Raw genomic sequence first — 230,686 nt, forward strand, 5'->3', positions numbered from 1 at the left:
GTACTTCTGGTTATTGCGATGGAGGGACGGAGAAGGCTAGGCCAGCTTGGCGTTGGTTGTCCAAGTTTAAGGTGGTAGGCTGGGATCTTAGGTAAATCCGGGATTTCAAGGCCGAGAGCTGATGACGAGTTGTCTTTTAGACGACGAAGTGGTTGATGCCATGCTTCCAAGAAAAGCTTCTAAGCTTCAGGTAACCAGGAACCGTACCCCAAACCGACACAGGTGGTTGGGTAGAGAATACCAAGGCGCTTGAGAGAACTCGGGTGAAGGAACTAGGCAAAATGGCACCGTAACTTCGGGAGAAGGTGCGCCGGTGAGGGTGAAGGACTTGCTCCGTAAGCTCATGCCGGTCGAAGATACCAGGCCGCTGCGACTGTTTATTAAAAACACAGCACTCTGCAAACACGAAAGTGGACGTATAGGGTGTGACGCCTGCCCGGTGCCGGAAGGTTAATTGATGGGGTTAGCGCAAGCGAAGCTCTTGATCGAAGCCCCGGTAAACGGCGGCCGTAACTATAACGGTCCTAAGGTAGCGAAATTCCTTGTCGGGTAAGTTCCGACCTGCACGAATGGCGTAACGATGGCGGCGCTGTCTCCACCCGAGACTCAGTGAAATTGAAATCGCTGTGAAGATGCAGTGTATCCGCGGCTAGACGGAAAGACCCCGTGAACCTTTACTATAGCTTTGCACTGGACTTTGAATTTGCTTGTGTAGGATAGGTGGGAGGCTTTGAAGCGTGGACGCCAGTCTGCGTGGAGCCATCCTTGAAATACCACCCTGGCAACTTTGAGGTTCTAACTCAGGTCCGTCATCCGGATCGAGGACAGTGTATGGTGGGTAGTTTGACTGGGGCGGTCTCCTCCTAAAGAGTAACGGAGGAGTACGAAGGTGCGCTCAGACCGGTCGGAAATCGGTCGTAGAGTATAAAGGCAAAAGCGCGCTTGACTGCGAGACAGACACGTCGAGCAGGTACGAAAGTAGGTCTTAGTGATCCGGTGGTTCTGTATGGAAGGGCCATCGCTCAACGGATAAAAGGTACTCCGGGGATAACAGGCTGATACCGCCCAAGAGTTCATATCGACGGCGGTGTTTGGCACCTCGATGTCGGCTCATCACATCCTGGGGCTGAAGCCGGTCCCAAGGGTATGGCTGTTCGCCATTTAAAGTGGTACGCGAGCTGGGTTTAGAACGTCGTGAGACAGTTCGGTCCCTATCTGCCGTGGACGTTTGAGATTTGAGAGGGGCTGCTCCTAGTACGAGAGGACCGGAGTGGACGAACCTCTGGTGTTCCGGTTGTCACGCCAGTGGCATTGCCGGGTAGCTATGTTCGGAAAAGATAACCGCTGAAAGCATCTAAGCGGGAAACTTGCCTCAAGATGAGATCTCACTGGAACCTTGAGTTCCCTGAAGGGCCGTCGAAGACTACGACGTTGATAGGTGGGGTGTGTAAGCGCTGTGAGGCGTTGAGCTAACCCATACTAATTGCCCGTGAGGCTTGACCATATAACACCCAAGCAATTTGCGTCGAAGACCAGATTGCGGTGACTGTGGAGATGACACGAACCGAAAGTTCGCAGCAAGACAACCCACAAATATCACATACCCGATTCGCTGGATTGCCTCCCAAAGGGCATCCCGGCTACAGAATTTCTTGACGACCATAGAGCATTGGAACCACCTGATCCCATCCCGAACTCAGCAGTGAAACGATGCATCGCCGATGGTAGTGTGGGGTTTCCCCATGTGAGAGTAGGTCATCGTCAAGATTCAATTCCGAAACCCCTATCTGCGCAAGCAGGTAGGGGTTTTGTCTTTGTACGGCTTTTTTTGCGCACATGTCACAAAGCTCGCACCTAACCGTGGCAATGCTTCATGGCATGAGCAATGCCGTTCCAGTACTGCTCTGTCAGTGTCATGAAGTCATAGAATCCATCCGCCAACGCCCCGAATTCATCGTCGTTGCGACATTCGAGGGTGGCGGTGTGGATGGCCTGGATCTTGTGCTCCTTTTCGGCCTGGCTGATATGGACGTAAAAGTATTCGCAGTGCTCATGAAACTCCTCATTGGAAGCATAGAGGTGCTGGTAGTGCCGTACGCCTTCATACAGGCGCGTGAGCATGGAGAACGCAACCCATTCCTGGGCCAATAGCGTGCCCAGGATCCGCTGACAGCCACCATCCTCCGGACCGCGGGTATACAGGGCTTGCTGCTCTTCGACGAACTGCCGAGTACTTGGAAGGATCAGATCGTCGCTTAGTTGTGTCACTGGTTTGTAGGCAACCGCTACTCTGCTGAGAAGGTCAGTCAGAAAATTCTCAAGTAAATGAATGTGCGCTTTCTGTGGGTGGCCATAACCATATTCCGCGTACAGATTCTTGGCGATTTCGACACGGGCGCAAAGGTTGTCGGTGTGCAGCAAGGACAATGCGAGCATTGTCGAAGTCTGCGAAGTTCTTACCAAATAATTCTTTGCAAATAGAGCCAGTTCATCAAAAGGTAGTGGGGCTGTCAGCCAGCGTTCGTAGAAAGCGTTATTCAGAGCGCCGTGCTGATGCACAGAGGTGGCGAGCTTGGTGATTTCTTCATAATAACCGGACATGCGCAGCTCCTTGTTTGTAACTTGGTGCTTCGAAGTTGTCGTTTGGTTTTTGGTGTTGGCTAGGCAGTAGCAGTAGAATCCATGGGCTAGGAGACTCACACAACCAAAAATAAATGAATCAGTGATTCACTAGGGGTGTATATGGATATTTCGCAATTGAGGATGCTCACCGCTATCTATAAAGCGGGAAGCATCGTCAAGGCCGCCAAATCGGTGCATTGCGTACCCTCGAACGTGACAGCGCGCATGAAGGCCCTGGAGGCCGAACTCGGATGCTGTCTATTGAATAGACGAGACAAAGGCGTCGAATTAAGCGCCGCTGGAAAGCATCTGCTGACCCATGCAGAAAAGGTGCTGGAGGCATTTTCCGAAGCGCAGGCCTGTTTCGATGACACCCAAAAGCTCAGCGGTACGCTCAAAGTGGGGGGGATCGATTCTTTTGTCAGTACCCGATTGGCCGCCATAGTTGCGGCGTTCACGCGTGAGTATCCCCAGGTGGTATTGGAGATCACTACGGGTACAGGGCCGGAACTTGTAGAAAGCGTTATAGAAGGAAGGCTGGATATTGCCGTGGTTGCGTTTGCTCCGGTCAATCCGAAGCTCACTGGTCATAAGATCGCAGGCGAGCGGCCGGTGTTGGTTCATCCGCAGGCGTGGTTGCAGCAGGGCCCCTTGGATCTGAACAACCGAAAGCTTCTGGCATGGCCTGAAGGGTGCCCTTTCCAGGCGGTGGCACTGACCTGGTGCAAGGCGTCGTTGCAGGGCGTGGAGACGGTAGTGTGTGGGAGTTGGGGTGGCATCATGGCATGTGTCGAGCAGGGCATAGGTATGGCGGTAGTCCCCAGGGGTGTCTACGACAATCATCGGGCATTTCTGAATGTGATGGCGCGCGACGAGCTGGTATTCCCCAGGGTGGACTATTACCTGTTGACCCATAAACGCACCAGTGGACATCCAGTAAGAGAAGGGTTCGTGAAGCTTGTGTGCGGTGCATCCGTACACTCGATTTGAATGTACGGATGTCTTGAGATGGCTGGTCGTGCCATACGCCTCACATTACTCTCTGGGAAATTTCATGCAGGTGGATCCTCAACAGACGCAGTGAAGGATGGCTGCATCTGGATCACCACCTTCCCCTTTGCGCGACCACGCTGTACATGGGCCAGTGCGTCTGCAGTGTTCGCGAAGGGATAGACCGTGTCGATCACCGGGGTGATGACACCGCTTTCCACGAGTTGGCTGATATCTGCGAGTTGTTCGCCGTCCGCGCGCATGAATACGAAATCATAGGTACAGTCATGCTGACTGACCTGTTTGCGGATGCGGTAGCTCAACAACCGCATAAGTTGCTTCAGGGGCCAGCCAAGGCCCTGACTGGCGGCGAACGCCAGGGTCGGGGGGCCGGAGATGGAGATCAACTGGCCGCCGCGCTTCAAGACCTTCACCGACTGGCTCAATACGTCCGATCCCAGGCTGTTGAGTACGACATCGTAGTCTTGCAGCTCTCGGGCGAAATCCTGCGCTGTGTAATCGATCACCTGATCGGCACCCAAAGCCTTCAACCACTCGACATTGGCCGTGCTGGTGGTAGTGGCCACGTAGGCACCCAAGTGTTTGGCCAGCTGAATGGCGACCGTACCCACGCCACCTGAGCCTGCGTGGATCAAGACTTTCTGGCCCGGCTTGACCTTGGCGGTTTCGACCAGGACTTGCCAGGCGGTCAAAGCCACCAAGGGTAGAGACGCTGCCTGGACCATGGTCAGGTTCACTGGCTTGGCGGCTACATACGATTGCTCGATGGCAATGCGTACGGCGAAGGTGCCGATACGCGACGGGTGGGGCCGCGCATACACCTCGTCACCGGGTTTGAAGCGGGTGACGTTGGCTCCGACTTCGAGCACCACGCCCGCTACGTCATTACCCAGTGCCAGGGGTAGCGTGTACGGCAGGATCAGCTTGAATTCGCCGTTGCGAATCTTGACGTCCAGCGCATTGACGCTGGCCGCATGCACCTGCACCAGGACGTCGCCCCCTGCCAAGGTGGGTTCGGGCATTTCGGCTATCTGGCCGACGACGCCTTTACCGTAACGATCGATGATGAACGCTTTCATGACTCATTGCCCAACAGTGGCAGACGTCAGATAGCGCTCGGCCGGCGTTGCCTGACGCAGATCCGCGAGCAACAGATGGCGAGCATCGTTGAGTGCCGTCCAGCGCTCGGCCACATGCAGCGGTGGGATGGTGACGAGCTCGCGACGGTCGTAACCTGCCAGGGCGGCGTCCACCAGATCACCCACTTCCATGACTTCAGGCAAGGTCGCGATATCGATCCCGGAATGCTGCCAGATCTCGGTGCGCGTGGTTGCAGGCAGCACCGCTTGTACATAGACGCCCTTGGGGCCCAGTTCCGCTTGCAAGCCTTGGGACAGGAACAGCACGAACGCCTTGGTGGCACCGTACACGGTCATTTGCATCTCGGGAGCCAGACCCACCATTGAGCCAATGTTCACGATACTGCCATGACCCGCCTGCGCCAGACGTGGAGCGATGGCCGCTGCCAAACGTGTCACTGCAGTCACATTGAGCGCGAGCAGGCTGTCGAGGGCGCTGGCGCTTTGTTGGGTGAAGCCGCCGGCCTGACCTGCGCCGGCGTTATTGATCAGGACGCCGATGCTGGCATCTTCGGCCAGGCGCTTCTCCACTTGGGCCAGATCTTCGGCGCGGGTCAGGTCCGCTTGCATGAGGGCAATGTTCACACCGTTTTCGTCGCGCAACCTTGCGGCCAGTTTTTCCAGGCGATTGCGGTTGCGTGCGACCAGGACCAGGTCGTGCCCGCGGCGGGCGAAACGTTCGGCGTAGGTGGCGCCGATGCCGGTGGAGGCGCCGGTGATCAGTACAGTGGGGAGCGTGTTCATCGGAGGAGATTCCTGACGGATAGATGGCAGCACTACGCTGCGACGAATTTATGATGATGACCGAAATCTAAACCGTCAAGCATTTTGATGTCAGTCGACATCAATGTATACTGAGCTTTACTGTCCACCTCACAGGCATCGACATGAAAGTCAGCAAGGCACAGGCGCAGGCCAACCGTGCGCACATCGTTGAAACCGCCTCCACCCTGTTTCGCGAGCGGGGTTATGACGGCGTGAGCGTGGCTGATCTGATGGCCGCGGCCGGCTTCACTCACGGCGGTTTCTACAAGCATTTCCGCTCCAAGGCAGACCTCATGAGCGAGGCGGCGGCGTGTGGCTTCGCGCAGATGGAAGCCAGCACGGCTCAGGCCGAACGCACAGCGCTGATCGAGGGCTACCTGTCGCGCGAGCATCGGGATGCACCTGGCGAGGGCTGCACCCTGGCGGCATTGTCGGCCGATGCCGCGCGCCAGCCTGAAGAGATCAAGGCGGTGTTTGCGCAGGGGATGGAGCGGATCCTGGCCGGTGTGGCGCCTGCTTCGGTCGAGGTATACGAAGCCTCGCGGCAGACCGCCCGGGCCGAGCGAATCAATGCGCTGGCGCACCTGGTCGGCGCACTTATGCTCTCCAGAGCGTGTCCGGATGACTCTGCGCTGGCTGACGAGATTCTGGAAAGCTGCCGGACAACCGCTTTGGCACGTTTGCAGGGGTAGGAGGTGCCTTAGCGGTAAGTTCTCTGTTCCGAAGCGCACTGGGTGGCATGGGCCAGCCACCAGTGAGCCGTTGCGCCCAGTACGGTGGACAGAATAGCCAGTATCAGGATCACCTTCTGCGTACCAACGGGCGCGGCCAAGAGGGCGACGAGTAAGCCCGCCGCTGGCTGCGACAGGTTATTGAGCAGGGTGATCACTCCCACCGTCTTGCCGAAGTCCTGAGGGGGAATGACGCGCTGGCGAATGCTGCGCATGTAGACGTTGAACATCTTGTCGAAGCCCACGATCAACAAAAAACCTGATACATAGCCTGCCAGGTTCGGAGCCATTGCGCAGATGAACCCGCCTGCAGCGATCAGCACGTATGACACACCGCCCAGTACCCTCAGGGGAATGACGACCCGCGCGAGCAGCACCAGTATCGCGATGGTAGCGACGGCACCCGCCGCCTGCAGCCAGGCGTAGCTGTCCTTGTCCGCGCTGAAACTTCCGATCACCATGGCCGCCGAAGTAGCCGCCGTCACGCCGACGATCAGGTTCACCCCAACGGCCAAAGTGATGATTTTGCGCAATTGCGCTGTGGTACGGATATGCCCAATGGCCACTCGAAAAGGTTGTAGCCACGCGCCTTGCCCCTGATCGAATGGCGCGATATCTATCTGACTGAGCCGTTGCCAGATCAGCATGCTTGCATCGGCCAGCAGAAATACCCCAGCGACACACAGCACGACCCAGTGCCAGGCCCAGACTTCCAGCATCAATGCAGCGACCAACGGGCCCAGGACTAAACCGGTCTGGTCGGCGATTTGTGAGTAGGAGAGGGTCTTGGTGTAGCTGTAGTGGTGGAATACGCGTGGCATCAGTACTTCGCGAGCCATGACGCCTTGAGTTGTCAGTACGCCACACAGCGCCGACAACACCACCAGCCAGGCGATGCCACCGAACCACAGGGACAGAATAACGGCCAGCACACAAAGTAAAACCCGGTAGATCTGGCTGATATGCAGGATTCGGACGGGTGAGAAGCGGTCGCACAATACGCCACAGAAAGGGAAGGCCAAAAACCTGGGCAACGATTCAACAAAGAACGCAAGGCCGGCCCACGCTGCGCTCTGAGTCGCCTGGAAGACCACCAGCGGAACGATGAACAATAGAATCTGGTCCGCGAGGCGTGACAGGAACAATGAGACGAAGAATGCGATGTAGTCCTTTCGCATGATAGGGTCCTTTATGTTTCCAAGCAGGCTGTGAGAGGGGCGAAACACCGTCGCGCATTACACAACCGCTGACATCGGATTGATAGATACAGATAGCGTGGATAAATGGAACAGTCCCGTTGTTTGTGAACAGGCGTCAGATCTTTTCTCTACCTGCATGAGTGCCCACCATGACTGAACCGAACGCTTCCACACTCTTCATGGGCTGGGACGTCGGCGGTTGGAATTGCGACCGGAACCCGGCTAGCCGCGATGCTCTGGTCGTTCTCGATGCTGAGCGCCGGCTAGTTGGTAAACCTTGGCGGGGCAATCTGCGGCGGACGATCAATGAAGCAAGTTCCACGGAAGAGTTTGTCCATGGGCTGTTGAAGCTGTGTGCAGTAGACACTGCAGTACATCAAGCGCCCTGCCTGCTCATGGGCATCGACACTCCGCTGGGCTTCTCTCGACCTTTCATCGACCTCATCACCCGTGGCGTGGCCGTGACCACTGTTGGCGAGTCATCCAGCAACCCCTACCTGCACCGGCGTACCGAGCATTTTCTGTTCGAACGAGGGCTCTATCCGCTGTCGCCGATCAAGGACATGATCGGCAGCCAGGCAACCAAGGGCATGCATGTGCTGGGACGATTCGCGCCCGTTCAGGAAGCCTGTGGCGTATGGACGGAAGGGCGGATGCTGAGGGCGATCGAAGCCTATCCCTCGTCGTGCAAGCGGTCGGCCTGCATCGAGGCCTTGCGAGCGCCTTTCTATGTCGACGGCGGGAGTGTTCCACGAATATTTGTACCAGGGCTTGAACATGTCGATGCACAGGATGCGCTCACGTGCGCGTTGCTGGCGTGGGCCTTCGAGCATAGACCGCAGTGGCTGGCTCAGCCGATGGCGGATATCGATCCGGTGGAGGGGTGGATATTCGTGCCGGAGGATGGGTTGCGAGCGTCGGTAGGCGCGGATTCTAGCCAGTAATACCGGTAGGCATCTTTGCCTATCAGGCTGATAGGCTCTTCCAATTTAGCCACGCCGGTGGTTGCCGTTACCCTCGCGGTTTCTCCAAAACATAAGAAGCGTGAGGGATTCACTATGAAAATCAGAACCTTATCAGGGTATGCAGTCACTGCATTGGCCATCGGCATGTCTTTGTCGTCCGCATTTGCCGATACCTTGACCCGCGACAACGGCGCCGCCGTCGGTGATAACCAGAATTCACAGACCGCCGGACCCAACGGGCCGGCGTTGCTTCAGGACGTTCAGCTGTTGCAGAAACTGCAGCGCTTCGACCGCGAACGCATTCCAGAGCGCGTAGTGCATGCTCGAGGTACGGGTGTACATGGCGAGTTCGTCGCTTCCAGCAACATCAGTGAGTTGACCAAGGCCAAGGTGTTCACGCCAGGCACCCATACACCGGTGTTCGTGCGCTTCTCGTCGGTCGTCCACGGCAACCACTCGCCGGAAACCCTGCGCGACCCACGTGGTTTCGCGACCAAGTTCTATACGGCGGACGGCAACTGGGATCTGGTCGGCAATAACTTCCCGACCTTCTTCATTCGTGACGCCATCAAGTTTCCCGACATGGTGCACGCGTTCAAACCCGACCCGCGTACCAACCTCGACGACGATTCCCGTCGTTTCGACTTCTTCTCCCACGTGCCGGAAGCGACGCGTACGCTCACCCTGCTGTATTCCAACGAAGGCACGCCTGCGGGTTATCGCTTCATGGACGGCAATGGCGTGCACGCCTACAAGTTCGTCAACGCCAAAGGCGAAGTGCACTACGTGAAGTTTCACTGGAAGAGCCTGCAAGGTCTGAAGAATCTGGACCCGGAACAGGTCGTGCAAACCCAGGGCAAAGACTACGCGCACATGACCCATGACTTGGTCACCGCAATCAATAAGGGTGATTTCCCGAAGTGGGACTTGTATATCCAGGTGCTCAAACCTGAAGACCTGGCCAAGTTTGCATTCGACCCGCTCGACGCGACCAAAATCTGGCCTGACGTACCGGAGCAGAAGATCGGGCAGATGGTACTGAACAAGAATGTCGACAACTTCTTCCAGGAGACCGAACAGGTCGCCATGGCACCGTCCAACGTGGTGCCGGGGATCGAGCCGTCGGAAGACCGTCTCCTGCAAGGCCGTGTGTTCTCGTACGCTGATACCCAGATGTACCGCCTGGGCGCCAACGGCATGAGCCTGCCGATCAACCGTCCGCGCGTCGCCGTCAACAACGGCAACCAGGATGGCGCCTTGAACAGCGGACACACCACCGGGGGCGTGAACTACGAACCGAGCCGTCTTGCACCGCGCCCAAGTGACGACAGCGCGCGTTACAGCCAAACGGCTTTGAGTGGTACTACTCAGCAGGCGAAGATCCAGCGCGAGCAGAACTTCAAACAGGCGGGCGACTTGTACCGCTCCTATTCGCCCAAGGAGCAGCAGGACCTGATCAACAGCTTCGGCGGTTCCCTGGCTGACACCGATACCGAGAGCAAAAACATCATGCTGTCGTATCTGTACAAGGCCGATCCGGCCTACGGCACAGGCGTGACCAAAGTTGCCAATGGCGACTTGGAGAAGGTCAAGCAGTTGGCCGCCAAGCTTCAGGACTGATGCATCCGATCACCGGCCGTCTGACAACGGTCGGTGATCTACAGGAGCAACATCTCATGCGATATTTCATTCCCTGGATCTGCTCGGCGATGATGCTTTCAACAGCTGCCTTGGCCGATGACACACCGCCCCCCGATACCCGCCAGCAACTTCGTGAACTGTACTTCGACGCTGCACGTACGGGCAGTACCGACCGTTTGGGCGCGTTCATCGAGGCTCATTATGACTTGGACACCCGCGACGAAAGCGGCTACACCGCGCTGATTCTGGCGGCTTATCACGGCCAGACGGCGGCTGTGGAGCAGTTGCTGGCGGCCGGGGCGAATCCGTGTAGCCAGGATAAGCGTGGCAACACTGCGCTGATGGGGGCCATCTTCAAGGGTGAAGTGAGCATCGCCCATCGATTGCTCAAGGCGGACTGTGCGACGGATGAGCGAAACAACTCGGGACAGACGGCGGCGATGTATGCGGCGTTGTTTCAGCGCAAGGATATTCTCGAGGCGTTGGCGGCGAAGGGGGCGGATCTGGATGCGCGGGATGATAGGGGGAATGATGCACGGTCGTTGGGGGAGGGGCGGTTTAGTTCAGGTCCCTTGCGTTGAGTGCCCGACGACAAAGAAATGAATGGGTAAATGGGATGGAAGCGGGCAGCGAGAGGCAGGCTTTTTCGCTCTTTGGCTTTCAGCCATAGCGCGTAAAGTCGTTCCTATCCCGAGTCAAAAGCTGCATTAGCTTGGGATGAGTAAACAGCTTCTCTTTACCTACCTGCACTTCCTGCAGAATGCCGATACTCACGAGATCCTTGAGGTAGCGTGAAGCAGCCTGTCGCTGGGCAATCTGCTTGTCGATGACATTACCAATGCGGCAGTAGGGCTGTTCGAAAATCACATCGACCAATTCGCGAGAATAGATTTTTGGCAGCTGCTCTCGAACATATTGGCTGGTGTGCTCTGCCAAGCTGCGGATAGCGTTGATTTTCGCCGTGGTCCATTCGGCAGTCTCTTTGACGGCGGTAAGCATGAATGTTATCCACGGCTCCCATGCCTGGTTGCGGGTAACATCGAGCAGCAGACGATAGTAGTCCGCGCGATGGGCAATGATGTAATGGCTGAGGTAGAGAATCGGCAGATTCAACAGCCCCTCCTGGATCAGAAACAGCGTGTTGAGGACGCGCCCTGTGCGGCCGTTACCATCGGTAAAGGGATGGATCGCTTCAAACTGGTAATGCCCGACAGCCATCCGCACCAATGGGTCGAGATCGGTCTCGTAGTGCAGGAAGCGCTCCCAGTTCGCAAGCATGTCGCGTATGCGCTCTTCGCCGTCTGGCGGTGTATAGATAATTTCGCCGGTTCGATCATTTGCCAACTGCACACCGGGCACTCGCCGTATGTCCATGTCCACGCCCTTTAGCGTGCGGCATATCTCTACTGCGGTGTTAGTGGAGAGTGGGCGCTCGGCCAATGACTGATAGCCCTGATGCAGCGCTTTGCGATAACGCAGCGCTTCCTTCGTAGCAGGGTCTGCATGGTTGGCCGTGTCATGAGCATGCTGAAAGAGCAGATCCGTTGTAGTCACGATGCTTTCTATTTCCGAGCTGTCCTTGGCTTCCAGCAACGGGATGGTGTTTATCAACACGGTCTGATTGGGAATGAGCTCTGCCGCTTGCTTCAACTCGGCCAGGGAGCTACGTGCTTGAATGCAGAGTTTGAGCACCGCACGCGTTTCCAGCTCGACGGCAGGTGGTAATGCCCCAAGCTGGTTATGGGGTTTGTCGGGTAGCCAGAGCAGAGAAGAGTCGATCATAAGCGTTGTAGCCTGCGCCTATTTTTGGTGGTTCAACGTGGCGTGCACCTACACGCGCGCCGCTATTGCGGTCCGAGTGTATGCATAAGAGCGGATCATGTCGCTATTTTTGGGTTTTAGCGACACGTCCCGCAGTTATGTTGCTGTCAGCGACATGTTCCGGAAACGTGTCGCTGAAACGCGGTTTCATCGACATGATAATGCAGCATGCGTTTGATAGCGTTTTTCAGCGACATGTTGGTAGGCTGAAGGTGGTGCTGCGTAGCTACACAGCCCAAAAACACACTGTTCAGCAGGCGGGTAGCTTACATGACCACCGTGCAGAGACCTTCCACCAGCCGAAGCTGGAACGGTGCTGGCTGAAGCCGTGAGTACTGCGTTCAGTGCAGGGGTAACAGTGGCCGATGGCTTTGTGTCAGTTTTTTTTCGGTAGATTTTTTCACAAAAAAGGTCGCCCATGGGCGACCTTCGTTTTGCGGGAATCCAGCTTAAATTTCAATCCCAGCTCAACGCCCCACCTGTCTGATACTCAATCACTCGCGTCTCGAAGAAGTTCTTCTCCTTCTTCAAGTCCATGATCTCGCTCATCCATGGGAATGGGTTCGTGGTGCCTGGGTATTCTTCTTTCAAGCCGATCTGCGACAAGCGACGGTTGGCGATGAACTTGAGGTAGTCCTCCATCATTGCCGCGTTCATGCCCAGCACGCCGCGAGGCATGGTGTCGCGGGCGTATTCGATTTCCAGCTGGGTGCCTTGCAGGATCATCTGCGAAGCTTCTTCCTTGAGTTCGGCGTCCCACAGGTGTGGGTTTTCGATCTTGATCTGGTTGATCACGTCGATGCCGAAGTTCAGGTGCATGGATTCGTCGCGCAGGATGTACTGGAACTGCTCGGCGACGCCGGTCATCTTGTTGCGGCGGCCCATGGAGAGGATCTGGGTGAAGCCGCAGTAGAAGAAGATGCCTTCGAGGACGCAGTAGTAGCCGATCAGGTTGCGCAGCAGCTCTTTGTCGGTTTCGACGGTGCCGGTGTTGAATTCCGGGTCGGAGATGGCGCGGGTGTACTTGAGGCCCCAGGCGGCTTTTTTAGCGACCGATGGGATCTCGTGGTACATGTTGAAGATTTCGCCTTCGTCCATGCCCAGGGATTCGATGCAGTACTGGTAGGCGTGGGTGTGGATCGCTTCTTCGAAGGCCTGGCGCAGGATGTACTGGCGGCACTCCGGGTTGGTGATCAGGCGGTACACGGCCAGGGCCAGGTTGTTGGCGACCAGGGAGTCGGCGGTGCTGAAGAAGCCCAGGTTGCGCATGACGATGCGGCGTTCGTCGTCGGTCAGGCCTTCCGGGTTTTTCCAGAGGGCGATGTCGGCGTTCATGTTGACTTCTTGCGGCATCCAGTGGTTTGCGCAGCCGTCCAGGTACTTCTGCCAGGCCCAGTCGTACTTGAAGGGGACGAGTTGGTTGAGGTCGGCGCGGCAATTGATCATGCGCTTTTCGTCGACGGCAACGCGAGCGGCGGAGCCTTCGAGCTCGGCAAGGCCTTCGGCGATGTCGAGTTTGTTCAGGGCGGCCTTGGCGCGGGCTACGGCGGCGGAGTCGCTGGCGTGGGCGGCGCGGGCTTCCTGGGCGGCGGCACCGCCGGCGCTGTCGAGTTTGTCCATGGCAGCTTCGCTGGCGTGGCCGGCGTTTGCGCCTTTGGCGGGTTCGGCTGCGTCTTCTTTGTCGAATTCGTCCCAGCTCAGCATGGGGGAGGCTCCTGCTCGAGGCCGCTCGTGGCGGCTGATGAATTTGGAAATCTGATTGCCGGGGTTGCGTGGTGCAACCTAGCGTTACGTGCGTGTTGCGGCGCCGGGTCCAGGCTTTTTCAGCGTGGTGCCACAGCGTGGGCTATCAACGATCCGGTCGGAACGCGCTGAGGGACTCGCTTCGCGGTCGGGCTTCGGTCGATGGACTCGGGCCGGCTTCGATGTCGCGATGGGTCATGTCTCAGGTCCTTGAAGTGGGCGGCGATTATAGGGTTTTTTGCTTGCTTGTGTTCACGTGCGGACACAAAAAATCAGTAGAAACTCGTATTTCTCAGGTGTTTTGCGTCCACTGCCGGTATGTAGGCAGTAACAGCCGCAACCCCTCGAAAATCGCCTATGTGGTGGTTTTCGTAAGAAGTGGACACAGGATATAGGCTTGAGTTCGGCTTGGAAACCCGACTGGCTGTTCAGAAAATAGCCAGATTTTCCCATGGGTCGGCTCAAGTCCTTGCCCTGCCTGCCTTCCGCGAAATGCAACCCTTCAGGATTTTTTTGTGGTTCTGTGAAGGAGTCGATGAGCGGCAGAGAGGCGAGTGCGACGGTGTTTGTTCACCGCCCATTCGCCTGTTCCAGGCTTGACCGTTATTTACGGGCAGTGATCACCGCCCGCATCGGTGCGGGCAGGCCTTCGACGGTTTTGCTGTGGTCGTCCGGATCGAGGAAGTCACTCAGTGACTGGAACTTCATCCATTCGGTGCCGCGCTGCTCGGCCACGGTAGTGATGCTCACGTCCACGCACTTCACGTCGCTGAAGCCGGCGCGGCGCAGCCACAGTTCCAGGGCGGGCACGGAGGGGAGGAACCAGACGTTGCGCATCTGCGCGTAGCGGTCTTCGGGCACCAGGACCTGATGCACGTCGCCGGGGACGACCAAGGTTTCCAGGACCAGTTCGCCGCCTTTGACCAGGCAGTCCTTGAGCGCCAGCAGGTGCTCGATGGGAGAGCGGCGGTGGTAGAACACACCCATGGAAAACACCGTGTCGAAACCCTCGAGGCCGGCGGGCAGGTCTTCCAGTGCGAAGGGCAGGTGCCAGGCGGGCAGGTCGGGCAGGTAACGCTGCACCGCCTGGAACTGGCAGAAGAACAGCCAGTTGGGGTCGACGCCGATGACGCTGTCGGCACCGGCCCCGAGCATGCGCCATTGGTAGTAGCCGTTGCCGCAGCCAACGTCGAGGACCCGTTTGCCGCGCAGGTCGAGGTGGGGGGCGACGCGCTCCCATTTCCAGTCCGAGCGCCATTCGGTGTCGACATGGACGCCGAACAGGTCGAACGGGCCTTTGCGCCAGGGTGACAGGCCCATCAGGGCGGCGCGCATCTGGTCGTGGGTGGCGGCGTTGTCTGCGCAGTCCAGGCGCAAGCCGTTGACCAGGTCGATGTCGCAGGCGGTGACCGGGGGCAGGGCATCGAGGGCGCTCTGCCAGCGTTGCAGGTCGCCGTGACCTTTTTCCATCTTGGTGTCGAGCTGGGCTTGCAGGCCATTGGCCCAGTTGGCCAGTGGGGTGTTGGCCAGGCGGCGGACGAGCGGGGACAGGTCAATCATGGCAGGGCGATCATCGAGGCGAAGTTGAGGCATTGAAACCAGGGCACGACCTTGCTGAAGCCTGCGGCAAGCAGGCGATCGCGGTTTTCTTCGAGGCTGTCGGGTTTCATGACGTTTTCGATGGCGCTGCGTTTCTGCGCTATTTCCAGGTCGCTGTAGCCGTTGGCGCGTTTGAAGGCGATGTGGAGGTCGGTGAGCAGGTCGTGTTGTAGGTCGTCTTCGAAGCGCAGCTTTTCCGAGAGGATCAGTGCGCCGCCGGGGACCAGCGCCTTGTGGATGCGGGTGAGCAGTTCCAGACGCTGGGCCGGGGGGATGAACTGCAGGGTGAAGTTGAGTGCGATGACCGAGGCGGGTTTGAAGTCCAGGGCGAGGATGTCGCCCTCGATGACGGTGACCGGCAGCAGCTCCTGAAACATGGAGTTCTGCGCGTTGAGGTATTCACGACAGCGCTCGACCATGGCCTGGGAGTTGTCGATGGCGATCACCTGGCAGCCTTCGGCGCGGACGTGGCGGCGCAAGGCCTGGGTGACGGCGCCCAGCGAGCTGCCCAGGTCGTAGAGGGTGGTGTTGGGCTGGGCGAATTGCGCCGCGAGCACGCCGAGGTTTTCCACGATGGTGGGGTAACCGGGCACCGAGCGTTTGATCATGTCCGGGAACACGCGCACCACGTCTTCGTTGAAGGCGAAGTCGGGGACCTGGCTCAGGGGCTGGGCGAATAGGCGGTCGGGCTCTTTGCTCACGGGGCGATCCAGGCGGGTTGCGGGAAAACGGGGCGGCATTTTAGCGGATGTGGGGCGGGGGTGCATTTTTTGTGGGGTGCGGTGTGGTTTTTTGCGCCCTCAGGGGATCCGTAGGAGCGGTCATCGGCCGCGAAGGGATATCGCGGGGTGACAGAGGTACCGAGGTGGCTCGTTCGCGGCCGATGACCGCTCCTACGGGTTACTTGACGGTGATGTCGCAGCTGAAGGTTTCAGCGGGCGGGACTTCCGGGGCCCAGGGTGGTTGCAGCACCAGCATCAGGTGGCCGTCGCCAGGAGTGCGTGCCTGGAAGCGCCAGGTGGATTGCCCGGCGGCACCGACCACGCCGGTTTCCCGAGCGCTGCTGTAGACCTCCGGGCCCAGGCTGCGCAGGACGCTGGCACCGGGGTTCTGTACCAGCCAGCGGTAGCCGGTGCTGGGGTTGGTGGGCAATTGCAGGGTGATGGTCTGGCCGACGCTAAGGGCAACCGGGCACTGGCTCTGGTCTTCCAGTTCGATGTTATGCCGTGGCTGCTGGGCGCAGGCCGTGAGCAAGGTAAGGCTGGCGGGCAGTATCAGGCGGACGACGGACATGGTGGCTCCGAACGGACGAGAATCTGGCAAGCATAACCCAGTTCATCGAATGTGCAGGAGTCAGGCGCCCGGGCCGCGTTTGAGAAGACTGCGGTGCGTTCGGTGGGGCGGCGGTGGACCCAGACGCGGCTCGCGCCGCTGCTACAGGGGATTGTGGTGTTTGGAGGCGTAGCCACCGCGCGCGCCGCGTCAGGACGCGAGGGGTGTGGCGGATGAGGCCGTTGTAGCAGCGGCGCGAGCCGCGTCGGCGGTAGATAAAGTATGTCTGAAGGGACGCGATGCCCCCTGACGCGGCTTGCGCCGCTGCTACAGGGGGTGGATGGGTTAGAAGAGAATCTTGGCGACGTCGGCAAAACGTTTGGCGAAGTGCACGGTGATGCCCTGCTTTAGGTAATCCGGGAGCTCTTCGAAGTTGCCTCGGTTGGGCTCTGGCAGAATCAATTCCATGATCTTCTGGCGCCGTGCGGCGATGACTTTTTCGCGCACGCCGCCGATTGGCAGGACGTGCCCGGTCAAGGTCAGTTCACCGGTCATCGCTACGCCTTTCTTCGGCGCCTGATCACGGGCCAAGGACAGCAGGGCGCTGGCCATGGTCACCCCCGCGCTCGGACCGTCCTTGGGCGTGGCGCCTTCAGGCACGTGAAGATGCACGAAGGCTTCGTCGAAGAACTTGGAATCGGCGCCAAACTGCGCAAGGTTGGAGCTGATGTAGCTGTAGGCGATTTCCGCCGACTCCTTCATCACCTCGCCCAGTTGCCCGGTCAATTTGAAACCGCGGTTCAGGGTATGGATGCGCGTCGCCTCGATCGGCAAGGTCGCGCCACCCATGCTGGTCCAGGCCAACCCGGTAATCACGCCTTTGCCCGACAGCACCTGCTCGCTGCGGAATACCGGCATCCCCAAGGAGGCTTCAAGATCCTTGGGGACCAGTTTGATCGGCACATCGGGTTTGTCGATCAACTGCACCACTGCCTTGCGTACCAGTTTGCCCAGCTGTTTCTCCAGCTGGCGCACGCCGGCCTCGCGGGCATAGCCCTCGATGACGGTACGCAGGGCGCTGTCACTAATGGTCAGGCGATTCTTGTCGACACCGGCCTTGGCCAACTGCTTGGGCCACAGGTGACGCTTGGCGATCGCCATTTTCTCTTCGGTGATATAGCCGGACAGGCGGATCACTTCCATGCGGTCGAGCAGCGGGCCGGGGATGGAATCCAGCGTGTTGGCGGTGCACACGAAGAGCACCTTGGACAGGTCCAGGCGCAGATCCAGGTAGTGGTCGAGGAAGTCGACGTTCTGCTCCGGGTCCAGGGTTTCCAGCAGTGCCGACGCCGGGTCGCCCTGGAAGCTCTGGCCCATCTTGTCGATTTCGTCGAGCATGATCACCGGGTTCATCACCTCGACGTCCTTGAGCGCCTGCACCAGCTTGCCCGGCTGGGCACCGATGTAGGTGCGGCGGTGGCCCTTGATTTCGGCCTCGTCGCGCATGCCGCCGACGCTGAAGCGATAGAACGGTCGGCCCAGGGACTCGGCGATGGACTTGCCGACGCTGGTCTTGCCCACGCCCGGCGGACCGACCAGCAGCACGATGGAACCGCTGATTTCGCCTTTGTAGGCGCCCACGGCAAGGAATTCGATGATGCGCGTCTTGATGTCATCCAGACCGGCGTGGTGCTGGTCGAGCACCTTGCGTGCATGCTTGAGGTCCAGCTTGTCCTTGCCGTAGACACCCCAAGGCAGGGCTGTGGCCCAGTCCAGATAGTTGCGTGTGACGGCGTACTCGGGCGAACCGGTTTCCAGAATCGACAGTTTCTGCATTTCCTCGTCGATGCGCTTCTGCGCCGCGGGCGGCAGGGTCTTGTCCTGCAGGCGCTGCTGGAACTGCTCGACGTCGGCACTGCGATCGTCCTTGGTCAGGCCCAGCTCCTGCTGGATGACCTTGAGCTGTTCCTTGAGGAAGAACTCGCGCTGGTGCTCGCCGATCTTCTTGTTCACCTCGGCGGAGATTTCTTTCTGCAGACGCGCGACTTCGACTTCCTTGCGCAGCATCGGCAGGACTTTTTCCATGCGTCGCAGCATCGGCACGCAGTCGAGCACGCCTTGCAGCTCGTTGCCCGTGGCCGAGGTGAGCGCGGCGGCGAAGTCGGTCAGCGGCGATGGATCGTTGGGGCTGAAGCGGTTGAGGTAGTTCTTCAGCTCTTCGCTGTACAGCGGATTGAGCGGCAGCAGCTCCTTGATGGCGTTGATCAGCGCCATGCCGTAGGCCTTGACCTCGTCGGTGGGCTCGATGGGCTGCTGCGGGTATTCGACCTCCACCAGATAGGGCGGACGGTGATGCTTGAGCCAAGTGCGGATGCGTACGCGCGACAGACCTTGCGCGACGAACTGCAGCTTGCCGTTTTCGCGGCTGGCGTGGTGGATCTTCACCAGGGTGCCGTACAGCGGCAGGCTGGAGGTATCGAAATGACGGTGGTCGTCGGGCGGGGTGTCCATGAAGAACAGCGCCAGCGAGTGGTGTTCGGTGTTGGCGACCAGGTCGAGGGTTTCCGCCCACGGCTCTTCGTTGACGATGACCGGCAGCACCTGCGCGGGGAAGAACGGGCGGTTGTGGATCGGGATGACGTAGACCTTGTCCGGCAGGTTCTGCCCAGGCAGGGCCAGTTCGGTGCTGGAGTGGGTCGAGTGCTCGATGTGCTCGTTGTCCAGATGTTCGGAGGGATTCTCGTTGGATTCCTGCTGGTCGCTCATGGGGCACCTGCGTCAATGACTATGCTGCTTAGATGGGGCGGGGAGCGACTGGTTTCAATGGCGGCACTGAAGCTTTGCGGCAGGCGGCCGATAAGGGTTGTAACCGGGCTTGTAACCGGCGCAGGCCGAACGCGACGGCAGGCAACATTTCCATTCGTCAGGTAGATTTCATGCTCAGGTTAGGCGCCTTGCTCAGCGGTTTGGTCTTCAGTACCTGGGTCGGCGCTGCCTCGTTCGAGGCACGGATCGTTCAGGCCGATGGCGCACCCCTGGCCGACGCGGTGCTCAGCCTGTCCGGTGGCCCGGCTGCCGCAGGCTCCAGAAAGGCCACGGCGATCATGGACCAGCGTGCGCAGAAGTATCTGCCGCACGTGTTGGCGGTGGCCACGGGCACGTCGGTGTCATTCCCCAACAACGACAACATCCGCCATCAGGTGTATTCCTTTTCACCGGCCAAGCGCTTCGAATTGCGTCTGTACGAAGGCACGCCAAGCCAGCCGGAGCTGTTCGACAAGCCGGGCGTCGTGGTGCTGGGTTGCAACATTCACGACTGGATGCTGGGCTATATCTACGTGACCGAGGATCCCTGGTTCGCCGTCAGTGACGAACAAGGGCGCGTGCGTTTCGATCAATTGCCTGCGGGCCACTACCAAGTGAGTCTGTGGCATCCGCGCAGCGCAGACGCGCAAGTGCAGCAGACAGGAAAACTGGACATGACGACGACGGACATGACGCAGCGCTACACCCTGACGGTCGAAGCGACAGCGGACGACGCGGTGCAGGAACCGGCAACCAGCCCATTCAGTGAGGCATTCAAAAAGGCTGCCGGTGAAGCTGCGCAATAGTTTCCAGGCGCGCATCGCCTGCGTCCTGATCCTGCTGCTGTTGGTAGTGGTCGGGGCGTTGACCGTGGCTGTCAAAGTGGCCACCAATGACGCCGTGCGTGCCCAGGCCCGGGAGCAACTGCAAGTGGGTACGCGGGTGTTCGAGCGTTTGCTGGACATGCGCGGGCGTCGTTTGCGCGACGGCGTGCAATTGCTGGCGGCGGACTTCGGTTTCCGGGATGCGGTGTCCAGCGGCGATTCGGCCACCATCCGTTCGGCCCTGCAGAACCAGGGTGCACGTATCGGTGCCACCGACATGTTCGTGCTGGGCATGGACGGCCGGGTCCTGGCCAGTACGGTCGATCAGGTCCCTACCGGCAGCGTGTTTCGCTACGACACGGCGCTGCGCGAACTGCGCCGCAGCAATCAATCGGTACTGTTCGTGCCGTTGCAGGGGTTGCCGCATCTGCTGGTCGAGGCGCCGGTGCTGGCGCCGTTGCCGATCGCGCGCGTGGTGATGGGCTTCAGCATGGACGTGGCCCTTGCCCGAGAGCTGAATTCCCTGACCAATCTGCAGGTGTCTTTCCTCAGCAGCGAGGCGGGCAGTGCCGGCGAGCTGGTCAGCACCCAGCCGGCAGAGCTGGCCGCCAGCATCGCCCAGTGGATGCAGATCAATGAATCGGCGGCGCAACGCATTTCGCTGTCCGAACACGAGGAACGTACCTACCTGAGCCAGCCGTTGCTGCTGGCCAGCAGCGGCGGTGCCGAGGGCGGGCGGGTGATGGCGCTGCTGCAGAGTCCGCTGGACGAAGCCATGCGCCCGTTCATGGCGCTGGACCGTAATATCTTCGGCATTGCCCTGGCGGCATTGCTGGCCTCGCTGGTGGGCGCGCTGTTGCTGGCACGCAGTGTCTCGCTGCCGCTGCAAAGCCTGGCACGGGCGGCGGGGCGCATCGGCCATGGTGACTACCAGACCGACGTGCCGCTGGATCGCACCGACGAACTGGGCGTGCTGGCCCAGGCCATCGGTCGCATGCAGGCCGGGATTGCCGAGCGCGAGCAGCGACTGGCGCACAACGCCCTGCACGACGCCCTGACCGGACTGCCCAACCGCGCCCTGGCCATGGAGCGGCTGGGCAGCGCGATTGCCGCCGACCGCCCGATCGCGCTGCTGTCCATCGGTATCGATAACCTGCGTGAGCTCAGCGAAAGCGGCGGCCCGACCTTCGTCGACAAGTTGCTGCAGCAAGTCGCGCAGACTCTGCTGGAGCTGGTGCGGCCCGGCGACACGGTGGCGCACCTGGCCACCGACGAATTTTTGCTGCTGCTGGAAAACGTCGACAGCGACAGCGCCGTGGCGGTGGCCGACAAACTGCAACAGGTGTTGTTGCAGCCCCACCGTTTCGGCGGGCACGACGTGGCGATCGACTGCCGCATCGGCATCGCCGCCTTTCCCGCCGACGGCTTGAGTGCCGAAGAATTGCTCGCGCGCTCGGCCATTGCCATGCGCGACGCCGCCGACATGCCCGGGCGTCTGCAGGTGTATCAGCACGGCCGGGATCTGGCGCACCAGCGCCAGGTGCGCCTGATCCGCGACCTGCGCCGCGCGGCGGCGAACAACGAGTTGTCCTTGCACTACCAGCCCAAGCTGGACCTGCGCGACAAGCAGGTCCGTCAGGCCGAAGCCTTGCTGCGCTGGCAACATCCGCAACTGGGCAACGTCTCGCCCGGTGAGTTCATCGAACTGGCCGAGCGCACCGGCAGTATCCAGACCCTGACCCGTTGGGTCATCGAGGAAGGCATTCGGCAGTTGAGCGAGTGGAATGCGCGCGGCCTGGTCGTGCAGCTGTCGCTGAACATTTCCGCGGACGACCTGCTCGGAGCCGATCTGCACGAGCGTGTCCTGCGCCTGCTCGACTTGTACGGCATAGCGGCCGAGCAGTTGATCTTCGAGATCACTGAAAGCGCAATCATGCGTGAGCCGGAAAAAGCCTTGAAGGTACTCAACAGTCTGCGCGACAGCGGTATCAGCCTGTCTGTCGACGACTTCGGCACCGGCTATTCGTCATTGGCCCACCTCAAGCGCTTGCCGGTGCAGGAGCTGAAGATCGACCAGTCGTTCGTGCGTAACCTGGATGAGACCAGCGAGGATGCGGTGATCGTGCGTTCCACCATCGAGATGAGCCATAACCTGGGCCTCAAGGTCGTGGCCGAGGGCGTGGAATACGAACACAGCCTGCGTCTGCTGGAGCGCTGGAACTGCGATACCGCCCAAGGCTATCTGATTAGCCGACCTTTGACGGCGGCTGCCTTCGAAGCCTGGATGCAGCCTCCTTTGCCCACCTCGACTGCCGTTGTTCACTGAGGTCATGATGCGAAAAGCCCTGTTGTTGTGCTCGCTGGCCCTGTGTTGGCAGCCTTCTGTTCATGCCAGTGAAGGCCGCCTGCTGGCCACCGGCGGTGCCAGCAGTATCGACGGGGCTGCGGGCGGCGGCATCACGCCCTGGGCGGTGCTGTCCGGTTACGGCGAAGAAGGCGAGTGGGGTGCAACGGCGTTCGCCACGCGCGTGGACCTGCCCGACTATCGGCTGGACGTGGCCGGCATGGCCGCCAGCTATGGGAATCGCATCGAATTTTCCTATGCCCGGCAACGCTTCGACCTGGGCTCACTGGTGCACAAGCTGGGGCTGCCCGAAGACAGCCTCAGCCAGGATGTGTTTGGCGTGAAAGTGCGTCTGTTCGGCGATCTGATCTACGACCAGCTGCCGCAAGTGGCGCTGGGTCTGGCGTACAAGCGGCAGAAGGATTTTCTCATCCCCAGTCTGGTCGGCGCGCAGCGTGACGAAGATGTCGAGGGCTACCTGACGGCCAGTCGCCTGTTCATGGGCGCGGCGTTCGGCTACAACCTGCTGATCAACGGCGGTGTGCGCTACAGCCGCGCCAACGAACTGGGCCTGCTGGGTTTTGGCGGCGACCGGCGTGACAGCCGCAGCCTGCTGAAAGAAGGATCGGTGGCTGTGCTGTTCAACCCGCGCTGGGCGCTGGGTGTGGAGTACCGGGAGAAGCCGGACAACCTGTCGTTCGCCGGTGAAAGCGATTGGGCGGATGTGTTCCTGGGGTATTTCCCCAACAAGCATCTGGCGATCGTGCTGGCCTATGCGCGGCTGGGTGAAATCGCCACGCTGGATAACCAGAACGGTACCTACCTGTCCGTGCAGGGGAGTTTCTGAGATGCGCCTTCATGTGATGGGCATGGCCCTGTTGCTGGGTGCTTGCGCGGGCCAACAGCAGCCAGCGCGTGACGACAGCCTGTACCAGGCACTCGGCGGCAAGCCGGGGATCAGTCGTATCGTGGAAGGGATGTTGCTGAACGTGGCCCGGGACGAGCGGATCGTCGCGCACTTTCGCAACGTGAACATCGAATTGTTGCGTCGGCAATTGATCGACAGGTTCTGTGTCGAGGCGGGTGGGCCGTGCACCTACACCGGCGATGACATGGCCGAGGCGCACAAGGGGCAAAACATCAGCCGCAGTGAGTTCAATGCGCTGGTGGAGGATCTGATCAAGGCCATGGAAGCGCAGGGGGTCCCGGTGCCGGCGCAGAATCGGCTGCTGGCCAGGCTGGCGGCGCAGCGGGGGGAGGTGATTGAGAAGTAGGGGGTGTCAGTGAAGCCCTATTCGGGGCCCTATTCGCGGGCAGAGCCCGCTCCCACAGGTTTTGCTTCATACCCAGCTATGTGGGAGCGGGCTCTGCCCGCGAATAGGCCTCCACTGACCCCCTCAAAAAAAACGGCTCCCGAAGGAGCCGTCTTACGTTACGCCAGCATCACTTGCTTTCAGGCAATGCAAACGCCATCACGTAGTCACCCTGCTTGGTGCCCAGCGAGCCATGCCCGCCGGCAACCACCACCACATACTGACGACCATCCTTGCCGGTGTAGGTCATCGGGGTGGTCTGCGCGCCCGCTGGCAGGCGGCCTTCCCACAGTTGCTTGCCGTTACGGATGTCGTAGGCACGCAGGTACTGGTCAAGCGTACCGCTCAGGAACGACAGGCCGCTGGCAGTGGTGAACGTACCACCCAGGCTTGGCACGCCCATGGTCAACGGGATCGGTACAGGCGAGCTGTCGCGCACGGTACCGTTCTTGTGTTTCCAGATGGTCTGGTGCGTGGTCAGGTCGACCGCGGCAACGTAGCCCCAGGCCGGAGCCTGGCACGGCAGGCCCATCGGCGACAGCAGCGCTTCTAGGATCACGCCATAAGGTGCGCCCTTGTTCGGCTGCACGCCTTCGGTTTCGCTCTTGCGACCCGGGCCGCCGGCCACTTCTGCAGCAGGCACCAGCTTGGAGCGGAAAGCCATGTAGCTTGGGTTGACGAAGGCCACCTGGCGTACCGGGTCGACCGACAGGCCACCCCAGTCGAACACACCGAAGTTGCCTGGGTACACCAGAGTGCCCTGCAGCGAAGGCGGTGTGAACGGACCTTCATAGCGCAGCGACTTGAAGTCGATCCGGCACAGCATCTGGTCGAACGGCGTCACGCCCCACATGTCGCGCTCTTGCATCACTGGCGGCATGAAGTTGAGGTCGGACTTGGGTTGGGTCGGCGAAGTATGGTCGCCTTCCACCGCGCCCTGCGGCACCGGTACTTCGTGGATCGGCACGATCGGCTCGCCGGTCAGGCGGTTCAGCACGTAGATGCTGCCCTGCTTGGTCGAGGCCAGCACGGCAGGCTTCACGCCATCGGCGGTCTTGAGGTCCATCAGGGTCGGCTGGCCGCCGACGTCCATGTCCCACAGGTCGTGGTGGGTGAACTGGTAGGTCCACTTCACATGGCCGGTGTCGATGTCCAGCGCGGTCAGGCCGGCGCTGTATTTTTCCGACTCGGGGGTACGGTTGCCGCCCCACTGGTCAGGCATCTGGTTGCCCATGGGCAGGTACAGCATGCCGTTCTTTTCGTCGACGCTGAACATGGACCACATGTTCGGCGAGTTGCGGGTATAGGTCTGGCCAGGGGCAATCGGCGTGGTGTCGTCGGGGTTGCCGCTGTCCCAGTTCCATACCAGGTGACCATCGTGCACGTCGTAGGCGCGGATCACGCCCGAAGGCTCGTCCACCGACACGTTGTCGGTCACGTGGCCGCCGATCACGACCAGGTTCTTGGTCACGGCCGGTGGCGAGGTGGAGTAGTAACCGCCGGCAGTGAATTCGCCGATGTTGGCGCGCAGATCGATCTGGCCTTTGTCACCGAAGTCTTCGCACATCTTGCCGGTGTCGGCGTTCAGGGCGATCAGACGGGTGTCGGCGGTCGGCACGAAAATGCGTTTCGGGCAGGCAGTCGGCGCAGCCGCAGGTGCGCCGGCGTCGGTGACCGGGCTGGCGGCAGCGTAGGCTGCGTCATCGTGATACGACACGCCACGGCAGGTCATGTGCGCCCAGCCCTTGAAGTTCGGCGCGTTCTGCGTGCTGATCTTCGGGTCGAAACGCCAGATTTCCTTGCCGGTGTCCGGGTCCAGGGCGATGACCTGGCTGTGCGGCGTGCACACGTACAGCATGCCGTTGACCTTGAGCGGAGTGTTTTCCGCAGTGGTCTCGCCCGGATCGTTCGGGCCGGGGATGTCGCCGGTGCGGTAGGTCCAGGCCGGGGTCAGCTTGCTGACGTTGTCCGGGGTGATCTGTGCCAGGGGCGAGTAACGGTCACCGTGGGCGCTGCGGCCATAGGAGTTCCAGTCGCCGTCCGGCATGGCCGGCGCGGTGTTCGGCATGTTGGCGGTTTCACGGTCCAGCTCGCCCTTGATTTCACCAGGGTTGGTGAACTGGCTGGCCAGTGCGCAGAGACCGGCCAGGACCACGGCGATGCTCAACGCAGCCGTAGCCTTGGGTGCAGGCTGGCGCAGCAGTGGCTTGCGGAACCAGGGCAGCAGCAGGACCACGCCCAGGGCAAACCACAGGGCCAGGCGTGGCACCAGTTGCCACCAGTCCAGACCCACTTCATACAGCGACCAGATAGTGCTGGCGAACAGTACTGCTGCATACAGACCGATCGCCGAGCGACGGCCTTGGAGCAGCAACACGCCGGTGAAGCCCACGCCGATACCGGCGATCAGGTAGTACAGCGAGCCACCCAGAGTGGCGAGTTTGATACCGCCGGCCAGCAAGGCCAGGCCCATCAGCAGCATTACGATACCCAAGATATTGGGCAGTAGACGCGACCGACGCGGTGCACCGTCAGTGCTCATAGTGAAGAATCTCCATTGTGTTCGTGCGGTTTTTTAATATTCGAATGTCAAGTTTGGATTGTTTACAGATATTGCGAGTCACGTTTAGTTTCAGAATGACGCTTGAATCTTCAGTCCGCCGATCAGTGCATCGTCGATGTGACTGACACCGCCCGGATGACGGATGTATTGCAGGTTCGGGCGCAGCACCAGCCAGTTGGTCATGTGAACCCCGTAATAGAGCTCGGCGCTGTACTCGGTGTCCTGGATCGGCAGGTAGGCGGCATTGTTGTAGTCGCTCACTGCAAGAGTGCGGTTATGCCACTCGGCGTTCTTGCGATAGGCCGGATTGACATGAACGCGGGCCACGGCAAAACCGATGTCATCGCGAGCGCGCGCATCGAACAGGCCTTTGTAGACGATGCCGCCTTGCACGTAATTGTCGATGGCGTTGGTTTTCTTGTCGTGCACGGTGGCATTGGCGAACACGCTCAGGCCGCGCGAGTTGTCGCTGGCGACGCTGGTCAACTGCTGCTGGGCCCCCAGCCAGAAACCGTGGCGGCTGGATGCGCTGCGGTAGTCCTGGCCGGTGATCGCGGCAGGCTGACCGCTGCGGTCCTTGTAGACGTCGTCGGCGTCCGCCGTGCTGTAGTAGTAGCCAGCGCGGTACTCGCCCGGCAGCCCGGCGAGGGTCGGCTTCCAGATCAGCTCGACCGGCAGCATGGCGCCTTCGGTACCGCTGCCGCTGAGTTTGAAGCCGTTGTCGTTTTCCAGGTTCGAAGGGTTTTGCTCGAAGATGCCGACCTGGGCGTACAGCTCGGGCGTGATGTTGTATTTGACGCGCAACGCCCATTGGCTCACCGGCCAGTTGTACCAGACACTGCCCACCCAGTTACCCACTTGCGAGCCACAGAACGCCAGGTTCTGGAAGTCGCACGGGAAGCTGTTGAACTCTTCGCCTTCACCGAAGCGACCGGCCTTGATGTCCAGGCGCTGGTCGAAGAACTTCTGCTGGTACCACAGTTGGGTAATGCGCGTGATGTTGCCACGCCCCCAGACTTCCTGAGCCGAAGTGAAACCGCCGACACGCGGATCGTTGATCCGGTCATTGCTGATGTTGTCGCCGTTACGGTCGGTCAACGTGAGCTGAAACTCGGCGTCGTGCCAGCCGAGGATCTTCGCCAGGTCCATGTGCACGCCCAGCGCGAACTGGTCGCTGTAGCGTGTGGCGTGGTCATGGTCATAGCCGCCGTGCAGGTTGCTGCCGACTTCGCCGGTGTAGTCGAGCTTGAAGTCGTAACCTTTGGCGGACAGGTCGCCGCGGGTGCCATTCCAGTCGCCGAACATGAAGGGTGACTGGGCATCGAATGCGGGCATGGCCAGGACGTCCGGGGCGGCGCTCAGGGTACTTATGGCCATTAAAGCGGTGAACGGCAAAAACGCCCGAGGGCGTGAAAGGGCAGTTGAAGGCATTGGAAAAGAGTTCTTCTGGTAAGTCCGAAGCTGTTCGAGAAGCGCTTCGTTATTTTTCGAAAGTTAAACGTTTCAGTTTGTTGCGGCGGGAGGATATAGATCGAGCACGCGGTTTTAAAGCCGGGTTTGGGAGAGGGTCAGTTGCCGAAACTGCAACAGTGCGACGCTCTGCCGCAGGCGTTGCGCGTGATGGAACGATGCAGCGCGCGAAGAAAACGCCTGGTGCCGACCAGCCTGTCGCCCAATAAAAGCTTTGCGCAACCGTGCCCGTTGGTTAAGGTGCGCACCTTCTGCCCCGCCGTTCCTGGAGCCTGGCATGCATGAACCCACACACAACCCCCTGCACGGCGTGACGCTGGAGCAGATCCTCAATGCGCTGGTGGCGCATTACCAATGGGAAGGGTTGGCGCAGCGTGTCGACATCCGCTGCTTCAAGAGCGATCCGAGCATCAAGTCGAGCCTGACCTTTCTGCGCAAGACACCTTGGGCGCGGGAAAAGGTCGAGCGGCTCTACGTGCAATTGCAGCGCGGCAAGCGTTGATCCGGGCCGAACGCCCTCTGGTCGCGCTCGCGGCGGCCGCTACCTGGTTCGCCCTGGCGTTGCAGTTGTACCTGGTGCTGTGGTCGCGCTGGCAGATCGAAGCGAGTCTGCTCGGAGGGCTGGTGCATTTCTTCAGCTTCTTCACCATCCTCACCAATACCGCAGTGGCCGGCGTGTTGACTGCCCACGTGTCGAAGCGCGATTCGCTGTGGCGTCGGCTCTGCCTGCGGCCGGCGGTGAGCAGCGGGGTACTGGTCAGCATCGTGGTGGTGGGTGTCGCCTATAGCCTGTTGCTGCGCAACCTGTGGCAGCCCGAGGGCTGGCAATGGCTGGCCAACGAGTTGCTGCACGATGTGCTCCCCGTGGCGTTCGTGGTGTATTGGGCGTGCTGTGTGTCGAAAGGCACGCTGCGCCTGCGGCACGTGGCGGGCTGGGCGATCTACCCTGTGGTCTACTTCGCCTACCTGTTGCTGCGTGGGCACAGCATCGGCGTGTATCCCTATCCTTTTCTGGACGTCTCGAAACTGGGCATGGGCCAGGTATGGCTGAACGCACTGGGAGTGCTGCTGGCCTTCATCGGCTGCTCTGTGCTGGTGCTGGTGGTGGACCGCTGGTGGGGACGCGCAGGCGCGCGCTAGGCGCCCGCGCAAGTACCCCAGGCGACGGCCTCACTCGCTGTCGTCGCCCTCATGACGCCAGTAGCCGGCGGCCTTGATCTGCTCCTCGCTCAGCTTGTGGTCGTCCAGCAGCACGCGCCGCAACTTGCGTGACAGCCCGGCCTCGGTCGCGATCCAGCCATAGACCACGCCGTCGGGCAGGCGCAGGTCCTTGACGGTCTGCAGCAGGTCGCCCTGGTGCCGGTCGACCCAGATCACGTCGAAGGCCGCCGCGCTGTCGAACGACTGCTGCTCCTGAGCGTTCTCCACTTCGATGACCAAGAGCGCGCGGCGGTTGCCCGGCAGCTCTTCCAGGCGTCGAGCCATGGCCGGGATGGCCGTTTCGTCGCCGATCAACAGGTAGGCATCGAACACATCCGGTACGTGCATCGAACTGCGGGGACCGCCGATGTGCAGGAATTGCCCCGGCTCGGCCTGGGCCGCCCAGGTGGCCGCGGGACCGTCGCCATGCAGGACGAAGTCGATGTCCAGCTCGCCAGCCGCAAGGTCGATGCGCCGCGGGGTGTAGTCGCGCATCTCGGGCTTGGCGCCTTCGGGCGTGGGCGCACCGAGCACCATGGTGTCGAGCGCCGCCTGCTGCTCAGGGGTGGTGGCGAACATCAGCTTGATGTGGTCATCGCAGCCTTCGCTGACGAAACCGGCCAGCTCCGGACCGCCGAGGGTGATGCGCCGCATGCGCGGAGTCAATTGCGCCACACGCAGCACCTGCAGGCGGCGACGTTTGATCTCGTGCATGACGCGCTGAATACCGAACGGATTTTCTGCCTTCATTGCGAGGGGCTCCTGGGCCGATAGGGGGCTATCGATATAGCTTATTACGCGGCCACACGCGAGTCGATGAATTCGCAGTTCCGTTCAACGCGCCGCCTGCAAAGGCGCATTGCACTGTGTATGAGCCCCCGGCTGCAGGTAGGGCGTCAGGATCGGCGCCATGCCCTTGAGCACCTGCACCGGCAGCGCCGAGGTGAAGCGAAAGCCCTCGGCGGCCTTGCCCGGTACGAAGGCGGTCAGGGTGCCGAAATGGTTTTCGCCGATGAAGAACACAAAGGTCGCGGTACGGTTGATCGCCTTGGAGCTGATCACCCGGCCTCCGGCGCCGAAGCTTGCGATGCGGTTGTCACCTGTGCCGGTCTTGCCGCCCATCACCAGCGCAGTGCCGTCATCGGTCTTGAAACTGCCCGACACGCGCCGTGCGGTGCCGGCATCCACCACCTGCGACAAGGCTTCGCGCATGGCTGCCGCGACCTCGGCAGGCAGGACCCGCTTGCCACGGTCCGGGTCACTGATCACCCGTGTGTCATAGGGGGTGTCGGCGGCGAAATGCAGGGTGTCGATGCGCACGGTGGGCAGCTTGATGCCGTCGTTCTGAATGATGCCGATCAGCTCGGCCAGCGCTGCAGGACGGTCACCCGAACTGCCGATGGCGGTTGCCAGGGAGGGCACCAGATGATCGAACGGATAACCCACGCGCTGCCAGCGCTGGTGAATATCGGTAAAGGCTTCGATCTCCAGCATGGTGCGGATGCGGTTATCGCGGGCGCGCTTGTGGCGGCTGTTGAACAGCCAGCCGTAGACTTCCTGACGCTCGAAGCGGCTGGCCGCACTCGCTTCGCCGAAAGTCGCCTCCGGGTGATTGAGCAGGTGGCCCAGCAGCCACAGGTCCAGTGGATGGACTTTGGCGATATAGCCTTGATCCGGCAGGTTGTAGCGGCCAGGGCCATAACTGACGTACATCTCGTTCAGGCGCTTGTCGGTGACGCTGTCGCTCTTGCTGTGCTCGCGCACAAAGCGATCAAAGGGTGCCTGCGTCGCGTTGGGGTACAGGTAGCGGTGCACCGCGGCCAGGCGCTGCGGGGTCGGGCGCATGCCGTCGAGAAAGGTTTCCAGGCGTTGTTCGGTGGTCTTGCGCTGGTACTTCTTCCAGAACCGCTTGAGGAATTCGGTGCCTTCGCGGTCGGCGAAGCGTGCCAGGTATTCCTGCCGACGTGGGTCGTCGTCGTCCTTGAGCAACTGCCCGCTGTTACCTGGAGCCGAATAGGTGCTGTAGCGCACCAGGTCGCGCATCAGGCGAATGAAGGGCAGGTTGATGGACTCCTGCAGCGCTTCCTTGAGCGTAGGAATGCGGCCGTTGTCCTCGCGGCGGAAGTTGCCGAATGTGTGAATCCCGCCGCCGGTGAAGAAGCTTTCGGCGGGGCTTGCCGAATACTTACGCTCCAGGGCTGCGGCGAGCAGCGTCCGTGCGTCCATGCCCGGGTTCTGGATCAGGGTATCGAGCACCCAGCGCGACAGCCGATCGGCGTCCTCGATCTTCACCTGGCGCAGTTGCGCGGGCGTCTGCCCGGCATAGCGTTCATGCAGTTCGTGGATGATTTCCAGGTAGGTGGTCAGCACACGCATTTTGGCGGTCGAGCCCAGCTCCAGTTTGCTGCCTTCGTTGATGTCGAATGGCTGGTCGGTGTTGTCGGTCTGTACCCGCACGCGCGAGCCGTCAGCCGTGCGCTCGAAGAGGGTGAAGCTGTAGCTCACTTCACGGGTGCTCGCCGGGGTCAGCAGGCGCTCGCCGATCAGGCCGATCTGCTGGGCAAAGGCCGGGTCGGCGAGGTGGCGCAGGTAGTCGCTGGTCTGTTTCTGCAGGTCGGCATTGAGGGTCGTGGTGGCTGAAAGATCCAGACGGTCGAGGTCGTACAGCGGCCGGTCGAGCATGGACGACAGGCGATTGCGCACCACGCTGATGCCCTTGTTCGACTCGTTGGGTTGCCAGGTCGGCTCCTGCACCCAATCGCGGTAGATGACCTGGCTGGCCAGCGCGGCGGCTGCCAAGGTCGGATCGACGATGCCGTTGGCGGCGAGCAGGCGAATGTGACTGTCGGTCAGCTCGGCGAGGTCGTCATGGCCCTTGTTGAGAAAGTACGACGGCCGACGCTGGGCGATCATCAGCGACAGCACCTGACGCAGGGCCAGGCCGCGCGCGGCTTCGCTGGCAGGGTCGGTGGTGGTGCTGGCAAGCGCGCGGTTGACCTGCTCGAAATCGGCGCCGTACCAGACGCGCAGGCCTTCGGCCATACCGTGTACTTCGCCGTGGCCGGGCACCGCCGACAGCGGCACGCTGTTGAGGTAGTCGCGCACGATGCGCTGACGCGCTTCCAGCGTCTGCGGACCGTCTTGATAGGCCCGCACACTGGCCGAAATCATCTGGCGGATCTTCTCCGGCCCCGAGCCGGTAAGCCCGTCGGGCGAATGGCGGTACTTTTCCAATTGCGTAGCCAGGGTACTGCCACCGGCCGACTGCCCAGGCAGCGCGAACATCCGCGCCACTTGCGACCAGGCCGCCTTGGCGAAGCGCGGCCAATCCACCGCCGGGTTGAGCAGCGGCTCGGGGCTGTCGAGCAGGCCGCGGTTTTCGATGAACAGCAGGCTGTCGACCATTACCGGTGGTATCTGGGCGAATTCGGTATAGAGCTGCTGCGGGTAGCGATACAGGTACAACGGATCGCCCCGGCAATCGGTGATCACCAGCCCGGCCTGGGATTTTTCCTGGTAGGGCACGAACAGGTCATGCCCGGCATAGCTCATCAAGGCCGGCGAGAACTGGGTCTGCCGTTCGATCACGTAGTTGCGCTTGAGCAGGCGCGGCAGGAAGTCGCCCAGCGCGCTGTAGCCCAGGCGCTTGTCGAACGGGCCGGCACCCGGGTAGACGATTGCCTGGCTCGGTCCCGGCTGCACCTCATAGGTCAGCGAGTTCGCCCAGCGACTGAACTCGCGCGCCTGCAGCCGCGAGGTGCGCATCTCGGCATACATCGCGTACGCCAGCGCGGCGATCGTGATCACTACCAACAGCCAGAACAGACGCCGCCACAGGTGACGTTGACGTGGGCTATCTGGCAATGGCGACGGATCAGGACTGGCAGCCTTGGCTGCAGTCTTGTCAGGTTCGGTTTGCCACAGGACGCCCATAGATATTCACACCGGTCACGGAAAATTCATCGCACCTGGAGCAAGTCTAGACGCTAGAGCGGTCGCGTGAAAAAAATGTGAAAACCAATGTATCGAATCGTGCGAGAAGGTTTTGCGTGAACAAGCGGGCCCGGGCAGGCCCGCAGGGGTATTCAGCGCAGCATGTCCTTGACCAGCCGGTCCTGCTCGATCAGCTCCCGCTGCCGAGCGTCGATGCGCGAAGCGAGCTGGAAGTTGTCCGCAGCACGGCGCTTGGCCAGGTCCAGTTGCTGGATGGCCTGGTCGAACTCGCCGACCAGTGCGAAAAACTCGGCGCGCGCCTGATGCAGGCCAATGATATTGCCATTCTGCCCGCGGGTTTCAGCCACCAGGTACCACACGTCCGGGTCGTCCGAACGGGTCTTGAGCAGGTTTTCCAGCGCTTTCTCTGCATCGGCCATGCGGTTCTGCTTGAGCAGTACATCGACCCGCTTCTGGTTGATTGGGTAGTTGCCCGGGTACTGCGTCAGCAGCCGGTCGATGCGCTGTTGGGCGTCGGGAATGCGGTTGTTGGTGATGTCCAGGTCGACCTGCGCCAGGTTGACGGTGATATCGTCCGGCTGCTTGGCCAACAGCAGCTTGAGATTTTCACGCGCCTCGTTCAGTTGCCCAGCCTTGATCTGGGCCAATGCCAGACCGTAGCGCGCAGGCAGTGCGTTGGGGTTGTCATCCAGTTGCGCGCGAAAGCGTTTGGCCGCCAGCCCCGGCGTTTCCTCGTAGTACAGCTGCACTCGGGCGCGCATCAGCTGGTACCACAGGCTGTCTTCCTTGCCCCCTGGGGCGGCCTGCTCGGCGCGGTTGCGGGTGTCGGCGATACGCGATTCGCTGACCGGGTGGGTCAGGAGGAATTCCGGCGGCCGGGCATCGAAACGGTACTGGCGCATCAGCCGTTCGAACATGGTCGGCATGTTGCGCGGGTCGTACCCGGCCTTTTCCATGTTGATGATGCCGATGCGGTCGGCCTCCTGCTCGTTCTGCCGAGAGAAGCGTCGCTGCTCCTGAATCGCCGCCGCCTGGCTGCCGGCAATCGCCGCGATGCCGGCATCCCCGGCACCCGAGGCGGCAATCACGATACCGGCCAGCAACGCCGCCATCATCGGCAATTGCATGCGCTGCTGAGCCTCGACGCCGCGGGCGAAGTGGCGTTGCGACAAGTGCGCCAGTTCGTGGGCCAGCACGCCGATGTACTCGCCCTCGGTTTCGGCATTGAAGAACAGCCCGCCGTTGACCCCAACGATGCCCCCCGGTGCCGCGAAGGCGTTGAGCTCCTTGCTGTCGATCAGGATGAATTCCAGGCGCCGATCGTTCAGTTGGCTGGTCTCGGAGAGGCGATACACGCTGGTCTCGACGAAATCCTTGAGCAACGGGTCATTGAGCTGCTTGACCTGGCCGCGCAACAGGCTCAGCCAGGCACGACCCAATTGATGCTCCTGCTGGGGCGAGACGATCGCCGAGCTGGCGTCGCCAAGCGAGGGCAGGTCGCTGGCGTGGCCGGGTAGCGCCAGCAGGCAGGCGAGGGTCAGCAGGGTAGGGCGCAGAAAGGGCATGCACTGAGCTCGGCAGATGAAAGGCCCTACTGTAGCCGCCCCATTCGGCGACCACCAGAGGCGGCAACCTTGGGTTATTCTGTCGCGCCGCAGTCTGCCGGGATTCACCGCAGCGCCACGGCACCCTTTGGCTGGAGAAGATATCGATGAACGATGTGCCCGAATGTGACGTCGAGCTGGACACCAGCGGTCTTAATTGCCCGTTGCCATTGCTCAAGGCCAAGCTGGAACTCAACCGCATGGCCAGTGGTACGGTACTGAAGGTGATCGCCACCGACGCCGGCTCGCAGCGCGACTTCCGTTCGTTTGCCACCTTGGCAGGTCATGCGCTGTTACACGAAAAGGCGCTGGACGGGGTCTACTCGTATTGGTTGCGCAAGGCCTGAGCCACCACCCTGGTAGCTGGGTCATTCAAGGGAATTTCAATGTTCAAAGTGCTACGCGACTGGATCCAGCGTTACTTTTCCGATGAGGAGGCCGTCATTCTGGCGGTGCTGCTGGTGCTGGCGTTCACCGCCGTCCTGACCTTGGGCGGGATGCTGGCACCCGTGCTGGCGGGGATGGTGCTGGCGTTCCTCATGCAAGGCCTGGTCAACATTCTGGAGCGCCTGCGGGTGCCTTCCGGCGTGGCCGTCGGAGCGGTATTCGCGCTGTTCATGGGCGCGCTGGCGCTGTTCATGCTGGTGCTCGTGCCGCTGCTCTGGCACCAGGTGATCACCCTGTTCAACGAGCTGCCCGGCATGCTCGGCAAGTGGCAGTCGCTGCTGTTGCTGCTGCCCGAGCGCTATCCGCACCTGGTCAGCGACGAGCAGGTATTGCAGGCCATCGAAGCGGCCCGCGGCGAGATCGGCAAATTCGGCCAGTGGGCACTGACTTTTTCCCTGTCCAGCCTGCCTCTGCTGGTCAACGTCATGATCTATTTCGTGCTGGTGCCGATCCTGGTGTTCTTCTTCCTCAAGGACCGGGTGATGATCGGCCGCTGGGTCAGCGGCTACCTGCCGCGCGAGCGTGCGCTGCTGACTCGGGTGGCGCAGGAAATGAACCGGCAGATCGCCAACTACATCCGCGGCAAGGTCATCGAGATCTTCATCTGTGGTGTGGTGACCTACATCGCGTTCGTTGCACTGGGGCTGAACTACGCCGCCCTGCTGGCGCTGCTGGTGGGGTTGTCAGTGGTGGTGCCCTACGTGGGGGCGGTGGTGGTGACGGTCCCGGTCACGCTGATCGCGCTGTTCCAGTGGGGCTGGGGTGACCAGTTCATCTACCTGATGGTGGTGTACGGCATCATCCAGACCTTGGATGGCAACGTGCTGGTGCCGTTGCTGTTCTCCGAGGCGGTGAACCTGCACCCGGTGGCGATCATCTGCGCGGTGTTGTTGTTCGGCGGGTTGTGGGGGTTCTGGGGCATCTTCTTCGCCATTCCCCTGGCGACCCTGTTCAAGGCCGTGCTGGATGCCTGGCCAAGGCAGGAGCCTACCGTCGCGCCGATGCTCTGAGACCGCGGTGCGGGCTTCGCGGGCAGAGCCCGCTCCCACAGGTGATCCTGTCTGTAGGAGCGGTCAGCGGCCGCGAAGGGGCCACCGCCGATATCAACCCTTGCTCAACGCCTGGGCCGCTTCCAGCACACTCTGCACATGCCCGGGCACCTTCACGCCACGCCATTCCTGGCGCAACACACCGTCCCGATCGATCAGGAAGGTGCTGCGGTCCACGCCCAGGTACTCCTTGCCATACAGCTTCTTCAGCTTGATCACATCGAACAGCTGGCACAGCGCCTCGTCCTTGTCGCTGATCAGCTCGAAGGTGAAGCCCTGCTTGGCCTTGAAGTTCTCGTGGGATTTGAGCCCGTCGCGCGACACACCGAACACCTCGGTGTCGGCGGCCTTGAACTGCTCGAGCAGGTCGCGGAAGTCCTGGCCCTGAGTGGTGCAGCCCGGCGTGCTGTCCTTGGGGTAGAAATAGACCACCACCTGGCGGCCCTTGAGCTCGCTCAGGCTAACGGTCTGGCCGCCAGTGGCCTGGGCTTGGAAATCGGCAACAGGTTCATTGAGAGCGACAGCCATCGGTCAATCCTTACATGGGGTTCTGTGGGCGCCAGGGTTCGATCAGCGCATCCAGGTTCAGCGCATCGGCGAAGTCCAGGAACTGGTCGCGCAACCAGCTGATCTGCACACCGGCGGGCAGTGTCACGGTGAACGTGGCATTGAGCATGGTGCCACCGGTCTGCGGCGCCTGGTAGGTGTCGCAGGTCAGGTTCTCGAGCTCGACGTTGTGGTCGATGAAGAACTGGCACAGCTCGTTGATGATGTCGGAACGATACGCCGAGCTGACATAGGCCACGTAAGGCAGCGCCTGCGGGCGGCTGTCCAGGGTGGCGCTACGCACTAGGCTGACGGTGAAGTCGTGCTTCTTGGCCAGCGAGCTCAGGCCGGTTTCCAGGCGCGCCAGGGCGTCCCAGTTGCCCGATACCTGCAGAACCAGGGCGCTGTATTCGCCATGACGGGTCAGGCGCGAGGTGGACACCGAGCAGCGGGCGTCGTGGGCCGCGCGGCACAGTACATTGGTCAGTTCCATGGGGTTGCGGCCCAGGGCGCTGATGACGAGGAATTGTTCGCGAACTGTGGGGGTGGACATGCAGCATTCCTAAAGCGATGAGCGGTCGGCAGCTTGAAGGGGCCGAATGACTGGTTCAAGGCCTGCGCCGTACCTCGTGCGAACCTGCGCTGACTGCCCGGCAACGCCCGCAGATACGGGGTGACACCAGGTGACAAGGCTCAGGGACGGGGTTCGAAGCGCCGTTACGGCAGGCGATGACCAGGCAAGAAAGGCAACCCCTGCCGATCAAAGTCTGAAAGGGTATAGAAAAGCGGCGCGAAGGGGAATGCTCGCGGCGTGGTACTTCGCTTGTGCAAGGTGGTTGGCGCCAGTACCATTACCGCTCTCTTTTTCCGGCAGGAGCGGTTGCATGATTGCGGGCAGTATGGTGGCACTGGTCACACCCATGGACGCCCAAGGGCGTCTGGACTGGGACAGCCTGAGCAAGCTGGTGGACTTCCATCTGCAGGAGGGCACCCATGCCATCGTCGCCGTCGGCACCACCGGCGAGTCGGCGACCCTTGATTACGAAGAGCACATCAAGGTCATCGAGCACGTGGTCAAGCAGGTGAACGGGCGTATCCCGGTCATCGCCGGCACCGGTGCCAATTCCACCCGCGAGGCCGTCGAGCTGACCCGCAATGCCAAGCGCGCCGGCGCCGACGCCTGCCTGCTGGTGACCCCGTACTACAACAAGCCGACCCAGGAAGGCCTGTACCAGCACTTCAAGCACGTCGCCGAAACCGTCGACATCCCGCAGATCCTCTACAACGTTCCCGGTCGCACCGCCTGCGACATGCTGGCCGACACCGTCGTGCGGCTGTCCAAGGTGCCGAACATCATCGGCATCAAGGAAGCCACCGGCAACCTCGAGCGCGCCAAGGACATCATCAGCCGTGTCGACAGCGATTTCCTCGTGCTGTCCGGTGACGATCCGACAGCCGTCGAGCTGATCCTGTTGGGCGGCAAGGGCAATATTTCGGTCACTGCCAACGTCGCCCCGCGCGCCATGGCCGACCTGTGCAACGCGGCGTTGAACGGCGAGGCGGAACTGGCCCGCGCCATCAACGACAAGCTGATGCCGCTGCACAAGAACCTGTTCCTGGAAGCCAACCCGATTCCGGTCAAATGGGCGTTGCACGAAATGGGCTTGATGCCCGAAGGCATTCGCCTGCCGCTCACCTGGTTGAGCGCCACCTGTCATGAACCGCTGCGGCAGGCCCTGCGCCAGTCCGGCGTCCTGGTTTAATTGAGGAAGTAAGACGCATGAAGCGATTGGCTGGCCTTTCTGCCCTTGCCTTGGTCATTTCGAGCACCAGCGGTTGCGGGTGGCTCTGGGGCGAAAACGGTTATTTCCGCGATCGTGGCAATGATTACCTCGAGGCGACCCAAACCGCCCCGATGCAACTGCCGCCCGGCGTGCAAACCGACAAGCGTCTGGATCCGCTGCTGCCGATCCCGCGCAACGTCGCCGACGACAACGCCAAGGCATCCGAATTCGAAGTACCGCGTCCACTGCCCTTGCAGGTGGCGGCCCAGGCCAGCGATTTCTCGCTGCAGCGCAGCGGTGACAACCGCTGGATCCTGGCCCAGCGCGCACCTGCCGAAGTCTGGCCGATCGCGCACCAGTTCTTCGAGGACAACGGTTTCCGCATTGCTGAGGACCGCCCGCAGACCGGCGAATTCACCACCACCTGGCAGCGCTTCGACGAGCTCTCCGCCTCCATGGCGCAGCGCCTGAGCGGTGCGACCACCTCCGGTGAAAGCGAAACCCGCGTGCGCGTGCGCATCGAGCCAGGCGTGCAACGCAACAGCAGCGAAATCTACGTGGTCAGCGTCGAGCGTCCGGGTGGCAGCACCAGCGAGCCCGATTTTCCCCGCACGTTCGGTGAACACGGGCCTGGATTCGATTCTGGTCGACCAGATGCTCGCCAGCATGACCCGCGACTCGGAACGCGGCGGCTCGGTGTCTCTGGTTGCCGCGCGTGATTTCGACGCGCCCAGCCGTGTGGCCATGAGCGAAGACGGCAGCGGCAACCCGGTGCTCAACGTCGGCGCCGACCTGGACCGTGCCTGGTCCAGCGTGGGCCGTGCCCTTGAACAGGGCCAGTGGCGCATCGAAGACATCAACCGCAGCCTGGGCCTCTACTACATCAACCTCGCCGAGTCCGCCCAGCGCGCCGACGACAAGCCCGGCTTCTTCAGCCGCGTGTTCGGCAATGCGCCGAGCAAGGAAGAAATCGAAGCCCGCGCCGAGCGTTACCAGGTGCGCCTGAGCAAGGTGGGCGACACCGTTCAGGTCACTGTCGAGAAGAACATCAACACCGTGGCCCCGGCAGACGTTGCCCGCCGCGTGTTGGGTGTGATTCAAGACAACCTGGGTTAAGCGATGCGTTTTGCCGTTCTCGGAAGCGGTAGCCAAGGGAATGGCACGCTGGTCAGCAGCGAAGACACGCACGTGCTGGTCGATTGCGGTTTCTCCCTGCGGGAAACCGAACGTCGGCTGGCCCGTCTGGGCCTGAGCGCTGCGCAATTGAGCGCCGTGCTGGTGACCCACGAACATGCCGACCACGTGCATGGCGTGGAGCTGCTGGCGCGGCGTCATGGCGTGCCCGTCTACATGAGCCAGGGCACCGAGCGCGGTCTGCGCAAGCCGGTGCCGGTGCGCAGCCATGTGCGCTGTGGCAACGTGCTGGACGTCGGGGCGTTGCGCATCGAAGTGGTCTCGGTGGCCCACGACGCTCTGGAGCCTACCCAGTACGTATTCACCGACGGCAAGCGCCGCTTCGGTCTGCTGACCGACCTGGGCTCCCATTGCGCCAGGGTTCGCGACCACTATCAGGGCCTGGACGCCTTGATGATCGAAAGCAACCATTGCCGCGACATGCTCGCCCGTGGGCACTACCCTTATTTCCTCAAGCAGCGCGTCGGCGGTGACTGGGGCCATCTGAACAATCACCAGGCTGCTGGCCTGGTGGAACAGTTGGGCTGGAAGAACCTGCAACACCTGGTGCTGGCCCACCTGAGCAGCAAGAACAACCTGCCGCAGCTGGCTCGGCAGTGCTTCGTCGACACCCTGGGGTGCGACGCGGACTGGCTGCAAGTGGCCGATCAAGATTCAGGGCTCGACTGGCGCCACATCGCCTAGCGTCCCAAAGGGGCGCCTAGCCCATACTTTTAGCAAGCGGAGCCCATCATGGAAAAACGTGAAGAACTCTACCGCGGCAAAGCCAAGTCGGTGTACAAGACCGACGACGCCGACCGCTTGATCCTGCTGTTTCGCAACGACACCTCGGCGTTCGACGGCAAGCGCATCGAACAGCTCGACCGCAAGGGCATGGTGAACAACAAGTTCAACGCCTTCATCATGCAGAAGCTGGAAGCGGCGGGCATCCCTACCCAATTCGACAAGCTGCTGGCCGACAACGAAGTACTGGTCAAGAAGCTCGACATGATCCCGGTCGAATGCGTGGTGCGCAACTACGCCGCCGGCAGCCTGGTCAAGCGCCTGGGCGTCGAAGAGGGCATGAAGCTGAACCCGTACACCTTCGAGCTGTTCCTCAAGGACGACGCCAAGGGTGACCCGTTCATCAACGAATCCCACGTCGTGGCCTTCGGCTGGGGCACCGCCGAGCAACTGGCGAAGATGAAAGAGCTGTCGCTCAAGGTCAACGACGTGCTGACCAAGCTCTTCGACGACGCCGGCCTGCTGCTGGTCGACTTCAAGCTCGAATTCGGCGTGTTCAGCGACGGCTCCATCGTCCTGGGCGACGAATTCAGCCCCGACGGCTGCCGCCTGTGGGACAAGGACACCCGCAAGAAAATGGACAAGGACCGCTTCCGCCAGGGTCTGGGCGACGTCATCGAAGCCTACGAAGAAGTGGCCAACCGCCTGGGCGTGCCGCTGTAACACCGCTGTAGACGCGCAAGCGCCTGAATTCGCAAATTATTTTGCATAAGGGGCTTCGCGTTTGGCGCAGACGCTGGTATGATTCGCGCCGTTGGAGAGATGCCAGAGTGGCCGAATGGGACGGATTCGAAATCCGTTGTACCTTCACCGGTACCTAGGGTTCGAATCCCTATCTCTCCGCCATAAATGGAAACCCCTGTAAATCAATGATTTACAGGGGTTTTTTATGTTTGTTGTACTACCTTTCCGCGCCTTTTTGGTTTTCCTTCCTGATGCCCTCCCGCACACTCTGCCTGTGCCTGTGCCTGTGCCTGTGCCTGTGCCTGTGCCTTGCCATTGGCTAGCGGTTCCTTTCATGTCCCGACGGATTGACGGCAGAACACAATTATTCTGCTGTGATGGCATTCTGAGGCTATGTAGAATGAGGTCATGTAGCCATCACCAAGGAAGGGATCCATGCCATATACGAAAATGTTGTTGTGTCTTGCTTGTTCGCAAAAGCCGGGGGGGTTCTGTGTTGCGGGGAAGGAAGTCGTTCCAGAGCGTGGCTTAGCGGGGTGGGTCCGCCCAGTCAATGCTGGTGCCCATTCGGCTATCACGCTGGATCAGCGCAAGTACCCCAGTACCTATTACGCTGTGAAGCTCGATCTCATTCGAATTGAATTTGAAGGTGAAGACAGCACGTGTTTTCAGGCTGAAAATCACTTCGTAGCTGCCAGGCAGTGGACGCTAGAAAAAAAATTCAAACCTGACGTGTTGCGGCAGGTCGTTGATAATCCGGACGGGCTTTGGTTGACAGGATGCGACTCGACTCGACATGGCCTCAATGATCGTGTGCACAAGCGGAAGCTGGCGTACCCAACGACGTCCCTCTATCTGATCGGGGTTGGGCGGATCAATACGATAGTTGAAACTGCCTGCGACACAGGAAAAAAGAAACTGCGCGGTGAGTTTGAATACTGCGGGGTTACGTATCGACTGTGGATCAAGGATGTGCAATGGCAAAAGAAATATGCTAGCTTTGATGATGGCGAGTATTTGGAAGATGTAAGTTTTCTAACTATTAGTCTTGGTGTGATTCACACGGATGGTTACGCCTACAAGCTGATTGCAGCGGTTTATTGAGGGGGGGGAATGAAAATTTCGACAATTGGTTTTACGGAAAAAAAAGCAGAGCGGTTTTTTTCTTTGCTAAAACTTTCGGGAAGTAAAAAGCTCATTGATGTTAGGCTTAATAATATTTCTCAGTTGTCGGGGTTCGCAAAAAAAGATGACTTGAAGTATTTTCTCAATGAGATTTGTAATATCGAGTACAGTCACATTCCCGACTTGGCTCCTACTAAAACTATTTTGAAACCATATCAGCAGAAAGAAATAACTTGGGACGCATACGCTGAAAAATTCATGGAGTTGATGGCTAGTCGGCGTATTGAAAAAGGATTGTCACCTTCTGACCTAGATGATTCTTGCCTTCTCTGTAGTGAGCATCTGCCGCACCAGTGCCACCGAAGCCTGGTGATAGAATATTTAAAGAGTCAATGGCCAGGTGTTGAATTGCATGTTACACACTTGATATGAGTAATAATGTTTTTGTCGTCTATCCGGCGGACTTTCTATCGTATGATAAATTCGAGCGAAAGCTCACTCGTATTTTTGGTGGTAGAAAATTTGTGGTTCGGTGTTTTGAAGATGCGAATGGTTTTATCGAAAGATTTTGCTCGAATAAATCAATTGAATTTTTAATTATTGAACTGTGGGAAAAAGCAATCCTTGGTTGTACTCATGCTGTTTTTTTTGAGGATAGAGATGAATATTTTTCAATAAAACAAATTGTATGGGGTATGGATATTCCTTATCGTACCATCGACTTGGAGTTGACCAAGGTGGTCAACAAAGATCGTGGTGATGCTTATGATGCATATATTGGGCGTGGAACAATATGGGGTAACCCATATCAGATCGGATCAGATGGTGATCGCGATGAGGTTATAAGAAAATTCAAGTACGATTTCGAGAATGGTTTGCTCAAGGTGTCGGCTGATTTTGATAACCAAATGTCTCTTATCAAAGGAAAACGTTTGGCTTGCCATTGCAAACCTGCTGCTTGTCATGGTGATGTGATTGCGGCATATCTCAACTCCTTGGATGATGGTAAGTGATGCTGTCATCTCCCAAGGGGGGCGCAGTGCTTTGTATCAAACGAAGTCGCGATAAGGTCTGCTTGCTTGGCGGGAATCATAAAGCAGCTTGAATTGACTTATACGACGTCTGTGGTCGATTATGTTCAGCCTGACGCCGCTGGCATCTATGACGCAGCGAGCTAGACCCTGGGCGGAAAACTTCTCAATGTTTAGTTTTCATTGGTTATGTGATAGCGTGTGATCCAGTTACCCCTTGTTTTCTCCTCCTACATTCGGCTTTCCAATCAGTAGTGCCGGGCCTTCTGCCGTGAAAGCTCGTTGTGTATGATTATTATATAAAATATATTTATGTGCTTCCTTCTCATGGATGGTGGCCGTTATGAGTGTGATGCGGTGGGTTAGTTTATTTTGCAATGATGATGGGCTCATGAAAAAGCATGATGTACCATTTTGAAAATATATAGAATGAGGATTCACGTTTTGAATTTCGATGACTGAAGATTACGGTAGCCTACAAAAGCGTCTACAGGGGTTACCCAGCTCTACACTGTAAATTTCGTACGTTTGAGATCTTAACCGATATTAGGTGTCGGGTGATTGGTCAAGTTGAAGCTTTGCTTAGTTGGCATTCGAGGATAAATGTTATTTGATTCGACAGTCATTTCCCGCAACGAATTAAAGTTGAACATAAGCTTAAAAATAAACTGATGTCCGCTTTCACCAAGATGCTTGAGTCGAAGCTCAAAACCGAAGGTTGGCTTGGCCATGATCATGTGATAACTGGCTGATCATATGAGGTCGGAGAAAAAAATGGGAATGGACATTACTGTAGTGGTCAACTGATCCCGGACACTGAATTGAGTTTTTCCTCAGCGACCGCAGGCGCTAGCCCTTCGTTGAACTTATGCGGTCGCCGCCAGTTGTATCGCTCCATCAGGAACCGGCCGATATCCTGTTGCGCTAGCGCAGCGCTCATGTAGTCCACCGTCGGTATCCATGCAGTCTTTAGGCTGCGAAATAGCCGTTCCATGGGCGCATTGTCATGGTAGTTATCGCGCCGACTCAGGCTCTGTGTGAAGCGGTATCACCATAGTCTTTGGCGGAAACTTCGGCTGCCATATTGGCTGGCCTGGTCGCTGTGAAACAATATGTTTTGCGGCCTGCCACGCTGCTCGTAAGCCATGTTCAGTGCCTTGATTACCAGGTCGGCGTCGGGCTTGGGTGAGAACGCCCAACCCACAACACTGCGGGCACAAAGGTCGATGACAGCCGCCAGATAGTGCCATTGCCCTCCAGCCCAGACGTATGTGATGTCACCGCACCAGACCTTGTTTGGGGATGCGACGCTGAATCCTCGATCAAGCACGTTCGGAATATCAGGTCGCTCCACGGTCGCCTTTTTATAGGCATGCGAACCGGGCTGTTTGGTGATCAGGTTCATCTCGCGCATCAACTTGCGTACCTTGAATCGCCCGATCTGCATACCGTCCTCTTTCATCATCAGCATGATGCTCCTGCTGCCCGCAGCGCTTCGGCTTTGCGTAAACGGCTCGTTCACGCGGCAGCGCAAGACCACCCGTTCGGCATCTGGATACCGACGTTTCCGGCAGTACGCGTAGTAGCACGATCGGGTTACTTCAAATACCGAGCACAACAGATCAATCGGCTCGTGAGCCCGAAGTTGATCGATTAACGCGAACGCTCGTGTTCCTCGGCCATCGAGAGCGCGGTGGCCTTTTTTAAGATGGATTTTTCCCGTTCCAGCCGATTGATACGGGCTTCGAGCTCCTGGATTTTTTGCTGCTCAGGCGTCAGGGCTTTGTTGGTCGGAGTAACACCGCCACGTTCTTGCTGGAGCTGGTTCACCCAACGACGCAAGGCCGACTCAACAAGCCCAAGCGAACGGGCTGCTTCGGTATGGCTGTAGCCCTGGTCAAGCACCAAGCTGGCAGCTTCGCGCTTGAATTCGGGGGGTAAAGGTACGTCGTTGTCTGCTCGTCGAACACCTCTGTGTGGCGAGCATTCTCGCCTAAATGGGTGTCCGGCTTCATTGGACCACTACATATTGTCTCGCTGCATGACAGTGATGTGCATGGGGTAGGCGTCCTTAGCTTCCACCACGATCATAGCACCTGCCGCCTGGGGGCTATCAGAAGTTGATTTTCCATCGCTTACGGCTTAGACCTTCTCGTTCACGTTCGCCACTCTTCTTAATAGATTTCGTTGCTGACAGTGAAGATACGTCGAGGAGCCACCTACGTCTTGGAGTGCAGGAGTGCCCCGAAGCAAAAGATAGACGCTGTTAACCCAGCATCGCTCCCTGACTTCGACACTGAGGCTCCAACAAAGGCAGCTCTTACAATTCGGCGGTAAGATTTAACACGCAACAAGACCGCAACAGGCTCACTTTTACCAAGGCAAGGAGGGGCGGTGGAGGTTCGGCTTGTGCTGAAACGGAAGTCGCATCTTGCGCAGTGGTTGATGCGTGGGAGGTTACAGCCCGCCTAGCCTCATCTCGATCTGTCATCTGGCGGCAAACCAGAGATTTTTGAAATCATTACTGATAGTTGAAGGGTATGTCCACCAATGCGCCAAGCGGCGTCTTGCCTACGCACGCTCGAGAAATGGCGCGCAGCTTTAGCGGCAGGGGCATAGGCGCTAGAATTACGTCAGAGAGCGTTTATGATGAAGCGTCATCGATCTTCAGCTGCGGCGCTTACAAACACGAGGGGAAAGTGATGGGATCAGTGGTTTCTCTGACTTGGAGATATTCACCTGCGGATATTGTATCGGAAGAGCTTGCCCTCGATATCGAGGGGCATAGGTTGACTGTGGCCGAGGGTCTGGCAACGCTTGAAATCGATGGTGGCACCTTTGATCAGGATCCTACTATACAGGCCCGCGCTGTTGATTCATTCAAATCGATCTTGAATGGGTTTGAGATTTACTATAGAAATCCTGTAGTGATTTCCATACCTCAAATGGTTAGAAAGCACGCCGACGGCCACCAAACCCATTACGTAGAATTGGAGCCTGCTAACATTACAGTCAGCGTTAGCTGTTCAGTGAAGATCATAGACCAATGCGGAAATGTTATAGTAGATGACGAGGTGGAAAGAAAGAAATTTGAGCGGCAAAGAGTAGCAATAATATCGAGTCAAGCCCAATCGTTAGGCTACAAGCTTGCCAAACACCCCGCTGATGTATTACTAGTTAGGTTGGTAGATAGCTACAAAAACTCCATCAGCAACCCCAACAACGAACTGGTCTATCTTTACGAAATTAGAGATGCATTAGCAAATAGGTTCGGTGGGGAAAAGGGAGCCTGCTCTATACTGGGGCTCCCAAGGGGAGCTTGGGGCCGGTTTGGACTTCTTTGTAATCAATCTCCGATTTACCAATCTAGACATCGTGGGAAGAAATACTCGGAGTCAGATATGCGTCACGCTTCCACAACTGAACTGCAAGAGGCGCGAGATTTTGCTCTCAGTATGATTTACGGGTATATGAGTTATCTCGACGCGCTATCTGAATCTTGAACCCTTCTTTTATGCCCCTACCGTTCATCTCCAGCCCAGGTGGATGCATGTCCACCAACAAACGGTTGGAGGCTTAGGCAGCACCAAACTTCGCCAATCGCGCCGTCACGTACATCATTGATAGTTGGAATGTGATGCGACGAGAGCATCAACGCGCTGGAAGATCAGAGGTACGTTCTCAACCGCGTAGCGCTTCTGCATCTTGCCGAGCCGTGGCATTTCATCGTTCGGAACCTCGATGTAGTTGAGGCCCTGCGCTTTGGCAGCGCTCCACGCGTTAGTTAAGTGCAAGACATGCCGGTTGAGGCACTGTGTAGCGCTCTGCAATTTCCGTGACGCTCAAGCTCTCCTCATTCGGCCCCATAGCCCTGAATATCATCGAACAGGTCGTAGAGGGATTTCTCCCATCGTTTCTCGTTCTATTTTCCTTGTAAAAGTTCATCACCGGATTTCGAAGAGGGCCGACATGCCAGATCCAGAAAACCCTAGCTTTCGGGCGTGGCTGATGTCTTTTGTGCGCACTCGCTGCTCAAGCGAATAGCAGTGCTGGCCGCAATGCTTCTCTTGGTCGCTGCGTTGATCTCGATGTTACAGAGTTCCTACTGGGAGGTGTCCCTCCTTAGAGAAGGTTGTAGGTTCGAACCCCGCCTGTGCCATCACGCCCCCATCAGCACAGCTTGACGCAGCGTATCGATCCGCGGCTGGAGCCGCACCTTGGTTTGACCGACCCACCGCTGCCAAAGATTTTCACCGGTCCATACAGCGGCAAGTGGTCTGCAAGCTTAGTCACCATTACGTGGCTCACAGGGCCTGCTATTGGGATACCTCTCTCAATAACCTGCGCTGGCTCCGACTGCTCATGATGTAGGAGTCTACTGATTCTGGACGCTGCGTTATGTTTTCCCCAGCGACCGTAGGCGCTGACCCTTGATGGAACTGGTGTGATTGCCGCCAGTGGTACGGCTGTGTCAGATACTGATCCGTATCCTGCCTCGCTAGCGCAGCGCTCATGTAACCCATCGTCGGTATCCATTTAGTTTCCAAGCTACGAAATAGCCGCTCCATCGGTGCATTCTCGTGGCAGTTACCACGCCGGGTTATGCTTTGTGTAAAGCGATATCGCCACAGCCTCTAGCGGAGAGCTCTACTCCCTTGCTGCCCTGATCACTGTGAACCAACACGTTATTCGGCCGGCCACGTCGCTCGTAAGCCATGTCCAACGCCATGATTACCAAGTCAGCGTCAGGGGTAGGTAAGAACGCCCAGCCCACGACTCAGCGCCTCCATAGGTCGATGACAGATGCCGGATAGTGCCAGCGGCCTTTGGCCTAAATATACGTTATATCACCGCACCAGACCTGATTGGGAATGCGACGACAAACTCACGATTCAGTACGTTTGGGATATCAGCCCGGCGCTCTACGCTAGCCTTTTTAGGCATGCGCGCTAGGTTGCTTGCTGATCGGGTCTATGTCGCGCATCAGCATGCGTACCCTGAACCGCCTGATTTGGAGGCCATCCTCTTTCATCACCATCTCATTATGATTGTGTGGCTATCCGTAGCGGTTCGGTTTTGCGTGAATAACTTACTCACACGGATGTGCCAAGACACCCGTTCAGCGTCCGGAGTTCGACGTCTACAACATTACGCATAGCAGCAGGATCGAGTGACTCCAAAGACCGAGCGCAACAAATCAACTGGCTCCTGTAAGCGGAATTCATCGACTAACGCAAGCGCTAGTGTCCGTGGGCAATCAAGAGCGCGGTAGGCTTTTTATTTAAACCGATGTCTATCGTTCCAGACGGTGGATTTGAGCTTCCAGCTCCTGGATTTCTGCTGCTCAGGTTTTAACGCTTTGCTGGTCAGTGTAGCACCGCCTCGTTTCCGGCTGAAGCTGGTTGACCCACCGGCGCAAGGCCGACTTTACCAACCCAAGCGACTCGACTGCATCAGCGTGGCTGTAACCTGGTCGCGTACTGGGCTGGCAGTTTCGCGCTTGAACACGGGGGTAAAGGCACGTCTTTGTTTGCTCATCAAATCTTTAGGTCGAGATGCTTGCAGCCTAAACAGGTGTCCGGGGTTTCAAATCACTACAAGTCATTACGCAGCTCGCGTAGACGCCGGTCTCTTTTATTTTGGCAATACCTTCACGGTCACGCTTCACGATGATCGAGCGTTCTCGCCAGCTCGGTCGTTTGCCAGTTGCACGAGGGGCGCTCGACGTAAATCTTGACACAATCTAATCGACCAAAAAGTTGCGACCCCCTTGATCTGGCAGTAAGTTCGATCTCCTCACACCAAGGAGGGTGTGACAAACAGGCGGTAACCTTAACCCCGGGCACGTTACGCCCAACCTAATTGGCGTAGCCTGCGCCCGAGACTTTGACGTTCAGGGAGAACCGATAAATGCAAAAAACTTCAAGCCCGCTGCTGTCCATTATCACCGACCGCTCCAAACTTGCTGGGCTGTTGATGATTCTTCTGCCCGTGCTGCTCGTCACCCTCGACAACACTATCCTCAACTTTGCTCTACCCAAAATCGCCGGCGCCCTTGGCCCTTCGGCTGCCGAACAGCTATGGGTAATCGATGCCTATTCATTAGTGCTCGCTGGCCTTTTGATCACCATGGGCAGCGCTGGTGATCGCGTAGGCTACCGGCGTCTGTTGTGTGTGGGATGCACTGGTTTCGCCGTTGTCTCGGTTGCCATTGTGTTCTCTCAACAGGCCTGGCACCTAATCGCTGGCCGTGCAGTATTAGGGTTGTTTGGCGCGATGATCTTACCTGCGACGCTCGCCCTGATCCGCACCGCCTTCGATGACCGAGAAGAAAGGCGCCTTGCCGTCGCGGCATGGGCGACTTGCCTGACATTGGGTGCGGCGGCTGGACCACTGCTCGGTGGAGTGCTGCTCCAATTCTTGAGTTGGCAGTCGGTGTTTCTTGTTGCAGTACCGTTCTTGCTACCGGTGTTGCTGCTTTCACCAATGATTCCAGAGTCCCAAAGCCAGGCCGGGGTGATGATCGATTATCCGAGCATCCTGTTGAGTCTAGGGGCTATGACAGGCGTGATGCTTTCTCTCAAGCATTTGGCCACGGTGGGGGTAGATGCCTACGCAATTGTGGGAATGCTGATGGGTCTTCTCATGGGGATCGCTTTCGTCCAACGGCAGCTGCAGCTGCAAGAGCCCCTACTCGATCTACGCCTGTTTGACTCGAGCACATTCTGCGTGTGTATCACCGTCAATCTCGTCAGCCTGGGGGCGTTGATAGGGTTCCTCTTTTTCGCTACCCAGCTGTTGCAACTGGTCTTGGATCTGCCACCCATTGCCGCAAGCTTGATACTGCTACCCGGTCAAGTCTGTGCAGTGGCCGCAGGTCTGGCTATCGTACCGATTGCACAAAGGGTGGCGCCGAACATAGTCATTCCAGGTTGCTTGTGTTTGGCAGCGAGTGCGTTTGCGGTAATGGCGTTATTTACAGCGACGGCGATGAGCGTAGCAGCGGCTTTTATACTGCTGAATGCTGCAGTTGCGGCGATTACCAGCGTTTCCAACGACCTTGTACTGAGCGCAGTGCCCGCTGACAAGGCAGGGAGCGCGTCTTCTGTGAGCGAGACGGCGTATGAGGTCGGCGTGGTGTTGGGGACAACTTTAGTAGGAGGGGCCGTGGCGGCTTGGTATCGATTGAGTCTGGTTTTGCCCGAGGAGCTAAAGGATACAACGGCTGCTATTTCGGCGACGTTGGGAGGTGCTCATTCACTTGCGCAGGATTTACCTGCCGAAGTTGGAGTGGTGTTGACTGAAGCCGCGAACACTGCTTTCAGTGCAGCAGTAGCAATCGCCAGTGGTCTGGTCGCGGGAGTGATCGTTTTGTTTGCCATGTATGCCCGTCATGGCTTACGCAAGGTGTGACGGCCTGAATTGATTCCTAGGCTGGGTGGTGTCGACCTCAAGCACCAACCAACTTAGTCCCAGGGCGTGAGGGATATTGAAATGCTTTGCTATGGCGGTGGAACTTGGATGGTATCCGCCAGCATGGCTAGCCGCTGAGTGTCAATGCGGGCATGACAGAATAAGAAACGGGGATACTGCATGGTTTAGGCTACTTGGGTAAACTGGGTTTGAGATATACAGACTCGTACTTCATTGTTCCGGCGTAGTTCGTCTGTAAATAAGTTGCAAATTCGCAAATAAGGGAGATTGTGAAATGGCGCCGTCTAGACGTGACGCAGAATTTGTTGATTGGTGGCTCGATGTCAACACACGCTTCGGCAACTGCGTAACGTCCGATGATCTTTTTGCGCAAGTGGAACAGGAGATTCGGGCGTTGGATTTCGACTGTTTCGCCTACGGATATCGACGGCCTGTTCCTTTCAATCAGATCGAAGGACGCGTTAAGGGAAGTTATCCCGCAGAGTGGCTGTCGTACTATCAGGACAGACGTTACGGGGAGATTGATCCGTCAGTGATTATGGCTCGAGAAATAGGATTTGTGATCTGGGCCGACCACAGGGAAATGATGGGTTCTCCGATTTTTTGTGAGGCAAGGGAGTGGGGTTTGAACATCGGTGCGACCTTCATGATGCGTGGCAGGGATCAGACTGTGCATGCGATAGGTGTTTCACGCCGTAGTGGATCAGTGTCTGCAAACGAAGCGCTGCTACTACGATTGAAGATTAGCAATATCTTGGCATTATTGGAGGACTACATTCATCCAGTGGATATAATCAACGCGTCGAATATAAAGTTGAGCTGCAGGGAGCTCGAAGTTCTGAGATGGATCGGTGATGGAAAATGCTCACAAGATGTGTCTTGCATTTTAGGTATTTCTGAGAACACTGTGAATTTTCATGTCAAGGGAATTCAACGGAAATTTGGATCAAGTAACAGAGTGCTAGCAGCGGCATATGCTGCCGCACTGGGATTAATCTAAGTGCAGCAAAATAAATCTACGCTATGACTGACTATTGCGACCGGGTCCGCAGCGATAATCCGACCTAAAAGCTGCCCTGTCGACCTAGCAAACCTACTTTTTTTAGTAGTTGTGAGCTCGTTTTGGTTGTTCTAAATTCTACCCTGTTGCACGAGAATAGATAGCTACAGGGGATACTCTCAATGTACCGGTTTGAGTGTAAACAATATATCCAATTGGATGAGGGCGTGATTCAAGATTTAGGGAGATTTAGGGACAGGATATTCATTGGCAGGCTCAAGTGGAGCATCGGCGATACGCAAGAAAATGCAGGTGTGGAATTAGACCAATTTGACGTGCCGAATACGTACTACGTAATTGCTCGGGATGCTAGCGGGAATATCGTTGGATGTACTCGATTATTGCCCACCGTGAAGCCTTTTCTGTTGGGGGATATTTTTCCCGAACTATGTGGCGAGGGCGTGCCTCGAAATCAGCACACATGGGAGATATCCCGCGGCGCAGCATTGAATCTTAACAAGGGTCGCTTGGCGGCAGAACTATTCAATCTTTCACTTCGATTCGCACTGGCACAGGGTGCTCTAAATGTTGTTGCTGTGGTGACCTGCAGCCTTGAACGCTACTTTAAGCTACGAGGGTTCGACTGTGTTCGATTGGGTACAGCGGTGAATTATGGGCGCGATCTGCTAGTCGCCCTGAGCTTCTCCACCGAACAGTTTTAGTTTAAAGCTGGAATTAGATAATTCTGAAGCAATTTTTGAACATGCTTCTTAGTTCAATTAGCTTGTGCTTTTGCGTAAGTCGCATGTTTGTAAAGTGATTACTACTATGAGTTGATAGCTTGGAGGCGGGGATGATTTACGATGTAGTAGTTGTTGGAAGTGGAGCTATAGGCGGCTCGATTGCGTTTGAGTTGGCTAGCCGAGGCTTGAAAGTATGCAGAGTGGGAGAAACTGTTCGTACTAATGCTGCTTCAAAGGCTGCCGGCGCTATGAACGGATGCTTTGGTGAGGTCACTGCGGGCCTGATGGCCAGTGAGCATGGCCGACTTAAGTTACAGATGGATATTCAGGCGAAAGGGATGTGGGATGCGTGGTCGGAACGACTTACAAATGCTTCAGGGGACACGAGACCACTCTTCGCTGCGCATGGAACGCATGTGATCCTTAATTCCGCCGGTATGGCCGACATTGACAGCGTCAACTATGCTGCGATTGTGCAGGCATTGGATGACCATGATGAGCCTTCGACAGTGGTGAATCCATCTGAACTTGACTGGATTAAGGCCAATGACTTGGTACGGCCACTACAGGCGCTTCTAATCGCTAACGAACATGCCCTGAATTCTCACGTGCTGCTTGAAAAACTTGATAAGGCGTTGCTTTCGTCGAGCGGAGAGGTTGTCGAAGCGAATGTCCGCACGTTAGTGACAGAGCAGCGTGCTATCTCTGGAGTAGAGCTAGAGAGTGGAGAAGTAATATCCGGCAAGCAGATCGTAGTAGCCGCTGGAGTTCATTCTCTTGGACTGTTTGATAGCTTGCATGATGTAAAAGACCTTATTCCACCTGTGTTCGCCGGCTACGGCGTATCGATATTAGTCAAAGTCAAACGAGGGCACACTGTTCCCTCCACGGTCATTCGCACTCCTAATAGGGCTTTCGCCTGCGGCCTGCATTGTGTGCCGCGCTCACCTGAACTGCTCTATCTAGGAGCAACCAACATTTTGGCTGAAGAGCCCCGTTCTCATGCATCGGTTTCCGACGTACAGTTTCTCCTTGACTGCGCGGTCGATCAGTTAAACCTAGACCTGCACGATGCGGAAATTATGAGTATTCAGGTCGGTAATAGGCCTATACCGGCTGATGGGTTCCCACTGATTGGCCCATGCGGCTATAAGGGGCTGTGGATGGCTACAGGCACTTACCGGGATGGTCTGCACCAGTCTCCGCTGTTAGCTAACTGGATGGCTGATCAGATACTAGGTATTGCTAATGATATAGATCTATCCCGCTTCACCCCTATGCGTAAGCCGTTACAAGGTATTTCACGAAGCATGACTGTTGTGGAAACAGTTAAGCAGATGTTTGCTACAGGTTATGAGTATCGTTGGAATATCAAGCCGTACTGGCTGCCGCTGTTAGATAAGGGCATGACCAATAACTACGAAGATTTAATCAATTCTCTGCATCCAGAATTCACTCCCCCGCCTGAACTTGTCGCGTTCGCTTATCTGTATCCCTCGATGTATGACCGTCTCGCCCGCTATTACGGAGCATGGTCATGAGTACAGAGCTAGAACAGGAGCGTGCATGCGCGCTGGCAGCATTGCTCAAAGCGGGTGTCTGGGATGCTCAGGGTGATCTACAAGCTCTGGTTGAACACAATTTTCCAAGTACTGAGGTGCTAAGCGACCGAGCAGTCAACACATTTCGGCAAGACGTTTCCGAACGCTGCTTGCGGATTCCGCTAGGGCATATTCTCGGTTACGCCGACTTCGCAGGTATCCGCTTCGTAGTGGGTAGTGGGGTATTTGTTCCCCGGCGGCAGAGCATGGCTATTGTGCAGTGGGTGGAAAAAAAGCTAAACCTGGATAGGACATCAAAAGTTTACGACCTGTGTGCCGGGGTAGGGGCGATTGGCTTATCTATAAGTTCTCGGTTAGGAGTTGGCGTGGTGTGTGTCGATAAAGATCCCACGGCGCTAACCTATCTACAACGCAATTTTTACCGACTTGGCGCCTCAAAATATGGTGCCATATATAAGTCAGCAGATATTATGAATCTTGCGGACTTTCAAGCCGCCGCCGGTACTGTCGATGTCGTAGTTTCCAATCCACCATATGTTCCTGAAGGCACGACATTGGAGCCTGAGTGGAGTGAGAACCATCCCCCTGGTTCTATCTTCGCACCTGATGAGGGCAAAGGTCTGATTGAAGCGTCGGCACGTGTAGCCAGCCTGCTACTCAAACCCGGTGGTACGTTTCTACTTGAGCATAGTGAAGTGCAATCTTTTCAAGTAAGTATGATTCTAGATGGTGCTGGATTCAACACGGTGCGCACCTTATTGACCGAAGAGTTTAGCGACGCCACAGGGCCGTCTGTAATCACCGTTGGAGTTAGAGCATGAAAAAAATTACAGGAGATTTAAAGAGTAATACTAATGTGCGTAGAGATACCTGGATGAACATTCGAGAGCGACGTACAAGTGACGTAACGACCACAGCTTCTGGAACAGGCGTTACAGCCTTTGAAGTAGTTTCTCGCAAGGGAAAAGTACTCATGTTGGCAGATGGGACCAGCTGTACCGAGTTCATATCATGTTCGTATCTTGGATTGGAAAGCCACCCGGCATTAGTCGGAGCAGCTCAATCGGCTTTAGAGCGCATAGGAGTTCATCTATCTGCCAGTCGGAGCGCGATGAGCCCTTCATATCTGCGAGAGCTTGAGCAATTGCTAAGTGATATCTATGGAGGCTGCAGCATTACTGTCTTCACCTCAACAAGTAATGTGCATCTTGGTGTCCTACCTCTCTTGGGTAGTGGAAGGATGGAAGGCTATCCCACAAAGCGCGCCGTTAAGTGGCTAGTTGATCGCACAGCTCATGCGTCGATGCAGATCCTCCGCGGGGTAATGTCTCAGTTCGGAGACGTCGATCGTGTGGATACTCGAGATCTAACAGGGTTGAAGACAGCGTTGGCAACGTGTGTCAGAGATCACATTACGCCTGTCCTGCTTATTGATGGAGTGGGCTCCATGTCAGGGTTGCTCCCGGTGAATGAGCTCAGCGATCTTCTGGCAACCGCTGGGGGTTACCTTTATGTCGATGACGCACATGGCATCTCCATCACGGGGCGTCATGGTGCAGGTTATGCGTTCGAAGCACTCGGGTACTGCCTACGTCCAAATACGCTGATTGCTGGCTCGCTGAGCAAGGCATTTGGCGGCGCAGGTGGTTTCATAGTTCTAAACGCAGATTATAACTCGGCGCAGCTACGCGCTCTAGCTAATCCGCTAGTATTCGGACACACCGTCTCGGTACCACTTTTGGCTGCCAATGTCGCTTCAGCTCGGCTCCACCTCTCCTCGGATATAGTTGAGTTACAGAATGCGTTGTGGGCAAACGTTCGTCGTTTCGATGGACAAATAGAACACAAATTAATGAACGCTTCTCTACCTGCGCCTATTCGTGGTGCGTTGTTCCACACTGAAAAACAGGGCGTTACCGCAGCTAGCAACTTGCGGGATGCTGGTCTTGTGGTATTTCCGGTCTTCTATCCAATTGTTGAAACCGGTAAGGCAATGCTGAGGTTCGCTTTTTCGTCGCTTCACACTCCAAGTCAGATAGATGCTTTGGCCCATCAAATCACTAGTCAACTTTACCACGCCGAGCTTTGAATAGGGTAAGGAGTTCCCATGTCCACAGATAGCGATACAGATCTATTACGCGCCAGTCTGGTACTTTCACCTTACCGCGAGCAGATTGACCAGCTAAATCATATACTTGTGGATCTTTTGGCGAAGAGGATGGAAATCTGTCGGGGGGTCGCGAGGGTCAAGTGTGCTAATAATATCGCCATGATGCAGCCGCAGCGCGTGACATCAACTTTGGATCAGATGAAATTGCTAGCTCCTTCGCGGCAACTTAGGCCTGAGTATCTAGCGGAAATCTTTAACATCATTATTGAGGAGACTTGTGAAGAAGAACGGCGCTTAATGGACGCGATTTCGAATTCAAAAAAGGAGGGTTGACTGTGAAAATTTTGATCGTGGATAATTTTGATTCCTTCACCAATAACATTTCTCAATACCTTTATGAAGCCTCTGGTGAGCACCCAACGGTCTTGCCCAATACTGTTACGTTTGAGTGCCTAGAACTTGATAAATACGATGCAGTAGTTCTATCTCCGGGGCCAGGGCATCCAGCACGCGAAGCGGATTTCGGCATCTGCCGTCAAGTATTGGCTCGCAGCAAATTACCGATACTAGGCGTATGTCTTGGTCATCAGGGAATCAATTGCTTCTATGGCGGAACGGTTGATCATGCGCCGAAGCCTGTACATGGTTACCGAGCGCGTATTAGCCACTCGGGCACAGACCTCTTTGAAGGTGTTCCCCAGTACTTTGAAGCAGTTCGATATCATTCATTGGTCTGCACTGATATACCATCCTGTCTTGAGGTCACGGCAAGTTCAGCATGTGGGTTAGTGATGGGGATTGCCCATCGTAATCTGCCGATCTGGGGAGTGCAGTTTCACCCCGAGTCAATTGAATCAGAATATGGTATTAAGATATTTAGAAACTTTGTTCAGATGGCAAAAACATATGCCATAGACTGTGAGGACTCCGAAGGAAGTACCGTTCAAGCCGCAATTCAGAAGGTTGGCGGCCCTGCGCACTTGTTCGTCACTTTCGAGCGTCTAGCGCAGAGAGTATCTTGTGCGGAGCTTTTTACCGCTAATTTTCCTGACAATAAACCGGTGTTTTGGCTTGACTGTGAATTATCTAGTAACTCGCAATCGCACTACTCGTTGATGGGTAACTGTGGTGCTGATTGTGCTTTGATTTTCAGTTATGATGTCAAAAACAGAGTTCTATCCATCCATGGCCCTGTAGGATCCGCGACAGTCACAGGTGATTTCTTCAGCTTGATGGAGAAGTTTACCAATTTGCTTACGGTCGAAACGCCACGCCAACTTCCTTTTCCTTTCAAAGGCGGGCTGGTTGGCTACCTCGGCTATGAACTAAAAGCTTTGGTCGGTACAAGCAACTCACATGAGTCGGAATTGCCAGATGCCATATTCTATCTTCCTCAGAATATTCTTGTGATTGATCATGCTGAAGAAGTTACTTACTCATGCCATCTATGGGGACGAGATCCTGTAGTGCTTGCTTCTAATCCAACGACCCCGTTGAATAAGTTAAAGTACTCACCAGGGCCCGTTGAAGAATCTAAGCTTTCATTGGCAGATAGTTCAGTCGCGTATATGGCAAAGGTTAATGAGTGTCTTCAGCAAATAATCAATGGAGAGTCATATGAGATCTGTCTTACCAATCGAGCCCAGGTTAAGTGTAAAGTGTCTCCCATCAGCTGTTATTTACGAATGCGGCGTATCAGTCCGGTTCCATATGGCGCTTACATTAATACCGGCGCGTTCTGGATTTTGAGCGCATCACCTGAGACGTTTCTCACCATTCAGCCTTCTGGCCGTATTACCTCAAGACCTATTAAGGGGACTCGGCCTAGAGGTCAAACGCCCGAGACAGACGCCATGCAAAAACAAAGCCTTGCTTCCTCGGCTAAAGATCGCGCAGAAAATCTGATGATCGTTGACCTTGTGCGCCACGATTTAACATAGCGTTTGCGTGCCTGGCTCCGTCAGGGTTCCCCAGGCCTTCGATATCATGAGCTACTCCTCCGTTCATCAACTGGTTTCCACTGTAGAGGGGAGGCTGCGCATGGGGGTTACACCCTTCGCAGCAATCAAAGCATGTTTTCCAGGTGGTTCAATGACGGGCGCGCCAAAGCTCCGTACCATGGAGATTATCGACCAGCTTGAGACGTCCGCGAGAGGTATCTACTCTGGAGCTCTGGGTTGGATAGGACTGGACGGTTATACGGATCTAAGCATTGTCATTCGGACCGCGGTGATTAAGGATGGAATTGCTTGCTTTGGGATTGGTGGTGCTATCGTCGCAGACTCTGTTCCTTGCGACGAAATGGAGGAAACGTTAGTCAAGGCGAGTGTGCCTTTCTATAGCATCACAGGGCAGGAGTAAAAACTTGAATAATGTTTTGATATTGGGCGGCGCGGGAAGGGTGGGGCAATTCATGGCTAAGATTTTAGAGCCTCACACCCGCGCTATAACTATAGTCGATCTTGTAGCGCCACCGCCGCAGTATCGCCACTACCTGCTGAGCGCGCTGGACGTGGTTGAACATAGATCGGATATATTGCAGGAAAACACCACAATTGTTTTTGCATTGGCTGAGGACTTGGCGATCGCAACACTCGAAAGTCTTTCCCGAAAACATTCTCCAGTCGAAGTCATCATAAATACTTGCTCAATTCAAGAGGCATTTCATGCGAAGACCGCGGTGTTATTTCCAAGCGTAGTTTCAGTAGGAGTAAATTTTATGTTCTCCCCAGATCTTGACTGCCGTGGTCGGAGTGTAGCGGTGTGCGAGTACCGTCAGAGCAAGGCAGGAGAGTTGCTTGAGACAATACTTTCGCACAATGAAATGGAGGTTGCCAAGGTGGCGCCTGCTGAGCATGACGCACTAATGGCTGTATGCCAAAGCCTGCCTCATGCTGCGATTCTAGCCTTTGCTTTAGCACTGCAGGGATCAGGATTTGACATAGAAACATTGAACGCTCTGTCCCCTCCGCCTATGAAAGCTATGTTGAGTATGGTTGCTAGGGTTCTCCGCAATTCGCCTGAGACGTATTGGGATATCCAAAAAAATAACCCTGGTGCTCAGCAGCAGCGTGATCGGATGATTTCAAGCCTAGCGCTGCTCACTAATTTAAGTCTAGAAAATAGCAGTGACCATTTTTCCGATGAGTTGTGTGAAGTGCGAAAGTATCTGGGTAAGCATCTCCAGATCTACACTGACGCTAGCGCGCAGTTTTTCGATGTTCTTAGTCGTAATCGGATCACCAGTTGACTTATCAGTAAATATGGCTCTATAAATGCCATAATGTCTTGCTGCTAGCATAAAGGGCAACTTAAGTTAGTAGGCCTTTAATATGATACTTGATAGTGGCTCAGATACTATCAAATAGGTCGCGAAAGTGTCAGTTGCGCTAATGTTCCAGCCGTCCACGGTATTACTTCGTCACCGAAATGCTGCTGTTGACCTAGACGACCGGTGGGGCCGAGGATGGATATTACACACTGATGGAAAAGCACTTCTATCTGGGCTGTATAAAGGGAAAGCCTGTGGCTACAGGAATGCTTGACCTTGCAAAAGGCGGAATAGGCGCGATCTTTGTGCATCTTAGCTTTAGACAAAGAGGCACTGGTGGGAAAATCCTGTATCACCTCGAATGTCTGGCACGGGATTTGGGCTTGGAAGAAGTCAAGCTTGATGCTACTTTGAATGCGGCTGACTTTTACCGACGCTACGGCTTTGTTATTCAGAAGCCTGCGATTTACCGTTCTCCTTCGGGGCTTCAGCTGGCGTGTGTTCCTATGGTAAAGCGACTGTGACTGGTTTGCTTAATGTTCAGGAATTGGGGCATCGAATGATGTGATCGTAGTTTTCTGAAGAATCACTTCTTAGTTTTCGGGGTAAATTTCAGTTATTTGTCAACCGTGGTGCAGGCCATTCCCAACCACACGTTGCCATCCCCTGGAACTTTCCCACCCTAACTCCCTTCAATACCCATGAACCTGTCGCCCGTCCGTTCCATCCGACACCCCGACAGGTTTTTTTTCGAACAATTCTGAAACCGGTTTCAGAGCCCAGTGTCCACAAATCCATCTCATCCCGCAGGAGCCCGGAAAGGATGACCAAAAACCCATTGAAGCGAGCCTCGATCACCGCCTTGGCGGCCGCGATGTTGGCTTTGACAGCGACTGCAGCCCAGGCCGAAACCATTGATCGCAGCCTGGTTCCCATTGGTTCCATCCAGGAGGTGGCGGCGTTCAGTGGCCCAGGGCCGTCGGGCATCGTGGTTACTCCGGAAGGGCGCACCTTTGTCGGCTTTCCGCGTCATGCCGATGATCACACCGGCATGACGCTGGGCGAGTTGGTCAACGGCAAGCTGGTTCCCTATCCCTCCGCCGATGTGAGCCTGCCGTCTGGGCTGTCCGACGCCAAGCGTCTCGTTTCCCTGCATGGCATGACCCTGGATAAGCGTGGGCGCCTCTGGTTGATCGACGATGGCAAGCGCGCCGGCAAGCAGGGTATTCCGGCGGGGGCGGCGAAGGTGGTGGGTATCGACTTGAGCAGCAACAGCATCGTGACGTCCATCGAGCTCAAGGATGCCCTGCGTCAGGACAGCCACATGAATGACCTGCGCATCGATCTGACCCACGGCAGCCAAGGCACCGCTTATGTCGCCGACTCATCCTTCGGCGACGACCCTGCTTTGGTGGTGGTGGATCTGGCCACGGGGAAGCAGCGTCGTGTGCTTGCCGGTCATCCTTCCATCGTGGCGCAGAAGGATTTCGTCACCCAACTCGACGGTGTGCCCATGCGCTACGACGGCAAGAACACCGCATTCCCTCACGGTGGCGTCGATGGTCTCGCGCTCACGCCCGATAGTTCGCGTCTGTTCTACTCGCCGCTCACCAGTCGACACCTGTGGAGTCTGCCGACCGCGGCACTTTCCGACTTCGGCCTCGATGATCGACAACTGGCTGCCCAGATCAAGGATGAAGGCGAGAAGGTGATGGTCGACGGGATGGACATGGACGCTCAGGGCCGTCTGTACATGACCGATGCCGAGCATCACCAAGTACTGCGTCGCTGGCCGGATGGCCGCCTCGACGTGGTCGTGCGCGACCCGCGGCTGGTGTGGCCGGACGGCGTATTCGTGACCGCCGATTCGGTGTACGTGACGTTGGGGCAGTGGAGCCGGATGGGCAGGGGGTTCGATACCCGGCAGCCGCCTTATCTGTTGGTCAAGGCGCCTATCGAGGCCACCTCGCAGTTCGACGCCGCGCAATGACCGGAGCGGGGGCGCAGATCGTGGCCCCGCCGATAAGAAACACTGTCTGAAAGTCTGAAGATCCTCTTCGCCTACCGAGCCATTGATTCAGCCCACCGCCGTTTGCCCAACCCGAGCCTCACCAGTCACCAGGAAAAAGCGCGGCACACTTATTGCTCTGCTAACAATAAATTCACAGATAGCTAGCAAAGTCAGGGCCTCGAATCATGATCGCTACCTCTTCTCATGCTGTGATCTGCACGCCTCACGCCCAAGCCAGTGCCGCAGGGATGCAGATCCTCGATGCGGGTGGCACGGCCATTGATGCCATGCTGGCAGCCAGTGCCATGCTGGCCGTGGTGTTCCCGCACATGACCGGCCTGGGCGGAGATGCCCTCTGGATGATCCACGACACCCAGGTCCGCACCATCGTGGGGATCGGGCAGGCCGGGCAGCGGTTGCCCGACGGCGGGGTCATCGGTTTGAGAGGTCCATCCTCGGTCGCTACCACGGCGGGTGCGCTGGCGAGTTGGCAGACGGCGGCGACTATCAGCAGGCAGGAGTGGGGCTCCCATTTGGGTTGGGCCGACCTGTTGCAGGACGCCGCAAGCGTGGCGGAGGCGGGCACGCCTGTTTCACAGTCCCAGCTGTTTTGGCAGACACTGCGGCAGCCACTCATCGAGCAGTTGCCGGACCTGCACGGTGTCTGCAAGACCGATGGGCGCTGGTTGCGCGCAGGCGATACGCTGCGTCAGCCGGCGCTTGCCAACACCCTGCGGCATCTGGCCAAGTACGGTGTCGAGGACTTCTATCAGGGCGAGTTGGCTCACGCGTTCGGGGCGGCGTTTGATCGGCTCGGTTGTGGCTTGACCCAGGCCGACCTGGCGGCCACGCGTGCACCGCTGGTGGCCCCTGTTTCGGTGCCTTACCGGCAGGGCCGACTCTACAACGTCGCACCGCCGTGCCAGGGTCTTTATACCTTGCAGGCCATGGCCGCGCTGCAGCATAAGCCACTCGCCCAGGTCGGCAATGGCAGCGCGCTTTATTACCACTACCTGGTCGAAGCCATCAAGCAAGGTCTGCTGCGCCGCAACGCGCAGTTGTGCGATCCGCTGAGCACCGCTTGGGATTTCGCTGCCAGTCTCGATGAACGGCACGCTCAGGAGTATGCCGATGCCATCGATGACCAGCGAGCAGCGCCGTGGAACGAGCCGGGACGCCCTGCCGATACGGTCTGGATGGCTGCGACCGATGCCCAGGGCCGGACGGCCTGCCTTATCCAGAGCCTGTTTCACGACTTCGGCTCGGGCTGTATTCTGGGCGACACCGGGGTGCTGTGGCAGAACCGTGCTGCGGGTTTCAACGTCAGCCCCGAACACGTCAATGGCTGGGCCCCCGGCAAGCGTCCCGCCCATACGCTCAACCCATCCTGTTACCTGGCCGACGATGGCCGCCGCTGGTTCTTCGGCACTCAGGGAGGCGATGGTCAACCGCAGACGCAGATGGTCCTGGCGACGCAGCTCATCGACTATCAGCAGCCTATCGATCAGGCCTTGGGCTTCCCCCGCTTTTTGCTGGGCCGCAGTTTTTTCGACAGCACCGACAACCTCAAACTCGAAGGCGACATGAGCGCCGCGGGCATCGAAGGCCTGGCGGCGCTGGGTCATGGGGTGGAAATCATACCGGCGCAGAGCCCGATGACGGGCCACGCCGGTATCATCGCCATCGATGCCCAAGGGCGGCGCAGTGCCATGCATGATCCGCGAGGCGAGGGTACGGCACTTGGTCAGGCAGAATGAAGGTTGAACGGGTATTTGCCGGATACTAGCCATCTCGTGTATAGGCATGAGGCTTTCTAGACAACAGAGGAAACGATGGGGTTGAGTACCGTCACTGCCAAACAGCTTGAGGTGCAGCGTATCGTCGATGCGCTGTTCAAGGCTATTGCCCACCATCGCCTGCCGCCCGGCACTCGGTTGGTCGAAGCCCACATCGTCGAAACCTTGCAGGCCAACCGCAATCACGTGCAAGTCGCCCTGCAGCGGTTGGCGATGCAGAAAGTAGTGACCATCGAAGCCAATCGGGGCGCCATGGTGGCCCAGCCTACAGCCAAGGAGGCGCGGGACATCTTCAGTGCCCGTCGCGCCATCGAACGGGCGATTGTCGAGGCCATTACCCCGGCCGTGATGCGCAAGCACCGCCAGCGCATTGCCAGCCATATGAACAACGAGCGCAAAGCCACCAGCGATACCGATCGACGCGCCATCGTTCGCGAGCTGAGCGAATTCCATCTCATGCTCGGCGAGATCAGTGGAAACGTCGTGCTCAGCGATATCCTGGGCAATCTGATGGTGCGCAGCTCATTGATCGTGGCGCTGTACCAGCGCAACGATGTGCCCTCATGCGCGTCGGACGAACATCAGCAGATCATCACCGCGCTGGAACAGGGCGATAACGCGGGGGCCGTACGGGTCATGCTGGAACACCTGGACGAACTTGAAGGGCAGTTGGCCCTGGAAGAGCGAGCCCTGGAGGAGTTCAACCTCAAGCAGGCGCTGAGTGGCTGACGAGCAGGCTTGCCCGTTCAATCATGGCCTCAGCAACGTCCCGACCGGTCGACTGAATGTTTGCCTGCCACCCTTGAAGCCCATCACCGGGGCGCTTATCTCGGCGATCACCGCTGCTGGCGAAGGCGCGTCGAAGACGATGAAGTCGGCGCGGCAGCCCGGTAGCAGGCCGTAATCCTTCAGCCTGAGCAGGCGTGCCGATTCGCTAGATACCCAGGCCAGGCACTGCAGCAACTGCGGCACTGTGCCCATCTGGCTGACGTTGGCGAAGAGGTTGGCCTGACGCACCAGCGAAGCATCGCCATAGGGCGTAAACGGGTTGCCGACATTGTTGGTGGACACCGAACACGTCACGCCGCAGGCGTGCAGATGCGCCAGCGGTGCCAGCCCCCGAGGTTTGTTGTGGAACACGTCGCGCCCCATCAGGAACAGGTCGGTGCTGGGCAGGCAGGTCACTTGAACGCCCGCTTCGGCCAGCTCCAGTGCGAGCACCGTCAGTGATCCCTGGGGCAGGGCGGACAGCTTGGTCACATGGCCGATGGTCACACGTCCGCCCCAACCATGCAGCCGAGTGCAGCGCGCGACTTCCATGACGGTCAGGCCTTCGGGGTTCAAATCGAAATCCAGATGAAGGTCCAAGTCGCAGTCGTAGCGTGTGGCCAGTTCGAACAGCCGCTGGATCTGCCCCAACGGGTCGCTGTCCATATACGGGCACCCACCCAGGACCGTTGCACCGCTTTCCAGCGCCTGGCACAACAGTGCCTCGGTCCCTGGGTTGTTGAGCATTCCTTCCTGCGGAAACACACACAGTTCCAGGGTGATCGCCCATGCATAGTCGGCCTGCAAACGGCGAATGGCATGGAAGCCGGTCAAGCCGATCTGCGGATCAAGCTCCACATGGGTGCGCATGTGCGTGGTGCCCTGCACGATGGCCTTATCCAGCACCTGCGAGCCGCGCCGATACACATCGTCTTCGGTAAACCCGGCTTTGGCCGCTCGGGTTTGGGCCACCGCTTCCGCCAGCGTGCCTTCCTGAAGATGGCATCGCTGCATGATGCAGGCTTTGTCCAGGTGAATGTGGGTTTCGATCAGGCCGGGCATCACGAGCTGCCCACGCAAATCGAGGGTTTTCCCATGGGCCTGCGTCTGCGCTCAAGGCTTCGACGAAATAGCCGTTCTCCACCTGCAGTTCGGTCAGGTGGCTATCGGCGCCGAGCCGCACATTGATGATCTTCATCGCCTTCATGCACTGACACCTTCGCCCAGGTAGGCCGCAGCCAGGTCTTTGTCTTCGCGCAATTGAGCGGCGCTGCCGGTTTTCACGATGGTCCCGGTTTCCAGCACATACGCACGATCAGCCACTTGCAGCGCCAGGTTGGCCATCTGGTCCACCAGCAGAATGGTCACGCCCTCGTCACGCAGGGCAGCCAGCGCGTCGTAAAGCTCGCCGATCATGGCGGGCGACAGGCCTAGGGAGGGTTCGTCGAGCAACAGGATTTTCGGCTTCGCCATCAGACCGCGACCCACCGCGACCATTTGCTGTTCACCTCCGGACAACAGGCCGGCCGGGTTGTCGATGCGATCGCGCAGGCGAGGGAAGCGCCTGAGGATGGCCTCGATTTCAGCGTCGGTATCGAAGGCTTCGCGGCGTGAGTAACCGCCCAGTAGCAAATTGTCGCGCACGCTCAGGTAAGGAAAGACCTGACGGCCTTCGGGCACCAGTGCCAGGCCCTGTGCGGCAATCAGGCTAGCGCTGGTCTGTTCGATATTTTCGTTGTCGAGCAGGATGCTGCCGCTGCTGGCGCGATGCAGGCCGGCCAGGCATTGCAGAATGCTCGATTTGCCAGCGCCGTTCGCGCCGAGAATGGCCACCAGCTCGCCAGGATTGACCAGCAGATTGACCTTGTTGACCACGGCGGACGCGCCGTAGTCAATGACCAGATCCTTGACGTACAGACGCGCATCGCGGCTACCAGCCCAGGGTTGGGCACGCGCGGTGGCCTGATAGTCGGTGCCGCCCAGATAGGCCGCGATCACTTGCGGATTCTGGCGGATTTCAGACGGCGGCCCCGAGGCGATCGGCTTGCCAGCGTCAAGCACCAGTAAATGCTCGGACACCGACATGACCAGCGTCATGTCGTGCTCGACCAGAATGACCGTGAGGCCGAAGTCAGCCAGCTTGCGCAGCAGTGTCGCCAGGTCGTCGGTGTCGCGACGACTGAGGCCCGCGGCAGGTTCATCCAGCAGCAATACGGCCGGTGCGGTCGCCAGCGCCCGGGCTATTTCCACCAGGCGACGGTCTACGTGAGGCAAATCTTCGGCGGGAATATTCACCTCGCCGCGGTAGCCCACCAATGCCAGCAGATCCAGCGCCAGGCTGCGTTGTGTTTCCGGGGCGCGGCTGAACGGCAGACCCAGGCGTCCCTTCTGCATCGCCACCAACAGATTATCGAGTACGGACATTTCGCCGAACAGCAAGGTGGTCTGGTAAGTACGGGCGATGCCGGCCCTGGCGGTTTTCCAGGCGGGTAGGCCGGCCAGCGGCTGCTGCAATTCGATCTGGCCGCTGTCCGGTGCGTAGAATCCACTGATCATATTCAGAACGGTGGTTTTGCCCGCGCCGTTGGGGCCGATGATGCTGGTGATACTGCCAGCGGGTGCCTGCAGGCTGACGTGTTGCGCGGCCTGCACACCGCCGAAGCGAATGCCGATATCGGAAACCCGCAACCCCGAGGACGGGCCACGGCTGCGTAGATGCGCGGCCATGCGCGCTTGATCGATGGACGTCGGCGGCAGCAAGCGCACCGGTTTGATCAGGCGTCGGGCAAGGGCGCCCAGCAGTCCGTTGGGCGCGATCCACAATACGATGAGCAGGAGCAGGGAGAAGATCAACAGCCGGTATTCGGCGAAATCCGAGAGCAGTTCCGGTACCAGCACGATCAACACTGCGCCGATCAGCGGCCCGAACAGCATGCCACTGCCGCCCACGATCACGGCCAGAACGAACAGGATGGATTGGGAGAAGGGAAAGGATTCAGGGTTGATGAACATCAGCAATGGCGCGAGCAAACCGCCTGCCAGCCCGGTCAGCGCTGCGGACAATGCGAACGCCAGGGTCTTGCTGATCACCGGATTGAAGCCCAGCGAGCGTGCCGCGATTTCCGAGGTTTTCACCGCACGCATGGCCTTGCCCCAGCCGCTCTGGCTCAGGCGTCGATAGAACAGCAGCGCGCCGATCATCAGCGCGGCGGCCAGCAGGGCGAGCAGGATCGCTGGATCCAGGTCGGCGAACTCCGGTAGCGGGATACCCATCAAGCCGTTGGAACCCCCGGTCACGTCCCGCCATTCGATCAATCCGTGATGCACCACGAACGCAAAGGCGATGGTGATCATCGCCAGGTAAGGGCCGCTGACCCGAAGCGCGGGGATCGCCAGCAGCGCGCCAATCAGACCCGCCACCGCACCGGCCATTGGCAGGGCCAGCCACAGCGTCCATCCGGCCATGGTCAAGAGTGCCGATACATAGGCGCCTATCGCGTAGAACGCGATATGCCCGAAGGAAATCTGTCCGCTCAGGCCAATCAGGATATTGAGGCCGACGCCGACCACCGCCGCCAGGGCGCAGAGGGTGAAAACCAGTAACGAGTAGCTGTCGAGCGTGAACGCCATGACGCCGCAGACCACAGCGAGCAAGGCGATGAACGCTGGAGCGACCAGGGTTTTGAGGTTGTTCATACTTTCACCAATACCCGGCTGCCGAACAGGCCGTTAGGACGAATCGCCAGCGCCAGAATGACCAGCGCAAACGTGAATATCTGGGTGAATGCAGAGCCGAAGTACAGGGTGATCAACGCCTCGGCCAGGCCGAACAGCAATCCGGCGGCGAACACACCGCCCGCGCTGCCGATGCCACCGAGAATCGCCACCGCAAAGGCTTTCAGGCCGAACAACATGCCCATTTCCGCGTTGACGCTGAACAGCGGCGCAATCAACAGGCCTGCCACCGCCGCGAAGACGGTCGACAGCGCAAAGGCGATGGCGACCACACGATTGACGTTGATGCCCATCAGCATCGCAGCGCGCGGATTCTGCACGCAGGCTTCCAATACCTTGCCCAGCCGGGTGTAACGCCGTACCAGATACAGCGCCAGGGCGACAGCCGCGCCTGCCAGTGGAATCAACAGCTGCAGGGCGCTGATATGGCTGCCGAACAGCTCGACATTCAGGTTCACCAAGCGGCTCTCGAACTGCCGAGGTTCCTTGCCGAAGGTAAACAGCGCCAGGTTGTCCACCAGAATCCCGCCCGCCACCGTTGCCATCAACCAGGCCTGCGAACCACGGCTGTGAAAGGGCCGCACCAGGTAGCGCTCGATCACCAAGCCATACACCGCACAGAGGATCAATGTCAGTGGCACGCCCAGCCACAGTGGCCAGCCCCAGTTGATGCAAAACAGGTAGCCGAGCACCGCACCGACCATCATGGCGCTGCCCTGGGCAAAGTTGACGGTGCGCGATACGACGTAGGTGAGGTGAAAACCCAATGCCAGCAAGGCGTACATGCTGCCCAGGCCGAGCCCGGTGATAACGGCGGCGGTGAACATCGCTTACTCCTGAGGCTTGAGCGGCACGATCTGGTCGTTGACGAAGTGGGTGAAGATATAGTCGTCAGGGCCCAGGGCATCATGCTTGGATGGGCTGAACGGCTGCTTGTAGTGCTTGATCAAGCCGTCATAGTCCGTGACTGCGTAGAATCCGTCGCGCACGGCAGGGCCCTGCGTGGTGCCGGCCTTTTCGATGGCTTGGGCGGCGAGATGCAGCGCGTCGTACGCGTTGGCGATGCCGACTGCCGGGGTGACGTCGGCCACGGTCTTGATCTGCGGGTAGGCCGTCTTCAATGCGGCCAACAATGCATCGCCCTTGGCACCGTTGTGTTCCGTGAACACGTAGGTCTGAATGAAATGGACCTTGGACGCGTTCGGCCCCGCCAGTTCGCCGAAACGACCACCCGCCGGCCCCCAGTGAGAAACCACAGGCACGTCCCAGCCCATGCGGTCCAGGGATTTGACCACCTGTGCCGAAGGACCCACGTTGCCCACCATCAGCAGAGTGTCCGCGCCGGCGTTTTTCAGGCGGGTCAGTTGCGGAACCACATCCAGGTCGCTGTCCTGAATGCGCTCGACACCGGCATTGGCCAGGCTGCGTTTTTCCAGGGCGCGTTTGAAACCTGCCTCGTTGGATTCGCCCCAGGGATTATTGATGAGGATCATGCCCGGCTTTTTCATGCCGTTGTCGACCCCGTATTGCACCAGGGCCTCGTCCACCAGCTCATCGACGGCGGAGACCCGGAACACGTAGTTGTCTGCCGAACCGTTTTCGGTGATTTTCGTACCCGCGGCCCAGATGCCCATGAACGGTACTTTCAGTTGATTGGCCAGCGGCACGATAGCCAGGGAAACTGGCGTGTCCAGTCCGCCGAACAGCACGGTGACCTTCTCGCGCTGGACCAGCTCGCGCGCGGCGAGCATCCCCTTGGACGGGTTGCTTTCATCATCTCGACGCACCAGCTCCAACTGACGGCCAAGCACGCCGCCGCTGGCATTGACCTCATTGATGGCCATGGTCAGGCCGCGGGTCAGGGCTTCCCCGGACTTGGCCGATTGGCCCGAAAGGGCGGCTACCAAACCGACTTTGATCGGCGGTTCGACCGCTTGCGCGCCATGGATCATTGCCAGGTTGAGCGTGGCTGCCGCAGCCACGGGGAACAGCAGACGTTGCAGGTTTGGAAGCCAGGTGGCCATGGTTTACTCTCCTGATTGCTAGCATTTGCATATTTATTGCTAGCAAGTAGGATGCCAGTCGTTAGATCCACAAAAATGGCTGATATGTCAGTAAATACCGCGGTCTGCGCGCCAAAATAAAGCGGTTCGCACCAAGCGGATGCACCCGCCATCAGCGGACGTCCCATGATTCAGGAGTTGTGACGATGATCGACATGAACAAAGACGTACAGATTGTTAGCAGTTTCCTCGAAGCCTCGATGGCCCCGGATCCGGTCCGCGCCGCGACGTTCATGAGTGAGGATGTGCAGATCACCTTTACCGGCGGACGGATGATGCCCGATCCCCAGGCAATCACTGCGTTCAACGGTTCACGTTACGCGTGGGTCAAGAAGGCCCTGGGTGATTTCGACTGGATGGACCGTGGTGATCACACCGTGGTGTATTCAAACGGAACGCTTTATGGCGAATGGGCTGATGGCCGCAGTTTCTCGGGCAATCGTTATCTGGATCGATTCGAGGTGCGTAATGGCAAGATAGTCCGCATGGACGTCTGGAATGACAGCGCCGAATGGCTGCTGACGCCAGAAATTGCCAAGGCCTGAAAAACGACCTGGCAAACCTCCGGCCCGTGTTTCAGCCACCCGTACCTATGGGCAAAGTGAGCCGTTGCGTTCCGGCTCGCTAACCCGCTCTATTGCCAAAAAAACCGCGCAGCAGAAACCCTGTAAGAAAAATCTGAAAATCCCCCCTTCGCCTATCATCCCATTCCATCCGCTGCCAACCTCCCGCTCCCCCCACCCAACACCTGAGCCGGAGAGCTGCATGGACGTCGCCTTGTGCACCATCAACAACACCGTTTACGACATTGCCGGATTCGAGGCGCTGAGCCCCAAGTGCATTGCCGTCATGCGGCGCAATCTGCTGTGTCCGCGTTGCATGGGCCCGGGGTTCTATCGCAAGGCGGCGCGCAGTGGTCAGGCCTCCTGCTTCGGTGCCCGGCCCCATGCCGAGTTCTGCGACATGGGCGGCCCGCAGAGCGCGTCGTACCGAGGTGACACCCTGGATCAGGACGATGTGGTCAACCGGGGCGAACGCATCGAGGTGGACTTTGCCTTTGGCGCACCGCTGCATCATCACGCGGTGGAGGAGGGCGCAGAGGCCACCTATGGCGCAGGCCGCCAGAGTGGCGGGCATGCCACACAAAGAACCCAGACCCGTCATCGGCGCTTGAGCACGTTGCTGAAGAACCTGATCCTGAGTGAAGACTTTCGTCGCTCGGAGCAGTTGATCTCGGTGGAAAGCGGGCTGTTCAAGGTCCGCGATTTCTTCGTGCCGTTCGCCCATGCCGAGTTTGATGAGCTGGAGCGCATGCGCGGTTATTGGGGATTGATCTCCGATGCGGCGCAGTCGGGCGATCAGCCGCCGAGCCTGTGGCTCAACACCGGCGGGCGGCAGGACTTGAGCGTGGTGGTCGACAGTTCGCTGTCCGACGATTTCATCCAGCGCTTTCCCATTCACGAACTCGAGGACCTGGCCGGTGCCTACGTGCTGGTGTTCGGATGCGTACGTGTGTCGAAGAATGCCAAGAAGTACATCGCGGTCCATGATATCTCGCGTATAACGCTCAACAAGACGCCTTGATGTCGCGCCGGATCTACACGACCGGCGCAGTTGGTTCGATTGTGAAGGAGTGATGCATGTTGTTGGAGTACGGTGCGATCACCGTGATGTTTCCCATTGCGCTGGTGATTGCCGGTTGGCTTTGGCTGAGTGGCACTCGCGCGGCGTGTGCGGTGTGGTTGCTGACGGTGCTGGGCGCCTACGCCCTGGTCGGCGCCAGCAAGATTCTGTTCAAGGGGTGGGGCATCGGCTTGCCGTCGTTGAACGTTGCCGTATTCAGTGGCCATGCGATGAATGCCTGTTTGATGGTGCCGGTGCTGGCGAGTGTGCTGGCGCGGCAGATCCACCCGCGGCTGCGATGGCCAGCGGCGCTGGCGGGTCTTGGCTTTGGGGTCTGGTTCGCGGCGACGCTGGTGGGCAATGTGATCCACCCGATGGCGGAGGCCATCATGGGCGCGATCATCGGTGCGAGCGCTGCGCTGGGGTTTCTTCTGGTATTGGAGCGCTGGAACCCGCGACGTCTCGGGCCGACTGCGCTGGTGCCCGGGTTGATGCTGATCGTGCTGGCGGCCAGCGCACCGAAATTCACTGCCGAGCATTGGCTCGATCAGGTGGCCACGTCGCTTTCAGGGGCGACCAAGCCGTTTCGCCATGCCGACCTGAAGCGCGAATCCTCGGCGCTGTGAGGACTGTGGAAGCGGCGCGCCTGCGCCGCCTCCCATGCTCGCACTAGCCCAGCTGCTGGACGATCTTGTCCTTGATCAGCAGGCGTTTTTCCTTGAGCTTCTTGACCTCGTCGTCCGGCGCGGCGCGGTCTTCGGCCTTGACCACGTCGGCGTCGCTGACGTGGTATTCGGTCAGCAGCTGGCTGAGGCGATCATCGCTCTTGGCGCGGGTTTCGACCTCTTCCTTGCTCAGTTTCAGGTCAGCGAACAGGTTGTGTTTTACCGGCATCTCGACACCTCTGGTCAGTGTGGACAGAATGGCGGGCCATCGAAAACGACCCCATGCGTAGCTTCGACCCACAGTCGGGGGCAGATCGTTCAATGCATGTGCCCGCAACGGGGGCTCTCAGGATTGGCGACCGCAGGCACGGATGGATGTCCCCGTGGGGGCAGGGCCGATATATACTGCGCGCCATTATTCGTGGGAGAGGCTTGTGGCCATCGATATTCACTGGATTCGCGACGATGCCAGCCTGGCTGAGCATTGCGCCCACTGGCAGCGCCTGCCGTACGTCGCCCTCGACACCGAATTCATGCGGGTCGACACCTTCTACCCGATCGCCGGACTGCTGCAGATCGGCGACGGCGCCAGCGCTTTTCTGATCGACCCCTTGTCGATCACCCAATGGCAACCGCTGACTCAACTGCTGGAAAACCCTGCGGTGATCAAGGTGCTGCACGCCTGCAGCGAAGACCTGGAAGTTTTGTTGCGCCTGACCGGCAGCCTGCCGGCGCCGCTGTTCGACACCCAATTGGCGGCGGCTTACCTCAACCTGGGTTTCTCCATGGGTTACTCGCGCCTGGTTCAGGAAGTGCTGGGCATCGAGCTGCCCAAGGGCGAGACCCGTTCGGATTGGCTGCAGCGGCCGTTGTCCGATACCCAGGTCAGCTATGCCGCCGAAGATGCCGTGCACCTGGCCGAAGTGTTCGAGAAGCTGCGTCCGCAGTTGTCCGAGGACAAGTACGCCTGGGTCCTTGAAGATGGCGCGGAACTGGTTGCCCAACTGCGCCGCGAAGTGAACCCCGACGAGCTGTACCGTGACGCCAAGCTGGCGTGGAAGCTGTCGCGCGCGCAATTGGCAGTGCTGCGCGAGTTGTGCGCCTGGCGCGAGCGGGAGGCCCGTGCGCGCAATCTGCCACGCAACCGCATCGTGCGTGAGCAATCGCTGTGGCCGCTGGCCAAACTGCAACCGGACAACCTGCAGACCCTGGCCAAGATCGAAGACATGCACCCGCGTACCGTCCGCCAGGATGGCGAGCAGATTCTGGAGTTGATCAAGACCGGTGCCAGCGTTCCGCCCGAACAGTGGCCGGCGGCGCTGCCCGAGCCTTTGCCCATCGAAAGCTCGGCCGTGCTCAAGCAGCTGCGCGCCATCGGCCAACGCGAAGCGGAGCGCCTGAACATGGCACCCGAGCTGATGCTGCGCAAGAAAACCCTCGAGGCCTTGCTCAAGACCGGCTACCCCGATGGCCCTTATCAATTGCCCGATTCGCTGCGTGGATGGCGACGCGAGCGCATGGGGCAGGCCCTGCTCGACAGCCTGGCCAACGCTGGAGACCCGTCATGAAACGCATCTGCTCGATCTATCGCAGCCCGCGCAAGAACGAAATGTACCTCTATGTGCTCAAGAGCGACGCGCTGGAGCGCGTGCCCGAAGGCCTGCTGGGGGTGTTCGGCAAGCCGGTGCACGCCTTCGACCTGGTATTGAGCCCCGAGCGCGCCCTGGCGCGTGAAGACATCAATCTGGTGCTGGAACACCTGGATACCCAGGGTTATCACCTGCAGATGCCGCCCGCCGAAGACGAGTACATCGAGCATCTTCCCGAAGAGCTGCTGCGCCGCAACGACCCCATCTGATCATCCCTATCTGCTGCCGCCCTGCTGAAACAGGGTCGGCCAGCTGTCTTGACCAAGGTTTCGCAATGACCCGCGTTCTGATCGCCGAACACGATTACGCCGTTTACGCCAGGTTGCTCGGCGCAGCTGCTCCTCATTTGAATGTACAGACCAGCGGCGATCCGGCCGAACTGGCGCGGTTGGCGGCAGACTGCCCGGTGTGGCTCGGCCAGCCGGACCTGTTCGTCAACCTGTTGCGCACCGGCGCGACCCCGCAATGGGCGCAGTCGACCTGGGCGGGGATTACGCCGCTATTGAAGGAAGGCTTGCCGCGCGGCTATCGCCTGACCCGTGCGGTGGGTATTTTCGGTCAGGTCATGGCCGAGTACATGCTGACGTACATGCTCGGCCATGAACGCGAGGTGCTGGCGCGACTGGTCAGCCAGGTCGAGCGCAAGTGGGATCCGCGTCCCGGCTCGAGCCTGGCCGGGCGTAGCGTGCTGATCGTCGGTGTCGGCGAGATTGGCCAGGCGGTGGCGAGTTTGCTGCAACCCTTCGGTGTCACCCTTAACGGGGTGGCGAGCAGTGCAAGAACGCTGGCGCCTTTCGCCGAAGTGGCACCGCTCGCCGAGCTCGGGCGCCTGGTGGCGCAGGCCGACTATGTCATCAACCTGCTGCCCGACACCCCGCAGACCCACGATTTGTTCGATGCGGCGATGTTCATGCGTTTCAAGCCCGAAGCGCTGTTCATCAATGCCGGACGCGGCGTGGCAGTGGTGGACGCGGATCTGGTGGAAGCGCTCAAGGAAGGGCACCTGGCCGGTGCGGTCATCGACGTCTGTCGGCAGGAGCCGTTGCCGGTCAAGCATCCCTTCTGGACCGCGTGGGGCTTGCTGCTCACCGGCCACAGCGCAGCACCGACCTCGCCGTCGGCCATGGTCGAGCTGTTCGTCGAGAACCTGCAGGCGTGGCAGGACGGCAAGCCGCTGCGCGGCGAAGTGGATTTCGCTCGCGGCTATTGAGTTGCGGGGATGGAGGTAAGCAGGGTCGGCGGCGGATGGCGCGCCGACCCTTCGGATCACAGCGTGAAGTCGCCTTCAGCCACCAGTTGGCTCAGAGGCAGACGCGGGCTCGGCAGCTCGCGGCCTTGCAGGTATTCGGCCAGGGTGGCCTTGTCGCCCAGCTTGCCGATGGCCACGGCGGCGTGCAGCGCGTATTCGGCGGGAACTTTCAGCTCTTCACGGGTCTTGTCCTGGTCGAAGCCGGCCATCCCGTGCGTGTGCCAGCCGCTGATGCTGGCTTGCAGCGCCAGGTGGGCCCAGGCCGAACCGGTGTCGAAGGTGTGCCACAGCGCGGGCGATTCCTCGGTCGCGCCGGGTGCGGTGAAGGTGGTCTTCGAGGCGATGATCACGATTGCCGACGAATGCTGCGCCCAGGAGCGGTTGAATTCATTGAGCAGACCCAGGTAACGCTCCCAGTTCGGCGTGCCACGGCGCGCGTAGAGAAAGCGCCAAGGTTGCGAGTTGTAGGCCGAAGCGGCCCAGCGAGCGGCTTCGAAGAAGCTGAGCAGGGTGTCCTGTTCGATCTCGACCGGCTCGAACGCACGGGGCGACCAGCGATTGATGAATTGCTCGTGGATGGCGTAGTCGGCGATGCGGGGATTGGCGCTCATGGCATTCCTGAATAAGAGAGTGATGGATGACAGGGGCAAAACCTACTGCGAATCGATCGCGCCTGACAAGTGAAGCTTGACCGGCAGTCGCCAGGGCTTGGCCCGCGCGCCGCAGCGCACTAGACTGGCGGCCCTTTCAGGTACCGCCTATGCCTGAACCGTCAATTTCGTACAGGACACTCGGTAACATGGCCGCCATCGTCGAACCCTTCTGGATGCGCAAGACGCTCGACCAACTCGATCCGGTCGAGTGGGAGTCGCTGTGCGACGGGTGCGGCCTGTGCTGTCTGCAGAAGCTCGAGGACGAAGATGACGAGAGCGTCTACTACACGCGCGTGGCGTGCAAGATGCTGGACCTCAAGACCTGCCAGTGCAGCGATTACCCAAGGCGCAAGCTCGAAGTGCCTGACTGCATCCAGCTGACGCCGGGCCAGGCCGACCAGTTCAAGTGGCTGCCGCCCACCTGCGGATACCGCCTGGTCAGCCAGGGGCAGGATTTGCCGCTGTGGCATCATCTGGTCTGCGGTGATCGCGAACAGGTGCACAAACAGCGTATTTCACAGTCTGGAAAGATGGTCAGCGAAAAGGATGTCGATGAAGACGACTGGGAAGACTATCTGATCTTTCGGGCGGGCTGATCGAGCGCGGAAGTCGGTCAGTGAGAACGCTGCCCATCCCTGCAGCGTTGCAGGGATGGGCAGCCTACCGACAGCTTAGACTTTAGGGGTCACAGCCGGATCTTCACCGGTCACGGTCGCCGTGTCGGTGGCCGAATCGGCATTCTTCTTCAGATTCAGCAGGTCTTCGCCAGCGCGCTCGATCTTGCTGCGGATCTCTTCCAGATCGCTACGACCTTTTTCGGCCAGCGACTTGGCTGCGCAGTGACCGCTCCAACCGCGTGCCAGGGCAGCGCCGCCGATGGCCACCTGGATCAGGCCGAAGATCCCGCCGCGGCGCAGACCCTTGCCGATCGTGACGACGCCTACCAGCAGCGAGCCGGCGCGTTCCCAACCCTTGACGTTATGGTAGTCGGGCTGAGTAACGGATTTGATGACGTCCACGGTTTTGCTGTCGCTCATGGTGAATCTCCTGATAGGGCAGTGATAACAAGCTGACTGCCAAATCGTCACGCTGTTCCATCGGCTTATTTGAATTTGGGCCCGGAGCGCGTGTTGTTGCCCTTGGCCAGTCGATCGTAGAGCACGACGTTGACCGTGGCCGCCAGGTTCATGCAGCCGGTGGTAGGAATATAGATGGTGTCTTCGCACCAGTCGCGCACGCTTTGGTCGAGGCTGCCGTCTTCGGGGCCGAAAATGTAGATGGCACGGTCTGGGTGGGTGTACTCGGGCAGCGGGCGTGCGCCGTCGACCAGTTCCACGGCCACGGGCGTGCAGCCCAGGGGGATGATCTTCTGCAGGTCGTCGATGCCGATGAGCGGGATGTCGTAGTGAACCCGCTTGGTGTCGGTGACGAAATCCCGCGCACGCTCGTAGCGCTTGCCGGTGTAGAACACCGAATTGACCCCATAGCAACCGGCGGCGCGCATCACCGAGCCGACGTTTTCCGGGGATTTGGGGTTGAATAACCCGATGCAGCTGTACCGTTTGTTGGCCACGTGCTCGCTCAGTCTTTTTTCATCAATCCGGCCAGGGCCGCGAAGGGGTTGTGGGTCGCCTTGGCGATGGTCGGGCTGCTCGTCGAGCCTTCGGCATAGTACTGCTGGTCGGTGTAGCGCGAGTGCTCGTTGTCGTGGCAGTACAGGCACAGCAGTTCCCAGTTGGAGCCGTCCTGGGGGTTGTTGTCGTGGTTGTGGTCGCGGTGGTGCACGGTCAGCTCGCTCAGGCGCTTGCCGGCGAACTCACGGGCGCAACGGCCACACACGTGGGGGTACATGCGCAGGGCCTTGTCGCGGTAGCCGCTTTCGCGCTCGCGCTGGGCATCGGCCAGAATGCGATCGAGCTTGGCGGTATGGGGTGTGGACGAACTCATGGGGTTCACCTCGGATAATGACGGTCAGGCGCTATATTAACGGTTTCCCTCGTCCGGAGGAGCGGTCCGTGACCGCGAAAAGGGCGGCGCATCCCATGACCGCTCCTGCATCAGGCTGTGATGTATACTGCGCGCCGGTTTTTTGAGGTGCCGCCCCATGAGTACAGAAGATCCCCGTTTCGCCGGTATTGCCCGCCTGTATGGTCTGGAGGGCATGCAGCGCCTGCGTGATGCGCACGTGGCCATCGTGGGTGTGGGCGGCGTCGGCTCCTGGGCGGCGGAAGCGATTGCCCGCACCGGGGTGGGCGAAATCTCGCTGTTCGATTTGGACGATGTCTGCGTCAGCAACGCCAACCGTCAGTTGCATGCGCTCGACAGCACCGTCGGCAAGCCCAAGGTCGAGGTGATGGCCGAGCGGCTGCGCGGCATCAACCCCGGTTGTACCGTGCATGCGGTGGCTGATTTCGTCACCCGCGACACCATGGCTGAATACATCACGCCGAACATCGATTGCGTGATCGACTGCATCGACAGCGTGAATGCCAAGGCCGCGCTGATCGCCTGGTGCAAGCGGCGCAAGATCCAGATCATCACCACCGGCGGCGCCGGCGGGCAGATCGATCCGACCCTGATTCAAGTGTGCGACCTGAACCGGACGTTCAACGATCCGCTGGCGTCCAAGGTGCGCTCGACTCTGCGCCGCGACTATGGCTTTTCGCGCACGGTCACCCGTCACTACAGCGTTCCCTGCGTGTTTTCCACCGAGCAGCTGCGCTATCCCAAGCCCGATGGCAGCATTTGTCTGCAGAAGAGTTTCGTCGGTGACGGGGTGAAACTGGACTGCGCGGGGGGCTTTGGCGCAGTGATGATGGTGACGGCGACCTTCGGTATGGTGGCGGCGACCAAGGCGGTCGACAAGATCGTCGCCGGAGTGAGGCGGCCGGCGGATCGGGTCAAGGCGGGAGTCTGAGGGCAGGGCAACTGCAACGCCGCGGCGGCTTCTTCGGCGGGCAGAGCCCGCTCCCACAAAAGGCGCATGCCATGCTTGCCCTGTGGGAGCGGGGCGGGTAGCGAGCCTTCTGCCCGCGAAGAATGCCCACCCAACGCACAGATTCACGCCAGTTCGCTCATCCGCTTCAATACCGCGTTCAGCCCATTGCTGCGCGAAGGTGACAGCTGGCGGCCTAGGCCCAGTTGCTCGAACCAGGCGTTAAGATCTAGCTCGCGCAGTGCCTGCGACTCCAGCCCCTGAACCCGCAGCAGCAGCAGCGCCAGCAAGCCGCGGATCATCCGGGCATCGCTGGCCGCCTTGAAGTGCCAGTGCTCGCCCTGCCGCTCGGCCACCAGCCACACCACACTCTCACAGCCGTGCACGCGATTGGCCTCTACCTGCTGCTCGTCGCCCAGCGGTTCCAGGCGTTCGCCCCACTGCATCAGCAACCGCGCGCGCTGCTCCCACCCGGCGGTCTGGGTGAACACCTGTAGCGCCTCGTGTGCCTGTGGACTCATCGTCATACGAGTATCTCCAGCGCCTTGTCCAACGCCTCGAAAAACCGCTGCAAATCCCCTGAGTCGCTGTACAGGCCAAGGGACACACGAATGGCGCCGGACAAACCCAGGTGCTTCATCAGCGGCATGGCGCAGTGATGTCCGGCCCGCACGGCGATGCCCTGATCGGTCAGCAAGTGCGCCAGGTCGGCGTTGTGCACGCCCTCAACGACAAAGCTGGCCAGCGCGACCTGCGGTGCGCCGAGCAGTTGAACGCCACTGCGCGCGCGCAACCCTGCCAGCAGTTGTGCATGGAGGGCTGCCTCGTGTTCGGCGACCGCCTGCGCGTCCAGGCCGCCCAGGTAATCCAGGGTCGCGCCCAGGCCGATGACGCTGGCGATGGGCGGGGTGCCTGCCTCATGGCCCAAGGGCGCGGGATGGAAGTTGGCGCTCTGGTAGTCGGCCTGGTGCACCATCTCGCCGCCGAACTGCCAGTGCGCGAGCTTCTGCAACGCCTCGCGGCGTCCATACAACACGCCGACGCCGTCCGGGCCGTACAGTTTGTGGCTGGAAAACACATAGAAGTCGCACTGCAGGCGTTCGACATCATGGCGTCCGTGCACCACGCCCTGGGCGCCATCCACCACCGTGATCGCACCCTGAGCCCGAGCCAGCGCCAGCAGGGGCGAGAGCGGTTGCCACGCACCGAACACATTGGACAACTGACTCACTGCCAATACCCGAGTACGCGGGCCGATGATCTGCGCGGCCGCTTGCAGATCGACCACGCCGCTGGCTTCCAGTGGCAGAACCCGTAACGACAGGCCGCGACGCTTGGCCAATTGTTGCCAGGGCAGCAGGTTGGCGTGGTGCTCGGCGGCGCTGATCACCAATTCATCGCCCGGCTGAAACTGCTCGGCCAGGCCATAGGCCAGCAGGTTCAGGGCACTGGTTGCACCGTGGGTGAAAACGATCTGCTCCGAACTGCTTGCATTGAGCCACTGCGCGACCTTCTCACGGCTGGCTTCGAACGCACGCGTGGCCAACGAGCCAGGCAGGTGCTGCGCGCGATGCACGTTGGCCGCACCCTGGGCGTAGTACTGGCCGATGGCGTCGATCAGGGCGTGTGGTTTCTGCGTGGTGGCAGCGCTGTCCAGGTAGGTCTGCTGCTGGTGTTGCAAGGCGGCGATGGCTGGGAAGTCAGAGCGCCAGGGGGAGGCGTGGAACATGGTCGAAGACCCCGGGCAAGAGGCCCGGCAGAGATGCCGGGCCCGATATCGCCACTTAGTTGTGAGCGTGCAGCGCTTCGTTGAGTTCGATGGCCGACTTGTGGCTCTTGCACTCCACGGCGCCGGTGACCGAATTGCGACGGAACAGCAGGTCGGGCTGGCCCGCCAGGTCGCGTGCCTTCAAGGTCTTGACCAGTTGGTTCTGCTCGTCGAGCAGGGCCACCTTGGTGCCCGCCGTGATGTACAGGCCGGCTTCGACGGTGTTGCGGTCGCCCAACGGGATGCCGATACCGGCATTGGCGCCGATCAGGCAGCCTTCACCTACCTTGATCACGATGTTGCCACCACCGGACAGGGTGCCCATGGTCGAGCAACCGCCGCCCAGGTCCGAGCCCTTGCCGACGAACACACCGGCCGAAACACGGCCTTCGATCATGCCCGGGCCCTGGGTGCCGGCGTTGAAGTTGACGAAACCCTCGTGCATGACGGTGGTGCCTTCGCCGATGTAGGCGCCCAGTCGCACACGGGCGCTGTCGGCGATGCGCACACCGGCCGGCACGACGTAGTCGGTCATCTTCGGGAATTTGTCCACCGAGAACACTTCCAGCAGTTCGCCCTTCAGGCGCGCTTCCAGCTGACGCTCGCCCAGTTCGGCCAGATCGACCGCGCCCTGGCTGGTCCAGGCGACATTGGGCAGCAACGGGAAGATGCCGGCCAGGTTCAGACCGTGTGGCTGGGCCAGACGGTGCGACAGCAGGTGCAGCTTCAGGTACGCCTCGGGCGTAGAGGTCAGCGCGGCGTCTTCGGCCAGCAGGGTCGCGACCAGTGGCTTGTGGCTCTCGGCCAGGCGAGTGAGCAGGGCAGCCTGGGCCGGGTCGACGTGCTTGAGCGCTTCGGCCAGCTGCGAAGCCTGGGTGTTGCTGAAGGTGATGGCCTGGTTGCCGCCGGTGTAGTTCAACACGGGTGCAATGGCATCGACCAGCGCGGTAGATGGGTTGGTCAGGGGCTGGGCGTAGAACACTTCCAGCCAGGTGCCTTGACGGTTTTGCGTGCCGACGCCGAAGGCCAGGCTGAACAGAGAATTGGACATGGAATTACCTCGTGCAGAATGAGTGCGGGCCCGTGTCAGGCAAAGGCCGCTGCGTAGATGTCGGGCTTGAAGCCGATCACGGTCTTGTCGCCAAGCTGCAACACCGGGCGCTTGATCATCGACGGCTGGGCAAGCATCAGCTCGATGGCCCGGGCCTGGTCGATGTCGGCCTTCTGTTCGTCGGCAAGCTTGCGGAAGGTGGTACCGGCCTTGTTCAGCACCACCTGCCAGCCGTGCTCGTCGCACCAGCGGGCCAGGTGCTCGCGGTCGATGCCAGCTGTCTTGTAGTCATGGAAGGCGTATTGCACCTGGTGCTCGTCGAGCCAGGTGCGGGCCTTCTTCATCGTGTCGCAGGCTTTGATGCCGTAGAGAATATGCGTCATTGATCTAGGAGGGGCTACGAATGCGCCCCACTGCCTCCCGAAAACGAATCGGGGAATTATGCGGCATCGACTGTGACAGCGCCATGCTTGCGTGGGCTGGGCTCGGCTGGACTTTGAAGCGATCACTGAACTGCGACATCCCGTTCGCGGCCAAACCGGTTGCAAACCGTTACCATGATCCCTGCCTGTCGATTCAAAGGAAATCCTGCCCCATGCAAACCGCCTACACCGTGCTGATCCTGTTGATGCTGGTCGGCGTTTCGCGGTTGTTCGCCCGCGTCATTCCCTTGCCATTGCCACTGCTGCAAATCGCCGCCGGGGGCCATCCTCGCCTGGCCGACCCTGGGCTTGCACGTTGCGCTGGAACCCGAGCTGTTCCTGTTTCTGTTTCTGCCGCCACTGCTGTTTTCCGATGGTTGGCGCATTCCCAAACGCGATCTCTGGCATTACCGCGGCCCCGTGCTGATGCTGGCGGTGGGCCTGGTGCTGTTCACGGTATTGGGGGCGGGGTACTTCATTCACTGGCTGCTGCCCGACATTCCGCTGCCAGTGGCCTTCGCCCTGGCGGCGGTACTGTCGCCGACCGACGCCGTGGCGGTGTCGGCGATTGCCCAGGACCGCTTGCCGACCCCGCTGATGCGCATCCTTCAGGGCGAAGCGCTGATGAACGATGCCTCGGGCCTGGTGACCTTCAAGTTCGCCCTGGCGGCAGCGATCACCGGCGTGTTCTCCCTGGCCGACGCCAGTGTCACGTTCGTCCTGGTGGCGGTCGGCGGCCTGGCCTTGGGCGTGCTGCTGAGCTGGGTGGTGGGGCGCCTGCGTGTCTGGATGATCGCGCGCGGCTGGGACGATCCGGCCACCCATGTGGTGTTCATGCTGCTGTTGCCGTTTGCCGCCTATGTGCTGGCCGAACGCCTGGGTGCCTCGGGCATCCTCAGCGCGGTGGCTGCCGGCATGATGCAGAGCTGGCTGGACCTGCTGCCCCGGCAGACCCGCACGCGCATCCTCAACCGCAGCGTCTGGGCCTTGCTGGAATTTGCCTTCAACGGCTTGATCTTCCTCCTGCTCGGCTTGCAGTTGCCGGACATCGTCAAGGCAGTGCTGAGCCACGAGCCGACGTTGTGGCCTGCGTTGTCGTGGCGCTGCCTGGAGGTGCTGGCGATCTTCGGCGTCTTGCTGGTGCTGCGTTTCGTCTGGGTGCAAAGCACCTGGCGCGCGACGACATGGATACGCCGCCTGCGCGGCAAGGCCACTATCACGCGGCTGCCAGACGCCCGCTCCTGCGCCCTGCTGACCCTGGGCGGTGTACGCGGCGCGGTAACCCTGGCCGGCGTCATGTCGGTGCCGCTGTTGATGGCACCCGGTCAGGACTTCCCTCAGCGAGACCTGCTCATCTTCATCGCCGCCGGTGTCATCCTGCTGTCGCTGGTCGTGGCCTGCATCGCCTTGCCGCTGCTGCTACGCGGCGTGGCCACCAGCGATGATCAGGGCGCTCGCCAGGAAGTACGGGATGCCTGGCGCCACACCGCCGAATCGGCCATTCGCTCGCTCGAAGAGGAAGATCCAGCGCAGAAAGCCACCGAGCAGGACGCCAGTCAGGCGGCCTTGGCGACCGAGCTCAAGGCGCGGATCATGTCCGAGTATCGCCAGCAGTTGGACGCGTTCGAGGATTCCGCCGAGGCCCAGGCGCTGGCCCGGCAAATGGATCAACTCGAACGCCACCTGCGGATCAAGGCACTGCGCGCGCAGCGCCTGGCACTCTATGAAATGCGCCGCGAACGCCGGATCGGCGACGATGCCGTGCGCGAGGTGCTGGCCGAACTGGACATGAGCGAGGCCAACCTCGGCCACGGGCGCTGAGCCCGGGCCGCGGGTTTGACAGCGCTCTGCGGCGGGCCGGCAATGGAGCACCCGCAGAACAGGCGCCGCGCGGGATGATCAGCTTTGCGCGTCTGTGGAGGAAGGTAGATCAGCGGCACCCGTGGGAATCTCGACGACAAACACGGTGCCCGCTTCCGCGCTCGAGGTGACGTCCACATGCCCCTGATGGGCGCTGACGATCTCGGACGCGATGAACAATCCCAGACCCAGGCTGGCATGCGGTCCTTTGTCGGTGGGTGACTCGGGTGAATATCTGTCCAATGGATTGAAGATCGATCCAAGGACGTCTTCGGGGATGACCGCGCCCGTGTTGTGAACCGTGAACCTCAGCGTATCGTCTGTGGCAACCAGCGCCACCGTGATGGCCCCCTGTGGATCACCATGTTGCACAGCGTTGCCTATGAGGTTGGAAAACACCTGTTCCAGGCGCGCGGCGTCGTAAAGGCCGATCGCACTGACCGGGCTTTCCAGCAGGATCGTCGCGTTCGGGTTCACCATGCGCAGCTCGTCGACGACGCGTTCGAGCGCAGGCGCCGCGTCGCTCCTGGTCTTCGACACCGGCAGGCCGGGGCCCAGTTGGGATCGGGTGAAGTCCAGCAGATCGCCCACGATTCGGGAAGCGCGCTTGACGCTGGTGTAGATCCGCGAGGTGATCTTGGTGGCCCGCGCACTCAGGTCATCTGTGCGCAGCAGTGCGTCCGCCCCCAGCATGATCGCGCCCAGAGGGGTCCGCAGGTCATGCCCCAGTATGCCGAGAAAGACGTTCCGCGAGGCTTGTACCGCCTTGGTGTAGCTGCCCACCGATCGCGCCAGGGCTTGATCGATCGCCTCGTTGAACCGGATCATGTCTTCGACATCGATGTCGGCTTTCTTGCTGGCGTCGTTGACCCACTGCTTGATGACACTTGCGCGCAGGGCGCGAAATTCGGCGACGACCTGCTCGATGGTGAATCCGGAAAGCAGCCTGGAAAGCGCATGGACATTGGCTGCGGTGGTATCGTTCTGGGCGTCATGGCCCTTGGATTTCTCGGTCTGCTGCTGGCTCGATTGCGCATTGCGCAGGTCATCGGCAATGGCCAGCAACATCGCGTGCGCATGATCCCTGAGGTCTTCACGATCGAGCGGCGTGCCGGGCGTTTCCAGGCTTCGCGCGAAATCTTCCCAGGTCTGAAGGATGGGTTCGATGTTCTTGAGGATGAAGTCTGACAGGCGCATGAAGACGGATCCGTTGTCATGAAGCCCCTGATGGCACCCCGGTGTACGGATTAAACCATTATTGCGCCGGTGGGTGTTCCGCAACCACGCCAGCGATCTTGAGGAGCCTGTTGAATCATGCTGAGTGCAGAGCTGAAGGCGTTCTACACCGTCGCTCTTTTGGGTAGTGTCACCCAGGCGGCCAAGAAGCTTGGCTTGAGCCAGCCGACGGTCACTACGCAGATTCGGCAGCTGGAAAGCCGCTACGCGGTCGAGTTGTTCTATCGAGGCGGGCGTCGTCTGACCGTCAGCGATGAGGGAGCTCGGCTGCTGCCAAAGGTGAAAGTCCTGCTTCAGCATGATTCCGATATCGAGTTCCACCTGCGAAACTGCGGCCAGGGCAGGGGGGCACTCAGAATAGGTGCAACGGCGCCTTATTACATACTCGATCTGGTCAAGACATTTCGCGAACGTTTGCCCCACATCGACGTATCGGTGGAAATAGGCAACTCTCAGGACGTCCTCGAGGCGCTGGAAGAGTACCGGGTAGACCTGGCGGCGTCCTCGCAATGGCTGGAGGATCCGCGTTTGATGCACCTGGTGCTGGGCACCGATCCCTTGGTGCTGGCCGTCCACAAGCAGCACCCGCTGGCCATGCATGATTGCGTGCCGCCCAGCGCGCTGGCCGGACAATGCCTGTTGATGCGTGAACACGGTTCCACCACCCGAACGTTGACCGAGACCTTCTTGGCCACCCATCAGGTTCGCCCTGTTATCGAACTGGAAATCGGCAGCCGCGAATCCATTCGCGAGGCCGTTCTGCGCAATATCGGTGTCAGTCTCATTGCCCGCCAGGAGGTACCCGTCAATCCGGATCTGCGAATCATCGCGGTAGAAGGCGCGCCGCAGATCGCCGAGTATCTGTATTGCCTCAAGGATCGCAGGCAGGCACGTTTGCCCGCCGCCTTTCTCGACGTCGCTCGCGACAGTCTTGAGCGGTAGATGCTTAACAAATTTGCCGATATGACTATCGCCAGCTTTTGGCTATCTGCCACATCGCCGTCGCAATAGCACCCTAGCATTGCCTCATCGACACGAATGCCGCGTTGCACACGCGGTTCGTGCTCCATCTGATGAGGTGCATCCATGCTCTGTTCCCTTCCCACCGCTGAAGCCTCCCCGAGCGTACAGGTTCGGATCGCTGACTTGCAGAAGAGCTTCGGCGCCTTCAAGGCATTGGATAATGTGTCATTGGCCGTCTCGCCTGGCGAGCTGGTGTGCCTGCTGGGGCCATCGGGGTGCGGCAAAACCACCTTGCTGCGATGCATCGCCGGATTGGAGCGCCAGAACCGGGGCACTATCTATCTGGGGGGCAGGGATGTATCCAATCTACCGCCCCAGGCCCGGGACTACGGCATAGTGTTCCAGTCGTATGCCTTGTTTCCGAATCTCAACGTCGAGCAGAACATCGGCTACGGGCTCACCGGCAGCGCCCGTGACATCGTTCGTCAGCGGGTTGGCGACATGCTTGAGCTGGTAGGGCTGACCGGAAGCGAGAAGAAGTATCCCGGCCAGCTGTCCGGCGGTCAGCAGCAGCGCGTGGCACTGGCTCGCGCACTGGCACCCGCACCGTCGTTGCTGCTGCTGGATGAGCCCATGTCGGCGCTTGATGCGCAGGTGCGCGAACACCTGTGTATGGAGTTGCGCAGCCTGCAGCAGCGCCTGGGCATCACCACGTTGATGGTCACGCACAATCAGGAAGAAGCCATGCTGATGGCTGATCGGATTGCAGTGATGAACCAGGGATGCATCGAGCAGTACGCCAGCCCGCAATCGATCTATGAACATCCGCAGACGCCATTCGTGGCCAATTTTGTTGGCCAGGGCAACTGGTTGAGTTTCGAAGGCAATGGCAGCGGTCACGCGCAAGTCGGGGCACTGCAGTTGCGACTGGCCGGTGGAGTCGCGCCTTGCGCCGCTGGGCGGCTTTTTTGTCGTCCCGAGGCAATCTGCGTGAATCCTCTGCAGGGGGAGGAAAACCTTTTCGCTGCGCAGATGAGGGAGGTGACCTTCCTTGGGAACAGATGCCGAGTGAGTTTCGAATTCGACGCATTACCGGGTCAATCACTGACCGCCGAAATCAGTGCGAGTCAGCTGCCATCTTCGGGGACGCGGAATATCCAGGTAGCCCTGCCTCCCAGTAGCCTGCAGGTGTTTGCCTAATATGCTTGACGTGAAAATGCCGGTTGGCGACCGGGTCCAGGTCCGCCGGATCGAACGCTCCGGTTGGGCCGACCGACTATTCGTATTCGGCGGGAAAGTACTGTTTCTCGCCGTTCTGGCAATGGCGCTGCTTCTGCCCCTGCTGGCGATCTTCTGGCGCGGCTTCAGCAACGACATGGGGCAGGGCGGCGGACTTGCCGCAGCTCGGGAATTGCTGGCCAGCGAGCATTTCCATTGGTTGCTGGGCAACAGCCTGCGTGTCTCCTTGACTGTCGCGATCATTGTGGTGCCTCTGGCCTATGTGTTCGCCTACGCGCTGCAACGCACGTTGATTCCCGCCAAGGGCCTGTGGCGCGCAATATCCCTGCTGCCGCTGTTGGCGCCATCGATGCTGCCCGCCATTGCGTTGATCTACCTGTTCGGTAACCAGGGACTGCTGCGCGGCCTTTTTGCAGACAATATCTATGGTTTTTGGGGCATCGTGATCGGCGAGGTGATCTACACGTTTCCCCACGCGCTGATGATTCTGCTTTCGGCCCTCTCGCTGAGTGACGCGCGTCTGTTCGACGCGGCATCGAGCATGGGTGCAAGCGCCTGGCGGTCTTTCTACAGCATCACCTGGCCCGCCTCTCGACAAGCCGTGTTTGCCGCGTTCTGCCTGGTCTTCACGCTGACCATCACCGACTTCGGCGTGCCGGTGATTGTCGGTGGCGACTATCAGGTGTTGGCCATCGAGGCCTACAAGGCTGTGGTGGGGCAGCAGCAGTTCGGTCGTGGAGCTCTCATCGGTATGGTCTTGCTGGTGCCCGCGCTGATCAGCTTTTCCATGGATGCCTGGTTGCGCCGGCGCCAACGTTCGTTCATGAGTGGCCGCGCGCAGGTATTCACGCCACAGCCTTCGACATGGCGAGATGGCGGTTATCTGGTGATCGTCGTACTCATCTGCACAGCGCTGCTGGCCGTATTGGGGATGGCGGTGTTTTCCTCTCTGGTCAAGTTCTGGCCCTACAACCTGTCGTTGTCGCTCAAGCACTACCTGTTCAATGAAAACGCAGGCGGTGGATGGCTGGCCTATCGCAACAGCCTGGTGCTGGCGAGCTGCAGTGCGGTGATCGGCAGCGCGTTGATCTTCACCGGTGCCTATCTGATGGAGAAAACCCGTGGGCAGGCTGGCCTTGATCTGGCCCTGCGCATACTCACCTTCATACCCATGGCCGTGCCGGGGCTGGTGCTCGGACTTGGCTATGTCTTTTTCTTCAATCTGCCCGACAACCCATTGCACAGCCTATACGGGAGCATGGCGTTGCTGGTGATCTGCACCATTGCCCATTACCTGACCACTGCGCACATGACCGCGACCACTGCCTTGCGCCAGTTGGACACCGAGTTCGAAGCGGCGGCGCTTTCGCTCAAGGTCCCTTTGCATCGGCACTACCTGCGGGTCACCTTGCCGATTTGCCTACCTGCAGTGCTGGACATCGTCCGTTACTTGTTCGTCTCGGCGATGACCACCGTTTCCGCAGCCATTTTCCTGTACTCGCCAGACAGCATTCTCGCTGCCGTGGCGGTACTCAACATGGACGACGCAGGCAATGTCGGCGGCGCAGCCGCCATGTCGACGCTGATTCTGTTCACCTCGGCGGCCGTTTCACTTTTGCTCGCCTGGACGTCTCGAGGGCTGTTGCGACGTTCACAAGCCTGGCGCCAGAGCACCCCATCCCACTGATCTGCGGAGACCCTGATGCACTATCGATCCCCCATACGGCTGCAGGCGGCCATTCTCGACTGGGCTGGCACCGTCGTCGATTTCGGCTCGTTCGCGCCTACTCGAATCTTTGTCGAGGCCTTCGCCACATTCGATATCGAGCTGAGCCTCGAAGAAGCCCGAGGCCCCATGGGCATGGGCAAGTGGGACCACATCCGCAGCCTGTGCAATCAGCCACAGATCGCTGCGCGTTTCGAGCAACGCTTCGCGCGACGACCCAGCGATGCTGACGTGACAGCCATCTACGAGCGGTTCATGCCGTTGCAGATCGCCAATGTCGGCAAGCACAGCGCCCTCATTCCCGGGGCACTGGCCGCAATCGAGCACCTGCGCCAGGCCGGACTTAAAATCGGTACCACTTCGGGATATCCCCGGCAGGTGATGGATCATGTCGTGGCCATGGCCGCCGTGGCCGGCTATCAGCCCGATCATGTGGTCGCGGCCGATGACCTGCTCACTGGGCGACCTGGCCCAGCTCAGGCGCTGGCCAATGTGATCGCGCTGGGCATCGGCGACGTCGCCGCCTGTGTGAAAGTGGATGACACCCTGCCGGGTATTCTCGAAGGCCGCAGTGCCGGAATGTGGACGATCGGGCTGCGCTTCTCCGGTAATTTCCTCGGTCTGGATTACCCGGCCTTCGAGGCGCTCACCCCCTCCGAGCTCGAGCAGCATCGACAGCGCATCGATGCGCTGTTCACCCCGGCACGCCCGCATTACCTGGCAGACACCATCGCTGATCTGCCAGCGCTCATCGATGAGATCAACCTACGTATGGCTCGGGGTGAAACACCCTGCAGTCCATGATCAAGCGTCTGACTGACCGACAACTTCTTCGCGAACCTCTCAGGATCACTTCATGTTCAAGCCCCTCGCCCTTGCCGCAGTGCTCGCAGGCTTCAGCCTCCACGTTCAGGCCGCCACGGAACTTACGGTGTATACCGCCCTGGAAGCCGAGCAATTGCAGACCTACGAAAAAGCTTTCGAGAAAGCCAACCCGGATATCGATATCAAATGGGTGAGGGACTCGACCGGAATCATCACGGCCAAGCTGCTAGCGGAAAAGGCCCGTCCGCAAGCTGATGCCGTTTGGGGGCTGGCAGCCTCGAGTCTGGCCATCCTCGATCAACAAGGCCTACTCGACGCCTACGCGCCCAAGGATCTGCCCAAGATTGGCGCCCAGTACCGTGATCCGGCGAACCCGCCGGCGTGGGTCGGCATGGATGTCTGGGCCGCCACCCTGTGCTTCAACACCGTCGAAGCCGAGAAGCAGAACCTGCCGCGCCCCGTCAGTTGGCAAGACCTGACCAACCCGGTCTATCGCGGCAAGATCGTGATGCCCAACCCGGCCTCGTCCGGTACCGGGTTCCTGGACGTAAGCGCCTGGCTGCAGACTTTTGGCGAAGCACAGGGCTGGGCCTACATGGACGATTTGCATCGCAACATCGGTCAGTACGTCCACTCCGGTTCCAAGCCTTGCAAGATGGCTGCAGCGGGCGAGTTTCCTATCGGTATTTCGTTCGAGTACCCCGCAGTACAGCTCAAACGCCAAGGTGCTCCGCTGGATATCATCCTGCCCAAAGAGGGCCTGGGCTGGGAGATCGAGGCAACAGCCGTGATCAAGGGCACCGCTCACCCCGAGGCTGCCAAGCGTCTGGCTGACTTCTCGGCGAGTGCCGCGGGCATGGCGCTGTACCAGGAGAACTTTGCAGTGCTGGCCCAGGCAGGCCTGGCCAAGCCGCCCACCGAGCTACCGGCCGACTATGAGCAGCGCCTGATCAAGAATGACTTCGCCTGGGCCTCGAGGGAGCGCGACAACATTCTGGCCGAGTGGCGCAAACGCTACGACGGTAAATCGGCCAAGCAATAGGGAGGAGGTTGAAATGGATCGGTTTGCAAGCGACCTGCTGGTGGTAGGCGCAGGAATTCTCGGGCTTTCTCACGCCTATGCGGCTGCCAGGCGAGGACTGAAGGTGCGTGTGTTCGAGCGTTCAGCCACTCCCGTGGGCGCCTCGGTGCGCAACTTCGGCCAAGCGTTGGTCACCGGGCAACCGCCCGGCGTCATGCTCGAATTGGCCAAAGCCAGCCGCGGGCTCTGGGCCAGTTGGAGCGTAGCCGCAGGCTTCGAGCTCAAGCGCAATGGCTCGTTGCTGTTCGCGCGCACCGAAGCGGAAGAAACACTGCTTGCCGCCTTTTGCGCCGGGCGAGCCCAGCAACACGATTATCGGGTAGAACTGTTGAGCCGCGCACAACTGAGCGATTTGTATGGCGGTCGATTCAACCATCATCGAGCCGCCTTGCACGGCTTCGATGATCAGCAGCTGTATTCCCGCGAGGCCATACCGAAACTGATCGGCTATCTGCAGCGCGAACTGGGCGTCGAATTTCATTTTTCGACCTTGGTCAGCGGAGTCGAACCGGGGCACCTGCAGAGCACTGCCGGTAGTTTTCGCGGTCGGCAGGTGGTGGTGTGTTCAGGGCATGACTATCTGACGCTGCTCGCCGAGCCCATGGCGGCACTGAATCCCAGGGTGTGCCGCTTGCAGATGCTGCGGGGGCGGCCCGACTCAAATCTGGATCTTCAGCATTCTGTACTGACCGGACTGAGCTGTGTTCATTACGCAGCCTTTGCAGATCTGCCTGAAGCCGCCGCCGTGCGCGCCGAAATCCAACGCGATTATCCTCATCTGGAAGAACACGGCATTCACCTGCTGGTCAGTCCCACACCGTATGGGGATCTAATCATCGGTGATTCCCATGATTACGCCACGGACGCTTCACCGTTCAACTCCGAGCAGGTGGACCAGTGGATGCTGGCGCTCGCAGAGGACACCCTGGGTTGCAAGATCCAAGTCATGGAACGCTGGCAAGGTGTCTATGGCGCAAAGGGACCGAATCCCTTTTCGCGGTTGGACATCGCGCCGGGGTTGAGTGCAACGCTGATGCACAGTGGGGTCGGCATGAGTGTCGGCCCAGCGTTGGGGGAACAGGCAGTGACCGCCATGTTTGGCGCACCCGACTGAACCCTGTAAAGCACGCGGGGTGGACCGCACGCCTTGGACGTTAGCTGATCCGCCGAGCGGGAACCTCTCAGGGATTGATCACACAGCCCAGACTGGGTTACTGTATAAACATACAGTAACCCATGTGAGGTCATAGCCCATGCGCAGATTATCCAAACTGTGGACGGCCGTCGCTAGCGCCATACCTGTGGTGGTGGGCTCGGCGCTCGGTGGGTTGGGGTTGGTCGACCTCAACGTCATGCTGGCAATCGCGCTCATACCCCAGGTGATATTCCTCGTGATCGGTGAGTGGCCCGATTTCGAGCGGACCTCTCGCCAACCGGTGTGGGTGGAACAGGAATACGAACAGCTTCCACGCTACGTCGTGCGCCGACAGTACCTGACCAACGCTGCCGCCGTGAACGAAGCGCTGGTCGAGTTCGACCTCGATCAAGCCAGCCTCGGCCGAGCCCGCTAGGCGACCACCTCCGGGTATATGCGCCGCACGAACTTGCGGTCGCGGCGGCTCAAGGTGTGATTGATGCCTACTTCCCAGTCGCCCACGGTCTGCTCCTGCAGCACCGAGTAATGCATGATCGAAGTACGGTCATACGCCGTGCCCTTGGCCAGTGCCTTGTCGATCTTGTCCAGCAGGTTGATGTCGACGGTCTGCTGATCGATGCCCTTGGCCGCGAAGTACGCATACAGCTTGGGGACGTCCCACGGAATATCCGCTTTGGGGTGTTGATGCTCGTGCAGCAGTCCCAATACGTGACCGAACTCGTGCAGCACGGTCCGCCCGAACAGCGGATCATCCGGCTTGATGCCCAGGGCCATGGTTGCATCCATCGGGCTGGCCAGCAGCGCGTCGGTGCCGACTTGGCTGTAGTTGTCTTCGCCACTGGTATAGATGCGGATGTCGGCGAACGGGCTGTCGACGAAGTCGAACTTCAGGTTGGCCCAGCACAGCCACTGCCGCGCCACCTTCTCGATGGCTGCCTGGTGCTCGACTGGGGTTTCATTGAAAAAACCGACGGTCAGCGTGCGGCCAGGTGCCCAGAATTTTGAGAACTGGCCCAGAGCGCGTTTTGAACGTCCGGAGGAAGAGGCGCTCAACGCATTGGTCGGGCGCTCGGCCAGGGCCACGCGGCGTGAAGCCGCGACGTCCAAGGCAGGAAGGGGTTTGCAGAACAGTAGATCACACATCATCAATGGCTCCTGAAAAAGAGCCACCGATGATGGCGATCAAACGCCCGGCAAAGGCGTAGCTATGTGTTATCGGCGCTCGAGAAAGTGGCGAATGCGCTGGGCGGCTTCGACACACTCGCTCAACGGTGCGACCAGCGCCATGCGTACGCGTCCGGCACCCGGGTTGAGCCCGTCGACTTCGCGGGACAGGTAGGATCCGGGCACCACCGTGACATGCTCCTGCTCGAACAGCTCGCGGCAGAATTGGGCATCGTCCATCGGTACCTTGGCCCACAAGTAGAAGCTGCCATCGGGGCGCTTGACGTCCAGTACCGGCGTCAGGATGTCCAGCACGGCATCGAACTTTTCCCGGTACAGATCGCGGTTGGCCAGTACGTGGGCTTCGTCCTGCCAGGCGGCAATGCTGGCCAACTGGGTTTGCACGGGCATGGCGCAGCCATGGTAGGTGCGGTACAGCAGGAACGCCTTGAGGATCTGCGCATCGCCCGCCACGAATCCGGAACGCAGGCCCGGCAGGTTGGAGCGCTTGGACAGGCTGTGGAACACCACGCACCGCTTGAAGTCACTGCGGCCCAGCTCGGCACAGGCCGTCAGCAGACCGGGCGGCGGTGCGTCTTCGTCGAAGTACAGCTCGCTGTAGCACTCGTCGGCGGCGATCACGAAGTCGTATTCGTCGGCCAGGGCGATGAGTTTTTTCAAGGTCGGCATCGGCACCAGGGCGCCGGTCGGGTTGCCGGGCGAGCACAGGAACAGGATCTGGCAGCGCTGCCAGACATCGGCCGAGACCGCGTCGAAATCCGGGTTGAAACCGTTCTGGTCCAGGCAGGGCAGGTAGTGCGGCGTGGTGCCCGCCAGCAGCGCTGCGCCCTCGTAGATCTGATAGAACGGATTGGGGCTGACCACCAGCCCGTCGACGTCGCGCTGGGCAACGGTCTGGGTGAAGGCGAACAGCGCCTCACGGGTGCCATTGACCGGCAGTACGTGGCGCGACGGATCGAGCCAACCCGCCGGGACCTGAAAGCGTCGCTCGCACCACTGGGCGATGGCTTCGCGCAGGGCCGGGATGCCCTGGGTGGTGGGGTACACGGCCATCTGGTCGAGGTTGTCGGCCAGTGCCTGCTTCACGAAGGCCGGCGAGCTGTGCTTGGGTTCACCGATGGACAGGGCGATCGCACGCTTGTCGGCAGCGGCGGTGACGCCACTGAGCAAGGCACGCAACTTCTCGAAAGGGTAGGGCTGCAGCTGGTTCAACGCATGGTTCATATCAAATGCTCAAACGGGACAGCTCGACGCCGGGCGCCTGGCTGACACTGAGTTGGTCGACGATGGTGGCCTGCAGCCGACTGCACAGCTGTGGGTCGGACAGGGGCAGATTGTGCGCATCGGTGATGAAGAAGACGTCCTCCACGCGTTCGCCCAGTGTGGACACCTTGGCGTTCTGCAACGACAAATCGAACTCCAGGAAAATCTTGCCGATGCGGGCCAGCAGGCCAGGCCTGTCAGGCGCGCTCAGCTCCAGGATAGTGACCGGGCGCTGGGCATCGTTCTGGATGGTCACCTGCGGCGGGAAAGCGAAGTGCTTGAGTTGACGCGGCACGCGGCGATGGATGATGTTGGGGTAGTCATCGGGATTGCGCAGCGCATCGCTCAGGCCCTGGCGAATCTGCGCGACGCGGCGCGGGTCGTTGCCGATCGAGCCGCCGTCGTTGTCCAGCACGATGTAGGTATCGAGGGTGAACTGGCTGCTGGAAGTGATGATGCGTGCGTCGTGGATGTTCAGGTTGAGCTGGTCCATGGCCGCGACCGTCACCGCGAAGAAGTCGTGCTGGTCGGGCGCATAGATGAAGATCTGCGTGCCGCCCTCGAACTCGCGCTGCGTGGTTTCCTTGATCAGCACCAACGGATCGCCGTTGGCAGGCTGCTGCAGGATGGCGTCCGTATGCCAAGCCACGTCGCCGGCGTTGTGGCGCAGGAAATAGTCGTCGCCCAATTGCGACCAGAGCTGCTCGATGTCGTCCTGATCGGTCCCGCCGCGTACCAGTATCTCCAGGGCGGCGCTCTGCGTGCGACGAATCTGCTCCTCCCGGTCCAGCGGGTTTTCCAGACCCCGACGCAGCGCGCGCTTGGTCTCGGTATAAAGCTGGCGCAACAGGCTGGCTCGCCAGGAATTCCACAGGCTGGGGTTGGTCGCGTTGATGTCGGCCACCGTCAGCACGTAGAGGTAATCCAGGTGCACCTCGTCGCCGACCTGCTGGGCGAAATCGTGGATCACCTGCGGGTCGGAGAGGTCCTTGCGCTGCGCGGTGGTCGACATCACCAGATGGTTCTGCACCAGCCAGACGATCAGGCGACTGTCCCAGGCCGGCAACTGGTGACGCTGGCAGAAGTGCTCGGCATCCACCGCACCCAGCTCGGAGTGGTCGCCGTTACGCCCCTTGCCGATGTCGTGGTACAGCCCGGCCAGGTAGATCAGCTCCGGCTTGGGCAGGCGGCCCATGACCTTGCTGGCCAGTGGGAATTTCTCCGAAACCTGGGTGTACTGCAGCTTGCGCAGGTGCTTGATCAGGTTGAGCGTGTGCGCATCCACCGTATAGATGTGGAACAGGTCGTGTTGCATCTGCCCGACGATATGGCCGAACTCGGGCAGGTAGCGGCCGAGGATGCCGTAGCGGTTCATGCGACGCAGGTTGCGGTGAATGCCCACTTCGCACTTGAACAGCTCGATGAACAGGCTGGTGTTGCGGATATCGTTGCGGAACGTATCGTCGATCAGGTGGCGGTGCTCACGAAGCAGGCGGATGGTGTCCGCGCGTACGCCCTTGATCTCCGGGTTCTGCGCCATCAGCACGAAGATTTCCAGCATCGCGAACGGAGTGCGCTTGAACACCTGGGTGTGAGTCGCCTCGATATAGCCATCATGCAGCTGGAAGCGCGAGTTGATCGGTACCGTGGAACCGGCATCGGGGTCGCCGAGAATCACTTCCTCGAAATGCTGGATGATCAGGTCGCTGAGCTCGGCGATGCTCATCACCACGCGGTAGTACTTCTGCATGAACCGCTCGATCGCCAGCTTCGCGTCGCTGTCCTTGTAACCCAGCAGGCCGGCGATGGAACGCTGGTGATCGAACAGCAGGCGGTCTTCGGCACGCCCGGCGAGCATGTGCAGGGCATAGCGCACCTTCCACAGGAACTCCTGGGAAGAGGCCAGCAGGTTGTTTTCGCTTTCCACCAGGAAGCCTTCACCGGCCAGCGCATGCAGGTTCAGCGTGCCGAACTGGCGGCGCGCCACCCACAGCAGGGTCTGGATATCGCGCAGGCCGCCGGGGGAGCCCTTGACGTTGGGCTCTAGGTTGTACTCGGTGTCGTTGTACTTGTGATGACGGGCGGACTGTTCGGCGCGCTTGGCCAGGAAGAACTCGCGGCTGGGCCACATGCGCTCGGTGCTGGTGACCTCGAGCATGCGCTTGCGCAGCCGCTCGGGCCCGGCGATGGTGCGGCTTTCCATCAGGTTGGTGATGACTGTGATGTCGGCACGCGCCTGCTCGGCGCACTCATCGATGGAGCGCACGCTCTGGCCCACTTCCAGGCCAATGTCCCACAGCAGCGTGAGAAAACGCTCGATCGAATCGCGAAAGACCTCGTAGTCGGGGCTTTCGAGCAGGATCATCAGGTCGATGTCGGAGTAGGGGTGCAGTTCGCCGCGACCGTAGCCGCCCACAGCGACCAGGGCGATGTCGGCATCCTCGCTCCAGTCGAACTGGTTCCACGCCCGTTCCAGGATGTTGTCGACGAACCAGGCACGGTCTTCGATCAGCCGACGAATGTCGCGGCCGTTGCGAAAGCGCTCGTCGAGCACATCGTGAGCCTGGCGAATCGCCTTCTTGAAAGCCGCGATGGGGCTTGCCTTCAATGCCAGTTCGGCCTGGAACTGGCCGCGATCGAACAACTCCGGATCCACCTGCGGCATGTCGTATTCCTGAAGAGATTAGTGGCCTGAACGGTTCGCCCGCCTGCGCGGCATCACGCCGAAACGCGGGCGATGGTGTCGTCGCTGCGCAAGGTGAAGATCTCGTAGCCGGTAGCGGTCACCACCAGGGTGTGCTCCCACTGCGCCGACAGCTTGCGGTCCTTGGTGATCGCCGTCCAGCCATCGCCCAGCACCTTGGTGTCGGCCTTGCCCTGGTTGATCATCGGTTCGATGGTGAAGGTCATGCCTTCCTTGAGCTCCATGCCGGTCCCGGCACGCCCGTAGTGCAGCACCTGGGGTTCTTCGTGGAACACCTTGCCGATGCCATGGCCGCAGAATTCGCGGACCACGGAAAAACCGTTCTTCTCGGCGTGCTTCTGGATGACTTCACCGATGTCGCCCAGACGGCAACCTGGCTTGACCAGTTCGATGGCCTTGTACAGGCATTCCTGGGTCACTTGCGACAGGCGCTCGGCCCATACTGGCACGGTGCCGACGTGGAACATGCGGCTGGTGTCGCCGTGGTAGCCATCCTTGATCACGGTGACGTCGATGTTCAGCACGTCACCGTTCTTCAGCGGCTTGTCGTTGGGAATGCCGTGGCAGACCACATGGTTGATCGAGGTGCAGATCGACTTGGGGTAGCCTTTATAGTTGAGCGGGGCAGGGATGGCCTGCTGCTCGTTGACGATGTAGTCGTGGCACAGGCGGTCGAGCTCTTCGGTGGTGACACCGGGCTTGACGTGAGGCGCGATCATCTCCAGCACCTCGGCCGCCAGGCGGCCGGCAATTCGCATCTTCTCGATGTCTTCGGGGGTCTTGATGGTCACGGTCATTCGGGGCTCTCTGAGCGCTTGCGCGCATTCGCAGGCTGGAAATCGAGGCGATTCTACCAGAGCCACCACGGACTGCCGCGCGGCGCTGACGACGCCTCTATATAAGAGGTGATGGGCGTCATTGTCGCGCGAATCCGGCAGCGGCGCAAAAGCCGTTGTGCATCGACGCTATTTCAGGTTTCTATATCGAGGCGGCTATGGTATAAAATGCGCCGCTTTCCGGGGATGCCCCGGGAGCAACCAAACCCACACACGTGTCGACACGATGACCTGGGTGCCGGTGGTTCTGCCACGGGTTGGTCATTGGGATACGTGGAGGCTTAACCCGACTTATCAAGGAACTATCATGTCCCAAGTCAACATGCGCGATATGCTGAAGGCCGGTGTGCACTTCGGTCACCAAACCCGTTACTGGAATCCGAAAATGGGTAAGTACATTTTCGGCGCGCGTAACAAGATCCACATCATCAACCTCGAAAAAACCCTGCCGATGTTCAACGAAGCACTGACCTTCGTAGAGCGCCTGGCCCAGGGCAAGAACAAGATCCTGTTCGTCGGAACCAAGCGTTCCGCCGGCAAGATCGTGGCCGAGGAAGCAGCACGTTGCGGCTCGCCGTACGTCGACCATCGCTGGTTAGGCGGCATGCTGACCAACTTCAAGACCATCCGTGCTTCGATCAAGCGTCTGCGCGACCTGGAAACCCAGGCCGAAGATGGCACCTTCACCAAGCTGACCAAGAAAGAAGCTTTGATGCGCACCCGTGATCTGGAAAAACTGGATCGCAGCCTGGGTGGTATCAAGGACATGGGCGGCCTGCCTGACGCACTGTTCGTCATCGACGTCGACCACGAGCGCATCGCGATCACCGAAGCCAACAAGCTGGGTATCCCGGTCATCGGCGTCGTCGACACCAACAGCAGCCCTGAAGGCGTTGACTACATCATCCCAGGCAACGATGACGCCATCCGCGCCATCCAGCTGTACATGGGTTCGATGGCCGACGCGGTCATCCGTGGTCGCAACCACGTGGCTGGCGGTACTGAAGAATACGTTCAGGACGCACCTGCCGCAGCGGTAGAAGGCTGAGTCTAGACGCCCAGCGTTTACTCGGTACGCAAAAAGGGGGCTAGGCCCCCTTTTTGCCACCTCGAGAACCATTGCCGGCATCGTCATCGCTCGAACTGTAAAGAGCCGCTGGCAAGGTCAAGAATTGAGCGCCCGTTAACGGGTGGAATGGTTAGACACCTATCCAAGAGGAATTTGAAATGGCAGAGATTACTGCAGCGTTGGTCAAAGAACTGCGCGAGCGTACCGGCGAAGGCATGATGGATTGCAAAAAGGCCTTGACCAAGGCCGGCGGCGACATCGAAAAAGCCATCGACGACATGCGTGCTTCCGGTGCCATCAAGGCCGCCAAGAAAGCCGGCAACATCGCTGCCGAAGGCGCCATCGCCGTCAAGGTTGCCGCTGACAACAAGTCCGCAGTCATCCTGGAAGTCAACTCGCAGACCGACTTCCTGGCTCTGCAGGACGATTTCAAGAACTTCGTCGCCGCCAGCGTTGAAAAGGCTTTCGCCGACAAGCTGACCGACGCAGCTCCACTGATCGCCGCTCAAGAGCCGGCTCGTGAAGCCCTGGTTGCCAAGGTTGGCGAAAACGTCAACATCCGCCGCCTGGTGCGTGTGGAAGGCGACGTGGTCGATGCCTACCTGCACGGCAACAAGATCGGCGTCATCGTCGCCCTGAACGGCGGCAACGCCGAACTGGCTCGCGACATCGCCATGCACGTGGCTGCCAGCAACCCGGAATTCCTGCTGCCATCGCAGGTTTCGGCCGAAGCGATCGAGCGTGAGAAGGGCGTCTTCATGAGCCTGAACGAAGACAAGATCAAGGGCAAGCCAGCCGAAATCGTCGAGAAAATGGTTGCTGGTCGTATCAGCAAGTTCCTCGCCGAAGCCAGCCTGGTCGAGCAGGCGTTCGTCAAGAACCCTGAAGTCAAGGTCGGTGACCTGGCCAAGAAAGCCGGTGCTGAAATCGTTTCGTTCACCTACTTCAAGGTAGGCGAAGGCATCGAGAAGCCTGTCGACAACTTCGCTGACGAAGTTGCCGCACAAGTGGCCGCTGCCAGCAAGCAATAAGACGGATTCGTCCTGTTGCCCCAAAGAGGCTGCCCGCTTACGCGCGCAGCCTCTTTTTCAAAGTCGGGACCCGGATTTAGCCGCTTACAAGGCGCAGGTCCGGTGGTACTGTCGCAGTGCCGCAAGCTAGAGTTAGGCGCGCCGTACACCGGCCCGTCCAGAATTTATTAAACGCCGCAGGAGAGACACGCAATGGCTCAGCAGGTGAGTGGTCGTCAACCTCGCTATAAACGCATTTTGCTCAAACTTAGCGGCGAGGCCCTGATGGGCTCCGAAGACTTCGGGATCGACCCGAAAGTGCTGGACCGCATGGCCCTCGAAGTGGGGCAGCTGGTTGGCATCGGTGTTCAGGTAGGCCTGGTCATCGGCGGCGGTAACCTGTTCCGCGGTGCCGCCCTCAGCGCGGCCGGCATGGACCGTGTCACCGGCGACCACATGGGCATGCTGGCCACGGTCATGAACGCCCTGGCGATGCGCGACGCGCTGGAGCGCTCCAACATTGCCGCCATCGTCATGTCGGCCATCTCGATGGTCGGCGTGACCGACCATTACGATCGTCGCAAGGGTATTCGTCACCTCAATTCCGGCGATGTGGTAATTTTCGCGGCCGGTACCGGCAACCCGTTCTTCACCACCGACTCCGCAGCGTGCCTGCGCGCCATCGAGATCGATGCCGACGTGGTCCTCAAGGCGACCAAGGTGGACGGTGTCTACACGGCCGATCCGTTCAAGGATCCGCATGCTGAGAAGTTCGACCGCCTGACGTACGATGAAGTACTGGATCGCAAACTGGGCGTGATGGACCTGACCGCCATCTGCCTGTGCCGTGACCACAAGATGCCGTTGCGGGTATTCAACATGAACAAGCCAGGCGCTCTGCTGAACATCGTAGTGGGCGGCGCCGAAGGAACTCTGATCGAGGAAGGCGAAGTATGATCAACGAAATCAAGAAGGATGCGCAGGCGCGCATGCAGAAATCCCTGGAGTCGCTGCAGCACGCGTTCGGTCGTATCCGTACCGGCAAGGCGCACCCAAGCATCCTGGAAGGCGTCCAGGTTCCCTACTACGGTGCCGACACCCCGATCAACCAGGTCGCCAGCATCACCGTGAAGGACTCGCGCACCCTGCAGGTCGTCGCGTTCGAGCGCAACATGCTCGCTGCGGTCGACAAGGCCATCGGTGCTGCCGGCCTCAACCTCAACCCGACCAACCTGGGCGAGTTGCTGCTGATCTCCATGCCGGCGCTGACCGAAGAGACCCGCAAGGGCTTCACCAAGCAGGCCCGCGACGCTGCCGAAGACGCCCGTGTGGCCGTGCGCAACATCCGTCGTGATGCCTTGAGCCAGTACAAGGATCTGGTCAAGGAAAAGGAAATCAGCGAAGACGAAGAGCGTCGTGCCGCCGATGATATCCAGAAGCTGACCGACAAGTTCGTCGCGGACATCGAAACGGCCGTGAAGCAGAAAGAAGCGGACCTGATGGCCGTTTAAGGAATTAGTCCGTCTCATGGAAAAGACCAAGTTGGCTGTACCTTCCACGGTACCGCGGCATGTTGCGATCATCATGGATGGCAACAATCGCTGGGCCAAGAAACGTTTGCTGCCCGCGGTGTCGCTGGGCACAAGGCCGGTGTGGATGCCGTACGCGCGGTCATCGAGGTGTGTGCCGAGGCCAAGGTCGAGGTACTGACCTTGTTCGCCTTTTCCAGCGAGAACTGGCAGCGCCCGGCCGATGAGGTCGGCGCGTTGATGGAGTTGTTCTTCAGTGCGTTGCGTCGCGAGGCGCGTCGGCTGAACGACAACCGCATCAGCCTGCGGATCATCGGTGACCGCTCGCGGTTCCACCCCGAGTTGCAGGCGGCCATGCGTGAAGCCGAAGCGGCCACAGCCGGCAACGACCGCTTTGTCCTGCAGATCGCTGCCAACTACGGCGGTCAGTGGGACATCGCTCAGGCGGCCCAGCGTCTGGCGCGGGAAGTCCAGGCCGGCCACCTGAAGCCGGAAGACATCACCCCCGATCTGCTGCAGACCTGCCTGGCCACGGGTGACCTGCCCTTGCCGGACCTGTGCATCCGCACTGGCGGCGAGCATCGCATCAGCAACTTCCTGCTGTGGCAGCTGGCTTATGCCGAGCTGTATTTTTCCGACCTGTTCTGGCCGGATTTCAAACACGAAGCCATGCGCACGGCGCTGGCCGATTTCGCTTCGCGCCAGCGCCGGTTCGGTAAAACGAGCGAGCAGGTCGAAGCCGGAGCCCGTGCTTAATGCTTAAACAACGCATCATCACTGCGCTGATCCTGCTGCCGATAGCCCTGTGCGGTTTCTTTCTGCTCGAAGGAGCAGGTTTCGCCCTGTTCATCGGCGTGGTGGTCACCTTGGGCGCCTGGGAGTGGGCGCGTCTGGCTGGCTTCGAAAAGCAGTCCGCGCGCATCGCCTTCGCGGCGGTGGTCGCGGGCCTGTTGTTCTTCCTTTACCTGACGCCCGGTCTGGCGCCGTTCGTGCTCGGCGCTGCGGTGCTGTGGTGGTGTCTGGCCACTTTCCTGGTGCTGACGTACCCGCGCACCAGCGAGCATTGGGCCAGCCTTGCCTGCAAGCTGCTCATCGGCCTGCTGATTCTGCTGCCTGCCTGGCAAGGCCTGGTGTTGCTCAAGGGTTGGCCACTGGGCAACTGGCTGATCATGACCGTGATGGTGCTGGTCTGGGGTGCCGACATCGGCGCCTACTTCACCGGCAAGGCTCTGGGCAAGCGCAAGCTGGCACCTCAGGTCAGTCCTGGCAAAAGCTGGGAAGGTTTCTACGGTGGCCTGGTGACCAGCCTGTTGATTACCTTGGCCATCGGCCTGGTGCGTGACTGGGGCGTGGGCCAGATGCTCGCGGGCCTGCTCGGCGCCGCGATCGTGGTGGCCATTTCGGTCGTGGGTGACCTCACCGAAAGCATGTTCAAGCGTCGTTCCGGCATCAAGGACAGCAGCAACCTGCTGCCCGGCCATGGCGGCGTGCTCGATCGCATCGACAGCCTGACCGCAGCGGTACCGGTATTCGCCGTACTGCTGTGGGCCGCTGGCTGGGGCGTGATGTGAGCGGCGTGCAGCGTATTACCGTACTGGGCGCGACCGGCTCCATTGGTCTGAGTACGCTCGACGTCATCGCCCGGCATCCGGACCGCTATACAGCCTTCGCCCTGACTGGCTTCTCGCGCATGGACGAACTGTTGGCGTTGTGCCTGGTGCACCGTCCGGTGTTCGCCGTGGTGCCCACTCAGGAGCGCGCCAGCGATCTGCAACAGGCCTTGCTTCAGGCGGGTTCTCGCACCGAAGTGCTGGTAGGCGAGGAGGGCTTGTGCCAGGTGGCGGCGGCGCCCGAAGTGGATGCGGTGATGGCCGCCATCGTCGGCGCAGCCGGCCTGCGCCCCACGCTGGCCGCAGTCCGTGCGAGCAAGAAAGTGCTGCTGGCCAACAAGGAAGCGCTGGTCATGTCAGGCGCCTTGTTCATGCAGGCCGTACGCGACAGTGGCGCTGTCGTGCTGCCGATCGACAGCGAGCACAATGCGATTTTCCAGTGCATGCCCGGTGACTTCGAGCGTGGCCTGAGCAATGTCGGCGTGCGCCGGATTCTGCTGACCGCATCGGGTGGTCCGTTTCGACAGACCCCTCTGGAGCAATTGGAGCAGGTCACGCCAGAGCAGGCTTGCGCCCATCCGAACTGGTCGATGGGGCGCAAGATCTCCGTCGATTCGGCGAGCATGATGAACAAGGGGCTGGAGCTGATCGAGGCGTGCTGGCTGTTCGATGCTCGCCCGTCTCAGATCGAGGTGGTCGTGCATCCGCAGAGCGTGATCCATTCCCTGGTCGACTATGTCGATGGCTCGGTGCTGGCGCAGTTGGGCAATCCCGACATGCGTACGCCGATCGCCCATGCCATGGCCTGGCCACAACGTGTCGACTCGGGCGTGGCTCCCCTTGACCTGTTCGCCATCGCCCGGCTCGATTTCGAGGCGCCGGATGAGCAGCGCTTCCCCTGTCTGCGCCTGGCGCGGCAGGCGGCAGAGGCCGGCGACAGCGCCCCTGCGATGCTCAACGCGGCGAACGAAATTGCAGTGGCGGCGTTCCTCGAGCGTCGCATACGCTACCCGCAGATCCCGCGTATGATCGAAGACGTCTTGAACCAGGAGCCGGTCGTTGCGCTGGATACGCTCGACACGGTCTTCGCCGCGGACGCCCGCGCGCGAGATCTGGCCCAGCAATGGTTGAACCAGCACGGGAACTGACACCCGTATGGCCGTCGTTCGGAGAGAGTTATGAGTGCGCTCTACATGATTATCGGCACCCTGGTGGCATTGGGGGTGCTGGTTACCTTTCACGAGTTCGGCCATTTCTGGGTCGCACGGCGCTGTGGCGTCAAGGTGCTGCGCTTTTCGGTAGGCTTCGGCACGCCGCTGCTGCGCTGGCACGACCGCCAGGGTACCGAGTTCGTGGTCGCGGCCATTCCGTTGGGCGGCTACGTCAAGATGCTCGACGAGCGTGAGGGTGAGGTGCCGGCCGATCAGGCCGAGCAGTCCTTCAACCGCAAGAGCGTACGTCAGCGCATCGCCATCGTCGCCGCCGGCCGCGGTAGCGAACTTCCTCCTGGCCCTGGTTTTCTTCTGGTTGCTGGCAATGCTCGGCACTCAGCAGCTCAAGCCTGTGGTCGGTTCGGTCGAGCCGGGCAGCATCGCGGCAACCGCTGGTCTGATGGCGGGCGAGGAAATCGTTGCAGTAGATGGCGAAAGTACCGCGGGTTGGGCAGCGGTGAACCTGCAGATGGTTCGTCGACTGGGCGAAACCGGGTCCTTGCAACTGACCGTACGCGAGCCGGGCTCGGATGCCCAGGCTACCCGTTCGCTGGCGCTGAGCCAGTGGCTGCAGGGTTCCGACGAGCCCGATCCGATCCGCTCGCTGGGCATCCGTCCGTGGCGCCCGGCGCTCGAGCCGATCCTGGCCGAACTCGATCCGAACGGTCCGGCCCAGTCCGCCGGGCTGCGCGCCGGGGACCGTCTGTTGGCACTGGACGGCCAGCCGCTGGGCGATTGGCAGCAGGTCGTGGACCTGGTGCGCCAGCGCCCGGACAGTCGGATCGTACTGCGTGTGGAGCGCGACAATGCCCAGCTGGACGTGCCGGTCAACCTGGTTTCCAAGGGCGAGGGCAAAGCGGCGGGGTACCTGGGCGCCGGGGTGAAACCGGTCGAATGGCCACCACAGATGCTGCGCGAAGTCAGCTACGGGCCGCTCGATGCCGTGGTCGAAGGCGCCAGGCGTACCTGGACCATGAGCGTGCTGACCCTTGATTCGCTGAAGAAAATGCTGTTCGGCGAGCTGTCGGTAAAAAACTTGAGTGGACCGATAACCATTGCTAAAGTGGCGGGCGCTTCGGCCCAGTCGGGTTTTGGGGATTTCCTGAATTTCCTCGCCTACCTGAGCATAAGCCTCGGAGTTCTCAATTTGCTCCCCATTCCAGTACTGGATGGGGGGCATCTGCTGTTCTATCTGATCGAATGGGTGCGTGGTCGCCCAGTGTCCGATCGGGTACAGGGTTGGGGAATCCAGATCGGCATCAGTCTGGTGGTCGGGGTCATGCTGCTTGCCCTGATAAACGATCTGGGTCGACTGTAACGCTTCGCTCGTTTGCGAACCTGCCGCTTCTGCGGCAGTTTGTTTATTGCCAGTTGGAATAAGAAAGGACTTCATGAAACGTCTGCTGCTAACTGCGGTTCTTGCCGTACTGATGATCGCTGAAGTTCACGCCGCGTCCTTCACCATCTCCGATATTCGTGTCAACGGTCTGCAGCGGGTGTCCGCTGGCAGCGTGTTTGGCGCGTTGCCGTTGAACGTAGGTGACCAGGCCGACGACGGTCGCCTGGTGGAATCGACCCGTGCACTCTTTAAAACCGGGTTCTTCCAGGATATCCAGCTGGGCCGGGACGGTAACGTCCTGGTGATCACCGTGGTCGAACGACCTTCGGTGGCCAGTATCGACATCGAAGGCAACAAGGCCATCTCCACCGAAGACCTGATGAAGGGCCTCAAGCAGTCCGGCCTGGCCGAAGGCGAGATCTTCCAGCGCGCGACCCTCGAAGGCGTGCGCAACGAGCTGCAGCGCCAGTACGTCGCCCAGGGTCGCTACTCGGCGTCGGTCGACACCGAAGTGGTCACCCAGCCGCGCAACCGCGTGGCCCTGAAGATCAACATCAACGAAGGCACGGTCGCGGCCATCCAGCACATCAACGTGGTGGGCAACTCGGTATTCCCCGAGGAAGACCTGACCGACCTGTTCGAACTCAAGACATCCAACTGGCTGTCGTTCTTCCGCAACGACGACAAGTACGCACGCGAAAAGCTGTCCGGTGACCTGGAGCGTCTGCGTTCCTACTACCTGGACCGCGGCTACATCAACATGGACATCGCGTCCACCCAGGTGTCGATCACCCCGGACAAGAAGCACGTCTACATCACCGTCAACGTCAACGAAGGTGAAAAGTACACCGTTCGCGACGTCAAGCTCAGCGGTGACCTGAAAGTGCCTGAAGATCAGGTCCAGCAGCTGATGCTGGTGAAGAAAGGCCAGGTGTTCTCGCGCAAGGTCATGACCTCGACTTCCGAGTTGATCACCCGCCGCCTGGGTAACGACGGCTACACCTTCGCCAACGTCAACGGCGTGCCTCAGCCGCACGACGAAGACCACACCGTCGACATCACCTTCGTGGTCGATCCGGGCAAGCGTGCCTACGTCAACCGCATCAACTTCCGTGGCAACACCAAGTCGGAAGACGAAGTGCTGCGTCGCGAAATGCGCCAGATGGAAGGCGGCTGGGCCTCGACCTACCTGATCGACCAATCCAAGACCCGCCTCGAGCGCCTCGGCTTCTTCAAGGAAGTGAACGTCGAAACGCCGGCCGTGCCCGGTACCGATGACCAGGTCGACGTCAACTATGCCGTGGAAGAGCAGGCGTCGGGTTCCATCACCGCTAGCGTCGGCTTCGCGCAGAGCGCCGGTCTGATCCTGGGTGGTTCGATCAGCCAGAACAACTTCCTGGGTACCGGTAACCGCGTGTCGATCGGCTTGACCCGCAGCGAGTACCAGAGCCGCTACAACTTCAGTTACACCGACCCCTACTACACGCCGGACGGTGTCAGCCTGGGCTACAACGCGTTCTATCGCTCCACCGACTATGACGACCTCGACGTCGATGTAGCCAGCTACGCGGTGGACAGCCTGGGCGCCGGCATGAACTTCGGCTACCCGATCAGTGAAACCTCGCGCCTGACCTTTGGCCTGAGCGTGCAGAACGACAAGATCAAGACCGGTAAATACACCGTTGAAGAGATTTTCGACTTCATCGAGAAGGAAGGTGAGAACTTCACCAACTTCAAAGCCTCGGCCGGCTGGTCTTCGTCAACGCTGAACAAGGGTGTGCTGCCGACCCGCGGTGCCTCGCAAAGCCTGACCGGTGAAGTCACCATTCCGGGCAGCGACCTGTCGTTCTTCAAGATCGACTATCGCAACCAGGCGTTCGTGCCGGTCACCGAAAACTACACCATGCGCTTCCACACCGAGCTGGGTTACGGTGACGGCTATGGCTCTACGGACGGCCTGCCGTTCTACGAGAACTACTACGCAGGTGGTTTCAACTCGGTGCGTGGCTTCAAGGACAGTACGCTTGGCCCGCGCAGTACACCCAGCCAAGGAAATCGCCCAAATACTCTCAGGGACCCGGATCAGGATCCATTGGCCTTCGGTGGCAACGTACAGATCACCGGTGGTGCCGAAGTCCTGTTCCCGCTGCCGTTCGTGAAGGATCAGCGCTCATTGCGTACTTCCCTGTTCGTCGACGTTGGTAACGTATTCGATACCAACTGCAACGACAGCAAAACCGCAACCGGTGAAACCGTCCGCTGCAACGACATCGACATCGCCAACATGGCCGTCTCCGCCGGTTTGGGTGTGACCTGGATCACTGCCCTGGGCCCGTTGAGCTTCAGCCTGGCAATGCCGGTCAAGAAACCTGACAACGCCGAAACCCAAGTCTTCCAATTCTCTCTGGGTCAGACCTTCTAAGGTCTGCTCCTTGGCAACAACAACGGATTTTGTAGGAGTTTATTGTGCGCAAGTTGACTCAAATGGTTGTTCTGGCCGCGACCCTCGCCGCCTCGCTGGGTGCCACTCCGGCCTTCGCCGACATGAAAATCGCCGTTCTGAACTATCAGATGGCACTGCTCGAGTCTGACGCGGCCAAGAAATACGCTGTCGATGCCGAGAAGAAATTCGGTCCGCAGTTGAGCAAGCTCAAGACCCTGGAAAGCAGCGCCAAGAGCATTCAGGACCGTCTGGTCGCCGGTGGCGACAAGATGGCCCAGCCCGAGCGCGAGCGCCTGGAACTCGAATTCAAGCAGAAAGCCCGCGACTTCCAGTTCCAGTCCAAGGAACTGAACGAAGCCAAGGCCGTTGCCGATCGCGAAATGCTCAAGCAGCTCAAGCCCAAGCTTGACGGCGCTGTCGAAGAAGTCATCAAGAAAGGTGCCTTCGACCTGGTGCTGGAGCGCGGTGCGGTGATTGATGTCAAACCTCAGTTCGACATCACTCGCCAGGTCATCGAGCGCATGAATCAGTCGCGCTGATATGACAGCGACCATGAAGCTCGGTCAACTGGCCGAGTTCCTGGGCGCCACGGTCAGTGGCGACCCGGAGAAGATCATCACTGGGCTGGCCACCTTGCAGGAGGCCGGCCCTGATCAGCTGAGCTTTCTGGCCAACCCGCAGTATCGCAAATTCCTCCCCGACAGCCATGCCGGAGCCGTACTGCTCAAGGCGGCCGACGCCGAAGGTTTCCAGGGCGATGCGCTGATCGTTCCCGATCCGTATCTGGCCTATGCGCGCATCTCCCACTTGTTCGACCCCAAGCCTCGCGCCAGCACCGGTGTGCATCCTACGGCGGTCATCGCCGCCGATGCCCAGGTCGATGCTGCTGCCAGTGTCGGGCCGTTCGCGGTGGTGGAAAGTGGGGCCAGGATTGCGTCCGGGGTCACCATTGGCGCGCACTGTTTCATCGGTGCGCGCTGCGAGATCGGCGAGGGTGGCTGGTTGGCGCCCCGGGTGACGCTCTATCACGACGTACGTATCGGCAAGCGGGTGGTCATCCAGTCCGGTGCCGTGCTGGGGGGCGAGGGCTTCGGCTTTGCCAACGAGAATGGCGTCTGGCAGAAGATCGCCCAGATCGGTGGGGTCAGCATCGGTGACGACTGCGAGATCGGCGTGAATACCGCCATTGACCGCGGCGCACTGGCCGATACCGTCATCGGTAATGGCGTGAAGCTCGACAACCAGATCCAGATTGCCCACAACGTGCAGATTGGCGACAACACCGCCATGGCGGCCTGCGTCGGCATTTCGGGAAGCAGCAAGATCGGCAAGAATTGCATGCTCGCAGGCGGTGTAGGCCTGGTCGGCCACATCGAGATCTGCGATGGCGTGTTCATCACCGGCATGACCATGGTGACCCATTCGATCACCGAACCGGGTGCCTATTCTTCGGGTACGGCGATGCAGCCGGCGGCCGAGTGGCGCAAGAGCGCTGCGCGATTGCGGCATCTGGATGACATGGCTCGGCGCCTCAAGCAGGTGGAAAAGCATGTCGAGGCAGTGACCCAAGGCGGTAAAGCGTCATCTGATGGCTGATACCTTTTCCATATCAAGTGTGCCCAGCCGCTAGACTGCCCCTTGATTTGCAATAGGAGTGTCGCGCGTCAGCCGCGCGCTCCCTATCTTTACTACAGGCTTCCCCCCGAAATGATGGACATCAACGAGATTCGCGAATACCTGCCGCACCGCTATCCCTTCCTGTTGGTGGATCGGGTCGTGGAGCTGGACGTCGAAAGCCAGAGCATTCGCGCCTACAAGAATGTCAGCATCAACGAGCCGTTCTTCAATGGTCACTTTCCCGCGCACCCGATCATGCCGGGCGTGCTGATCATCGAGGCCATGGCCCAGGCTGCCGGCATCCTTGGTTTCAAGATGCTCGACGTGAAACCGGCCGACGGTACGCTCTACTACTTCGTGGGTTCGGACAAGCTGCGTTTCCGCCAGCCGGTGCTGCCGGGTGATCAGCTGATCCTGGAAGCCAAGTTCATCAGCTGCAAGCGCCAGATCTGGAAGTTCGACTGCAAGGCTTCGGTCGATGGCAAGCCGGTCTGCTCGGCCGAGATCATCTGTGCGGAACGCAAGCTATGAGTTTGATTGACCCTCGCGCCATCATCGATCCGTCCGCCGTATTGGCAGATGGCGTCGAAGTCGGCCCTTGGTCGATCGTTGGTGCGGGCGTGGAAATCGGCGAGGGCACCGTGATCGGTCCCCATGTCATCCTCAAGGGGCCGACCCGCATCGGCAGGCACAATCGCATCTACCAGTTTTCCTCCATCGGGGAAGACACGCCGGACCTCAAGTACAAGGGCGAGGAAACCCGCCTGGTCATCGGTGACCACAACGTCATCCGCGAAGGCGTGACCATCCACCGTGGCACCGTGCAGGACCGCGCCGAAACCACCTTGGGCGACCATAACCTGATCATGGCCTACGCCCATATCGGGCACGACAGCGTGATCGGCAACCACTGCATTCTGGTCAACAACACCGCTTTGGCCGGCCATGTGCATGTTCACGACTGGGCGATCCTCTCCGGCTTCACCTTGGTTCACCAGTACTGCCACATTGGCGCCCACAGCTTTTCGGGCATGGGTACCGCCATCGGCAAGGATGTGCCGGCCTATGTCACGGTGTTCGGCAACCCGGCCGAAGCCCGCAGCATGAATTTCGAAGGCATGCGCCGCCGCGGTTTCAGCGATGAAGCGATCCACGCGCTGCGCCGTGCCTACAAGACGGTCTACCGCCGTGGCCTGACCGTCGAGCAGGCGCTGCTCGATCTGGAAGAACCCGCGCGGCTGCACCCCGAAGTCGACGTGTTCCTCAAGTCGATCCAGTCCTCGACTCGCGGCATCACCCGCTGATGTCTCACCCCGCACCGCTGACCGTGGCACTGGTGGCAGGCGAAGCCAGTGGCGATATTCTGGGTTCCGGGCTGATGCGTGCGCTCAAGGCGCGCCATCCGCATATCCAGTTCATCGGCGTCGGCGGCCCGCTGATGGAAGCCGAAGGGCTGGTCAGTCGCTTCCCCATGGAGCGCCTGGCAGTGATGGGCCTGGTCGAAGTGCTGGGTCGCCTGCGCGAACTGCTGGCACGGCGCAAGCAGCTTATTGCCGAGCTGATTGCCTGCAAGCCGGACGTGTTCATCGGCATCGACGCACCCGACTTCACCCTGAACATCGAACTCAAGCTGCGCCAGGCCGGGATCAAGACCGTGCATTACGTGAGCCCCTCGGTCTGGGCCTGGCGGCAGAAGCGCGTATTGAAGATTCGCCAGGGCTGCGACCTGATGCTCACGTTGCTGCCTTTCGAGGCCCGCTTCTACGAGGAACAGGGCGTGCCGGTGCGTTTCGTCGGTCACCCGTTGGCCGATACCATTGCGCTACAGGCGGACCGCAGTGAGGCCCGCACCCAGCTGGGCCTGGCCGGCGAGTTCCCGCTGGTGGCCTTGATGCCCGGCAGTCGTGGCGGGGAAGTCGGCCGTCTGGGCGAGCTGTTCCTCGACAGTGCGCAGCTGCTGCTGCAGTCCAAGCCGGATGCGCGCTTCGTGATTCCCTGTGCCAACCCCCAGCGACGGGCGCAAATCGAGCAGATGCTTGCAGGGCGTACACTGCCGGTGACCTTGCTCGACGGCGGCTCGCACACGGCGCTGGCTGCCTGTGACGCGGTGCTGATCGCTTCCGGCACGGCCACACTGGAAGCGCTGCTGTACAAGCGCCCGATGGTGGTCGCGTACCGACTGGCGCCCCTGACGTACTGGATTCTCAAACGTATGGTCAAGAGCCCCTACGTGTCGTTGCCCAACCTGCTGGCCCAACGCATGCTGGTTCCCGAGCTGCTGCAGGATGACGCTACGCCCCAGTCGCTGGTCGAGCGCTTGCTGCCGCTGCTGGCCGGTGGCGAGGAACAGACCAGCGGTTTCGACGCGATTCATCGCACGCTGCGCCGCGACGCCTCCAACCAGGCGGCCGACGCCGTGCTGCAACTGATAGGCAGGAACGATGGCTAAGCCTCTACAGACAAGCAGGCAACTGCAAATGGGCCTGGATTTCGATCTGGTCGAAGAGCTGGTCGCCGGTGTCGACGAAGTCGGCCGTGGCCCGTTGTGTGGCGCGGTGGTGACGGCGGCGGTGATCCTCGATCCGCGTCGGCCGATCCTGGGCCTCAACGATTCGAAGAAACTCACCGAAGCGCGTCGCGAACTGCTCTACGACGAAATCTGCGAGAAAGCGCTGGCCTGGTGTATCGCCCGTGCCGAGGTCGAAGAGATCGACCGCCTGAACATTCTGCACGCGACCATGCTCGCCATGCAGCGGGCGGTCCAAGGCCTGAGCATCACGCCAAGACTGGCGCTGATCGATGGCAATCGCTGCCCGCAGCTGGACGTACCAAGTGCCCCGGTGATCCAGGGCGACGCGAAAGTCCCGGCCATCGCCGCTGCTTCGATCCTGGCCAAGGTCAGTCGCGACCGGGAAATGTCCGCTTTCGAATTGATCTACCCGGGTTACGGCATGGGTGGTCACAAGGGCTACCCCACGCCGGTGCATCTGGAAGCCTTGACCCGCCTGGGGCCGACGCCCATTCATCGGCGATCGTTCGCGCCAGTCCGCGCGGCGTGGCAGGCTCGCGAAAGCATCGATCAAACCCCTGCCTGGGTCTAGCAGGCTGATGTTTTGATCAGGGCCCGGTACAATCCGGGCCTTGTCGTTCTACCCGTCACCATAGGATCAACATGTCGGTTTCCTTCGTTCATCTTCGCCTGCACACCGAATACTCGCTGGTCGACGGCCTGGTGCGGATCAAGCCGCTGGTCAAGGCGCTGGCCGGCATGAACATGCCAGCGGTGGCGGTGACCGACCAGAACAACATGTGTTCGCTGGTGAAGTTCTACAAGGCGGCCATGGGCGCCGGCATCAAGCCGATCTGCGGTGCCGACCTGTGGCTGGCCAATCGCGACCCCGACGGCCCCCTGAGCCGCATCAGCCTGCTGGCGATGAACGCGGTGGGCTATCGCAACATCACCGAGCTGATTTCCCGCGGCTTCATCGATGGCCAACGCAACGGCCAGGTGATCGTCGAGCGGCAATGGGTGGCCGAAGCCAGCGAAGGGGTGATCTGCCTGTCGGCGGCCAAGGAGGGCGAGATCGGCATGGCCCTTCTGGGCGGCTACCCGGGCGATGCCGACAACCTGCTGCGCGAGTGGATGGCGGTGTTCCCCGAGCGCTTCTACGTCGAGGTACAGCGGACCAACCGCACCAACGACGAAGAGTACCTGCACGCCGCCGTCGCCTTGGCCGACCGCCTGGGCGCGCCCTTGGTGGCCACCAACGATGTGCGCTTCATCAAGCAGGAAGACTTCGAGGCCCACGAGACGCGCGTGTGCATTGGTGAAGGCCGGGCGCTGGACGACCCGCGCCGCAACAAGAACTACAGCGACCAGCAGTACCTCAAGAGCGCCGAGGAGATGGACGAGTTGTTCAGCGACCTGCCCGAGGCGCTGGAAAACACCGTTGAGATTGCCAAGCGGTGCAACATCGACGTCAAGCTGGGCAAGCACTTCCTGCCCGATTACCCGATTCCCGATGGCATGACCATCGATGAATATTTCCGCAAGGTCTCGTTCGACGGCCTGGAAGAGCGCCTGGCCGTGCTGCTGCCCAAGGACACTACCGAGAACTACGAAGCGCGTCGGCAGGTGTATGTCGACCGGCTGAATTTCGAGCTCGACATCATCATCCAGATGGGCTTCCCCGGTTACTTCCTGATCGTGATGGACTTTATCCAGTGGGCCAAGAACAACGGCGTGCCGGTGGGCCCAGGCCGGGGGTCGGGCGCAGGGTCCCTGGTGGCTTACGTACAGAAGATCACCGACCTCGATCCGCTGGAATACGACCTGCTGTTCGAACGCTTCCTCAACCCCGAGCGGGTTTCCATGCCCGACTTCGACGTCGACTTCTGCATGGACGGTCGCGACCGGGTCATCGACTACGTGGCCGACAAGTACGGCCGCAATGCGGTCAGTCAGATCATCACCTTCGGCTCCATGGCGGCCAAGGCGGTGGTGCGCGACGTGGCGCGGGTGCAGGGCAAGTCCTACGGCCTGGCTGATCGCCTGTCCAAGATGATCCCCTTCGAAGTCGGCATGACTCTGGAAAAGGCCTACGAGCAGGAAGAAATCCTGCGCGACTTCATCAAGGTCGATGAAGAGGCGGCAGAAATCTGGGAAATGGCGCGCAAGCTCGAAGGCGTGGTGCGTAACGTCGGCAAGCACGCCGGTGGTGTGGTGATCGCGCCGACCAAGCTGACCGACTTCGCGCCGATCTACTGCGACGAGGCCGGTGACGGCCTGGTGACCCAGTTCGACAAGGATGACGTGGAAGCGGCAGGCCTGGTCAAGTTCGACTTCCTCGGTCTGCGTACCCTGACCATCATCGACTGGGCGCTGAAGACCATCAACCGCGACCGGGCCAAGGTCAACGAGGCGCCGCTGGACATCGCCTTCATCCCGCTCGACGACAAACCGACCTACCAGTTGCTGCAGAAGGCCGAGACCACCGCTGTCTTCCAGCTCGAATCGCGCGGCATGAAGGAGTTGATCAAGAAGCTCAAGCCTGACTGCCTGGAAGACCTCATCGCATTGGTGGCGTTGTTCCGGCCGGGCCCGCTGCAGTCGGGCATGGTGGACGACTTCATCAACCGCAAGCACGGTCGCGCCGAGCTGGCCTATCCGCATTCGGACTACCAGTACGAGGGTCTGAAACCGGTGCTGGCGCCCACCTACGGCATCATCCTGTATCAGGAACAGGTGATGCAGATCGCTCAGGTGATGGCAGGCTACACCCTCGGCGGCGCGGACATGCTGCGTCGCGCCATGGGCAAGAAGAAACCCGAAGAGATGGCCAAGCAGCGTGGCGGCTTCATCGAAGGATGCGCCACCAACAACATCGACCCGGACCTGGCGGGTAACATCTTCGACCTGGTGGAAAAATTCGCCGGTTACGGTTTCAACAAGTCCCACTCCGCCGCCTATGGCCTGGTGTCCTACCAGACCGCTTGGCTCAAGGCTCACTACCCGGCGCCGTTCATGGCCGCGGTGCTCTCGGCGGACATGCACAACACCGACAAGGTCGTGACCTTGATCGAAGAAGTGCGCACCATGAAGCTGCGCCTGGACGCGCCGGACGTGAACAACTCCGAGTTCAAGTTCACGGTCAACGACGATGGCCGCATCGTCTATGGGCTGGGCGCGATCAAAGGCGTGGGCGAGGGGCCGGTGGAGGCGATCATCGAGGCCCGTCAGGCCGGCCCGTTCAAGGACCTGTTCGACTTCTGCGAGCGCGTCGATCTCAAGCGCATCAACAAACGCACACTCGACGGTCTGATCCGCAGCGGTGCGATCGACCGCCTCGGCCCGTATTTCCACGATGAGCCCAAGGCCTATCAAGCCAACATCGACCGCAATCGCGCGGTACTGCTGTCGGCCATGGAGGGCGCGATCAAGGCGGCGGAGCAGACCGCACGCACCCACGACAGCGGCCACGACGATCTCTTCGGCGGTGTGTTCGTCGAAGCGGACGCCGATGTCTATGCCGATCATCGCAAGGCCAAGGAGCTGACCCTCAAGGAGCGGCTGCGCGGCGAGAAGGAGACCCTGGGGCTGTACCTCACCGGGCACCCGATCGACGAATACGAAGGCGAGATCCGCCGCTTCGCTCGGCAGCGCATCATCGACCTTAAACCGTCGCGCGAAACCCAGACCGTGGCCGGCATGGTCATCGCGCTGCGGGTGATGAAGAACAAGAAAGGCGACAAGATGGGCTTCATCACCCTCGACGACCGCTCGGCCCGCATCGAGGCTTCATTGTTCGCCGATGCCTTCATGTCCGCGCAATCGCTGCTGCAGACCGACGCCATGGTGGTGGTGGAAGGGGAGGTCAGCAACGATGACTTCTCCGGTGGCCTGCGCCTGCGCGTCAAGCGCGTGATGAGCATGGAAGATGCGCGCACCAACCTGGCCGAAAGCTTGCGTCTGAAGGTGCACGCCGACGGGCTGGGTGGCGATCGGCTCGGCTGGCTGGGCGAGTTGTGCCGTCAGCACCGTGGCGCCTGCCCGATCACCATGGAATACACCAGCAACGACGCCAAGGCGACGCTGCAGTTCGGCGAAGGCTGGCGGATCGACCCGGCCGACAGCTTGATTCAAGCGTTGCGTGACCAGTTCGGTCGCGAGAACGTCTTTCTGCAATATCGTTGAACCTGACCGTTGAGCTGGCCTCGCGGGCCGGGCTCGACCACAATTAATAAACTCGACCTGAACGCGCCGTTTCCTTTAAGGTATGGCGCCAAACGGATCAACCGGCCGGCCGCTTGGCCGTCGACCCAAGACGGATGCCTATGAACCCGAATTTTCTTGATTTCGAACAGCCGATCGCTGACCTGCAAGCCAAGATCGAAGAGCTGCGCCTGGTAGGCAACGACAATTCGTTGAACATCGGCGACGAGATCTCTCGCCTGCAAGACAAAAGCAGCACGCTGACCGAAAGCATCTTCGGCAACCTGACCAGCTGGCAGATTGCCCGGCTGGCGCGTCACCCGCGCCGCCCGTACACCCTGGACTACATTCAGCACATCTTCACCGAGTTCGATGAGCTGCACGGCGACCGTCATTTCTCCGACGACGCTGCCATCGTCGGCGGTGTCGCTCGTCTCGACGAGCAGCCGGTGATGATCATCGGCCACCAGAAAGGCCGCGAAGTGCGCGAGAAGGTCCGTCGCAACTTCGGCATGCCGCGTCCGGAAGGCTACCGCAAGGCGTGCCGCCTGATGGAAATGGCCGAGCGCTTCAAGATGCCGATCCTCACCTTCATCGACACGCCGGGCGCGTACCCGGGCATCGATGCCGAAGAGCGCAACCAGAGCGAAGCGATCGCCTGGAACCTGCGCGTGATGGCACGCCTGAAAACGCCGATCATCGCCACGGTCATCGGTGAAGGCGGTTCGGGTGGTGCATTGGCCATCGGTGTCTGCGATCAACTGAACATGTTGCAGTATTCGACCTATGCGGTGATTTCGCCGGAAGGTTGCGCGTCGATTCTGTGGAAAACGGCCGAAAAGGCGCCGGACGCCGCCGAAGCCATGGGCATCACGGCCGAGCGCTTGAACCACCTGGGCATTGTCGACAAGGTGATCGACGAGCCGCTGGGTGGCGCCCATCGCGATCCGGTCGCCGCCTCGGCCCTGATCCGCGCCGAGCTGACCAGCCAACTGGACATGCTCAAGGGCTTCGACACCGAGACGTTGCTCAGCCGCCGGTATGACCGGTTGATGAGCTACGGGTTGTAAGGTTCGAGACCGCGGCGCGCCCTTCGCGGGCAGAGGGCTCAGCCGCCCGCCCCGCTCCCACAGTGGACGGAGTGAGCCCATATTTGTGGGAGCGGGCTCTGCCCGCGAAGGGCGCACCGCCGATTCAAGGCCCATCCCCGATCCGTGTGGGAGCGGGGCGGGTGGCTGAGCCCTCTGCCCGCGAAGGGAGCACCGCTCATACCTCGCTTTGCCCAGTGAGGGCCGCACCTTATGCGTGAATCCTCAGTCTTGATGCAACGATTACAGGCCCGGTTGCAACCCTACCTCTCAGCCCCTGCCTGGTACGTCGCCTTCTCCGGCGGCCTCGACTCCACCGTCCTGCTGCACCTGTTGGCCGGTCTACCCAAGCGTCCGCCGCTGACTGCTCTTCATATCCATCACGGTCTGCAATCGGTCGCCGATACCTGGCCCGCACACTGCCAATCCCTGTGCGATCAGCTCGGTGTGCCATTGCGCATTATCCGGGTGCAGGTCGAGAACGGCCCCAGCCTGGAACAAGCCGCGCGTCAGGCACGCTATCGAGCCTTCGATGGGATACTCGGGAGTGGCGATGTCCTGTTCGCCGCCCAGCACCAGGATGATCAAGCCGAAACCCTGCTGTTTCGTCTGCTGCGCGGCGCTGGCGTGCGGGGGCTTGCGGCGATGCCACAGCAGCGACCGCAAGGGCAGGGGATCTTGGCCAGGCCGCTGCTCGATGAACCTCGCAGCGAACTGGTCGCGTACGCTCGTGCCGAGGGCCTGGACTGGATCGACGACCCCTCCAATGCCGATACCCGTTTTTCGCGCAATTACTTGCGCCGCGACGTGCTGCCCGTGATCACGGCGCGCTGGCCCCAGGCGGCGGGCAGCATTGCCAGGGCGGCCGCCCATCTGGGCGAAGCGGCGCAGTTGCTGGAGGAGCTGGCCGAAGCGGACCTGGAGCCTGCGCGCGCATCGGTCGAGCATTGCTGGCTGTCCGTACCGAGCCTGGCCCTGGCGCCGCTGCAAGCGCTGTCCGACAGCCGTCAGCGCAATGCCCTGCAGTGCTGGCTGGCAGGCCTGACGCGCCTGCCCGACACCCAGCACTGGGTCGGATGGACATCTTTGCGCGATGCCGATGCGGCAGCCACGCCCGTCTGGCGACTGGCCGACGGCGAGCTGCACAGGGCGCACGGACGGATCTGGTGGGTCAGTGGCCAATGGTCGCAGGCTCAGCCTGCGATTCAGGCATGGCCGTGTCTTCAACAGGCCTTGCAGCTACCGGGCAACGGAGAGGTACGATGGCAGGGCAGTCCGCCGCCCGGTCAGGCGCAGATTCGCTACCGCCAGGGCGGCGAAGGCCTGCGCTTGCCCGCTCGCGGGCAGCGAGACCTCAAACGCCTGCTCAACGAAAGCCGCCTGCCGGGGTTCGTGCGCGATCGCCTGCCTCTGCTGTTCGTCGACGACCAGCTGGTGGCCGTGGCCAACCTGCCGCTGTCCAGCGTCGATGGCCAACTGGTGTGGTCGCCGCCGACCGGCGAGCAGAGTTTGAGATGAAAGGGGGAATCCGGTAGACTACGCTCCCTTCTTGATACAGCTTCTGTGAGCCCACCGGATTCACGGACGTTGCCGATTGCCAAACCGTTTTTGGCCGTCGGGGGCTTCGGCCTTCCTTCGCTTTCCCCGGCGGCTTCTGCCGCTTTAACGCAGACTTCTAGGGTTTTTCATGACGCGCTACATCTTCGTCACGGGCGGTGTTGTTTCTTCATTGGGGAAAGGCATTGCCTCGGCTTCATTGGCGGCCATCCTGGAGGCGCGGGGGCTCAAAGTCACCATGCTCAAGCTTGACCCGTACATCAACGTCGACCCGGGCACCATGAGCCCGTTCCAGCACGGTGAAGTGTTCGTCACCCACGACGGCGCCGAGACCGATCTGGACCTGGGGCACTACGAGCGGTTCATCCGCACGACCATGACCCAGAACAACAACTTCACCACCGGCCGCGTCTACGAGCACGTGTTGCGCAAGGAACGTCGTGGTGACTACCTGGGCGCGACCATCCAGGTCATCCCGCACATCACCGACGAGATCAAGCGCCGCATCATCAAGGGCGCCGGCGATGCCGACGTGGCCATGGTCGAGATCGGCGGCACCGTGGGCGACATCGAATCGCAACCGTTCCTGGAAGCCATCCGCCAGTTGCGCTTCGAAGTCGGCGCCAAGCGCGCGATGCTGATGCACCTGACGCTGGTCCCGTACATCGCCACCGCCGGCGAGACCAAGACCAAGCCGACCCAGCATTCGGTCAAGGAACTGCGCTCCATCGGCCTGCAGCCCGATGTGCTGGTGTGCCGCTCCGATCACCCGATCGACACCTCGTCGCGTCGCAAGATCGCGCAGTTCACCAACGTCGAAGAGCGCGCGGTCATCGCCCTGGAAGACGCCGACACCATCTACAAGATTCCGGGCATCCTGCACTCCCAGGGCCTGGACGATTTCGTCGTCGAGCGTTTCGGACTGCAGTGCGGCAGCGCCGACCTGTCCGAGTGGGACGCGGTGGTCGATGCCAAGCTGAACCCGGAACACGAAGTGACCATCGCCATGGTCGGCAAGTACATGGAACTGCTCGATGCCTACAAATCGCTGATCGAAGCGATGAGCCATGCCGGCATCAGCAATCGCACCAAGGTCAACCTGCGCTACATCGATTCCGAAGACATCGAGAACCAGGGCACTGCCCTGCTCGAAGGCGTGGATGCCATCCTGGTTCCCGGCGGCTTCGGTCTGCGCGGCGTGGAAGGCAAGATCACCGCCGTGCAGTACGCCCGCGAGAACAAGGTGCCGTACCTGGGCATCTGCCTGGGCATGCAGGTAGCGGTCATCGAATTCGCCCGTAACGTGATGGGCTGGAAAGACGCCAACTCCACCGAATTCGATCGTGCCAGCGGCCACCCGGTGGTCGGTCTGATCACCGAATGGGAAGACGCCACCGGCGCCGTGGAAACCCGTACCGAAGCTTCCGATCTGGGCGGCACCATGCGCCTGGGTGCGCAGGACTGCCAGCTGATCAGCGGTTCCAAGGTGCACGATTGCTACGCCCGCGATGTGATCGTCGAGCGTCATCGTCATCGCTACGAAGTGAACAACAACCTGCTGCCGCAACTGGTCGACGCCGGCCTGGTGGTTTCCGGTCGCTCGGGTGATGGTGCGCTGGTCGAAGTGGTCGAGTCCAAGGACCATCCGTGGTTCGTGGCCTGCCAGTTCCACCCCGAGTTCACCTCGACGCCGCGTGACGGTCACCCGCTGTTCAGTGGCTTCGTCAAGGCTGCATTGGCTCAACATCAGAAGAAGGCCTGACCCTCATGGCGCAGAAGATCATCCGCGTTGGCGACATCGAGATCGCCAACGACAAGCCATTCGTCCTGTTCGGCGGCATGAACGTGCTGGAATCGCGCGACATGGCCCTCAAGGTCTGCGAAGAATACGTGCGGGTGACCGACAAGCTCGGCATCCCCTACGTGTTCAAGGCCAGCTTCGACAAGGCCAACCGCTCTTCGGTGACCTCCTACCGTGGCCCCGGCCTGGAAGAGGGCATGCGTATCTTCGAAGAGATCAAGCAGACCTTCAACGTGCCGCTGATCACCGACGTCCACGAGCCTGCGCAGGCTGCCGTGGTCGCCGAAGTCTGCGACATCATCCAGTTGCCGGCCTTCCTGTCGCGCCAGACCGACCTGGTGGTCGCCATGGCCAAGACCGGTGCGGTCATCAATATCAAGAAGGCCCAGTTCCTGGCGCCGCAGGAAATGAAGCACATCCTGACCAAGTGCGAGGAAGCCGGTAACGACCAGTTGATCCTCTGCGAGCGTGGTTCGAGCTTCGGCTACAACAACCTGGTGGTGGACATGCTCGGCTTCGGCATCATGAAGTCGTTCCAATACCCGGTGTTCTTCGACGTCACCCATGCCCTGCAGATGCCGGGCGGTCGCAGCGACTCGGCCGGTGGTCGCCGTGCCCAGGTCACCGACCTGGCCAAGGCCGGCCTGAGCCAGGGCCTGGCAGGTCTGTTCCTGGAAGCCCACCCGGACCCGGACAACGCCAAGTGCGACGGCCCGTGCGCACTGCGTCTGGACAAGCTGGAGCCGTTCCTCGCCCAGCTCAAGGCGCTCGACGAACTGGTCAAAGGTTTCCCGGCGATCGAAACGGCCTGATTGCGGTAAAGTAGTGCCCGATTTGTTGTGGTGAACCTTTCGCGGGCATAGACCCGCTCTCACAGGGCTCCATGTGGGAGCGGTTCTCTGCCCGCGAATGGGCCACCAAGACCCCCGCTGCGTCGTTCTCGTCTACTTTGGAGTGTTCATAACAATGGCAAAAATCGTCGACATCAAAGGTCGTGAAGTTCTCGACTCCCGTGGCAACCCTACCGTGGAAGCCGACGTGCTTCTGGAAAACGGCATCATCGGCACTGCCTGTGCACCGTCGGGCGCGTCCACCGGCTCGCGTGAAGCGCTGGAGCTGCGCGATGGCGACAAGAGCCGCTACCTGGGCAAGGGTGTTCTGAAAGCCGTGGCCAACATCAATGGCCCGATTCGCGATGCGCTGCTGGGCAAGGACCCGGTCGACCAGAAGGCGCTGGACCACGCCATGATTGCCCTGGACGGAACCGAGAACAAGGCATCGCTGGGCGCCAACGCCATCCTCGCCGTGTCCCTGGCTGCCGCCAAGGCCGCTGCACAGGACCAGGACCTGCCCCTCTACGCGCACATCGCCAACCTCAATGGCACCCCGGGCGTCTACTCCATGCCCGTGCCGATGATGAACATCATCAACGGTGGCGAGCACGCCGACAACAACGTCGACATCCAGGAATTCATGGTCCAGCCCGTTGGCGCCAAGACCTTTTCCGACGCCCTGCGCATGGGCACCGAAATCTTCCACCACCTCAAGGCAGTACTGAAGGCTCGCGGCCTGAGCACTGCGGTAGGTGACGAGGGTGGCTTCGCCCCTGACCTGGCCTCCAACGAAGACGCCCTGAGCGCCATTGCCGAAGCCGTCGAGAAGGCCGGCTACAAACTGGGCACCGACGTGACCCTGGCACTGGACTGCGCTGCCAGCGAATTCTTCGAAAACGGCACCTACGATCTGGCCGGTGAAGGCCACAAGTTCGACGCCGAAGGTTTCGCCGAATACCTCAAGGGCCTGACCGAGCGCTACCCGATCATCTCCATCGAAGACGGCCTGGACGAGTCGGACTGGGCAGGCTGGAAGATCCTCACCGACAAGATCGGCGAGAAGGTTCAGCTGGTAGGTGACGACCTGTTCGTGACCAACACCAAGATCCTCAAGGAAGGCATCGACAAGAAGATCGCCAACTCGATCCTGATCAAGTTCAACCAGATCGGCACCCTGACCGAAACCCTGGAAGCCATCCAGATGGCGAAGGCCGCAGGTTACACCGCGGTGATCTCGCACCGCTCCGGCGAAACCGAGGATTCGACCATTGCCGACCTGGCCGTGGGTACCGCTGCCGGTCAGATCAAGACCGGCTCGCTGTGCCGCTCCGACCGCGTTTCCAAGTACAACCAACTGCTGCGTATCGAAGAGCAATTGGGCGCCAAGGCGATCTACCGTGGTCGCGACGAGTTTCGCGGCTAAGCAATAGATGGTAGAAAGACGACATGCGGAGCCTGGCGGATGCCAGGCTTCGTGCTATCTGGTCGCAGAGTTGAAGTTTTTTACCACTGGGTAATGTGATGCGCAGTCCTTATTGGTTGTTTCTCGTCTTGCTTCTGCTCCTGGGTGGTTTGCAGTATCGCCTGTGGGTCGGAAACGGAAGTCTCAAGCAGGTAGCCGAGCTGAAACAGCAGATCGCCGAACAGCACGCCGAGAACGAGCGGCTGCTGGAACGCAATCGCGTGATGGACGCTGAAGTACTCGAATTGAAAAAGGGCATGGAGACCGTGGAAGAGCGCGCTCGCCATGAACTGGGCATGGTCAAGGAGGGTGAAACCCTCTATCAGTTGGCCCAATGAAGACCTCGCTGCCAGCCTTCTGGGCAGTGATTCCCGCTGCAGGCGTGGGTGCGCGCATGGCGGCGGACCGTCCCAAGCAATACCTGAACCTGGGCGGTCGTACCATTCTGGAACACAGCATCGATTGTTTTCTCGGGCATCCGCAGCTCAAGGGCGTGATCGTCAGCCTCGCTGCCGATGATCCGTTCTGGCCCGAACTGCCCAGCGCCCGCAACGAACTGATCCAGCGCGTGGCCGGCGGCCGCGAGCGGGCCGATTCGGTGCTCAACGCCTTGCTGCATTTGCATGCCCAGGGCGCAGACGAAGGCGATTGGGTGCTGGTGCACGATGCAGCGCGTCCCAACCTGTCCCGTGCCGATCTGGACAAGCTGCTCGCCGAGCTTGCCGACGACAGCGTGGGCGGGCTGCTGGCCGTACCGGCGCGGGACACGCTCAAGCGTGCCGATGCGACCGGGCGCGTTCAGCACACCGTGGATCGCAGCACGATCTGGCAGGCGTTCACGCCGCAGATGTTCCGCCTGGGCGCCCTGCATCGAGCCTTGGCCGACAGCCTGGTGGCCGGCGTGGCCGTTACCGACGAAGCGTCGGCCATCGAATGGGCCGGGTTTGCGCCGAAACTGGTCGAAGGGCGGGCGGACAACCTCAAGGTGACCCGACCGGAAGATCTCGAGTGGTTGCGTCAGCGTTGGGCCATGCGCGGCTGAAGGCGCGCGCTGACCTTGTTCGCGGCCGATGACCGCTCCTACAGATATTCCGGCCTCTCACTCAACCCCGTCCGCAGATAGTCCACCAGCTTTCTGACCTTCGGCGACAGGTGACGCTGTTGCGGATAAAGCCCCCATACCGCCGTATTGGGCGGCTGGTGGGCGTCGAGCAGCGACACCAGCGCACCGCTGCGCAGATGTTCGAGCACATAGTAGTCGGGCAACTGGCACAGCCCTACGCCCTGCAACGCTGCTTCGAGCACCGCCTGACCGCTGTTGCAGCGCCAATTGCCTTGTACCCGCTGCGCCTGCTCCTTGCCATCGACCTGCAAGGGCCAGATGTCCGAGCTGCCCACCAGGCAATTGTGCCGCGCCAATTCCGACACGCTGTGCGGGCGTCCGTATCGCGCCAGGTACAAGGGTGAGGCGCAGAGGAACATCCTCCGCGGGGCCAAACGGGTCGCCACCAGCCGTGAGTCTTGCAGGCGACCCAGCCGGATGGCCAGATCCAGGCCCTCGTGAAGCAGGTCCAGGGTGCGGTTGCTCAGCTCGATGTCCACGCGCAGTTGCGGGTACAGCCCCATGAAGCGCGTGACCAACGGCACGATGAAGCGCTCGCCGTAGGCCACGGCGCAGGTCAGGCGCAGCAGCCCCTTGGGTTCCCCGGTCAGATCGCTCATGGCGCGCCAGGCTTCGTCGCGGCCATCCTGCAGGCGTTGGCAATGTTGCAGGAACGTCTGGCCCGCCTCGGTCAGCGCCACGCGTCGCGTGCTGCGATAGAGCAGACGCGTCTGCAGGCGCTCTTCCAGCCGAGCGATCTGGCGGCTGACATGGGACGACGATACGCCCAGGCGCTGAGCCGCAGCGCTGAAATGAGCGCACTCGGCCACCGCGACGAACTCGTCGATCCCCTCCCAGCGGTTGTCACTCATCCGATTATCCCTGTACAGCATCAATGTTTTGCCGAAGGGGTGATTATTCCGTATTGGTCGATGAATTACACTGTGGGCAGTCCCGTTCATTCCAGGAGCAGCATTGATGATCAAGTCCCGCGCCGCCGTTGCATTCGAAGCCAACAAGCCGTTGGAAATCGTCGAGATCGACGTGGCCATGCCCAAGGCCGGCGAAGTCCTGCTGCGCGTAGTCGCGTCCGGCGTCTGCCACACCGACGCGTACACTCTGTCGGGCGCGGACCCGGAAGGTATCTTCCCGTCGGTACTGGGCCATGAAGGTGGCGCCATCGTCGAAGCCGTGGGCGAGGGCGTCACCTCGGTTGCGGTGGGCGATCACGTCATTCCGCTGTACACACCCGAGTGCCGTCAGTGCAAGTTCTGCAAGTCGGGCAAGACCAACCTCTGCCAGGCCATCCGCGCCACCCAGGGCAAGGGCCTGATGCCTGATGGCACCACGCGCTTCTCGTACAACGGCAAGGAACTGTTCCACTACATGGGGACGTCGACGTTCTCCGAGTACACCGTGCTGCCGGAAATCTCGGTGGCCAAGATCGACAAGCAGGCGCCGCTGGAAAAGGTTTGCCTGCTGGGTTGCGGTGTCACCACCGGTATCGGTGCGGTACTGAACACGGCCAAGGTCAAGCCAGGCGACACCGTGGCGGTGTTTGGTCTGGGTGGCATCGGCCTGTCGGCCATCATCGGTGCGGTCAAGGCCAAGGCCGGTCGGATCATCGCCATCGACATCAACCCGAGCAAATTCGAGATCGCCCGTCAGTTGGGTGCCACCGACTGCATCAATCCCAAGGAATATGACCGTCCGATCCAGGAAGTCATCGTCGACCTTACCGACGGCGGCGTGGACTTTTCCTTCGAGTGCATCGGCAACGTGCAACTGATGCGTGCAGCCCTCGAATGCTGCCACAAGGGCTGGGGCGAATCGGTGATCATCGGTGTGGCCGGCGCCGGCCAGGAAATCGCCACGCGGCCATTCCAGTTGGTCACCGGTCGGGTCTGGCGCGGTTCGGCGTTCGGCGGCGTGCGCGGGCGCACCGAGTTGCCCAGCTATGTCGAAATGGCCGAGACCGGCGAAATCCCGTTGGACACCTTCATCACCCACACCATGGGTCTGGAAGACATCAACAAGGCGTTCGACCTGATGCACGAAGGCAAGAGCATCCGCTCGGTCATCCACTTCTGAGGTCTGCCATGAGCCTGGAAAACCTGTCGTGCCAGAAGAGCTTCGGCGGCTGGCACAAGCGTTACAAGCATCGTTCCAAAACGCTGAATTGCGACATGACCTTCGCCGTGTACCTGCCGCCGCAGGCCGAGGAGGGCGGCAAGTTGCCCGTGCTGTACTGGCTGTCGGGGCTGACCTGCACCGACGAGAACTTCATGCAGAAGGCCGGTGGTCTCAAGCTGGCCGCGGAACTGGGCCTGATCATCGTGGCGCCCGACACCAGCCCTCGCGGTGCCGACGTACCGGATGATCCGGAGAAGGCCTGGGATTTCGGTCTGGGTGCCGGGTTCTATCTGAACGCCACCGAGCAGCCGTGGGCGCAGCACTATCACATGCACGACTATGTGGTGCATGAGTTGCCTGACCTTGTGGAAGCGCACTTTCCGGCCTCGGACAAACGCTCGATCAGCGGCCACTCGATGGGCGGCCACGGTGCGCTGGTCTGCGCGCTGCGCAACCCAGGGCGCTACCGGTCGATCTCGGCGTTCTCGCCGATCAGTAATCCGATGGATTGTCCGTGGGGGCAGAAAGCGTTTTCCCATTATCTGGGCGAAGAGCGCTCGCGCTGGCGCGAATGGGACGCCAGCGTGCTGATCGCCCACGCGGCGGAACATCTGCCGCTGCTGGTGGATCAGGGCGATCGCGACGACTTCCTCGAGAACCAGCTCAAGCCGCAGGCCTTGAGCCAGGCGGCAAAGGCTGCAGGCTATGCACTGACGCTGCGCATGCAGCCGGGCTATGACCACAGCTATTACTTCATCGCCAGCTTCATCGATGACCATTTGCGGCATCATGCCAAGGCCTTGGGGTGACTGGACGGGCCCTTTCGCGGGCAGAGGGCTCGCCGCCCGCCCCGGTCCCACAAGAGATGCAGTGGTCCTCAGGGCGGCGCGACCCTTGTGGGAGCGGGGCGGGCGGCGAGCCCTCTGCCCGCGAAAGGCCCATCACCCTCATCCACAGATGTTTTGATCCGCCCAACCTGTGCCAAAGCAGGTAGAATCACGCCCTGACTCAATCAGGGCGTTTTTTTCTATGCGTATTGGCCACGGCTACGACGTGCACCGATTCGCCGAGGGTGACTTCATTACCCTGGGCGGCGTGCGAATCCCTCACAAGTTCGGCCTGCTGGCTCATTCCGACGGCGATGTGGTGCTGCACGCCTTGAGCGATGCCTTGCTCGGCGCCGCTGCGCTGGGCGACATCGGCAAGCACTTTCCGGACACCGATCCGCAGTTCAAGGGCGCGGACAGCCGTGTGCTGCTGCGTCATGTGGTGTCGGTAGTGGCCCAGAAAGGCTGGAAAGTCGGGAACGTCGACGCAACCATCGTGGCCCAGGCACCCAAGATGGCGCCACACATCGAAACCATGCGGGAACGGATCGCCGCCGATCTGGGCGTGGAGCTGGACCAGGTCAACGTCAAGGCGACCACTACCGAGAAGCTGGGCTTCGCCGGGCGCGAGGAAGGTATCGCCGTGCATGCGGTCGCCTTGTTGCTGCGCGCATGACCGAACTCGAACTGCTCGGCCCGCGAGCTTCAGGCGACAGCCTGGGCAGCGCCGTACTCAAGGCCAGCGCCGAAGACTTTCAGGTCGATGAAGTGCTGGATATCCCCTTGTCCGGTCAGGGCGAGCACCTCTGGCTGTGGGTCGAAAAACGCAACCTCAATACCGAAGAAGCGGCACGCCGCCTGGCCAAGGCCGCTGGCGTACCGCTGCGCACCGTCAGCTACGCGGGCCTGAAGGATCGCCAGGCGCTGACCCGGCAGTGGTTCAGTCTGCATCTGCCTGGCAAGGCCGATCCGGACCTGAGCGCGGCGCAGAACGACACCCTGGTCATCCTCAAGCAGGCCCGGCACTCGCGCAAATTGCAGCGCGGCGCCCACTCGGCCAACGGCTTCACCGTGCGCCTGACTGCGCTGAAGGCGGATCGGACCGCGCTCCACGCGCGCCTTGCAGAAATCCAGCAGACTGGCGTACCGAATTATTTCGGCACCCAGCGCTTCGGTTTCCAGGGCGGCAACCTGTACGACGCTCGGCAGTATGCCGAACGCCAGGCCCTGCCCGAGCAACGCAACGTGCGTTCGCGCCTGCTCTCCACAGCGCGTAGTTTTCTGTTCAACCAGATACTCGCCGCGCGCGTCGCCGACGGTACCTGGAACCGTGCCCAGGTTGGTGATCTGCTGGCCTTCACCGACAGCCGCAGTTTCTTTGTGGCCGGTGAAGCCGAATGCAGCGACCCGCGACTGGATATCCTCGACCTGCACCCCACCGCAGCGCTGTGGGGCGAGGGCGCTTCGGCCGCCAGCGGCCATTGCGCCGACCTGGAAAACACCGTGGCCGGTCAGCATCCAGCACTCTGCGCCTGGCTCGCCCGGGCCGGTCTGGAACAGGAGCGACGCATTCTGCGGCTGCCCATTGGCGAGCTGACGTGGCATTATCCCGAGCCTGACATCCTGCAGTTGCACTTCGTCCTGCCGGCCGGTTGCTTCGCCACTGTCGTGGTGCGCGAACTCGTCGATCTGGTGCCGACAGGGCAGACGGAAAGTCCATGCGTATTCTGATTTCCAACGATGATGGGGTCACCGCCCCCGGCCTCGCCGCGCTTCACGACGTGTTGCAGGGCTACGCCCAGTGCACGGTGATCGCCCCCGACCAGGACCGCAGCGGCGCCAGCAGTTCGCTCACGCTGGATCGGCCACTGCACCCGCAGACCCTGCCCAACGGCTTCATCAGCGTCAACGGCACGCCTACCGACTGCGTGCACCTGGGTCTCAACGGCCTGTTGCCCTTCGAGCCGGATCTGGTGGTTTCAGGCATCAACCTGGGCGCCAACCTGGGCGACGACGTGCTGTATTCAGGCACCGTGGCCGCCGCCCTCGAAGGGCGCTTCCTGGGGCACACCTCGTTTGCCTTCTCGTTGCTGTCGCGTCAGCCCGAGCACCTGCCGACCGCGGCGTACTACGCGCGCAAGCTCATCGAGGCCCGTGACCAGTTGAACCTGCCGCCGCGCACCGTGCTCAACGTGAACATTCCCAACCTGCCGATCGAGCGTATTCGTGGCATGGTCCTGACCCGTCTGGGCCATCGGGCCCGAGCCGCCGCACCGATCCGCATGGTCGACCCGCGCGGCAAGCCCGGCTACTGGATCGCGGTGGCCGGCGACGCCGAGGACGGCGGTCCCGGCACCGATTTCCACGCAGTCATGCAGGGCTACGTGTCGGTCACCCCTCTGCAGCTGGACCGTACCTTCAACCAGGCCTTCGAACAGGTTCAAGGCTGGCTCGAGGGGCTCGGTTGATGCGCAATAGAGACAATCAGCACCACGGCATCGGCATGACCTCGCAACGTACCCGCGAGCGCCTGATCCAGCGGTTGTGCGACGAAGGCCTGGCCAACACCCAGGTGCTCGAAGTGCTGCGCCGCACGCCTCGCCACCTGTTCGTCGACGAAGCCCTTGCCCACCGCGCCTATGAAGACACGGCGCTGCCCATCGGCCACAACCAGACCATTTCCCAGCCTTACATGGTCGCCCGCATGAGCGAGCTGTTGCTCGCGGCGGGTCCCTTGGACAAGGTCATGGAGATCGGCACCGGTTCGGGCTACCAGACGGCCGTATTGGCCCAACTGGTGGAACGGGTGTTCTCGGTGGAACGGATCAAGGTCCTGCAGGATCGCGCCAAGGAGCGCCTGCAGGCCCTCGATCAACGCAACGTGGTGTTCCGCTGGGGCGATGGCTGGGAGGGCTGGCCTGCGCTGGCGCCGTACAACGGCATCATCGTGACCGCCGTGGCGACCGATGTTCCGCAAGCCTTGCTCGATCAACTCGCGCCCGGTGGTCGGCTGGTGATTCCGGTCGGCTCCGGCGACGTCCAGCAATTGATGCTGATCGTACGCGAAGAGCACGGTTTCTCCCGGCATGTCCTGGAGGCGGTACGTTTCGTGCCGTTGCTCAACGGTCCGCTGGCGTGATCGGTGTGGCCGTGCGGAGTGAATTCTGCCGCCCGCCGCCTGTCTGACAGCGGGTCGTGGCGCCGGTACGGCCAGAGCCTGCATCCAGGCGCGTCGAAGTCGAGCAGTGAAGTTGGATATTTTTTTGTCACCACAACAAAGGAGCGGCGGGTGAGCCTCACAATCATTGGGCAGCGTGCAGGTAGTTCGAGCTTCAAGCTCCTGATGCTCGGGGTTGCGGTCGCAGCCTTTCTGTCCGGCTGCTCCAGCACCTCCAGCCAGGTCAGCGTGGTCGACCGCAACAATGCGGCCAAGGCGGCGCAGCGCCAGCCCGTGACCACCGGCCAGTACGCGGTCAAGCGCGGCGACACACTGTTCTCCATCGCTTTCCGCTACGGCTGGGACTACAAGGCTCTGGCCGCGCGCAACAATATTCCCGTGCCCTATACCATTCGCCCCGGTCAGGTGATTCGCTTCGACGGCAGCTCTGGCACGCCAGCGACCACCGTGGTCACCACCCAGAGTGGCGCCTCGGCATCGTCCTCGAGCCGTACCACCGTCACCCGCCGACCGCTCACCACGGCGCCGACCACGACCACCAGCAGCGCTGCCATCCCCGTGCCCTCGCCCACGCCGGTGCCCGCCGGCGAGCGGACCCAAGGTGGCTGGGCGTGGCCGGCGAACGGTGTTTTGATCGGCAAATTTGCTTCAAACGGCAGTTTGAATAAAGGAATTGATATCGCCGGTGATTTGGGACAGCCTGTTTTTGCTGCGTCTGATGGTGCTGTGGTTTACGCCGGGAGTGGATTGAGGGGCTACGGCGAGTTGGTCATCATCAAACACAGCGATACCTACGTCAGTGCCTACGGTCACAACCGCAGGTTGTTGGTTCGGGAGGGTCAGCAGGTCAAGGTCGGTCAGACAATTGCCGAAATGGGTTCAACGGGGACGGACCGGGTGAAGCTGCATTTTGAGATTCGCCGCCAGGGCAAGCCCGTAGATCCGCTGCAGTTCCTGCCACGTCGTTGATTTGCACTGCCAGCCTGTTCCTTCACGTAGTGGGGACGGGCTCAAGCGCTGCCATGGAGATTGGCGCCGCTGGAGCTTGAGGTCGAACTCAGCAAAGGACTATAACAATGGCTCTCAGCAAAGAAGCGCCGGGGTTTGACATCGACGATGAGGTGCTCCTTATGGAACCCGGCATCGTATTGGATGTGATGTCGGACGAAGAACCTGCTGCACCCGCGGTTCGCACCAAGGCCCGCAGTTCCACATCGCTCAAACAGCACAAGTACATCGATTACACGCGGGCGCTCGACGCGACCCAGTTGTATTTGAATGAAATCGGTTTTTCACCTCTGCTTTCACCCGAAGAAGAGGTGCACTTCGCACGGCTTTCCCAGAGCGGCTGCCCAGCCGGTCGCAAGCGCATGATCGAAAGCAACCTGCGCCTGGTCGTGAAGATAGCCCGTCGCTACGTCAATCGCGGCCTGTCGTTGCTCGACCTCATCGAGGAGGGCAACCTGGGGCTGATTCGCGCGGTCGAGAAATTCGACCCCGAGCGCGGCTTCCGCTTCTCGACCTATGCCACCTGGTGGATCCGGCAGACCATCGAACGGGCGATCATGAATCAGACCCGTACCATCCGCCTGCCGATTCACGTGGTCAAGGAACTCAACGTGTACCTGCGCGCCGCGCGCGAGCTCACGCAGAAGCTCGACCACGAACCGTCCCCCGAGGAAATCGCCAACCTGCTGGAAAAGCCCGTGGGCGAGGTCAAGCGCATGCTTGGGCTCAATGAACGTGTGTCTTCGGTGGACGTATCGCTGGGGCCGGATTCGGACAAGACCCTGCTCGACACCCTCACCGACGACCGCCCCACCGACCCTTGCGAGCTGCTGCAGGATGACGATCTGTCACAGAGCATCGACCAGTGGCTGTCCGAGCTGACCGACAAGCAGCGTGAAGTGGTGGTGCGCCGTTTCGGCCTGCGCGGGCACGAGAGCAGCACGCTGGAGGATGTCGGTCTGGAGATCGGCCTGACCCGCGAACGCGTACGCCAGATCCAGGTGGAAGGCCTCAAACGATTGCGCGAGATACTCGAGAAGAACGGGCTGTCCAGCGAGTCGCTGTTTCAATAGGCTCGCCGACATGGCCAATGAATACGCCCCTTTCGCAGGGGCGTTTTTATTGGCCGCTGTAATGTTGCAGGTGATTGTCAGTATTTCCGACGACGTTATGTAAGCCTTTGGCTATAAAGCGAGTCAAAGTTCCGTAATTTGAAATCCCGCAGGTTGCAACTGTCTGTTCCGCCGCAACTTATTCAATAATCTGACACCAAAGTCAGCTTTCTGCGAGAATTAACCGAAGTTGTCTTAACTCCTGGATACGTTAATATCAAGGCGTGTTCAGGGACGACACAGGTACTCAGGATCGAGTGCCCAAAAGGGATATCGCAGTGACGCGATTCATCAGGACGATGACAGGGATAAAAGGGACAGGGAAAGGTGGGCGGCTCATTACCGCCCCTTTTTTTTGTCTTTTTTTTGGGTGGGAAGCAAATCACCAGCCGTTCGAACGGGCGTCACCTCAGTGATCGCGGCCGAACGGGGCTGGCGCGGGGCAGCAGGAACGACTTAGCGCTCCAGATCCTTGATCTTGCCTTTGACGCCGTCGAACTCTTCGGCTTCAGGCAGTGCATCCTTCTTCTCGGTAATGTTGGGCCAGACTTCGGCCAACTCCACGTTCAGCTGGATGAACTCCTGCATGTCTTCGGGCACCTCATCTTCCGAGAAGATGGCTTGGGCCGGGCATTCTGGCTCGCACAGTGCGCAGTCGATGCACTCATCCGGGTGAATCACCAGGAAATTCGGGCCTTCGTAGAAGCAGTCCACCGGACAGACTTCCACGCAGTCGGTGTACTTGCACTTGATGCAGTTGTCGGTGACGACGAAGGTCATTTCTATTTCTCTCCTCAGGCGGCGGCAGCGAAGCCCTTCACAGGGCCGCTTGGTTTGGGACAGGCAGCCGCAGACCAGGCTAATAGCCGTTGGCATTCCCAAACCGCGCGGGATTCTAGCAGCTTGTAGGAATAAGCGTTAGACCCGGTTCTTCAGTGCATAGAGCAATTCCAGCGCTTGGCGCGGGGTCAGTCCATCGATATCGGTCTTGGCAAGCTGCTCCAGTACCGGGTGTGGCAGGCTCGCGAACAGGTCGGCCTGATGCGGCGCGGCCGTCTTGCCAGGTGCGGGCGTCGGGGCCTCGTGGGGCAGGCTGGTGGTTTCCAGACGGCTCAGGTGCTCCTTGGCCCGCTGGATCACCGCGCCTGGCACGCCGGCCAACTGCGCAACCGCCAGACCATAACTCTGGCTGGCGGGACCGGCGAGCACATGGTGCAGAAAAACGATGCGTTCGTTGTGTTCGGTAGCGCTCAGGTGCACGTTCGCCACCAGTGGCTGGCTCTCAGGCAGCACCGTCAGCTCGAAGTAATGAGTGGCGAACAGCGTGTAGGCGCGCAGTCCGGCCAGGCATTCGGCGGCAGCCCAGGCCAGCGACAGGCCGTCGAAGGTGCTGGTGCCGCGACCGACTTCGTCCATCAACACCAGGCTGCGCTCGGTGGCGTTGTGCAGAATGTTCGCGGTCTCGCTCATCTCGACCATGAACGTCGACCGGCCGCCGGCCAGATCGTCACTCGAACCGATGCGGGTGAAGATGCGGTCGACCAGTGACAGCTCGCAACTGGCCGCCGCGGCACGAAGCTGCCGATGTGCGCCAGCAACACGATCAAGGCGGTCTGCCGCATGTAAGTGGACTTACCGCCCATGTTCGGACCAGTGATCACCAGCATGCGAGTGCTGTCGTCCAGGCTAAGGTCGTTGGCCACGAACGGCGTGGTCAGCACTTGCTCGACAACCGGATGGCGGCCCTGGCCGATGCGCAGGCACGGCTCTTCCACGAAGCGCGGACGATTGAGGTCCAGGTTCAGGGCCCGCTCGGCCAGGTTGCTCAGCACATCCAGCTCGGCCAGCGCTGCTGCAGTGTCCTGCAAAGGCGGCAGATGGCCGATGAGGTTTTCCAGCAGCGCTTCGTACAACGACTTTTCGCGCGCCAGGGCGCGACTCTTGGCCGACAGCGCCTTGTCTTCGAAGGCCTTGAGCTCGGGAGTGATGAAGCGCTCTGCGCCCTTTAGCGTCTGCCGCCGGATGTAGTCCGCCGGTGCCTGCTCGGCTTGCTTGCTGGGCAGTTCGATGAAGTACCCGTGCACACGGTTGTAGCCCACCTTCAAATGGGACAGGCCGGTACGAGCCTTTTCGCGCGCTTCGAGATCGATCAGGAACTGCCCGGCGTTCTCGCTCAGCGACAGCAGTTCGTCCAGCTCGCTGTCGTAACCGGTTTTCAGCACACCGCCGTCGCGGATCACCGCAGGTGGGTTGTCGACGATGGCCTTGGCCAGCAGATCGGCCAGCTCTGGATAGGTCCCGGCGATGGCCGCCAGCTGCGCCAGATGCGGCGCTTCGAGTTCGGCCATCGCCACCTGCAGCTCGGGCAGGGCGGCCAGGGCGTCACGCAACCGCGCCAGGTCCCGCGGCCGGGCATTGCGCAACCCGATCCGCGCGAGGATTCGCTCGATGTCGCCGATTTCCTTGAGCTGGGGCTGCAGACTTTCGAAGCGGTAGCCTTCCAGCAGGCAGCTGATCGAGCCCTGGCGTGCCTGCAGCACCTTGAGGTCACGCAGGGGGCGATTGAGCCAGCGCGTCAGCAGGCGGCTGCCCATCGCGGTCTGGCAGCGGTCGATGACCGATTGCAGGGTATTGTCGCGCCCGCCGGCCAGGTTGGTGTCCAACTCCAGGTTGCGACGGCTGGCACCGTCCAGCACCACCGTGTCATCCAGGCGTTCGTGACGCAAGCTGCGCAGATGGGGCAGGGCGGTGCGCTGGGTTTCCTTGGCATAGCCGAGCAGGCAACCGGCGGCGCCGATGGCCAGGGTCAACTTCTCGCAACCAAAGCCCTTGAGGTCTTGGGTGGCGAACTGCTGACACAGGCTCTTGTGCGCGGTATCGCGCTCGAAGTCCCAAGGCGCGCGACGGCGCGAGCCTTTGCGCTTCTCGGCTGGCAGCCCCTGGGGCCAGTCATCGGGAATCAGCAACTCGACCGGATTGATCCGCTCAAGCTCCGCCAACAGGTTTTCCCAGCCCGCCAGCTCCATGACCATGAAGCTGCCGCTGGTGATGTCCAATACCGCCAGACCGAACAGGCGTTCGTCGCCCAGCACGGCCGCGATGAGGTTGTCGCGACGCTCGTCGAGCAACGCTTCGTCGCTGACCGTACCCGGGGTGATGATGCGTACCACTTGCCGCTCGACCGGCCCCTTGCTCGTCGCCGGGTCGCCGATCTGCTCGCAGATCACCACCGATTCGCCCAGCTTGACCAGCTTGGCCAGGTAACCTTCGGCCGCATGGTAGGGAATACCGCACATGGGGATCGACTGCCCCGCCGACTGGCCACGGGCAGTCAGGGTGATGTCGAGCAATTTGGCCGCTTTCTTCGCGTCTTCGTAGAAGATTTCGTAGAAATCGCCCATGCGGTAGAACATCAGCTGTTCAGGATGCTGGTTCTTCAGCTTCCAGTACTGTTGCATCATCGGGGTGTGGTTAGAAAAATCGGACATTCAAGGACTTAGCTCGCGGGTGTCTTGGGGGACGTAAGGCAGGTCGCCAATAGTACAGGGATTTTTTTTGCGATGTAGGACGTTGGCAGTGCAGACGCAGTCGCACGAATGCCCGCCGGATCGGTCGTATCCAGGCAGGCCACGGCGACTTTTGACCTGCATGGCGCGAGGGCGTAGCCTCGTTGGCCGCCTTATCAAGGAGCTGCTATGGACGCCTCGACCTCACTCTCTGCCGACCTCGGCGAGCGCCTGCTTGGCCTCGGCGCCCAGGTCACCACGGCGGAGTCCTGCACAGGCGGTGGCATTGCCGAAGCCATCACACGAATCGCCGGCAGCTCGGCATGGTTCGAAGCGGGTTACATCACCTATTCCAATACGCAGAAAACCGCCCAGTTACAGGTTCCGACCGAGCTGTTCGAACAGGTCGGTGCCGTCAGCCGCGAGGTGGTCGAAGCCATGGTGCGCGGTGCTCAGCAGCACAGCAGAGCACGCTTTGCCGTGGCAGTCAGTGGCGTCGCCGGCCCTGGCGGTGGCTCCGCTGACAAGCCGGTGGGCACGGTGTGGTTGGCCTGGGCCGACGGCACTCGGCTGTTCAGCCGGCGCGAGCAGTTTGCCGGCGACCGCGATGCCGTGCGCCGGCAAACCGTGGTCGCTGCGCTTCAGGGTTTGTTACACCTTGCCGCTGGAGAAAAACCGTTTCCGGGGTAGGCGAGGGACGTGGTATGTGGAATAATACTGGCTACTTATACAGGTGTTCTGGCCGTCAGGCCTTATTGATTACGTGAGGACTTCAATGGACGACAACAAGAAGCGTGCCTTGGCTGCGGCCCTGGGTCAGATCGAACGTCAATTCGGTAAGGGCGCCGTCATGCGCATGGGTGACCACGATCGCCAAGCGATTCCGGCCATCTCTACCGGTTCGCTCGGTCTGGATATCGCGCTGGGTATCGGCGGTCTGCCAAAAGGCCGGATCGTCGAGATCTACGGTCCGGAATCGTCGGGTAAGACCACGCTGACGCTTTCGGTCATCGCCCAGGCTCAGAAGGCCGGTGCAACCTGCGCCTTCGTCGACGCCGAGCACGCGCTGGATCCCGAATACGCTGGCAAGCTGGGCGTCAACGTCGACGACCTGCTGGTCTCCCAGCCGGACACCGGCGAGCAGGCGCTGGAAATCACCGACATGCTGGTGCGCTCCAACGCGGTCGACGTGATCATCGTCGACTCCGTGGCCGCACTGGTGCCCAAGGCTGAGATCGAAGGCGAGATGGGCGACATGCACGTGGGTCTGCAGGCACGCCTGATGTCCCAGGCGCTGCGCAAGATTACCGGTAACATCAAGAACGCCAACTGCCTGGTCATCTTCATCAACCAGATCCGCATGAAGATCGGCGTGATGTTCGGCAGCCCGGAAACCACCACCGGTGGTAACGCGCTGAAGTTCTATGCCTCGGTTCGCCTGGACATCCGCCGCACCGGCGCAGTCAAGGAAGGCGACGAAGTGGTAGGCAGCGAAACTCGCGTCAAGGTCGTCAAGAACAAGGTGGCACCGCCATTCCGTCAGGCCGAGTTCCAGATCCTGTACGGCAAGGGCATCTACCTGAACGGCGAAATCGTCGATCTGGGTGTGGCCAATGGGCTGCTGGAGAAGTCGGGTGCCTGGTACAGCTACCAGGGCAGCAAGATCGGTCAGGGCAAGGCCAACTCGGCCAAGTTCCTGCAAGACAACCCGGAAATCAAGGCCACTCTCGAGAAGCAGATCCGCGACAAACTGCTGACCGGCGGTACCGACAAGGCGGCAGCAGACAAGGCATCGGCGGCGACTGCACCCGCTGCCGACACGGCTGAAGCAGAAGCTGATTTCTGATTAGCCCATGCCACCTGTCGTACTGGATACACCCGTCGCCGTGCGACGGTCTGCCATGGACCTGCTCGCACGTCGCGAGCACGGTCGAGTCGAGCTGACGCGCAAATTGCGTCAGCGCGGCGCCTCCCCCGAAATGATCGACACCGAGCTTGATCGTCTCACCGACGAAGGCTTGTTGTCCGAAGCGCGTTATCTGGAAAGCTTCATTCGCTACCGAGCCAACTCGGGCTACGGGCCTGCGCGGATACGCGAGGACCTGACCCAGCGCGGTCTGCAGCGGGCTGATGTCGAACAGGCACTTCGTCAAAGCGGATTCGATTGGGGCGTACAGCTGCGTGATGTCTGGGAGCGCAAGTTCGCCGCCAGGCTTCCCATTGAAGCCAAGGAGCGAGCCCAGCAGACCCGCTTTCTGGCTTATCGGGGCTACCCGATGGAGCTGATTTCCCGTCTACTCAACGGCAAGGATCTGGACTGACCCTTTTCGCCGTTGAGTCAGCGGTGCTCGGCGAGGAGCACCGTCACTTTTCTCAGAGTATTATTTGCCGCAATCCTTGGCGGTGTAGGACTGAGTACCGATGGTGCGATTGGTCTTGTATTCGGTGAAGTCGTAGCGCATCACGGCACCCTGTGCCATCAGGTTGCGGAATCCCTTGTTGCGACACACGCTGGCACCCAGCTGCAGGTACACGGTTTTGGGATCACGGCGCATCTCTTCGGCCTGGCTTTCGCGAACGCTCAGATGGTTGATCAACTGGTTGCCTTCGACGGTGAAACCTTGATCGAGGATGTCCTCGTTGATTGCGCGCGGCGTACCCACACTGCTTTGCTGAGCGACTTTCTGCAGGTTTTTCGACAGCTCCATCTCCTTCAACGAGGCAGCGTGGGCGGCCAGCGGCAGGGCAAGCAGCAAGGCGAAGGATGGGGCGATAAAGCGCAGCATGAAACACTCCTGGGCAAAAAGCCGGGCAAGACAAGTGGGCGTAAGACCTGTCGATGGTACAGGCGTTCACCCACCTCTGAGGGTAGGCGGATTATACGGTGCGACACGTCCGCTCACCATCGGCATCGCTGCCAGGGTCAGCTCTGTTAGAATCCGCGCCCCAGTTCCCAGCGTGATCTGCAATGAGCCATGCCGTTTTCCGTCTGCGCAGCGAGCGTCTGGCGCGCAGTACCCAGCCATTTACCGCAAGGGGTTCGCGTGCGCCGCGCTGCCCGCCGTTGCCGGGTCATTCCCCAGTACTGTCTGTGCGCCTGGCGCCCCAGCGTCGCTGCGCAATCGGCCATGTGCCTGCTGATGCATGACGTCGAACCCATGAAACCCAGCAATACCGGTTGGCTGATCGCGGACGTGATCGCCGACACCCATGCCTTCATGTGGTCACGGGTGGGTGTCGACCCACAGTTGCTGGCGCTGCTGGCCGACCCACAGTGGCAACCCTACCTGGTCTTTCCCGGAGAATTCGTCGAGCCGCAGCGGGTGACGAACAGCGTGACTCCGCAACCCGGCCGGCGTCCGCTGTTCATCTTGCTGGACGCCACCTGGACCGAAGCGCGAAAGATGTTCCGCAAGAGCCCCTATCTGGCCTCGCTGCCGGTGCTGAGTCTGGCGCCTGAGCAACTTTCGCGCTACACCTTGCGCCGTTCCAAGCGTGATGATCACTTCTGCACGGCCGAGGTGGCCGCGCTGTGTCTGGAGTTGGCCGGGGACGAGGCGGCAGCGCGAGTGCTGGATGCCTATCTGGACGTGTTCAGTGCACACTACCTGGCGGCGAAATTCCAGGAGCCCGTCGACGAGACGGATGCGGGGCATCGGTTCCTGGCCGACTACCTATAATTCTGGGCACTGTGTCGAATCCGAGTCGACTCTGGCCGTGGAGTCGCTTGACCACCATGAGCGGGGTCGGCATTCTTGGCGCCGAATCGGGCGGTACTGTCCGAGCGGCTTCATTTCCTGGAATCCTGTGATCGATGGCCACTTACGAAATCCTGATCGCCGACGACCATCCTCTGTTCCGCAGTGCGCTGCACCAGGCCTTGACCATGGGACTGGGCGCGGACGTGCGTCTGGTCGAGGTGGCGAGCATTGCCGAGCTCGAGGGGCGTCTCGATGAAAAGGCCGACTGGGACCTGGTGCTGCTGGATCTCAACATGCCAGGCGCCTATGGCTTCTCGGGACTGGTCTTGCTGCGTGGCCAGTACCCGCAGATCCCGGTGGTGATGGTCTCGGCCCAGGAGGACGCCTGGGTCATGGTGCGCTCGCGTGAATTTGGTGCCAGTGGCTTCATCCCCAAGTCGAGTCCGCTGGAAACCATCCAGGCCGCCGTGCGTGATGTGCTGGATGGGGAGGTGTGGTGGCCGCCGCAGGCGTTCGAGGCGGTCAGCGTCTCGGCTGAAGCCAAGGCTGCCAGCGAAGGACTGGCCAGCTTGACGCCGCAACAGTTCCGGGTGCTCACCATGGTCTGCGAAGGGCTGCTGAACAAGCAGATCGCCTACGAACTCGGGGTGTCGGAAGCCACGATCAAGGCCCACGTGACGGCGATCTTCCGCAAGCTGGGCGTGCGGACTCGCACCCAGGCCGCCTTGCTGTTGCAACAACTGGAGTCCACCTCCGCGAACTGAGCTGTTTCGTCACCTCTTTCAATGCCGAACGTTTCAGTGTCGGCCGTTTTCCCTTTCCGGATCGTCGCGCATGTCACCTTTCAAGGGCCAGACCGGCCTCAAACGTATTCTCAACGCCACCGGCTACTCCTTTGACGGCCTGCGCGCCGCGTTCACCGGCGAAGCCGCGTTCCGCCAATTGGTGCTGCTCAACGTCGTGCTGGTGCCGGTAAGCTTTTTGCTGCAGGTCAGCCGTGTGGAGCGGGCGGTGCTCATTGCCGTGTGCTTGCTGGCGTTGATCGTGGAGCTGCTCAATTCGGCGATCGAGGCGGCCATCGACCGCATCTCGCTGGAGCGTCATCCGTTGTCGAAGAATGCCAAGGACATGGGCAGCGCCGCCCAGTTCGTCGCGCTGACCATGATCGTGCTGGTGTGGGCGGTGATTCTGCTGTGACCGGCGCCTGAAGTCAGGCAATGTCGGGCAGCACGATTTCGTCGCTGCGCTGGGCGCCGGCGGTGAAGGCGCGGCACAGTTCGAGAAACTCGCGCATCGCCGACGTCTGGTATTTGCGTTTGTGCCAGATGAAGTAGAACTGTCGCGCCAGATCCAGTTCGGGCGTGTGGACCGGCACCAGGCTGCCGCGCCGAAAGGCGTCGCGCAAGGCCAGTCGCGAGATGCAGCCGATGCCCAGCCCGGACTCCACGGCACGCTTGATCGCTTCGGTGTGTTCCAGTTCGAGGCGGATGTTGAGTGCCAGGCGATGGTGGCGCATGGCTTGGTCAAAGGTCAGGCGCGTGCCCGAGCCTTGTTCGCGCAGAATCCACGCCTCCTGGGTCAGCAGCGCCAGGCTGGCGCTGGGTACGCAAGCCAATGGGTGACGCGGTGCGCAGAACACCACCAGTTCGTCTTCGACCCACGGCTGCACCTCGATGTCGGGATGACTGCAGTCGCCTTCGATCAAGCCCAGGTCGATTTCGTAATGGGCGACCTGCTGGACGATGTTGGCGGTGTTCTGTACGTGCAGCTTGACCTGGCTTTCCGGGTGCACCTGCATGAAGCGGCCGATCAGCAAAGTGGCCAGGTAGTTGCCGATGGTCAAGGTCGCGCCCACCGCCAGCGACCCGAATCCGGACTTGCCGTTGAGCAGGTCTTCGATTTCCTTGGCCTGGTCGAGCAGGGCCACGGCCTGGGGGAGCAATTGATGGCCCAGGGCGTTGAGACTCAGGCGCTTGCCGGCGCGGTCGAACAACTGACAGCTCGATTGCCGCTCAAGCTCGGTGATGGAGGTGCTGGCTGCCGACTGCGACAGCGACAGCAGGTTGGCAGCGCGCGACACGCTTTCCTGCTGGGCCACGGTGACGAAGACTTGCAATTGGCGGAGTGTGAATCGCATATCTATATAACCGATTACCCATATCTCAATAATCCATTTAACAGATATTGTTGATCCCCGTAAACTACTGCGCACTCGCGCCCCTGTCAGGCGTACGCTTTTTCTAGGAGCCCCGTACATGAGCAACATGAACCACGAACGTGTACTCAGTGTTCATCACTGGAATGACACCCTGTTTAGCTTCAAGTGCACCCGCGATCCGGGCCTGCGCTTCGAGAACGGGCAGTTCGTGATGATCGGCCTGCAGCAGCCCAACGGCCGCCCGCTTATGCGCGCCTACTCGATCGCCAGCCCGAACTGGGAAGAGCATCTGGAGTTCTTCAGCATCAAGGTGCCTGACGGCCCGCTGACCTCGCAGCTGCAGCACCTCAAGGAAGGCGACGAGATCATCATCAGCAAGAAGCCCACCGGCACCCTGGTCCTCGACGACCTGAAGCCGGGCAAGCACCTCTACCTGCTGAGCACCGGTACTGGCCTGGCGCCGTTCATGAGCGTCATCCAGGATCCGGAAACCTACGAGCGCTTCGAGAAGGTCATTCTCTGCCACGGCGTGCGTTACGTGAACGAGGTCGCCTACCGCGAGTTCATCACCGAGCACCTGCCGCAGAACGAGTTCTTCGGTGAAGCCCTGCGCGACAAGCTGATCTACTACCCCACCGTGACGCGTGAGCCGTTCGAGAACGAAGGCCGCCTGACCGACCTGATGCGCAGCGGCAAGCTGTTCAGCGACATCGGCCTGCCGCCGATCAACCCGCAGGACGACCGTGCCATGCTGTGCGGCAGTCCGAGCATGCTCGACGAGACCAGCGAAGTGCTCAACAGCTTCGGCCTGACCGTTTCGCCACGCATGCGTGAGCCGGGTGACTACCTGATCGAGCGCGCCTTCGTCGAGAAGTAAGCGGCTGAGCAGCATCCTGAAAAAAACCGCCCTCGGGCGGTTTTTTTGTGGTCTGTGAAAAGGTCTAGGGAAACACCACTTCCAGCACACGAATCAGGCCGGGTTGCGGGTAGTGCCAGCGCACGTCCACATCCCAGAACCGCGCACCGTATTCGCGCTCCGGCGCGGGTTTCTGGTAGGCCGGACGTGGGTCCTGGGCCAGGCACTGTTCGATCAGTTCGACCAAGGGCTGTCCCAGGCGCGCGGCATGCGTTCGGGCTTGCACCAGACCGGCCTCCTGCCACTGCACGGCAATAGGATCGGGCGCGGCGCTGGCGATCGCGTTGACGGCGCCAGGCACGTTGTCTGCATAGGGCACGTAGGGTTTGATGTCCAGCACGGGCGTGCCGTCCAGCAGATCGATGCCGGAGAGGTGCAGACGCGCACCCTCGACCTTGTCCAGGCGCACCACTGACTGGCCGATGCCGTTGGGTCGATGGGTGGCGCGGGTGGCGAAGACGCCGATCGACTGGTTGCCCCCCAGCCGTGGTGGGCGAACCTTCAAGCGTGGCTTGTCTTCCAGGGCCTCATGGAACATGAACAGCAGCCACACATGGCTGACCTGTTCCAGGCCCTGCACAGCCTCGCCCTGATCGAACGGTGGCAGCAGCTCAAGCACACCGCGCGCGGCCGGCGCCAGTTGGGGCTGGCGCGGGATGGCGAATTTTTCCTTGAAGCAGGAGCGGACAAAACCGATGGGTTCGACGCTATAGGCCATAGGGCTTAACCGCGGACTCGCAGGGTCAGGCCCTTGAGGAAGTTGCGCAGCAGCTGGTCGCCACAGGGACGGTAGTTGTTATGGCCGAACTTGCGAAACAGGGCGCTCAGCTCGGGCTTGGACACCGGAAAGTCCACCGACTTGAGCACGGCGTGCATGTCGTCTTCCTTGAGCTCGAAGGCCACGCGCAGTTTCTTCAACACGATGTTGTTGGTCACTGGCAGCTCGACCGGCTGGGCCGGGCGGCTCTCGTCACGACCACGGCGATAGATCACCAGGCCGTCGAGGAAGTGCGCCAGGACCGCGTCCGGGCAATGCACGAAGCCTTCTTCCTCGTCTTTTTTGGTGTAGGCGATGACGTCGGCCTTGCTGATTTCCAGTCCGCCCAGGGCAGTGATGTCAGCCACCTTGCCATCGCTGATGTCGAGCATGTAGCGCACGCTGCGCAGTACATCGTTGTGAATCATGGTGTAGGTCCTGGTTGAACGACACTGCCCAGGCAGCGCCGGAAAAAGAGAGGGTTCAGAACTTTTCCTTGCTCGTCAGGTAGCGCCACTGGCCCAGCGGCAGCTTGCCCATCGACACCCCACCGACACGGATGCGGCGGATCGAGACGATCGTCAGGCCGACACTGGCGCACAGTTGCTGCAGTACGCCCGGTGCGGGGTTCTTCATGGCGAAGCGCAGGCGTGTCTCGTTCTGCCAACTGGCCTTGACCGCCGGCAGTGCCTTGCCTTTGTACAGCGCGCCGTGATTGAGGCGATTGAGGCCGTGGGGGCTCATTTCGCCCGTCACTTCCACGACGTATTCCTGTTCGATCTTGGCCGCGTCGGCGGTCAGCTTGCGCAGGGTCTTCCAGTCCTGGGTGAAAATCTGCAGGCCACTGGCGTTGGCCGGCAACTCGGCCGCGCAGCTCAGGCGCAGGAAGTGGCCCTTGAGCGGGCGTTTGCCGAAGGCGTGTTCGCTGGACAAGGTCTGGGCGTCAAGGGCGGCCAGCGCCTCTTCGGCGCTCTGTCCCGGCGCCTGGTGCAGCAACAGGGTGACCGGCTCCGGCGCTTCGGCCTTGGCCTGCGGGTCGAGCTCGACCTTCTGTGCGTCCACCTTGAACTGCGGTTCGTCGACCACCACGCCGTCAACGGACACCCAGCCGCCTTCGATGAAGAGTTCAGCCTCGCGGCGGGAACACCCGACCAGTTCGATGAGGCGTTTGGAGAGACGAATGGGTTCAGACATGACTGCGGCCGTAGCTGGGAAAGGGCGCTAGTGTAACTGTCTGGCGGCGGTTAAGCCCGCGCAGATTGCCCAGCGTCCGGCAACGGCAGTGGGCGCGACGGCGAACCGGGTCGGTCGCCGCCTGCTTGCACGGTAGGTCAGAGCGCCTGGAGTCAGGCCAGTTCGGCCCACAAATCGTATTCGTCGGCGTCGACGATGGTGCACCAGACCTTGTCGCCCGGCTTGAGGTGAGTGGCATCGTCGATGAACACGTTACCGTCGATTTCCGGCGCATCGAAGAAGCAGCGGCCGACAGCGCCCTGTTCCTCGACCTCATCGATCAGCACTTCCACGCGCTTGCCGATGCGCATCTGCAGGCGTGCCGCACTGATCGCCTGCTGGTGCGCCATGAAACGGTCCCAACGGTCCTGCTTCACGTCGTCCGCAACGATGTCGGCGTCCAGCAGGTTGGCCGGCGCGCCTTCGACCGGCGAGTACTGGAAGCAGCCGACGCGGTCCAGCTGGGCCTCGCTCAGCCAGTCCAGCAGGTACTGGAAATCCTCTTCGGTTTCGCCGGGGAAGCCGACGATGAAGGTCGAGCGGATGATCAGATCCGGGCACTGCTCGCGCCACTTCTTGATGCGCGCCAGGGTCTTGTCTTCGAAGGCCGGGCGCTTCATCGCCTTGAGCACTTTCGGGCTGGCGTGCTGGAACGGGATGTCGAGGTACGGCAGGATCTTGCCGGCGGCCATCAGCGGAATGATGTCGTCGACGTTGGGGTAGGGGTACACGTAATGCAGGCGGACCCAGACGCCCAGGCTGCTAAGGGCTTCGCACAGTTCGAGCATGCGCGTCTTGACCGGTCGACCGTTCCAGAAATCGGTCTTGTACTTGACGTCCACCCCGTAGGCGCTGGTGTCCTGGGAAATGACCAGCACTTCCTTGACCCCGGCCTTGACCAGGCGCTCGGCTTCGCTCAGGACATCGCCCACCGGGCGGCTGACCAGCTTGCCGCGCATCGAGGGAATGATGCAGAAGCTGCAGCTGTGGTTGCAGCCTTCGGAAATCTTCAGGTAGGCATAGTGACGCGGCGTGAGCTTGATGCCCTGCGGCGGTACCAGGTCGATCAGCGGGTTGTGGTCCTGACGCGGTGGCACCACTTCGTGCACGGCGTTGACCACCTGCTCGTATTGCTGAGGGCCGGTGACCGACAGCACGCTGGGATGCACCTTGCGAATGGCATTCTCTTCGACGCCCATGCAGCCGGTGACGATGACCTTGCCGTTTTCCTTGAGCGCCTCGCCGATCACTTCCAGCGACTCGGCCTTGGCGGTGTCGATGAAGCCACAGGTGTTGACCACCACGACGTCGGCGTCTTCATAGGTCGGTACCACTTGGTAACCTTCCATGCGCAACTGAGTCAGGATGCGCTCGGAGTCGACCAGGGCCTTGGGGCAACCCAGCGAGACGAAGCCGACCTTTGGAGCGGCCGACGAAGGAGTGGTGGACATGGCTAACCTCGGTATCGATAGGGCCTCGTGGGCCGCACTGGCGGGCGCTGGGTACGCCTCTGATCAAAAAGTGCGCAATTCTAGCGATGGCGAGGTCTCTTGACCAGCATTATGCGAGGAATTACGACGAGTGCTGCGCTATGCTTCGCCGCGTCGCGCCACATGGCGTTACAAATCAAGGTCGCAGGAGTAGTCGATGGTTCAGGCAAGTAGTGACGGCAATGGTGGGCATTCGACTGCCCGCCCGATCGGCATGCTGGTGGCAGCGGTCGGCGTCGTATATGGCGACATCGGCACCAGTCCGCTGTACACCCTCAAGGAGGTCTTTTCCGGGGGCTACGGCGTGCCCCATTTCCCACGATGGCGTGCTGGGTATCCTCTCGTTGATCTTCTGGTCGCTGATCTGGGTGGTCTCGATCAAATACATGCTGTTCGTGCTGCGCGCCGACAACCAGGGCGAGGGCGGCATCATGGCCCTGACGGCACTGGCGACCCGCGCCACTTCATCACTGCCCAGGCTCCGCGCATTGATGGTGGTGTGCGGATTGGCCGGTGCGGCGCTGTTCTACGGCGACAGCATGATCACTCCGGCCGTCTCGGTGCTTTCGGCGATCGAGGGCATGGAGTTGGCCTTCGATGGCCTGGAGCGCTGGGTTGTGCCCATGGCGCTGGTGGTGCTGGTGGCTTTGTTCCTGATCCAGAAACACGGCACCCAGCGTATCGGCAAGCTGTTCGGGCCGGTGATGGTGATATGGTTTCTGGTGCTGGGGCTGCTCGGCGCGTACGGCGTGTACCAGCACCCCGAGGTGCTCAAGGCGTTGAATCCGGTGTGGGCAGTGCGCTTCTTCATCGTTCATCCCGGCATGGGCGTGGCGATTTTGGGCGCCGTGGTGCTGGCATTGACCGGCGCCGAAGCGCTGTACGCCGACATGGGCCATTTCGGCCGCAAGCCGATCGCTCGCGCCTGGTTCATCCTGGTATTGCCCGCTCTGGTGCTGAACTACTTCGGTCAGGGTGGCCTGCTGCTGGAAAACCCCGAAGCGGCGCGCAATCCGTTCTTCCTGCTGGCGCCGGGCTGGGCCCTGGTGCCCTTGGTGGCATTGTCCACCCTGGCCACCGTGATCGCTTCGCAGGCAGTGATTTCCGGCGCCTTTTCCCTCACCCAGCAGGCCATTCAGCTGGGCTATATCCCGCGCATGCACATTCAGCACACGTCGAGCAGCGAGCAGGGGCAGATCTACATAGGTGCGGTGAACTGGGCGTTGATGGTCGGCGTGGTGCTGTTGGTGATCGGCTTCGAATCCTCCGGCGCCCTGGCTTCGGCCTACGGTGTGGCGGTCACGGGCACCATGCTGATGACGACCATTCTGGTCTCGGCGGTGATGCTGCTGTTGTGGAAATGGCCGCCGGTGCTGGCGGTGCCGGTGCTGATCGGCTGCCTGCTGGTGGATGGCCTGTTCTTCGCCGCCAACGTGCCGAAGATCATCCAGGGCGGTGCCTTTCCGGTGCTGGCGGGGACCGTGCTGTTCATCCTCATGACCACCTGGAAGCGCGGCAAGCAACTGCTGGTCGAGCGGATCGACGAGGGCGGACTGCCGCTGCCGATCTTCATCGGCAGCATCAGCGTGCAGCCACCACATCGCGTCCAGGGCACGGCGGTGTTCCTGACCGCGCGCTCCGATGCCGTACCCCATGCGCTGTTGCATAACCTGCTGCACAACCAGGTGCTGCATGAGCAAGTGGTGCTGTTGACGGTGGTCAACGAGGACACGCCGCGGGTGCCAGTGGGCCGTAGATTCGAAGTGCAAAGCTATGGTGAGGGGTTCTTCAGGGTGATTCTGCACTACGGCTTCATGGATGAACCGGACGTACCGTGCGCCTTGGCCCTGTGTGATCTGCCGGACCTGGACTTCAGCCCGATGCGTACCACCTATTTCCTCAGTCGCGAAACGGTGATCCCCTCCAAGCTGGCCGGCATGGCGCGTTGGCGCGAGCAGTTGTTCGCCTTCATGCTGAAGAACGCCAACGGCAACCTGCGCTTCTTCAAGCTGCCGGTGAATCGGGTGATCGAGCTGGGTACGCAGGTGGAGATGTAGGGAGAAGCAGCGGCAGGGCATGCCCATTGCTGACTCGACTCCCCTGCAGGAGCCGGCAGTGCCCGCGAAGAGGCCCTACCTGCCCCCCACAAAAAAGCCCCGGCACCTGTTCAGGTCCGGGGCTTTGTTTTTGGAGCAGGATCAGTTCGAGCCGGTACGCTTGTCGATCTGCTGCACCAGACGCTTGGCCAGCGCCGGGTAGTTCTCGTCGAAGTGATGCCCGCCTGGCAGCTTCATTTTCTCACCCACTGCGGTGGCTTCGGTGCAGCCGCTTTCATCGGCCTCTTCCTCGCCGTAAACGCAGACCACCTTGGCGGCCGGTAGCTTGGCCATTTCCGGGCCGGTAGGTGCCTCCTTGCCCGCGTTGCCCAGCCATCCCTCGACTTCGATCTCGAAGCTGCCACTGCGCGCGAAGGCCAGCAGGATGATCGCGCTGACGCTGTTCTGTTCCTCGGCGGGCAGGCGGTTGTAGATGGCTGGCAGCACGTCGGCACCGAACGAATAGCCGGTCAGCACGAAGCGCTTCGCGCCCCATTTCTGTCGGTAGTAATGCATCAGTTCGACCAAATCGTCGGCGCTTTGCTCGGGTGTCTTGTGCTCCCAGTAATAGCGCAGGGTGTCGATCCCTACCGTTGGGTAACCCATGGTCGCCATGTCCCCGGCCACCGCCTTGTCGAGGTCGCGCCAGCCGCCGTCGCCGGAAAGGAACAGGCTGACGGTGTCGTTGGTCTGCGTTGCGGGCACCTCGACCACAGGGATGGCCAGGTGGGTGCCTTCATCGCCGACCAGAATATCGGTGACCTGATTCTTCAACACCTGCGGCAGCTTCACATCGTAATCGCTGATGACGGTCTGCGCATTGGGTTGGTCGCGCACGAACGCGGCGCTGGCGTCGTCGGGGTTGTCGTTCCAGGCCACCATCCATTGACCATGCTCGGCCTTCTTCGGCAACTCGGGCAGACAGCCGTCGGGTTTCTCCACGCTCAGATCCACCGACACGGCCTGGGCCTTGTCGTTGTCCTGCGTGGCCAGCCAGCGCCAGGCCAGCGAGGCGCCCGGGCCGATCCCCGCCACCAGATCCGGTTTGGCGTCGAGTCGCTCGATGGCGGCATTCAAGGCGGCTTGCTGCGCGCTGCAGTCGGTTTCCGGCAGGATCACCTGGACGATGTGCGCGGAGGCGTCCCGGCTCAAGTCCAGCAACTGCTTGTCGGTCAGGGCTTCGGCGGCGGGCAGTGCGATCGCCACCCGGGACTTGGTCCGCGTACCGGGGACGACATCGCGAGCTTCGCTGCCGTTGCTCAGGCGTTGTGCGCTGAGCTGGGCAGCCGGGACAGGGCGAGTGGCCCACCAGTAGTAGCCGGCAGCTGCCAGCAGCAGTACCACGATCAAGGCGAACAACTTGCGCCAGTAACGTCGAATCATCAGCGTTTCACCAATCCTGTCAGGCCACCTGCAATGAGGGCGGCGGTATCGGCCAGTGCCACCAGCGGATCAAGGCCCGCCGGCACGGCCATGTAGCGAGGCTCCCAGGTAGGCTGGAACTTGTCCTTGAACCGGCGCAGGCCCTGGAAGTTGTACAACTGCTCGCCACGATTGAACACCATCGAGCCCAGGCGCTGGGTCAAGGGAGCACCGCGTCGCGGTTGCAGACCGGACAGCGGCACCATGCCCAGACTGAAGCGTCCGTAGCCGTGTTTCTTGTAGTGCTGGATCAAGCCTACCATCATGAACTCCATGGTCAGCTTGGGCGCCTGGGGATGCGCACGCATCAGGTCCAGGCTGGCAAGCTCCCTGCTGTCGGTTTCCAGCAGGTTGGCGAACGCCACCGGCTTGCCTTCGAAATGGACGATCGCGATGCGGAAATGGTTCAGGTATTCCGGACTGAAGCGGCCCAGGGAAAAACCCTTCTCCCGTACGTTCTTGCCCGTGAGCCAGGCATCGGAAATGACCTTGAGCTCGTCCAGCGGCGCCTGTCCCGGTTCGTAGATCTCCAGTGACAGACCGTCGCGGGTGCCGCGGTTCCAGGTGTAGCGCAGGTCCTTCATCTCCTTGCCCTTGGCTTCCAGATCGAAAGCGTGCAAGTCGACGCGGGCCTCTTCCCCCAGCTTGATCGCGGTCAGGCCGATGTCCATGTAGAACGGCAGGTTCTCGGCCCGGACCTGATAGAACACCGGGCGCGCGTGGTGAAAGTCGCAAAGGTCGCGGAACTGCCAGATCATTTCGGCGCGCGGCTGGGTCGGACCGATGGGGTCGTACAGCGCCACCAGGCTACGCCCGCGGCGGGCATACATCAGAAAGGCTTCATCCTTGGGGTGGAACAGCAGCGCCTTGTCGCCGGTCAGGGCCAAGCCACCATCGGGTTGATGCGACGCCTTGAGAATGGTCGCGGCGCGCTGCAGTTCCTCGGGTGTGGGCAGATGGATCACCGGGCGCGCGGTGCGCAGCAGCCAGGTCAGCGCAACCACGATCAACAACACTGCGCTGCCCAGGGCCGAACGCAGGCCGCGGGGTGCATCGGCATCCAACGCAAACTGCCACCACAGCTTGGTGCTGTAGGGCACGTCCTGGTAGGCGAAGAACAGCAACCAGATCGACGCACCCACCACGCACACGCTGGCGATCAGGTACAGCGGGGAGAACGGCAGCTCCAGCAGGCGGCTGGGCCGGTAGAAGGAGCGTTTGAAGACGGCAAGCAGCAGTGCGGTCATGCACAGCAGCGAGGCCTCTTCCCAGTCGAAGCCCTTGAGCAGCGACAGCACGGCACCTACCAGCAGCAGCACCATGGTCAATACCCATGCGGCCGACAGGCGACGGCGCAACCCTTGTGCCAGCAGCAGGCACAGCACGCCCACCAGGCTGGCACCCAGGTGCGAAGCATCGATCAGGCGGTGGGGGATCAGAAAGCCCAGGTCCTGCAGGCGCGTATCGATCTCCGGGGTCGCACCGGAGAACAGCAGGACGACGCCGGACAGGAACACCAGCACCGCCAGGATGGGGGCGGCGAGCCCGGAGGCCACGCGAATGGCCTGTTGGGCGAAGAACAAACGGCGCGCTTCGTTGGCCAGCAGCAGCACGCACGCCACCAGCATCGGCAGCACGACATAGATCAGGCGGTACAGCAGCAGCGCCGCAGCCAGGGGCGCGGCGCCCAGGGTGTCGGCGAACGCTGCGAGCAGAATCGCCTCGAACACCCCGACGCCGCCAGGTACGTGGCTGAGCACACCGGCGGCGAGGGCCAGCAGGTAGATCAGCACGAAGGCACCGAACGGCGGAGCCTCGGGCAGCAACAGATAGAGCACGGTGGCGGCTGCCACCACGTCCAGTGCGGTGATGACCAGTTGCAGCAGGGTCAGGCGCGCACTCGGCAAGCGCAGGGTGCGACGTCCGGCGCGGACCAGCAGGTTATCGGCCAGCGGCTGTTCGGCAAGACGACGTCGATAGACGCCCAGCACCAGCAGCGCAGTCAGTAGCAGCACGATCGCGGCGATGGTTCCCAGCAACCCTTGCGAGAGCCCCAAGGCCAACGAGGCGGCGGGCAGGCTGCTCAGGGTGGCCACGGCGGCAAGCGGCGGCAATGCACAGCCCAGTGAAAGGCTGGCGAACAAGGTCATGCGCGCGACTTCGCCCGCACCCACGCCCAGTCGCGAGTACAACCGGTAACGAACCGAACCGCCGGACAGCATCGACAAGCCGATGGCGTTGCCGATGGCGAACGAGGTAAAGCCCCCCAGGGCCAAGGTGCGTGCAGGGAGGGTCACATTGGCATAGCGGCTGGCGGACCATTCATAGCCCAGCAGAATGATGAAGCCGCAGACCATGGCCAGCAAGGCTCCGCCCAGTGCGGCAGGCGGCGTGGCCAGTACCGAGTCGTGCAGCGCGTAGATGTCCAGTTCGCTGAGCAGATGCCGACAGGCGAGCAGGGCGATGGCAAACAGCAACAGGGTAACGGCCAGCCCCACCGGCTGGCGGTAGCGGCTCAGCAGATCCAGCCAGCGAGCGCGCTCGGGCTTGATCGGGCCGGCGGCAGCGGCAGGTGGGAGTTCCATAGCGGTTGAGTCGGGCAAGTCAGAGCGCATCAATCACCTCTTGGATTGTGCGCAACAGGATGCCGGGATCCCGTCAAAGTACCAATCCCTGTGGAAAAAATAATTCGCGCCATTCTAACGCCTGTGCGCCATGGGTGACCGGCGCCTGGCCAACTGTAAAGCAATTTTCACATTGCTCGCGCGCAGCCTTCGTTAGGTGGCTATTGGCTTTTTCGAGCGCATACGAAAAAGGCCACCCGTTTATAGAGTGGCCCTTCCGATGTTTGGTTGCGGGAGCCGGATTTGAACCGACGACCTTCGGGTTATGAGCCCGACGAGCTACCAGACTGCTCCATCCCGCGTCTGTGGAGGCGCATTCTACAGATACCTGGCAGGCTGTCAACGCATTAGATGCATTAAGCTTCAAATCAGCCCGGATATCTGAGCGGCAGGCAAGAAAAAGCCCCCGGCGCGTGGGCGGCGGGGGCTGATTCACACGCAGTGATTACACCAGTGGCTTGGGCTCGTCCTGAGTACCTTGCGCGCTGTCAGCAGCGCTCGATACTTCAGTTTCAGGCTTGAGCGCGGCGAGCTTCGCGGCTTCCTCGGCTTCGCGCTTGCGACGACGCACTTCGCGAGGATCGTTGGGCGCACGGCCGTTGCTTGGCAGCACCGGTGCCGGTTCGGCTTCCTTGAGCGGCTCGGGTTGTGCAACCACCACAGGCTCGCTCGCAGGAGCAGGTTCGGCAACCGGCACGATGACCGGTTCTACCGTCACAGGCTCGACGGCGGCAGGTTCGACCGCGACTGGTTCGACAGGCGACGGCTCCACAGCAGCAGGTTCGCTGATCTGGTGCAGGGCAGGCTCGGCAGGCAACGAAGGCACTTCTTCGGCGGCTGGCACGGCGCGCGGCTGGAGCGCAGGCTCGTTGACCTGTGCAGGATCGACGACCACCGGTGCGTCTACTTCGACGTCGGCGCCGGGCTGGCTGATCGGCGCAGGGGTGGTGTCGAACGGAGGCGTTACTTCCACCGGTTCGGCGACGTCCTGCTGCACTGGCTCGTGAGTCTCGGCAGGATGGGCTGCTTCGACGACGGGCTGTTGCTCGACCACAGGTGCAGCGCTTTCGTTGGCAGGCGCAGCCCAGGTGTCCGGTGCCGAGACCGTTGCAGGGCGTTCGACTTCGGCAGGGCTGTCCGCCTGGACAGGGGTGGCAACCGGTGTGTCGACGGCGGCTTCGGCGGTCGGCGCAGTGGCAACGATTTCCGGCGCGGCCAGGCTTTCGCCTTCAGCGTCGGCTTCCTGGGCAGCGGCAGGTTGCACGGTGCGATTGGCCTGTTCGGCCTGTTCGTGGGCCTGCGCTTCGGCAGAAGCGCTGATGGCGTTTTCCGCGACTGCGGCTGTGACGGCAACGCTGGCGGCCAGGGCTGCACCGTTGGACTCGCCTTGGGTAGTCGACTCGTTGGACTCTTCCGAGCCTTCGATCACGTCACCGTTGGCATCGCGTTGACGTTCGCGACGGTTGCTGCGGCGACGCTGACCACGGGAGCGGCGACGCGGACGATCGCCGTCGTTGCCTTCCTGGTTGTCGTCCTGCAGCAGCTCCTCGCTGTTCAGCACGTCTTCGGCAGTGTCGGCGTCGGTTTCGGATGCCTGTTCCGGATGCGCTGCGCGTTCTTCGCGGGCAACGCGAGGCTGGCGTTCTTCACGGGCCGGACGTTCCTCGCGTGGTGCGCGTTCTTCACGGGCCGGACGCTCTTCACGCGGTGCACGTTCCTCACGAGGAGCGCGCTCTTCGCGGGTCACGCGCTCTTCACGTGGAGCACGCTCTTCGCGGGCCGGGCGTTCTTCGCGAGCGGTCGGTGCGTCCAGAGGCTCGCGCAGTTCACGTACCCGTGGTGCGTCGTCGCCACCGTTGCGTGGGCGGCGGTCTTCACGCGGAGCGCGCGGCTGGCGTTCCTCGCGAGGCGCGCGGGCAGGGCGTTCTTCACGTGCGGCGGGTGCGTCTTCGCGGGCGGCGCGGTCTTCACGCGGTGCGCGATCTTCACGCGGCTTGCGTTCTTCGTCGCGGCGATTGCTGCTGCGGTTGCGGCTCTGCTGACGACCGTTGCGACGCTCTTCGCGCGCCGGGCGCTCGGGGGCGGTGGCGGCAGGCTTCTCGACGACCACCGGAGCGGCAGGCGTTTCCTTGGTGGCGAACAGGCTGACCAGTGACTTGACCAGCCCCTTGAACAGGCTTGGCTCGGCGATCTGGGGAGCAGGCGCCGGCGTCGGTGCTGCAGCAGCCACCGGGGCAGCTTCTTCCGCGGAAACGGGGGCAGCGGTGCGGGTCGGCGCGGTTTTCACCGCCGCTTCCTGGCGAACCAGGGTGCGAGTGGCAGCGGCTGGCTGGACCTCTTCGACTTCAGCGGCAGCAGCGGCGATTTCGTAGCTGGACTGGCCGCTATGGGCTTCCGGACTGTCGTCGCGCAGGCGCTGCACTTCGAAGTGCGGCGTTTCCAGGTGATCGTTCGGCAGGATCACGATGCGGGCGCGGGTGCGCAGTTCGATCTTGGTGATCGAATTGCGTTTTTCGTTGAGCAGGAAGGCAGCGACTGGAATCGGCACCTGGGCGCGGACTTCGGCAGTGCGGTCCTTCAGGGCTTCTTCTTCGATCAGGCGCAGGATGGCCAGCGACAGCGATTCGACGTCACGGATGATCCCGGTGCCGCTGCAGCGTGGGCAGACGATGCCGCTGCTTTCGCCCAGCGAAGGGCGCAGGCGTTGACGGGACATTTCCAGCAGGCCGAAGCGGGAGATACGACCCACCTGGACACGGGCGCGGTCGGCTTCCAGCGATTCGCGGACCTTGTCTTCCACGGCGCGCTGGTTCTTGGCCGGGGTCATGTCGATGAAGTCGATGACGATCAGGCCGCCGATGTCGCGCAGGCGCAACTGACGAGCGATCTCTTCGGCGGCTTCGAGGTTGGTCTGCAGGGCGGTTTCTTCGATGTCGCTGCCCTTGGTGGCGCGCGCCGAGTTGATGTCGATGGACACCAGTGCTTCGGTCGGGTCGATGACGATCGAGCCACCGGAAGGCAGTTCGACCACGCGCTGGAAGGCGGTCTCGATCTGGCTTTCGATCTGGAAGCGGTTGAACAGGGGGACGCTGTCTTCGTACAGCTTGATCTTGCTGGCGTACTGCGGCATCACCTGGCGGATGAAGGTCAGGGCTTCGTCCTGGGCTTCGACGCTGTCGATCAGCACTTCGCCGATGTCCTGGCGCAGGTAGTCGCGGATGGCGCGGATGATGACGTTGCTTTCCTGGTAGATCAGGAATGGCGCGGAGCGGTCCAGGGAGGCTTCCTTGATCGCGGTCCACAGTTGCAGCAGGTAGTCCAGGTCCCACTGCATCTCTTCGCTGCTGCGGCCCAGGCCGGCAGTGCGGACGATTAGACCCATGTCGGCCGGAGCCACCAGGCCATTGAGTGCTTCGCGCAGCTCGTTGCGCTCTTCGCCTTCGATGCGACGGGAGATGCCGCCGGCCCGTGGGTTGTTGGGCATCAGCACCAGGTAACGACCGGCCAGGCTGATGAACGTGGTCAGGGCTGCGCCCTTGTTGCCGCGCTCTTCCTTCTCGACCTGAACGATGACTTCCTGGCCTTCGCTCAGGACTTCCTTGATGTTGACGCGGCCTTCAGGATTTTTCTTGAAGTATTCGCGGGAGATTTCCTTGAGGGGCAGGAAGCCGTGGCGTTCCGAGCCGAAGTCGACGAAGGCGGCCTCAAGGCTGGGTTCGATGCGAGTGATGCGGCCTTTATAGATGTTGGCCTTCTTCTGCTCGCGGGCGCCGGACTCGATGTCCAGGTCGTAGAGGCGCTGGCCGTCTACCAGGGCAACACGCAACTCTTCGGGTTGAGTTGCGTTAATCAGCATTCTTTTCATGTAGTACCGTCGGTTTCCGGGCTGCCGGAAACGGCGTTCGGCACACACGACTTCTCACGGTCGGTGTCAGGTGCGTCAACAGGGCCTAGGCCACTGCAGTGTCCAGCGATGTCTGCCCAACAGGGGCGGAACCGCGACGACGCGTCCTGCTTGCTGTGGTGTCAAAAGCACTCAGTCAGGAGGAGGAATCAATCGTCTGGCGTGGACGCCCTTGAGCGTCTTGTTCAAGACCGGCATGGCAGAAGTGCCTGAGGCTGCTTCCTGCCGTGACGCGGTACTACACGGTCCGACGGTTGTGCATCTCCACCCTACACGTATCCCTGATAATTCGGGTGCTGCCGCGCGCTGAATCCGCAACGGGTTGGCAATATCGCGAACTTCAATTCGTAAAGTTCGCCCTGTATGACTAAGGCGTTGGGTTTCCGAAGCTTGTGCCTGAACTGGGTGAGAGCGACTGCGAAGCGGGAGTGGCGTCGAACAAAGGCAGGAAGGTGTCCGGTATGCCGGGGTTCCTGGGCTTTCATCGGCCTTCTCGCACCTGCGCGGGCGTTGCCCTCAAATACTCCGTTACTGGCAAAAGCCCCGTAGGACGGCCTCGCGTCCTCGAGAATTGCGTTGGTCAGGGCTGGTTCATAACCGCTTGTCCGCTGCCCAGCCGCTTATGGCGGCGTTCGCGACTATAGCAGCAATCATTAAGTGCTTCAAATCCATAAAAAATTGTTATGATCGCGGCCATGACGACTACTACTCCCCCAACCTCCGGCGTTCAGCTGATCGAGGTTGCGCCGGAACTTGCCGGCCAACGCATAGACAACTTCCTTATCACGGCGCTCAAGGGCGTGCCCAAAACCTTGATCTATCGCATCCTGCGCAAGGGCGAAGTGCGAGTGAACAAAGGGCGCATCAAGCCCGAATACAAGCTGCAGGCTGGCGACATCGTGCGTGTGCCGCCGGTGCGCCTGCCCGAGCGCGACGCCCCGGTGCCGGTGGCGCAAGGGCTGCTGCAGCGCCTCGAGGACGCCATCGTCTACGAAGACAAGGCGCTGATCGTGCTGAACAAGCCGGCAGGCATTGCCGTGCACGGCGGCAGTGGCCTGAGCTTCGGTGTGATCGAAGCCTTTCGCCAGTTGCGTCCCGATGCCAAGGAGCTCGAGCTGGTGCATCGCCTGGACCGGGACACCTCCGGCCTGTTGATGATCGCCAAGAAGCGCAGCATGCTGCGCCACCTGCACGCCGCGCTGCGTGGCGACGGTGTCGACAAACGCTACATGGCCCTGGTTCGAGGGCATTGGGCGACGGCCAAGAAACAGGTCAATGCGCCTTTGCTCAAGAGTAACCTGCGCTCCGGCGAGCGCATGGTCGAGATCAACGAAGAAGGCAAGGAAGCGCTGACCCTGTTCAAGGTGCTGCGTCGCTTCGGCGACTTCGCGACCATCGTCGAAGCACGCCCCATCACCGGGCGCACCCATCAGATCCGTGTGCATGCCCTGCACGCCGGTCACGAGATCGCGGGCGATACCAAGTACGGCGACGAGAACTTTTCCAAGGAGATTCGCGACCTGGGCGGCAAGCGGCTGTTCCTGCATGCCTACGCGCTGACCGTGCCGCTGCCCGATGGCGGCGAGCTGAAGGTCGAGGCGCCGGTCGACGAGGTCTGGGCCAAGACCGTGGAGCGACTGAGTGCAAGCTGATTACAAACTGCTGATTTTCGACTGGGATGGCACCCTGTGCGACTCCATCGGCCGGATCGTCGAGGCCATGCACGCCGCAGCGGCGGCATCGGGATATCCGCCCTGCAGTGACGAGGCGGTGAAGGGCATCATCGGCCTGGCCTTGCCGGAAGCCATCAGTGTTTTGTATCCCCAGCTCGACGACGTACAGGTGATGGCTATGCGCGATCACTATGCCGACGCCTACATGGCCCTGGACGCTACCCCTTCCTTGTTGTATCCCGGGGTCCGCGAGGCCTTGCTTGGATTTCGCGAGCAGGGTTACCGCTTGGCGGTGGCCACCGGCAAGGCGCGCCGGGGTCTGGATCGTGTGCTCAAGGCCCATGGCTGGGAGGACTTTTTCGACATCACCCGTGCGGCCGATGAAACCCGCGGCAAGCCCCATCCTCTGATGCTTGAGCAGATCATGAGCCATTGTGAGGTGGGGCCTGAGCGTTCGCTGATGGTCGGCGATGCCTCGTTCGATCTGTTGATGGCCCGCAATGCCGGCATGCACAGCGTGGCAGTGGGTTATGGCGCCTTGCCGCTGGATGTGCTGCGGCAATACGAACCGCAACTGTGCATCGAGTCGTTCGATCAACTGCCGCAGTGGCTGAACAGTCGTCGCGCCGGTGCGCGTGGCCTTGAGCAAGGAGTAGAGAATGTCTGACCAATGGAAAGCGCCGCGCAGCGAAGAGGGCAGCGCCCCGATCGGCGACGAGAAAAGCTGGCGGCTGCTGGAAAAGACTTTGCTGGCCAGTGTTCAGGAGCAGCGCCGCGCACGCCGCTGGGGCATATTCTTCAAGTTCTTGACCTTTATTTACCTGTTCGGCGCGATCTTGCTGTTTTCGCCGTTGCTGGACATGGAAAAGGCTGCCACCAGTGGTGCATCCGGGTACACCGCCGTGATCGACGTACGCGGCGTGATTGCCGACAAGGAAGCGGCGAGCGCGGACAATATCGTCGGCAGCCTGCGCAGCGCCTTCGAAGATACCAAGGTGAAAGGCGTGATCCTGCGCATCAACAGCCCTGGCGGCAGCCCGGTGCAGTCCGGCTATGTGTACGACGAGATCCGTCGCCTGCGCGGCGAGCATCCGGACATCAAGGTCTATGCCGTGATCGCCGACCTGGGCGCCTCCGGTGCCTATTACATCGCCAGCGCGGCTGACCAGATCTACGCGGACAAATCCAGCCTGGTCGGCTCTATAGGTGTGACTGCGGCGGGCTACGGCTTCGTCGGCACCATGGAAAAGCTGGGCGTGGAGCGACGCGCCTATACCTCGGGTGAGCACAAGGCCTTTCTGGATCCGTTCCAGCCACAGCGCGCCGATGAGACCGAGTTCTGGAAGGGCGTTCTGGCCACGACCCATCGGCAGTTCATCGACAGCGTGAAGGCCGGGCGTGGCGATCGACTCAAGGACAAGGAGCATCCGGAGCTGTTTTCCGGGCTGATCTGGTCGGGCGAGCAGGCGCTGCAACTGGGCCTGGTCGATGCCTTGGGCAGTAGCAGTATGGTTGCCCGTGACGTGATCGGCGCCAAGGATATGGTCGACTTCACCGTGAAGGAGTCGCCGCTGGACCGTTTCTCGAAAAAGCTGGGTGCCAGCGTTGCCGATCAGATCGCCATGTGGATGGGGTTTCAGGGGCCGAGTCTGCGCTGAGGTTGTGCGGTGCGATCAAGTGCCCTTTCGCGGGCGGCGAGCTTTTTGCCCGCAAAGGCGATGGTGATCGCTCCGCAGGACTCAGGGGATTTGCACACCCTCTTTGAGCAGCATGTCCACCAGGCGGATCAGCGGCAGGCCGACCAGGCTGGTGGCGTCCGGGCCTTCGGTGCTCTGGAACAGGCTCACGCCCAGCCCCTCGGCCTTGAAGCTGCCGGCGCAGTCATAGGGCTTTTCTGCCAGCAGGTAGCGCTCGATGGCTGCGGTCGAGAGCCGGCGCATGTTCACCGTGAACGGCACCACATCGACCTGACACTCGCCGCTGTCCACATTCAATAGCGCCAGACCGGTGAGAAACGTGACGGATGCACCGCTGGCCGCGATCAACTGTTCGCGCGCATGCTCGAAATCCAGCGGCTTGCCCAGAATCCTCTCGCCCAACACTGCGACCTGATCCGAACCAATGATCAGGTGCCCGGGGTGGGCGGCCGACAGCGCCCTGGCCTTCTGTTCGGCCAGGCGCTTGACCAGGGCGCACGCCGGCTCGTCTGGCAGGTGGCTTTCATCGATATCGGGCGAGGCGCAGGTGAACGGCAGACGCAGCCGCGACAGCAGTTCGCGGCGGTAGGGCGAGCTGGAAGCAAGTAGCAGGGCGGGCATGGCAGGCTCCTGTGGATGAACGGCCACTCTATCACGCACCCAGGCCCGAATTTCCTTTGACAGGCGAGGGGGGCGTCCCTAAAATGCTGCGCCTATGTTGAATGACCCGATTCCACCTCACGTTGACCCGCGCAAATTGGCAGATCGTGGCGTAACCCTTGAAGGTTCGCTGCAGTTGGCCGATTTGGAGAGACTCTGCGACCCGCTTTCCGACAACGTCGGTACGGTGCAGGCCAAATTCATCTTCGAACGAGACGAACGCAAGGCCGTGGTCATCCACAGCTGCCTGGACGTCGAAGTCAAGATGGTTTGCCAGCGTTGTCTTGAGCTGGTAACCCTGCCGATCCACAGCGAATGCAGTTACGCCGTGGTGAAGGAGGGTGCGAACACCCAGTCGTTACCGAAAGGTTATGACGTGCTGGAACTGGGCGAAGATCCATTGGATCTGCAGGCGCTGGTCGAGGAGGAGCTGTTGCTCGCCTTGCCTATCGTGCCTGCTCATCATCCGGAAGAATGCCAGCAGCCGGCGGGAGCAGATGATCCCGATCCGAGCGAGGACGAGGTAACGCGGTCCAACCCGTTCAGTGTATTGGCGCAGTTAAAGCGTGACCCAAACGTTTAGGAGTTAATCAATTATGGCTGTTCAGCAGAACAAAAAATCCCGCTCTGCCCGTGACATGCGCCGTTCGCACGACGCACTCGAGGCAAGCACCCTGTCGGTCGAAAAGACCACCGGTGAAGTGCACCTGCGTCACCACGTATCGCCAGAAGGCGTATACCGTGGCCGTAAAGTGATCGACAAGGGCGCTGACGAGTAAATCTTGTCCGCTCAGTCCGTCGCGATTGATGCAATGGGCGGGGACTTCGGTCCCCGCAGCATTGTTCAGGCCAGCCTTGCCTGCCTGTCCGCTACTCCCTCGCTGCACCTGACCCTCGTCGGTCACCCTCAACTCCTCGAAGAACTGATTGCCAGCCAGCCGGCGGTGGATCGCTCACGCCTGCACGTCGCTGCCGCCAGCGAAGTGGTCGGCATGGACGAGCGCCCGTCACAGGCGTTGCGCGGCAAGCCGCATTCCTCGATGCGGGTGGCGCTCCAGTTGCTGCGCGACGAGCAGGTCCAGGCCGTGGTCAGCGCGGGCAACACCGGGGCCTTGATGGCGCTGTCCAGGCACCTGCTCAAGACGCTGCCCGGTATCGACCGCCCCGCGATGATGGCCGCCATTCCCACGCGGGGAGGCTACTGCCAGCTGCTCGACCTGGGCGCCAATGTCGATTGCAGCGCCGAGCATCTGTATCAGTTCGCCGTGATGGGGTCGGTGGCCGCTCAAGCGCTGGGTGTCGAACGGCCACGGGTGGCGCTGCTCAACGTCGGTACCGAGGACATCAAGGGCAACCAGCAGGTCAAGCTGGCGGCAAGTCTGCTGCGCAAGGCGCAGGGCTTGAACTACACCGGCTTCATCGAAGGCGACGGTGTGTTCCGAGGCGAGGCCGATGTGGTGGTGTGCGACGGTTTCGTCGGCAACATCCTGCTGAAATCCAACGAGGGTCTGGCCGGCATGTTCGCCGAACGCGTTCAGGCGCTGTTCCAGAGCAGCCTGATGGCGCGGGCCGTGGGCGCCTTGGCCATGCCGCTGCTCAAGCGCTTGCAGGCCGATCTGGCGCCGGCGCGCTACAACGGTGCCAGTTTCCTCGGCCTGCAGGGTATCGTGGTCAAGAGCCATGGCGCCGCTGGCGTGGAAGGCTTGCAGTGCGCGATAGACCGTGCACGCGACGAGATTCGTGAAAACCTGCCCCAACGCCTGCACGGGCGGTTGGCGCAGATGCTGCTTTAGGCATGCCTGGCCCCAGGTGCTTGAATGTGACCACCGGCGGGCATAGGTTATCCAACTGTCAGTTCAGTGCGCCGGGTACGCTTCCGGCGTCGAAATTTTCGGCAACAAGATCACACAAGGGCTTGTTCAATGTCTGCATCCCTCGCATTCGTTTTCCCGGGGCAAGGTTCCCAGTCGCTCGGCATGCTGGCCGAACTGGGCACGCAATACCCTTTGGTCATGGACACCTTCAAAGAGGCGTCCGACGCCCTGGGTTATGACCTCTGGGCGCTGGTTCAGCAAGGCCCGGTCGAAAGCCTCAACCAGACCGACAAGACGCAACCTGCGATTCTTGCTGCCTCCGTCGCGCTGTGGCGCCTGTGGCTGGCCGAGGGCGGCGAGCGTCCGGCCTATGTCGCCGGCCATAGCCTGGGCGAGTACAGCGCGCTGGTTGCCGCTGGCTGCCTGTCGCTGGCCGATGCGGTCAAGCTGGTGGAGCGTCGTGGCCAACTGATGCAGGAAGCGGTACCGGCTGGGCAGGGCGCCATGGCGGCCATTCTCGGCCTGGAAGACGCCGATGTGCTGGCTGCCTGCGCCGAAGCCGCACAGGGTGAAGTCGTCAGTGCAGTCAACTTCAATTCCCCGGGCCAGGTAGTGATTGCCGGTGCCGCACAGGCCGTCGCCCGTGCCATCGAACTGTGCAAGGCCAAGGGCGCCAAGCGCGCCATGCCCTTGCCGGTCAGCGTGCCGTCGCACTGTGCGTTAATGAAGCCGGCTGCCGAGCGTTTCGCCGAATCGATCAACGCCATCGACTGGCAGGCGCCGCAGATCCCGGTCGTACAGAACGTGAGTGCCGGCGTACCGGCCGATCTGGAAACCCTCAAGCGCGACCTGCTCGAGCAGCTGTACAAACCGGTGCGCTGGGTCGAAACCGTGCAGTACCTGGCGGCCCAGGGCGCACCACGTCTGGTGGAGTGCGGTCCGGGCAAGGTCCTGGCTGGCCTCAACAAGCGCTGCGCCGATGGCGTGAGCACCGAAAACCTGAACACCCCCGAAGCTTTCGCCGCCGCTCGCGCGGCGCAAGCCTGATCAAGGAGAGCTTGCATGAGCCTGCAAGGTAAAGTTGCACTGGTCACCGGCGCCAGCCGTGGCATTGGCCAGGCGATCGCCCTGGAACTGGGTCGCATGGGCGCCACCGTCATCGGTACCGCCACCTCCGAGAGCGGCGCTGCGCGCATTGCCGCCACGCTCAAGGAACACGGTATCGAAGGTACCGGCCTGGAACTCAACGTGTGCAGCGACGAATCGGTGGCCGCCACCCTGGCCAGGATTCAGGAACAGTTCGGTGCGCCGGCGATTCTGGTCAACAACGCCGGTATCACCCGCGACAACCTGATGCTGCGCATGAAAGACGACGAATGGCATGATGTGGTCGATACCAACCTCAACAGCTTGTTCCGCCTGTCCAAGGCCGTACTGCGTGGCATGACCAAGGCGCGCTGGGGCCGGATCATCAGCATCGGCTCGGTTGTGGGTGCAATGGGCAACGTCGGCCAAGTAAACTACGCGGCAGCCAAGGCCGGTCTCGAAGGCTTCAGCCGTGCCCTGGCCCGTGAAGTGGGTTCGCGCGCGATCACCGTGAACTCGGTGGCGCCTGGTTTCATCGACACCGACATGACCCGCGAACTGCCCGAGGCACAGCGTGAAGCCTTGCAGGTACAGATCCCTCTGGGCCGCCTGGGGCAGGCCGATGAAATCGCCAAAATGGTCGGTTTTCTGGCCTCCGACGGTGCAGCCTACGTGACCGGGGCTACAATTCCGGTGAACGGCGGCATGTACATGTAACGAAATTTGTGACGGATGGCTTCAAAAAAATGTCTTACCCGACATCCAAAATCCGTTATAAAGCTGCATCCGAATTCTAGGTGGCGGGCTTGCGTAGGGTCGCAGTGACGCTTTCAGTTTGAAAAGCCGAGCTTCTTCTATAAACTTACGTACCGGCCAGCCGCCTGACATATGTCCATTAGGAGTGAAAACAAGGTATGAGCACCATCGAAGAACGCGTCAAGAAGATCGTCGCCGAGCAACTGGGCGTCAAATCGGAAGAAGTCGTGAACACCGCTTCTTTCGTTGAAGATCTGGGTGCCGATTCTCTGGACACCGTTGAGCTGGTGATGGCTCTGGAAGAGGAATTCGAAACCGAGATTCCTGACGAAGAAGCCGAGAAGATCACCACCGTTCAAGCTGCTATCGATTACGTCACTGCCCACCAGGCGTAACGTTTTGTAATCGCCGTTGCTTGTCATGGAAAAACCGCACTGCCTTCGTTGGCGTGCGGTTTTTTCTTTAGACGGCCGCGCGTTGATGTTTCCAGAATAAGGAGAGTGCTGTGTCGCGTAGACGCGTCGTGGTCACAGGTATGGGCATGCTGTCACCGCTGGGCACCGACGTGCCGAGCAGCTGGCAGGGCATCCTGGCCGGCCGCAGTGGCATAGGTCCCATCGAGCATACGGATCTATCGGCCTATTCGACCCGTTTCGGCGGCTCGGTGAAGGGGTTCGAGGTCGAGCAATACCTCTCGGTCAAGGAGGCACGCAAGCTCGACTTGTTCATTCAATACGGCCTGGCTGCAGGTTTCCAGGCGGTGCGCAACGCCGGTCTCGAAGTCACCGACGCCAATCGCGAGCGTATCGGCGTGGCCATGGGTTCGGGTATTGGTGGCCTGACCAATATCGAAGAAACCTGCAAGATCATGCATGACAGCGGACCGCGGCGGATATCGCCCTTCTTCGTGCCTGGCTCGATCATCAACATGATTTCCGGTTTCCTGTCGATCCACCTCGGCGCTCAGGGACCCAATTACGCGATCGCTACGGCCTGCACCACCGGTACCCATTGCATCGGCATGGCCGCGCGCAACATCGCGTATGGCGAAGCCGACGTGATGATCGCCGGCGGTGCTGAAATGGCCGCGTGCGGCTTGGGCATGGGCGGTTTCGGCGCGGCCCGTGCGTTGTCCACGCGTAACGACGAGCCAACCCGTGCCAGTCGTCCGTGGGACAAGGGCCGTGACGGTTTCGTGCTGTCCGACGGCGCTGGCGCCCTGGTACTCGAAGAGCTCGAACATGCTCAGGCACGTGGTGCCACCATTTATGCCGAACTGATCGGTTTCGGCACCAGCGGCGATGCGTTCCACATGACCTCGCCGCCCGAAGACGGGGCCGGCGCGGCGCGCTGCATGGCCAATGCCCTGCGCGATGCTGGCGTCACGCCTGACCAGGTGCAGTACATCAACGCCCATGGCACCTCGACCTCGGCGGGCGACCTGGCCGAAGTCAGTGCCATCAAGACCGTGTTCGGTGAGCATGCCTACAAGCTCGCGGTGAGCTCCACCAAGTCGATGACCGGGCACCTGCTCGGCGCCGCAGGTGCGGTCGAGGCGATTTTCAGTGTGCTGGCGATCAACAGCCAGATGGCGCCGCCCACCATCAACCTCGACGAGCCTGACGAAGGCTGCGATCTGGACTTCGTGCCCCATACCGCACGCAGCATGCCGATCGATGTGGTGCTGAGCAACTCGTTCGGGTTCGGTGGCACCAACGGTTCGCTGGTCTTCCGGCGCTTCGCCGGTTGATGCAGGCCTGGCTCGACGGGCAGCCATGCGATGCGCTGGGCCTGAAGAGTCGGGGCCTGGCCTACGGTGACGGTGTGTTCGAAACCGTCGCCGTGCGCGGTGGCCAGGCGATACTTCTCGAGCGTCATCTGACGCGCGTTGCGCTGGGCTGCCAGCGTCTGGCCATCCTGATCGACTCGGCCGTGCTGCGCGACGAAGTTGTCCGCTATGCCGCAGCGCTGGAGGAGGGCGTGCTCAAGCTGATCGTCACCCGTGGCGACAGTGCCCGAGGTTACGCGCCCGATCCGCAGGCCGGTGCGCGACGCATTCTGCAAGGCGGTCCAAGCCCTGCCTATCCGCAGGCCAACGGCGCGCAGGGCGTGGAACTCTATCCCTGCACTACGCGCCTGGCCGAGCAGCCGTTGCTGGCCGGACTCAAACACCTCAATCGCCTGGAACAGGTCCTGGCACGCGCCGAATGGAGCGACCCGAGCTTCGCCGAAGGTTTGATGCTGGACATGTCCGGGCGGGTGGTCGAAGGGGTCTACAGCAATCTTTTTCTGGTCATCGACGGGGTGCTGCACACGCCTTCCCTGCAGCGCTGTGGCGTGGCCGGGGTGATGCGTGCCGAACTGCTGGAGCAGGCCGCAAGCCTGGGCCTGCAGGTGGTAGTGGACGACCTGTGGCCAGCGGACCTGGCCCGGGCCGAGGAAGTCTTCGTGTGCAACAGCGTCTACGGCGTGTGGCCTGTGCGCGCATTCACGTCACTGAGGTGGCCGGCGGGTCCGCTCACCCGTAAACTGCAAGGCATTGCCCACGCGCTATTGGATGCCTGATTTGTGAAGCGTAAATTTCTGCTGTTGCTGGAGACGCTCATCGTGGTTGCCGTACTGGCAACGGGCGTGGCGGCCTGGAAAGTCGACAGCGCCCTGAACCAGCCGCTGGCCGTCACTCAAGAACAATTGCTGGATGTACCCAACCGTGCGACCCCTGGCGGCACGATCCTGCGCATGGAGGCGGCGGGTACCCTGCGGGATGCCTTCTGGCTGCGCCTGTACTGGCGCTTCAATCGCGCCGGGCAGCCGCTGCACACCGGCGAATACCGCCTGACCCCGGGCATGACGGTGAACGAGCTGTTCAATGTCTGGCAGCGCGGCGAGGTGGTGCAGTACAGCCTGACCCTGGTCGAGGGCTGGAATTTTCGTCAGGTGCGCGCCGCGTTGGCGCGCCAGGAAAAGCTCGAGCAGACCTTGGGTGGCCTGAGTGACAGTGAAGTCATGGCGCGCATCGGCCACCCCAAGGTGTTTCCCGAAGGCCGTTTTTTCCCTGACACCTACAAGTACGTGCGCGGCATGAGCGATGTCGAGCTGCTGCAGCAGGCCTACGGACGACTGGAGGAGGTGCTGGCCAGCGAATGGGCCGAACGCGCCGCCAGCGCGCCGTACAGCGAGCCCTATCAGGCGTTGATCATGGCGTCTCTGGTGGAGAAGGAAACCGGTGTGCCCCAGGAGCGTGGCGAGATCGCCGGTGTATTCGTGCGCCGCCTCAAGGCTGGCATGTTACTGCAGACCGACCCGACCGTGATCTACGGCATGGGCGAGCGCTACAACGGCAAGCTGACCCGCGCCGACCTGCGCGAGCCGACGGCCTACAACACTTACGTGATCGCCGGAATGCCGCCCACGCCCATTGCCATGGTGGGCCGCGAGGCCATTCATGCCGCGCTCAATCCGGTTCCCGGCAGCAGCCTGTATTTCGTTGCGCGCGGCGACGGCAGCCATGTCTTTTCCGACGATCTGGACGCCCACAACGCGGCGGTGCGCGAGTACCAGCTCAAACGCCGCGCCGATTATCGCTCCAGTCCCGCGCCCGCAGCGGCACCGAGCGAGACCGGCACGCGCGAGCCACAAGAGAAGCCGGACGCCGCCGAGGCGCCTGCTCAATGACTTTGCAAGGACACTCTGTGACCGGTTTATTCATTACCCTGGAAGGGCCGGAAGGCGCGGGCAAGAGCACCAATCGCGAATACTTGGCCGAGCGTTTGCGCGCCAGTGGGCTGGACGTCGTACTCACCCGCGAACCGGGCGGTACGCCGTTGGCCGAACGTATCCGTGAACTGCTGCTGGCACCCAGCGATGAAACCATGTGCGTGGATACCGAACTGCTGTTGATGTTCGCCGCGCGGGCCCAACACCTGGCTCAGGTGATTCGCCCGGCGCTGGCGCGCGGTGCGGTGGTTCTGTGCGATCGTTTTACCGATGCCACCTACGCCTACCAAGGCGGCGGTCGCGGGCTTTCCCACGAACGCATCGCCCAGCTTGAAACCTTCGTTCAGGGAGACCTGCCGCCCGGACCTCACGCTGGTGTTCGACCTGCCAGTAGAAATCGGTCTGGCCCGTGCCAGCGCAAGGGGCCGCCTGGATCGCTTCGAGCAAGAGGGTCGAGCATTCTTCGAAGCTGTGCGCAGTGCTTACCTGGCGCGCGCCGCTGCGGCGCCTTCGCGGTACCGTGTGATCGATGCCGGGCAAAGCCTGGCGCAGGTTCAGCAGGCGCTGGATGCACTGCTGCCCGAACTGCGAGGCCTGCCGCGTGGCTGAAGCCTACCCCTGGCAAGACGATCTGTGGCACAAGCTCGCCGGACGCACCCAGCATGCCCATGCCTATCTGCTGCACGGGCCGCAGGGCATTGGCAAGCGTGCCCTGGCCGAGCGGCTGATGGCGTTGCTGTTGTGCCAGCGTCCCGCCGCGCAGCAGGCCTGTGGCGTCTGCAAGTCCTGTCTGCTGCTGCAGGCCGGCAGTCATCCGGACAACTTCATCCTCGAACCCGAGGAAGCGGACAAGGCGATCAAGGTCGACCAGGTCCGCGAACTGGTGGCGTTCGTGGTGCAGACGGCGCAGCTGGGTGGGCGCAAGGTGGTGCTGATCGAGCCCACCGAAGCCATGAACATCAACGCGGCCAATGCCTTGCTGAAGAGTCTCGAAGAGCCCTCGGGCAATACCGTGTTGCTGTTGGTCAGCCATCAGCCCAGCCGCTTGCTGCCCACGGTCAAGAGCCGGTGCGTGCAGCAGGCCTGCCCGCTGCCCAGCCAGGCGGTCAGCCTGCAATGGCTGGCCACGGCGCTGCCGGACGTGGACGAAGGCGCGCGTGCCGATCTGCTGGCCCTGGCTGCCGGCTCACCTCTGGCTGCCGTCAGGTTGCAGGCTGCGGGGATCGTCGAGCAGCGGGCTCTGGTCGTCGACGGCGTGAAGAAGCTGTTGAAAGGGCAGCAGACGCCCAGCCAATTGGCCGACGCCTGGAGCGGTGTACCGTTGCTGCTGCTGTTCGACTGGTTCTGCGAGTGGTCGAACCTGCTGCTGCGCTATCGCCTGACGGCGGACGAGCAGGGCCTGGGCTTGAGCGACATGCGCAAGGTACTGCAATATCTGGCCGACAAGAGCACTCAGGACAAGGTGCTGGCCATTCAGGACTGGGTGCTGATGCAGCGCCAGAAGGTTCTGGCCAAGGCCAACCTGAATCGGGTATTGCTGATCGAAGCCCTGCTGGTGTCCTGGATGGCCTTGCCGGGGCAGCGGTGATGGGTGCATTGTGGTCGCACGCTGCTGCCGCTGGCGGTAGTTTGTCTGAAAGACCGCAGCGATACCGGACGCGGCTTGCACCGCTGCTACAGGGGCGGCCAAATGGAGCCTGCATGTGAATGTGTAGCAGCGGCGCAAGCCGCGTCAGGGCGCACGGGATTTTTCCGATACAACGCGGCACTGCCAACCGTGGCCGCAAAAATCGACCACCAGTAAGGGAGCACGAATGAATCAACCCGTCAGTCCCGGACCGCGCAACGGCATTCTGTCCCTGACCATCAAGGACAAGGCCGTTCTGTATGCCGCCTACATGCCGTTCATCAAGAACGGTGGCCTGTTCATCCCCACCAGCAAGAGCTACAAGCTGGGCGATGAGTTGTTCATGCTGCTCAACCTGATGGACGAGCCGGAAAAGATTCCGGTCGCTGGCCGCGTGGCCTGGATCACCCCCAAGGGCGCCCAGGGCAACCGCGCTGCCGGAGTCGGCGTGCAGTTCAACGATGGCGACAACACTGCGCGCAACAAGATCGAAACCTACCTGGCCGGTGCCTTGAAGTCCGACCGTCCCACTCACACGATGTAGTTGTCCTATCCTCATGCTTGTAGATTCCCACTGTCACCTGGATCGCCTCGACCTCGCCGAACACAACGGCTGCCTGGACACCGCGCTCGATGCCGCGCGCGCCTGCGGTGTCGGCCACTTCCTGTGCATCGGCGTGAGCGCCGAGAATGCCGCTGCGGTCAAGGCCCTGGCCGGCCGCTACGACGATGTCGATTGCTCGGTCGGCATTCACCCCCTGGACCTGGCACCCGGGCAGCCACCGGCCCTGGACTGGCTCCTGGGCGAGCTCGATGATCCCCGCGTCGTGGCGATCGGCGAAACCGGCCTGGACTACCACTACGAACCCGAGGCCGCAGAGTTGCAGCAGGCATCGTTCCGCCTGCACCTGCAGGCGGCCAACCTGACCGGCAAACCGGTCATCGTGCATACCCGCGGCGCGCGTGCCGACACCCTGGCCCTGTTGCGCGAGGCGCAGTTGCCCCAGGCCGGCGTACTGCATTGCTTCACCGAAGATTGGGACATGGCCAAGGCTGCCCTCGACCTGGGCTTCTACATTTCGCTGTCGGGCATCGTGACGTTCCGCAATGCCGATGCCTTGCGCGAAGTCGCCCGCCAGGTGCCTGCCGATCGCCTCCTGGTCGAGACCGATTCGCCTTACCTGGCGCCCATTCCCTACCGTGGCAAGTCCAACCTGCCGCAGTACGTTCGGGAAGTGGCGCAGTGCATTGCCACGGTCCGGGGCGAGACGTTCGAAAGCCTGGCCGAGCGCACCACCGACAACTTTTGCCGGCTGTTCCCGCTGGCACGGGTTCGTCGTCAGGGCTGAGCGTTGCGCAGGCAAAAAAAACCCGGGCTCTGGGGGGAGAATCCCGGGTCAAGACCATTAGGAGTCACTACAGGCGCGTGGTCCATCGACGCCTTGCCGACGCGTCATTGGGGGAGATGACGCGACGACTCCTTGAGTATCGTCGAGCGCCAGTCGGGCGCCAGTGCCCATGCGGGTTTTCTTAAACGTATTTGGAATACGTGCAAGGTTGCTCAGCACCGATTTCGGGGTTGTGTGGCATATCCGCCATAACGCCAGAGATTTCGGATGATCCGTGCATTTTGACCTCATACAGGCATAATGACGGCCTTCGCTTTCGATCCAGTCCTTCCTATGCAAAAAGAACCTCGTAAGGTCCGTGAGTTTCGCCGCCGCGAGCAGGAAATCCTCGACACCGCGCTTGCGCTCTTTCTCGAGCAGGGCGAAGACAGCGTCACGGTCGAGTTGATCGCCGACACCGTCGGTATCGGCAAAGGCACCATCTACAAGCACTTCAAATCCAAGGCCGAGATCTACCTGCGCCTGATGCTCGACTACGAGCGCGATTTGAACGCACTGCTGCATTCGGCCGACATCGATCGCGACAAGGAAGCCTTGTCGCGCGCCTATTTCGAATTCCGCATGCGCGATCCGCAGCGCTACCGACTGTTCGACAGGCTCGAAGAGAAGGTCGTCAAAGGCAATCAGGTGCCCGAGCTTGTCGAGCAGTTGCACACGATTCGCGCGTCCAATTTCGAGCGACTGACCTTCCTCATCGAGGGACGGATCAGCGAAGGCAAGCTGGAGGATGTGCCGCCGTACTTCCACTACTGCGCAGCCTGGGCACTGGTGCACGGCGCCGTGGCGCTGTATCACTCGCCGTTCTGGAGCAATGTGCTGGAAGATCAGGAAGGCTTTTTCCAGTTCCTGATGGACATCGGCGTGCGCATGGGCAACAAGCGCAAGCGCGATCCGGAACTGCCGGGGCCCAAGGAGTCCTGAGCCTGGGCACTCCCGAGCTTCGCAAACTGGCGCAGAAGCTGCATCAGCCAGCCAATCGCCGGGATCTTGTCGCCGGCTCTGGAGGATGCATGCGTAATCTGGTCGTGCTGCTGGCGCTCTTGGCGTTGAGCGGCTGCATGAAGGTCAGTGATCTGGGCGAGGGCGCTCGCTACCACCTGAGCGATGCAGGCGTGCTGAACCACAGCGAAACCCGCCGCTTCAATAACCTGCGCGTGCAGCCCGACTCGTTCATCTACATCGCCCAAGGCTCGTTCGTGCCTCCCGGCGGCGCCTACCCCAGGCCCAACGTGGTCGCCGAAGAAGCGTTCGAAGCCTTCGTCGAGTATTTTCCCCTGGTACGCCGTGCCCCGGCACCGCTGGGCCTGGAGCAGGCCATGGGCGAAGCACGCAATGCCGGTGCGCATTACCTGCTCTATGCCCGTTTTGCCCGTGCCGACGACCGCATCGGCAACACGGACGAGTGGGCCGACCAGGAGGCCCTGGATCGACTCGGCGTCGACAGCAGCGTGATCCAGATCATGCTCATCGAAACCAGCACCCACTACCTCATCGACACCGCCACCATCCGCAGCCGTGGCGGACTGCTGACGATGCATGACAACAAACCGGAAGATTTGCTTGGCCCGCCCCTGGAGGACTACGCTCGTAGCCTGTTGGGCGTAAGCCGCTGAGGAGACAGGCATGACGGGCAAGGCCGACGATTTGCTGGCGCACATTCCCACTCGCGAAAAGGGTTTGCCGCCCGTGCACCTGTGGAATCCCGATTTCTGCGGGCACATCGACATGCGCATTGCCCGCGACGGCACCTGGTTCTACCAGGGCACGCCGATCGGTCGGCCGGCGATGGTCAAGTTGTTCGCGGGCATCCTGCGCCGCGATGGCGACGAGTACGTCCTGGTCACCCCGGTGGAGAAGGTGGGCATCGTCGTCGATGACGCGCCGTTCGTGGCCGTCGACATGCAGGTATCGGGTGAAGGCGAGCAGCAGACGCTGCGCTTCACCAGCAATGTCGAAGACAGTTTCGATGCGGGTGAGGAGCATCCGCTGCGGGTGGACATCGACCCCTGCAGCCAGGAGCCTTCGCCCTACGTACGGGTGCGTACCAACCTGGAAGCGCGCATTCACCGCAACGTGTTCTATCGTCTCGTCGAGTTGGCGGTGGTGCGTGACGGTTGGCTGGGGGTCTGGAGCGGTGGGGTGTTCTTCCCCATAGGCCAGGATCCAGGGCAATGACCAGCCCCCGCCCGAGTGGCGGGGGACCGGCATGGGCCGTTGAGGCGGTTACTTCTGCGGCGTCAGGGTCAGTCGCTTGATGCCATAGGCCTTCTCGAAGTTCTGCGGCTGCATCGGAAAGCTGACGTACTGATTCTTGACCCAGGCATCGATGCCATCGGCGTAGTTGGCACTGGCCGGATTGCCGGATTGCCCGCTGCTGTTGAGGCCGATCATGGGTTCGGTCTGGGCGAAGTCGACGACGATGCGCAGGGCCGGTATCGACGCGGTGTCGAAGCTGTCGCCCCAACGGTAGGCCGCGGCATTGAGCGTGGTGTGATCACCGCCAGTGGCCACCGGGCCGCGTACCGTCTGGCCAGCGACGTCCGTCCAGCTGGTGCGGTGCAGGCGGCCCCACTGCCATTTGCTGCGGTCGGCGCCCAGTTGTGTCTCGCCAGCCGTGACCGCCGCAGCCAGGCTGCGAGCCAGGATGGCAGGCTTGTCTTCCTTCTGAGGCGTGCTCACGTCGTCCCAGAACGGACTGTCGTCGCGGCCCAGCAGATGGTCGGCCTGGGCCGAGTAGGAAGCCATGCCCTGAGCGACAAAGGCCTTCCAGGCGGCGCTGTCGACCGGCCCCAGTTCGTCGAGGAAGGTGCGCTGCATGCTTTGTTGCAGAAACAGCTCGTACAAAGCGGCGTCGGCGGATTGCGCGCTCAGCCGGCCATCGAAGGCCATCAGCCGGGTGTAGGCCTCCCGGGCCTTGGTGCGATCGGCGTCGGGCAGGGCGTCGATGGCGCTCTTCAGCGGTTGCGCCATGCCAGGTGCGAGAAACATCTTCTTCAGTTTGGCGGCGAACGGGGTGGTCTGGTCGGACTGCATGGCGATCATGCTGCGGGTGTCGTGCTTGCCGGCGCCGGCCAGTTCGGCCAGGCGTTCGCTGCGCTCAGGGTAGTACCAGCCGTTGGACAGCTGAATGCCGTAGCCCGGTGGCACGATGCGCTGGTTGGCGGTGCCCAGCCAGCCCTGCGGCGGGTCCTGGTCGTAGGGATGCAGCATCGGGTCGGCCAGGCCGTCCCAGTCATACCGGCCATCCCAGCCGGGGGAGGGCAGCATGCCCTTGCCCTCGAGGCGATTGGGGAAACGGCCAGTGACCTGCCAGCCGATGCTGTTGGCGTCGGCGAACAGCAGGTTGGTAGCCACCGCGCGGATCTGCCGGCTGGCATCCGAGGCCTTCTCGACATTGCTGGCGCGCGACAGATCGAACAGGGCGTCCAGGCTCTTGTCTTCGGTCAGGTCCGGCAGTTGCAAGGCCAGGCCATAGCCACCGCTGGCCGACAGACCGGCGAGGTCGTTGAGCAGTGCACCATGACCGGTCTCGTACACGGCTTCGCGCAGTGGCCGCTGCCCCTTGGCCAGGAAGGTTTCCTGACGTACCCGCGCCGGTTGCCATTTGCCGTTGGACTGATACAGCACGCGGCCGCCTTCGCTTTTGACCTTTTCCACAAACAGATCCTGGTTGTCGCCCATCACGGCCGACATGCCCCAGGCCACTTGACCGTTGAAGCCTGTGAGCACGCCCGGCAGACCGGCCAGGGCGACGCCCGCGGCCTGGTAACGTGGTGCGCGCAGTTGCACGAAGCTCCAGGCGGAGGGTACCGCAGTGGCGGCATGTAGATCGTTGGCGAACAGGCTTTTGCCGGACCGCGCGCGTTGCGGGGCGATGGCCCAGTTGCTGGAGCTGGCTGTGCCCAGCCGCTCGAGTTCATGGTTCAAACTGCCCAGCCCCGCCACATGGGTCAGCGAGTTGCCCAGAGACACACCCTTGAGTTTCTCGGCCTCGGTGAACGGCAGGCTCTCGTCCGGATAGACCGGCAGCAGCCAGGCCAGCTTGTCGGTACCCACTTTCTGCGCCAGCGCCAGCGAGCCCAGCTCTTCCTGCAGGTTGAGCGACTGGCTGAACGACCACAGGGCGAACATCAGCGCCGAGTCTTCGGCCTTCCAGTATTCGGGGGTGTAGCCACTGAGCGGTGCTGGCAACTTGCCGCGATAGCGGAACAGATAGGCGTTAACCCCCCGCGCGTACACATCGAAGAAGCGCTTGAGCCGCGGTGATGCAGCGGCGTACAGCTGGTCGGCGTTCTTCTTCAGGTTGATCCTGCGCAGCAGGCGGTCGGTGTCCAGTGCATCGGCACCGTCCAGCTCGGCCAGGCGCCCCTGAGCCAGCAGACGCATGCGTACCATCTGGGTGATACGGTCGCTGGCGGCGACATACCCTTGAGCAAACAGGGCATCGTGGAAGGTGTTGCTCTCGATCAGCGGCATCCCCAGGCCGTTGCGCCGCACCGAGACGTTCTGCGCCAGACCCTTGAGCGGCTGTACGCCCACGCTGGGCGGCAGGCTTTGTTCGGCAGAGCCGCCCAGCCATTGTTGACAGCCAGTCAGGCTGAGCATGCCGGTCACCATGGCGGCGCAGCCGAACCTGGGCGTGAAGAATGAACGGGCGGGCGAGGCCATGGCGAAGCTCCTGCGGGGGCTGGCGTAAAAGGCGCTACGTTAGAGAGGGAGAAGGCGGGGCGCAAGCGTCTGGCGGGGGTTATTTTTGCCTGGGTCGAGCCGCTCACGGGCAGTAGGCGCCGCGGTCAGACTTGGGCCAGGTCTCGAGTTACAGAGGGGACTGCCAGAACGCAGCCCCTTCACGCACAGGCTCGGCTCAGGCGCCGTGGCACTTCTTGAATTTCTTGTCGCTGCCGCACGGGCATGGATCGTTGCGGCCGACGTCCTTGAGGGCATTGCGCACCGGCTCCTGCGGAGCATGATTGCAGTGCGGGCCATGCACGTGACCGTGGTCGTGCTCATGGTGATGGTCGTGATCGTGGTTGCAGTCAGGACCGTGCACGTGAGGTTGCTGGGACATCAGGGGAACTCCGTGATTGAAATTGGCCGGAATTATCTCACCCTGGGTCTGGAATAGAAGGGCTGCGCCAATAATCTTTGCGATGGTCAGTGGCCGGACAGGCCGCGGGCGTTGATTTCGCCGGTGTGATTGAGTACCACATCGTGACCGAACAGCACGCCGGTACGCAGTTCGCCGCGCAGCTCGTAGCGGATCGGTCGATCCGGATGCTTGAGCAGCTTGGACAACTCGCGCACGTGTTGCCAGAGGTTGGTGCGCACCGGCACTTCATAGTATTCGCCGCTTCTGCCGGCCACGCTGAACCAGTCGCTGGTCTCGCCCTCGGTGAGCAGCATGTCTTCCAGGCGCACGCTGTAGCTCATGCCACGTACGGGCAGGCTGCGGCGGTTGGGGTTGTCGATGCGAAACCGGAGGATGAAGCGCTGCTGCAGCAGGTTGGCCTTGACCACTTCGACCTTGACCAGGTGCACCTTGGGGTCCTCGTAGTTGCCGGTGAACCAGGTTGCGCATCCCGTGAGCGCCAGCACTGAGAGCAAGCCGATGCTGCGCAGAACGAGAGTGCAAGCGGACATGGCGCGGACCTCTGGATTTGCCCTGAGTCTAACAAGGCCTATGCGCATGACAAGGGCGAGCTTGTTGCGCCGAAACATCGTGGTCCATAATCACCGTCACGGTGCTGGCCCTTCGGCATCTAGCTGCCACCCCCACTGCCGGCAACGGTGTCACGCCAGGAGAGTTGCCATGAGCTTGTACGAGATCGTTTTCAGCGGTGAATGCGTGCCTGGCGCGTCGCTGGATCAGGTCAAGAGCAACCTGGCGACCCTGTTCAAGGCCGATGCCCAGCGTATCGAGCTGCTGTTTTCCGGGCGCCGACTGGTGCTCAAGAACAACCTCGATGCCCAGGCCGCGGAAAAGTACCGCGCAGCCCTGGCGCGCGCAGGCGCGGTGGCGAGCATCGACGAGATGGCCCAGGAGATCGAGGAAATCATCATGACCGCGCCCGCCGCGGCAGGTGACTTCGGCCAGAAACCCATGGCCGCGGCACGCCGCGCCGAGGTCGTGCCGCGCGATGCCTACATGGCGGCGTTCGTGGCCGTCGACGCCCCCGATTTCGCCATCGCCGAGGTGGGCGCCGATCTGCAGGAGGAGAAGCCCGCAGTACGTGCGCCGAACCTCAACCTGCAACAGTTCAGCCTGGCGCCCGCAGGCAGCGACATGGGGCAGTTGCGGCACGAGGAAAGCATTCAGGTGCCGGACATTTCCCATCTCAGGGTCATTGGCTGATGTAGCTGGCGCAGCACTTCTTGAACTTCTGCCCGCTCGCGCAGGGGCAGCTGTCGTTACGGCTGGCCTTGAGTGGTACGGTCGGGTCGATGAAGTACCAGCGGCCGTCGTGCTGCACGAAGGCGGAGCGCTCGCGGTGGCAGTGTTCTCCGGCGCTGTCGTGCCAGCGGGCGCTGAAGGTCACGAAGGCATGTTCGGGTTGGCCGCCGAAGACTTCCGCCGCGACGACTTCCAGGCCCAGCCAGGTACTCTGCGAACTCCACTGGGCAATGGCCTGGCGGTCGAGACCGGCCTGCTGGGCGTGCAGGGTGGTGGCCACCAGATAATCGACCAGGCCCAGCACGTAGGCGCTGTAGCGCGAGCGCATCAGACTCTGCGCATCGGGGGCCGGCTGGCCTTCGTGATAGCGGCCGCAACAGGCCGGCAGCAGATTGCCACTTGCGCACGGACAGATCGAAACGCTCATATCACCACCAATACTTGCCAAAGTTTTCCGGGTTGGCCCAGAACTTGGCGTTGAGCCAATCCGGGACTTGTTTGTATTCGCGCACATCATAGGTGTACAGCGTGAGCACCTGCTGGTCGCGGGCAAAGCGCTCGCTGGCCTGCAGGGCCAGGGCGTAGAAGTCGGTGTCGTTCCACCCGCTGGCGACGGGGTCGGCCAGCACGGCAATGCAGCTCGCATTGAGGTTGCGGATGCCGGCCAGCAGGCGCGTGCCTTCGGGCTTGCTCAAATGCTCCAGGCAATCCAGCGCCAGCGCCAGGTCGAAGCGCTGTCCGGCAAGATGCGCGGGCAGGGGGCCGGGCGCCGCTCTGGAGATCTGGGTTTCGGGGTGCGCCGCCTCGAACGCCGCCAGGGCGGGGAAGTCGCTGGCGCCGATCAGCAGCAGGCGCTGGGGCGCATGGCGTTCGAGCAGGGCCGCCAGGGCCTGTTGCGGGGTGCGGGCAGAAAATGCGTCGGTCATTGCTACTCCTCGGTCTTGGCCGTCACATTATAGGGCCTCGGCCTGATGGCCCAGCACTGATTGAGCCGTCCCGACATGGCTTATTGCTGGCGCATATGGCCCGGGCAGTCTTTACTCCCTGAACATCGGCCCCTGTCGCCGATTTCCCTGAGGAGAAACCTAGATGAGCATAGTTCGGACGGCGTTACCCTTGATCCTGGTCAGCAGTGTGCTGACCGGTTGCGCAGGCTTGCAGAAAACCGACTGGCCGATGTGTGCAGCCGTGGGCGGCGTGACCGGCGCGGCGCTGGGTGCCATCGAAAGCGGATCGCTGGCCGCAGGCGTCGGCGCAGCGGCGGCCGGTGTCGGTGCGGCCTATTGCTGGGTGCATGGCGATGGCGACGAGGATGGTGATGGCGTACCGGACAGTCGCGACAAGTGTCCCGGCACGCCCAAGGGCACACCGGTCGACGCCAACGGTTGCCCACCGCCCGCTCCGGCGCCGATGCCCGTTGCCGCCGAACCGGCACCGCTGCCCAAGGAGGAAACGATCGTCATCCGCAACGTGCATTTCGAATTCGACAAGGCCACGCTCACCGCCGCCGACCGGGCGCAACTCGATACCGTCGCTACCCGCTTGAAAACCGAGGCCACCACGGCGCGCCTGAGCGTCAGCGGTCATACCGACAGTGTTGGCAGAGACGCCTACAACCAACGCTTGTCCGAGCAGCGCGCCAAGGCGGTGACTGACTACCTGGTGAGCAGCGGCGTGCCGCGTGCCAGCGTGGTATCGGTCAAAGGTATGGGCGAAGCCCAACCGGTCGCCGACAACGACACCGCAGACGGTCGCGCCATGAACCGCCGTACCGAGATTCTCATCCAGCGTTGAACCTTTATCAGTGACCGCCAGTCGCCTTGTACAACGACCGGCGGCACGCTTTACTTCTCAGTTGCCGGCACCCGCCGGCGACTCAGGAGCCTTGAATGATGCTGAAAGATCTATCGCGGGCCGTACTTCCCGCTCTGCTGGTCGCTGGTGTGCTGGGCGGTTGTAGCACCACCCGTGATGGCGCATCTCCACTGAATTCGCGTACCTGGCCGGTTTGCAGCGTGCTGGGCGGCCTGGCCGGTGGTGGGCTGGGTGCCATCGAAAGCGGAGCCTGGGCTGCCGGTGGCGGTCTGGCGGGCGCCGTAGCCGCTGGCCTGGTCTGCTACGCCCAGGATGGCGACAAGGACGAAGACGGCGTGTTCGACCGCCGCGACCGTTGCCCCGACACCCCTCCCAACACCCCGGTCAAACACAACGGCTGCCCGTTGCCCGTGTATCCGGCGGTCACCAAGGCGCCTGAGCCACCCGTGGCGGACATCCCCGAGGTCGTGACCCTGAGCGATGCCGGCGATGTGCCGTTCGAATTCGGCAGCGCCGAACTCACCGGCAGCGCCCGTACCGAACTGACTTCCCTGGCCTCGCGCATCAAGGCCTCCCAGGTGGCCACGGTCAGGATCATCGGCCATACCGACAGCGTCGGCAGCGATGCCTTCAACCAGAAGCTGTCCGAGCAGCGTGCTGCCAGCGTGGTCTCCTTTCTGCTGTCGCAAGGCGTTGCGGCAGACAAGCTGAGCAGCGAAGGTCGCGGCGAAAGCGAGCCGGTCGACAGCAATGACACCGACGCCGGACGGGCCAAGAACCGTCGTGTGGAAATCCATCTGACGCATTGATGAATAGAGGCCGACGGAGCTTTTTCCTGCCGGCCTCTGGTCACCGCCACCCCCCAGCCGTTAATGTGCGCCTAGCCGATGCCGTGGGGGGCACATGAAAGGATTTCTGATTCTGGGTAAATGTCTGACGCTGCTGTTCTGGTGGGTGGTGCTGCTCAACCTGTTCATGCCGATGGTCAAACCGTTTCATGCATTGATCAATCTGGCCGGCGGCACGCTGTTGCTGCTGCATGTGATCGAAGTCGTCGCTTTCAACAAGCGCCTGCGCGGGCGCAGCCATCCCTGGCTCGATCGCGTGCAGATCCTGCTGGCCGGGATCTTTCATATCCAATCCATTCCTGCACCGCTCGATACCGAGGCTAGCCATGCGTAAGCTGGGTCTGTTGGCAGTACTGTTTGCGCCGCTGGCATTGGCCGAGTCGGTCAGTGTCGAACCTCATTCCCTGCTGCGCCTGCCGGCCAGCTCCAGCGTGCTGCAGCTGCAACGGCTGGACGTGGCGGATTACGGCACCCTGTTGATTCCTGCCAACCTGACCGACCTCAGTGTCGAGCAATTGCGCCTGGGGCATGAGGCACGCATCGCCGTGGTGCCGGGCGAGCAGGAGCTGCGCCTGCGAGCGCAGCACGCCGAACTGGGCAGTGGCAGCCAGATCCTGGCCCGCGGGGCACCGGGCACTCACCAGAAGGCGGCGCGTGCGGGGCGCAATCTCGACGTGCAGCTGCAATCGCTCAACGCTCAGGAATTGAACATCGATGCGCGCGGTGGCGCGGGCGCCGATGGCTATGCCGGCCTCGATGGCGGCAATGGCGAGGCGCCCGGCTGCACCTGGGGTTCGGCGGGACGCGGTGGCAATGGCGACAATGGTGGCGATGGCCTGCCAGGGGCGTCTGGCGCCAACGTCCGTCTGCGCGTACCGGCCACCTTTGCCAGCGAATCGATCAAGGTCCGCACCGATGGCGGCCAGGGCGGTGCAGCCGGTGTGCCGGGACGTGCAGGCGCCGGCGGCAAATCCAAGGGCTGCGTGGTGTACCGCGCCGAAGGCGGCAAGTCGGGCCGTGAGGGCTTGCCAGGACGTGTCGGCGAGGCGGGCGCTGCGGGCACCTTGAGCGTCCAGCGCTTTTAAACGCCGTTAAGCTGTCTAGCCATGGCCAGCACCACGACGGCCAGGCCCAGCAGCAGACCCGCGATGGCCAGGCGTCGCAGTTTTTTCGTGGCAGCCATGCCGTCCGCCCAGTCCTGGGCCGCGACGGCTTTGCGCAGCGCGGGCAGTTGCAGCCCCTGCATGCGCAGGAACAGCGCCGCCATGATCACGTACAGGCCCATCATGATCTGCACATCGCGGGGCGCCGTCTCGAAGCCGGTGAAGTGCAGGCGCAGCAGGGCGACGCCGCTGATCGGAAGAATCAGCACGGCTGCCCAGATCCAGCCGAACACCTGTGGGAAAATATTCGCCAGGCGCGTCAAGCGCCGAGCTCGCGAAGCCGCTGCAAGCCCGGCGGGGCGCAGGATCATCCAGGTCGCGAGCATGCCGCCCAGCCATATCAGTGCAGCGAGCCCGTGCAGGGTTTGGAAGACGCCGTCGGCGCTCATGGTTATCTCCAGCCAGCACATCGAAGTCGAGCAGGGTATGATAGCGACCCGATGAGAAACACTGAAAATATATCCAGCCTTTCGCCATGACCAGTCGATGATCAGTAACGAACTCAAAACCACGATCCAGGGCGCCTACACGCGTTTTCTCGAAGCCAAGAGCCTCAAGCCGCGCTACGGCCAGCGTCTGATGATTGCCGAAATCGCCAAGGTATTGGGCGATATCGCCTGCGATGAAGAAGGTCGTCGCAGCGGCGATCCGGCCGTGGTGGCGGTCGAGGCGGGTACCGGTACGGGCAAGACGGTAGCCTACAGCCTGGCCGCCATTCCGGTCGCCAAGGCAGCCGGCAAGCGCCTGGTGATCGCCACGGCCACGGTGGCGCTGCAGGAGCAGATCGTCTTCAAGGACCTGCCCGACCTGATGCGCAACAGTGGTCTGAACTTCACCTTTTCCCTGGCCAAGGGCCGTGGGCGCTATCTGTGCCTGTCCAAGCTCGACGTGCTGCTGCAGGAAGGTCATGCGCAGAGCGCGACCGCGCAGTTGTTCGAAGAGGAAGGCTTCAAGATCGAGGTGGACGAGGCGAGTCAGAAGCTGTTCACCAGCATGATCGAGAAACTGGCCGGCAATAAATGGGACGGCGATCGCGACAGTTGGCCGGTCGCCCTGGAAGACCAGCAATGGTCACGCCTGACCACCGATCACAGCCAGTGCACCAGCCGCCATTGCCCGAACTTCCAGCAATGCGCCTTCTACAAGGCGCGTGAAGGGATGGGCAAGGTCGATGTGATCGTGACCAACCATGACATGGTGCTCGCCGACCTGGCGTTGGGCGGTGGCGCGGTACTGCCCGATCCGCGTGACACCGTCTATGTATTCGACGAAGGTCATCACCTGCCCGACAAGGCCATTGGTCATTTCGCCCACTACAGCCGCCTGCGCTCCACGGCCGACTGGCTGGAAACCACGGCCAAGAACCTGACCAAGCTATTGGCCCAGCATCCGCTGCCCGGCGACCTGGGGCGCCTGATCGAGCAGGTCCCGGAGCTGGCCCGCGAGATCAAGACCCAGCAGCAGTTCATGTTCAGCGCCTGCGAGCAACTGGCGGACTTCAAGCCGGGCGAAGACATGGAAGGCCGCGAACGGCCACGCCATCGCTTCGTGGGCGGTGTGATTCCCGAGCACATGCGGGAAATGGGCATCGAGCTGAAGAAGGGCTTCTCCAAACTGACGGATCTGTTCACCCGCCTGAGCGAGCTGCTCAAGGAAGGCATGGACGGCGAGAAGAACGTCGGCATCGCCAGTCACCAGGCCGAAGAGTGGTACCCCCTGTTCGGCAGCCTGCTGGCACGCGCACAGGGCAGTTGGGAGCTGTGGACCGCGTTCACCGCCGAAGACCCCGAAGACAGCCCGCCCATGGCCCGCTGGCTGACCCTGGCCGACAGCAGTGCGCTCTATGACATCGAGGTCAATGCCAGCCCGATCCTGGCGGCGGAAATGCTGCGTCGCAACCTGTGGAACGTTGCCTACGGCGCCCTGGTGACCTCGGCCACCCTGACTGCCTTGGGCAAGTTCGATCGGTTCCGCATGCGCGCCGGTATACCGAAAGCGTCGGTGACTGCCATCGTGCCCAGCCCCTTTCACCATGAGCAGGCAGGCGTGCTGCGGGTTCCCGACCTGCGTGCCGACCCCCGCGATGCGGCCGCGCATACGGCGGCCATCATCCGTGACCTGCCGGACCTGGTCGAAGGCTATCGCGGCTCGCTGGTGCTGTTTTCCTCGCGCAAGCAGATGCAGGACGTGTTCGACGGGCTGGACCGCGACTGGCGCAAGCAGGTGTTCATCCAGGGCAACCTGTCCAAGCAGGAAACCTTGAACAAGCACAAGGCGCGAGTCGATGGCGGCGACTCCAGCGTACTGTTCGGCCTTGCCAGCTTCGCCGAAGGGGTCGACCTGCCAGGCGCCTACTGCGAGCACGTGATCATCGCCAAGATCCCCTTTGCGGTGCCCGATGACCCGGTGGAGGCGGCGCTGGCGGAATGGATCGAGGCGCGTGGCGGCAACCCGTTCATGGAGATCGCCGTGCCCGATGCCTCGCTGCGCCTGATCCAGGCCTGCGGGCGGCTGCTGCGTACCGAGCAGGACCGCGGCACCATCACGCTGCTCGATCGGCGCTTGGTGACCCAGCGCTACGGCAAGGCGATCCTCAATGCCTTGCCACCGTTCCGCCGCGAAATTTCGTGATGGCCTGTGCAGGCCAGATGAAACAATTCTCCCTGGCAGGGCGGTTCCCAAAGCGCTGAATCGCTGAAACAATGCCCTTCATTTTTTGCCACGCGGTCGATGGGAGTCAGGGTGCAGATACAAGGTCACTTCGAGCTGCAGTTCGAAGCCGTGCGCGAGGCGTTCGCGGCATTGTTCGACAACCCCCAGGAGCGCGGTGCCGCACTGTGCATCCAGATCGGTGGGGAAACGGTTGTCGACCTGTGGGCGGGAACCGCCGACAAGGACGGTGCCCAGGCCTGGCACAGCGATACCATCCTCAACCTGTTTTCCTGCACCAAGACCTTCACCGCCGTGACCGCCCTGCAGCTGGTCGCCGAGGGCAAGCTGGCGCTGGACGTGCCGGTAGCACAGTACTGGCCGGAATTCGCCGCAGCCGGCAAACAATCGATCACCCTGCGTCATCTGCTCAGCCACCAGGCCGGTCTGCCGGCCCTGCGTGACCTGTTGCCGCCCGAAGCGCTCTACGACTGGCCACGCATGACCGCCGCACTGGCGGCGGAAACGCCGTGGTGGTCGCCGGGCACGGGCCATGGCTATGCCGCCATCACCTACGGCTGGCTGGTCGGCGAGCTGCTGCGCCGGGCCGATCATCGCGGCCCCGGCGAATCGATCATGGCGCGGGTTGCCCGGCCTCTCGGGCTGGACTTCCATGTCGGGCTGCCCGACGAGGAGTTTCATCGCGTTGCACACATCGCCCGTGGCAAGGGCAACGTCGGCGACGAAGCGGCCCAGCGTCTGTTGCAGGTCACCATGCGTGAACCCGAAGCCATGGCCACCCGCGCCTTCACCAATCCACCGTCGGTGCTGACCAGTACCAACAAGCCGGAATGGCGCCGCATGGAGCAACCTGCGGCGAACGGTCATGGCAATGCCCGCAGTCTGGCCGGTTTCTACGCCGGCCTGCTCGATGGCAGCCTGCTCGAGCCCGAGCTGCTGGCAGAGCTGACCCGTGAACACAGCCTGGGCATGGACAAGACCCTGATGACGCCAACGCGATTCGGTCTGGGCTGCATGCTCGATCAGCCGAAAGTGGCCAACGCCACCTTCGGCCTCGGCGCCGGTGCCTTCGGTCATCCCGGAGCAGGGGGGTCGGTCGGCTTCGCCGATCCGGAGCACGATGTTGCCATGGGCTTTGCCGTGAATACACTGGGCCCCTATGTACTGATGGACCCGCGAGCGCAGCACCTGGTCCGCGTTCTGCGCGCTTGCCTCTGAAGCAATTGATCAGAAATCGACCAGCGGTCGTCCGTTGGGCTATGCCTGCACTACTCTAGCAATCAATAATTTAGGCCGGTTTGTTAAACCGGTTTGTATTTACCAACACCTTGTGGAACCACCATGTCACCGAATAAATCCATCGCGTTTGCCTTGTGCCTGGCCGCTACCGGTTGTGCTCAAACTCCCCAGGATTCCTCGGCCCAGGGCGGGCATAGCTGGTGGCCATTTGGCCGTGACGCAGTCGCCAGCAAGACGGCTGACAAGGACGTCGAGCAGGCCATCAACGAAAAGGTGGCCAAGGCCGACTCCAAGTCCGACAGCGAAAGCCGCTGGTGGTGGCCGTTCGGTGCCAGCAGCACGCCTGCTCAGGCCAAGGTCGCCGAAGTGCCCAAGGTTGACCCCAAGGTTACCCAGGCCTGGCTCGACGCCTATGAGCCGAAGCTGCGCGAAGCCATCAAGGACAGCAAGTTCGAGCTCGAGCGTCGCGAAGACCTGTTGGTGATCACCGCGCCGGTCGACTCTTCGTTCAACCCGGACCGCCCTTCGATGTTGCTGCCGATCAGCCTCGGCCCGATCACCCGTGTGGCCAAGGCCATCGATGCCGACCACAAGGCCGCCGTCCTGATTCTGGGCCACGCCGACACCAGCGGTGCCGCGCCGTTGAACCAGAAACTGAGTCAGGAACGCGCACAGTCGATCGCCTCGATCTTCCGTCTCAGCGGTCTGCAGCGTGACCGCCTGACGTTGCGTGGCATGGGCTCGGTCATGCCGCGCGCCGCCAACGACAGCGTCGAAGGCCGGTCGCTGAACCGCCGCGTGGAAATTCTCCTGACCCCGCAGAACACCATGCTGGCGCTGCTGGCCAAGTACAACCAGCCGACCTTCACCGCCGCTGAAATGCTGGCGACCCAGGACGTCAAGGCTGTGCCGGCGCCGGTTGCCAAGCCAGCCGCCAAGGCGCCAGCCAAGGCTGCAACCGCCAAGAAGACCGCAGCCATGCCCGCCGTGGCCAAGAAAGCTGCACCGGCTGCCAAGAAAACCGAGGCCAAGAAAGCTGTCGCCAAGAAAGCCGTGAACAACGACCAGGCCAAGGCGCACTGATGCAAGGATCGATGCCATGACGCAAGCCCTGGCCGATATGCGCCGTAGCTACACCCGTGATGGCCTGGACGAGGCCCAGGCGCCGTCCGAGCCGTTCAGCCTGTTTGGCCAGTGGTTCGGCGATGCGGTCAACACCGAACAGGCGCCGGTGGAAGCCAACGCGATGACGCTGGCGACCGTTGATGCCGACGGTCGTCCGCACTGCCGTGTGTTGCTGCTCAAGGGCCTGGATGAACAGGGTTTTACCTTCTTCAGCAACTACGACAGCGCCAAGGGCCAGCAGCTGGCGCAACGGCCGTTTGCGGCCATGACTTTCTTCTGGCCTACCCTTGAGCGGCAGGTCCGCATCGAGGGGAGGGTGAGCAAGGTGAGTGCGGCCGAGTCCGACGCCTATTACCAGGTCCGCCCACTGGGCAGTCGCCTGGGTGCCTGGGCGTCGCCGCAGAGCCAAGTCATTGCCGATCGTGGCGAACTGCAAGCGTTGCTTGAAGCGACAGAGCAGCGTTTCAGCGGTACCGAACCGCAGTGCCCGGCGCACTGGGGCGGCTACCGTCTGGTTCCTGATCGCATCGAGTTCTGGCAGGGGCGACCCAGTCGCCTGCACGACCGCCTGAACTACCGCCTCGACGCCGGTTCGTGGATCCGCGAACGCCTGGCGCCCTGACCCTGCTCTGACCTTTTGCCACTGAACGTTGTCCAGACGTTCAGTGGCCGGTCGAGCTTCCTGGCCTGCATCAGCCCCGTCTGACGCCAACATGACTTAAATTTTTATAGACCGTGTCGTGACAGCCGTTGCCCTGCGGCGTCTAATGAACACACGTCCCATGGAGTCCTGCCAAAATGCGCAAGTCAGTTCTGTTAGTTGCCTGCTTCACCACGATGTCCCTGTTGCTGGGCGGATGCGCCTCCAATCTGTCGGGCGACTCCTATTCGCGCGATGAAGCGCGCCGCGTGCAAACCGTGCGCATGGGCACCATCGAGTCGCTGCGTCCGGTCAAGATCGAAGGCACCAAGACGCCAATCGGCGGCGGTGCTGGCGCGGTGGTCGGTGGTGTCGCCGGCAGCGCGGTAGGCGGTGGCCGTGGCAGCATCGTCGCGGCCGTGATCGGCGCCGTGGCCGGTGGCCTGCTGGGTTCGGCGACCGAGGAAGGTTTCACCCGTACCCAAGGCGTGGAAATCACTGTGCGCGAGGATGACGGCAGCATGCGTGCCTACGTTCAGGCCGTGCAGGAGAACGAGATTTTCCGCGTTGGCGAACGTGTCCGCATCATGACGGTAGACGGCACCAGCCGCGTCGCTCACTAAGCGAACCCTGTCATGAAAAAACCGGCCTCGGCCGGTTTTTTCATGCTTGCGGATCGGCAACCTAGGCCGGTTGCAGGCCAAGAATGTCGCGGGCCACGGCTTCGGCGATGCGTACGCCGTCGACACCGGCGGAGAGAATCCCGCCGGCATAGCCTGCGCCTTCACCGGCTGGGAACAGGCCTTTGAGGTTGAGGCTCTGGTAGTCGACGCCGCGGGTGATGCGCAGCGGCGAGGACGTACGGGTCTCGATACCGGTCAGTACGGCGTCGTGCATCGAGAAGCCTCTGATCTGGCGCTCGAACGCCGGCAGCGCTTCGCGGATCGCTTCGATGGCGAATTCCGGCAACGAAAGCGCCAGGTCGCCCAAGGTGACGCCGGGCTTGTAGGAAGGCTCGACGCTGCCCAGTGCGGTGGACGGCTTGCCGGCCACGAAGTCGCCCAGCAGTTGCGCGGGCGCCTGGTAGTTGCTGCCGCCCAGCAGATACGCAGTGGATTCGAGCTGCTCCTGCAGCTCGATCCCGGCCAGCGGGCCACCTGGATAATCCTGCTCGGGTGTGATGCCGACGACGATACCGGAGTTGGCATTACGCTCGTTACGCGAGTACTGGCTCATGCCGTTGGTGACCACGCGACCCGGTTCTGACGTCGCTGCCACTACGGTACCGCCCGGGCACATGCAGAAGCTGTAGACCGACCGGCCATTCTTGGCGTGGTGCACCAGCTTGTAGTCAGCCGCGCCCAGCTTCGGATGCCCGGCGTATTTGCCCAGTCGAGCCCGGTCGATGATGCCTTGCGGATGCTCGATACGGAAACCGATGGAAAAAGGCTTGGCTTCCATGAACACGTTGCGTGCGTGGAGCATGCGGAAGGTGTCGCGGGCGCTGTGCCCCAAGGCCATGATCACGTGATTGGAATGCAGTTGCTCGCCGCTTTCCAGGACCACACCCTGCAGACGCTCGCCATCGATCAAGAGATCGGTGACCTTTTGCTCGAAACGGATCTCGCCGCCCAGGGCGATGATCTGCTGGCGCATGTTCTCGACCATGCCGGTCAGGCGGAACGTCCCGATGTGCGGCTTGCTGACGTAGAGGATTTCCTCGGGCGCGCCGGCCTTGACGAATTCGTGCAGAACCTTGCGCCCGTGGTGGTACGGGTCCTTGATCTGGCTGTAGAGCTTGCCGTCGGAGAAGGTACCGGCGCCACCCTCGCCGAACTGCACGTTGGATTCGGCGTTGAGCACGTTCTTGCGCCACAGGCCCCAGGTGTCCTTGGTGCGCTGACGCACCTCCTTGCCACGCTCGAGCACGATGGGCTTGAAGCCCATCTGGGCCAGCAGCAGGGCGGCAAAGATCCCGCAAGGTCCGAAACCTACCACCAAGGGACGCTGGGCATAGTCCTGCGGTGCACGCCCGACGACCTTGTAGCTGACATCCGGAGCCACGTTGACGTTGTGGTCATCGACGAAGCGCTCGAGCACGTCGGCTTCGCCATTCACCTGCAGATCGATGGTGTAGATGAACTGCAGTTCGCTGTTCTTCTTGCGCGCATCGTAGCTGCGCTTGAACAGGGTGAAGTCCAGCAGGTCGGCGTCGGCGATGCCCAGGCGCTGCACGATGGCAGGGCGCAGGGCGTCGTCGGAGTGGTCCAGGGGCAACTTGAGTTCGGTGATTCGTAGCATGACAGGTCCAAAAATCCGGGCGCGCCCCGGGGGCATAACAGAACCCGGCATTATAAACGCGATGCGCCGCCCGACGTCAGGTAAAAAACGCCGGACGGTGCGGGTTACTGGTTGCGCGCTCCGCCGAAGGTGGCGCAGCCACGCTGTACCTCGCCGTTCACGCGCAGTTCGGCGGAGAGGAACTGCACACCGTTGTTGCGCGAATCCACACAGCGCTGGGGAGCCACCCACAGCTCGATGCGCTGGTTGTTGGCTTCGGTGGACAGGTTGAAGCGACCGCCGCCGACCTGCTCTTCGACATAGGGCAACGCGAGGGGGGCCTGACCTTCACGGTCCACGACCATGCCCTGGCCCGTGACCCTGACCTGCCAGCGCGGGGACTCGCCACCGGCGCTCAGGCTGGACAGTTTGAAGTCCGGGTCCTTGCACGCGGCCAGCGATCGATCGAGTCGATACAGTTGATGCAGGCGCAACTGGCCATCGGTGCCGCCGTTGGTGCTGGCATCGAAACGCCCGCGCAGGTCGGCGTAGATCACAGGGCGATTGCCCGCCAGCTGCGAGGCCTCCTGAAGCACGCCGGTGTCGTTGCTGTCGATGACCGCGTAGCGGCGCGGATCGCCGCAGGGCTGGAAGAACAGCCGGCCGTTGTCACCTTGCAGTGCGCCTTGCATGCGCGTCAGACCGGCGGTGGAGGGCGCGTCAGGTGCGCGGCTGAAGAAGGATTGGCAACTGGCGAGCAGCGGCAGCAGGGCGAGCATGGCGAGGGAGCGGGGCAGGTGCATCGTGGGTCTCCTGAACAATGGAGGGCACGGTAGCACAGGGGGCGTGAAAAGCGTGTTCACGGGGATTGGGCTACGCCGCTCACTCCATTTCACGGTCTACCGTAGGAGCGGTCCGCGGCCGCGAAGGCCCTACCGCGGTCTGTCAGTCGAGCCGCGGTGATGCCTTCGCGGCCGCAGACCGCTCCTACGGGTAGCGGGGGGCAACTCCCATGTATGAGCCTGGCAGCCCACTCAACCGCCCAGATAGGCCTCGCGCACCTTGGGGTCGGTCAGCAGGGCTTCGCCACTGCCCTGCATGACCACACGACCGTTTTCCAGCACATAGGCGCGGTCGGCGATCTTCAGGGCCTGGTTGGCGTTCTGCTCCACCAGAAACACCGTCACGCCGTCGCGGCGCAACTGTTCGATGATGTCGAAGATCTGCTGGATGATGATCGGTGCCAGGCCCAGCGAGGGTTCGTCGAGCAGCAGCAGCTTGGGTTTGCTCATCAGCGCGCGACCGATGGCCAGCATCTGCTGTTCACCGCCGGACATGGTGCCGCCGCGCTGGCTGAAGCGTTCCTTGAGCCGCGGGAACAACGCCAGGACCTTGTCCATCTGTTCCTGATAATCACCCTTGTCGGTGAAGAACCCGCCCATGGCCAGGTTTTCCTCGACGGTCAGGCGCGCGAACACGCGACGGCCCTCGGGCACCACGGCAATGCTCTTGCGCATGATTTCCGCCGATTCCTTGCCCACCAGCTCTTCGCCCATGTAGCGAATGCTCCCCGAGTGCGCCCGTGGCGCGCCGCAGAGGGTCATCAGCAGGGTCGATTTGCCCGCGCCGTTGGCGCCGATCAGCGTGACGATCTCGCCTTGGCGAACCTCCACGTTGACCCCGTGCAGCGCCTGGATCTTGCCGTAGAAGGTGGAAACGTTTTCGAACTGCAGCATTTACGCTTCCCCCAGGTAGGCTTTGATGACGTCAGGATTGTCACGGATCTGTTCGGGCGTGCCATCGGCCAGGGGGGTGCCCTGGTTGATCACGACGATGTGGTCGGAAATGCTCATCACCAGCTTCATGTCATGCTCGATCAGCAGCACGGTGGCGTTGTGTTCTTCACGCAGAACGCCGATCAGCGCCTTCAGGTCATCGGTTTCACGCGGGTTGAGGCCGGCAGCGGGTTCGTCGAGCATCAGCATGCGCGGTCGCGTCATCATGCAGCGGGCAATTTCCAGGCGGCGTTGCTGGCCATAGGCGAGCGTGCCCGCAGTGCGGTTGGCGAACTCCTTGAGGTTGACCTTTTCCAGCCAGTATTCGGCGTACTCCATGGCGTCCCTTTCGCTCTTGCGGAAGTTCGGCGTCTTGAACAGACCGGCGAAGAAGTTGGTGTTCAAGTGCCGATGCTGAGCGATCAGCAGGTTTTCCAGCGCGGTCATTTCCTTGAACAGGCGTACGTTCTGGAAGGTGCGCACCACGCCCTTGCGGGCGATCTGATGGCCTGGCAGACCCTGGATCGGCTGGCCATCGAGCAGAATGGTTCCGCCGCTGGGCTTGTAGAAACCGGTCAGGCAGTTGAACACCGTGGTCTTGCCGGCGCCGTTGGGGCCGATCAGGGCCACCACCTGCTTTTCCTTCACGCTCAGGGCCACACCGTTGACCGCCAGCAGGCCGCCGAAGCGCATGCTCAGGTCAGTGACTTGCAGAATGTTCTGGCTCATTTGCGCAGCTCCAGGTGGGGACGCTGCATCGGAAGCAAGCCTTGCGGACGCCAGATCATCATCAGCACCATCAGGGCGCCGAACATCAACATGCGGTAGTCGCTGAATTCACGCATCAACTCGGGCAGCAGGATCATCACGATGGCGGCGAGGATCACCCCCAGTTGCGAACCCATGCCACCCAACACGACGATGGCGAGAATGATCGCCGACTCGATGAAGGTGAACGACTCCGGGGTAACCAGGCCTTGGCGCGCGGCGAAGAAGCTACCGGCAAAGCCTGCGAAGGCTGCGCCCAGGGTAAACGCGGAAAGCTTGATCACGGTCGGGTTCAGGCCCAGCGCGCGGCAGGCGATCTCGTCTTCGCGCAAGGCTTCCCAGGCGCGGCCAATGGGCATGCGCAACAGGCGATTGATGACGAACAGCGCGGCCAGGGCCATCAGCAGAGCGATCAGGTAGAGGAAGATGACCTTGCTGATCGGGCTGTATTCCAGACCGAAGAACTGGTGGAAGGTCTGGCTGCCCTCGGCGGCGCGGCGTTCGAACGTCAGGCCGAACAACGTCGGTTTCTCGATGTTGCTGATGCCGTTCGGGCCACCGGTGATGTCGGTGAGGTTGCGCAGGAAGATCCGGATGATTTCGCCGAAGCCCAACGTCACGATAGCCAGGTAGTCACCGCGCAGACGCAGCACCGGGAAGCCCAGCAGGAAGCCGAACGTGGCCGCCAGCAGGCCTGCCAGTGGCAGGCATTCCCAGAAGCTCAGGCCGAAATAGTGCGAGAGCAGGGCGTAGCCGTAGGCGCCGACGGCGTAGAACCCGACGTAGCCCAGGTCGAGCAGGCCCGCCAGACCGACCACGATGTTCAGCCCCAGGCCGAGCATGACGTAGATCAGGATCAGGGTCGCGATGTCGACCGCGCCGCGTGAGCCGAAGAACGGCCAGATGAACGCCAGCACCACCAGGGCCAGGATGGCCCAGCGCTGAGTGCTGGGCAGGGTCAGGAAGTTCGAGGCCTTGGCCGGTATCAACGGACGGCTCGAATCGCGGCGCAAGCCGCCGATGCGCTCGGCGAACAGCACCCGCAGGAACATCAGCACCGAACAGCCGGCGATGATCAGCAGGGTGCCGGTGCTGGCGTTCTGCACGACCAGGGTGACACCGGAGAAGGCCAGTTTCAGGCCCAGTACCGGGTAGGCCACGGCCCACACCAGTGCCGCGCTGAAGAGCGCGGATCGAAGAGACTTGCTCATACTTTCTCAACCTCCGGGCGGCCCAGGATGCCGGTCGGCCGGAACAATAGAACCAGGACCAGCAGGCCGAACGAAACGACGTCCTTGTACTGGTCACCGAAGATATCCGCGCCGAAGGCTTCGGCCACGCCCAGCACCAGGCCGCCGAGCATGGCACCTGGAATGCTGCCGATGCCGCCCAGGACCGCAGCGGTGAAGGCCTTGAGCCCGACCAGGAAGCCGGCGCTGGGGTTGATCACGCCGTACTGCATGCTCAGCAGCACCGCTGCGACGGCCGCCAGTGCTGCGCCGATAACGAAGGTCAGGGCGATGATCGCGTTGGTATTGATGCCCAGCAGGTTGGCCATCTTCATGTCCTCGGCGCAGGCGCGACAGGCGCGGCCCATGCGCGAGCGGGAAATGAACAGGGTCAGGCCGTACATCGCGGCCAGCGTCACCATGAACACCAGGATCTGCATGTAGGAAATCTGCACTTCCTCGGCGCCACCGGGGCCGAAGGTCAGGCTGCCGGGAAGCAGGTTGGGAATGGCGAAGTTGCCCGAGCCCTGGGACAGCTGCACCGAGTTCTGCAGGAAGATCGACATGCCGATCGCCGAGATCAGCGGGATCAACCGGTTGCTGTTGCGCAGCGGCCGATAGGCGACCCGTTCGATGCTGTAGCCATAGGCGCTGGTGACCAGGATGGCGGCGGCGAAGCCGGCGATCATCAGGATCGGAAGACTGTGGATGCCCAGCATGGCCAGGCCCGCCAGGACAATGAAGGTGACATACGAACCGATCATGTACACCTCGCCATGGGCGAAGTTGATCATGCCGATGATGCCGTACACCATCGTGTAGCCGATGGCGATCAATGCATAGGTGCTGCCGATGGTCAGGCCATTCACCAACTGCTGCATGTAGTGGAATAGTTCAGGCATTTACCGCGCTCCTAAAAACCTGTTCGCATTTCTCCGGCCATGTCCGAGCGCTCTCCTTGGCGCAGTGTTGCCGGGCAGGGCAGGTGAACCGCTGGTCACGGTTTCAAGATTTTCAGGGGGCCAGGCGGTGGATTGCACCGGCTGTACCCGTCACTCGTAAAACAAAGCCCACTGCGGTGCAGTGGGCTTTGTGGGGGTGTTGCCAGGCTTACTGGGCGGCTTCGGTCTTCGGCTTGCCGAAGTGCCACTCGTAGACCACGAACTGGAAGTTCTTCAGGTCGCCCTTGGCGTCGTAGCTCAATTCACCCATTGGCGTCTTGAAGGTACCGGCGTGGATGGCTTCGGCCACCTTGTCGGTGTCTTCGCTCTTGGCGGCGGTGATGCCGTCGGCAATCACTTGCACGGCCGAGTAGGACGGGTAGACGAACGGACCGCTAGGATCCTGTTTCTTGTCCTGGAAGGCCTTGGTCAGAGCGACGTTGGTCGGGTCCTTGTCGAACGACTTGGGCAGGGTGACCAACAGGCCTTCGGAGGCTTCGCCGGCGATCTGCGAAATCGAGTCGTTGCCCACGCCTTCAGGGCCCATGAACTTGGCGTTCAGGCCTTTTTCCTTGGACTGGCGCAGGATCTGGCCCAGTTCCGGGTGGTAGCCACCGTAGTAGACGAAGTCGACATTGGCCTGCTTGAGCTTGGCGATCAGCGAGGAGAAGTCCTTGTCGCCGGCATTGATGCCTTCGAACACGGCGACCTTGACGCCTTTGCCTTCCAGGGTGGTCTTGACCGCGCTGGCAATGCCTTCGCCGTACTGCTGCTTGTCGTGGATCACGGCCACGGTCTTGGGCTTGACCACGTCGGCGATGTAGTTGCCGGCGGCAGGGCCCTGGGCGCTGTCCAGGCCGATGGTACGGAAGACCAGCTTGTAGCCACGCGCGGTGAGCTCGGGGCTGGTGGCCGCCGGGGTGACCATGATGATGCCTTCGTCTTCGTAGACGTCGGATGCAGGCTGGGCGGAGCTGGAGCACAGGTGACCGACGACGAACTTGACGCCGTCGTTGACCACCTTGTTGGCGACTGCAACGGCTTGCTTGGGATCGCAGGCATCGTCGTATTCGACCGCTTCGAGTTTCTTGCCGTCAACGCCGCCTTTGGCGTTGATCTGCTCGATGGCCATCTTCGCGCCGTTGAACTGCATCACGCCGTATTCAGCGACCGGACCGGTCTTGGGACCGGCGATACCGATCTTGATGGTGTCGGCCGCCATCGAGTGGCTGGCGACGCCGGCCAGAACCAGAGCGGCAAACAGTTTGGAAATCTGCTTATTCATTAGTGCTCCCTTTTTGCGTTGTATTTTTTATAGTCCTGGCCGAACAGGCGACGGACCGAATCTTGGCCATCCCCACCGCTTTACCCCCTCGGCGAGACATGGCAGACGACATCCGAATCTGCACCCGACAACTGTACCGGTACAGTGTAGAGCGCCGCTTTATCCGTTGGAAAGCTGGCGTTTGCAGCGAAATAGATCGGTTGTCGCTAAATCGACATAAAGTTACAGATTCGAGTACATTTCGGCGGGTGACAGCGCCAGAACGCCCCGATTACAAGGGCAAAACTCGAAGCTGTATATTGCAACCGGGTTTTTCCAGGTGATTCGGACGGCTATCATGGCGGCGATTTTTTTCCTGACGGTAAAACCCATGACTGAAAACGCTAGCACCCTCTATGCCAAGCTGCTGGGCGAGACTGCAATTATCGAATGGCAGGCGCTGCAACCCTTTTTCGCCAAGGGTGCCCTGTTGTGGGTCGATCCTGCGCTGGATCTGATCACGGTGGCGCAAGCGTTGGCGGAAGACGCGCACGCGTTGGTAGCTCAGTGGCTGGCCGATGGGCAGGTCGAGAAGCTGTCTGCGCCGCGGGCTCTGGATTTCGGCGAGCGCGATCCGACGCTATGGGCGGTGGTGGTTTCGCCCTGGGTGGTGATCCAGGAAAGGGCATCGCAGTAAAAGCTGCACCGCACTGGTGCGGCGCTGAATCATTATCGGCGGGGGCTGTTCAGCGCTGCATCCGATGGCGAGACAAGCGCAGGGCGTGAGAGTGAGCGGGCGACACGCTCAGTAACAGGTGGGGTGAAACCGTAACGCCTTGCCCCGCAGGCTTGGGCCTGCGGGGCAAGTGATGGATCAGCCTGCTACCAGAACCCGGATCGCTTCCAGGCGCAGGGCGGCCTTCTCGAGCATCGCCAGGCCTTCCTCACGCTGCTTGCGCAGGGCGACCAGTTCACTGTCACGCACGGTTGGATTGACTGCCTGCAGAGCGGTCAGGCGTGCCAGTTCTTCATCCGTCTCGGCGGCCAGGCGATGTTGTGCCTGGGCCACGCGTTCGGCATGGCGTGGCGCGATCTTGCTTTCACCGGCAGTGATACGCGGTGCCAGCACATCGCGCTGGGCCTGGATGAACTTGTTGGCGCTGGCCTTGGGCACGCTTTCGAGCTGGTCGTTGAGGGTTTCGAACGACACGCGCGACGCCAGGTCGTTGCCATTGGTGTCGAGCAGGCAGCGCAGGGCAGCGGGCGGCAGGTAACGGCCCAACTGCAGCGAGCGCGGTGCCACCACTTCGCTCACGTAGAGCAGCTCCAGCAGCACGGTGCCAGGCTTGAGCGCCTTGTTCTTGATCAGCGCCACCGCGGTGTTGCCCATCGAACCCGCCAGCACCAGGTCCATGCCGCCCTGCACCATGGGGTGTTCCCAGGTGATGAACTGCATGTCTTCACGCGACAGCGCCTGCTCGCGGTCGTAGGTGATGGTCACGCCTTCGTCGTCGCCCAGCGGGAAGCTGGCATCGAGCATCTTTTCGCTGGGGCGCAGGATGAGCGCGTTGTCGGAGTGGTCCTCGCTGTCGATGCCGAAGGCGTCGAAGAGGGTTTCCATGTAGATCGGCAGGGCGAATTGGTCGTCCTGCTCCTCGATCGCCGCCACCAGCGCCTGACCTTCGCCGTCGCCGCCGGAGTTGAGCTCCAGCAGCCGGTCACGCCCGGTGTGCAGCTCGCTTTCCAGCGCTTCGCGACAGCCACGGGCTTCGTCGATCAACGCTTGCCATTCACCGTCGTCGGCGTTTTCCAGCATCGGCAGCAAACGCGGACCGAATTGATGCTGCAGCGCGTTGCCGGTCGGACAGGTGTTGAGGAAGGCATTGAGCGCGCCGTGGTACCACTGGAACAGACGTTCCTGCGGGCTGTTTTCCAGGTACGGCACGTGCAGCTCGATGATGTGCTTCTGGCCAATCCGGTCGAGACGACCGATGCGCTGCTCCAGCAGGTCGGGGTGCGCAGGCAGGTCGAACAGCACCAGGTGGTGGGCGAACTGGAAGTTGCGCCCCTCGCTGCCGATTTCCGAGCAGATCAGGACCTGTGCGCCGAATTCCTCGTCGGCGAAGTAGGCCGCCGCACGGTCACGCTCCAGGATGCTCATGCCTTCGTGGAAGACCGTGGCCAGAGTGCCGGAGCGCACGCGCAGGGCGTCTTCCAGGTCCATCGCGGTTTCGGCATGGGCGCAGATGACCAGCACCTTGGTGCGCTTGAGCATCTTGAGGGTGTCGATCAGCCATGCAACCCGTGGATCGAAACGCCACCAGCGCTCGGCTTCAGCGTCCTCGGCCTGGGCCTGGAAGCTGACTTCCGGGTACAGGTCGGCGTGTTCGCCCAGAGGCAGTTCCAGGTATTGGTCCGGGCTCGGCAGCGGGTAGGGGTGCAGCTTGCGCTCGGGAAAGCCCTGCACTGCCGCACGGGTGTTGCGGAACAGCACGCGCCCGGTGCCGTGGCGGTCGAGCAGTTCACGGATCAGGCGCGGGCCGGCTTCCTCGTCGCCGGCGTTGACCGCCGCGACCAGGGTGTCGCCATCGGCGCCAAGCAGGCCGTGGATGGTCTGTTGCGCGGTGGTCGACAGGCGACCCTTGTCCAGCAGCTCCTGCACGGCCTCGGCGACCGGGCGGTAGTTCTCGCTTTCGGCGCGGAAGGCTGCCAGGTCGTGGAAACGGTTCGGATCAAGCAGGCGCAGGCGGGCGAAATGGCTGTCCTGGCCCAATTGCTCGGGGGTAGCGGTGAGCAGCAGCACCCCGGGAATGACCTCGGCCAACTGCTCGACCAGGGAGTACTGCGGGCTGGCCTTTTCCTCGTGCCAGACCAGGTGATGCGCCTCGTCGACCACCAGCAGATCCCAGCCGGCGGCGAACAGCGCATCCTGGGCCTTCTCGTCTTCGGTCAGCCATTCCAGCGAGACCAGCGCCAGTTGCGCATCTTCGAACGGGTTGCTGGCATCGCTTTCAATGAAGCGCTCGGCATCGAACAGCGCCACCTGCAGGTTGAAGCGTCGACGCATCTCCACCAGCCATTGGTGCTGGAGGTTTTCCGGCACCAGGATCAGCACGCGGCTGGCGCGGCCAGACAGCAGCTGGCGGTGAATCACCAGGCCGGCTTCGATGGTCTTGCCCAGGCCCACTTCGTCGGCCAGCAGTACGCGCGGGGCGATCCGGTCGGCCACTTCGCGAGCGATGTGCAACTGGTGCGCGATGGGTTGCGCACGCACGCCACCCAGGCCCCACAGCGAGGACTGCAACTGCTTGCTGGTGTGTTCCAGCGTGTTGTAGCGCAGCGAGAACCAGGGCAGCGGATCGATCTGCCCGGCGAACAGGCGGTCGCTGGCCAGGCGGAACTGGATGAAGTTGGACAGCTGGGTTTCAGGCAGCGTGCATTGCTCGTTCTGCGCATTCAGGCCGTGGTAGACCAGCAGGCCGTCGGCGTCGTCGACTTCGCGTACGGTCAGTTTCCAACCTTCAAAGTGGGTGATCACGTCGCCTGGGGAAAAGCGCACGCGCGTCAATGGGGCATTGCGCAATGCGTACTGGCGGGTTTCGCCGGTGGCCGGGTAGAGCACGGTGAGCAAGCGACCGTCCTGGGCCAGGACGGTGCCCAGGCCGAGTTCCGCTTCGCTGTCGCTGATCCAGCGTTGCCCCGGTTGATACTGCTGCGCCATGCTGCCTGTCTCCCGCTTTTGAAAAGGCGCTGATTCTAACGGATTGGGGGGCGCAGGGCCAAAGGTATGCTGAATAATCTGGGCGCCGCGCACCGATGCCGTGGACGGCCTGCCGGCGCGCGCGCAAATCCAATCTGCCGGTGCCTGGGCAGACGCGTTAGGATAGCCGCCTGTTTTGCTCAGTCTTTGATCGGGAGTAGCCATGAGCACCGTGAATCGCGCAGCGGTGGAAGCCGTCCTTCGCCAGTACACCGACCCTTACCTGAACCAGGACCCGGTCAGCGCCGGCTGTGTGCAGGCCATCGATATCGACGGCGGGCAGGTGCAGGTGCGCCTGCAACTGGGGTACGCCGCCGGCCTGTTCAAGAACGGCTGGGCCCAGGTGTTGCAGACCGCCGTCGAAAACATCGCCGGCGTGGACCGTGCCCGCGTGCAGATCGATTGCGTGGTCCAGGCGCACAAGGCGCAGGCGCAGATTCCCGGCCTGGCCAACGTCAAGAACGTGGTGGCCGTGGCGTCGGGCAAGGGCGGGGTCGGCAAGTCGACCACGGCGGCCAACCTGGCCCTGGCCCTGGCCCGCGAAGGCGCCCGGGTGGGGATTCTCGACGCCGACATCTATGGCCCCAGCCAGGGCGTGATGTTCGGCATCGCCGAGGGCACACGGCCCAAGGTCAAGGATCAGAAATGGTTCGTGCCCATCCAGGCCCATGGCGTGGAAGTGATGTCGATGGCCTTCCTCACCGATGACAACACGCCCATGGTCTGGCGTGGCCCGATGGTCTCCGGGGCGCTGTTGCAACTGGTCACCCAGACCGCCTGGGACGACCTCGATTACCTGGTCATCGACATGCCGCCCGGCACCGGCGACATCCAGCTGACCCTGGCGCAGAAGGTGCCGGTGGCGGGTGCAGTGATCGTCACCACGCCCCAGGACCTGGCCTTGCTGGATGCGCGCAAAGGTGTGGAGATGTTCCGCAAGGTGCACATCCCGGTACTCGGCGTGGTCGAGAACATGGCCGTGCACATCTGCTCCAACTGCGGCCATGCCGAGCACCTGTTCGGCGAAGGCGGGGGCGAGAAGCTGGCGTCGCAATACGGGGTCGAGCTGCTGGCGTCGTTGCCGCTGTCGATGCTGATTCGCGAGCAGGCCGACGGCGGCAAACCGACCGCAGCGGCCGAGCCGGAAAGCCAGATTGCCATGGTCTATCAGGAACTGGCCCGGCATGTCGGCGCGCGGATCGTCCTGCAGGAAGCCAATGCACCGGCGATGCCCAGCATTACCATGACTGACGACTGATTGCCGTTGAGTGGGCGGCGGGTGCACTGGGGTGCGCTCGCCGCTTTTGCGGAAAGCCGACGAATCGCGGGCATAAAAAAACCCCGCCGGTGAGGGCGGGGTCTTTTAGAAGCTTTTCAGCTCAAGTTAGACAACTTGAACTTCTTCAGCTTGCATGCCTTTCTGACCGCGGGTAGCGATGAAAGAGACCTGCTGGCCTTCTTTCAGGCTTTTGAAGCCGTCAGCCTGGATGGCTTTGAAGTGTACGAACAGGTCGTCACCGGATTGTGGAGTGATGAAGCCGAAGCCTTTTTCATCGTTGAACCACTTGACGGTACCGTTTTGGCGATTGGACATGGTGTATCTCCTTGGACAAAGTTAACTGCGGTTCGGGAAGAGCCCTGGCCGAGACTGAGTGCAAAGAGCAGGAAAATTCATGAAGATGTTGGACATCGGGTAGAGATTCTCAGTGACACAAGCAACACAGTGACGCCACCTTAACCCTTTTTCGGGAACGTGCCAATGGTCTTTTGAGGGTTTCTTGCAAATGTTGATCGGCGGCCTCGCGTCGGCCTGTGGCAGGTTGGTCGGGCATTGAGCGAGGCAGTCTTTGAACCCTGGCGCGAGGCCCGTTAAGATGCCGCTCGGATTCTATTCACCTCGCTATTCAGGACACCCGCCATGAGCATCAAATCGGACAAGTGGATTCGCCGCATGGCGCAAGAACACGGCATGATCGAACCCTACGTCGAACGCCAGGTGCGCGGCGAGGGCGCCGATCGCGTGATTTCCTTCGGGGTGTCCAGCTACGGCTACGACGTGCGCTGCGCCGACGAATTCAAGGTGTTCACCAACATCAATTCGGCCACTGTCGACCCCAAGAATTTCGACGAGAAGAGCTTCGTCGACATCAAAAGCGACGTCTGCATCATTCCGCCGAACTCCTTCGCCCTGGCGCGCACCGTCGAGTACTTCCGCATCCCGCGCAACGTGCTGACCATCTGCCTGGGCAAGAGCACCTACGCGCGTTGCGGCATCATCGTCAACGTCACGCCGCTGGAGCCGGAATGGGAAGGGCACGTGACTCTGGAGTTCTCCAATACCACGACGCTGCCGGCCAAGATCTATGCGAACGAAGGGGTGGCGCAGATGCTGTTCCTGGAGTCCGACGAGGAGTGCGAAGTCTCCTACAAGGACCGCGGTGGCAAGTATCAAGGTCAGCGCGGCGTCACCCTGCCGCGTACCTGAAACCGGCGGTAGGCGAACTAGTTGCCCATTTCCCACTCCATATGAGTGAACTCCCCGGCTTGCTTACCGTAGGCCGGGCCATCGCTCAGGAGTGTCTATGAAAATCGACCCGACTATCAGTGCTCAACTGGCTCAGCTGCAACCCAACCAGATTGGCATACTTGCCTGGTCGCTTCTGGCCGACTCTTACGGCCACATGGCTGGTGGAGTACCCGGCCAACCCGATCCTGATACCCCGCAGCCGACCGAACCCGGCAGCCCGACCGTCCCCGACGAGCCACCGCCCGCGCCTGTGGCCTGATCGCTCAGGCGACCTGCCAGACGCCACCGTCGCCGACCACGTACACACGCTGGTCGGCGTCGTTGTTCATGTTGAATCCGCCGGTGAACGCGCCGAAGGCCGGTAGCAGGCTGACCTTGCCGCCCAGCAGGTAGCACGGCAGCCGCAAGCTCTGCCGGCCCCGTCCATGCAGCCGGTACACAGGGTGTATGTGTCCGGCCAGCACGTGCAGGGTCGGATGCGCGTCCGGTTCGTGTTGCAGTGCAAACGGGCCCATTTCCAATGGCTCCGTCACCACGTCGAATCGCAGCTCGGACGGTGGGTCGCCTGCGCGCTTGTCGTGGTTGCCTCGAATCAATGTGATGCGCAGATCTGCGACTTCCGCACGCCAGGCGGCCAGCGCGCCCAGCGTTCCTGCCGAGTGCGACCCCGGTGCGTGAAGAAAATCGCCCAGGAAGATCAGGTGCCGGGTCGGGTATCTGCCCATGATCCGATCGATCACCTGCAGATTGCTGGCGGTGGTGCCATGGGGCACGGGTTGCCCCAACTTGCGGTAGGCGGCCGCCTTGCCAAAGTGCGCGTCGGCGATCAGCAGGACTTCACGTTCAGGCCAGTAGATGGCCTTTTCGGCCAGCAACCAGAGTTCGGCACCCGCCAGTTGTACGCTGCAATACTCACTCATCCTGCGGCTTTCTCCAGATCGCCGACCATGCGGCGGATACGATCGGCCAGCTTCTCCGAGCTCAGGCTTTCGCGGAAGCGTTCCACCAGCAGCGGAAAGCCCAGCGGTGTGGGGCGCTTGACGGCGTGCAAATCCAGTCGACGGCTGGCGATCTGTTCCAGCACATGCTCCAGTCGCTCGACTTCGAGCTCCTGTTTCAGGACCTCTTCCTGGGCCTGGGTCAGCAGCAGGTTGCCGGCATCGTATTGCTTGAATACCTGGAAGAACAGACCACTGGAGGCCTGCACCTGTCGGGTACTTTTTTGCGATCCGGGATAGCCGCCGAACACCAGCCCGGAGATCCGCGCAATCTCGCGGAAGCGTCGCAGGGCCAACTCGCCGGCGTTGAGGCTGGCCAGCACGTCGTTCAATAGACCCTGGGCGCTGAGCAGCGCCGGGTCGAGTTGGGTGGCCCAGTCCACTTCGGTGGCGCTCAGCAGCTCCAGGCCGTAGTCGTTCACGGCAATGGAGAAGGTCAGGGGTTGGCGTTGGGCCAGGCGCCAGGCCAGCAGACTGCCTAGCCCCAAGTGCACCTGACGACCGCCGAAGGGGTAGAGGAACAGGTGCCAGCCCTCGCGCGACTTGAGGGTTTCCGCCAGCAGCGTGGTTTCGCTGGGCAGCGCTGACCATTGCTGCTGTACGTCGAGCAGCGGGCGCACGGCGCGCATCTCCGGGCTGTCGTACTCGCCGCGGGCGGCGGCGCCCAGTTTCGCCACCAGCGCGTCGGCCAGTTCGCCGGACAACGGCATGCGTCCGCCATTCCAGCGCGGCACGGCAGCCTTCTTGGCGGTGCTGCGCTTGACGTAGGCAGTCATGTCCTCGACCCGCACCAGCTCCAGTTGGCGACCGGCGAAGAGGAAACCGTCGCCCGGTTTGAGGCGGGCGATAAAGCCCTCCTCGACACTGCCCAAAGAGCGGCCGCCGCCGCCCTTGCTCCAGTATTTGAGTTGCAGGCTGGCATCGCTGACGATGGTGCCGATGCCCATGCGGTGACGGCGGGCCAAGCGCGCGTCGGGCACGCGCCACAGGCCGTGCTCGTCCGGCTCGACTCGGCGGTAGTCCGGGTAGGCGGTCAGCGAGTGGCCGCCGTAGCGCACGAACGCCAGGGCCCATTGCCATTCATCGTCGCTGAGGTTGCGGTAGGCCCAGGTCGTGCGCACCTCGGCCAGCAGTCGCTCGGGCAGGAAGCCGCCACCCAGGGCCATGCTGACCAGGTGCTGGACCAGCACATCCAATGGTTTCTCCGGCGATTCTCGCGGCTCGATGCGCCGCTGTGCGACCGCATCATGGGCGGCCGCCGCTTCCACCAGTTCCATGCTGTGGGTCGGTACCAGGGTGACGCGCGAAGCCCGGCCCGGGGCATGTCCGGAGCGGCCGGCCCGTTGCATCAAGCGCGCAATGCCCTTGGCCGATCCGATTTGCAGCACCCGTTCCACCGGCAGGAAGTCGACCCCCAGGTCCAGGCTCGAAGTGCACACCACCGCCTTGAGTTGGCCATCCTTGAGGGCGCGCTCGACCCACTCGCGCACTTCACGCGACAACGAGCTGTGGTGCAGGGCGATGATGCCCGCCCAATCCGGACGGGCGTCGAGGATCGCCTGGAACCAGATTTCGGACTGCGCGCGGGTGTTGGTGAACACCAGGCAGCTGCTGCTGTGATCGATTTCGGCCACCACCTGATCGAGCATGCGCAGGCCCATGTGGCCGCCCCAGGGGAACCGCTCGATGGCTGCGGGCAACAAGGTGTCGACCTCGATGGTCTTGGCCTGGGCTCCCTGTACGCTGACGCTGGGTTGGCCGGGTAGCAGAACTTCCTGCGCATGAGCCTGGTTGCCCAAGGTGGCTGAAATACCCCAGACGATGAGTTGCGGATTCCACTGCCGCAGCCGCGCCAGCGCCAGTTGCAGCTGCACCCCGCGCTTGTTGCCGATCAGCTCGTGCCATTCATCGACGACTACCATGGCGACGCTGCTCAACTCTTCGCAGGCCTTGTCGCGGGCCAGCAGCAGCGTCAGGCTTTCCGGTGTGGTCACCAGCGCCGACGGTAGCCGGCGGGTTTGCTTGGCACGGTCGCTGCTGCTGGTATCGCCGGTGCGCAGGCCCAGGCTCCAGCCGATCTGCAATTCGTCGACCGGTACCTGCAGGGCGCGCAGGGTGTCGGCGGCCAGGGCGCGCATGGGGGTGATCCACAACACCGTCAACGGTGCCATGACGGGCTTGCGTTTGCCCTTGGGTATGACGGGACCGGCCTTGGCGAAACGTTGCAGGGCGGCGAACCAGACCGCGTAGGTCTTGCCGGCACCGGTGCTGGCGTGAAGCATGCCCGACTCGCCGCGTTTGACGGCGGCCCAGACGTCCTTCTGGAAAGGAAACGGCTTCCATTGACGGCTGGCGAACCAGTGTTTGGCAAAAGCGCTGGGGGTCGGCATGCCTTGACGGAGCGTCCTGAGGTATTTGTACAAGGACCGCTGCGACGCCGGTTGGTTTGATATTTGTACAAAAAGCCGTGCGTGTATCAGTATCCGGTCATTTCCAGATAGCCTTCGCCTCCATGGCTACCGGTCAGGGTCACCGGGCCTTCCCAGTAGGGCGTGCCCACCGCCATCCAGGCTTTGGGATTCAATGCCGTGGTTTCCACATGCAGGGCGTGGCTGGGGATGTCGATGGCCCAGCGCGTAGGCACCTGCCTGCCGGCTAAACGGGTGTCCTGAAGTGGGCGCAGGCTGATGCTGCCTGGTGCCAGTGGTGTGCTGCGGCCCTGCGCATCGATCCAGTTGCCGCTGAGAAACTGTTGTTCGCCAGCGCCGCGCAGACGAAACACCATCAACTGCTGGCCGTCGTCCAGGTGCAGGGAAAACCAGTCCCAGCCGGACTGATCGGCGGCCAACGGTTGACTGCTCCATTCCCGGTCGAGCCAGGCACGGCCCTTGACCTGATAGCGCTTGCCTTCGATCTGCACCTGCCCGGCTGCGCTGAAAAACGGCTGGCTGTAGTAATACGAAGCCTGCCCGGCATCGGACTTGCGGCTGTAGCCCTGCTCGCCCTGAAGCACCAGCGCACGCTCGCTGGTCAGGGTCAATTGGTAGGCGAAGCCCTGGCCCTGGGCCTGCACGCCCATGGCCGCGAGGCTGTCCGCAGCGCCCGGCTGGCTGCGCAGGTGCCAATCGTCGATCCAGGCGTTGAACGGTTTGACCTCTACACCCGCCTGGCCGATACCGCCTCGGGCCAAGGTCTGCGCGCTGTAGTGGTCAGTCGCCGAAGTGAGTCCGGCATGACCGATCCACAGATTGCGGTTGTTCCAGCCGGACTCAGTGCTGCCCGGCGCCAGGGCGCTGCGAAACAGGGTCCATTGCACACCGAAGCGCTGGCCCTGGTCGTCTTCGAGGTTGGCGGTCAGGTACCACCATTCGATGCGGAAGTCCGGGTGGGCGCCATGATCGGCCGGAAAGCTGAAGACCTTGCCCGGTTTGACCTGGGCGAAGTCGCCACCCTGTCCGCCCAGACCGGCGAAACCGGCCGGCGGCGGCGTCGGGTCGCACCCGCTCACTGCGAGCAATACAGTCAGCAACAGGGTTTGGATCAGCTTAGCGTTCACTGGCCATCACTCGCAGCAGGTCGGTGGGTTGGCTGCGTTGCAGACGCCGCATGGGCCAGGCCGAAGCCAGCATCGCGGCGATCAGTGCCAGGCCGCACAGTTGCAGAATCTGCAGGGGAAACACTTGCAACGGCAGGCGCCAGCCGAAGGCCTGAACATTGATCACCGCGACCAGGCACCAGGCGAGCAGAATGCCCAGCGGCACGGCGAGCAGCAAGGTCAGCAGGGCCAGGATCAAGGTCTGCGCCACACTCAACAGGATCAACTGGCGACGGCCGACACCCATCGCCCACAGCGGCGCGAGTTGGCCCAGGCGACTCTGGCTCTGGGTCAGCAAGCCAATGAACAGGGCGACCCCGGCCACACCCAGGGTCAGCGCATTCAGCGCGGCGGTGGCGCTGAAGGTGCGTTCGAAAACCTGCGAGGCCCAGCGCTTGAGCTGTTGTTGCTCCACCACATGGCTGTCGTCCAGGCCGAACGCTTGTTGCACCCTGTTTTTCAGGGAGGCGGTATCGGCCTCGGCCATGCGCAGCGCGAAGCGCGCGGGCGGGGTACCGGGCCAGTGACGCTGGAACTGCTCGGCACTGACCAGGATATGCCCCTTGGGGTTGCCGTAGTCGGCGTAGATACCTACCACCGTCGGGTTCCATTGTCCCTGGGCGGCGGGCAGTGTGAGCCGCGCGCCGATGCCCACATTCAGGCGGCGGGCGAGTTGCTCGCTGAGCATCAGGTTATCGCCGGAAAACAATTGATCCCACGGGTTGCCGGCGGCCTGTTCGAGCAGCGGCCAGTGCTGGCGATAGAGAGGGGCATCGATCACCGCCGCCAATTCGGTCGGCCAGCCTTGCTGACGGATCTGCATTTCCCAGCCGGGCAGGACCTGTTGCGCTTCATTCTGCTGCTGCAACCATTGCTGCAACGCCTGAGCCTGCTCGGGGTGTTGCGGGCGCAGGTATAACTCCGCGCTCAGGCGCTGTTCCAGCCAGCCGCTGAAGGTCTGGCGGAAACCCTCGGTCATGCTCGCGGCGCCAATGTTGGCGGCCAAGGCCAACAGCAATGCCATGAGCGCCAGGCTCAAGCCTGGCAACTGCTGGCGACAGTCGGCGAGAAACCATTGTCCCAGTACGCCCCAACGGCGCCGGGCAAGCAGGGCGAGGACAGTGCTGAGCAGGACTGGCAGGGCCAGTGCCGCCGCCAGCAAGAGGCTGCCCATCAGCACGAAGCCACTGGCCAGACCGTTGCCGAACATGGCACATGCCAGCGCCAATACGGCTGCCCCCGCAGCCACCACGGTTTGACGCCGCAGCCATTGGCGATGGGCCTGATGCCAGGCTTCGCCGCCCGACAGAGACAGCAGCGGCAGGCGTGCGGCGCGCCACAGGCTGTCGGCACCGGCCAGCAGTACGCCGCCCAGGCTGAGCGCAAGGCCTGCCAGCCACCACGACGGACTCAGGTTCAATTGCCCGGCGACTTCCGCGCCATACAGACCGCGCAGGCTGGCGGCGACGTCCGGCAGCAGCAGGCTGGCCAGTCCGTAGCCACTGGCAATGCCGGCCAAACCACCGAGCAGCGCCAGCAGACCCAGCTCCAGCACCAGGGCCAGCACCAGCAAGGCGGCGCTGACGCCACAGGCGCGCAGGGTGCGCAGCAGGGCGCGGCGTTGCTCCAGCGCCAGGCCGATGGCGGCGTGGACGATGAACAGACCGACCACGAAGGCCAGCAGGCCCAGGGCGGTCAGGTTCAGGTGGAAACTGTCGGTCAGGCGGGCAAGGTCGCCATCGGCGTCGCTGCGGTTGATCTGCAGGCGATCGGTGTAAGCCTCGGGAAGGGCTTGCTGGAACGTCCTGGGCAGCAGCAGTCGGCTCAACTGGTCGGGCATCTGCAGGACCGTCTGGGCCGCACCGATGTCCATCAGCAACACCCCGGGTGCTGCCTGGGCGCGTGTCTGCAACGGAGGCAGCGTGCTGCCGTTGCTGGTCTGCAGGCGCGCGCCTTCCTCGGCGCCCAGTTCGCGCAGGGTCTGTGGTGCCACCCAGGTTCGGCCGGGTGCGCCGATGAAGGCGCTCAGCTCATCCACACTGGGCACCGCGCCCGCCACGGGACTGCCCACCGGCAACGTCAAGGGTTCGATCCCCACCACCTGCAGGCGCAGTTGCGGACGGGAGGGCAGGGTGATTCGACCTTCGAGCACCGGCGAGACCGGCCAACCCTGCAGGCGCAGTGCAACGAAGGTCGATTGCGCCAGCTCTGCGCCGTCGCGTGCCACGATGTTCGCCTGGGCCTGCCCGCCGATCATCTGACTGGCCAGTGCATAGCTCTGCCGCGCCTGACTGTTCAGCGCGAGTACACCGGTGAACAACGCAGTGGCCAACCACAGGCCGGTGATCAGTGCCACGCCCTGGACCGGATGCCGGCGCCAATGGCTGAGCAGGCTGCGCAGGGTCCAGTACAGCACCGCCACGTCAGCGATCCGCCCCGGCGACGATGCGGCCGGCCTTGAGCACCACGCGATGTTCAAGGCGCGCGGCCACCAGTGGGCTGTGGGTCACCATCAAAAGCGTACTGCCCGTGGCTTGCAGCAGCTCCAGCATCAGGTCCAGAGCCTGTTCGCTGGTGGCCTCGTCCAGATTGCCGGTGGGCTCGTCGGCCAGCAACAGCGGCGGACGCGAGGCCAGGGCGCGGCCCAGGGCCACGCGCTGCTGCTGCCCGCCGGACAGTTGCTCGGGGTAGCGCTGCAACAGGGCCGACAGGCCCAGCCGTTCGGCCAGCTCGCGCTGCCAGGCGGGGTCCAGGCGTCCGGCCAGACGGGCCTGGAAGGCCAGGTTATCGGCCACGCTGAGGCTGCCGATCAGGTTGAACTGCTGGAAGATCAGACCGATGTCGCAGCGCCGCCAGCGTGCCAGTTCCCGTTCGCTCATCTGGGTAAGCACCTGCCCGGCGGCTTCGATTCGTCCGCTGTCGGCGACATCCAGACCGGCCACCAGATGCAGCAGGGTACTTTTGCCGCTGCCCGATTCACCCATCAGGGCCAGGCTGGAGCCACGCTCCAGGTGCAGGTCGATGCCTTGCAGTACGGGCAGCGGGCCTTGCGGTGTGGAGTAGGTCTTGTGCAAACCCTGGATACGCAACATGGGCTGGTTTCTTCATGACGGTGAAGCCGCGACGCTCACGCCTCGGCAGCGGAGGGGGCTGTGACTGTGAGTACCGGCCCCCGAGCAGGTTCAAGCTTTGTTGCGTATCAGGCGCCGCAGCGCGAAGCGATTCGGATGACACGCCCAGGCCACCTCGCGTGGCAGAGGCAAAGGCTCGTCGTCCAGCCAGGCAGCGATCAGTTCACCCGACAGCGGGGCAGTGATCAGCCCCCGCGAGCCATGCCCGCTGTTCACGTACAGCCCCGGCAGCCACGGGCAAGGCTGCTCGGGCACCTGACGGGCGTCCTTGGCCAGGATCGCAAAGCGCTCGGCGAAGGCCTGAGCGTCGGCCACCGGCCCGATGATGGGCAGGTAGTCAGGGCTGGTGCAGCGAAATCCGGCCCGGCCTTGCAGTTGCTCGATAGGCATTGAGGCGCTGTCGATGCGACTCGCCAGATCCGGGGAAATGGCTTCGAGCAGCGTCAGGTTGTCGAGGTTGTCGGCCTGGGTCGGTGTCAGGTCGTCGCTGTGGAAATCGAAGCTGGCGCCCAGCGTGTGTTCACCCGAACGGGCAGGGGCGACGTAGCCTTCGGCGCAGACCACCGTCGACAGCGCAGCGCTGCGCGCCGTTTCGGGCAGGCGGGTGATCTGTCCGCGAATGCGCTTGAGCGGCAGCGCGGCGGTCTGTGCGAAAGCACTGACCTGGGCGGCGCAAGTCAGCACGGCCACCGGTGCACTGGCCAGGTGATGGTCACCGTTGAAGGCCTGCCATTGACCGTCGAGGTAGCGCAGTTCGGCCACGTGATGATGGCGCAGCAAGGTGATGCGCGGATGGCGGGCCAGATGCTCACACAGCGCCGGCGGGTGGACCCAGCCACCCTCGGGGTAGAACAGACCGCCGCTGGGCAGTTCGACACCTGCCTGCGCTTGGGCTTCGAGACGATCCAGTCGGTGCAGCAGTTCCGGCTGGAATGCATCGGCCAGTTGCTGCTGGCGCTGCGCTTCCTTGTCGTCGAAGGCCAGTTGCAGCACGCCGCAGGCATCCCAGTCGTGCCCGCGTTGCAGTTGTTCGAGCAGGCGACGGGTGTGGCCGAAGCCGGCCAGGATCAACTGGGAAAGCGCCGTGCCGTGGGCCGAGAGTTTCAGATACAGCACGCCCTGGGGATTGCCTGACGCTTCCTGGGCGAGCTCGGCATGCCGTTCGAGCAACGACACGCGCCAACCGCGCCCCGCCAGGCTGGCTGCCGTGGCGCACCCCGCCAGCCCGGCGCCGACGACCAGCGCGTGGCGCTCACCCGTGACCGGCTCGGGGCGGGCGAACCATGGCTTTGGCGCGGGTGCTGGAGCGCAGTCATTTCCCAGGAATACGCCTCTGGACACATGCCATTTGTTGCCGATGCCCGGCACCCGTTTCATCTTGAAGCCGACCGCCGCCAGGCCGCGGCGCACCCAGCCGGTGCTGGTGAAGGTTGCCAATGTCGCGCCGGGCGCCGCCAGCCTCGCCAGCTCGGCGAACAGCTCGGGGGTCCACATGTCGGGGTTGCACGCCGGCGCGAAACCATCCAGAAACCAGGCGTCGACCTGGCCCTCGAGGCATGGCAGCTGCTCCAGCGCATCGCCGATCAGCAGCGTCAGGCTGACCCGGCCACCGTCGAAGATCAGCCGCTGAAAGCCTTCATGCACGGCCACATACTGCGCCAGCAGTGCGTCGCTGTAGGCCGACAGCTCCGGCCACAGCGCCAGGGCACGGGTCAGGTCGGCGGCGCTCAGGGGGTATTTTTCCACGCTGATGAAATGCAGACGGGCGCCCGGTGCGGCCGAGGCGGCGAAACATTGCCAGGCGCAGAGAAAACTCAGCCCGGTGCCGAAGCCGGTCTCCCCGATCACCAGACGACCGTCGTCCGGAAGGGCGGCGAAGCGTGCGGCCAACTGATTCTGCTCGATGAACACGTGGCGGGTTTCGGCCAGGCCGTCGGCGGCGAAATACACGTCGCCAAAGGCGCGCGATCGAGGGTGACCGGTGTCGGTCCAGTCCAGCTGGGCGAGAAGGCTCGGGGTTTTCATGACGGCTTCGGCAATGGGCAAGCGGGCATTGTAACGCGCAGGCCCGGGTTCGCGAGCGCAAGGACGCTTGAACCGCAGCGCAGCCGATGGCCGTCTTCAGGTGGTGATTAATACACGTCCCGGCAGGTTCCGCACTGGCTACCGTACACCCTTCCTCTTTCGGCAAGGAGCCGAGCATGCACACGATCTACCCCCCAATGAGTGAAGCGGGCAGCGCCCGAGACAGTCGCCACGCACGCATCGTCGCGCAGCGGCTGCCCACCTGGTTGACCCAGGCCAGCCCGGCGATGCGCCAGGCCCTGAGCGCCAGTCAGAACGAGAGTCACGCCGCCAAGCTGGCGCTCGCGCCCGTTCTCGCCGGGCTGCGCGACGTGACCGAGTTCTGCGCCGACCTGGTGAGCAAAGAGATCCGCGAGCATTTCCAGCTCGACATCGATCCGCGTCATCATTCGTTGGTGCGCGCCATGCAGAGCGTCGGAATGGGCTTCAGCCATCGCTGGCCCATCGAACAGAACCTGCTGGTCGCCGCCATGCAGAATTTCGAGGCGAACCTGCAGTTTCCGTCGGGCTCGATGGTGCTGCCGGTCGGCGGGCTCGAGTACGTCACCGCTGGCAAGGACATCGATTTTCGCGCCCGCAGCGACAAACCGGCGATTGCCATCGATCCAAAACGATTCACCACGCTGTGTCGCAGTCTGGACCTGGGGCAGCGCTACCAGACCCACCTGGATACGGTGTTCAAGCCCGAACAGAACTCTGAACAGGTGACGGCGCTGTTCAAGCGCAATGACCGCGCCCACTTTGCGGTGCTGACCCACATCGCCCGGTTGCGCGACGACATCGACGAAGATACCTACCGCATGCTGCTGCAGATCGCCGAGGGTGCCACGCCGGCCTGGGCGGGCAATGCGGTGCGTTATCACTGGCTGTGTCTGCTGGGCAGCGCCGATTTCACTGCCGTGGCGCTCTACGGCGTGCAGTTGATCGAATCGACCGTGGATGGCCGCTGCGTAGTGCTGATGCCGGGCGAGCCGGATCATCCGATCAAGCAATACCCGTCGTTCAAAGCCTTCGCTGGGGCATTGGGAGAGAAGCTGAAGCAGACCGATTACCGAAGCTATTTCGGCGCACTGGCTGGCGAGAAGTTCGCCGCACCGTTCATCCAGCGTCTGCTGCAACGGCTCGACAGCCCTGCGGGTGATTGGCTGCAGCGCCTGAATCTGGAGAAACGCCAGGTGGTCGGCGATCTTTTCGAGTTGCAACACAATGACCGCCTGATCAAGACCTATCAGGACGCCCGAGTGATGGCGGTGCCGACCGCCGATGAAGACACCATCGCGCTGGAGCGCGAACGCCGGCGGTATCTGGATGCCGGCATGACCCTGCTCAATATCGCCGGTCTGCTGGTCCCGGCGCTGGGTGCGGCGATGCTCACGTGCGCCGCCTCCCAGTTGCTCCATGAGGTCTTCAGCGGTATCGACGATTGGCGCCAGGGCGATGACCACGCCGCGTTCACCCATGCCATGAGCGTGGCCGAGAACGTGGCGCTGATGGCGGTCTTCGCTGGCGCCGTGCATGCCGGCCGTACGTGGATCGCGCCCAGGGTGCCCGAGGTGGCTGCGCAGACCCAGCTGGCGGAAATGGTGCCGGTGACCCATGCCGATGGTAGCCATCAGCTGTGGCGCGCGGACCTGGCCGATTACGTGGCCGACCAGGCCCTGCCTGCCGACCTGTTGCCCGATACCGACGGCCTCTATCACGATGACGCGCGCGACAGCGTGGTCATCGACGGGCGTGTGCACGACCTGCGCTTCGACGAGGGGCACCAGCAGTGGCGCATCACCCACCCCCGTGACACCGATGCCTACCAACCTTTGATCGAAGAAGCCGACGTCGGGTGGCGACTGGCCGCCGAGCAGCAGCCCGAGCCCCCCTGCTAGCGCACTGCGTGAGCGCCTGGGCTGGCGACTGTCGGGCATGGACCCGCAGGATATCCATCACGCACTGGCCAGCACCGGTCTGCCACAGACGGCGCTGGACGACATCTACGTCCAGACCGACCAACCCACGGCCTTGCTCCTCGATGCGCTGCAACGCTTCGCGCTCCATCGCCAGGTGCTGCGCGCCGGACTGGCCGAAGCCGCCGCACAGCAGCGTTTCGAAACGCTTTACGACGCCACGCATTTCGGTGGCAGCCCCGCCAGCCAGCTGATCCGTAGGGATTTTCCCACCCTCAGCGTGGCGGCCGCCGAAGAAGTGTTGCTCGACGTGCCGCCAGGCCAGCAGGCGCAGATGCTGTCCAACCGCCGCATTCCCTTGAAACTGGCTGAACGCGCGCGCACCTATCAGCAGTGCCAACGCTTGAACCGCGCGTTCGAAGGCCTCTGTTTCAGCGTCGCACAGTCTGTGGACAGCCTCGAGCTGGAGAAGGCCATCAAGCTGCTAGTGGGAGAGGGCGCCCAGGCCGATGCAGTGCGTGACTATGGGTTTGCCCACCGCGATGCCTGTGCTCGCTGGCTGGGCCAGACGCCTGCGCCGGAGCGCTTCAGGGCGCCGATGCGCGACGCCCATGGGCAGGTGGGTTACCCCATGAGCGGCCGGCGTGAGCTGGCCCTGTCGAGTCGGGTGCTGGTGGCGCGCATTCGCCGTCTCTATCCGGGGACCAGCGAACGGGGTGCGCGCGAGTTGCTGGCGCTGTACGAGCAGACCGGCATGAGCCGCGCCGGCATCATGCAGGGGCTGGATAACCTCACCTATGAGCGCGCGCAGATGCAGGCCCAGCTCGAAGCCTGGTCGCGTGAGCCGGCTCCGGCCAATCTGCCCGCCCGGTACAACGCCGGCAACGGTGACCTGGTGTACTACCGCGCCGATGTCACGGCTCGCCTGGACATCGCCTGGCGCCGCCAGCTGCCGTCCGAGCGTGTGGCCAGCGGCTACAACTACTATCTGAACCTGACTTACGTGCCGCTGCTCGGATTCCCCGCCCTGAGCGCTGACCTGCGCTTCGTCACGCACCTGAACCTGACCGGCAGCACGGTGGATGCCCCGGCGCTGACCAACCTGCTGGGCAGCTTCCCGCAGCTGCGCAGCCTGACCTTGCGCGAGTGTGCCCTGCGTCAACTGCCCGAAGTGGTCGATCGCTTGACGCAGCTTACCGAACTGGATCTGACGCTGTGCGACCTGACCCTCGACCAGGCGCTGATCGACCGCCTCGGCCGGCTGCCCAACCTGAGCGTCTTGAGCCTGAGCGGCAACAACGTCGGGTCGATAGCGACCTCCAGCGGTTTCACCCGGCTTCAGCAACTCAACCTGGCAGGTGTGGCGCTGCCGCACTGGCCACAGTGGGCTGCACGTCTGCCGGCCCTGCGCACCTTGAACCTGTACCGCACGCGACTGCGCCACATCCCCGATTCGGTGTTCACCGATCAGACTCGCGAGACCCGTGTCGATGTCTTCATGGAGCGCAATACACTGGACGCCTCCAGCCTGCGCCAGCTCGATAGGCCCCGGCCACAACGGCGCTTCCAGTTCTTCGCCCATCGCACCAACGATGTCCATCCTTCGCGGATCGGACGGCCGCTGGTGGATGTGTGGCTGCAGGGTGCGACCGACGTCGAGCGGCGCCACCGCGCCCAGCTCTGGCAGGGGCTGGTGGATGAAGACGGTTCCGAAGCGTTTACCCTGTTGATCGACAATCTGCGCCGGACACCGGATTTCATCCGCGATGCGGCCGAGTTGACGCAACGGGTCTGGCACGTGATCGCCGGTGCCTCCGCGAACCGTCAATTGCGCCAGCGCCTCTACACCATGGCCGAGCAACTGGACACCTGCGTGGACGGCGAACGCCTGATGTTCAGCGATATGGAAGTGCAGGTGTTGCAGCACGAGGCACTGCAAGGCGCCACCTGGGCTCAGCGTGGCCAGCGCCTGTACGAGCTGGCCCGTGGACTGTTCCGTTTGGACCAGCTCGAAGCCATCGCCCGGGGGATCATTGCCGAGCGTCGGCGCCTGGGCCTGAGTGTCGACGAGGCCGAAGTGCGTATGGCCCTGCGGACCTATCTGGCCCGCCGTCTGGCCTTGCCCGGTCAGCCGCACAGCATGGCCTACGCCGCCACCGCAGGCATCGGTGTGGACATTTACGACGCGGCCCAGAGCCAGGTGTTGCAGGCGCAAGCCGAGCCGGTCTTCACGCAGTTCATGATCCGCCAGTCGTTCTGGGTCGACTATCTGCGTGAACGGCATGCAACCAGGCTGGAACAGCGCCTGGCGCCTTTCGCCGACGAACTCACCGCGCTCGATGAAAGCCAGGAGCCGGGCAGCAGTGGCGATTACCTGCGCCGCGCGAATGACATCGCCCGGCGTCGACAGGACGCCGAGAACACCTTGCTGGCCGAACTAACCCTGCTCGAACAGGTCGGCTTCAATAGCGATACGCAGCGTAGCGCCGAGCCCGGCGAGGCTCAGTCAAGCTAACCGACGAGGAATGCCTGCCCCATGTTCGAATCTGCCGAAATTGGTCATGCCATCGACAAGGACACCTATGAAGCGCGCTTGCCAGCCTTGCGCGAAGCGCTGCTGGAGGCTCAGTACGAGCTCAAGGAGCAGGCGCGCTTTCCGGTGATCGTGCTGATCAATGGGGTCGAGGGGGCCGGCAAGGGCGAGACGGTCAAGTTGCTCAACGAATGGATGGACCCGCGCCTGATCGAGGTGCGGACCTTCGACGACAAGACCGACGAAGAACTCGCCCATCCACCGGCCTGGCGCTACTGGCGGCAACTGCCGGCCAAGGGCCGCATGGGCGTGTTCTTCGGCAACTGGTACAGCCAGATGATCCAGGATCGCGTCCATGGCGATATCAAGGACGGTCGTCTGGAACAGGCCATCAACGGCGCACAGCGGCTGGAGCGGATGCTCCACGACGAAGGGGCGCTGATCTTCAAATTCTGGTTCCATCTGTCCAAACAGCAGATGAAGGCGCGGCTCAAGTCGCTGCGTGACGATCCATTGCACAGCTGGCGAATCAGCCCGCTGGACTGGCAGCAGTCCAAGACCTACGACCGCTTCGTGCGCTTCGGCGAACGCGTGGTCCGCAGGACCGACCGCGACTATGCGCCGTGGCATGTGATCGAAGGTGCCGATGCCCACTACCGCAGCCTGGCGGTGGGGCAGATCATTCTCGAAGGTTTGCAGGCGGCGCTGAAGGCACCCGTCGAACCCAAGGCTCAGGCTGTGGCCACTTTGGGCGAGAGCATCGACAAGCGCAGCCTGATCGGCAGCCTGGACCTGAGCAAACGACTGGAAAAAGACGATTACGAACGCCAACTGATCACCGAACAGGCCCGTCTGGCTGGGCTGATGCGCGACAAGCGCATGCGCCGTCATGCCTTGGTGGCCGTGTTCGAAGGCAACGATGCAGCCGGAAAGGGCGGTGCGATCAAGCGCGTCGCCGCCGCGCTCGACCCGCGCCAGTACCACATCGTGCCCATCGCCGCGCCCACTCAGGACGAGCTGGCCCAGCCGTACCTGTGGCGGTTCTGGCGCCAGCTGCCGGCGCGCGGCAAATTCACCGTGTTCGATCGCTCCTGGTATGGCCGGGTGCTGGTGGAACGGGTCGAGGGCTTTTGCAGTGCGTCTGATTGGATGCGTGCCTACAGCGAAATCAACGACTTCGAAGAACAACTCACCGAGGCCGGCGTGGTGCTGGTCAAATTCTGGCTGGCCATCGACGAGCAGACCCAGCTCGAGCGCTTCAAGGAGCGCGAGCAGATCCCCTTCAAGCGTTTCAAGATCACCGAGGACGATTGGCGCAACCGTGAGAAATGGGGCGCCTATCGCGATGCCGTGGGCGACATGGTCGACCGCACCAGCAGCGAGGTGGCGCCCTGGACGCTGGTGGAAGCCAATGACAAACGTTGGGCACGGGTCAAGGTGCTGCGCACGATCAACGACACACTCGAAGCGGCGTTCAAAAGAGACAAAAAGGACTGAGCGATCGCATCGCACCGTTCGCGGCCGATGACCGCTGCTACGGGATGCGACGCGGACAAAACGGTCGATAACCGATAGAGTGCGCGGCCTGTTCATACTTCGAGGACCCTGCCCATGCCCCAGACTTTCGACATCGCCGTGATCGGCGCCACCGGTACGGTCGGCGAAACGCTCGTGCAGGTGCTGGAAGAACGGGACTTTCCGGTCGGCGCGTTGCATCTGCTGGCCAGCAGCGAATCGGCTGGCGCGTCGGTCGCGTATCGCGGCAAGAACGTGCGTGTGCGTGAAGTCGATCAGTTCGATTTCAGTCTGGTCAAATGGGTGTTTTTCGCGGCCGGTCCCGCAGTGACCCGCAGCTTCGCCCCCCGCGCGACGGCGGCCGGTTGCACGATTATCGATCTTTCGGGCGGCCTGCCGGTGAACGAGGCGCCCAATGTCGTGCCGGAAGCCAACGCCGCCATACTGGCCGATCTACCGGTGCCCGTGCAGGTGGCCAGCCCCAGCGCCGCCGCCATTGCCCTGGCAGTGATCCTGGCGCCCCTGCGCGCCGTGCTGGATCTTCAGCAGGTGCACGTCACGGCGTGCCTGGCCGTGTCGGCCCTGGGCCGCGAAGCGGTCAGCGAACTGGCCCGGCAGACTGCCGAACTGCTCAATGTCCGGCCGCTGGAACCGCGCTTCTTCGACCGCCAGATGGCCTTCAACCTGCTGGCGCAGGTCGGCACGCCCGACGCGCAGGGCCATGTGCCGCTGGAACGCCGCTTGGTGAGCGAACTGCGTGAGCTGCTCGGCATGCCGACCTTGAAGATCTCGGTGACCTGCGTGCAGGCCCCGGTGTTCTTCGGCGACAGCTACAGCATCGCCGTGCAGAGCGGCACCGCGCTCGACCTTGCCGCCGTCAACCAGGTTCTGGCGACGGCGCCGGGTATCGAAACGGTGGAAGACGACTACCCTACAGCGGTGGGCGATGCGGTGGGGCAGGACGTGGTGTACGTGGGCCGGGTGCGTACCGGCATCGATGATCCCCAGGCGCTGAGCCTGTGGGCCACGGTGGACAACGTGCGCAAGGGGGCAGCCCTGAATGCGGTACAAGTGGCCGAGTTGTTGATTAAAGGTCATGGCTAAAAGATACTTGCCGACAATTTGCAGAGGGTTGGCACGCTTTGCCCAGCTGATCGCGTGTGACAGTCGTTCGTGCGACAGTGCAAGCTTCTTCTCGCTTGCCGAGGAATGTTCAAACAAGGATTAGGCCATGGTTCAAGTTCGCAAACTGGTGTTAGCAATGGCTGCCGCTTCGGCGCTGTCCTCCGGTATCGCCAACGCCCTGGAGCTGGGGGAATTGACCCTCAGGTCTGCGGTGAACCAGCCTCTGCTGGCCGAGATAGAACTGCTCGACGTGCGCGGCCTGAGCGCCGCCGAGGTTCAGCCCGTGCTGGCCCCGGCCGAGGAGTTCAGCAAGGCGGGCGTCGAGCGCCAGGCGTTTCTGGACAGCCTGCGCTTCACGCCGGTGATCAACGCCAATGGCCGCAGCGTCATCCGCGTGACCTCGACCCAGCCCTTGTCCGCGCCGCTGGTGAAGTTCCTGGTTCAGGTCAACTTCCCCAGCGGTCGTCTGTTGCGCGACTACAGCATGCTGCTCGATCCGGCGCAGTTTGCCCCGCAGGCCGCGCAAGCCGCGCAGAACGCTCCTCGACCCGCAGTGAGTACGCCGGCGGCCACCGTCAACCAGGCGTCCTACACAACCGGCTCGCGCGACACGCTGTGGGAAATTGCTGCGCGCAATCGCCAGGGCGGTTCGGTCCAGCAGGCCATGCTGGCCATCCAGGCGCTCAACCCCGATGCGTTCCTGGACGGCAACATCAACCGTCTCAAGACCGGGCAGGTCCTGCGCATGCCCGACGTGCAGCAGACATCGGCCACCGCGCCGGGGCCGGCAGTGGCCGAAGTCGCGCGGCAGAATGCTGCGTGGCGCGAAGGCCGTCGGTTGGGTCCGCGTGCCCAGCAGGTCGACGCCACGCGGCGCGGCAATGGCACACCGGCTCCGGCCGCTGCGCCGCCGCAGGACAGCCTCAGCCTGGTGTCGGGCGCCAGCGAGGCCAATGGTCCGGCAGGCGATGCCAAGGCATTGGACCAGAAGCTTGCGGTGACCCAGGAAGCGCTGGATGCCACCCGGCGTGACAACGAAGAGCTGCGCAGCCGCAACGCCGACCTGCAGAGCCAGCTCGACAAGTTGCAGAAGCTGATCCAGCTCAAGAACGACCAGCTGGCCAAGATGCAGGCGGCTGGCGCCGATGTGCCGGTGCCTGCCGAAGCTCTGGTCCCGGCCGAGGCGCTGGCGCCTGCAGCCGATGGCGGCGCGCCTGCCGCCAGTGACCCCAATGCGACGACCAACGCCGAGCTGGTTCCGGCACCGACCGTGCCGGGTGCCACCGAACAGGTCAACCCTGACGCCGCCGCCAGTACGCCGGTAGCGCCTCAGGGCGAGCCGCTGGACGCCGTCAGCGATCCGGCCGACGACACCGCTGCCGATCAGCCCGCCGACAATTCGACCCTGCTGATGGTGGTCGGTGCCAGCGCCCTGGCCGCGCTGCTGTTGCTGCTGCTGTTGCTGGCCCGCCGCCGCAAGGCACAGCAGGAAGCCGAAAAGCACATGCGCATGGCCCGTGCCCTGGCCGAGGAGCCGGACCACGGCCCGGACCTCGACCTGCCGCCCAACAGCTTCGAAGGGCTGGAACGCCCGGCCGCGACCGTGCACCTGACCCCGGCCATGGTCGCCGCCTCGGTAGCCGGCGCCCGGGCCAGTGCCGCTCCCTCCACGTTCGCTCCTGCGCCTGAGCAGACCGTGTTGCCCACGCCGCCACTGCGCCCCAGCATCGACACCGACGAAGGTCTGTTCGCGGAAGTGGAGCAGAGCATTGCCCGAGGCCGTCTCAATCACGCCGCCGAACTGCTGGAAGCTGCGACCGAACGTGAGCCCGAGCGCAGCGACCTGCGCCTGAAGCTGATGGAGGTCTATGGCTTGCAGGGTGACCGCGATGGCTTCGTCGGCCAGGAGCGGCAACTGATTGCCACGGGCCAGAACCACGCCGACGTCGAGCGCTTGAAGGCTCGTTTCCCGGCCATGCTCGGCGCTGCCGCGGCAGCTGCCGGTGCGGCGGCGGTAGCAGCGCAAATGGATGCGGAGTACGTCAAACAGCTCCTGCAGGACGAGCCTGGCGCGGCTGATTCGCTGGACGGTACCTTCGACACCGATTTCGATCTGAACCTGGACGACACTCAGGACACCGCGCCGACGGCGGACAGCAACATCGATTTCGACACCCTGCTGGCCGAACAGAAAGCGGCAGCCGCGAGCCCGGCCGACGACAACGACACGACATTGCCGGAAGATTTCGACCTGTCCCTGGCCGAAGATGCTCAGGAACCGCAGACACCGGAATCGCGCCTGACCGAGATCAACGCGGAGCTGGAAAAACTCTCCGACGGCTTTGCGCGCACGCCCATGGCCGAACCGTTCGCCACGCCACCCAAACCCGAAGACCTCCCGCCGATCGAAGGCGAAGATGATTTCGACTACCTCGACGGGGGCGACGAGGCCGGTACCAAGCTGGACCTGGCCCGTGCCTACATCGAGATGGGCGACAACGACGGTGCCCGCGACATTCTCGGCGAAGTGCTGAAGGAAGGCAGCGCCGGGCAGCAGGGCGAGGCACGCGAAATGCTGGGGCGTATCAGCCGATAATCCGGGGGTGCCGTCGCCGGCCCCCTGTGGGAGCGGGCTCTGCCCGCGAAGGCGGCGGGCCAGGCGCCGCAATTTCAGGATCCGGTATAATCGCCGCCATCGCTTAACCAACAGGCTGCAACTTCGTGCAAAACATCGACAACTCGGCCGCCGAATCGGCGGCCGACGGCTTTTACCGTATCGCGCTGGGCGTGGAGTACAAAGGTTCGCGCTACCGCGGCTGGCAGCGCCAGGCGTCGGGCGTGCGCACCGTCCAGGAAACCCTCGAAGACGCTCTGGGCAAGGTCGCAGCCTCGCCTGTCTCGCTGATGTGCGCCGGCCGCACCGACGCCGGGGTTCACGCCTGCGGCCAGGTGGTGCACTTCGACACCCAGGCCGAACGCAGCATGAAAGCCTGGGTGATGGGCGCCAATATCAACTTGCCCCACGACGTCAGCGTCACCTGGGCCAAGGTCATGCCGCCCAATTTCCACGCGCGCTTCAAGGCCATCGCCCGACGCTACCGCTACGTCATCTACAACGACCAGATCCGGCCCGCGCACCTGGGCGAGGAAATCACCTGGAATCACCGCCCGCTGGACGTCACCCGCATGGCCGCCGCCGCGCAGGCACTGGTCGGCACCCATGATTTCAGCGCCTTCCGCGCCGGTCAGTGCCAGGCCAAGTCGCCGATCAAGCAGCTGCATCACCTGCGGGTCACCCAGCACGGCAAGATGATCGTCATCGACGTGCGCGCCAATGCCTTCCTGCACCACATGGTGCGCAACATCGCCGGCGTGCTGATGACCATCGGCACCGGCGAGCGGCCTATCGAGTGGGCCGCAGAAGTGTTGCAGAGCCGGGTGCGCAGGACCGGCGGTGTTACTGCCCATCCGTTCGGGCTGTACCTGGTGCAGGTCGAGTACCGTGACGAGTTTCCTCTGCCTGAACGCTACATCGGCCCGCACTTCCTGACCGGGTTCGACACACTGGCTGACGTTACCGACAGCATTTGCTAACATCCGCCGTTCCCTAGCCAAGTCGAGGTACTCGCCGACATGTCAGCCGTTCGCAGCAAAATCTGCGGTATTACCCGCATAGAGGATGCTTTGGCCGCTGCGCACGCCGGTGCCGATGCGATCGGGTTGGTGTTCTATGCCAAAAGTCCGCGGGCGGTGAACGTCCAGCAAGCCCGCGCGATCATCGCCGCGCTGCCGCCGTTCGTGACCACCACGGGCCTGTTCGTCAACGCCAGCCGCTGCGAGTTGGGCGAAATCCTCGATGCCGTGCCGCTGGACCTGCTGCAGTTCCATGGCGACGAAACGCCGGCCGAGTGCGAGGGTTACCACCGTCCGTACATCAAGGCCCTGCGCGTACGTCCCGGCGACGATCTGCAGGCGGCGTGCCGTGCCTATCGCAACGCCAGCGGCATTCTGCTCGACACCTTCGTCGCCGGTGTGCCCGGCGGCACTGGCGAAGCCTTCGACTGGTCGCTGGTGCCCGAGCACCTGGACAAGCCGATCGTGCTGGCCGGCGGGCTTCACGCGGGCAACGTCGCCCAGGCCATCACTCAGGTCAAACCCTGGGCGGTGGATGTCAGCGGCGGGGTCGAGTCGAGCAAGGGCATCAAGGACCACGGCAAGATCGACGCTTTCATCAAGGCGGTGCGTGGGAGCAGCATGTGACGGCGCGCTGCCCGGCACCGTCCATACGTTTCGCGAAACGCGCGGCACGCAGGTCTCATGCCTGCGCCGCGCTCGCCCACGCATTCGTTTCATATCTGAATACGCTCAAGAGCATGCGCGGGACCTGGCCAGGCCAGCAGTCCCCGGTACTGGAGAAATAAAGCATGAGCAACTGGTTGGTAGACAAGCTGATCCCTTCGATCATGCGATCGGAAGTGAAGAAAAGCTCGGTGCCCGAAGGCCTGTGGCACAAGTGCCCGTCCTGCGAAGCAGTGCTGTACCGTCCGGAGCTGGAAAAGACCCTCGACGTCTGCCCCAAGTGCAACCACCACATGCGTATCGGTGCACGCGCGCGCCTGAACATCTTCCTCGATGAAGACGGCCGTGCCGAGCTGGGCGCCGATCTGGAGCCGGTCGATCGCCTGAAGTTCCGCGACGGCAAGAAATACAAGGATCGCCTGACCGCTGCGCAGAAGCAGACCGGTGAAAAGGATGCGTTGATCTCCATGAGCGGCACCCTGCTGGGCATGCCCGTGGTGGCCAGCGCCTTCGAATTCTCCTTCATGGGTGGCTCCATGGGCGCCATCGTCGGCGAGCGCTTCGTGCGCGCCGCCAACTATGCCCTGGAAAATCGCTGCCCGATGATCTGCTTCGCCGCCTCCGGTGGTGCGCGCATGCAGGAAGCCCTGATCTCACTGATGCAGATGGCCAAGACCTCGGCGGTTCTGGCGCGCCTGCGCGAAGAGGGCATTCCGTTCATTTCGGTGCTGACCGACCCGGTCTACGGTGGCGTCTCCGCCAGCCTGGCCATGCTGGGTGATGTGATCGTTGCCGAGCCCAAGGCGCTGATCGGTTTCGCCGGCCCGCGCGTGATCGAGCAGACCGTTCGCGAGAAGCTCCCCGAAGGCTTCCAGCGCAGCGAGTTCCTCATCGAGCATGGCGCCATCGACATGATCATTTCGCGTCAGGAGCTGCGTCCGCGACTGGGCAGCCTGCTGGCCCAGTTCATGGGCCTGCCGACGCCTACCTACGTGGCCGCTCCGATCGAGCCCATCGTGGTGCCACCGGCGCCTGCCAACGTATGACCGAGCGCAGCCTGAGCCAGTGGCTCGCCTACCTGGAGCAGCTGCATCCGGCGGCCATCGACATGGGCCTGGACCGTTGCCGCGAAGTCGCGCAACGCCTGGGCCTGGGCAAGCCGGCCGAGCGTGTGGTGACGGTCACCGGCACCAATGGCAAGGGTTCGACCTGCGCCTTCATCGCTGCACTGATGCAGGACCGCGAGCTGAAGGTCGGGGTCTATGCCTCGCCGCATCTGTTGCGCTACAACGAGCGGGTCGTGATCGACGGGAAGCAGGCCACCGACGCGCAGTTGTGCGAAGCCTTCACCGCCGTTGAAGCAGCGCGCGGTGCAACCACCCTGACCTATTTCGAGATGGGCACCCTGGCCGCGCTGTGGCTGTTCCAGCGTGCCGGGCTCGACGCCGTGGTTCTGGAAGTGGGCCTGGGCGGTCGGCTGGACGCGGTCAATCTCGTGGACGCCGACCTCGCCGTGATCACCAGCATCGGCCTGGACCATGCCGAATACCTGGGCGATACCCGCGAGTCGGTGGCTTTCGAGAAGGCTGGCATCCTGCGTGCCGGCGTGCCGGCCTTGTGCGGCGATATCGATCCTCCACAGCCGTTGCTCGATCAGGTGGCCACGCTGGGCTGTCCGTTCTATCTGCGTGGCCGGGACTACGATTTCACCGAGCACGACGATCACTGGTCGTGGCGTGGCGTGGACGTCGAAGGCTACCCGGTCGAACTGCTGTCGTTGCCGCTGCCCAGCCTGCCGCTGGAGAACGCGGCGCTGGCGCTGCAGGTCTACGTCGCCCTCGATCTGCCGCGCGACGCCGCGCGCATCGGTTGGGCGCTGGCGCATACTCGAGTGGCCGGTCGCCTGGATCGCCACCGGGTGAATGTGGCAGGCAAGACGCTCGACATTCTCCTGGACGTAGGTCACAACCCGCACGCTGCGCGCTTCCTGGCCGAGCGTCTGGCGCGCCAGCCTCTGACGGGCCGGCGTCTGGCCGTGTTCGGCCTGCTGGCCGACAAGGATCTGGCCGGTGTGGTCGAGCCACTGGCTCCTGTCATCGCCGAGTGGGCCGTCGCACCGCTGAAAACCCCTCGCACCCGGCCAGCCGCCGAGTTGAATGCTGCACTCCTGAACCTTGGCGCCACCACGACGTCTCATGCCAGCCTCGCCGATGCGCTCGAAGCGCAGTGCGAAGCAGCAGGCGAGGGTGACGAGATTCTGGTGTTCGGCTCGTTCCACTGTGTCGCCCAGGCCTTGAAATGGATGTATGGCAACGTAGAACGGGAGAACGTGGATGGCATTGCCCAGTAAGGTGTTCAAGCAGCGCATGATCGGCGCATTGGTGCTGATCGCGCTGGCGGTGATTTTCCTGCCGATGCTGTTTTCGCGGCAGGACGACACCGTGCGCCAGGTTCAGGTGCAGGCCCCGGCAGCGCCGCAGGCACCGGCCGCGCCCCAGGTGCAGGTCGAGCCGGTTGACGTGCCCGAGCCGCAGATCATCGAGTCCGAGCCCGTTCCCCAGCAGGCCCAGGTGCAGGCCAGCGCGCCGAGCCAGCCCATCCAGCCGGTGCCCTCAGCGCCTGCGGCTGCTGCGAAAAAGCCGGTGGAAACGGTGCAGCCCTCGGCACCGATTGCAGCCGCCAAGGTGGCACCGGCCGCCAAGCCGGACACCGCGAGCAAGATCGACCCCAACGGGCTGCCGGTCAGCTGGTCGGTGCAACTGGCCAGTCTGTCCAATCGGGCCGGTGCCGACGCCCTGCAGAAGAGCCTGCGTACGCAGGGCTACAACGCCTACGTGCGTTCGTCCGACGGCAAGAACCGGGTATTCGTCGGGCCATTGGTCGAACGCGCCGAGGCCGAACGGCTGCGCGATGTGATCAATCGCCAGCAGAAGCTCCAGGGTTTCGTGGTGCGCTTCGAGCCTGAACGCGGCTGAGGACTTGGTTCGCCGTGGAATCGTGTCGCTTTCTTCGCGGCCGCTGACCGCTCCTGCGGGAGGCTGCAGGAGCGCTCAGCGGCCGCGAAGGGGCGCGCTGCGGAGCAGGCGACAATCGCCGCTTACTACCGGGCCCGCGCTCTGCTAAAATGCGCCGCCTTATCCGTATGCAGGCCGCACCGTGGCATTTACCTGGGTCGACTGGGCGATCATTGCGATCATCGCCATCTCCGCACTGATCAGCTTGACACGCGGCTTCGTCAAGGAAGCCCTGTCGCTGGTCACGTGGATAGTCGCAGGTGGCGTGGCCTGGCTGTTCGGCGGTTCGCTCGCCGGTTACTTCGAAAACTACATCCAGACGCCATCGGCACGTGTCATCGCAGGCTGTGCCGTGCTGTTCGTGGCCACCTTGCTGGTCGGCGCCATGGTCAACTACCTGATCGGCGAACTCATTCGCGTCACCGGATTGTCGGGCACCGACCGCTTTCTGGGCATGGTCTTCGGCGCCGCGCGCGGGGGCCTGCTGGTGGTGGTGGCCGCCGGGCTGCTGAGCCTGGGGCCCGTTCAACAGGATGCCTGGTGGCAGGAATCACGCCTGCTGCCGCAATTTCTTTTGGTTGCTGACTGGTCGAAAAACCTCATCCTGGGGATGTCCAGCCAGTGGCTCGCCAGCGGAATCAGCGCACCGGCTGACATTCCGTTCAAGGAACACCTCTTGCCTGCCGCGAAAGCGCAGTGAGTGGTGCTCAGTTCAGATTCATTAAGTAGGGGTTGCGTCGCATGTGTGGCATCGTCGGTATCGTCGGTAAGTCGAACGTCAATCAAGCGCTGTATGACGCGCTAACGGTCCTCCAACACCGCGGCCAGGATGCTGCCGGTATCGTTACCAGTAGCGATGGCAAGTTGTTCCTGCGCAAGGACAACGGGCTGGTACGGGACGTTTTCCAGCAGCGCCATATGCAGCGCCTGCTCGGGCACATGGGCATCGGTCATGTGCGCTATCCCACGGCGGGCAGCTCGACTTCGGCCGAGGCCCAGCCGTTCTACGTCAACTCGCCCTACGGCATCACCCTGGCGCACAACGGCAACCTGACCAACGTCGAGCAGCTGGCCAAGGAGATCTACGAATCGGATCTGCGTCACGTCAATACCAGCTCCGACTCCGAAGTGCTGCTCAACGTGTTCGCCCATGAACTGGCGGTGCGCGGCAAGCTGCAGCCTACCGAGGAAGACGTGTTCGCGGCCGTCACCGACGTGCACAAGCGCTGCACCGGCGGTTACGCGGTGGTGGCCATGATCACCGGCTACGGCATCGTCGGCTTCCGCGACCCGCACGCGATCCGCCCGATCGTGTTCGGCCAGCGGCACACCGACGAAGGCGTGGAGTACATGATCGCCTCCGAAAGCGTGTCCCTGGACGTACTCGGCTTCACCCTGATCCGCGACCTCGCACCGGGCGAAGCGGTGTACATCACCGAAGACGGCAAGCTGCACACTCGCCAGTGCGCACCCAACCCGCAATACGCGCCGTGCATCTTCGAACACGTCTACCTGGCACGTCCGGACTCCATCATCGATGGCATCTCGGTGTACAAGGCGCGTCTGCGCATGGGCGAGAAGCTGGCCGACAAGATCCTGCGCGAGCGTCCCGAGCACGACATCGACGTGGTCATCCCGATCCCGGACACCAGCCGCACCGCAGCCTTGGAACTGGCCAACCATTTGGGCGTGAAGTTTCGCGAAGGCTTCGTCAAGAACCGCTACATCGGCCGTACCTTCATCATGCCCGGCCAGGCTGCACGCAAGAAATCGGTACGCCAGAAGCTCAACGCCATCGAGCTGGAATTCCGCGGCAAGAACGTGATGCTGGTGGACGACTCGATCGTACGCGGCACCACTTGCAAGCAGATCATCCAGATGGCACGCGAAGCGGGCGCCAAGAACGTCTATTTCTGCTCGGCTGCTCCAGCCGTGCGCTACCCGAACGTCTACGGCATCGACATGCCGAGTGCGCATGAGTTGATCGCGCACAACCGCAGTACCCAGGAAGTGGCCGATCTGATCGGTGCCGACTGGCTGATCTACCAGGACCTGCCCGACCTGATCGACGCGGTCGGTGGCGGCAAGGTCAAGATCGAGAACTTCGACTGCGCGGTGTTCGACGGCAAGTACGTCACCGGCGATATCGACGAGTTCTACCTGAACAAGATCGAACAGGCGCGCAATGACTCCAACAAGAGCAAGTCTCAGGCGGTCAGCGCGATCATAGACCTCTACAACAACTGATTGGGAGCAACGGCATGACACAGGAATGGGATGCCGGGCGACTGGATAGCGATCTGGAAGGGGTGTCCTTCGACACCCTGGCCGTTCGCGCCGGCCAGCACCGCACGCCGGAAGGCGAACACAGCGATCCGCTGTTCTTCACTTCCAGCTACGTTTTCCGTACCGCGGCCGATGCCGCGGCGCGTTTTGCCGGCGAAGTGCCGGGTAACGTCTACTCGCGTTACACCAACCCCACCGTGCGCTCCTTCGAAGAGCGCTTGGCCGCCCTGGAAGGCGCCGAGCAGGCCGTCGGTTTCGCTACCGGCATGGCGGCGATCACTGCGGTGGTCATGAGCCTGTGCAGCGCGGGCGACCATGTGCTGGTTTCGCAGAGCGTGTTCGGCTCGACCATCAGCCTGTTCGAGAAGTACTTCAAGCGCTTCGGCATCGAGGTGGACTACGTGCCACTGGCTGACGTCGGCGGCTGGGAGCGGGCCATCAAGGCCAATACCAAATTGCTGTTCGTCGAGTCACCGTCCAATCCATTGGCCGAGCTGGTCGACATCACCGCCCTGAGCGCAGTGGCCAGGGCCGGTGGTGCGATGCTGGTGGTCGACAACTGCTTCAGCACGCCTGCCTTGCAGCAGCCGCTGGTTCTGGGTGCCGATATCGTCGTGCACTCGGCGACCAAGTTCATCGACGGCCAGGGCCGTTGCATGGGCGGCGCGGTGTGTGGGCGCAGCAAGGAGATGAACGAGGTGCTCGGTTACCTGCGCACCGCCGGTTCGACCCTGAGCCCGTTCAACGCCTGGATCTTCCTCAAGGGTCTGGAAACGCTCAACCTGCGCATGCGTGCCCATTGCGCCAGTGCCCAGGCGCTGGCCGAGTGGCTGGAAGCGCAGGACGGGATCGAGAAGGTGCATTACTCGGGTCTGGCGAGCCATCCGCAGCACGAGCTGGCCAAGCGTCAGACCAAGGGTTTCGGCGCAGTGGTCAGTTTCGAGGTCAAGGGAGGCAAGGAGGGCGCCTGGCGTTTCATCGATGCCACGCGTCTGATCTCGATCACCGCCAACCTGGGTGACAGCAAGACCACCATCACCCACCCGGCCACCACCTCGCACGGGCGCCTTTCGCCAGCCGAGCGGGAAGCGGCAGGGATTCGTGACAGCCTGATCCGGGTGGCAGTAGGCCTGGAAGACGTGGGCGACCTGCAGGCCGATCTCGCGCGCGGGCTGGCGGCGCTGTAAGGGCTGAAGGCTTCTTCGCGGGCAGAGGGCTCGCCGCCCGCCCCGCTCCCACAGAGTTCTCAGTTGAGCTAAGTTACTGTGGGAGCGGGCTCTGCCCGCGAAGAGGCCCGCAAGGTTTCACAAGCTCTGGGGTTTGACACCTTTTTCAAAAAAACTTCATACAGGGTATTGACTTAGGTTCGGTACCTGCGTAAATTTCGCGGCCTCAGCGAAGCAAAGGGTGATTAGCTCAGCCGGGAGAGCATCTGCCTTACAAGCAGAGGGTCGGCGGTTCGATCCCGTCATCACCCACCATTTCGTTGAAATGCAGCTGAGAACGCAACAAAGAGCAACACGTGCTGAAGTTCGAGAGCACACACTGCGCAGCGGTAGTTCAGTCGGTTAGAATACCGGCCTGTCACGCCGGGGGTCGCGGGTTCGAGTCCCGTCCGCTGCGCCATTTTTTGTACTGATTCGGTTTTCCGGGTCAGTGATCGAGAAACTCGAGAGTTCTCGGTCAACAGGTTTCAAACGGACGCAAGTCCGAGCGATACGCAGCGGTAGTTCAGTCGGTTAGAATACCGGCCTGTCACGCCGGGGGTCGCGGGTTCGAGTCCCGTCCGCTGCGCCATATATAGCTCCGAGGCCTTTGAACTCCTCGAAGCGAACAAAGGAAGCGACCTTAGGGTCGCTTTTTTTGTGGGCGCGATTTGGCGGGGCCGTTGTCCAAACGATTCGGCCATCCTCGAGTACCGTTATCCATGAGCAGCAAGAACCCCTGTATCAGCGTCTGCAAGTTCACCGATGACACCTGCATCGCCTGCGGACGGACCAAGCCTGAGTGCAAGGCCTGGAAGAAGATGGACAAGGATGAGCGCCGCGAGGTGAACGAGCAGGCCGCGCAGCGGTTGAAGGACATGAAGGGCACCGCCAAGCGGAAAAAGAAGAAAGGCTGAAAAAATCGGCTAGCCTTGGATGCGCAACACCCGTGTTGCGCGTATCATTCGCGGCCCTCCGGCGCGCCTGCGCCGAGCAGTATTCCATTCGACCCACCGGGAGGTGCTTACGATGAAAGATCTCGATCAGCAAGACGGCAGCCAGGAAATCGGCCCCGCCGGCGAAAAACTGCAGAAAGTATTGGCCCGTATCGGCGTGGGTTCGCGCCGTGACGTAGAGGCGTGGATCAGCGAAGGCCGGATCAAGGTCAACGCCAAGGTCGCCACCCTCGGTCAGCGCGTCGATCTGCACGATGCCATCACCGTGGACGGCAAGGTGATCAAGCGCGAAGAAGCCTCGGAAACCGTGCGCCGCGTGATCATCTACAACAAGCCTGACGGCGAAATCTGTACCCGCGACGACCCTGAGGGCCGTCCCACCGTCTTCGACCGCCTGCCGCGCCCGCGCGAAGGCCGCTGGATCAACGTAGGCCGCCTGGACATCAACACCACCGGGCTGTTGATGTTCACCACCGATGGCGAACTGGCCAACCGCCTGATGCACCCCTCGTTCGAAATGGACCGCGAGTACGCCGTACGTGTACGCGGCGAAGTCGACGAAGACATGCTGTTGCGCCTCAAGAACGGCGTGATTCTGGAAGACGGTCCTGCGCGTTTCACCGACATCCAGGAAGCACCGGGCGGTGAAGGCTTCAACCACTGGTACCACTGCGTGGTCATGGAAGGCCGTAACCGTGAAGTGCGTCGCCTGTGGGAATCCCAGGGCCTGGTGGTCAGTCGCCTCAAGCGTGTGCGTTTCGGTCCGGTGTTCCTCAACTCCGACCTGCCGATGGGCCGGTGGCGTGAGCTGACCCAGGGTGAAGTCGATACCTTGAGTGCCGAGGTGGGTCTGGCTGCGGTCGCCATGCCGTCGATGACCACCAAGACCAAGGACAAGCTGGAGCGCATGCAGC

Annotated in this window: 198 protein-coding genes, 5 tRNA genes, 2 rRNA genes and 12 pseudogenes (2 of these 217 only partly in view); 144 read left to right on the top strand and 73 right to left on the bottom strand. The window is 61.7% G+C overall.

What is annotated here, in order from left to right; translation table 11 throughout:
* Together ABMD26_RS16475 and rrf are read left to right on the top strand one after the other, a co-directional pair.
* Positions 1–1,504 (top strand): 23S ribosomal RNA (locus ABMD26_RS16475); it begins 1,390 nt to the left of the window's first position.
* Positions 1,505–1,651: 147 nt separating this feature from the next.
* Positions 1,652–1,767: ribosomal RNA gene (rrf, locus tag ABMD26_RS16480) — 5S ribosomal RNA — on the top strand.
* A gap of 87 nt (positions 1,768–1,854) precedes the next feature.
* Here rrf and ABMD26_RS16485 read toward each other — a convergent pair.
* Positions 1,855–2,601, bottom strand: coding sequence for an iron-containing redox enzyme family protein (locus ABMD26_RS16485; protein WP_122743790.1), 747 nt, complete (start codon positions 2,599–2,601; stop codon positions 1,855–1,857).
* Between the two features lie 141 nt (positions 2,602–2,742).
* Here ABMD26_RS16485 and ABMD26_RS16490 point away from each other — a divergent pair, with 141 nt between their 5' ends.
* The gene (locus ABMD26_RS16490) at positions 2,743–3,612 is read left to right on the top strand and encodes a LysR family transcriptional regulator (RefSeq protein WP_354310728.1); all 870 of its coding nucleotides are present in this window, start codon (positions 2,743–2,745) and stop codon (positions 3,610–3,612) included.
* A 62-nt stretch (positions 3,613–3,674) separates the two neighbouring features.
* Here ABMD26_RS16490 and ABMD26_RS16495 read toward each other — a convergent pair whose 3' ends face one another.
* Together ABMD26_RS16495 and ABMD26_RS16500 are read right to left on the bottom strand one after the other, a co-directional pair.
* Positions 3,675–4,712 carry an NADP-dependent oxidoreductase gene (locus ABMD26_RS16495; RefSeq protein ID WP_354310731.1) on the bottom strand — a complete coding sequence of 346 codons (1,038 nt, stop codon included), beginning with the start codon at positions 4,710–4,712 and terminating at the stop codon, positions 3,675–3,677.
* A 3-nt stretch (positions 4,713–4,715) separates the two neighbouring features.
* Complete coding sequence (locus ABMD26_RS16500) at positions 4,716–5,516, bottom strand: SDR family NAD(P)-dependent oxidoreductase (RefSeq protein WP_354310733.1); 801 nt, start codon at positions 5,514–5,516, stop codon at positions 4,716–4,718.
* 143 nt (positions 5,517–5,659) lie between these two features.
* Between ABMD26_RS16500 and ABMD26_RS16505 the strand changes: the two genes are divergently transcribed.
* Positions 5,660–6,229 carry a TetR/AcrR family transcriptional regulator gene (locus ABMD26_RS16505; protein WP_354310735.1) on the top strand — a complete coding sequence of 190 codons (570 nt, stop codon included), beginning with the start codon at positions 5,660–5,662 and terminating at the stop codon, positions 6,227–6,229.
* 8 nt (positions 6,230–6,237) lie between these two features.
* On the opposite strand, the gene ABMD26_RS16510 is transcribed toward ABMD26_RS16505, so the two are convergent.
* Positions 6,238–7,446, bottom strand: a complete 1,209-nt coding sequence (locus ABMD26_RS16510) for an MFS transporter (protein ID WP_354310737.1) — start codon at positions 7,444–7,446, stop codon at positions 6,238–6,240.
* Positions 7,447–7,616: 170 nt separating this feature from the next.
* Between ABMD26_RS16510 and ABMD26_RS16515 the strand changes: the two genes are divergently transcribed.
* The 3 genes from ABMD26_RS16515 to ABMD26_RS16525 all read left to right on the top strand — a co-directional run bounded on the left by ABMD26_RS16515 (position 7,617) and on the right by ABMD26_RS16525 (position 10,654).
* The gene (locus ABMD26_RS16515; protein WP_354310739.1) at positions 7,617–8,411 is read left to right on the top strand and encodes a hypothetical protein; all 795 of its coding nucleotides are present in this window, start codon (positions 7,617–7,619) and stop codon (positions 8,409–8,411) included.
* Between the two features lie 165 nt (positions 8,412–8,576).
* Complete coding sequence (katB, locus tag ABMD26_RS16520; protein WP_414704864.1) at positions 8,577–10,052, top strand: catalase KatB; 1,476 nt, start codon at positions 8,577–8,579, stop codon at positions 10,050–10,052.
* A 56-nt stretch (positions 10,053–10,108) separates the two neighbouring features.
* Entirely contained in the window at positions 10,109–10,654 is a 546-nt protein-coding gene (locus tag ABMD26_RS16525) for an ankyrin repeat domain-containing protein (RefSeq protein WP_192069003.1), read from the top strand.
* Between the two features lie 79 nt (positions 10,655–10,733).
* On the opposite strand, the gene fic is transcribed toward ABMD26_RS16525, so the two are convergent.
* The 6 genes from fic to lon form a co-directional block, all read right to left on the bottom strand.
* Positions 10,734–11,855 carry a protein adenylyltransferase Fic gene (gene fic / locus ABMD26_RS16530; RefSeq protein WP_354310742.1) on the bottom strand — a complete coding sequence of 374 codons (1,122 nt, stop codon included), beginning with the start codon at positions 11,853–11,855 and terminating at the stop codon, positions 10,734–10,736.
* Positions 11,856–12,350: 495 nt separating this feature from the next.
* A complete protein-coding gene (locus ABMD26_RS16535; RefSeq protein WP_043184931.1) occupies positions 12,351–13,598 on the bottom strand; it encodes a ribonucleotide-diphosphate reductase subunit beta in 1,248 nt (415 codons plus the stop codon).
* Between the two features lie 642 nt (positions 13,599–14,240).
* Positions 14,241–15,197, bottom strand: coding sequence for a tRNA 5-methoxyuridine(34)/uridine 5-oxyacetic acid(34) synthase CmoB (gene cmoB / locus ABMD26_RS16540; RefSeq protein WP_286917568.1), 957 nt, complete (start codon positions 15,195–15,197; stop codon positions 14,241–14,243).
* Positions 15,194–15,976, bottom strand: a complete 783-nt coding sequence (gene cmoA / locus ABMD26_RS16545) for a carboxy-S-adenosyl-L-methionine synthase CmoA (protein WP_502948320.1) — start codon at positions 15,974–15,976, stop codon at positions 15,194–15,196. Before cmoA ends, cmoB begins: the two co-directional genes overlap by 4 nt.
* 160 nt (positions 15,977–16,136) lie before the next feature.
* A complete protein-coding gene (locus ABMD26_RS16550; protein WP_354310747.1) occupies positions 16,137–16,529 on the bottom strand; it encodes a protease inhibitor I42 family protein in 393 nt (130 codons plus the stop codon).
* 324 nt (positions 16,530–16,853) lie between these two features.
* Entirely contained in the window at positions 16,854–19,274 is a 2,421-nt protein-coding gene (lon, locus tag ABMD26_RS16555; protein WP_090359881.1) for an endopeptidase La, read from the bottom strand.
* A gap of 170 nt (positions 19,275–19,444) precedes the next feature.
* Between lon and ABMD26_RS16560 the strand changes: the two genes are divergently transcribed.
* The 4 genes from ABMD26_RS16560 to ABMD26_RS16575 are packed head-to-tail and all read left to right on the top strand — an operon-like array spanning position 19,445 to position 23,755.
* A complete protein-coding gene (locus ABMD26_RS16560; RefSeq protein WP_122743779.1) occupies positions 19,445–20,119 on the top strand; it encodes a methylamine utilization protein in 675 nt (224 codons plus the stop codon).
* Complete coding sequence (locus ABMD26_RS16565; RefSeq protein ID WP_354310750.1) at positions 20,103–22,463, top strand: putative bifunctional diguanylate cyclase/phosphodiesterase; 2,361 nt, start codon at positions 20,103–20,105, stop codon at positions 22,461–22,463. Before ABMD26_RS16560 ends, ABMD26_RS16565 begins: the two co-directional genes overlap by 17 nt.
* A gap of 4 nt (positions 22,464–22,467) precedes the next feature.
* On the top strand, positions 22,468–23,328 hold the full coding sequence (locus tag ABMD26_RS16570) for a DUF3034 family protein (RefSeq protein ID WP_056843953.1): 861 nt from the start codon (positions 22,468–22,470) through the stop codon (positions 23,326–23,328).
* Position 23,329: 1 nt separating this feature from the next.
* Positions 23,330–23,755, top strand: a complete 426-nt coding sequence (locus ABMD26_RS16575; RefSeq protein WP_354310753.1) for a group I truncated hemoglobin — start codon at positions 23,330–23,332, stop codon at positions 23,753–23,755.
* Positions 23,756–23,924: 169 nt separating this feature from the next.
* On the opposite strand, the gene ABMD26_RS16580 is transcribed toward ABMD26_RS16575, so the two are convergent.
* A complete protein-coding gene (locus ABMD26_RS16580) occupies positions 23,925–26,336 on the bottom strand; it encodes a glucose/quinate/shikimate family membrane-bound PQQ-dependent dehydrogenase (RefSeq protein ID WP_354310755.1) in 2,412 nt (803 codons plus the stop codon).
* Positions 26,337–26,426: 90 nt separating this feature from the next.
* On the bottom strand, positions 26,427–27,734 hold the full coding sequence (locus tag ABMD26_RS16585; RefSeq protein WP_354310757.1) for a carbohydrate porin: 1,308 nt from the start codon (positions 27,732–27,734) through the stop codon (positions 26,427–26,429).
* A gap of 370 nt (positions 27,735–28,104) precedes the next feature.
* On the opposite strand from ABMD26_RS16585, the gene ABMD26_RS16590 reads away from it, so the two are divergent.
* Both ABMD26_RS16590 and ABMD26_RS16595 read left to right on the top strand, forming a co-directional pair.
* Positions 28,105–28,329: a VF530 family protein gene (locus ABMD26_RS16590; RefSeq protein WP_049862337.1), complete on the top strand. Its 225-nt coding sequence runs from the start codon at positions 28,105–28,107 to the stop codon at positions 28,327–28,329.
* Positions 28,326–28,967, top strand: a complete 642-nt coding sequence (locus tag ABMD26_RS16595) for a Pr6Pr family membrane protein (protein ID WP_354310760.1) — start codon at positions 28,326–28,328, stop codon at positions 28,965–28,967. The genes ABMD26_RS16590 and ABMD26_RS16595 overlap by 4 nt, the downstream gene beginning before the upstream one ends.
* 30 nt (positions 28,968–28,997) lie before the next feature.
* Here ABMD26_RS16595 and ABMD26_RS16600 read toward each other — a convergent pair whose 3' ends face one another.
* The 3 genes from ABMD26_RS16600 to ABMD26_RS16610 form a co-directional block, all read right to left on the bottom strand.
* Positions 28,998–29,777, bottom strand: a complete 780-nt coding sequence (locus ABMD26_RS16600) for a siderophore-interacting protein (RefSeq protein ID WP_192068994.1) — start codon at positions 29,775–29,777, stop codon at positions 28,998–29,000.
* A gap of 84 nt (positions 29,778–29,861) precedes the next feature.
* Positions 29,862–32,960: a transglycosylase domain-containing protein gene (locus ABMD26_RS16605; RefSeq protein ID WP_354310762.1), complete on the bottom strand. Its 3,099-nt coding sequence runs from the start codon at positions 32,958–32,960 to the stop codon at positions 29,862–29,864.
* A 152-nt stretch (positions 32,961–33,112) separates the two neighbouring features.
* Positions 33,113–34,546, bottom strand: coding sequence for a M48 family metalloprotease (locus ABMD26_RS16610; RefSeq protein ID WP_134723454.1), 1,434 nt, complete (start codon positions 34,544–34,546; stop codon positions 33,113–33,115).
* A 146-nt stretch (positions 34,547–34,692) separates the two neighbouring features.
* Here ABMD26_RS16610 and ABMD26_RS16615 point away from each other — a divergent pair, with 146 nt between their 5' ends.
* Positions 34,693–34,932, top strand: coding sequence for a sulfurtransferase TusA family protein (locus tag ABMD26_RS16615; protein WP_049862331.1), 240 nt, complete (start codon positions 34,693–34,695; stop codon positions 34,930–34,932).
* Between the two features lie 39 nt (positions 34,933–34,971).
* A complete protein-coding gene (locus ABMD26_RS16620; protein ID WP_056843899.1) occupies positions 34,972–36,042 on the top strand; it encodes an AI-2E family transporter in 1,071 nt (356 codons plus the stop codon).
* A 93-nt stretch (positions 36,043–36,135) separates the two neighbouring features.
* On the opposite strand, the gene ABMD26_RS16625 is transcribed toward ABMD26_RS16620, so the two are convergent.
* Positions 36,136–36,609 (bottom strand): peroxiredoxin, encoded by a 474-nt coding sequence (locus ABMD26_RS16625; RefSeq protein WP_043184985.1) that lies wholly within the window; start codon positions 36,607–36,609, stop codon positions 36,136–36,138.
* Positions 36,610–36,619: 10 nt separating this feature from the next.
* Entirely contained in the window at positions 36,620–37,180 is a 561-nt protein-coding gene (locus ABMD26_RS16630; RefSeq protein ID WP_043184988.1) for a glycine cleavage system transcriptional repressor, read from the bottom strand.
* 331 nt (positions 37,181–37,511) lie between these two features.
* On the opposite strand from ABMD26_RS16630, the gene dapA reads away from it, so the two are divergent.
* The 8 genes and pseudogenes from dapA (at position 37,512) to ABMD26_RS16670 (ending at position 43,210) form a co-directional block, all read left to right on the top strand.
* Positions 37,512–38,390: a 4-hydroxy-tetrahydrodipicolinate synthase gene (gene dapA, locus ABMD26_RS16635; RefSeq protein WP_049862329.1), complete on the top strand. Its 879-nt coding sequence runs from the start codon at positions 37,512–37,514 to the stop codon at positions 38,388–38,390.
* A gap of 17 nt (positions 38,391–38,407) precedes the next feature.
* Positions 38,408–39,527: pseudogene (gene bamC, locus ABMD26_RS16640) on the top strand (NlpB/DapX family lipoprotein).
* A 3-nt stretch (positions 39,528–39,530) separates the two neighbouring features.
* Positions 39,531–40,289: an MBL fold metallo-hydrolase gene (locus ABMD26_RS16645; protein ID WP_354310767.1), complete on the top strand. Its 759-nt coding sequence runs from the start codon at positions 39,531–39,533 to the stop codon at positions 40,287–40,289.
* A 48-nt stretch (positions 40,290–40,337) separates the two neighbouring features.
* Positions 40,338–41,051, top strand: coding sequence for a phosphoribosylaminoimidazolesuccinocarboxamide synthase (gene purC, locus ABMD26_RS16650; RefSeq protein ID WP_056843894.1), 714 nt, complete (start codon positions 40,338–40,340; stop codon positions 41,049–41,051).
* A gap of 93 nt (positions 41,052–41,144) precedes the next feature.
* Positions 41,145–41,234: transfer RNA gene (locus ABMD26_RS16655), tRNA-Ser, on the top strand.
* Positions 41,235–41,507: 273 nt separating this feature from the next.
* On the top strand, positions 41,508–42,176 hold the full coding sequence (locus ABMD26_RS16660) for a dual OB domain-containing protein (protein ID WP_354310769.1): 669 nt from the start codon (positions 41,508–41,510) through the stop codon (positions 42,174–42,176).
* Between the two features lie 9 nt (positions 42,177–42,185).
* Positions 42,186–42,629, top strand: a complete 444-nt coding sequence (locus tag ABMD26_RS16665; protein WP_354310771.1) for a DUF488 domain-containing protein — start codon at positions 42,186–42,188, stop codon at positions 42,627–42,629.
* Positions 42,626–43,210: a DUF4326 domain-containing protein gene (locus ABMD26_RS16670; RefSeq protein WP_354310773.1), complete on the top strand. Its 585-nt coding sequence runs from the start codon at positions 42,626–42,628 to the stop codon at positions 43,208–43,210. The genes ABMD26_RS16665 and ABMD26_RS16670 overlap by 4 nt, the downstream gene beginning before the upstream one ends.
* Before the next feature lie 817 nt (positions 43,211–44,027).
* On the opposite strand, the pseudogene ABMD26_RS16675 reads toward ABMD26_RS16670, so the two are convergent.
* Positions 44,028–45,215: pseudogene (locus ABMD26_RS16675) on the bottom strand (IS3 family transposase).
* Between the two features lie 553 nt (positions 45,216–45,768).
* Here ABMD26_RS16675 and ABMD26_RS16680 point away from each other — a divergent pair.
* Positions 45,769–46,731, top strand: a complete 963-nt coding sequence (locus ABMD26_RS16680; RefSeq protein ID WP_354310776.1) for a hypothetical protein — start codon at positions 45,769–45,771, stop codon at positions 46,729–46,731.
* A 668-nt stretch (positions 46,732–47,399) separates the two neighbouring features.
* Here ABMD26_RS16680 and ABMD26_RS16685 read toward each other — a convergent pair.
* Both ABMD26_RS16685 and ABMD26_RS16690 read right to left on the bottom strand, forming a co-directional pair.
* A pseudogene (locus tag ABMD26_RS16685) lies at positions 47,400–47,578 on the bottom strand (IS66 family transposase); the annotation flags it as partial.
* Positions 47,545–48,766, bottom strand: a pseudogene (locus ABMD26_RS16690) (IS3 family transposase). The pseudogenes ABMD26_RS16685 and ABMD26_RS16690, both read right to left, overlap by 34 nt.
* Before the next feature lie 372 nt (positions 48,767–49,138).
* Here ABMD26_RS16690 and ABMD26_RS16695 point away from each other — a divergent pair.
* The 14 genes and pseudogenes from ABMD26_RS16695 (at position 49,139) to ABMD26_RS16760 (ending at position 63,884) form a co-directional block, all read left to right on the top strand.
* Positions 49,139–50,641: an MFS transporter gene (locus ABMD26_RS16695; protein ID WP_354310778.1), complete on the top strand. Its 1,503-nt coding sequence runs from the start codon at positions 49,139–49,141 to the stop codon at positions 50,639–50,641.
* Between the two features lie 295 nt (positions 50,642–50,936).
* Positions 50,937–51,662 carry an autoinducer binding domain-containing protein gene (locus ABMD26_RS16700; protein WP_354310780.1) on the top strand — a complete coding sequence of 242 codons (726 nt, stop codon included), beginning with the start codon at positions 50,937–50,939 and terminating at the stop codon, positions 51,660–51,662.
* 182 nt (positions 51,663–51,844) lie between these two features.
* Positions 51,845–52,384: an acyl-homoserine-lactone synthase gene (locus ABMD26_RS16705; protein WP_354310782.1), complete on the top strand. Its 540-nt coding sequence runs from the start codon at positions 51,845–51,847 to the stop codon at positions 52,382–52,384.
* A 131-nt stretch (positions 52,385–52,515) separates the two neighbouring features.
* Positions 52,516–53,946 carry an NAD(P)/FAD-dependent oxidoreductase gene (locus ABMD26_RS16710; RefSeq protein ID WP_354310784.1) on the top strand — a complete coding sequence of 477 codons (1,431 nt, stop codon included), beginning with the start codon at positions 52,516–52,518 and terminating at the stop codon, positions 53,944–53,946.
* Complete coding sequence (locus ABMD26_RS16715) at positions 53,943–54,788, top strand: N5-glutamine methyltransferase family protein (RefSeq protein ID WP_286916764.1); 846 nt, start codon at positions 53,943–53,945, stop codon at positions 54,786–54,788. Before ABMD26_RS16710 ends, ABMD26_RS16715 begins: the two co-directional genes overlap by 4 nt.
* A complete protein-coding gene (locus tag ABMD26_RS16720) occupies positions 54,785–56,056 on the top strand; it encodes an aminotransferase class I/II-fold pyridoxal phosphate-dependent enzyme (protein ID WP_354310787.1) in 1,272 nt (423 codons plus the stop codon). The genes ABMD26_RS16715 and ABMD26_RS16720 overlap by 4 nt, the downstream gene beginning before the upstream one ends.
* An 18-nt stretch (positions 56,057–56,074) precedes the next feature.
* Positions 56,075–56,410: a chorismate mutase gene (locus ABMD26_RS16725; RefSeq protein ID WP_286916762.1), complete on the top strand. Its 336-nt coding sequence runs from the start codon at positions 56,075–56,077 to the stop codon at positions 56,408–56,410.
* 2 nt (positions 56,411–56,412) lie between these two features.
* Positions 56,413–58,017, top strand: coding sequence for a chorismate-binding protein (locus ABMD26_RS16730; RefSeq protein ID WP_354310789.1), 1,605 nt, complete (start codon positions 56,413–56,415; stop codon positions 58,015–58,017).
* Between the two features lie 46 nt (positions 58,018–58,063).
* Positions 58,064–58,438, top strand: a complete 375-nt coding sequence (locus ABMD26_RS16735) for a chorismate-binding protein (RefSeq protein WP_354310791.1) — start codon at positions 58,064–58,066, stop codon at positions 58,436–58,438.
* A 4-nt stretch (positions 58,439–58,442) separates the two neighbouring features.
* A complete protein-coding gene (locus tag ABMD26_RS16740) occupies positions 58,443–59,327 on the top strand; it encodes a prephenate dehydrogenase dimerization domain-containing protein (RefSeq protein ID WP_286916760.1) in 885 nt (294 codons plus the stop codon).
* Between the two features lie 197 nt (positions 59,328–59,524).
* Positions 59,525–59,872, top strand: a pseudogene (locus ABMD26_RS16745) (GNAT family N-acetyltransferase); the annotation flags it as partial.
* A gap of 350 nt (positions 59,873–60,222) precedes the next feature.
* Entirely contained in the window at positions 60,223–61,338 is a 1,116-nt protein-coding gene (locus ABMD26_RS16750) for an SMP-30/gluconolactonase/LRE family protein (protein WP_354310794.1), read from the top strand.
* A gap of 206 nt (positions 61,339–61,544) precedes the next feature.
* The gene (locus tag ABMD26_RS16755) at positions 61,545–63,116 is read left to right on the top strand and encodes a gamma-glutamyltransferase family protein (RefSeq protein WP_354310796.1); all 1,572 of its coding nucleotides are present in this window, start codon (positions 61,545–61,547) and stop codon (positions 63,114–63,116) included.
* A 75-nt stretch (positions 63,117–63,191) separates the two neighbouring features.
* Positions 63,192–63,884, top strand: a complete 693-nt coding sequence (locus ABMD26_RS16760; protein WP_134723440.1) for a GntR family transcriptional regulator — start codon at positions 63,192–63,194, stop codon at positions 63,882–63,884.
* Positions 63,885–63,905: 21 nt separating this feature from the next.
* Here the strand turns inward: ABMD26_RS16760 and ABMD26_RS16765 are convergent, their stop codons facing one another.
* The 4 genes from ABMD26_RS16765 to ABMD26_RS16780 all read right to left on the bottom strand — a co-directional run bounded on the left by ABMD26_RS16765 (position 63,906) and on the right by ABMD26_RS16780 (position 69,682).
* Positions 63,906–64,985, bottom strand: a complete 1,080-nt coding sequence (locus ABMD26_RS16765; protein ID WP_354310798.1) for an amidohydrolase family protein — start codon at positions 64,983–64,985, stop codon at positions 63,906–63,908.
* A gap of 141 nt (positions 64,986–65,126) precedes the next feature.
* Positions 65,127–67,619, bottom strand: a complete 2,493-nt coding sequence (locus tag ABMD26_RS16770) for a branched-chain amino acid ABC transporter ATP-binding protein/permease (protein WP_354310800.1) — start codon at positions 67,617–67,619, stop codon at positions 65,127–65,129.
* On the bottom strand, positions 67,616–68,485 hold the full coding sequence (locus ABMD26_RS16775) for a branched-chain amino acid ABC transporter permease (RefSeq protein ID WP_122743757.1): 870 nt from the start codon (positions 68,483–68,485) through the stop codon (positions 67,616–67,618). Before ABMD26_RS16775 ends, ABMD26_RS16770 begins: the two co-directional genes overlap by 4 nt.
* A 3-nt stretch (positions 68,486–68,488) precedes the next feature.
* A complete protein-coding gene (locus ABMD26_RS16780; protein ID WP_354310803.1) occupies positions 68,489–69,682 on the bottom strand; it encodes an ABC transporter substrate-binding protein in 1,194 nt (397 codons plus the stop codon).
* A gap of 185 nt (positions 69,683–69,867) precedes the next feature.
* Between ABMD26_RS16780 and ABMD26_RS16785 the strand changes: the two genes are divergently transcribed.
* The 3 genes from ABMD26_RS16785 to ABMD26_RS16795 all read left to right on the top strand — a co-directional run bounded on the left by ABMD26_RS16785 (position 69,868) and on the right by ABMD26_RS16795 (position 71,970).
* A complete protein-coding gene (locus ABMD26_RS16785) occupies positions 69,868–70,266 on the top strand; it encodes a nuclear transport factor 2 family protein (RefSeq protein ID WP_354310805.1) in 399 nt (132 codons plus the stop codon).
* A gap of 220 nt (positions 70,267–70,486) precedes the next feature.
* Entirely contained in the window at positions 70,487–71,305 is an 819-nt protein-coding gene (locus ABMD26_RS16790; RefSeq protein ID WP_354310807.1) for a hypothetical protein, read from the top strand.
* Positions 71,306–71,361: 56 nt separating this feature from the next.
* Positions 71,362–71,970, top strand: coding sequence for a hypothetical protein (locus tag ABMD26_RS16795; RefSeq protein ID WP_354310809.1), 609 nt, complete (start codon positions 71,362–71,364; stop codon positions 71,968–71,970).
* A gap of 43 nt (positions 71,971–72,013) precedes the next feature.
* Here ABMD26_RS16795 and ABMD26_RS16800 read toward each other — a convergent pair whose 3' ends face one another.
* Entirely contained in the window at positions 72,014–72,238 is a 225-nt protein-coding gene (locus ABMD26_RS16800) for a DUF465 domain-containing protein (protein ID WP_049862317.1), read from the bottom strand.
* A 205-nt stretch (positions 72,239–72,443) separates the two neighbouring features.
* Between ABMD26_RS16800 and rnd the strand changes: the two genes are divergently transcribed.
* The 3 genes from rnd to ABMD26_RS16815 all read left to right on the top strand — a co-directional run bounded on the left by rnd (position 72,444) and on the right by ABMD26_RS16815 (position 74,868).
* On the top strand, positions 72,444–73,577 hold the full coding sequence (gene rnd / locus ABMD26_RS16805) for a ribonuclease D (RefSeq protein ID WP_049862316.1): 1,134 nt from the start codon (positions 72,444–72,446) through the stop codon (positions 73,575–73,577).
* Positions 73,574–73,867: a YcgL domain-containing protein gene (locus ABMD26_RS16810; RefSeq protein WP_049862315.1), complete on the top strand. Its 294-nt coding sequence runs from the start codon at positions 73,574–73,576 to the stop codon at positions 73,865–73,867. Before rnd ends, ABMD26_RS16810 begins: the two co-directional genes overlap by 4 nt.
* Positions 73,868–73,932: 65 nt before the next feature.
* Entirely contained in the window at positions 73,933–74,868 is a 936-nt protein-coding gene (locus ABMD26_RS16815) for a D-2-hydroxyacid dehydrogenase (RefSeq protein ID WP_354310813.1), read from the top strand.
* A gap of 56 nt (positions 74,869–74,924) precedes the next feature.
* Here ABMD26_RS16815 and ABMD26_RS16820 read toward each other — a convergent pair whose 3' ends face one another.
* Complete coding sequence (locus ABMD26_RS16820) at positions 74,925–75,518, bottom strand: nitroreductase family protein (RefSeq protein WP_043185056.1); 594 nt, start codon at positions 75,516–75,518, stop codon at positions 74,925–74,927.
* 188 nt (positions 75,519–75,706) lie between these two features.
* On the opposite strand from ABMD26_RS16820, the gene ABMD26_RS16825 reads away from it, so the two are divergent.
* Positions 75,707–76,156, top strand: a complete 450-nt coding sequence (locus ABMD26_RS16825; protein WP_049862312.1) for a YcgN family cysteine cluster protein — start codon at positions 75,707–75,709, stop codon at positions 76,154–76,156.
* Positions 76,157–76,231: 75 nt separating this feature from the next.
* Here the strand turns inward: ABMD26_RS16825 and ABMD26_RS16830 are convergent, their stop codons facing one another.
* The 3 genes from ABMD26_RS16830 to ABMD26_RS16840 all read right to left on the bottom strand — a co-directional run bounded on the left by ABMD26_RS16830 (position 76,232) and on the right by ABMD26_RS16840 (position 77,507).
* Positions 76,232–76,597 (bottom strand): YgaP family membrane protein, encoded by a 366-nt coding sequence (locus ABMD26_RS16830; RefSeq protein ID WP_049862311.1) that lies wholly within the window; start codon positions 76,595–76,597, stop codon positions 76,232–76,234.
* A 65-nt stretch (positions 76,598–76,662) separates the two neighbouring features.
* Positions 76,663–77,133 carry an RNA methyltransferase gene (locus ABMD26_RS16835; RefSeq protein ID WP_049862310.1) on the bottom strand — a complete coding sequence of 157 codons (471 nt, stop codon included), beginning with the start codon at positions 77,131–77,133 and terminating at the stop codon, positions 76,663–76,665.
* An 8-nt stretch (positions 77,134–77,141) separates the two neighbouring features.
* Positions 77,142–77,507, bottom strand: coding sequence for a YajD family HNH nuclease (locus ABMD26_RS16840; protein ID WP_043185061.1), 366 nt, complete (start codon positions 77,505–77,507; stop codon positions 77,142–77,144).
* Between the two features lie 157 nt (positions 77,508–77,664).
* Here ABMD26_RS16840 and tcdA point away from each other — a divergent pair, with 157 nt between their 5' ends.
* On the top strand, positions 77,665–78,477 hold the full coding sequence (gene tcdA, locus ABMD26_RS16845) for a tRNA cyclic N6-threonylcarbamoyladenosine(37) synthase TcdA (RefSeq protein WP_134723432.1): 813 nt from the start codon (positions 77,665–77,667) through the stop codon (positions 78,475–78,477).
* Positions 78,478–78,620: 143 nt separating this feature from the next.
* On the opposite strand, the gene ABMD26_RS16850 is transcribed toward tcdA, so the two are convergent.
* From ABMD26_RS16850 to ABMD26_RS16865, 4 genes are read right to left on the bottom strand one after another with little or no spacing between them, the layout of a single operon-like run.
* On the bottom strand, positions 78,621–79,022 hold the full coding sequence (locus ABMD26_RS16850) for a SufE family protein (protein WP_134723431.1): 402 nt from the start codon (positions 79,020–79,022) through the stop codon (positions 78,621–78,623).
* Positions 79,019–80,224 carry an aminotransferase class V-fold PLP-dependent enzyme gene (locus ABMD26_RS16855; RefSeq protein WP_354310818.1) on the bottom strand — a complete coding sequence of 402 codons (1,206 nt, stop codon included), beginning with the start codon at positions 80,222–80,224 and terminating at the stop codon, positions 79,019–79,021. Before ABMD26_RS16855 ends, ABMD26_RS16850 begins: the two co-directional genes overlap by 4 nt.
* Before the next feature lie 55 nt (positions 80,225–80,279).
* On the bottom strand, positions 80,280–81,314 hold the full coding sequence (gene dapD, locus ABMD26_RS16860) for a 2,3,4,5-tetrahydropyridine-2,6-dicarboxylate N-succinyltransferase (RefSeq protein WP_282345885.1): 1,035 nt from the start codon (positions 81,312–81,314) through the stop codon (positions 80,280–80,282).
* A gap of 35 nt (positions 81,315–81,349) precedes the next feature.
* Positions 81,350–81,697, bottom strand: coding sequence for an ArsC family reductase (locus tag ABMD26_RS16865; RefSeq protein WP_282345883.1), 348 nt, complete (start codon positions 81,695–81,697; stop codon positions 81,350–81,352).
* A gap of 212 nt (positions 81,698–81,909) precedes the next feature.
* On the opposite strand from ABMD26_RS16865, the pseudogene ABMD26_RS16870 reads away from it, so the two are divergent.
* Positions 81,910–83,557: pseudogene (locus tag ABMD26_RS16870) on the top strand (Na+/H+ antiporter).
* A 78-nt stretch (positions 83,558–83,635) separates the two neighbouring features.
* On the opposite strand, the gene ABMD26_RS16875 reads toward ABMD26_RS16870, so the two are convergent.
* Entirely contained in the window at positions 83,636–84,793 is a 1,158-nt protein-coding gene (locus ABMD26_RS16875) for an ATP-binding protein (RefSeq protein WP_354311838.1), read from the bottom strand.
* Positions 84,794–84,910: 117 nt separating this feature from the next.
* Here ABMD26_RS16875 and ABMD26_RS16880 point away from each other — a divergent pair, with 117 nt between their 5' ends.
* The 7 genes from ABMD26_RS16880 to ABMD26_RS16910 all read left to right on the top strand — a co-directional run bounded on the left by ABMD26_RS16880 (position 84,911) and on the right by ABMD26_RS16910 (position 92,237).
* A complete protein-coding gene (locus ABMD26_RS16880; protein ID WP_354310821.1) occupies positions 84,911–85,774 on the top strand; it encodes a LysR substrate-binding domain-containing protein in 864 nt (287 codons plus the stop codon).
* A 144-nt stretch (positions 85,775–85,918) separates the two neighbouring features.
* Complete coding sequence (locus ABMD26_RS16885; RefSeq protein WP_354310823.1) at positions 85,919–86,995, top strand: putative 2-aminoethylphosphonate ABC transporter ATP-binding protein; 1,077 nt, start codon at positions 85,919–85,921, stop codon at positions 86,993–86,995.
* A 16-nt stretch (positions 86,996–87,011) separates the two neighbouring features.
* On the top strand, positions 87,012–88,721 hold the full coding sequence (locus ABMD26_RS16890) for a putative 2-aminoethylphosphonate ABC transporter permease subunit (protein WP_502948347.1): 1,710 nt from the start codon (positions 87,012–87,014) through the stop codon (positions 88,719–88,721).
* A gap of 15 nt (positions 88,722–88,736) precedes the next feature.
* On the top strand, positions 88,737–89,564 hold the full coding sequence (gene phnX, locus ABMD26_RS16895; protein WP_354310827.1) for a phosphonoacetaldehyde hydrolase: 828 nt from the start codon (positions 88,737–88,739) through the stop codon (positions 89,562–89,564).
* 52 nt (positions 89,565–89,616) lie between these two features.
* Complete coding sequence (locus ABMD26_RS16900; RefSeq protein ID WP_282345878.1) at positions 89,617–90,627, top strand: putative 2-aminoethylphosphonate ABC transporter substrate-binding protein; 1,011 nt, start codon at positions 89,617–89,619, stop codon at positions 90,625–90,627.
* A gap of 13 nt (positions 90,628–90,640) precedes the next feature.
* Positions 90,641–91,780, top strand: coding sequence for a TIGR03364 family FAD-dependent oxidoreductase (locus ABMD26_RS16905; protein WP_354310830.1), 1,140 nt, complete (start codon positions 90,641–90,643; stop codon positions 91,778–91,780).
* 139 nt (positions 91,781–91,919) lie between these two features.
* The gene (locus tag ABMD26_RS16910) at positions 91,920–92,237 is read left to right on the top strand and encodes a hypothetical protein (protein ID WP_354310832.1); all 318 of its coding nucleotides are present in this window, start codon (positions 91,920–91,922) and stop codon (positions 92,235–92,237) included.
* Here ABMD26_RS16910 and ABMD26_RS16915 read toward each other — a convergent pair.
* The 4 genes from ABMD26_RS16915 to map form a co-directional block, all read right to left on the bottom strand.
* Positions 92,234–92,968, bottom strand: coding sequence for a M12 family metallopeptidase (locus ABMD26_RS16915; protein WP_354310834.1), 735 nt, complete (start codon positions 92,966–92,968; stop codon positions 92,234–92,236). The two genes, ABMD26_RS16910 and ABMD26_RS16915, sit on opposite strands and share 4 nt — an antisense overlap.
* Positions 92,969–93,034: 66 nt before the next feature.
* Positions 93,035–94,231, bottom strand: coding sequence for a succinyldiaminopimelate transaminase (gene dapC / locus ABMD26_RS16920; RefSeq protein WP_134723419.1), 1,197 nt, complete (start codon positions 94,229–94,231; stop codon positions 93,035–93,037).
* 1 nt (position 94,232) lies between these two features.
* Positions 94,233–96,935, bottom strand: a complete 2,703-nt coding sequence (locus ABMD26_RS16925) for a [protein-PII] uridylyltransferase (protein WP_056843854.1) — start codon at positions 96,933–96,935, stop codon at positions 94,233–94,235.
* A gap of 53 nt (positions 96,936–96,988) precedes the next feature.
* Positions 96,989–97,771, bottom strand: a complete 783-nt coding sequence (map, locus tag ABMD26_RS16930; RefSeq protein WP_049862290.1) for a type I methionyl aminopeptidase — start codon at positions 97,769–97,771, stop codon at positions 96,989–96,991.
* A gap of 346 nt (positions 97,772–98,117) precedes the next feature.
* Between map and rpsB the strand changes: the two genes are divergently transcribed.
* The 23 genes and pseudogenes from rpsB (at position 98,118) to ispD (ending at position 124,133) form a co-directional block, all read left to right on the top strand.
* Positions 98,118–98,858, top strand: a complete 741-nt coding sequence (gene rpsB, locus ABMD26_RS16935; RefSeq protein WP_049862289.1) for a 30S ribosomal protein S2 — start codon at positions 98,118–98,120, stop codon at positions 98,856–98,858.
* A gap of 179 nt (positions 98,859–99,037) precedes the next feature.
* Positions 99,038–99,910 (top strand): translation elongation factor Ts, encoded by an 873-nt coding sequence (tsf, locus tag ABMD26_RS16940; protein WP_049862288.1) that lies wholly within the window; start codon positions 99,038–99,040, stop codon positions 99,908–99,910.
* Positions 99,911–100,102: 192 nt separating this feature from the next.
* Positions 100,103–100,846: a UMP kinase gene (gene pyrH / locus ABMD26_RS16945; RefSeq protein WP_049862287.1), complete on the top strand. Its 744-nt coding sequence runs from the start codon at positions 100,103–100,105 to the stop codon at positions 100,844–100,846.
* A complete protein-coding gene (gene frr / locus ABMD26_RS16950) occupies positions 100,843–101,400 on the top strand; it encodes a ribosome recycling factor (protein ID WP_049862286.1) in 558 nt (185 codons plus the stop codon). The genes pyrH and frr overlap by 4 nt, the downstream gene beginning before the upstream one ends.
* A 16-nt stretch (positions 101,401–101,416) precedes the next feature.
* A pseudogene (gene uppS / locus ABMD26_RS16955) lies at positions 101,417–102,174 on the top strand (polyprenyl diphosphate synthase).
* Positions 102,174–102,989 (top strand): phosphatidate cytidylyltransferase, encoded by an 816-nt coding sequence (locus ABMD26_RS16960; RefSeq protein ID WP_049862285.1) that lies wholly within the window; start codon positions 102,174–102,176, stop codon positions 102,987–102,989. Before uppS ends, ABMD26_RS16960 begins: the two are co-directional and overlap by 1 nt.
* Positions 102,986–104,176, top strand: a complete 1,191-nt coding sequence (ispC, locus tag ABMD26_RS16965) for a 1-deoxy-D-xylulose-5-phosphate reductoisomerase (RefSeq protein ID WP_354310839.1) — start codon at positions 102,986–102,988, stop codon at positions 104,174–104,176. The genes ABMD26_RS16960 and ispC overlap by 4 nt, the downstream gene beginning before the upstream one ends.
* A gap of 30 nt (positions 104,177–104,206) precedes the next feature.
* Positions 104,207–105,557: pseudogene (rseP, locus tag ABMD26_RS16970) on the top strand (sigma E protease regulator RseP).
* A gap of 73 nt (positions 105,558–105,630) precedes the next feature.
* Positions 105,631–108,000, top strand: coding sequence for an outer membrane protein assembly factor BamA (gene bamA, locus ABMD26_RS16975; protein ID WP_134723415.1), 2,370 nt, complete (start codon positions 105,631–105,633; stop codon positions 107,998–108,000).
* A gap of 44 nt (positions 108,001–108,044) precedes the next feature.
* A complete protein-coding gene (locus tag ABMD26_RS16980; protein ID WP_049862282.1) occupies positions 108,045–108,560 on the top strand; it encodes an OmpH/Skp family outer membrane protein in 516 nt (171 codons plus the stop codon).
* A gap of 1 nt (position 108,561) precedes the next feature.
* Entirely contained in the window at positions 108,562–109,617 is a 1,056-nt protein-coding gene (lpxD, locus tag ABMD26_RS16985; protein WP_320522510.1) for a UDP-3-O-(3-hydroxymyristoyl)glucosamine N-acyltransferase, read from the top strand.
* 111 nt (positions 109,618–109,728) lie between these two features.
* On the top strand, positions 109,729–110,169 hold the full coding sequence (fabZ, locus tag ABMD26_RS16990) for a 3-hydroxyacyl-ACP dehydratase FabZ (RefSeq protein ID WP_043185101.1): 441 nt from the start codon (positions 109,729–109,731) through the stop codon (positions 110,167–110,169).
* Positions 110,166–110,942, top strand: coding sequence for an acyl-ACP--UDP-N-acetylglucosamine O-acyltransferase (gene lpxA, locus ABMD26_RS16995; protein ID WP_043185103.1), 777 nt, complete (start codon positions 110,166–110,168; stop codon positions 110,940–110,942). Before fabZ ends, lpxA begins: the two co-directional genes overlap by 4 nt.
* Positions 110,942–112,087 (top strand): lipid-A-disaccharide synthase, encoded by a 1,146-nt coding sequence (lpxB, locus tag ABMD26_RS17000; protein ID WP_354310844.1) that lies wholly within the window; start codon positions 110,942–110,944, stop codon positions 112,085–112,087. Before lpxA ends, lpxB begins: the two co-directional genes overlap by 1 nt.
* A 22-nt stretch (positions 112,088–112,109) precedes the next feature.
* Positions 112,110–112,739, top strand: a complete 630-nt coding sequence (gene rnhB, locus ABMD26_RS17005) for a ribonuclease HII (protein WP_167649357.1) — start codon at positions 112,110–112,112, stop codon at positions 112,737–112,739.
* A 71-nt stretch (positions 112,740–112,810) separates the two neighbouring features.
* On the top strand, positions 112,811–116,332 hold the full coding sequence (gene dnaE, locus ABMD26_RS17010; protein WP_354310845.1) for a DNA polymerase III subunit alpha: 3,522 nt from the start codon (positions 112,811–112,813) through the stop codon (positions 116,330–116,332).
* 140 nt (positions 116,333–116,472) lie between these two features.
* A complete protein-coding gene (locus ABMD26_RS17015; RefSeq protein ID WP_043185110.1) occupies positions 116,473–117,420 on the top strand; it encodes an acetyl-CoA carboxylase carboxyltransferase subunit alpha in 948 nt (315 codons plus the stop codon).
* Positions 117,421–117,672: 252 nt separating this feature from the next.
* Entirely contained in the window at positions 117,673–118,956 is a 1,284-nt protein-coding gene (tilS, locus tag ABMD26_RS17020; RefSeq protein WP_502948321.1) for a tRNA lysidine(34) synthetase TilS, read from the top strand.
* Positions 118,957–119,125: 169 nt separating this feature from the next.
* On the top strand, positions 119,126–120,757 hold the full coding sequence (pyrG, locus tag ABMD26_RS17025; RefSeq protein WP_049862275.1) for a CTP synthase: 1,632 nt from the start codon (positions 119,126–119,128) through the stop codon (positions 120,755–120,757).
* Between the two features lie 5 nt (positions 120,758–120,762).
* The gene (gene kdsA / locus ABMD26_RS17030) at positions 120,763–121,608 is read left to right on the top strand and encodes a 3-deoxy-8-phosphooctulonate synthase (protein WP_049862274.1); all 846 of its coding nucleotides are present in this window, start codon (positions 120,763–120,765) and stop codon (positions 121,606–121,608) included.
* A gap of 154 nt (positions 121,609–121,762) precedes the next feature.
* Positions 121,763–123,052 carry a phosphopyruvate hydratase gene (gene eno, locus ABMD26_RS17035; RefSeq protein WP_049862273.1) on the top strand — a complete coding sequence of 430 codons (1,290 nt, stop codon included), beginning with the start codon at positions 121,763–121,765 and terminating at the stop codon, positions 123,050–123,052.
* A gap of 98 nt (positions 123,053–123,150) precedes the next feature.
* Positions 123,151–123,429: a cell division protein FtsB gene (gene ftsB / locus ABMD26_RS17040; protein WP_043185120.1), complete on the top strand. Its 279-nt coding sequence runs from the start codon at positions 123,151–123,153 to the stop codon at positions 123,427–123,429.
* A complete protein-coding gene (gene ispD, locus ABMD26_RS17045; RefSeq protein WP_122743734.1) occupies positions 123,426–124,133 on the top strand; it encodes a 2-C-methyl-D-erythritol 4-phosphate cytidylyltransferase in 708 nt (235 codons plus the stop codon). The genes ftsB and ispD overlap by 4 nt, the downstream gene beginning before the upstream one ends.
* 38 nt (positions 124,134–124,171) lie before the next feature.
* Here ispD and ABMD26_RS17050 read toward each other — a convergent pair whose 3' ends face one another.
* Positions 124,172–125,065 carry a LysR family transcriptional regulator gene (locus ABMD26_RS17050; RefSeq protein WP_049862271.1) on the bottom strand — a complete coding sequence of 298 codons (894 nt, stop codon included), beginning with the start codon at positions 125,063–125,065 and terminating at the stop codon, positions 124,172–124,174.
* Between the two features lie 106 nt (positions 125,066–125,171).
* On the opposite strand from ABMD26_RS17050, the gene ABMD26_RS17055 reads away from it, so the two are divergent.
* The 8 genes from ABMD26_RS17055 to rpoS all read left to right on the top strand — a co-directional run bounded on the left by ABMD26_RS17055 (position 125,172) and on the right by rpoS (position 132,412).
* The gene (locus ABMD26_RS17055; RefSeq protein WP_043185129.1) at positions 125,172–126,284 is read left to right on the top strand and encodes an S-(hydroxymethyl)glutathione dehydrogenase/class III alcohol dehydrogenase; all 1,113 of its coding nucleotides are present in this window, start codon (positions 125,172–125,174) and stop codon (positions 126,282–126,284) included.
* A gap of 8 nt (positions 126,285–126,292) precedes the next feature.
* On the top strand, positions 126,293–127,135 hold the full coding sequence (fghA, locus tag ABMD26_RS17060; protein WP_354310851.1) for an S-formylglutathione hydrolase: 843 nt from the start codon (positions 126,293–126,295) through the stop codon (positions 127,133–127,135).
* A gap of 220 nt (positions 127,136–127,355) precedes the next feature.
* Entirely contained in the window at positions 127,356–127,829 is a 474-nt protein-coding gene (gene ispF, locus ABMD26_RS17065) for a 2-C-methyl-D-erythritol 2,4-cyclodiphosphate synthase (protein ID WP_049862269.1), read from the top strand.
* Positions 127,826–128,884, top strand: a complete 1,059-nt coding sequence (truD, locus tag ABMD26_RS17070; protein WP_354310853.1) for a tRNA pseudouridine(13) synthase TruD — start codon at positions 127,826–127,828, stop codon at positions 128,882–128,884. Before ispF ends, truD begins: the two co-directional genes overlap by 4 nt.
* Positions 128,872–129,621, top strand: a complete 750-nt coding sequence (surE, locus tag ABMD26_RS17075; RefSeq protein ID WP_090359736.1) for a 5'/3'-nucleotidase SurE — start codon at positions 128,872–128,874, stop codon at positions 129,619–129,621. The genes truD and surE overlap by 13 nt, the downstream gene beginning before the upstream one ends.
* Before the next feature lie 35 nt (positions 129,622–129,656).
* Positions 129,657–130,292 (top strand): protein-L-isoaspartate(D-aspartate) O-methyltransferase, encoded by a 636-nt coding sequence (locus ABMD26_RS17080; RefSeq protein ID WP_161804308.1) that lies wholly within the window; start codon positions 129,657–129,659, stop codon positions 130,290–130,292.
* Between the two features lie 150 nt (positions 130,293–130,442).
* Complete coding sequence (locus tag ABMD26_RS17085) at positions 130,443–131,300, top strand: peptidoglycan DD-metalloendopeptidase family protein (RefSeq protein WP_122743730.1); 858 nt, start codon at positions 130,443–130,445, stop codon at positions 131,298–131,300.
* Between the two features lie 107 nt (positions 131,301–131,407).
* Positions 131,408–132,412 carry an RNA polymerase sigma factor RpoS gene (gene rpoS / locus ABMD26_RS17090; protein WP_049862264.1) on the top strand — a complete coding sequence of 335 codons (1,005 nt, stop codon included), beginning with the start codon at positions 131,408–131,410 and terminating at the stop codon, positions 132,410–132,412.
* A gap of 495 nt (positions 132,413–132,907) precedes the next feature.
* On the opposite strand, the gene fdxA is transcribed toward rpoS, so the two are convergent.
* Together fdxA and mutS are read right to left on the bottom strand one after the other, a co-directional pair.
* Entirely contained in the window at positions 132,908–133,231 is a 324-nt protein-coding gene (gene fdxA / locus ABMD26_RS17095) for a ferredoxin FdxA (protein WP_043185148.1), read from the bottom strand.
* Between the two features lie 138 nt (positions 133,232–133,369).
* Positions 133,370–135,939 (bottom strand): annotated as a pseudogene (mutS, locus tag ABMD26_RS17100) (DNA mismatch repair protein MutS).
* A 207-nt stretch (positions 135,940–136,146) separates the two neighbouring features.
* Here mutS and ABMD26_RS17105 point away from each other — a divergent pair.
* The 3 genes from ABMD26_RS17105 to recX all read left to right on the top strand — a co-directional run bounded on the left by ABMD26_RS17105 (position 136,147) and on the right by recX (position 138,278).
* Complete coding sequence (locus ABMD26_RS17105; RefSeq protein ID WP_192000914.1) at positions 136,147–136,647, top strand: CinA family protein; 501 nt, start codon at positions 136,147–136,149, stop codon at positions 136,645–136,647.
* Positions 136,648–136,732: 85 nt separating this feature from the next.
* Positions 136,733–137,803 carry a recombinase RecA gene (gene recA / locus ABMD26_RS17110; RefSeq protein ID WP_043185156.1) on the top strand — a complete coding sequence of 357 codons (1,071 nt, stop codon included), beginning with the start codon at positions 136,733–136,735 and terminating at the stop codon, positions 137,801–137,803.
* Between the two features lie 7 nt (positions 137,804–137,810).
* Entirely contained in the window at positions 137,811–138,278 is a 468-nt protein-coding gene (recX, locus tag ABMD26_RS17115) for a recombination regulator RecX (protein ID WP_082484628.1), read from the top strand.
* 60 nt (positions 138,279–138,338) lie between these two features.
* Here recX and ABMD26_RS17120 read toward each other — a convergent pair whose 3' ends face one another.
* Entirely contained in the window at positions 138,339–138,743 is a 405-nt protein-coding gene (locus ABMD26_RS17120; protein WP_049862260.1) for a PA3611 family quorum-sensing-regulated virulence factor, read from the bottom strand.
* A gap of 182 nt (positions 138,744–138,925) precedes the next feature.
* Here ABMD26_RS17120 and ABMD26_RS17125 point away from each other — a divergent pair.
* The 3 genes and pseudogenes from ABMD26_RS17125 to ABMD26_RS17135 all read left to right on the top strand — a co-directional run bounded on the left by ABMD26_RS17125 (position 138,926) and on the right by ABMD26_RS17135 (position 140,855).
* Positions 138,926–139,637 (top strand): annotated as a pseudogene (locus ABMD26_RS17125) (tRNA-uridine aminocarboxypropyltransferase).
* 134 nt (positions 139,638–139,771) lie between these two features.
* Positions 139,772–140,422 carry a response regulator transcription factor ErdR gene (erdR, locus tag ABMD26_RS17130; RefSeq protein ID WP_049862258.1) on the top strand — a complete coding sequence of 217 codons (651 nt, stop codon included), beginning with the start codon at positions 139,772–139,774 and terminating at the stop codon, positions 140,420–140,422.
* Between the two features lie 70 nt (positions 140,423–140,492).
* Positions 140,493–140,855 carry a diacylglycerol kinase gene (locus ABMD26_RS17135; RefSeq protein ID WP_056843836.1) on the top strand — a complete coding sequence of 121 codons (363 nt, stop codon included), beginning with the start codon at positions 140,493–140,495 and terminating at the stop codon, positions 140,853–140,855.
* A gap of 13 nt (positions 140,856–140,868) precedes the next feature.
* On the opposite strand, the gene ABMD26_RS17140 is transcribed toward ABMD26_RS17135, so the two are convergent.
* The gene (locus tag ABMD26_RS17140) at positions 140,869–141,795 is read right to left on the bottom strand and encodes a LysR family transcriptional regulator (RefSeq protein ID WP_134723403.1); all 927 of its coding nucleotides are present in this window, start codon (positions 141,793–141,795) and stop codon (positions 140,869–140,871) included.
* 118 nt (positions 141,796–141,913) lie between these two features.
* Here ABMD26_RS17140 and fpr point away from each other — a divergent pair, with 118 nt between their 5' ends.
* The gene (gene fpr / locus ABMD26_RS17145) at positions 141,914–142,693 is read left to right on the top strand and encodes a ferredoxin-NADP reductase (protein WP_002554680.1); all 780 of its coding nucleotides are present in this window, start codon (positions 141,914–141,916) and stop codon (positions 142,691–142,693) included.
* Positions 142,694–142,757: 64 nt separating this feature from the next.
* Here fpr and tsaA read toward each other — a convergent pair whose 3' ends face one another.
* From tsaA to rimO, 4 genes are all read right to left on the bottom strand, one after another.
* A complete protein-coding gene (gene tsaA / locus ABMD26_RS17150; RefSeq protein WP_354310869.1) occupies positions 142,758–143,450 on the bottom strand; it encodes a tRNA (N6-threonylcarbamoyladenosine(37)-N6)-methyltransferase TrmO in 693 nt (230 codons plus the stop codon).
* Between the two features lie 5 nt (positions 143,451–143,455).
* The gene (locus ABMD26_RS17155) at positions 143,456–143,917 is read right to left on the bottom strand and encodes a YehS family protein (protein WP_090359721.1); all 462 of its coding nucleotides are present in this window, start codon (positions 143,915–143,917) and stop codon (positions 143,456–143,458) included.
* A 55-nt stretch (positions 143,918–143,972) separates the two neighbouring features.
* Positions 143,973–144,683, bottom strand: coding sequence for an rRNA pseudouridine synthase (locus ABMD26_RS17160; protein ID WP_320522522.1), 711 nt, complete (start codon positions 144,681–144,683; stop codon positions 143,973–143,975).
* Positions 144,684–144,835: 152 nt separating this feature from the next.
* Complete coding sequence (rimO, locus tag ABMD26_RS17165) at positions 144,836–146,173, bottom strand: 30S ribosomal protein S12 methylthiotransferase RimO (RefSeq protein WP_049862251.1); 1,338 nt, start codon at positions 146,171–146,173, stop codon at positions 144,836–144,838.
* A gap of 196 nt (positions 146,174–146,369) precedes the next feature.
* Here rimO and ABMD26_RS17170 point away from each other — a divergent pair.
* Positions 146,370–148,269 (top strand): annotated as a pseudogene (locus tag ABMD26_RS17170) (potassium transporter Kup).
* A gap of 141 nt (positions 148,270–148,410) precedes the next feature.
* Here the strand turns inward: ABMD26_RS17170 and ABMD26_RS17175 are convergent.
* The 4 genes from ABMD26_RS17175 to rne form a co-directional block, all read right to left on the bottom strand.
* Entirely contained in the window at positions 148,411–149,691 is a 1,281-nt protein-coding gene (locus ABMD26_RS17175; RefSeq protein WP_354310872.1) for a virulence factor family protein, read from the bottom strand.
* Positions 149,691–152,345 (bottom strand): bifunctional lysylphosphatidylglycerol flippase/synthetase MprF, encoded by a 2,655-nt coding sequence (gene mprF, locus ABMD26_RS17180; protein WP_354310874.1) that lies wholly within the window; start codon positions 152,343–152,345, stop codon positions 149,691–149,693. The genes ABMD26_RS17175 and mprF overlap by 1 nt, the downstream gene beginning before the upstream one ends.
* A 234-nt stretch (positions 152,346–152,579) precedes the next feature.
* Positions 152,580–152,656, bottom strand: a tRNA-Met gene (locus ABMD26_RS17185).
* 143 nt (positions 152,657–152,799) lie between these two features.
* Positions 152,800–156,219: a ribonuclease E gene (gene rne / locus ABMD26_RS17190; protein WP_134723397.1), complete on the bottom strand. Its 3,420-nt coding sequence runs from the start codon at positions 156,217–156,219 to the stop codon at positions 152,800–152,802.
* 734 nt (positions 156,220–156,953) lie between these two features.
* Here rne and rluC point away from each other — a divergent pair.
* Genes rluC through ABMD26_RS17205 form a run of 3 tightly spaced genes read left to right on the top strand, consistent with a single transcriptional unit; the run spans position 156,954 to position 159,589 of the window.
* A complete protein-coding gene (gene rluC / locus ABMD26_RS17195) occupies positions 156,954–157,910 on the top strand; it encodes a 23S rRNA pseudouridine(955/2504/2580) synthase RluC (protein WP_049862372.1) in 957 nt (318 codons plus the stop codon).
* A complete protein-coding gene (locus ABMD26_RS17200; RefSeq protein ID WP_354310877.1) occupies positions 157,900–158,598 on the top strand; it encodes an HAD-IIIA family hydrolase in 699 nt (232 codons plus the stop codon). Before rluC ends, ABMD26_RS17200 begins: the two co-directional genes overlap by 11 nt.
* On the top strand, positions 158,591–159,589 hold the full coding sequence (locus ABMD26_RS17205) for a S49 family peptidase (protein WP_134723395.1): 999 nt from the start codon (positions 158,591–158,593) through the stop codon (positions 159,587–159,589). Before ABMD26_RS17200 ends, ABMD26_RS17205 begins: the two co-directional genes overlap by 8 nt.
* Positions 159,590–159,670: 81 nt before the next feature.
* On the opposite strand, the gene ABMD26_RS17210 is transcribed toward ABMD26_RS17205, so the two are convergent.
* The gene (locus tag ABMD26_RS17210; RefSeq protein WP_354310880.1) at positions 159,671–160,249 is read right to left on the bottom strand and encodes a Maf family protein; all 579 of its coding nucleotides are present in this window, start codon (positions 160,247–160,249) and stop codon (positions 159,671–159,673) included.
* A 94-nt stretch (positions 160,250–160,343) separates the two neighbouring features.
* Between ABMD26_RS17210 and ABMD26_RS17215 the strand changes: the two genes are divergently transcribed.
* The 16 genes and pseudogenes from ABMD26_RS17215 to ABMD26_RS17290 all read left to right on the top strand — a co-directional run bounded on the left by ABMD26_RS17215 (position 160,344) and on the right by ABMD26_RS17290 (position 172,872).
* A complete protein-coding gene (locus ABMD26_RS17215; RefSeq protein WP_043185209.1) occupies positions 160,344–160,871 on the top strand; it encodes a YceD family protein in 528 nt (175 codons plus the stop codon).
* A gap of 13 nt (positions 160,872–160,884) precedes the next feature.
* A complete protein-coding gene (gene rpmF, locus ABMD26_RS17220) occupies positions 160,885–161,067 on the top strand; it encodes a 50S ribosomal protein L32 (RefSeq protein ID WP_003179396.1) in 183 nt (60 codons plus the stop codon).
* Positions 161,068–161,070: 3 nt separating this feature from the next.
* Positions 161,071–162,081 (top strand): phosphate acyltransferase PlsX, encoded by a 1,011-nt coding sequence (gene plsX / locus ABMD26_RS17225; RefSeq protein ID WP_354310904.1) that lies wholly within the window; start codon positions 161,071–161,073, stop codon positions 162,079–162,081.
* Between the two features lie 129 nt (positions 162,082–162,210).
* A complete protein-coding gene (gene fabD / locus ABMD26_RS17230; RefSeq protein ID WP_122743717.1) occupies positions 162,211–163,149 on the top strand; it encodes an ACP S-malonyltransferase in 939 nt (312 codons plus the stop codon).
* A gap of 15 nt (positions 163,150–163,164) precedes the next feature.
* Positions 163,165–163,905, top strand: coding sequence for a 3-oxoacyl-ACP reductase FabG (gene fabG, locus ABMD26_RS17235; protein ID WP_354310906.1), 741 nt, complete (start codon positions 163,165–163,167; stop codon positions 163,903–163,905).
* Positions 163,906–164,102: 197 nt separating this feature from the next.
* Positions 164,103–164,339: an acyl carrier protein gene (gene acpP, locus ABMD26_RS17240; protein ID WP_087265500.1), complete on the top strand. Its 237-nt coding sequence runs from the start codon at positions 164,103–164,105 to the stop codon at positions 164,337–164,339.
* Positions 164,340–164,449: 110 nt separating this feature from the next.
* Complete coding sequence (gene fabF / locus ABMD26_RS17245) at positions 164,450–165,694, top strand: beta-ketoacyl-ACP synthase II (protein WP_122743715.1); 1,245 nt, start codon at positions 164,450–164,452, stop codon at positions 165,692–165,694.
* A complete protein-coding gene (gene pabC, locus ABMD26_RS17250) occupies positions 165,694–166,509 on the top strand; it encodes an aminodeoxychorismate lyase (RefSeq protein WP_354310909.1) in 816 nt (271 codons plus the stop codon). The genes fabF and pabC overlap by 1 nt, the downstream gene beginning before the upstream one ends.
* Positions 166,510–166,512: 3 nt before the next feature.
* Positions 166,513–167,619, top strand: a complete 1,107-nt coding sequence (mltG, locus tag ABMD26_RS17255) for an endolytic transglycosylase MltG (RefSeq protein WP_122743713.1) — start codon at positions 166,513–166,515, stop codon at positions 167,617–167,619.
* Positions 167,620–167,636: 17 nt separating this feature from the next.
* Positions 167,637–168,270: pseudogene (gene tmk, locus ABMD26_RS17260) on the top strand (dTMP kinase).
* Positions 168,263–169,249: a DNA polymerase III subunit delta' gene (locus ABMD26_RS17265; protein WP_354310912.1), complete on the top strand. Its 987-nt coding sequence runs from the start codon at positions 168,263–168,265 to the stop codon at positions 169,247–169,249. Before tmk ends, ABMD26_RS17265 begins: the two are co-directional and overlap by 8 nt.
* Before the next feature lie 226 nt (positions 169,250–169,475).
* Positions 169,476–169,832 (top strand): PilZ domain-containing protein, encoded by a 357-nt coding sequence (locus tag ABMD26_RS17270; protein ID WP_043185228.1) that lies wholly within the window; start codon positions 169,476–169,478, stop codon positions 169,830–169,832.
* A 13-nt stretch (positions 169,833–169,845) separates the two neighbouring features.
* Complete coding sequence (locus ABMD26_RS17275) at positions 169,846–170,637, top strand: TatD family hydrolase (protein WP_354310915.1); 792 nt, start codon at positions 169,846–169,848, stop codon at positions 170,635–170,637.
* Between the two features lie 333 nt (positions 170,638–170,970).
* Positions 170,971–171,618 carry a TetR/AcrR family transcriptional regulator gene (locus ABMD26_RS17280; protein ID WP_049862225.1) on the top strand — a complete coding sequence of 216 codons (648 nt, stop codon included), beginning with the start codon at positions 170,971–170,973 and terminating at the stop codon, positions 171,616–171,618.
* 89 nt (positions 171,619–171,707) lie between these two features.
* Positions 171,708–172,310, top strand: coding sequence for a DUF4823 domain-containing protein (locus tag ABMD26_RS17285; RefSeq protein WP_049862224.1), 603 nt, complete (start codon positions 171,708–171,710; stop codon positions 172,308–172,310).
* Between the two features lie 10 nt (positions 172,311–172,320).
* Positions 172,321–172,872: a DUF1285 domain-containing protein gene (locus ABMD26_RS17290; protein ID WP_122743709.1), complete on the top strand. Its 552-nt coding sequence runs from the start codon at positions 172,321–172,323 to the stop codon at positions 172,870–172,872.
* A gap of 48 nt (positions 172,873–172,920) precedes the next feature.
* On the opposite strand, the gene ABMD26_RS17295 is transcribed toward ABMD26_RS17290, so the two are convergent.
* From ABMD26_RS17295 to ABMD26_RS17305, 3 genes are all read right to left on the bottom strand, one after another.
* Positions 172,921–175,365, bottom strand: a complete 2,445-nt coding sequence (locus ABMD26_RS17295) for a penicillin acylase family protein (RefSeq protein WP_354310918.1) — start codon at positions 175,363–175,365, stop codon at positions 172,921–172,923.
* Positions 175,366–175,561: 196 nt separating this feature from the next.
* Complete coding sequence (locus ABMD26_RS17300) at positions 175,562–175,765, bottom strand: SEC-C metal-binding domain-containing protein (RefSeq protein WP_082223728.1); 204 nt, start codon at positions 175,763–175,765, stop codon at positions 175,562–175,564.
* 86 nt (positions 175,766–175,851) lie between these two features.
* Positions 175,852–176,337, bottom strand: coding sequence for an LEA/WHy family protein (locus ABMD26_RS17305; RefSeq protein ID WP_192000930.1), 486 nt, complete (start codon positions 176,335–176,337; stop codon positions 175,852–175,854).
* A 169-nt stretch (positions 176,338–176,506) separates the two neighbouring features.
* Here ABMD26_RS17305 and ABMD26_RS17310 point away from each other — a divergent pair, with 169 nt between their 5' ends.
* Entirely contained in the window at positions 176,507–177,049 is a 543-nt protein-coding gene (locus ABMD26_RS17310; RefSeq protein ID WP_134723386.1) for a hypothetical protein, read from the top strand.
* On the opposite strand, the gene ABMD26_RS17315 is transcribed toward ABMD26_RS17310, so the two are convergent.
* Together ABMD26_RS17315 and ABMD26_RS17320 are read right to left on the bottom strand one after the other, a co-directional pair.
* Positions 177,039–177,515 (bottom strand): YchJ family protein, encoded by a 477-nt coding sequence (locus ABMD26_RS17315; protein ID WP_056843816.1) that lies wholly within the window; start codon positions 177,513–177,515, stop codon positions 177,039–177,041. The two genes, ABMD26_RS17310 and ABMD26_RS17315, sit on opposite strands and share 11 nt — an antisense overlap.
* Before the next feature lies 1 nt (position 177,516).
* Positions 177,517–178,014 carry a DUF6231 family protein gene (locus ABMD26_RS17320; RefSeq protein WP_090359657.1) on the bottom strand — a complete coding sequence of 166 codons (498 nt, stop codon included), beginning with the start codon at positions 178,012–178,014 and terminating at the stop codon, positions 177,517–177,519.
* Positions 178,015–178,177: 163 nt separating this feature from the next.
* On the opposite strand from ABMD26_RS17320, the gene ABMD26_RS17325 reads away from it, so the two are divergent.
* The 4 genes from ABMD26_RS17325 to ABMD26_RS17340 all read left to right on the top strand — a co-directional run bounded on the left by ABMD26_RS17325 (position 178,178) and on the right by ABMD26_RS17340 (position 180,836).
* Entirely contained in the window at positions 178,178–178,882 is a 705-nt protein-coding gene (locus ABMD26_RS17325; RefSeq protein WP_354310922.1) for a PA1041 family peptidoglycan-binding anchor lipoprotein, read from the top strand.
* A 101-nt stretch (positions 178,883–178,983) separates the two neighbouring features.
* Positions 178,984–179,712 (top strand): PA1041 family peptidoglycan-binding anchor lipoprotein, encoded by a 729-nt coding sequence (locus ABMD26_RS17330; protein WP_134723486.1) that lies wholly within the window; start codon positions 178,984–178,986, stop codon positions 179,710–179,712.
* Positions 179,713–179,806: 94 nt separating this feature from the next.
* Complete coding sequence (locus tag ABMD26_RS17335; RefSeq protein ID WP_049862209.1) at positions 179,807–180,085, top strand: DUF1145 domain-containing protein; 279 nt, start codon at positions 179,807–179,809, stop codon at positions 180,083–180,085.
* The gene (locus tag ABMD26_RS17340; RefSeq protein ID WP_049862208.1) at positions 180,078–180,836 is read left to right on the top strand and encodes a hypothetical protein; all 759 of its coding nucleotides are present in this window, start codon (positions 180,078–180,080) and stop codon (positions 180,834–180,836) included. The genes ABMD26_RS17335 and ABMD26_RS17340 overlap by 8 nt, the downstream gene beginning before the upstream one ends.
* On the opposite strand, the gene ABMD26_RS17345 is transcribed toward ABMD26_RS17340, so the two are convergent.
* Positions 180,833–181,303 carry a DUF2269 family protein gene (locus ABMD26_RS17345; RefSeq protein WP_134723384.1) on the bottom strand — a complete coding sequence of 157 codons (471 nt, stop codon included), beginning with the start codon at positions 181,301–181,303 and terminating at the stop codon, positions 180,833–180,835. The two genes, ABMD26_RS17340 and ABMD26_RS17345, sit on opposite strands and share 4 nt — an antisense overlap.
* A 97-nt stretch (positions 181,304–181,400) precedes the next feature.
* On the opposite strand from ABMD26_RS17345, the gene dinG reads away from it, so the two are divergent.
* The 5 genes from dinG (at position 181,401) to ABMD26_RS17370 (ending at position 187,211) form a co-directional block, all read left to right on the top strand.
* A complete protein-coding gene (gene dinG / locus ABMD26_RS17350; protein WP_090359652.1) occupies positions 181,401–183,545 on the top strand; it encodes an ATP-dependent DNA helicase DinG in 2,145 nt (714 codons plus the stop codon).
* A 111-nt stretch (positions 183,546–183,656) separates the two neighbouring features.
* Positions 183,657–184,802 carry a serine hydrolase domain-containing protein gene (locus ABMD26_RS17355; protein ID WP_134723383.1) on the top strand — a complete coding sequence of 382 codons (1,146 nt, stop codon included), beginning with the start codon at positions 183,657–183,659 and terminating at the stop codon, positions 184,800–184,802.
* A gap of 123 nt (positions 184,803–184,925) precedes the next feature.
* Positions 184,926–185,906, top strand: a complete 981-nt coding sequence (locus ABMD26_RS17360; RefSeq protein WP_354310927.1) for an OmpA family protein — start codon at positions 184,926–184,928, stop codon at positions 185,904–185,906.
* A gap of 16 nt (positions 185,907–185,922) precedes the next feature.
* The gene (pdxH, locus tag ABMD26_RS17365) at positions 185,923–186,570 is read left to right on the top strand and encodes a pyridoxamine 5'-phosphate oxidase (RefSeq protein WP_354310929.1); all 648 of its coding nucleotides are present in this window, start codon (positions 185,923–185,925) and stop codon (positions 186,568–186,570) included.
* A 176-nt stretch (positions 186,571–186,746) separates the two neighbouring features.
* Complete coding sequence (locus ABMD26_RS17370; protein ID WP_049862202.1) at positions 186,747–187,211, top strand: outer membrane lipoprotein; 465 nt, start codon at positions 186,747–186,749, stop codon at positions 187,209–187,211.
* A 61-nt stretch (positions 187,212–187,272) separates the two neighbouring features.
* Here the strand turns inward: ABMD26_RS17370 and ABMD26_RS17375 are convergent, their stop codons facing one another.
* The 7 genes from ABMD26_RS17375 to ABMD26_RS17405 all read right to left on the bottom strand — a co-directional run bounded on the left by ABMD26_RS17375 (position 187,273) and on the right by ABMD26_RS17405 (position 194,866).
* Complete coding sequence (locus ABMD26_RS17375) at positions 187,273–188,889, bottom strand: NAD(P)/FAD-dependent oxidoreductase (RefSeq protein ID WP_354310932.1); 1,617 nt, start codon at positions 188,887–188,889, stop codon at positions 187,273–187,275.
* Between the two features lie 104 nt (positions 188,890–188,993).
* Complete coding sequence (locus tag ABMD26_RS17380) at positions 188,994–189,671, bottom strand: hypothetical protein (protein ID WP_134723379.1); 678 nt, start codon at positions 189,669–189,671, stop codon at positions 188,994–188,996.
* 231 nt (positions 189,672–189,902) lie between these two features.
* Complete coding sequence (locus ABMD26_RS17385) at positions 189,903–190,604, bottom strand: ABC transporter ATP-binding protein (protein ID WP_049862199.1); 702 nt, start codon at positions 190,602–190,604, stop codon at positions 189,903–189,905.
* Positions 190,605–191,372, bottom strand: coding sequence for a high-affinity branched-chain amino acid ABC transporter ATP-binding protein LivG (gene livG, locus ABMD26_RS17390; protein WP_049862198.1), 768 nt, complete (start codon positions 191,370–191,372; stop codon positions 190,605–190,607).
* Entirely contained in the window at positions 191,369–192,622 is a 1,254-nt protein-coding gene (locus ABMD26_RS17395) for a high-affinity branched-chain amino acid ABC transporter permease LivM (protein ID WP_049862197.1), read from the bottom strand. Before ABMD26_RS17395 ends, livG begins: the two co-directional genes overlap by 4 nt.
* Entirely contained in the window at positions 192,619–193,542 is a 924-nt protein-coding gene (livH, locus tag ABMD26_RS17400; protein ID WP_049862196.1) for a high-affinity branched-chain amino acid ABC transporter permease LivH, read from the bottom strand. The genes ABMD26_RS17395 and livH overlap by 4 nt, the downstream gene beginning before the upstream one ends.
* A 208-nt stretch (positions 193,543–193,750) precedes the next feature.
* Positions 193,751–194,866: a branched-chain amino acid ABC transporter substrate-binding protein gene (locus ABMD26_RS17405; RefSeq protein ID WP_049862195.1), complete on the bottom strand. Its 1,116-nt coding sequence runs from the start codon at positions 194,864–194,866 to the stop codon at positions 193,751–193,753.
* A gap of 370 nt (positions 194,867–195,236) precedes the next feature.
* On the opposite strand from ABMD26_RS17405, the gene ABMD26_RS17410 reads away from it, so the two are divergent.
* A complete protein-coding gene (locus tag ABMD26_RS17410) occupies positions 195,237–195,542 on the top strand; it encodes a DUF2288 domain-containing protein (RefSeq protein WP_134723378.1) in 306 nt (101 codons plus the stop codon).
* A 177-nt stretch (positions 195,543–195,719) separates the two neighbouring features.
* Here ABMD26_RS17410 and rapA read toward each other — a convergent pair whose 3' ends face one another.
* Positions 195,720–198,566 (bottom strand): RNA polymerase-associated protein RapA, encoded by a 2,847-nt coding sequence (rapA, locus tag ABMD26_RS17415; protein ID WP_134723377.1) that lies wholly within the window; start codon positions 198,564–198,566, stop codon positions 195,720–195,722.
* A 202-nt stretch (positions 198,567–198,768) separates the two neighbouring features.
* On the opposite strand from rapA, the gene apbC reads away from it, so the two are divergent.
* Complete coding sequence (gene apbC / locus ABMD26_RS17420; RefSeq protein WP_134723376.1) at positions 198,769–199,863, top strand: iron-sulfur cluster carrier protein ApbC; 1,095 nt, start codon at positions 198,769–198,771, stop codon at positions 199,861–199,863.
* 126 nt (positions 199,864–199,989) lie between these two features.
* Here apbC and ABMD26_RS17425 read toward each other — a convergent pair whose 3' ends face one another.
* The gene (locus ABMD26_RS17425) at positions 199,990–200,199 is read right to left on the bottom strand and encodes a cold-shock protein (RefSeq protein WP_354310938.1); all 210 of its coding nucleotides are present in this window, start codon (positions 200,197–200,199) and stop codon (positions 199,990–199,992) included.
* 324 nt (positions 200,200–200,523) lie between these two features.
* On the opposite strand from ABMD26_RS17425, the gene dcd reads away from it, so the two are divergent.
* Together dcd and ABMD26_RS17435 are read left to right on the top strand one after the other, a co-directional pair.
* Positions 200,524–201,090: a dCTP deaminase gene (gene dcd / locus ABMD26_RS17430; protein ID WP_043185284.1), complete on the top strand. Its 567-nt coding sequence runs from the start codon at positions 200,524–200,526 to the stop codon at positions 201,088–201,090.
* A 97-nt stretch (positions 201,091–201,187) separates the two neighbouring features.
* Positions 201,188–201,391, top strand: coding sequence for a hypothetical protein (locus ABMD26_RS17435; protein ID WP_122743695.1), 204 nt, complete (start codon positions 201,188–201,190; stop codon positions 201,389–201,391).
* 4 nt (positions 201,392–201,395) lie between these two features.
* On the opposite strand, the gene pdeM is transcribed toward ABMD26_RS17435, so the two are convergent.
* From pdeM to mnmC, 6 genes are all read right to left on the bottom strand, one after another.
* Positions 201,396–202,052, bottom strand: coding sequence for a ligase-associated DNA damage response endonuclease PdeM (gene pdeM, locus ABMD26_RS17440; RefSeq protein ID WP_134723375.1), 657 nt, complete (start codon positions 202,050–202,052; stop codon positions 201,396–201,398).
* A complete protein-coding gene (locus tag ABMD26_RS17445) occupies positions 202,049–204,520 on the bottom strand; it encodes a ligase-associated DNA damage response DEXH box helicase (protein ID WP_134723374.1) in 2,472 nt (823 codons plus the stop codon). Before ABMD26_RS17445 ends, pdeM begins: the two co-directional genes overlap by 4 nt.
* A gap of 86 nt (positions 204,521–204,606) precedes the next feature.
* On the bottom strand, positions 204,607–205,686 hold the full coding sequence (locus ABMD26_RS17450; protein WP_502948322.1) for a lipocalin-like domain-containing protein: 1,080 nt from the start codon (positions 205,684–205,686) through the stop codon (positions 204,607–204,609).
* Positions 205,676–208,147: an ABC transporter permease gene (locus tag ABMD26_RS17455; RefSeq protein ID WP_134723373.1), complete on the bottom strand. Its 2,472-nt coding sequence runs from the start codon at positions 208,145–208,147 to the stop codon at positions 205,676–205,678. Before ABMD26_RS17455 ends, ABMD26_RS17450 begins: the two co-directional genes overlap by 11 nt.
* A 1-nt stretch (position 208,148) precedes the next feature.
* Positions 208,149–208,817 carry an ABC transporter ATP-binding protein gene (locus ABMD26_RS17460; protein WP_134723372.1) on the bottom strand — a complete coding sequence of 223 codons (669 nt, stop codon included), beginning with the start codon at positions 208,815–208,817 and terminating at the stop codon, positions 208,149–208,151.
* Positions 208,818–208,907: 90 nt separating this feature from the next.
* Positions 208,908–210,881, bottom strand: coding sequence for a bifunctional tRNA (5-methylaminomethyl-2-thiouridine)(34)-methyltransferase MnmC2/FAD-dependent 5-carboxymethylaminomethyl-2-thiouridine(34) oxidoreductase MnmC1 (gene mnmC, locus ABMD26_RS17465; protein ID WP_134723371.1), 1,974 nt, complete (start codon positions 210,879–210,881; stop codon positions 208,908–208,910).
* Positions 210,882–211,057: 176 nt separating this feature from the next.
* Here mnmC and ABMD26_RS17470 point away from each other — a divergent pair, with 176 nt between their 5' ends.
* From ABMD26_RS17470 to rluB, 18 genes are all read left to right on the top strand, one after another.
* The gene (locus ABMD26_RS17470; protein ID WP_354310943.1) at positions 211,058–212,821 is read left to right on the top strand and encodes a dermonecrotic toxin domain-containing protein; all 1,764 of its coding nucleotides are present in this window, start codon (positions 211,058–211,060) and stop codon (positions 212,819–212,821) included.
* Positions 212,822–212,858: 37 nt separating this feature from the next.
* Complete coding sequence (locus ABMD26_RS17475) at positions 212,859–215,354, top strand: NEL-type E3 ubiquitin ligase domain-containing protein (RefSeq protein WP_354310945.1); 2,496 nt, start codon at positions 212,859–212,861, stop codon at positions 215,352–215,354.
* 21 nt (positions 215,355–215,375) lie between these two features.
* Positions 215,376–216,869: a polyphosphate:AMP phosphotransferase gene (gene pap / locus ABMD26_RS17480; protein WP_134723369.1), complete on the top strand. Its 1,494-nt coding sequence runs from the start codon at positions 215,376–215,378 to the stop codon at positions 216,867–216,869.
* Positions 216,870–216,983: 114 nt separating this feature from the next.
* Entirely contained in the window at positions 216,984–217,991 is a 1,008-nt protein-coding gene (locus tag ABMD26_RS17485; protein ID WP_122743687.1) for an aspartate-semialdehyde dehydrogenase, read from the top strand.
* 127 nt (positions 217,992–218,118) lie between these two features.
* Positions 218,119–220,608 carry a motility hub landmark protein FimV gene (locus ABMD26_RS17490; RefSeq protein WP_134723368.1) on the top strand — a complete coding sequence of 830 codons (2,490 nt, stop codon included), beginning with the start codon at positions 218,119–218,121 and terminating at the stop codon, positions 220,606–220,608.
* Positions 220,609–220,733: 125 nt separating this feature from the next.
* Positions 220,734–221,606 carry a tRNA pseudouridine(38-40) synthase TruA gene (truA, locus tag ABMD26_RS17495; protein WP_049862179.1) on the top strand — a complete coding sequence of 291 codons (873 nt, stop codon included), beginning with the start codon at positions 220,734–220,736 and terminating at the stop codon, positions 221,604–221,606.
* Between the two features lie 39 nt (positions 221,607–221,645).
* Positions 221,646–222,272, top strand: a complete 627-nt coding sequence (locus ABMD26_RS17500) for a phosphoribosylanthranilate isomerase (protein WP_122743685.1) — start codon at positions 221,646–221,648, stop codon at positions 222,270–222,272.
* A 164-nt stretch (positions 222,273–222,436) separates the two neighbouring features.
* Positions 222,437–223,357: an acetyl-CoA carboxylase, carboxyltransferase subunit beta gene (accD, locus tag ABMD26_RS17505; RefSeq protein ID WP_122476414.1), complete on the top strand. Its 921-nt coding sequence runs from the start codon at positions 222,437–222,439 to the stop codon at positions 223,355–223,357.
* On the top strand, positions 223,354–224,661 hold the full coding sequence (folC, locus tag ABMD26_RS17510) for a bifunctional tetrahydrofolate synthase/dihydrofolate synthase (protein ID WP_354310950.1): 1,308 nt from the start codon (positions 223,354–223,356) through the stop codon (positions 224,659–224,661). The genes accD and folC overlap by 4 nt, the downstream gene beginning before the upstream one ends.
* Complete coding sequence (locus ABMD26_RS17515; RefSeq protein WP_090359604.1) at positions 224,645–225,286, top strand: SPOR domain-containing protein; 642 nt, start codon at positions 224,645–224,647, stop codon at positions 225,284–225,286. The genes folC and ABMD26_RS17515 overlap by 17 nt, the downstream gene beginning before the upstream one ends.
* A 181-nt stretch (positions 225,287–225,467) precedes the next feature.
* Positions 225,468–226,025: a CvpA family protein gene (locus tag ABMD26_RS17520; protein WP_049862174.1), complete on the top strand. Its 558-nt coding sequence runs from the start codon at positions 225,468–225,470 to the stop codon at positions 226,023–226,025.
* Between the two features lie 41 nt (positions 226,026–226,066).
* Positions 226,067–227,572: an amidophosphoribosyltransferase gene (gene purF / locus ABMD26_RS17525; RefSeq protein ID WP_122743682.1), complete on the top strand. Its 1,506-nt coding sequence runs from the start codon at positions 226,067–226,069 to the stop codon at positions 227,570–227,572.
* Positions 227,573–227,586: 14 nt separating this feature from the next.
* The gene (locus ABMD26_RS17530) at positions 227,587–228,798 is read left to right on the top strand and encodes an O-succinylhomoserine sulfhydrylase (protein ID WP_056843787.1); all 1,212 of its coding nucleotides are present in this window, start codon (positions 227,587–227,589) and stop codon (positions 228,796–228,798) included.
* 218 nt (positions 228,799–229,016) lie between these two features.
* Positions 229,017–229,092: transfer RNA gene (locus ABMD26_RS17535), tRNA-Val, on the top strand.
* 68 nt (positions 229,093–229,160) lie between these two features.
* Positions 229,161–229,237: transfer RNA gene (locus ABMD26_RS17540), tRNA-Asp, on the top strand.
* Positions 229,238–229,331: 94 nt separating this feature from the next.
* A tRNA-Asp gene (locus tag ABMD26_RS17545) sits at positions 229,332–229,408 on the top strand.
* Positions 229,409–229,538: 130 nt separating this feature from the next.
* Entirely contained in the window at positions 229,539–229,733 is a 195-nt protein-coding gene (locus ABMD26_RS17550; protein ID WP_049862171.1) for a DUF1289 domain-containing protein, read from the top strand.
* 112 nt (positions 229,734–229,845) lie between these two features.
* A protein-coding gene (rluB, locus tag ABMD26_RS17555) for a 23S rRNA pseudouridine(2605) synthase RluB (RefSeq protein ID WP_049862170.1) crosses the window boundary here: on the top strand, positions 229,846–230,686 show its 5' portion. 341 nt of this gene lie beyond the right edge of the window; only the first 841 of its 1,182 coding nucleotides appear in the window; the start codon lies at positions 229,846–229,848; its stop codon lies off the right edge, out of view.

It is taken from the genome of Pseudomonas sp. PvP001 (assembly GCF_040546375.1).
GTDB classification, from domain to species: Bacteria; Pseudomonadota; Gammaproteobacteria; order Pseudomonadales; family Pseudomonadaceae; genus Aquipseudomonas; species Aquipseudomonas coleopterorum.

Coding starts and splice junctions, on each gene's coding strand:
- ABMD26_RS16485 (WP_122743790.1), bottom strand. CDS start 2,601: ATGTCCGGTTATTATGAAGAAATCACCAAGCTCGCCACCTCTGTGCAT.
- ABMD26_RS16490 (WP_354310728.1), top strand. CDS start 2,743: ATGGATATTTCGCAATTGAGGATGCTCACCGCTATCTATAAAGCGGGA.
- ABMD26_RS16495 (WP_354310731.1), bottom strand. CDS start 4,712: ATGAAAGCGTTCATCATCGATCGTTACGGTAAAGGCGTCGTCGGCCAG.
- ABMD26_RS16500 (WP_354310733.1), bottom strand. CDS start 5,516: ATGAACACGCTCCCCACTGTACTGATCACCGGCGCCTCCACCGGCATC.
- ABMD26_RS16505 (WP_354310735.1), top strand. CDS start 5,660: ATGAAAGTCAGCAAGGCACAGGCGCAGGCCAACCGTGCGCACATCGTT.
- ABMD26_RS16510 (WP_354310737.1), bottom strand. CDS start 7,446: ATGCGAAAGGACTACATCGCATTCTTCGTCTCATTGTTCCTGTCACGC.
- ABMD26_RS16515 (WP_354310739.1), top strand. CDS start 7,617: ATGACTGAACCGAACGCTTCCACACTCTTCATGGGCTGGGACGTCGGC.
- katB (WP_414704864.1), top strand. CDS start 8,577: ATGTCTTTGTCGTCCGCATTTGCCGATACCTTGACCCGCGACAACGGC.
- ABMD26_RS16525 (WP_192069003.1), top strand. CDS start 10,109: ATGCGATATTTCATTCCCTGGATCTGCTCGGCGATGATGCTTTCAACA.
- fic (WP_354310742.1), bottom strand. CDS start 11,855: ATGATCGACTCTTCTCTGCTCTGGCTACCCGACAAACCCCATAACCAG.
- ABMD26_RS16535 (WP_043184931.1), bottom strand. CDS start 13,598: ATGCTGAGCTGGGACGAATTCGACAAAGAAGACGCAGCCGAACCCGCC.
- cmoB (WP_286917568.1), bottom strand. CDS start 15,197: ATGATTGACCTGTCCCCGCTCGTCCGCCGCCTGGCCAACACCCCACTG.
- cmoA (WP_502948320.1), bottom strand. CDS start 15,976: ATGCCGCCCCGTTTTCCCGCAACCCGCCTGGATCGCCCCGTGAGCAAA.
- ABMD26_RS16550 (WP_354310747.1), bottom strand. CDS start 16,529: ATGTCCGTCGTCCGCCTGATACTGCCCGCCAGCCTTACCTTGCTCACG.
- lon (WP_090359881.1), bottom strand. CDS start 19,274: ATGAGCGACCAGCAGGAATCCAACGAGAATCCCTCCGAACATCTGGAC.
- ABMD26_RS16560 (WP_122743779.1), top strand. CDS start 19,445: ATGCTCAGGTTAGGCGCCTTGCTCAGCGGTTTGGTCTTCAGTACCTGG.
- ABMD26_RS16570 (WP_056843953.1), top strand. CDS start 22,468: ATGATGCGAAAAGCCCTGTTGTTGTGCTCGCTGGCCCTGTGTTGGCAG.
- ABMD26_RS16575 (WP_354310753.1), top strand. CDS start 23,330: ATGCGCCTTCATGTGATGGGCATGGCCCTGTTGCTGGGTGCTTGCGCG.
- ABMD26_RS16580 (WP_354310755.1), bottom strand. CDS start 26,336: ATGAGCACTGACGGTGCACCGCGTCGGTCGCGTCTACTGCCCAATATC.
- ABMD26_RS16585 (WP_354310757.1), bottom strand. CDS start 27,734: ATGGCCATAAGTACCCTGAGCGCCGCCCCGGACGTCCTGGCCATGCCC.
- ABMD26_RS16590 (WP_049862337.1), top strand. CDS start 28,105: ATGCATGAACCCACACACAACCCCCTGCACGGCGTGACGCTGGAGCAG.
- ABMD26_RS16600 (WP_192068994.1), bottom strand. CDS start 29,777: ATGAAGGCAGAAAATCCGTTCGGTATTCAGCGCGTCATGCACGAGATC.
- ABMD26_RS16605 (WP_354310762.1), bottom strand. CDS start 32,960: ATGGGCGTCCTGTGGCAAACCGAACCTGACAAGACTGCAGCCAAGGCT.
- ABMD26_RS16610 (WP_134723454.1), bottom strand. CDS start 34,546: ATGCCCTTTCTGCGCCCTACCCTGCTGACCCTCGCCTGCCTGCTGGCG.
- ABMD26_RS16615 (WP_049862331.1), top strand. CDS start 34,693: ATGAACGATGTGCCCGAATGTGACGTCGAGCTGGACACCAGCGGTCTT.
- ABMD26_RS16620 (WP_056843899.1), top strand. CDS start 34,972: ATGTTCAAAGTGCTACGCGACTGGATCCAGCGTTACTTTTCCGATGAG.
- ABMD26_RS16625 (WP_043184985.1), bottom strand. CDS start 36,609: ATGGCTGTCGCTCTCAATGAACCTGTTGCCGATTTCCAAGCCCAGGCC.
- ABMD26_RS16630 (WP_043184988.1), bottom strand. CDS start 37,180: ATGTCCACCCCCACAGTTCGCGAACAATTCCTCGTCATCAGCGCCCTG.
- dapA (WP_049862329.1), top strand. CDS start 37,512: ATGATTGCGGGCAGTATGGTGGCACTGGTCACACCCATGGACGCCCAA.
- ABMD26_RS16645 (WP_354310767.1), top strand. CDS start 39,531: ATGCGTTTTGCCGTTCTCGGAAGCGGTAGCCAAGGGAATGGCACGCTG.
- purC (WP_056843894.1), top strand. CDS start 40,338: ATGGAAAAACGTGAAGAACTCTACCGCGGCAAAGCCAAGTCGGTGTAC.
- ABMD26_RS16660 (WP_354310769.1), top strand. CDS start 41,508: ATGCCATATACGAAAATGTTGTTGTGTCTTGCTTGTTCGCAAAAGCCG.
- ABMD26_RS16665 (WP_354310771.1), top strand. CDS start 42,186: ATGAAAATTTCGACAATTGGTTTTACGGAAAAAAAAGCAGAGCGGTTT.
- ABMD26_RS16670 (WP_354310773.1), top strand. CDS start 42,626: ATGAGTAATAATGTTTTTGTCGTCTATCCGGCGGACTTTCTATCGTAT.
- ABMD26_RS16680 (WP_354310776.1), top strand. CDS start 45,769: ATGTCCACCAATGCGCCAAGCGGCGTCTTGCCTACGCACGCTCGAGAA.
- ABMD26_RS16695 (WP_354310778.1), top strand. CDS start 49,139: ATGCAAAAAACTTCAAGCCCGCTGCTGTCCATTATCACCGACCGCTCC.
- ABMD26_RS16700 (WP_354310780.1), top strand. CDS start 50,937: ATGGCGCCGTCTAGACGTGACGCAGAATTTGTTGATTGGTGGCTCGAT.
- ABMD26_RS16705 (WP_354310782.1), top strand. CDS start 51,845: ATGTACCGGTTTGAGTGTAAACAATATATCCAATTGGATGAGGGCGTG.
- ABMD26_RS16710 (WP_354310784.1), top strand. CDS start 52,516: ATGATTTACGATGTAGTAGTTGTTGGAAGTGGAGCTATAGGCGGCTCG.
- ABMD26_RS16715 (WP_286916764.1), top strand. CDS start 53,943: ATGAGTACAGAGCTAGAACAGGAGCGTGCATGCGCGCTGGCAGCATTG.
- ABMD26_RS16720 (WP_354310787.1), top strand. CDS start 54,785: ATGAAAAAAATTACAGGAGATTTAAAGAGTAATACTAATGTGCGTAGA.
- ABMD26_RS16725 (WP_286916762.1), top strand. CDS start 56,075: ATGTCCACAGATAGCGATACAGATCTATTACGCGCCAGTCTGGTACTT.
- ABMD26_RS16735 (WP_354310791.1), top strand. CDS start 58,064: ATGAGCTACTCCTCCGTTCATCAACTGGTTTCCACTGTAGAGGGGAGG.
- ABMD26_RS16750 (WP_354310794.1), top strand. CDS start 60,223: ATGTTGGCTTTGACAGCGACTGCAGCCCAGGCCGAAACCATTGATCGC.
- ABMD26_RS16755 (WP_354310796.1), top strand. CDS start 61,545: ATGATCGCTACCTCTTCTCATGCTGTGATCTGCACGCCTCACGCCCAA.
- ABMD26_RS16760 (WP_134723440.1), top strand. CDS start 63,192: ATGGGGTTGAGTACCGTCACTGCCAAACAGCTTGAGGTGCAGCGTATC.
- ABMD26_RS16765 (WP_354310798.1), bottom strand. CDS start 64,985: ATGCCCGGCCTGATCGAAACCCACATTCACCTGGACAAAGCCTGCATC.
- ABMD26_RS16770 (WP_354310800.1), bottom strand. CDS start 67,619: ATGAACAACCTCAAAACCCTGGTCGCTCCAGCGTTCATCGCCTTGCTC.
- ABMD26_RS16775 (WP_122743757.1), bottom strand. CDS start 68,485: ATGTTCACCGCCGCCGTTATCACCGGGCTCGGCCTGGGCAGCATGTAC.
- ABMD26_RS16780 (WP_354310803.1), bottom strand. CDS start 69,682: ATGGCCACCTGGCTTCCAAACCTGCAACGTCTGCTGTTCCCCGTGGCT.
- ABMD26_RS16785 (WP_354310805.1), top strand. CDS start 69,868: ATGATCGACATGAACAAAGACGTACAGATTGTTAGCAGTTTCCTCGAA.
- ABMD26_RS16790 (WP_354310807.1), top strand. CDS start 70,487: ATGGACGTCGCCTTGTGCACCATCAACAACACCGTTTACGACATTGCC.
- ABMD26_RS16795 (WP_354310809.1), top strand. CDS start 71,362: ATGTTGTTGGAGTACGGTGCGATCACCGTGATGTTTCCCATTGCGCTG.
- ABMD26_RS16800 (WP_049862317.1), bottom strand. CDS start 72,238: ATGCCGGTAAAACACAACCTGTTCGCTGACCTGAAACTGAGCAAGGAA.
- ABMD26_RS16810 (WP_049862315.1), top strand. CDS start 73,574: ATGAAACGCATCTGCTCGATCTATCGCAGCCCGCGCAAGAACGAAATG.
- ABMD26_RS16815 (WP_354310813.1), top strand. CDS start 73,933: ATGACCCGCGTTCTGATCGCCGAACACGATTACGCCGTTTACGCCAGG.
- ABMD26_RS16820 (WP_043185056.1), bottom strand. CDS start 75,518: ATGAGCGCCAATCCCCGCATCGCCGACTACGCCATCCACGAGCAATTC.
- ABMD26_RS16825 (WP_049862312.1), top strand. CDS start 75,707: ATGGCCGCCATCGTCGAACCCTTCTGGATGCGCAAGACGCTCGACCAA.
- ABMD26_RS16830 (WP_049862311.1), bottom strand. CDS start 76,597: ATGAGCGACAGCAAAACCGTGGACGTCATCAAATCCGTTACTCAGCCC.
- ABMD26_RS16840 (WP_043185061.1), bottom strand. CDS start 77,507: ATGAGTTCGTCCACACCCCATACCGCCAAGCTCGATCGCATTCTGGCC.
- tcdA (WP_134723432.1), top strand. CDS start 77,665: ATGAGTACAGAAGATCCCCGTTTCGCCGGTATTGCCCGCCTGTATGGT.
- ABMD26_RS16850 (WP_134723431.1), bottom strand. CDS start 79,022: ATGACGATGAGTCCACAGGCACACGAGGCGCTACAGGTGTTCACCCAG.
- ABMD26_RS16855 (WP_354310818.1), bottom strand. CDS start 80,224: ATGTTCCACGCCTCCCCCTGGCGCTCTGACTTCCCAGCCATCGCCGCC.
- dapD (WP_282345885.1), bottom strand. CDS start 81,314: ATGTCCAATTCTCTGTTCAGCCTGGCCTTCGGCGTCGGCACGCAAAAC.
- ABMD26_RS16865 (WP_282345883.1), bottom strand. CDS start 81,697: ATGACGCATATTCTCTACGGCATCAAAGCCTGCGACACGATGAAGAAG.
- ABMD26_RS16875 (WP_354311838.1), bottom strand. CDS start 84,793: ATGCGCCTGTCAGACTTCATCCTCAAGAACATCGAACCCATCCTTCAG.
- ABMD26_RS16880 (WP_354310821.1), top strand. CDS start 84,911: ATGCTGAGTGCAGAGCTGAAGGCGTTCTACACCGTCGCTCTTTTGGGT.
- ABMD26_RS16885 (WP_354310823.1), top strand. CDS start 85,919: ATGCTCTGTTCCCTTCCCACCGCTGAAGCCTCCCCGAGCGTACAGGTT.
- ABMD26_RS16890 (WP_502948347.1), top strand. CDS start 87,012: ATGCCGGTTGGCGACCGGGTCCAGGTCCGCCGGATCGAACGCTCCGGT.
- phnX (WP_354310827.1), top strand. CDS start 88,737: ATGCACTATCGATCCCCCATACGGCTGCAGGCGGCCATTCTCGACTGG.
- ABMD26_RS16900 (WP_282345878.1), top strand. CDS start 89,617: ATGTTCAAGCCCCTCGCCCTTGCCGCAGTGCTCGCAGGCTTCAGCCTC.
- ABMD26_RS16905 (WP_354310830.1), top strand. CDS start 90,641: ATGGATCGGTTTGCAAGCGACCTGCTGGTGGTAGGCGCAGGAATTCTC.
- ABMD26_RS16910 (WP_354310832.1), top strand. CDS start 91,920: ATGCGCAGATTATCCAAACTGTGGACGGCCGTCGCTAGCGCCATACCT.
- ABMD26_RS16915 (WP_354310834.1), bottom strand. CDS start 92,968: ATGATGTGTGATCTACTGTTCTGCAAACCCCTTCCTGCCTTGGACGTC.
- dapC (WP_134723419.1), bottom strand. CDS start 94,231: ATGAACCATGCGTTGAACCAGCTGCAGCCCTACCCTTTCGAGAAGTTG.
- ABMD26_RS16925 (WP_056843854.1), bottom strand. CDS start 96,935: ATGCCGCAGGTGGATCCGGAGTTGTTCGATCGCGGCCAGTTCCAGGCC.
- map (WP_049862290.1), bottom strand. CDS start 97,771: ATGACCGTGACCATCAAGACCCCCGAAGACATCGAGAAGATGCGAATT.
- rpsB (WP_049862289.1), top strand. CDS start 98,118: ATGTCCCAAGTCAACATGCGCGATATGCTGAAGGCCGGTGTGCACTTC.
- tsf (WP_049862288.1), top strand. CDS start 99,038: ATGGCAGAGATTACTGCAGCGTTGGTCAAAGAACTGCGCGAGCGTACC.
- pyrH (WP_049862287.1), top strand. CDS start 100,103: ATGGCTCAGCAGGTGAGTGGTCGTCAACCTCGCTATAAACGCATTTTG.
- frr (WP_049862286.1), top strand. CDS start 100,843: ATGATCAACGAAATCAAGAAGGATGCGCAGGCGCGCATGCAGAAATCC.
- ABMD26_RS16960 (WP_049862285.1), top strand. CDS start 102,174: ATGCTTAAACAACGCATCATCACTGCGCTGATCCTGCTGCCGATAGCC.
- bamA (WP_134723415.1), top strand. CDS start 105,631: ATGAAACGTCTGCTGCTAACTGCGGTTCTTGCCGTACTGATGATCGCT.
- lpxD (WP_320522510.1), top strand. CDS start 108,562: ATGACAGCGACCATGAAGCTCGGTCAACTGGCCGAGTTCCTGGGCGCC.
- fabZ (WP_043185101.1), top strand. CDS start 109,729: ATGATGGACATCAACGAGATTCGCGAATACCTGCCGCACCGCTATCCC.
- lpxA (WP_043185103.1), top strand. CDS start 110,166: ATGAGTTTGATTGACCCTCGCGCCATCATCGATCCGTCCGCCGTATTG.
- lpxB (WP_354310844.1), top strand. CDS start 110,942: ATGTCTCACCCCGCACCGCTGACCGTGGCACTGGTGGCAGGCGAAGCC.
- dnaE (WP_354310845.1), top strand. CDS start 112,811: ATGTCGGTTTCCTTCGTTCATCTTCGCCTGCACACCGAATACTCGCTG.
- ABMD26_RS17015 (WP_043185110.1), top strand. CDS start 116,473: ATGAACCCGAATTTTCTTGATTTCGAACAGCCGATCGCTGACCTGCAA.
- tilS (WP_502948321.1), top strand. CDS start 117,673: ATGCAACGATTACAGGCCCGGTTGCAACCCTACCTCTCAGCCCCTGCC.
- pyrG (WP_049862275.1), top strand. CDS start 119,126: ATGACGCGCTACATCTTCGTCACGGGCGGTGTTGTTTCTTCATTGGGG.
- kdsA (WP_049862274.1), top strand. CDS start 120,763: ATGGCGCAGAAGATCATCCGCGTTGGCGACATCGAGATCGCCAACGAC.
- eno (WP_049862273.1), top strand. CDS start 121,763: ATGGCAAAAATCGTCGACATCAAAGGTCGTGAAGTTCTCGACTCCCGT.
- ftsB (WP_043185120.1), top strand. CDS start 123,151: ATGCGCAGTCCTTATTGGTTGTTTCTCGTCTTGCTTCTGCTCCTGGGT.
- ispD (WP_122743734.1), top strand. CDS start 123,426: ATGAAGACCTCGCTGCCAGCCTTCTGGGCAGTGATTCCCGCTGCAGGC.
- ABMD26_RS17050 (WP_049862271.1), bottom strand. CDS start 125,065: ATGAGTGACAACCGCTGGGAGGGGATCGACGAGTTCGTCGCGGTGGCC.
- ABMD26_RS17055 (WP_043185129.1), top strand. CDS start 125,172: ATGATCAAGTCCCGCGCCGCCGTTGCATTCGAAGCCAACAAGCCGTTG.
- fghA (WP_354310851.1), top strand. CDS start 126,293: ATGAGCCTGGAAAACCTGTCGTGCCAGAAGAGCTTCGGCGGCTGGCAC.
- ispF (WP_049862269.1), top strand. CDS start 127,356: ATGCGTATTGGCCACGGCTACGACGTGCACCGATTCGCCGAGGGTGAC.
- truD (WP_354310853.1), top strand. CDS start 127,826: ATGACCGAACTCGAACTGCTCGGCCCGCGAGCTTCAGGCGACAGCCTG.
- surE (WP_090359736.1), top strand. CDS start 128,872: ATGCGTATTCTGATTTCCAACGATGATGGGGTCACCGCCCCCGGCCTC.
- ABMD26_RS17080 (WP_161804308.1), top strand. CDS start 129,657: ATGACCTCGCAACGTACCCGCGAGCGCCTGATCCAGCGGTTGTGCGAC.
- rpoS (WP_049862264.1), top strand. CDS start 131,408: ATGGCTCTCAGCAAAGAAGCGCCGGGGTTTGACATCGACGATGAGGTG.
- fdxA (WP_043185148.1), bottom strand. CDS start 133,231: ATGACCTTCGTCGTCACCGACAACTGCATCAAGTGCAAGTACACCGAC.
- ABMD26_RS17105 (WP_192000914.1), top strand. CDS start 136,147: ATGGACGCCTCGACCTCACTCTCTGCCGACCTCGGCGAGCGCCTGCTT.
- recA (WP_043185156.1), top strand. CDS start 136,733: ATGGACGACAACAAGAAGCGTGCCTTGGCTGCGGCCCTGGGTCAGATC.
- recX (WP_082484628.1), top strand. CDS start 137,811: ATGCCACCTGTCGTACTGGATACACCCGTCGCCGTGCGACGGTCTGCC.
- ABMD26_RS17120 (WP_049862260.1), bottom strand. CDS start 138,743: ATGCTGCGCTTTATCGCCCCATCCTTCGCCTTGCTGCTTGCCCTGCCG.
- erdR (WP_049862258.1), top strand. CDS start 139,772: ATGGCCACTTACGAAATCCTGATCGCCGACGACCATCCTCTGTTCCGC.
- ABMD26_RS17135 (WP_056843836.1), top strand. CDS start 140,493: ATGTCACCTTTCAAGGGCCAGACCGGCCTCAAACGTATTCTCAACGCC.
- ABMD26_RS17140 (WP_134723403.1), bottom strand. CDS start 141,795: ATGCGATTCACACTCCGCCAATTGCAAGTCTTCGTCACCGTGGCCCAG.
- fpr (WP_002554680.1), top strand. CDS start 141,914: ATGAGCAACATGAACCACGAACGTGTACTCAGTGTTCATCACTGGAAT.
- tsaA (WP_354310869.1), bottom strand. CDS start 143,450: ATGGCCTATAGCGTCGAACCCATCGGTTTTGTCCGCTCCTGCTTCAAG.
- ABMD26_RS17155 (WP_090359721.1), bottom strand. CDS start 143,917: ATGATTCACAACGATGTACTGCGCAGCGTGCGCTACATGCTCGACATC.
- ABMD26_RS17160 (WP_320522522.1), bottom strand. CDS start 144,683: ATGTCTGAACCCATTCGTCTCTCCAAACGCCTCATCGAACTGGTCGGG.
- rimO (WP_049862251.1), bottom strand. CDS start 146,173: ATGTCCACCACTCCTTCGTCGGCCGCTCCAAAGGTCGGCTTCGTCTCG.
- ABMD26_RS17175 (WP_354310872.1), bottom strand. CDS start 149,691: ATGATTCGACGTTACTGGCGCAAGTTGTTCGCCTTGATCGTGGTACTG.
- mprF (WP_354310874.1), bottom strand. CDS start 152,345: ATGCGCTCTGACTTGCCCGACTCAACCGCTATGGAACTCCCACCTGCC.
- rne (WP_134723397.1), bottom strand. CDS start 156,219: ATGAAAAGAATGCTGATTAACGCAACTCAACCCGAAGAGTTGCGTGTT.
- rluC (WP_049862372.1), top strand. CDS start 156,954: ATGACGACTACTACTCCCCCAACCTCCGGCGTTCAGCTGATCGAGGTT.
- ABMD26_RS17205 (WP_134723395.1), top strand. CDS start 158,591: ATGTCTGACCAATGGAAAGCGCCGCGCAGCGAAGAGGGCAGCGCCCCG.
- ABMD26_RS17210 (WP_354310880.1), bottom strand. CDS start 160,249: ATGCCCGCCCTGCTACTTGCTTCCAGCTCGCCCTACCGCCGCGAACTG.
- ABMD26_RS17215 (WP_043185209.1), top strand. CDS start 160,344: ATGTTGAATGACCCGATTCCACCTCACGTTGACCCGCGCAAATTGGCA.
- rpmF (WP_003179396.1), top strand. CDS start 160,885: ATGGCTGTTCAGCAGAACAAAAAATCCCGCTCTGCCCGTGACATGCGC.
- fabD (WP_122743717.1), top strand. CDS start 162,211: ATGTCTGCATCCCTCGCATTCGTTTTCCCGGGGCAAGGTTCCCAGTCG.
- fabG (WP_354310906.1), top strand. CDS start 163,165: ATGAGCCTGCAAGGTAAAGTTGCACTGGTCACCGGCGCCAGCCGTGGC.
- acpP (WP_087265500.1), top strand. CDS start 164,103: ATGAGCACCATCGAAGAACGCGTCAAGAAGATCGTCGCCGAGCAACTG.
- pabC (WP_354310909.1), top strand. CDS start 165,694: ATGCAGGCCTGGCTCGACGGGCAGCCATGCGATGCGCTGGGCCTGAAG.
- ABMD26_RS17270 (WP_043185228.1), top strand. CDS start 169,476: ATGAATCAACCCGTCAGTCCCGGACCGCGCAACGGCATTCTGTCCCTG.
- ABMD26_RS17275 (WP_354310915.1), top strand. CDS start 169,846: ATGCTTGTAGATTCCCACTGTCACCTGGATCGCCTCGACCTCGCCGAA.
- ABMD26_RS17280 (WP_049862225.1), top strand. CDS start 170,971: ATGCAAAAAGAACCTCGTAAGGTCCGTGAGTTTCGCCGCCGCGAGCAG.
- ABMD26_RS17285 (WP_049862224.1), top strand. CDS start 171,708: ATGCGTAATCTGGTCGTGCTGCTGGCGCTCTTGGCGTTGAGCGGCTGC.
- ABMD26_RS17290 (WP_122743709.1), top strand. CDS start 172,321: ATGACGGGCAAGGCCGACGATTTGCTGGCGCACATTCCCACTCGCGAA.
- ABMD26_RS17295 (WP_354310918.1), bottom strand. CDS start 175,365: ATGGCCTCGCCCGCCCGTTCATTCTTCACGCCCAGGTTCGGCTGCGCC.
- ABMD26_RS17300 (WP_082223728.1), bottom strand. CDS start 175,765: ATGTCCCAGCAACCTCACGTGCACGGTCCTGACTGCAACCACGATCAC.
- ABMD26_RS17305 (WP_192000930.1), bottom strand. CDS start 176,337: ATGTCCGCTTGCACTCTCGTTCTGCGCAGCATCGGCTTGCTCTCAGTG.
- ABMD26_RS17310 (WP_134723386.1), top strand. CDS start 176,507: ATGAGCTTGTACGAGATCGTTTTCAGCGGTGAATGCGTGCCTGGCGCG.
- ABMD26_RS17315 (WP_056843816.1), bottom strand. CDS start 177,515: ATGAGCGTTTCGATCTGTCCGTGCGCAAGTGGCAATCTGCTGCCGGCC.
- ABMD26_RS17320 (WP_090359657.1), bottom strand. CDS start 178,014: ATGACCGACGCATTTTCTGCCCGCACCCCGCAACAGGCCCTGGCGGCC.
- ABMD26_RS17325 (WP_354310922.1), top strand. CDS start 178,178: ATGAGCATAGTTCGGACGGCGTTACCCTTGATCCTGGTCAGCAGTGTG.
- ABMD26_RS17335 (WP_049862209.1), top strand. CDS start 179,807: ATGAAAGGATTTCTGATTCTGGGTAAATGTCTGACGCTGCTGTTCTGG.
- ABMD26_RS17340 (WP_049862208.1), top strand. CDS start 180,078: ATGCGTAAGCTGGGTCTGTTGGCAGTACTGTTTGCGCCGCTGGCATTG.
- ABMD26_RS17345 (WP_134723384.1), bottom strand. CDS start 181,303: ATGAGCGCCGACGGCGTCTTCCAAACCCTGCACGGGCTCGCTGCACTG.
- dinG (WP_090359652.1), top strand. CDS start 181,401: ATGATCAGTAACGAACTCAAAACCACGATCCAGGGCGCCTACACGCGT.
- ABMD26_RS17360 (WP_354310927.1), top strand. CDS start 184,926: ATGTCACCGAATAAATCCATCGCGTTTGCCTTGTGCCTGGCCGCTACC.
- pdxH (WP_354310929.1), top strand. CDS start 185,923: ATGACGCAAGCCCTGGCCGATATGCGCCGTAGCTACACCCGTGATGGC.
- ABMD26_RS17370 (WP_049862202.1), top strand. CDS start 186,747: ATGCGCAAGTCAGTTCTGTTAGTTGCCTGCTTCACCACGATGTCCCTG.
- ABMD26_RS17375 (WP_354310932.1), bottom strand. CDS start 188,889: ATGCTACGAATCACCGAACTCAAGTTGCCCCTGGACCACTCCGACGAC.
- ABMD26_RS17380 (WP_134723379.1), bottom strand. CDS start 189,671: ATGCACCTGCCCCGCTCCCTCGCCATGCTCGCCCTGCTGCCGCTGCTC.
- ABMD26_RS17385 (WP_049862199.1), bottom strand. CDS start 190,604: ATGCTGCAGTTCGAAAACGTTTCCACCTTCTACGGCAAGATCCAGGCG.
- livG (WP_049862198.1), bottom strand. CDS start 191,372: ATGAGCCAGAACATTCTGCAAGTCACTGACCTGAGCATGCGCTTCGGC.
- ABMD26_RS17395 (WP_049862197.1), bottom strand. CDS start 192,622: ATGAGCAAGTCTCTTCGATCCGCGCTCTTCAGCGCGGCACTGGTGTGG.
- livH (WP_049862196.1), bottom strand. CDS start 193,542: ATGCCTGAACTATTCCACTACATGCAGCAGTTGGTGAATGGCCTGACC.
- ABMD26_RS17405 (WP_049862195.1), bottom strand. CDS start 194,866: ATGAATAAGCAGATTTCCAAACTGTTTGCCGCTCTGGTTCTGGCCGGC.
- ABMD26_RS17410 (WP_134723378.1), top strand. CDS start 195,237: ATGACTGAAAACGCTAGCACCCTCTATGCCAAGCTGCTGGGCGAGACT.
- rapA (WP_134723377.1), bottom strand. CDS start 198,566: ATGGCGCAGCAGTATCAACCGGGGCAACGCTGGATCAGCGACAGCGAA.
- apbC (WP_134723376.1), top strand. CDS start 198,769: ATGAGCACCGTGAATCGCGCAGCGGTGGAAGCCGTCCTTCGCCAGTAC.
- ABMD26_RS17425 (WP_354310938.1), bottom strand. CDS start 200,199: ATGTCCAATCGCCAAAACGGTACCGTCAAGTGGTTCAACGATGAAAAA.
- dcd (WP_043185284.1), top strand. CDS start 200,524: ATGAGCATCAAATCGGACAAGTGGATTCGCCGCATGGCGCAAGAACAC.
- ABMD26_RS17435 (WP_122743695.1), top strand. CDS start 201,188: ATGAAAATCGACCCGACTATCAGTGCTCAACTGGCTCAGCTGCAACCC.
- pdeM (WP_134723375.1), bottom strand. CDS start 202,052: ATGAGTGAGTATTGCAGCGTACAACTGGCGGGTGCCGAACTCTGGTTG.
- ABMD26_RS17445 (WP_134723374.1), bottom strand. CDS start 204,520: ATGCCGACCCCCAGCGCTTTTGCCAAACACTGGTTCGCCAGCCGTCAA.
- ABMD26_RS17460 (WP_134723372.1), bottom strand. CDS start 208,817: ATGTTGCGTATCCAGGGTTTGCACAAGACCTACTCCACACCGCAAGGC.
- mnmC (WP_134723371.1), bottom strand. CDS start 210,881: ATGAAAACCCCGAGCCTTCTCGCCCAGCTGGACTGGACCGACACCGGT.
- ABMD26_RS17470 (WP_354310943.1), top strand. CDS start 211,058: ATGCACACGATCTACCCCCCAATGAGTGAAGCGGGCAGCGCCCGAGAC.
- ABMD26_RS17475 (WP_354310945.1), top strand. CDS start 212,859: ATGGACCCGCAGGATATCCATCACGCACTGGCCAGCACCGGTCTGCCA.
- pap (WP_134723369.1), top strand. CDS start 215,376: ATGTTCGAATCTGCCGAAATTGGTCATGCCATCGACAAGGACACCTAT.
- ABMD26_RS17485 (WP_122743687.1), top strand. CDS start 216,984: ATGCCCCAGACTTTCGACATCGCCGTGATCGGCGCCACCGGTACGGTC.
- ABMD26_RS17490 (WP_134723368.1), top strand. CDS start 218,119: ATGGTTCAAGTTCGCAAACTGGTGTTAGCAATGGCTGCCGCTTCGGCG.
- ABMD26_RS17500 (WP_122743685.1), top strand. CDS start 221,646: ATGTCAGCCGTTCGCAGCAAAATCTGCGGTATTACCCGCATAGAGGAT.
- accD (WP_122476414.1), top strand. CDS start 222,437: ATGAGCAACTGGTTGGTAGACAAGCTGATCCCTTCGATCATGCGATCG.
- folC (WP_354310950.1), top strand. CDS start 223,354: ATGACCGAGCGCAGCCTGAGCCAGTGGCTCGCCTACCTGGAGCAGCTG.
- ABMD26_RS17515 (WP_090359604.1), top strand. CDS start 224,645: ATGGCATTGCCCAGTAAGGTGTTCAAGCAGCGCATGATCGGCGCATTG.
- purF (WP_122743682.1), top strand. CDS start 226,067: ATGTGTGGCATCGTCGGTATCGTCGGTAAGTCGAACGTCAATCAAGCG.
- ABMD26_RS17530 (WP_056843787.1), top strand. CDS start 227,587: ATGACACAGGAATGGGATGCCGGGCGACTGGATAGCGATCTGGAAGGG.
- ABMD26_RS17550 (WP_049862171.1), top strand. CDS start 229,539: ATGAGCAGCAAGAACCCCTGTATCAGCGTCTGCAAGTTCACCGATGAC.